The sequence below is a fragment of the Paenarthrobacter sp. A20 genome, assembly GCF_024168825.1.
GTDB lineage: Bacteria > Actinomycetota > Actinomycetes > Actinomycetales > Micrococcaceae > Arthrobacter.
Genome location: NZ_JALJWH010000001.1, coordinates 2,168,483 through 2,397,572 on the forward strand (window position 1 = coordinate 2,168,483; position 229,090 = coordinate 2,397,572).

Annotated in this window: 213 protein-coding genes, 1 pseudogene and 1 CRISPR repeat array (2 of these 215 cut by a window edge); of the genes and pseudogenes, 109 read left to right on the forward strand and 105 right to left on the reverse strand. The window is 62.7% G+C overall.

Features of this window, described 5'->3' with window-relative positions; all coding sequences use genetic code 11:
- From J3D46_RS10275 to J3D46_RS10285, 3 genes are all read left to right on the forward strand, one after another.
- A protein-coding gene (locus tag J3D46_RS10275; RefSeq protein ID WP_253466805.1) for an McrB family protein crosses the window boundary here: on the forward strand, positions 1-1,564 show its 3' portion. The gene continues 671 nt to the left of window position 1, outside the view; only the last 1,564 of its 2,235 coding nucleotides appear in the window; its start codon lies beyond the left edge, outside the window; the stop codon is at positions 1,562-1,564.
- 70 nt (positions 1,565-1,634) lie between these two features.
- Positions 1,635-2,843, forward strand: a complete 1,209-nt coding sequence (locus J3D46_RS10280) for an McrC family protein (protein WP_231343003.1) — start codon at positions 1,635-1,637, stop codon at positions 2,841-2,843.
- A gap of 35 nt (positions 2,844-2,878) precedes the next feature.
- The gene (locus J3D46_RS10285) at positions 2,879-3,118 is read left to right on the forward strand and encodes a PLDc N-terminal domain-containing protein (protein WP_231343000.1); all 240 of its coding nucleotides are present in this window, start codon (positions 2,879-2,881) and stop codon (positions 3,116-3,118) included.
- Between the two features lie 2 nt (positions 3,119-3,120).
- On the opposite strand, the gene J3D46_RS10290 is transcribed toward J3D46_RS10285, so the two are convergent.
- A complete protein-coding gene (locus tag J3D46_RS10290) occupies positions 3,121-4,791 on the reverse strand; it encodes a cell wall metabolism sensor histidine kinase WalK (protein WP_253466811.1) in 1,671 nt (556 codons plus the stop codon).
- 99 nt (positions 4,792-4,890) lie between these two features.
- Between J3D46_RS10290 and J3D46_RS10295 the strand changes: the two genes are divergently transcribed.
- Entirely contained in the window at positions 4,891-5,631 is a 741-nt protein-coding gene (locus J3D46_RS10295) for a response regulator transcription factor (protein WP_231342993.1), read from the forward strand.
- On the opposite strand, the gene fdxA is transcribed toward J3D46_RS10295, so the two are convergent.
- The 10 genes from fdxA to J3D46_RS10345 all read right to left on the reverse strand — a co-directional run bounded on the left by fdxA (position 5,628) and on the right by J3D46_RS10345 (position 15,284).
- Entirely contained in the window at positions 5,628-5,948 is a 321-nt protein-coding gene (fdxA, locus tag J3D46_RS10300; RefSeq protein ID WP_253466814.1) for a ferredoxin, read from the reverse strand. The two genes, J3D46_RS10295 and fdxA, sit on opposite strands and share 4 nt — an antisense overlap.
- A 6-nt stretch (positions 5,949-5,954) precedes the next feature.
- Positions 5,955-7,448: an aldehyde dehydrogenase family protein gene (locus tag J3D46_RS10305; RefSeq protein ID WP_253466817.1), complete on the reverse strand. Its 1,494-nt coding sequence runs from the start codon at positions 7,446-7,448 to the stop codon at positions 5,955-5,957.
- Positions 7,449-7,473: 25 nt separating this feature from the next.
- The gene (locus J3D46_RS10310) at positions 7,474-8,286 is read right to left on the reverse strand and encodes an SDR family oxidoreductase (protein ID WP_231341221.1); all 813 of its coding nucleotides are present in this window, start codon (positions 8,284-8,286) and stop codon (positions 7,474-7,476) included.
- Positions 8,286-9,230, reverse strand: coding sequence for a dihydrodipicolinate synthase family protein (locus J3D46_RS10315; protein ID WP_253466820.1), 945 nt, complete (start codon positions 9,228-9,230; stop codon positions 8,286-8,288). Before J3D46_RS10315 ends, J3D46_RS10310 begins: the two co-directional genes overlap by 1 nt.
- A gap of 47 nt (positions 9,231-9,277) precedes the next feature.
- On the reverse strand, positions 9,278-10,084 hold the full coding sequence (locus tag J3D46_RS10320) for an enoyl-CoA hydratase-related protein (RefSeq protein WP_253466823.1): 807 nt from the start codon (positions 10,082-10,084) through the stop codon (positions 9,278-9,280).
- The gene (locus J3D46_RS10325) at positions 10,081-11,337 is read right to left on the reverse strand and encodes a CaiB/BaiF CoA-transferase family protein (RefSeq protein ID WP_253466826.1); all 1,257 of its coding nucleotides are present in this window, start codon (positions 11,335-11,337) and stop codon (positions 10,081-10,083) included. Before J3D46_RS10325 ends, J3D46_RS10320 begins: the two co-directional genes overlap by 4 nt.
- The gene (locus tag J3D46_RS10330) at positions 11,334-12,707 is read right to left on the reverse strand and encodes an FAD-dependent oxidoreductase (RefSeq protein ID WP_253466829.1); all 1,374 of its coding nucleotides are present in this window, start codon (positions 12,705-12,707) and stop codon (positions 11,334-11,336) included. The genes J3D46_RS10325 and J3D46_RS10330 overlap by 4 nt, the downstream gene beginning before the upstream one ends.
- Positions 12,708-12,717: 10 nt before the next feature.
- The gene (locus tag J3D46_RS10335) at positions 12,718-14,049 is read right to left on the reverse strand and encodes an MFS transporter (RefSeq protein ID WP_253466831.1); all 1,332 of its coding nucleotides are present in this window, start codon (positions 14,047-14,049) and stop codon (positions 12,718-12,720) included.
- Positions 14,050-14,213: 164 nt separating this feature from the next.
- The gene (locus tag J3D46_RS10340; protein WP_189015422.1) at positions 14,214-14,813 is read right to left on the reverse strand and encodes a helix-turn-helix domain-containing protein; all 600 of its coding nucleotides are present in this window, start codon (positions 14,811-14,813) and stop codon (positions 14,214-14,216) included.
- A gap of 90 nt (positions 14,814-14,903) precedes the next feature.
- Positions 14,904-15,284 (reverse strand): Hpt domain-containing protein, encoded by a 381-nt coding sequence (locus J3D46_RS10345; RefSeq protein ID WP_231341215.1) that lies wholly within the window; start codon positions 15,282-15,284, stop codon positions 14,904-14,906.
- A gap of 205 nt (positions 15,285-15,489) precedes the next feature.
- On the opposite strand from J3D46_RS10345, the gene J3D46_RS10350 reads away from it, so the two are divergent.
- Positions 15,490-15,663, forward strand: coding sequence for a hypothetical protein (locus tag J3D46_RS10350; RefSeq protein ID WP_253466835.1), 174 nt, complete (start codon positions 15,490-15,492; stop codon positions 15,661-15,663).
- Here J3D46_RS10350 and J3D46_RS10355 read toward each other — a convergent pair.
- The 6 genes and pseudogenes from J3D46_RS10355 to bioB all read right to left on the reverse strand — a co-directional run.
- Positions 15,621-16,037, reverse strand: a pseudogene (locus tag J3D46_RS10355) (very short patch repair endonuclease); the annotation flags it as partial. The gene J3D46_RS10350 and the pseudogene J3D46_RS10355 sit on opposite strands and share 43 nt — an antisense overlap.
- 39 nt (positions 16,038-16,076) lie before the next feature.
- Positions 16,077-17,246: a cytochrome P450 gene (locus J3D46_RS10360; RefSeq protein ID WP_253466838.1), complete on the reverse strand. Its 1,170-nt coding sequence runs from the start codon at positions 17,244-17,246 to the stop codon at positions 16,077-16,079.
- Positions 17,243-17,926: a dethiobiotin synthase gene (gene bioD / locus J3D46_RS10365; protein WP_231341212.1), complete on the reverse strand. Its 684-nt coding sequence runs from the start codon at positions 17,924-17,926 to the stop codon at positions 17,243-17,245. The genes J3D46_RS10360 and bioD overlap by 4 nt, the downstream gene beginning before the upstream one ends.
- Positions 17,923-19,080, reverse strand: a complete 1,158-nt coding sequence (locus J3D46_RS10370) for an 8-amino-7-oxononanoate synthase (RefSeq protein WP_256492244.1) — start codon at positions 19,078-19,080, stop codon at positions 17,923-17,925. Before J3D46_RS10370 ends, bioD begins: the two co-directional genes overlap by 4 nt.
- A gap of 8 nt (positions 19,081-19,088) precedes the next feature.
- Positions 19,089-20,414, reverse strand: coding sequence for an adenosylmethionine--8-amino-7-oxononanoate transaminase (locus tag J3D46_RS10375; RefSeq protein ID WP_253466843.1), 1,326 nt, complete (start codon positions 20,412-20,414; stop codon positions 19,089-19,091).
- Between the two features lie 211 nt (positions 20,415-20,625).
- Positions 20,626-21,660 carry a biotin synthase BioB gene (gene bioB / locus J3D46_RS10380; RefSeq protein WP_253466846.1) on the reverse strand — a complete coding sequence of 345 codons (1,035 nt, stop codon included), beginning with the start codon at positions 21,658-21,660 and terminating at the stop codon, positions 20,626-20,628.
- Positions 21,661-21,854: 194 nt separating this feature from the next.
- Between bioB and J3D46_RS10385 the strand changes: the two genes are divergently transcribed.
- Positions 21,855-23,582 (forward strand): cytosine permease, encoded by a 1,728-nt coding sequence (locus tag J3D46_RS10385; RefSeq protein ID WP_253466849.1) that lies wholly within the window; start codon positions 21,855-21,857, stop codon positions 23,580-23,582.
- Between the two features lie 161 nt (positions 23,583-23,743).
- Here J3D46_RS10385 and J3D46_RS10390 read toward each other — a convergent pair whose 3' ends face one another.
- Positions 23,744-23,929: a CsbD family protein gene (locus tag J3D46_RS10390; protein WP_018777112.1), complete on the reverse strand. Its 186-nt coding sequence runs from the start codon at positions 23,927-23,929 to the stop codon at positions 23,744-23,746.
- 108 nt (positions 23,930-24,037) lie between these two features.
- Here J3D46_RS10390 and J3D46_RS10395 point away from each other — a divergent pair, with 108 nt between their 5' ends.
- The 13 genes from J3D46_RS10395 (at position 24,038) to J3D46_RS10455 (ending at position 36,396) form a co-directional block, all read left to right on the forward strand.
- Positions 24,038-25,024, forward strand: a complete 987-nt coding sequence (locus tag J3D46_RS10395) for an SDR family oxidoreductase (RefSeq protein ID WP_305884638.1) — start codon at positions 24,038-24,040, stop codon at positions 25,022-25,024.
- Between the two features lie 255 nt (positions 25,025-25,279).
- Entirely contained in the window at positions 25,280-25,618 is a 339-nt protein-coding gene (locus J3D46_RS10400) for a hypothetical protein (RefSeq protein WP_253466852.1), read from the forward strand.
- 106 nt (positions 25,619-25,724) lie between these two features.
- Entirely contained in the window at positions 25,725-26,216 is a 492-nt protein-coding gene (locus J3D46_RS10405; RefSeq protein ID WP_253466856.1) for a hypothetical protein, read from the forward strand.
- Between the two features lie 5 nt (positions 26,217-26,221).
- Positions 26,222-26,863 carry an SIS domain-containing protein gene (locus tag J3D46_RS10410; protein WP_253466859.1) on the forward strand — a complete coding sequence of 214 codons (642 nt, stop codon included), beginning with the start codon at positions 26,222-26,224 and terminating at the stop codon, positions 26,861-26,863.
- Positions 26,864-26,970: 107 nt separating this feature from the next.
- Entirely contained in the window at positions 26,971-28,041 is a 1,071-nt protein-coding gene (locus J3D46_RS10415; protein WP_253466862.1) for an alkene reductase, read from the forward strand.
- Between the two features lie 145 nt (positions 28,042-28,186).
- Positions 28,187-28,885, forward strand: a complete 699-nt coding sequence (locus tag J3D46_RS10420) for a GntR family transcriptional regulator (protein ID WP_253466864.1) — start codon at positions 28,187-28,189, stop codon at positions 28,883-28,885.
- 180 nt (positions 28,886-29,065) lie between these two features.
- Entirely contained in the window at positions 29,066-30,067 is a 1,002-nt protein-coding gene (locus J3D46_RS10425) for a sugar phosphate isomerase/epimerase (protein ID WP_253466866.1), read from the forward strand.
- 4 nt (positions 30,068-30,071) lie between these two features.
- Positions 30,072-31,838: a dihydroxyacetone kinase subunit DhaL gene (dhaL, locus tag J3D46_RS10430; protein ID WP_253466869.1), complete on the forward strand. Its 1,767-nt coding sequence runs from the start codon at positions 30,072-30,074 to the stop codon at positions 31,836-31,838.
- Positions 31,835-32,317 carry a ribose-5-phosphate isomerase gene (locus tag J3D46_RS10435; protein ID WP_231341200.1) on the forward strand — a complete coding sequence of 161 codons (483 nt, stop codon included), beginning with the start codon at positions 31,835-31,837 and terminating at the stop codon, positions 32,315-32,317. The genes dhaL and J3D46_RS10435 overlap by 4 nt, the downstream gene beginning before the upstream one ends.
- Positions 32,318-32,319: 2 nt before the next feature.
- A complete protein-coding gene (locus tag J3D46_RS10440; protein ID WP_253466872.1) occupies positions 32,320-33,309 on the forward strand; it encodes a 3-hydroxyacyl-CoA dehydrogenase family protein in 990 nt (329 codons plus the stop codon).
- A 22-nt stretch (positions 33,310-33,331) separates the two neighbouring features.
- Positions 33,332-34,096, forward strand: a complete 765-nt coding sequence (locus J3D46_RS10445) for an SDR family NAD(P)-dependent oxidoreductase (protein ID WP_253466875.1) — start codon at positions 33,332-33,334, stop codon at positions 34,094-34,096.
- 146 nt (positions 34,097-34,242) lie between these two features.
- The gene (locus tag J3D46_RS10450; protein ID WP_231341198.1) at positions 34,243-35,592 is read left to right on the forward strand and encodes an MFS transporter; all 1,350 of its coding nucleotides are present in this window, start codon (positions 34,243-34,245) and stop codon (positions 35,590-35,592) included.
- Positions 35,593-35,598: 6 nt separating this feature from the next.
- Positions 35,599-36,396 (forward strand): triose-phosphate isomerase family protein, encoded by a 798-nt coding sequence (locus J3D46_RS10455; RefSeq protein ID WP_253466878.1) that lies wholly within the window; start codon positions 35,599-35,601, stop codon positions 36,394-36,396.
- Here the strand turns inward: J3D46_RS10455 and J3D46_RS10460 are convergent.
- Entirely contained in the window at positions 36,383-39,958 is a 3,576-nt protein-coding gene (locus J3D46_RS10460; protein ID WP_253469198.1) for a TM0106 family RecB-like putative nuclease, read from the reverse strand. The genes J3D46_RS10455 and J3D46_RS10460 overlap by 14 nt on opposite strands.
- A 111-nt stretch (positions 39,959-40,069) precedes the next feature.
- Between J3D46_RS10460 and J3D46_RS10465 the strand changes: the two genes are divergently transcribed.
- A complete protein-coding gene (locus J3D46_RS10465) occupies positions 40,070-40,522 on the forward strand; it encodes a nucleoside deaminase (protein WP_231341195.1) in 453 nt (150 codons plus the stop codon).
- 91 nt (positions 40,523-40,613) lie between these two features.
- Here J3D46_RS10465 and J3D46_RS10470 read toward each other — a convergent pair whose 3' ends face one another.
- Positions 40,614-42,830 carry a hypothetical protein gene (locus tag J3D46_RS10470; protein WP_253466881.1) on the reverse strand — a complete coding sequence of 739 codons (2,217 nt, stop codon included), beginning with the start codon at positions 42,828-42,830 and terminating at the stop codon, positions 40,614-40,616.
- 338 nt (positions 42,831-43,168) lie between these two features.
- Here J3D46_RS10470 and J3D46_RS10475 point away from each other — a divergent pair, with 338 nt between their 5' ends.
- A complete protein-coding gene (locus J3D46_RS10475) occupies positions 43,169-43,603 on the forward strand; it encodes a CBS domain-containing protein (RefSeq protein ID WP_231341193.1) in 435 nt (144 codons plus the stop codon).
- Positions 43,604-43,657: 54 nt separating this feature from the next.
- On the opposite strand, the gene J3D46_RS10480 is transcribed toward J3D46_RS10475, so the two are convergent.
- The gene (locus J3D46_RS10480) at positions 43,658-43,954 is read right to left on the reverse strand and encodes a hypothetical protein (protein ID WP_231341192.1); all 297 of its coding nucleotides are present in this window, start codon (positions 43,952-43,954) and stop codon (positions 43,658-43,660) included.
- Positions 43,955-44,042: 88 nt separating this feature from the next.
- Between J3D46_RS10480 and J3D46_RS10485 the strand changes: the two genes are divergently transcribed.
- Positions 44,043-46,469 (forward strand): Tex family protein, encoded by a 2,427-nt coding sequence (locus J3D46_RS10485; protein ID WP_253466884.1) that lies wholly within the window; start codon positions 44,043-44,045, stop codon positions 46,467-46,469.
- A 3-nt stretch (positions 46,470-46,472) separates the two neighbouring features.
- Here the strand turns inward: J3D46_RS10485 and J3D46_RS10490 are convergent, their stop codons facing one another.
- The 3 genes from J3D46_RS10490 to J3D46_RS10500 all read right to left on the reverse strand — a co-directional run bounded on the left by J3D46_RS10490 (position 46,473) and on the right by J3D46_RS10500 (position 48,884).
- The gene (locus J3D46_RS10490; RefSeq protein WP_253466887.1) at positions 46,473-47,492 is read right to left on the reverse strand and encodes an alpha/beta hydrolase; all 1,020 of its coding nucleotides are present in this window, start codon (positions 47,490-47,492) and stop codon (positions 46,473-46,475) included.
- A complete protein-coding gene (locus J3D46_RS10495) occupies positions 47,489-47,851 on the reverse strand; it encodes a DUF1622 domain-containing protein (protein WP_231341189.1) in 363 nt (120 codons plus the stop codon). Before J3D46_RS10495 ends, J3D46_RS10490 begins: the two co-directional genes overlap by 4 nt.
- 118 nt (positions 47,852-47,969) lie before the next feature.
- Positions 47,970-48,884 (reverse strand): MSMEG_6728 family protein, encoded by a 915-nt coding sequence (locus J3D46_RS10500; RefSeq protein ID WP_231342546.1) that lies wholly within the window; start codon positions 48,882-48,884, stop codon positions 47,970-47,972.
- An 83-nt stretch (positions 48,885-48,967) separates the two neighbouring features.
- On the opposite strand from J3D46_RS10500, the gene J3D46_RS10505 reads away from it, so the two are divergent.
- From J3D46_RS10505 to J3D46_RS10515, 3 genes are all read left to right on the forward strand, one after another.
- Positions 48,968-49,999, forward strand: coding sequence for an adenosine deaminase (locus J3D46_RS10505; RefSeq protein WP_253466890.1), 1,032 nt, complete (start codon positions 48,968-48,970; stop codon positions 49,997-49,999).
- Between the two features lie 145 nt (positions 50,000-50,144).
- Positions 50,145-50,978 (forward strand): glycosidase, encoded by an 834-nt coding sequence (locus tag J3D46_RS10510; protein WP_253466893.1) that lies wholly within the window; start codon positions 50,145-50,147, stop codon positions 50,976-50,978.
- Positions 50,979-51,073: 95 nt separating this feature from the next.
- Complete coding sequence (locus tag J3D46_RS10515; protein ID WP_231342537.1) at positions 51,074-51,358, forward strand: acylphosphatase; 285 nt, start codon at positions 51,074-51,076, stop codon at positions 51,356-51,358.
- Here J3D46_RS10515 and J3D46_RS10520 read toward each other — a convergent pair.
- A complete protein-coding gene (locus tag J3D46_RS10520; RefSeq protein ID WP_308292023.1) occupies positions 51,355-51,756 on the reverse strand; it encodes a type II toxin-antitoxin system VapC family toxin in 402 nt (133 codons plus the stop codon). The two genes, J3D46_RS10515 and J3D46_RS10520, sit on opposite strands and share 4 nt — an antisense overlap.
- Entirely contained in the window at positions 51,753-52,022 is a 270-nt protein-coding gene (locus tag J3D46_RS10525) for a type II toxin-antitoxin system Phd/YefM family antitoxin (protein WP_231342524.1), read from the reverse strand. The genes J3D46_RS10520 and J3D46_RS10525 overlap by 4 nt, the downstream gene beginning before the upstream one ends.
- Positions 52,023-52,103: 81 nt before the next feature.
- Between J3D46_RS10525 and J3D46_RS10530 the strand changes: the two genes are divergently transcribed.
- Both J3D46_RS10530 and J3D46_RS10535 read left to right on the forward strand, forming a co-directional pair.
- Positions 52,104-52,706, forward strand: a complete 603-nt coding sequence (locus J3D46_RS10530; RefSeq protein ID WP_253466899.1) for a TetR/AcrR family transcriptional regulator — start codon at positions 52,104-52,106, stop codon at positions 52,704-52,706.
- Positions 52,703-53,764 (forward strand): SDR family oxidoreductase, encoded by a 1,062-nt coding sequence (locus tag J3D46_RS10535; RefSeq protein WP_253466902.1) that lies wholly within the window; start codon positions 52,703-52,705, stop codon positions 53,762-53,764. Before J3D46_RS10530 ends, J3D46_RS10535 begins: the two co-directional genes overlap by 4 nt.
- Here J3D46_RS10535 and J3D46_RS10540 read toward each other — a convergent pair.
- Both J3D46_RS10540 and J3D46_RS10545 read right to left on the reverse strand, forming a co-directional pair.
- A complete protein-coding gene (locus J3D46_RS10540) occupies positions 53,710-54,609 on the reverse strand; it encodes a ribokinase (protein ID WP_253466905.1) in 900 nt (299 codons plus the stop codon). The two genes, J3D46_RS10535 and J3D46_RS10540, sit on opposite strands and share 55 nt — an antisense overlap.
- A gap of 35 nt (positions 54,610-54,644) precedes the next feature.
- Positions 54,645-55,418 (reverse strand): GntR family transcriptional regulator, encoded by a 774-nt coding sequence (locus tag J3D46_RS10545; RefSeq protein ID WP_253466908.1) that lies wholly within the window; start codon positions 55,416-55,418, stop codon positions 54,645-54,647.
- Between the two features lie 134 nt (positions 55,419-55,552).
- Here J3D46_RS10545 and J3D46_RS10550 point away from each other — a divergent pair, with 134 nt between their 5' ends.
- Together J3D46_RS10550 and J3D46_RS10555 are read left to right on the forward strand one after the other, a co-directional pair.
- Complete coding sequence (locus tag J3D46_RS10550) at positions 55,553-57,004, forward strand: MFS transporter (RefSeq protein ID WP_253466911.1); 1,452 nt, start codon at positions 55,553-55,555, stop codon at positions 57,002-57,004.
- Between the two features lie 95 nt (positions 57,005-57,099).
- Positions 57,100-58,119, forward strand: coding sequence for a nucleoside hydrolase (locus J3D46_RS10555; RefSeq protein WP_253466914.1), 1,020 nt, complete (start codon positions 57,100-57,102; stop codon positions 58,117-58,119).
- Positions 58,120-58,204: 85 nt separating this feature from the next.
- Here the strand turns inward: J3D46_RS10555 and J3D46_RS10560 are convergent, their stop codons facing one another.
- On the reverse strand, positions 58,205-58,957 hold the full coding sequence (locus tag J3D46_RS10560) for a metalloregulator ArsR/SmtB family transcription factor (RefSeq protein ID WP_231342506.1): 753 nt from the start codon (positions 58,955-58,957) through the stop codon (positions 58,205-58,207).
- Between the two features lie 318 nt (positions 58,958-59,275).
- Between J3D46_RS10560 and J3D46_RS10565 the strand changes: the two genes are divergently transcribed.
- From J3D46_RS10565 to J3D46_RS10585, 5 genes are read left to right on the forward strand one after another with little or no spacing between them, the layout of a single operon-like run.
- Positions 59,276-61,351 carry a beta-galactosidase gene (locus J3D46_RS10565; RefSeq protein WP_253466917.1) on the forward strand — a complete coding sequence of 692 codons (2,076 nt, stop codon included), beginning with the start codon at positions 59,276-59,278 and terminating at the stop codon, positions 61,349-61,351.
- Entirely contained in the window at positions 61,351-62,331 is a 981-nt protein-coding gene (locus tag J3D46_RS10570) for a sugar ABC transporter permease (RefSeq protein ID WP_231342501.1), read from the forward strand. The genes J3D46_RS10565 and J3D46_RS10570 overlap by 1 nt, the downstream gene beginning before the upstream one ends.
- 56 nt (positions 62,332-62,387) lie before the next feature.
- Positions 62,388-63,257: a carbohydrate ABC transporter permease gene (locus J3D46_RS10575; protein WP_159703507.1), complete on the forward strand. Its 870-nt coding sequence runs from the start codon at positions 62,388-62,390 to the stop codon at positions 63,255-63,257.
- 5 nt (positions 63,258-63,262) lie between these two features.
- Positions 63,263-64,927, forward strand: a complete 1,665-nt coding sequence (locus tag J3D46_RS10580) for an extracellular solute-binding protein (protein WP_308292024.1) — start codon at positions 63,263-63,265, stop codon at positions 64,925-64,927.
- Between the two features lie 8 nt (positions 64,928-64,935).
- Positions 64,936-65,646: a YesL family protein gene (locus J3D46_RS10585; RefSeq protein WP_231342490.1), complete on the forward strand. Its 711-nt coding sequence runs from the start codon at positions 64,936-64,938 to the stop codon at positions 65,644-65,646.
- Here J3D46_RS10585 and J3D46_RS10590 read toward each other — a convergent pair.
- The 4 genes from J3D46_RS10590 to J3D46_RS10605 all read right to left on the reverse strand — a co-directional run bounded on the left by J3D46_RS10590 (position 65,643) and on the right by J3D46_RS10605 (position 70,466).
- Complete coding sequence (locus tag J3D46_RS10590) at positions 65,643-66,980, reverse strand: amidohydrolase family protein (RefSeq protein WP_231342485.1); 1,338 nt, start codon at positions 66,978-66,980, stop codon at positions 65,643-65,645. The two genes, J3D46_RS10585 and J3D46_RS10590, sit on opposite strands and share 4 nt — an antisense overlap.
- A 607-nt stretch (positions 66,981-67,587) precedes the next feature.
- A complete protein-coding gene (locus J3D46_RS10595) occupies positions 67,588-69,501 on the reverse strand; it encodes a DUF222 domain-containing protein (RefSeq protein ID WP_374110788.1) in 1,914 nt (637 codons plus the stop codon).
- Between the two features lie 42 nt (positions 69,502-69,543).
- The gene (locus J3D46_RS10600) at positions 69,544-70,038 is read right to left on the reverse strand and encodes a DinB family protein (protein ID WP_253466925.1); all 495 of its coding nucleotides are present in this window, start codon (positions 70,036-70,038) and stop codon (positions 69,544-69,546) included.
- Positions 70,035-70,466: a VOC family protein gene (locus tag J3D46_RS10605; RefSeq protein ID WP_231341645.1), complete on the reverse strand. Its 432-nt coding sequence runs from the start codon at positions 70,464-70,466 to the stop codon at positions 70,035-70,037. Before J3D46_RS10605 ends, J3D46_RS10600 begins: the two co-directional genes overlap by 4 nt.
- Before the next feature lie 147 nt (positions 70,467-70,613).
- Here J3D46_RS10605 and J3D46_RS10610 point away from each other — a divergent pair, with 147 nt between their 5' ends.
- Positions 70,614-71,303 (forward strand): hypothetical protein, encoded by a 690-nt coding sequence (locus J3D46_RS10610; RefSeq protein ID WP_253466928.1) that lies wholly within the window; start codon positions 70,614-70,616, stop codon positions 71,301-71,303.
- 114 nt (positions 71,304-71,417) lie between these two features.
- On the opposite strand, the gene J3D46_RS10615 is transcribed toward J3D46_RS10610, so the two are convergent.
- Both J3D46_RS10615 and J3D46_RS10620 read right to left on the reverse strand, forming a co-directional pair.
- Positions 71,418-71,618: a GNAT family N-acetyltransferase gene (locus J3D46_RS10615; protein WP_374110789.1), complete on the reverse strand. Its 201-nt coding sequence runs from the start codon at positions 71,616-71,618 to the stop codon at positions 71,418-71,420.
- 65 nt (positions 71,619-71,683) lie between these two features.
- A complete protein-coding gene (locus J3D46_RS10620; protein ID WP_253466931.1) occupies positions 71,684-74,041 on the reverse strand; it encodes a glycoside hydrolase family 3 N-terminal domain-containing protein in 2,358 nt (785 codons plus the stop codon).
- 194 nt (positions 74,042-74,235) lie between these two features.
- On the opposite strand from J3D46_RS10620, the gene J3D46_RS10625 reads away from it, so the two are divergent.
- Genes J3D46_RS10625 through J3D46_RS10640 form a run of 4 tightly spaced genes read left to right on the forward strand, consistent with a single transcriptional unit; the run spans position 74,236 to position 78,127 of the window.
- Complete coding sequence (locus tag J3D46_RS10625) at positions 74,236-75,342, forward strand: Gfo/Idh/MocA family protein (RefSeq protein WP_253466934.1); 1,107 nt, start codon at positions 74,236-74,238, stop codon at positions 75,340-75,342.
- 25 nt (positions 75,343-75,367) lie between these two features.
- Entirely contained in the window at positions 75,368-76,330 is a 963-nt protein-coding gene (locus J3D46_RS10630) for a PmoA family protein (protein WP_253466937.1), read from the forward strand.
- A 2-nt stretch (positions 76,331-76,332) separates the two neighbouring features.
- Positions 76,333-77,079, forward strand: coding sequence for a cupin domain-containing protein (locus J3D46_RS10635; protein ID WP_253466940.1), 747 nt, complete (start codon positions 76,333-76,335; stop codon positions 77,077-77,079).
- 25 nt (positions 77,080-77,104) lie between these two features.
- Positions 77,105-78,127: a LacI family DNA-binding transcriptional regulator gene (locus J3D46_RS10640; protein ID WP_231341651.1), complete on the forward strand. Its 1,023-nt coding sequence runs from the start codon at positions 77,105-77,107 to the stop codon at positions 78,125-78,127.
- On the opposite strand, the gene J3D46_RS10645 is transcribed toward J3D46_RS10640, so the two are convergent.
- A complete protein-coding gene (locus tag J3D46_RS10645; RefSeq protein WP_253466943.1) occupies positions 78,124-79,020 on the reverse strand; it encodes a LysR family transcriptional regulator in 897 nt (298 codons plus the stop codon). The two genes, J3D46_RS10640 and J3D46_RS10645, sit on opposite strands and share 4 nt — an antisense overlap.
- 111 nt (positions 79,021-79,131) lie before the next feature.
- On the opposite strand from J3D46_RS10645, the gene J3D46_RS10650 reads away from it, so the two are divergent.
- Both J3D46_RS10650 and J3D46_RS10655 read left to right on the forward strand, forming a co-directional pair.
- Positions 79,132-80,109 (forward strand): nitrilase family protein, encoded by a 978-nt coding sequence (locus J3D46_RS10650; protein ID WP_253466947.1) that lies wholly within the window; start codon positions 79,132-79,134, stop codon positions 80,107-80,109.
- Between the two features lie 219 nt (positions 80,110-80,328).
- The gene (locus J3D46_RS10655) at positions 80,329-81,066 is read left to right on the forward strand and encodes a GAF and ANTAR domain-containing protein (protein ID WP_231341654.1); all 738 of its coding nucleotides are present in this window, start codon (positions 80,329-80,331) and stop codon (positions 81,064-81,066) included.
- Between the two features lie 5 nt (positions 81,067-81,071).
- Here the strand turns inward: J3D46_RS10655 and J3D46_RS10660 are convergent, their stop codons facing one another.
- Genes J3D46_RS10660 through phnD form a run of 5 tightly spaced genes read right to left on the reverse strand, consistent with a single transcriptional unit; the run spans position 81,072 to position 85,006 of the window.
- Positions 81,072-81,698 (reverse strand): TetR/AcrR family transcriptional regulator, encoded by a 627-nt coding sequence (locus tag J3D46_RS10660; RefSeq protein ID WP_231341655.1) that lies wholly within the window; start codon positions 81,696-81,698, stop codon positions 81,072-81,074.
- Positions 81,691-82,458, reverse strand: a complete 768-nt coding sequence (locus tag J3D46_RS10665; protein WP_231341656.1) for a tyrosine-protein phosphatase — start codon at positions 82,456-82,458, stop codon at positions 81,691-81,693. Before J3D46_RS10665 ends, J3D46_RS10660 begins: the two co-directional genes overlap by 8 nt.
- A gap of 10 nt (positions 82,459-82,468) precedes the next feature.
- The gene (gene phnE, locus J3D46_RS10670; RefSeq protein WP_253466950.1) at positions 82,469-83,332 is read right to left on the reverse strand and encodes a phosphonate ABC transporter, permease protein PhnE; all 864 of its coding nucleotides are present in this window, start codon (positions 83,330-83,332) and stop codon (positions 82,469-82,471) included.
- Positions 83,301-84,110 (reverse strand): phosphonate ABC transporter ATP-binding protein, encoded by an 810-nt coding sequence (gene phnC / locus J3D46_RS10675; protein WP_253466953.1) that lies wholly within the window; start codon positions 84,108-84,110, stop codon positions 83,301-83,303. Before phnC ends, phnE (J3D46_RS10670) begins: the two co-directional genes overlap by 32 nt.
- On the reverse strand, positions 84,107-85,006 hold the full coding sequence (gene phnD, locus J3D46_RS10680; protein WP_253466956.1) for a phosphate/phosphite/phosphonate ABC transporter substrate-binding protein: 900 nt from the start codon (positions 85,004-85,006) through the stop codon (positions 84,107-84,109). The genes phnC and phnD overlap by 4 nt, the downstream gene beginning before the upstream one ends.
- 182 nt (positions 85,007-85,188) lie before the next feature.
- On the opposite strand from phnD, the gene J3D46_RS10685 reads away from it, so the two are divergent.
- Positions 85,189-86,553: an MFS transporter gene (locus tag J3D46_RS10685; protein ID WP_253466960.1), complete on the forward strand. Its 1,365-nt coding sequence runs from the start codon at positions 85,189-85,191 to the stop codon at positions 86,551-86,553.
- Here J3D46_RS10685 and J3D46_RS10690 read toward each other — a convergent pair.
- Positions 86,550-87,005, reverse strand: a complete 456-nt coding sequence (locus tag J3D46_RS10690) for a DUF1772 domain-containing protein (protein ID WP_253466963.1) — start codon at positions 87,003-87,005, stop codon at positions 86,550-86,552. The genes J3D46_RS10685 and J3D46_RS10690 overlap by 4 nt on opposite strands.
- Before the next feature lie 80 nt (positions 87,006-87,085).
- Between J3D46_RS10690 and J3D46_RS10695 the strand changes: the two genes are divergently transcribed.
- Complete coding sequence (locus J3D46_RS10695; protein ID WP_253466966.1) at positions 87,086-88,078, forward strand: AraC family transcriptional regulator; 993 nt, start codon at positions 87,086-87,088, stop codon at positions 88,076-88,078.
- A 67-nt stretch (positions 88,079-88,145) separates the two neighbouring features.
- On the forward strand, positions 88,146-88,601 hold the full coding sequence (locus tag J3D46_RS10700; RefSeq protein WP_253466969.1) for an SRPBCC domain-containing protein: 456 nt from the start codon (positions 88,146-88,148) through the stop codon (positions 88,599-88,601).
- A 3-nt stretch (positions 88,602-88,604) separates the two neighbouring features.
- On the opposite strand, the gene J3D46_RS10705 is transcribed toward J3D46_RS10700, so the two are convergent.
- From J3D46_RS10705 to J3D46_RS10720, 4 genes are all read right to left on the reverse strand, one after another.
- The gene (locus J3D46_RS10705) at positions 88,605-89,801 is read right to left on the reverse strand and encodes a TerC family protein (protein ID WP_253466972.1); all 1,197 of its coding nucleotides are present in this window, start codon (positions 89,799-89,801) and stop codon (positions 88,605-88,607) included.
- A gap of 122 nt (positions 89,802-89,923) precedes the next feature.
- On the reverse strand, positions 89,924-90,982 hold the full coding sequence (locus J3D46_RS10710) for a hypothetical protein (RefSeq protein ID WP_253466975.1): 1,059 nt from the start codon (positions 90,980-90,982) through the stop codon (positions 89,924-89,926).
- A 4-nt stretch (positions 90,983-90,986) separates the two neighbouring features.
- Positions 90,987-91,226, reverse strand: coding sequence for a PLDc N-terminal domain-containing protein (locus J3D46_RS10715; RefSeq protein ID WP_253466978.1), 240 nt, complete (start codon positions 91,224-91,226; stop codon positions 90,987-90,989).
- Positions 91,227-91,388: 162 nt separating this feature from the next.
- Entirely contained in the window at positions 91,389-91,607 is a 219-nt protein-coding gene (locus J3D46_RS10720) for a hypothetical protein (RefSeq protein WP_253466981.1), read from the reverse strand.
- 335 nt (positions 91,608-91,942) lie between these two features.
- Between J3D46_RS10720 and J3D46_RS10725 the strand changes: the two genes are divergently transcribed.
- Positions 91,943-94,864, forward strand: a complete 2,922-nt coding sequence (locus tag J3D46_RS10725; RefSeq protein WP_253466984.1) for an NPCBM/NEW2 domain-containing protein — start codon at positions 91,943-91,945, stop codon at positions 94,862-94,864.
- Positions 94,865-95,892: 1,028 nt separating this feature from the next.
- Here the strand turns inward: J3D46_RS10725 and J3D46_RS10730 are convergent.
- On the reverse strand, positions 95,893-96,339 hold the full coding sequence (locus tag J3D46_RS10730) for a hypothetical protein (protein WP_253466987.1): 447 nt from the start codon (positions 96,337-96,339) through the stop codon (positions 95,893-95,895).
- Between the two features lie 256 nt (positions 96,340-96,595).
- Between J3D46_RS10730 and J3D46_RS10735 the strand changes: the two genes are divergently transcribed.
- From J3D46_RS10735 to J3D46_RS10760, 6 genes are all read left to right on the forward strand, one after another.
- A complete protein-coding gene (locus tag J3D46_RS10735; protein ID WP_253466990.1) occupies positions 96,596-96,853 on the forward strand; it encodes a hypothetical protein in 258 nt (85 codons plus the stop codon).
- Positions 96,854-97,083: 230 nt separating this feature from the next.
- Positions 97,084-98,199 carry a peptidoglycan-binding protein gene (locus J3D46_RS10740; RefSeq protein WP_253466993.1) on the forward strand — a complete coding sequence of 372 codons (1,116 nt, stop codon included), beginning with the start codon at positions 97,084-97,086 and terminating at the stop codon, positions 98,197-98,199.
- The gene (locus J3D46_RS10745) at positions 98,196-98,840 is read left to right on the forward strand and encodes an ABC transporter ATP-binding protein (protein WP_253466996.1); all 645 of its coding nucleotides are present in this window, start codon (positions 98,196-98,198) and stop codon (positions 98,838-98,840) included. Before J3D46_RS10740 ends, J3D46_RS10745 begins: the two co-directional genes overlap by 4 nt.
- A 65-nt stretch (positions 98,841-98,905) precedes the next feature.
- Positions 98,906-99,946, forward strand: coding sequence for an ABC transporter permease (locus J3D46_RS10750; RefSeq protein WP_253467000.1), 1,041 nt, complete (start codon positions 98,906-98,908; stop codon positions 99,944-99,946).
- Between the two features lie 82 nt (positions 99,947-100,028).
- Positions 100,029-100,550, forward strand: coding sequence for a hypothetical protein (locus J3D46_RS10755; protein WP_253467003.1), 522 nt, complete (start codon positions 100,029-100,031; stop codon positions 100,548-100,550).
- A 168-nt stretch (positions 100,551-100,718) separates the two neighbouring features.
- The gene (locus J3D46_RS10760; protein ID WP_253467006.1) at positions 100,719-101,066 is read left to right on the forward strand and encodes a hypothetical protein; all 348 of its coding nucleotides are present in this window, start codon (positions 100,719-100,721) and stop codon (positions 101,064-101,066) included.
- Positions 101,067-101,250: 184 nt separating this feature from the next.
- Here J3D46_RS10760 and J3D46_RS10765 read toward each other — a convergent pair whose 3' ends face one another.
- Positions 101,251-101,754: a MarR family winged helix-turn-helix transcriptional regulator gene (locus J3D46_RS10765; RefSeq protein ID WP_253467009.1), complete on the reverse strand. Its 504-nt coding sequence runs from the start codon at positions 101,752-101,754 to the stop codon at positions 101,251-101,253.
- Positions 101,755-101,841: 87 nt separating this feature from the next.
- Here J3D46_RS10765 and J3D46_RS10770 point away from each other — a divergent pair, with 87 nt between their 5' ends.
- The 3 genes from J3D46_RS10770 (at position 101,842) to J3D46_RS10780 (ending at position 106,941) form a co-directional block, all read left to right on the forward strand.
- Positions 101,842-102,804, forward strand: coding sequence for an EamA family transporter (locus tag J3D46_RS10770; protein WP_253467013.1), 963 nt, complete (start codon positions 101,842-101,844; stop codon positions 102,802-102,804).
- Between the two features lie 242 nt (positions 102,805-103,046).
- A complete protein-coding gene (locus J3D46_RS10775) occupies positions 103,047-103,694 on the forward strand; it encodes a hypothetical protein (protein ID WP_253467015.1) in 648 nt (215 codons plus the stop codon).
- A 127-nt stretch (positions 103,695-103,821) separates the two neighbouring features.
- A complete protein-coding gene (locus J3D46_RS10780; protein ID WP_305884646.1) occupies positions 103,822-106,941 on the forward strand; it encodes a DUF3427 domain-containing protein in 3,120 nt (1,039 codons plus the stop codon).
- Positions 106,942-107,474: 533 nt separating this feature from the next.
- Here J3D46_RS10780 and J3D46_RS10785 read toward each other — a convergent pair.
- The 9 genes from J3D46_RS10785 to J3D46_RS10825 form a co-directional block, all read right to left on the reverse strand.
- Positions 107,475-110,624 carry a DEAD/DEAH box helicase gene (locus J3D46_RS10785; RefSeq protein WP_253467021.1) on the reverse strand — a complete coding sequence of 1,050 codons (3,150 nt, stop codon included), beginning with the start codon at positions 110,622-110,624 and terminating at the stop codon, positions 107,475-107,477.
- A complete protein-coding gene (locus tag J3D46_RS10790) occupies positions 110,614-112,491 on the reverse strand; it encodes a phospholipase D family protein (protein WP_253467024.1) in 1,878 nt (625 codons plus the stop codon). The genes J3D46_RS10785 and J3D46_RS10790 overlap by 11 nt, the downstream gene beginning before the upstream one ends.
- Positions 112,484-113,692: a DUF6361 family protein gene (locus J3D46_RS10795; RefSeq protein ID WP_253467027.1), complete on the reverse strand. Its 1,209-nt coding sequence runs from the start codon at positions 113,690-113,692 to the stop codon at positions 112,484-112,486. Before J3D46_RS10795 ends, J3D46_RS10790 begins: the two co-directional genes overlap by 8 nt.
- A gap of 16 nt (positions 113,693-113,708) precedes the next feature.
- Positions 113,709-114,185: a hypothetical protein gene (locus J3D46_RS10800; protein WP_253467030.1), complete on the reverse strand. Its 477-nt coding sequence runs from the start codon at positions 114,183-114,185 to the stop codon at positions 113,709-113,711.
- On the reverse strand, positions 114,182-117,259 hold the full coding sequence (locus J3D46_RS10805; RefSeq protein ID WP_253467033.1) for a type I restriction endonuclease subunit R: 3,078 nt from the start codon (positions 117,257-117,259) through the stop codon (positions 114,182-114,184). The genes J3D46_RS10800 and J3D46_RS10805 overlap by 4 nt, the downstream gene beginning before the upstream one ends.
- 10 nt (positions 117,260-117,269) lie before the next feature.
- Positions 117,270-118,205: a restriction endonuclease gene (locus J3D46_RS10810; RefSeq protein ID WP_253467036.1), complete on the reverse strand. Its 936-nt coding sequence runs from the start codon at positions 118,203-118,205 to the stop codon at positions 117,270-117,272.
- A 2-nt stretch (positions 118,206-118,207) separates the two neighbouring features.
- Positions 118,208-119,536: a restriction endonuclease subunit S gene (locus J3D46_RS10815; protein ID WP_253467039.1), complete on the reverse strand. Its 1,329-nt coding sequence runs from the start codon at positions 119,534-119,536 to the stop codon at positions 118,208-118,210.
- Positions 119,533-121,503 carry a class I SAM-dependent DNA methyltransferase gene (locus J3D46_RS10820; protein WP_253467043.1) on the reverse strand — a complete coding sequence of 657 codons (1,971 nt, stop codon included), beginning with the start codon at positions 121,501-121,503 and terminating at the stop codon, positions 119,533-119,535. The genes J3D46_RS10815 and J3D46_RS10820 overlap by 4 nt, the downstream gene beginning before the upstream one ends.
- A gap of 206 nt (positions 121,504-121,709) precedes the next feature.
- The gene (locus tag J3D46_RS10825) at positions 121,710-122,966 is read right to left on the reverse strand and encodes an NAD(P)/FAD-dependent oxidoreductase (protein WP_253467046.1); all 1,257 of its coding nucleotides are present in this window, start codon (positions 122,964-122,966) and stop codon (positions 121,710-121,712) included.
- Positions 122,967-123,140: 174 nt separating this feature from the next.
- On the opposite strand from J3D46_RS10825, the gene J3D46_RS10830 reads away from it, so the two are divergent.
- A complete protein-coding gene (locus tag J3D46_RS10830; protein WP_253467049.1) occupies positions 123,141-123,347 on the forward strand; it encodes a hypothetical protein in 207 nt (68 codons plus the stop codon).
- Positions 123,348-123,424: 77 nt separating this feature from the next.
- Here J3D46_RS10830 and J3D46_RS10835 read toward each other — a convergent pair whose 3' ends face one another.
- Positions 123,425-123,955, reverse strand: a complete 531-nt coding sequence (locus J3D46_RS10835) for a hypothetical protein (protein WP_253467052.1) — start codon at positions 123,953-123,955, stop codon at positions 123,425-123,427.
- Complete coding sequence (locus J3D46_RS10840) at positions 123,952-124,221, reverse strand: DUF1778 domain-containing protein (protein ID WP_231341492.1); 270 nt, start codon at positions 124,219-124,221, stop codon at positions 123,952-123,954. The genes J3D46_RS10835 and J3D46_RS10840 overlap by 4 nt, the downstream gene beginning before the upstream one ends.
- Before the next feature lie 352 nt (positions 124,222-124,573).
- On the opposite strand from J3D46_RS10840, the gene J3D46_RS10845 reads away from it, so the two are divergent.
- Entirely contained in the window at positions 124,574-124,777 is a 204-nt protein-coding gene (locus tag J3D46_RS10845) for a cold-shock protein (protein WP_011773907.1), read from the forward strand.
- A gap of 73 nt (positions 124,778-124,850) precedes the next feature.
- Here J3D46_RS10845 and J3D46_RS10850 read toward each other — a convergent pair whose 3' ends face one another.
- Entirely contained in the window at positions 124,851-125,699 is an 849-nt protein-coding gene (locus J3D46_RS10850; RefSeq protein WP_253467055.1) for a hypothetical protein, read from the reverse strand.
- A 90-nt stretch (positions 125,700-125,789) separates the two neighbouring features.
- A complete protein-coding gene (locus tag J3D46_RS10855; RefSeq protein WP_231341494.1) occupies positions 125,790-126,413 on the reverse strand; it encodes an ATP-binding cassette domain-containing protein in 624 nt (207 codons plus the stop codon).
- A 484-nt stretch (positions 126,414-126,897) separates the two neighbouring features.
- Here J3D46_RS10855 and J3D46_RS10860 point away from each other — a divergent pair, with 484 nt between their 5' ends.
- Both J3D46_RS10860 and J3D46_RS10865 read left to right on the forward strand, forming a co-directional pair.
- Entirely contained in the window at positions 126,898-129,450 is a 2,553-nt protein-coding gene (locus J3D46_RS10860; protein WP_253467058.1) for a LuxR C-terminal-related transcriptional regulator, read from the forward strand.
- 78 nt (positions 129,451-129,528) lie between these two features.
- Positions 129,529-130,788: an APC family permease gene (locus J3D46_RS10865; RefSeq protein ID WP_253467061.1), complete on the forward strand. Its 1,260-nt coding sequence runs from the start codon at positions 129,529-129,531 to the stop codon at positions 130,786-130,788.
- Positions 130,789-131,022: 234 nt separating this feature from the next.
- On the opposite strand, the gene J3D46_RS10870 is transcribed toward J3D46_RS10865, so the two are convergent.
- Complete coding sequence (locus J3D46_RS10870; RefSeq protein ID WP_253467065.1) at positions 131,023-131,436, reverse strand: hypothetical protein; 414 nt, start codon at positions 131,434-131,436, stop codon at positions 131,023-131,025.
- Positions 131,437-131,539: 103 nt separating this feature from the next.
- Here J3D46_RS10870 and J3D46_RS10875 point away from each other — a divergent pair, with 103 nt between their 5' ends.
- Positions 131,540-132,790, forward strand: coding sequence for a plasmid pRiA4b ORF-3 family protein (locus J3D46_RS10875; protein WP_253467068.1), 1,251 nt, complete (start codon positions 131,540-131,542; stop codon positions 132,788-132,790).
- Here the strand turns inward: J3D46_RS10875 and J3D46_RS10880 are convergent.
- The 4 genes from J3D46_RS10880 to J3D46_RS10895 all read right to left on the reverse strand — a co-directional run bounded on the left by J3D46_RS10880 (position 132,753) and on the right by J3D46_RS10895 (position 137,067).
- Positions 132,753-133,535: a tyrosine-protein phosphatase gene (locus J3D46_RS10880; protein ID WP_253467070.1), complete on the reverse strand. Its 783-nt coding sequence runs from the start codon at positions 133,533-133,535 to the stop codon at positions 132,753-132,755. The two genes, J3D46_RS10875 and J3D46_RS10880, sit on opposite strands and share 38 nt — an antisense overlap.
- 121 nt (positions 133,536-133,656) lie before the next feature.
- Positions 133,657-134,379, reverse strand: coding sequence for a hypothetical protein (locus tag J3D46_RS10885; RefSeq protein ID WP_253467073.1), 723 nt, complete (start codon positions 134,377-134,379; stop codon positions 133,657-133,659).
- Between the two features lie 139 nt (positions 134,380-134,518).
- Complete coding sequence (locus J3D46_RS10890) at positions 134,519-135,904, reverse strand: UDP-glucose/GDP-mannose dehydrogenase family protein (protein WP_253467076.1); 1,386 nt, start codon at positions 135,902-135,904, stop codon at positions 134,519-134,521.
- On the reverse strand, positions 135,901-137,067 hold the full coding sequence (locus J3D46_RS10895) for a glycosyltransferase family 1 protein (protein WP_231341502.1): 1,167 nt from the start codon (positions 137,065-137,067) through the stop codon (positions 135,901-135,903). Before J3D46_RS10895 ends, J3D46_RS10890 begins: the two co-directional genes overlap by 4 nt.
- A gap of 137 nt (positions 137,068-137,204) precedes the next feature.
- On the opposite strand from J3D46_RS10895, the gene J3D46_RS10900 reads away from it, so the two are divergent.
- From J3D46_RS10900 to J3D46_RS10910, 3 genes are all read left to right on the forward strand, one after another.
- Positions 137,205-139,106, forward strand: coding sequence for an FG-GAP-like repeat-containing protein (locus tag J3D46_RS10900; RefSeq protein WP_253467080.1), 1,902 nt, complete (start codon positions 137,205-137,207; stop codon positions 139,104-139,106).
- Between the two features lie 136 nt (positions 139,107-139,242).
- The gene (locus J3D46_RS10905) at positions 139,243-139,875 is read left to right on the forward strand and encodes an excalibur calcium-binding domain-containing protein (RefSeq protein WP_253467083.1); all 633 of its coding nucleotides are present in this window, start codon (positions 139,243-139,245) and stop codon (positions 139,873-139,875) included.
- 67 nt (positions 139,876-139,942) lie between these two features.
- Positions 139,943-140,635 carry a DUF6308 family protein gene (locus J3D46_RS10910; RefSeq protein WP_253467087.1) on the forward strand — a complete coding sequence of 231 codons (693 nt, stop codon included), beginning with the start codon at positions 139,943-139,945 and terminating at the stop codon, positions 140,633-140,635.
- A gap of 11 nt (positions 140,636-140,646) precedes the next feature.
- Here the strand turns inward: J3D46_RS10910 and J3D46_RS25155 are convergent, their stop codons facing one another.
- Both J3D46_RS25155 and J3D46_RS10915 read right to left on the reverse strand, forming a co-directional pair.
- Positions 140,647-141,198, reverse strand: coding sequence for an HNH endonuclease (locus J3D46_RS25155; RefSeq protein WP_374110791.1), 552 nt, complete (start codon positions 141,196-141,198; stop codon positions 140,647-140,649).
- Between the two features lie 108 nt (positions 141,199-141,306).
- Positions 141,307-141,780 carry a MerR family transcriptional regulator gene (locus J3D46_RS10915; RefSeq protein ID WP_253467091.1) on the reverse strand — a complete coding sequence of 158 codons (474 nt, stop codon included), beginning with the start codon at positions 141,778-141,780 and terminating at the stop codon, positions 141,307-141,309.
- Between the two features lie 130 nt (positions 141,781-141,910).
- Here J3D46_RS10915 and J3D46_RS10920 point away from each other — a divergent pair, with 130 nt between their 5' ends.
- The 4 genes from J3D46_RS10920 to J3D46_RS10935 all read left to right on the forward strand — a co-directional run bounded on the left by J3D46_RS10920 (position 141,911) and on the right by J3D46_RS10935 (position 144,555).
- Positions 141,911-142,333: an Hsp20/alpha crystallin family protein gene (locus J3D46_RS10920; protein WP_253467094.1), complete on the forward strand. Its 423-nt coding sequence runs from the start codon at positions 141,911-141,913 to the stop codon at positions 142,331-142,333.
- Positions 142,334-142,574: 241 nt separating this feature from the next.
- A complete protein-coding gene (locus tag J3D46_RS10925) occupies positions 142,575-142,988 on the forward strand; it encodes a J domain-containing protein (protein WP_253467097.1) in 414 nt (137 codons plus the stop codon).
- The gene (locus tag J3D46_RS10930; protein WP_253467101.1) at positions 142,985-143,362 is read left to right on the forward strand and encodes a hypothetical protein; all 378 of its coding nucleotides are present in this window, start codon (positions 142,985-142,987) and stop codon (positions 143,360-143,362) included. Before J3D46_RS10925 ends, J3D46_RS10930 begins: the two co-directional genes overlap by 4 nt.
- A 155-nt stretch (positions 143,363-143,517) precedes the next feature.
- Complete coding sequence (locus J3D46_RS10935) at positions 143,518-144,555, forward strand: VOC family protein (RefSeq protein WP_253467104.1); 1,038 nt, start codon at positions 143,518-143,520, stop codon at positions 144,553-144,555.
- A 47-nt stretch (positions 144,556-144,602) separates the two neighbouring features.
- On the opposite strand, the gene J3D46_RS10940 is transcribed toward J3D46_RS10935, so the two are convergent.
- The gene (locus tag J3D46_RS10940) at positions 144,603-145,109 is read right to left on the reverse strand and encodes a nucleoside deaminase (protein ID WP_253467107.1); all 507 of its coding nucleotides are present in this window, start codon (positions 145,107-145,109) and stop codon (positions 144,603-144,605) included.
- Positions 145,110-145,552: 443 nt separating this feature from the next.
- Between J3D46_RS10940 and J3D46_RS10945 the strand changes: the two genes are divergently transcribed.
- A complete protein-coding gene (locus J3D46_RS10945) occupies positions 145,553-146,884 on the forward strand; it encodes a DUF6350 family protein (protein WP_253467110.1) in 1,332 nt (443 codons plus the stop codon).
- A 40-nt stretch (positions 146,885-146,924) separates the two neighbouring features.
- Here the strand turns inward: J3D46_RS10945 and J3D46_RS10950 are convergent, their stop codons facing one another.
- Positions 146,925-147,374 carry a hypothetical protein gene (locus tag J3D46_RS10950; protein WP_231341513.1) on the reverse strand — a complete coding sequence of 150 codons (450 nt, stop codon included), beginning with the start codon at positions 147,372-147,374 and terminating at the stop codon, positions 146,925-146,927.
- Between the two features lie 11 nt (positions 147,375-147,385).
- Here J3D46_RS10950 and purN point away from each other — a divergent pair, with 11 nt between their 5' ends.
- Both purN and J3D46_RS10960 read left to right on the forward strand, forming a co-directional pair.
- Positions 147,386-147,955: a phosphoribosylglycinamide formyltransferase gene (gene purN, locus J3D46_RS10955; protein ID WP_253467113.1), complete on the forward strand. Its 570-nt coding sequence runs from the start codon at positions 147,386-147,388 to the stop codon at positions 147,953-147,955.
- A gap of 120 nt (positions 147,956-148,075) precedes the next feature.
- Complete coding sequence (locus tag J3D46_RS10960) at positions 148,076-149,011, forward strand: hypothetical protein (protein WP_253467115.1); 936 nt, start codon at positions 148,076-148,078, stop codon at positions 149,009-149,011.
- 72 nt (positions 149,012-149,083) lie between these two features.
- Here J3D46_RS10960 and J3D46_RS10965 read toward each other — a convergent pair whose 3' ends face one another.
- From J3D46_RS10965 to J3D46_RS10975, 3 genes are read right to left on the reverse strand one after another with little or no spacing between them, the layout of a single operon-like run.
- Entirely contained in the window at positions 149,084-150,436 is a 1,353-nt protein-coding gene (locus J3D46_RS10965) for an MFS transporter (protein ID WP_253467118.1), read from the reverse strand.
- Between the two features lie 51 nt (positions 150,437-150,487).
- Positions 150,488-151,447, reverse strand: a complete 960-nt coding sequence (murQ, locus tag J3D46_RS10970) for an N-acetylmuramic acid 6-phosphate etherase (protein ID WP_253467120.1) — start codon at positions 151,445-151,447, stop codon at positions 150,488-150,490.
- Positions 151,422-152,372 carry an N-acetylglucosamine kinase gene (locus J3D46_RS10975; RefSeq protein ID WP_253467122.1) on the reverse strand — a complete coding sequence of 317 codons (951 nt, stop codon included), beginning with the start codon at positions 152,370-152,372 and terminating at the stop codon, positions 151,422-151,424. The genes murQ and J3D46_RS10975 overlap by 26 nt, the downstream gene beginning before the upstream one ends.
- Before the next feature lie 236 nt (positions 152,373-152,608).
- Between J3D46_RS10975 and J3D46_RS10980 the strand changes: the two genes are divergently transcribed.
- Both J3D46_RS10980 and purH read left to right on the forward strand, forming a co-directional pair.
- On the forward strand, positions 152,609-153,538 hold the full coding sequence (locus J3D46_RS10980) for an endonuclease domain-containing protein (protein WP_253467124.1): 930 nt from the start codon (positions 152,609-152,611) through the stop codon (positions 153,536-153,538).
- 93 nt (positions 153,539-153,631) lie between these two features.
- A CRISPR array of direct repeats spans positions 153,632-153,965; the repeat unit is 42 nt; unit sequence TTGTGGGGCCTGGTGTGCGTGGGTGGTGGGTGGTTTGGGGCG.
- 135 nt (positions 153,966-154,100) lie between these two features.
- On the forward strand, positions 154,101-155,771 hold the full coding sequence (gene purH, locus J3D46_RS10985) for a bifunctional phosphoribosylaminoimidazolecarboxamide formyltransferase/IMP cyclohydrolase (protein ID WP_231343451.1): 1,671 nt from the start codon (positions 154,101-154,103) through the stop codon (positions 155,769-155,771).
- A 101-nt stretch (positions 155,772-155,872) separates the two neighbouring features.
- On the opposite strand, the gene J3D46_RS10990 is transcribed toward purH, so the two are convergent.
- Together J3D46_RS10990 and J3D46_RS10995 are read right to left on the reverse strand one after the other, a co-directional pair.
- Positions 155,873-156,979, reverse strand: a complete 1,107-nt coding sequence (locus J3D46_RS10990) for a hypothetical protein (RefSeq protein WP_256491182.1) — start codon at positions 156,977-156,979, stop codon at positions 155,873-155,875.
- Between the two features lie 76 nt (positions 156,980-157,055).
- Positions 157,056-157,643 (reverse strand): hypothetical protein, encoded by a 588-nt coding sequence (locus tag J3D46_RS10995; RefSeq protein WP_253467125.1) that lies wholly within the window; start codon positions 157,641-157,643, stop codon positions 157,056-157,058.
- A gap of 244 nt (positions 157,644-157,887) precedes the next feature.
- On the opposite strand from J3D46_RS10995, the gene J3D46_RS11000 reads away from it, so the two are divergent.
- A complete protein-coding gene (locus tag J3D46_RS11000; protein ID WP_231341104.1) occupies positions 157,888-160,110 on the forward strand; it encodes an NADP-dependent isocitrate dehydrogenase in 2,223 nt (740 codons plus the stop codon).
- A 103-nt stretch (positions 160,111-160,213) separates the two neighbouring features.
- Here J3D46_RS11000 and J3D46_RS11005 read toward each other — a convergent pair whose 3' ends face one another.
- From J3D46_RS11005 to J3D46_RS11025, 5 genes are all read right to left on the reverse strand, one after another.
- The gene (locus J3D46_RS11005) at positions 160,214-161,323 is read right to left on the reverse strand and encodes an FAD-dependent oxidoreductase (protein ID WP_253467127.1); all 1,110 of its coding nucleotides are present in this window, start codon (positions 161,321-161,323) and stop codon (positions 160,214-160,216) included.
- Between the two features lie 140 nt (positions 161,324-161,463).
- Complete coding sequence (phnE, locus tag J3D46_RS11010; RefSeq protein WP_231341106.1) at positions 161,464-162,318, reverse strand: phosphonate ABC transporter, permease protein PhnE; 855 nt, start codon at positions 162,316-162,318, stop codon at positions 161,464-161,466.
- Entirely contained in the window at positions 162,315-163,070 is a 756-nt protein-coding gene (locus J3D46_RS11015) for a phosphonate ABC transporter ATP-binding protein (protein WP_231341107.1), read from the reverse strand. Before J3D46_RS11015 ends, phnE (J3D46_RS11010) begins: the two co-directional genes overlap by 4 nt.
- Complete coding sequence (locus J3D46_RS11020; protein WP_231341108.1) at positions 163,070-163,984, reverse strand: phosphate/phosphite/phosphonate ABC transporter substrate-binding protein; 915 nt, start codon at positions 163,982-163,984, stop codon at positions 163,070-163,072. The genes J3D46_RS11015 and J3D46_RS11020 overlap by 1 nt, the downstream gene beginning before the upstream one ends.
- Before the next feature lie 53 nt (positions 163,985-164,037).
- On the reverse strand, positions 164,038-165,249 hold the full coding sequence (locus J3D46_RS11025) for a TIGR03364 family FAD-dependent oxidoreductase (protein WP_253467129.1): 1,212 nt from the start codon (positions 165,247-165,249) through the stop codon (positions 164,038-164,040).
- A gap of 163 nt (positions 165,250-165,412) precedes the next feature.
- Here J3D46_RS11025 and J3D46_RS11030 point away from each other — a divergent pair, with 163 nt between their 5' ends.
- From J3D46_RS11030 to J3D46_RS11040, 3 genes are all read left to right on the forward strand, one after another.
- Complete coding sequence (locus tag J3D46_RS11030) at positions 165,413-166,180, forward strand: GntR family transcriptional regulator (protein ID WP_159698217.1); 768 nt, start codon at positions 165,413-165,415, stop codon at positions 166,178-166,180.
- The gene (locus tag J3D46_RS11035) at positions 166,177-166,848 is read left to right on the forward strand and encodes a phosphonatase-like hydrolase (RefSeq protein ID WP_231341110.1); all 672 of its coding nucleotides are present in this window, start codon (positions 166,177-166,179) and stop codon (positions 166,846-166,848) included. The genes J3D46_RS11030 and J3D46_RS11035 overlap by 4 nt, the downstream gene beginning before the upstream one ends.
- 130 nt (positions 166,849-166,978) lie before the next feature.
- Positions 166,979-167,419 (forward strand): DoxX family protein, encoded by a 441-nt coding sequence (locus J3D46_RS11040; RefSeq protein ID WP_231341111.1) that lies wholly within the window; start codon positions 166,979-166,981, stop codon positions 167,417-167,419.
- 15 nt (positions 167,420-167,434) lie between these two features.
- Here J3D46_RS11040 and J3D46_RS11045 read toward each other — a convergent pair whose 3' ends face one another.
- Positions 167,435-168,505, reverse strand: coding sequence for a Gfo/Idh/MocA family protein (locus J3D46_RS11045; RefSeq protein ID WP_231341112.1), 1,071 nt, complete (start codon positions 168,503-168,505; stop codon positions 167,435-167,437).
- Between the two features lie 28 nt (positions 168,506-168,533).
- Positions 168,534-169,472: a hypothetical protein gene (locus tag J3D46_RS11050; protein WP_253467131.1), complete on the reverse strand. Its 939-nt coding sequence runs from the start codon at positions 169,470-169,472 to the stop codon at positions 168,534-168,536.
- Between the two features lie 202 nt (positions 169,473-169,674).
- Between J3D46_RS11050 and J3D46_RS11055 the strand changes: the two genes are divergently transcribed.
- From J3D46_RS11055 to J3D46_RS11065, 3 genes are read left to right on the forward strand one after another with little or no spacing between them, the layout of a single operon-like run.
- Positions 169,675-170,772 (forward strand): efflux RND transporter periplasmic adaptor subunit, encoded by a 1,098-nt coding sequence (locus J3D46_RS11055; protein WP_253467133.1) that lies wholly within the window; start codon positions 169,675-169,677, stop codon positions 170,770-170,772.
- 4 nt (positions 170,773-170,776) lie between these two features.
- Complete coding sequence (locus J3D46_RS11060; RefSeq protein WP_253467136.1) at positions 170,777-171,502, forward strand: ABC transporter ATP-binding protein; 726 nt, start codon at positions 170,777-170,779, stop codon at positions 171,500-171,502.
- Complete coding sequence (locus tag J3D46_RS11065; protein ID WP_253467138.1) at positions 171,499-172,680, forward strand: ABC transporter permease; 1,182 nt, start codon at positions 171,499-171,501, stop codon at positions 172,678-172,680. The genes J3D46_RS11060 and J3D46_RS11065 overlap by 4 nt, the downstream gene beginning before the upstream one ends.
- Here the strand turns inward: J3D46_RS11065 and J3D46_RS11070 are convergent.
- The 6 genes from J3D46_RS11070 to J3D46_RS11095 all read right to left on the reverse strand — a co-directional run bounded on the left by J3D46_RS11070 (position 172,658) and on the right by J3D46_RS11095 (position 180,349).
- Positions 172,658-173,350, reverse strand: a complete 693-nt coding sequence (locus J3D46_RS11070; protein ID WP_231341117.1) for an ABC transporter ATP-binding protein — start codon at positions 173,348-173,350, stop codon at positions 172,658-172,660. The genes J3D46_RS11065 and J3D46_RS11070 overlap by 23 nt on opposite strands.
- Before the next feature lie 2 nt (positions 173,351-173,352).
- The gene (locus J3D46_RS11075; protein ID WP_253467140.1) at positions 173,353-174,807 is read right to left on the reverse strand and encodes an ABC transporter permease; all 1,455 of its coding nucleotides are present in this window, start codon (positions 174,805-174,807) and stop codon (positions 173,353-173,355) included.
- Positions 174,808-175,007: 200 nt separating this feature from the next.
- The gene (locus tag J3D46_RS11080) at positions 175,008-176,105 is read right to left on the reverse strand and encodes a sugar-binding protein (protein ID WP_231341119.1); all 1,098 of its coding nucleotides are present in this window, start codon (positions 176,103-176,105) and stop codon (positions 175,008-175,010) included.
- A gap of 54 nt (positions 176,106-176,159) precedes the next feature.
- Complete coding sequence (gene mmsB / locus J3D46_RS11085) at positions 176,160-177,428, reverse strand: multiple monosaccharide ABC transporter permease (RefSeq protein WP_231341120.1); 1,269 nt, start codon at positions 177,426-177,428, stop codon at positions 176,160-176,162.
- Positions 177,429-177,472: 44 nt separating this feature from the next.
- Complete coding sequence (gene mmsA / locus J3D46_RS11090) at positions 177,473-179,029, reverse strand: multiple monosaccharide ABC transporter ATP-binding protein (protein ID WP_253467143.1); 1,557 nt, start codon at positions 179,027-179,029, stop codon at positions 177,473-177,475.
- Between the two features lie 129 nt (positions 179,030-179,158).
- Positions 179,159-180,349, reverse strand: a complete 1,191-nt coding sequence (locus J3D46_RS11095; RefSeq protein WP_231341122.1) for an ROK family transcriptional regulator — start codon at positions 180,347-180,349, stop codon at positions 179,159-179,161.
- Positions 180,350-180,668: 319 nt separating this feature from the next.
- Here J3D46_RS11095 and J3D46_RS11100 point away from each other — a divergent pair, with 319 nt between their 5' ends.
- Positions 180,669-181,535: a carbon-nitrogen hydrolase family protein gene (locus tag J3D46_RS11100; protein ID WP_253467146.1), complete on the forward strand. Its 867-nt coding sequence runs from the start codon at positions 180,669-180,671 to the stop codon at positions 181,533-181,535.
- On the opposite strand, the gene J3D46_RS11105 is transcribed toward J3D46_RS11100, so the two are convergent.
- From J3D46_RS11105 to alr, 7 genes are all read right to left on the reverse strand, one after another.
- Positions 181,532-182,059 carry a hypothetical protein gene (locus J3D46_RS11105; protein ID WP_231341124.1) on the reverse strand — a complete coding sequence of 176 codons (528 nt, stop codon included), beginning with the start codon at positions 182,057-182,059 and terminating at the stop codon, positions 181,532-181,534. The two genes, J3D46_RS11100 and J3D46_RS11105, sit on opposite strands and share 4 nt — an antisense overlap.
- Positions 182,056-182,373, reverse strand: a complete 318-nt coding sequence (locus J3D46_RS11110) for a hypothetical protein (RefSeq protein WP_231341125.1) — start codon at positions 182,371-182,373, stop codon at positions 182,056-182,058. The genes J3D46_RS11105 and J3D46_RS11110 overlap by 4 nt, the downstream gene beginning before the upstream one ends.
- Positions 182,357-183,784, reverse strand: a complete 1,428-nt coding sequence (locus J3D46_RS11115; protein WP_253467149.1) for a hypothetical protein — start codon at positions 183,782-183,784, stop codon at positions 182,357-182,359. The genes J3D46_RS11110 and J3D46_RS11115 overlap by 17 nt, the downstream gene beginning before the upstream one ends.
- The gene (locus J3D46_RS11120) at positions 183,785-184,501 is read right to left on the reverse strand and encodes an ATP-binding cassette domain-containing protein (RefSeq protein WP_231341127.1); all 717 of its coding nucleotides are present in this window, start codon (positions 184,499-184,501) and stop codon (positions 183,785-183,787) included.
- Between the two features lie 70 nt (positions 184,502-184,571).
- Entirely contained in the window at positions 184,572-184,862 is a 291-nt protein-coding gene (locus J3D46_RS11125) for a hypothetical protein (protein WP_253467152.1), read from the reverse strand.
- A gap of 116 nt (positions 184,863-184,978) precedes the next feature.
- Positions 184,979-186,619: a PucR family transcriptional regulator ligand-binding domain-containing protein gene (locus J3D46_RS11130; RefSeq protein ID WP_253467155.1), complete on the reverse strand. Its 1,641-nt coding sequence runs from the start codon at positions 186,617-186,619 to the stop codon at positions 184,979-184,981.
- On the reverse strand, positions 186,609-187,841 hold the full coding sequence (alr, locus tag J3D46_RS11135; protein WP_253467158.1) for an alanine racemase: 1,233 nt from the start codon (positions 187,839-187,841) through the stop codon (positions 186,609-186,611). The genes J3D46_RS11130 and alr overlap by 11 nt, the downstream gene beginning before the upstream one ends.
- 194 nt (positions 187,842-188,035) lie before the next feature.
- Between alr and J3D46_RS11140 the strand changes: the two genes are divergently transcribed.
- The gene (locus J3D46_RS11140; protein ID WP_253469202.1) at positions 188,036-189,466 is read left to right on the forward strand and encodes an amino acid permease; all 1,431 of its coding nucleotides are present in this window, start codon (positions 188,036-188,038) and stop codon (positions 189,464-189,466) included.
- Positions 189,463-191,163, forward strand: a complete 1,701-nt coding sequence (locus J3D46_RS11145) for an NAD(P)/FAD-dependent oxidoreductase (protein WP_253467162.1) — start codon at positions 189,463-189,465, stop codon at positions 191,161-191,163. Before J3D46_RS11140 ends, J3D46_RS11145 begins: the two co-directional genes overlap by 4 nt.
- A gap of 28 nt (positions 191,164-191,191) precedes the next feature.
- Here the strand turns inward: J3D46_RS11145 and J3D46_RS11150 are convergent, their stop codons facing one another.
- Genes J3D46_RS11150 through purU form a run of 3 tightly spaced genes read right to left on the reverse strand, consistent with a single transcriptional unit; the run spans position 191,192 to position 193,276 of the window.
- Positions 191,192-191,710, reverse strand: a complete 519-nt coding sequence (locus tag J3D46_RS11150; protein WP_253467165.1) for a gamma carbonic anhydrase family protein — start codon at positions 191,708-191,710, stop codon at positions 191,192-191,194.
- A 9-nt stretch (positions 191,711-191,719) separates the two neighbouring features.
- On the reverse strand, positions 191,720-192,403 hold the full coding sequence (locus J3D46_RS11155) for a class I SAM-dependent methyltransferase (protein WP_253467168.1): 684 nt from the start codon (positions 192,401-192,403) through the stop codon (positions 191,720-191,722).
- Between the two features lie 21 nt (positions 192,404-192,424).
- Positions 192,425-193,276 carry a formyltetrahydrofolate deformylase gene (gene purU / locus J3D46_RS11160; protein WP_231341134.1) on the reverse strand — a complete coding sequence of 284 codons (852 nt, stop codon included), beginning with the start codon at positions 193,274-193,276 and terminating at the stop codon, positions 192,425-192,427.
- Between the two features lie 236 nt (positions 193,277-193,512).
- Between purU and glyA the strand changes: the two genes are divergently transcribed.
- The 11 genes from glyA to J3D46_RS11215 all read left to right on the forward strand — a co-directional run bounded on the left by glyA (position 193,513) and on the right by J3D46_RS11215 (position 203,165).
- Positions 193,513-194,808, forward strand: coding sequence for a serine hydroxymethyltransferase (gene glyA, locus J3D46_RS11165; RefSeq protein WP_231341135.1), 1,296 nt, complete (start codon positions 193,513-193,515; stop codon positions 194,806-194,808).
- A 142-nt stretch (positions 194,809-194,950) separates the two neighbouring features.
- A complete protein-coding gene (locus tag J3D46_RS11170) occupies positions 194,951-195,844 on the forward strand; it encodes a bifunctional methylenetetrahydrofolate dehydrogenase/methenyltetrahydrofolate cyclohydrolase (RefSeq protein ID WP_091466032.1) in 894 nt (297 codons plus the stop codon).
- A 147-nt stretch (positions 195,845-195,991) separates the two neighbouring features.
- Positions 195,992-196,921 carry an ABC transporter ATP-binding protein gene (locus J3D46_RS11175; RefSeq protein ID WP_231341136.1) on the forward strand — a complete coding sequence of 310 codons (930 nt, stop codon included), beginning with the start codon at positions 195,992-195,994 and terminating at the stop codon, positions 196,919-196,921.
- Positions 196,914-197,777 (forward strand): ABC transporter permease, encoded by an 864-nt coding sequence (locus J3D46_RS11180; RefSeq protein ID WP_231341137.1) that lies wholly within the window; start codon positions 196,914-196,916, stop codon positions 197,775-197,777. The genes J3D46_RS11175 and J3D46_RS11180 overlap by 8 nt, the downstream gene beginning before the upstream one ends.
- Positions 197,774-198,607: an ABC transporter permease gene (locus tag J3D46_RS11185; protein WP_231341138.1), complete on the forward strand. Its 834-nt coding sequence runs from the start codon at positions 197,774-197,776 to the stop codon at positions 198,605-198,607. Before J3D46_RS11180 ends, J3D46_RS11185 begins: the two co-directional genes overlap by 4 nt.
- A 139-nt stretch (positions 198,608-198,746) precedes the next feature.
- A complete protein-coding gene (locus J3D46_RS11190; RefSeq protein WP_231341139.1) occupies positions 198,747-199,313 on the forward strand; it encodes a hypothetical protein in 567 nt (188 codons plus the stop codon).
- A 10-nt stretch (positions 199,314-199,323) separates the two neighbouring features.
- Entirely contained in the window at positions 199,324-200,157 is an 834-nt protein-coding gene (locus J3D46_RS11195; RefSeq protein ID WP_231341140.1) for an exodeoxyribonuclease III, read from the forward strand.
- 20 nt (positions 200,158-200,177) lie between these two features.
- A complete protein-coding gene (trpS, locus tag J3D46_RS11200; protein WP_231341141.1) occupies positions 200,178-201,296 on the forward strand; it encodes a tryptophan--tRNA ligase in 1,119 nt (372 codons plus the stop codon).
- Between the two features lie 4 nt (positions 201,297-201,300).
- Positions 201,301-201,978, forward strand: a complete 678-nt coding sequence (locus tag J3D46_RS11205) for a 2'-5' RNA ligase family protein (RefSeq protein WP_231341142.1) — start codon at positions 201,301-201,303, stop codon at positions 201,976-201,978.
- On the forward strand, positions 201,905-202,990 hold the full coding sequence (locus J3D46_RS11210) for a YihY/virulence factor BrkB family protein (RefSeq protein WP_231341143.1): 1,086 nt from the start codon (positions 201,905-201,907) through the stop codon (positions 202,988-202,990). The genes J3D46_RS11205 and J3D46_RS11210 overlap by 74 nt, the downstream gene beginning before the upstream one ends.
- Positions 202,991-203,012: 22 nt before the next feature.
- The gene (locus tag J3D46_RS11215) at positions 203,013-203,165 is read left to right on the forward strand and encodes a glycine zipper domain-containing protein (protein ID WP_253467171.1); all 153 of its coding nucleotides are present in this window, start codon (positions 203,013-203,015) and stop codon (positions 203,163-203,165) included.
- Positions 203,166-203,188: 23 nt separating this feature from the next.
- Here J3D46_RS11215 and J3D46_RS11220 read toward each other — a convergent pair whose 3' ends face one another.
- On the reverse strand, positions 203,189-205,429 hold the full coding sequence (locus J3D46_RS11220; protein WP_253469203.1) for a hypothetical protein: 2,241 nt from the start codon (positions 205,427-205,429) through the stop codon (positions 203,189-203,191).
- Positions 205,430-205,534: 105 nt separating this feature from the next.
- Positions 205,535-206,455 (reverse strand): glycoside hydrolase family 43 protein, encoded by a 921-nt coding sequence (locus J3D46_RS11225; protein ID WP_231343454.1) that lies wholly within the window; start codon positions 206,453-206,455, stop codon positions 205,535-205,537.
- Between the two features lie 117 nt (positions 206,456-206,572).
- Between J3D46_RS11225 and J3D46_RS11230 the strand changes: the two genes are divergently transcribed.
- Positions 206,573-207,874 (forward strand): ABC transporter substrate-binding protein, encoded by a 1,302-nt coding sequence (locus tag J3D46_RS11230; RefSeq protein WP_231343453.1) that lies wholly within the window; start codon positions 206,573-206,575, stop codon positions 207,872-207,874.
- Positions 207,875-207,877: 3 nt separating this feature from the next.
- Here J3D46_RS11230 and J3D46_RS11235 read toward each other — a convergent pair whose 3' ends face one another.
- From J3D46_RS11235 to sdhC, 5 genes are all read right to left on the reverse strand, one after another.
- The gene (locus tag J3D46_RS11235; RefSeq protein WP_253467175.1) at positions 207,878-208,654 is read right to left on the reverse strand and encodes an alpha/beta fold hydrolase; all 777 of its coding nucleotides are present in this window, start codon (positions 208,652-208,654) and stop codon (positions 207,878-207,880) included.
- Between the two features lie 115 nt (positions 208,655-208,769).
- The gene (locus J3D46_RS11240; protein WP_253467178.1) at positions 208,770-209,552 is read right to left on the reverse strand and encodes a succinate dehydrogenase iron-sulfur subunit; all 783 of its coding nucleotides are present in this window, start codon (positions 209,550-209,552) and stop codon (positions 208,770-208,772) included.
- Entirely contained in the window at positions 209,552-211,351 is a 1,800-nt protein-coding gene (gene sdhA, locus J3D46_RS11245) for a succinate dehydrogenase flavoprotein subunit (protein ID WP_231343328.1), read from the reverse strand. The genes J3D46_RS11240 and sdhA overlap by 1 nt, the downstream gene beginning before the upstream one ends.
- A 100-nt stretch (positions 211,352-211,451) precedes the next feature.
- On the reverse strand, positions 211,452-211,913 hold the full coding sequence (locus J3D46_RS11250) for a succinate dehydrogenase hydrophobic membrane anchor subunit (RefSeq protein ID WP_017197835.1): 462 nt from the start codon (positions 211,911-211,913) through the stop codon (positions 211,452-211,454).
- Positions 211,914-211,916: 3 nt separating this feature from the next.
- Positions 211,917-212,297, reverse strand: coding sequence for a succinate dehydrogenase, cytochrome b556 subunit (gene sdhC / locus J3D46_RS11255; RefSeq protein WP_089594138.1), 381 nt, complete (start codon positions 212,295-212,297; stop codon positions 211,917-211,919).
- A gap of 289 nt (positions 212,298-212,586) precedes the next feature.
- Here sdhC and J3D46_RS11260 point away from each other — a divergent pair, with 289 nt between their 5' ends.
- The 16 genes from J3D46_RS11260 to eno form a co-directional block, all read left to right on the forward strand.
- Positions 212,587-213,684, forward strand: coding sequence for a sugar phosphate nucleotidyltransferase (locus J3D46_RS11260; protein WP_256492275.1), 1,098 nt, complete (start codon positions 212,587-212,589; stop codon positions 213,682-213,684).
- Between the two features lie 111 nt (positions 213,685-213,795).
- A complete protein-coding gene (locus tag J3D46_RS11265) occupies positions 213,796-215,001 on the forward strand; it encodes an amidohydrolase (RefSeq protein ID WP_231343326.1) in 1,206 nt (401 codons plus the stop codon).
- 81 nt (positions 215,002-215,082) lie between these two features.
- Positions 215,083-215,517, forward strand: coding sequence for a MarR family winged helix-turn-helix transcriptional regulator (locus J3D46_RS11270; protein ID WP_253467181.1), 435 nt, complete (start codon positions 215,083-215,085; stop codon positions 215,515-215,517).
- 53 nt (positions 215,518-215,570) lie between these two features.
- The gene (locus J3D46_RS11275; RefSeq protein ID WP_231343323.1) at positions 215,571-216,002 is read left to right on the forward strand and encodes an organic hydroperoxide resistance protein; all 432 of its coding nucleotides are present in this window, start codon (positions 215,571-215,573) and stop codon (positions 216,000-216,002) included.
- Positions 215,999-217,012 carry an NADP-dependent oxidoreductase gene (locus J3D46_RS11280; protein WP_253467184.1) on the forward strand — a complete coding sequence of 338 codons (1,014 nt, stop codon included), beginning with the start codon at positions 215,999-216,001 and terminating at the stop codon, positions 217,010-217,012. Before J3D46_RS11275 ends, J3D46_RS11280 begins: the two co-directional genes overlap by 4 nt.
- Positions 217,013-217,125: 113 nt before the next feature.
- Positions 217,126-218,364, forward strand: a complete 1,239-nt coding sequence (locus J3D46_RS11285; RefSeq protein ID WP_253467187.1) for a BMP family protein — start codon at positions 217,126-217,128, stop codon at positions 218,362-218,364.
- A 127-nt stretch (positions 218,365-218,491) separates the two neighbouring features.
- Positions 218,492-220,009 (forward strand): ABC transporter ATP-binding protein, encoded by a 1,518-nt coding sequence (locus tag J3D46_RS11290; RefSeq protein WP_253467190.1) that lies wholly within the window; start codon positions 218,492-218,494, stop codon positions 220,007-220,009.
- A complete protein-coding gene (locus J3D46_RS11295; protein WP_253467193.1) occupies positions 220,002-221,357 on the forward strand; it encodes an ABC transporter permease in 1,356 nt (451 codons plus the stop codon). The genes J3D46_RS11290 and J3D46_RS11295 overlap by 8 nt, the downstream gene beginning before the upstream one ends.
- Positions 221,354-222,643, forward strand: coding sequence for an ABC transporter permease (locus J3D46_RS11300; RefSeq protein ID WP_231342468.1), 1,290 nt, complete (start codon positions 221,354-221,356; stop codon positions 222,641-222,643). The genes J3D46_RS11295 and J3D46_RS11300 overlap by 4 nt, the downstream gene beginning before the upstream one ends.
- Positions 222,644-222,645: 2 nt before the next feature.
- Positions 222,646-223,050, forward strand: coding sequence for a cytidine deaminase (locus tag J3D46_RS11305; protein ID WP_231342465.1), 405 nt, complete (start codon positions 222,646-222,648; stop codon positions 223,048-223,050).
- A complete protein-coding gene (locus tag J3D46_RS11310; RefSeq protein WP_253467196.1) occupies positions 223,047-224,357 on the forward strand; it encodes a thymidine phosphorylase in 1,311 nt (436 codons plus the stop codon). Before J3D46_RS11305 ends, J3D46_RS11310 begins: the two co-directional genes overlap by 4 nt.
- A gap of 88 nt (positions 224,358-224,445) precedes the next feature.
- The gene (locus J3D46_RS11315) at positions 224,446-225,096 is read left to right on the forward strand and encodes a DedA family protein (RefSeq protein WP_231342457.1); all 651 of its coding nucleotides are present in this window, start codon (positions 224,446-224,448) and stop codon (positions 225,094-225,096) included.
- Between the two features lie 192 nt (positions 225,097-225,288).
- The gene (locus tag J3D46_RS11320; protein ID WP_256492282.1) at positions 225,289-226,026 is read left to right on the forward strand and encodes a DedA family protein; all 738 of its coding nucleotides are present in this window, start codon (positions 225,289-225,291) and stop codon (positions 226,024-226,026) included.
- Between the two features lie 28 nt (positions 226,027-226,054).
- On the forward strand, positions 226,055-227,197 hold the full coding sequence (locus J3D46_RS11325; protein WP_253467202.1) for an adenosine deaminase: 1,143 nt from the start codon (positions 226,055-226,057) through the stop codon (positions 227,195-227,197).
- 121 nt (positions 227,198-227,318) lie between these two features.
- Positions 227,319-227,927 carry a MazG nucleotide pyrophosphohydrolase domain-containing protein gene (locus tag J3D46_RS11330; protein WP_253469205.1) on the forward strand — a complete coding sequence of 203 codons (609 nt, stop codon included), beginning with the start codon at positions 227,319-227,321 and terminating at the stop codon, positions 227,925-227,927.
- 116 nt (positions 227,928-228,043) lie between these two features.
- A protein-coding gene (gene eno / locus J3D46_RS11335) for a phosphopyruvate hydratase (protein ID WP_231342452.1) crosses the window boundary here: on the forward strand, positions 228,044-229,090 show its 5' portion. The gene runs 234 nt beyond the window's last position; the window shows 1,047 of its 1,281 coding nt (coding positions 1-1,047); its start codon is at positions 228,044-228,046; its stop codon lies off the right edge, out of view.

Genomic DNA, 229,090 nt, shown 5'->3' on the forward strand with positions numbered 1-229,090 from the left:
CGCGTTTGCTTCGCTTGTGGGCGGTGCCAAAGGTGACTCGGACGAGGACATCACCGCGGACATCCACCGCATCCGCCTGCACCTGGACGAGCAAGCCGGGCAACGCATCGACTGGTACGCCCGCCAACTGGTGAGCCAGTGGCGCAAGGTGGGAGACCCGGGTCGTCGTTCCTGGCTCCTGCGCACCCATCACGACAATGCGGACCTCCTGGCGGCCTGGGTAGCCGAAGAAAAGGCCACCTTGGACGTGGAGCACCTGCGTACGCTCACCGCGGGGGTTACGGCAGGCGTGGTCCAGCATGCAGTGGACGAGGATTACAAGCACCTTGGCTATGTGGAACGGGAGGACACCAAGACTGCCGTCTTCGCCTTCCTTACTGTCATGAAGCCCGGCGACCTCACGCTCTACCAGCACACCGGACGGGTACGGGTTGGAGTGGTCCTCGGCGAGCCCGAACACCACGAAGACAACCGCCGGATCCGCCGCAAGGTCCGCTGGTTCGATGACAGTTATGCCATCCCCGAGCTTCCCCGCCACGCCCAGCGGCAGCTGTCCACCCCCGGCATCCTGGTGGATGTCACCCGGGTCATCCAGGCACTGCAGGAACTGCTCCCGGTAGAAGCTGAAACCGACGGCGAGGACGAAGCCCCGCCCACCGCCGTCGTCGAGGTTGTCCAGCAAGGCTTCCGGCCCCTGACCGACCAGTTCGCAGCGTCCCTTCACATGGACCTCGAGCCGCTCAAGGAGATCGCGGAACTACTGGAGGAGAACCGGCAGCTGGTTCTTTATGGTCCTCCGGGCACCGGCAAGACCTACCTTGCCAAGCACCTCGCCGCCGAACTGGCGGGAGATCACACCGACGAACGCGTGAAGCTGGTGCAGTTCCACCCGTCCTATGCCTACGAGGACTTCTTTGAGGGCTACCGGCCGGACAAGACCGACGACGGCCAGGTGTCCTTCAAGCTCGTCGCCGGGCCGTTGCGCCGGCTAGCCGAGGAAGCCGCCAAACCGGAAAACGCGCACAAACCGTACTTCCTCATCATCGATGAAATGAACCGCGCCAACCTGGCCAAGGTGTTCGGCGAGCTCTACTTCCTACTCGAATACCGGGACGACCGGATCTACCTGCAGTACAGCCCCAACGAGCCCTTCAGCCTGCCTGACAACCTTTACATCATCGGCACCATGAACACGGCGGACCGCTCCATCGCCATGATGGACGCCGCCATCCGGCGCCGTTTCGCGTTCATCGAACTGCACCCCAACGTCGAACCGGTCAAGGGATCGCTGCGGCGGTTCCTGGAGGCACGGGGACTGGACACTCTCAACGCGGACCTCCTGGACGCGCTCAACGCCGCGATCGATGACTGGGACCGGGACCTGATGATCGGGCCGTCGTACTTCATGAAGAACGCCGCCCAGAATCCGACGGGCCTGCGCCGGATCTGGAAGTACGAGCTCATGCCGTTGCTGGAGGAGCACTACCACGGGCAGCTGAACCGGGCACAGCTGGAGGAGCGCTTCGGCCTGGACCAGTTACTGGGACGTCTTGCAGCCCGCTAAAGCCATCCCACCCAGGCCGGGCCGGGCACCAGCCAGTGCTGGCCGGGCCGCGGCGCCCCGGCACATCGTCATGGACGAGCTCTCCGGCGGCGTGGTGGACAAACTCGATCCCGAATCCGCAGCGTTCATCAATGCCAGCGGCCTGGCCAAAGCTTCTCCCATGGGCATGGGCCTCTACAGGATCGAGCCAGTGGGCAAAGTGGGCTCCGTCCGCACCCCCACAGTTCAACTGGAAGTCCGGCCCAAGGACCGCCTTGGCCTAAGCCGCCTGCTGTTCCTTCTGGGCTACGCCGGGGAACAGGGTTTCCGCGACCATGCGGTGGAGGCCGTGGAGCATCCGGACCTGTGGAGCGCCTTGGCTGAGTCGCTGGCGCAGTTGGCGGACCGGGCCCTCAGCCGCGGCGTCCTGCAGGGCTACCTGACGGTGGAGGAATCGCTGCGGACCGTCAAAGGCCGGATCCGGATTTCGGACCAGATCTCCCGCCGCCCCGGCATGATGGTGCCGCTGGAGGTGTCCTACGACGAATTCACCGAGGATATCGCCGAGAACCGTATTCTCCGTGCCGCGTTGGAGCGGATGGGAAAGGTGCCGGGGGTACGGCCCGACGTCCTGAGCCGTATCAGGCAGCTCAAGGGAAAGCTCGACGCCGTCACGCGGCTTCAGTCCGGAGCACCGCTGCCGCCGTGGCGGGCCAGCCGGATGAACCTCCGGTACCACCCTGTGCTGAGGCTGTCCGAAGTGATCCTGCGCAATGCCTCCGCCGAGGCGGGCGAGGGCAAGCAACAAACGGCGTCCTTCGTGGTGGATATGGCCCAGGTGTTCGAGGAGTTCGTGGGGACCGCGCTGCGCGGAGCCATGAGCGCCCATCCCGGGGAGATGCGACTCCAATACGGGGCGCTCCTGAACGAGGCAGTCAATGACTCAGATCGCCTGACGGTCCGCCCCGACGCCGTGCACTTCCTTGGCGGCCGCCCCGTGGTGGTCTACGACTCCAAATACAAAGCAGCCTCCGACGCCGGGGCCTCGCTCAGTGCCGACCATTATCAGTTGCTGGCGTACTGCACCGCGCTCCGGGTCCCCACAGCGTGGCTTGTGTACGCCGGTGCCGGGGAAGTGAAGCTGCGGCGAATCCTCAACACGGACATCGATATCGTGGAGTACCCGCTGGACCTGTCGCTGCCGCCGTCGGAGATTCTTGCGGCGGTGGCGGACCTCGCTGAGCAATCGTGGGGTGAAGTAGTACGCCAGGCTGTGGCGGGCCGGTCGGCGTCGGACTAGCCTGAGACTTAAACCGTTGGCGACAAGGAGGCATCATGGCCGGCAAGAAATCGTGGCGCGACATGAGTAAAGGTCAACGCATTTCAGTCGTGGTCAGCGGAGTGCTGAACCTGGCTCTGCTGGTGGCCGCGCAGCGCAGCATCGCCAAGACCCCGGACTCGAACATCAGGGGCAAGAAGGCCGTCTGGCGCGCAGTGTCCTTCATCAACTTCTTCGGCCCGGTCAGCTATTTCCTGTTCGGCCGCCGTCGGGATGCAGCAGGGTTGAACAGCTAAGTTCAGGCGGGCATTTTCACCGTAAAGGTGGTGCCCCGTCCCGGTTCGCTGGTCAGGGTGATGGTGCCGCCGTGGGCTTCAACGATTGCCTTGCTGATGGGCAGCCCAAGGCCGACGCCGGGGATGGTGCTGTTACGGACGCCGCCGGCCCGGAAGAACTTGGTGAACGCCTCGGCCTGCTCCTCCTCATTCATGCCCATCCCAGTGTCGGTGACCCGGCAGAACACGTAGTCTTCGTCCTCCCAGGCCGCTACTTCCACGTCGCCGCCGTCGGGGGAGTACTTGATCGCATTGGATACCAGGTTGTCCAGAACCTGGGCGATGCGGGAGGAATCAACGTGTGCTTCCAAGGCGTCGGGGAGGTCCATGGAAAGCCGAATGCCGGCTTTGGCAGCCCGGGGTTCGGCGGAGGTTACGCTGCCTCGCACCAGCTCTGCCACGTCCACTGCGTGGGGCTGGATGACAATCTGGCCGGATCTGACGGCCAGGAGGTCGGAGACGAGGGTGAGGAGTCGTTCGGCGTTGCGCCGGACAATGTCGAGCTGTTTGCGGGACCGTGCATCCAGTACGTCGGGATCATCCAGGATCAGTTCCACGTAGCCCAGGATGGAGGTCAGCGGAGTCCGGAACTCGTGGGACACGTTGGCCACAAAGTCATCCTTGGCAGCAAGCGCGTTGACCAGGTCCGTCACGTCGCTGAAGACCACTACGGAACCGGCGAACTTCCCGTCGTCGTCCACCATGGGACGCGCGCTGGTGGTAAAGGCGCGCTGCTCCTGTCCTGCTCCGAGCCACACCAACTGGTCAGTAAAGCGTTCACCGAGCACCGCACGCCGCACGGGGCGGCGGTCCGTGGGCAGCGGCGTGGTCCGGTCAGTATCAAACACCAGCAGCTGGGATTCGTTGGGGTCCTCGTTGTCCGAGGGGGTTGCCAGGGTGTGGGTTTGGCGTTGGCGGCGGTTCATGAGGATGTCATGCCCGTTGCCGTCCACGGCCACGACTCCCAGGGGCAAGGCCTCCATGACGGTGTTCAGGAGCCGTTCCTGCTTGGTGCTGACATCCAATGCTTCCTTGAGTGCCTCGTCCTTTTGCTCCATGGCGCGTTGCTGGCGCACCATGCTCAACGTCAGAACGCTGACGGAAACTCCGATCCCGAGAATCAGGATGGGGAAGAGCAGCGGTTTGGTCAGGGCCTGTTCGGTGACGTCACCACGGATAAACAAGGGGATCCACACGATACCCAACGGGCCGAGGAACGACAGGGCGATGGCCAACTTTGGATAAAGCCCCGACGCGCACAACCAGATGACCGGCAAGACCACCAAAACGCTGACGCCGGTGAGTGCCTCCTGGCCGCCCTCGCGACCGAACGAGATCGACACCATGTCCAGGATGGGAATGCTGAGGAAGCTGGCAAAGGGCAGCCGGTGCCACGGGACAATGACGCACAGCGCCAAAAGGAATGCCTGGCTGAGCAGGAATATCAGGAAGAGGGGGTTTTCCAGCGTGGCCGGGAAAAACAGCCACACCAGGATGGCCGAAATACAAACACAAACCGATAGGGGCAGCTGGCTGAGGACTACACGCATCCGCAGGGTATGTTCGTGGAAGGAGCGTTGAAAAACCAAGAGTTTCTTCTTTTCACCAATATCCCAAGTCGAAGGGTGGGTCATGGCACATCCACCACGGATGCAGAAGAAAGTCGGTTCATGAGATCAGCCTAACCATAATGGATATACTTCTGAGGTTATCGAAGGGGCTGAGGGGCTGCGATGAGTGAAGTACGTGTGGGGTTGGTCATTGAAGATGACCAGGATATTCGGGAACTAGTACGTGTGGTCCTGTCCCAGGCGGGATTTGATGTGCACACTGCGTCCACGGGATCTGCAGGTGTGACGTCAGCCCGTGAACTGAACCCGGACGTCATTACCCTGGACCTGGGCCTGCCCGACATCGACGGCTTCGAAGTAGCACGCCAGATCCGCAAGTCCTCCGACGCCTACATCATTATGCTGACGGCACGCGCTGAGGAACTCGATACCCTCATGGGACTCGAAGCCGGTGGTGACGACTACCTGACCAAGCCGTTCCGACCCCGCGAACTGCGCGCCCGTGTCGAGGCCATGATGCGAAGGCCCCGCGCGTCGTCGGACACCAAAAACGTTCCGGAACAAGTGGACCCCGAGGTGAGCCACAACGGCTTGGCCGTCTCGGCCGGCTCCCGGACGGCGGTCCTCAATGGCGCCGAGCTGAAGCTCACCCGCACCGAATTCGACCTCCTGCTTGCCTTGCTGGAGACGGGACGGATTGTGCGGACCAAGGCAGACCTCGCCCGTCGCCTGCGCAACGAACCGTACGACGTCGGCAGTTACGTCAGCGACGCGGACGAACGTGCCGTTGAGGTGCACATGGGGAACCTGCGCAAGAAACTTGGCGACAGCATCCAGGCGCCCCGCTGGCTTGAGACGGTCCGCGGCGTCGGCTACCGGCTGGCTCCCGCGAACAACAACTAAGCAACCCGCAGGGGCTCCGCCGCGATCACCGGGTGATCGCGGCCCAGGTTGCCCAAACCGTTCGCGCCCTGCGGCGAGCCCAGTTCCTCGAAGAACTCCACGTTGGCCCTAACGTAGTCGGCCCATTCATCCGGGACATCGTCCGCGTAGTAGATCGCCTCAACGGGGCACACAGGATCGCATGCCCCGCAGTCCACACATTCAGACGGGTGGATATAGAGCGAGCGTTCGCCCTCGTAGATGCAGTCCACGGGGCATTCCTCGATGCACGCTTTGTCCTTGACATCAACGCAGGGCTGGGCGATCACGTAGCTCATGGCTCGCTACACACCCGTGTAGACGGTCTTGCCCCACGTGTAGAAGTCCAGGGCGGACCTGCCTTGCTCACGGAAGGTATTTGTTGAGGAGTCCTTCACGCCGCCGAAAGGCACGTTGAGGTCCAGCCCCGCGGTGGGGCGGTTGACCTTGACCACGCCGGCCTGCGCCCGTGCGGCAAAGTCCGTCGCGAGGGCCAGTGAGTCCGTGCAGATGCCGGCGGTGAGGCCATAGCGGGAATCGTTGATGGCAGCGAGGCCGGCCTCGTAATCGGGCACCTCAAGTACTGCAACCACGGGACCGAAAATTTCTTCGGTGACCGCGGCGTCGTCGAATGCCAGGTCAGCCAGAACCGCGGCCGGGAAGAACAGCGGACCGTTCGGGTCGCCGTCGTGGCTTCCGTGCAGGAGCGTTGCGCCGCGTTCGACGGCGGTACGCACCGCGGCCTGGTCCTGTTCGAATTGCTGCCTGCTCACCACGGCGCCCATCCGGGCATCCGGGTCAAGACCGTCTCCGGTGCTGTATGCAGCGGCCTCCTGGACCAGTGCGTCCAGGAACGCAGCGCGGATTCCCGGCGTCACGTACACGCGCGAGGTTGCCGTGCAGGCTTGTCCCGTCAGGCCGAAAGCACCTGCCGCCACCACCTGGGCAGCCTTGCGGGCATCGGCGTCGTCGAGGACCAGGACACCGTTCTTGCCGCCCATTTCCAGCTGGACCCGGGCACGGCGGCCGTTCAGGATCTCCTGCAGTCCGAGGCCCACATTGGTGGAGCCCGTGAAGGACATTCCGGCGATGCGCGGATCCCGGGCCAGGGCATCACCCACCACGCGGCCCTTTCCGTGCACCACGTTGAACACGCCCGCGGGCAGTCCGGCGTCCTGGAGTGCACGGGCCAGGTGGGTTGCCGACAACGGCGTGAGTTCAGCCGGCTTGATGACCACGGTGTTCCCGCTGATCAGGGCCGGGGCTGTCTTCCATGCCGGGATGGCGATGGGGAAGTTCCACGGGGTAATGAGGCCGATGACGCCCAGCGGCTCGCGGCGTGTGGTGATGGTGGTGTCCGGCAATCCGCTGGGCAGCACCTCACCGGTGGCGGCCCAGCCGAGGGAGCCGAAGAAACGGAGGACGTCAGAGGCCCGCTTGACCTCGCCTTTGGCCTCGGCCAGGGTTTTGCCTTCTTCACGGACCAGGTCCTCGGCGATGGCAGCCTGGCGTTCGATCAACAGGTTGCCGGCAGCGATGAGGATGGCGCCCCGCGACGGTGCGGGCATGGCAGCCCAGCCCGGCTGGGCTGCTGCGGCTGCCGTGACGGCGGCGTCAAGGTCCCCGGCAGTACCGCTGGGAGAGAGTGCGGCGAGCTCTTCCGGACGGGCCGGGTTCATCCGCTGGGTGTCGCCTTCGCCCAGCCATTGGCCGTTGATGAGGTGTTGTGCGGTGATGCTGGAGTGTTGTCCGGGGTTGGTATTCACGGCAAGGGTGGTTTCCAGGGCTGTGGACGTCATGGCGTTTCCTTTGAAAGTAGTGGGGTTAGAGGCTGCGGATCAGTCCGCCGTCGCACCTGAGCGCGACTCCGGTGATGTACGACGCCGGCGCGCTGCACAGGAACGCGGCGGCCGCACCGAACTCGGCGGGTTCTCCATAGCGGCGTGCAGGGATGGTCTTGCGGGATTCGAGCTGGATGTCTTCCATGGTGGTGCCGCGTCGTTTGGCGGCGGCTTGGTCCAGCTGGGTGACACGATCCGTGGCGATCCGGCCGGGCAGCAGCAGGTTCACGGTGACTTCATCCAACGCCACTTCAGCGGCGAGCGTCTTGAGGTACCCGGCCAGGGCAGCGCGTCCGGTGTTGGAGACGGCGAGGTTGGGCAGCGGAGCGACGACGCCGCTGGATCCGATGGCCAGGATGCGGCCCCAACGCCGTTCCCGCATCCCCGGAAGGACGTGCGATACCAAGGCGTGATGGGGTTTGACCAGGAGATCGAAGGCCGCGGCGATGTCGTCCGAACTCAAGGTCGCGGCGGCGCCGGGCTTGGGGCCGGGACCGTTGAGGACCAGGATGTCGATGGGTCCCAAGTCCGCCACGGTCTGTTCAATGGCGGACTCGATGCCTTCGGCAGTGGTGAGGTCGGCCTCGATGGCGACGGCGTCAAAACCGCTGGTACCCAGTGAGCCAGTCCCGTACGCAGCCTGCAGTTCCCCGACGATCTCCTTGGCGCGGTCCCTGCGGCGGCCAACGATCGCCACCCGTACTCCCTCGGCAGCCAAGGCACGCGCCACGGCCAGGCCCAGCCCACCCGTGGACGCAGCAATCAACGCGGTCTTGCCGGCAATTCCCAGGTCCATCAGAAGCTCCCCACTGTTGTTTTCGCGGTCTCCAGCGCCGACGCTGCTTCGCCCAGGTGCGTCCCCATGCTGGTCCGCAGGTTCTCGGGGAAGCCCGCCGCTGGCGCCCGGACGCCCGGGTCCTTGATGAGGCCGCGTTCGCGCAGGCATTCCTTGCGGATGGCCAACGCCACCTTGGCCTGCTGCTCAAAGTTGATCAGCGGCAGGTAGGGCAGCAACTCGCGTTGGGCGGCCTCGTAGCCGTCCTCTTGCCACGCCCGTACACAGGCGATCAAGGCTTCGGGGTAGGAGAACCCCGTCATGGCGCCGGCCGCACCGGCCATGAGTTCGTCCAGCAGGCCCTGCCCGCCAAGACCACCAAAGATGGAAACGCCGACGGCGGCACTCAGCTCCGCGATCGCGACGCTGGTGGGCGGCGCTTCGGCCTTAACGGCGATCACGTACTCGCAGGCGTTGACCACGGAGATCAGCGCGGACGTCGCGATGCTGACACCGCTGGCCAGTGGGTAATCCTGCAGGACCACCTTGGCGCCGGTAGCACGGTGAATGGCCTCCAGATGGTCAATCACCGTCCCAGCTTTGGCAGAGTTGGCCTGAACCATCACGGCCCCGAGCCGGCTGCCGGCCACTTCCTGGGCTGCAAGTACTTCCTCGATGGCAGTGCGGGTGGCCAGGGCGGTCACGCCAACGACCAAAGGGAGCGAGGTGCATTCGACCACGGTTTCCAGGACATCCCGGCGCTCCTCGGCCGTGAGCGCGGCTGCTTCGCCGAAGACGCCCAGGACGGTGAGCCCGGTGGCGCCGATGGCTTCGTAGTGCTCCACAAGCCCGGCCAGACTGTCCAGGTCAACGTCCAGTGTGCTGCCTTGGAACGGTGTGGCTACGACGCCCCACACGCCTGCAGGCAGGGATTCTCTGTTTTTGGGCGCAAAGGATTGCGTCATGGTTGGTTCCTTTCAGTGCAAACCGCAAAATACGGGAAGGCGGATTACTAGCGGCCCGGCCAGACAGGCGGGCGTTTTTCCTGGAAAGCGCGGACGCCTTCGGCTGAGTCTTCGCTGTCCAAGGCAGCCATGAGGGCTGGCAGGCGAAGGCCACGGGCCTCCTTGGCCGTGAGGTGGGTGGTCTGCGTGACCATCTGCTTCACTGCCCGGACCGACGTGGGGGCGCAGGCAACGATCTGGTCCACCCAGCGCTGCACCGCGGCGTCCAGCTCTTCAGCCGGAACCACCTCGTTGACCAGGCCCATGGAGTGCATTTCCGCGGCGTCGGCTTTGCGACCGGTCAGCAGCATGCCCATGGCCTGCGTGTGCGGGATCCGCCGCACCAACTGGTGGATGCCGCCGTCGAGCGCCAACCGCCCCACGCGAGGCTCGGTCAGGCCGAACTTTGCGGTATCGGCCGCCACCACGATGTCTGCGCCGAGCACCATCTCCATGCCGCCGCCCAGGGCGTAGCCGTTGACTCGGGCGATCACCGGGATATCGAGGGTGGTGCGCAGGCTCAGGCCGCCGAAGCCGTTGGGATCCAGGCCGGCCCAGTATTCAAGGCCCGTCTTGTCCACGGCGGAGGCAGACATGTCCGCGCCCACCGAGAAGGCACGGGATCCGGCGCCCGTGATCACGACGACACGCACTGATGGATCGTTCTCCAGCTGGTCCCAGATCCCGTTGAGCCGGGCTTGGGCGGTGGCATCGACGGCGTTGAGGACATGCTGGCGATCGATGACCACCGTTGCCACGTGGTTCTCAATGGTCAGGGTCACGGTGTCAACGCGGGACTCCACAACAGCCGTCACCGGAGGACTCCCAGCTGCTGCAGGCGTTCGATGGTTTCCTGGTCAAAGCCGTTCTCCAACAGGACCTCCACGTTGTGCTCGCCCAGGCGGGGCGCTGCACGACGGATGCTGGGAGGCGTTGCCGAGAGCCGGATGGGCGCGTTCAGCATGCGGACCGTGCCTACTGAGGGGTGTTCGACTTCCACGATCATGCCGTTGGCTTCTGTCTGTGCATCCGCCAACGCCTGCTCCAAGGTGTGCACCGGAGCGTTGAGCAGTCCTTGCTCCTCGAGTTGGTGGGTCCAGTACTCGGTGGAGTTGGTGGCGATGTGCTCCCGGAAGATCGCCTGCAACGCCGGCTTGTTCTTGAACTGCTGTTCCAGGCTGGAGAATTCCGGACGCTGCGTCAGGTCCTCATCCAGCCCCAGGGCGTCGGAGATCCGGGCCAGCGGGTCCGGCGTGAAGCCACCCACCATGCACACGGCACCGTCAGTGGTTTCGAAGACGCCGCTCAGGGGCATGGCACCCCAGTTGACCTCGTAACCGCGGTTGAGCTGCATGCACGCCTCCTGCATCTGCAGGTGCAGCATGGAGTCATACATGGTCACCTCCACACGCTGGCCAACTCCGGAGCTTTCCCGGGTGCGCAACGCCAGCAGGATGCCCTGCATGAGGTGCATGCCGGTGATGTAGTCGCACAAGGTGGTGGGGTAGATGGCCGGCTTGGTGTCTTCGGACTCGCGCCGCCACATCACACCGGAGTATGCCTGCGCGATCGCGTCCTGGCCACCCTTGTGGGAGTACGGGCCGGCAGGTCCGAAACCGGTGCCCGATGCCCAGATGATCCCCGGGTTCGTGGCCTTGAGCTCTTCGTAGCCGAAGCCCATGCGCTCCATGACACCGGAGCGGAAGTTGCTGACCACTACGTCTGCATCGGCGAGCAGCCGGTGCAGCACCTCGCGGCCTTCTTCGGTGCGGGTGTCGATGGAGACGCTGCGCTTGTTGCGGTTGATGGACAGGAAGATCGGGTTGTCCTGGCCGTCCTGGTCCGGGAAGGAGTTGCGCGAGATGTCACCGGCGCCCGGGCGTTCCACCTTGATGATGTCCGCGCCGTAGTCACCCAGCAGTTGCGTGCAGGATGGGCCCATGAACACCTGCGTGAAATCCACGATCTTGATGCCATCCAGCGGGAGCGGCACGGTTGCGGGAGACCCGGTGGCGAGTGCCGCCGTCGTGCTTTCCTGCTGTTCTGGTTCTACGGTCACGGTGCTCATGCCGGCACCGCCGCGGTTGCGTCGACAGTAGCGTTCGACGACGGGACGTCGCCCGGGTCTGCACCGTGGTGGCGCATGCCCTGCTGGATGTCCAGCGCGGAGACGTCGCGGACCAGGAGGTTGTTCTCCACGGCGAGGGCTGCCGCGACGCCGACGGCCTGGCCCATGGCCATGCAGGGCGGGATCTCGCGGGACATCTTCTGCGCCTCCGGCGTTGCGGAGTAGTGGCGGCCGGCCACCAGGAGTTGGTCCACTTCCTTGGGCAGGAGCGAGCGGTAGGGGTAGTAGTAGTCGCGGCCGCGGGCCACGGTGTCAGCGAAGTGCCGGCGCTGGGTGACGTCGTCCTTGGTCATGACGTACTCGCCCTGCAGGAGGCGGGTCTGGCGGACGCCCATCTGGGAGGCGACGTCCAGCATGTAGCAGTTTTCGAAGCCGGGGAGGTTGGCGCGGACGTAGTCCACCGCTTCGGAGATGCGGTCCCGGGCGGCGAATTCGGCGGCAGTCATGTCGGCGGGATCGACGCCGTCGAAACCGGTCATGTGGGGGGCGTTGCACCACACCACGCCGTCGATGGGGGTCTTGAGCCACCACAGTTCCCAGGCGCCGCCAAGGAGGCGCTTGATCTTGCGGTTGATGGCGCGGGCTTCCTTGGGGTTGGCCTGCTCGAAGGCCTCTGCGGCGTTGGTGTCCACATTGCCCAGGCGGAAGACCAGCGTGGTGAGGTAGTTGTCCTTGGCGTAGCTGGCGCCGGCACGGGAGGCGACGTCGATGTCACCGGTGGTGTCGATGACGACGTCGGCCATAAAGGCCTGTGGGCCAAGCTTGGTTTCGCAGATGACGCCCTTGATCACGCCGTTGTCCACGATGGGGCGGGAGAACCAGGAGTGCAGGCGGAGGTCCACGCCTGCCTCGCGGACGAGGTCGTTGGAGACGCGCTTCCAGCCATCGGGATCGAAGGCGGCGGCGTAGCAGATGGGCTTGGGGTTGGTGTGGGAGTGGAAGTCGAAGGTGCCGTAGCGGCCCCACTTGTTCCACAGTTCCTCGGAGGTCTTACGGTCATCTGCCGGCGGGACGATTGCCAAGCCGAGCTTCTGGAGGCGTTCGACGTACTCGGAGACGATGCCCGTGACAGTGATTTCCTGGCCGTTGATCATGTCATCGAGAACCAGGACCATACCGCCGGAGGCGAGGCCGCCCAAGGATGAGTAGCGTTCCAGCAGCGTGACTTTGGCGCCCGAACGGGCTGCGGTGACGGCAGCGGCCACGCCGGCGGGGCCACCACCAACTACCAGGACATTGGAGCGTGAGATGACCGGGGCGGTGAGGTCCGCCGTCGTGGTGCTGAGTTCCAGTGAGTTCAGAGCGTTCATGGGAGGTTCCTTACTTTCCGACGAAGATGCCGTTGCTGCGGCGTGCGGCGAGGTAGAAGACGATGCTGAGGATGGAGAGGACGGCCACGTAGACCGGGAAAACCCAGGTGAGGTTCAGCGATTGGAACCAGACCAGAAGATAGGAAGCAGTGCCGCCAAAGAGGGCCACGCCGATTCCGTAGCCCAGGGCCACGCCCGTGCCGCGGATGTTCTTGGGCATCAGGGACGAGCTGACCACGTTGTAGAGGGTCATGTTCAGGACCAGGACAATGGAGCCGCCAAGAAGTACGGCCGCGAAGCCGCCGATGCCTGGCTGGACGTACATCAGCATGAGGAATACGGACGGGATGGCAAGGATTCGGGTGACGAGGAACCACTTGGACATTGCCTTGCCGTCGGCCAGCTTGCCGATGACCCAGCTGCCGACCACCAGGATGACGCCCAGGATGGTGGTGAGGGCGAAGACGGCGGTGGGATCTTCCTTGAATCCGCTGCGTGCTGCGCTGGGGAGCCCGACGTTCCAGGCGTAATTGTAGGCCTGTGCTGCGCCCACCACGAAGATGATGGCCAGGACGGACAGCCAGTGCTTACGGACTCCGGACCACACTGCGCGGGGGGTGTTGGTGGCCATTTCCTCGGCCTTGAGCGTTTCCGGCAGGGAACGGCGGAGGTAGAGAACCACGAATCCGAAGAGGGCGCCGATGATGAACGGTACGCGCCAGCCCCAGTCGGCCATAGCGGCTCCGCCCAGGACCAGGCTGCAGAGGAAGCTGATGAGCGAGGCGAGCAGGATGCCGATGTTGACGTAGAAGGACATGATGCCGGCCACGTAGCCTTCCCGACCCTCTGGGGCGAGTTCAACGGCGTGCGAGGTGGACAGCGGAGCCTCAATGCCGGTGGAAATGCCTTGCAGGACGCGGCAAACCAGCAGGATGATTCCCGCAGCGGGGCCGATGGTCGCATAGCTCGGAGTGACGGCGATGATCAGCGTTGTTCCGGCCATCAACATGATGGAGAGCAGCATGACGCGGCGGCGGCCGATACGGTCGGCCAGGGTTCCCAGCAGGATGCCGCCCAGGGGACGGAACGCGAATCCGACGGCGAACACGGCCAAGGCGTTCAGCGTTGCGGAGAGTGGATCGGTGTTGGGGAAGAAGTTGGGGCCGATGAAGGCGGACAGGAGTCCGAAGACCATCCAGTCGTACCATTCCAGGGCGTTTCCGAGTCCCAGGCCCAGCAGGCCTTTGCGGACTTCCGGGGTGAATTTTGCGTTCTTCCGGGGAGATGAATGGGTGGTGCTTGGTGATGGGACTACGTTGTCCGTCGTTGTGGTGTCGAGCATGGAAGTGTCCTTACGCTGACGCCCAGGAGGGCGTGGGAGGGTATGACGCAGGAACGCCTGTTGGAGGAGGCGCTTGATGCGAAAGTGGCAAGGATTGTCAGCGGCCACGGTGTCGTGTCCGGACAGTTAAGGGAAAACGCTGGCGCCGTGTCGGGGCGGCAGGGTTACCACGCGTGTGGTGCGTTGACCCAGATGGCTACGCATACCTCTTCGTAGCTGTTCTTGTACCAGTGGGGAATCTCTGAGGAGTAGGTGATGGAGTCGCCCTCTTCAAGGCTGTAGCAGACGCCGTTGAGATAGACGTCCTTACGGCCGGAGATGATGTAGCAGAACTCTTCACCGCTGTGGGTAAAGGGGGTGTCGCTGGTGTCGTGCCCTGGGGGCGTGCTGATCCACTGCGCTTCGATGCTGCCGTCGCGGTTCGGGGTGAGCAGCTCGTGCACTGCTTCACCCACGGATTCGCGGGTGACGTTCTTAAGGTTGCGTCGATCGGACCTGCGGACCACGGGAGACTTGGATTCTTCCTGGCCGATGAAGAATCTTCCCACCGGGATGTCCAGGCCGTGGGCCAATTGAGCGAGTGTGGTGAAGGAAGGGTTGGCCATGCCGCGTTCGATTTGGCTGACGATCGCCTGGCTAAGGCCGGTGATGTCCGAGAGTTGGGCCAAGGTCATTCCCTTTGCCTTGCGCATGGTGCGCACCTTGTTTCCGACGGTCGCCAGCAGTTCGCTGGTGGCCGGTGGAGCAGGAGTCTCGGTAGTCATTGCCGCATCCTTCGTTGGTGAGCTAACTCACACAACTATAGTGAAGATCTTTAGCGAGTCAATGGTTTCTCTTCAATAAGTTGAAGAAATTTACAGGAGTGGTGTTTCAAGCTCACTGATGGTCCCGCGCACGTAAAGGTCGATTTCGCTGACCTGCGGAGCGAGTTCGTAGAGGTGGTCCGCGTTGGGCAGGAGCCGGATGCTGATCTCGAGCTCTGTCGCCAGCCGGTTCATGCAGATGGCACCCACCATGTGGCTGGAGGTCTTCAAGCTCAGGACAGCGTCCATGGCGTCTTCCATGTCCAGGTTTTCCAAGGCACGATGAAGCCGCGAAACCCGCCACGGCAGGAGGGCTACGTAGTTACGGACGAAGGCGCCGATGATGGCTTGGTCTCCGCCAAGCTCAGCCTGGAGTTCGGTCAGGACGGTGCGATCCACCAGGGCGTCTGTGCACTCGTCATACTCAGACACCAGACTCCTCCCGCCTCCAAACAATAGATTCACGATTCAACAGTAGGACCCGTTCAACTGCCGACGCGCCATAAAAGCAAAGCTTGATCCAATCTTGAGCGGACTCAGAGGGAGTCTTGATCACCGGCCCACAGAGTTGGGACGAGCAGCTGAAAGATCGCGGATCCGGGGGATTCCAGGCTTGAATCAAGGAACGGGAAACAGCATGAACAGTAGTGCTCGTCCAGCACCAGGCCTCATGGTCATCATCGTCTTTTGCATGACCGTTCTCCTTGGCATCGGTGGCACCGCAGCGTTCGCACTCTGGGAACAGAGCACCCGTCCCGCAGCTACTGATCAGTCGGTCACGTCCGCCCCATCTGCTCCGCCTGCGCGATAGCCGGAGGGGTTCCCAGGCTGCCCATCCAGAAACTCCGTGAGCCGGTCTTCCAGTACTGACCGGTCCTTCAGCTGGCACTCCCATACCGTCAGTACGTCCCAGCCTCCCGCAGCCAGCTGCTCCCGTTGCTCGGCATCGCGTTGACGGGTCCGGGTTCGCTTGGCTTCCCAGAACCCGGCATTGGCCGCTGGCGCATGCTGCCCGACCCGGCAGTCATGGAAATGCCAGAAACAGCCGTTGACGAAAATGACCTTGCGCCGTCCCGCGAACACCAAGTCCGGACGCCCCGGCAGCTTCGCCGCCCCGGCCTGGCCGTGCAGCCGGTACCGGTACCCTTTCGCGTGCAGGAGCTTGCGGACCAGCAGGCGGAGTTTTTGTACACCTCTTGCCCCTAAGACCGGGTTTTAGAGGCATTAGCTGTACAAAAACTCCAGGGTTACTGTCCTGGGCGCTTGGAAGGACAACAACCGGAGCCAATCCGGGTTTGAGTCCCGAAGCCGGACACCCTTGAGGGCAGCTGCCGTTTCATGAACGACGACGGCGGCCTCCAGCTCGGCGAGCTTGGCACCCAGGCACCGGTGGATCCCGGAGCCGAAGGCGAGGCCGTAGGGCGTGGGGCCCGGACGATCGGCGCCGGCAGTATCGGCGCCGGCAGTATCTGCCCAAGGGAATCCATGATTGCCCGTCAGCTCCAAGAGAATCTCCTCACCCGCCGGGATACGCTGACCGTCCAGCTCCGTGTCCTGGCTGGCCACCCGTCGCCACGTGGGCACGGAAGACTCCGTTGCAAGGACGTGGCGGACCAGGTCGCGGGCCTTGGGGGCGGAAGCGGCTTCGCACCAGGAGATGCCACGGGACCCTTCGGCCAGGCGGAACAACGTGGTGCTGATCAGTTGCGTGGTGGTCTCCTGTCCAGCGATCAGCAGGAAGTAGCCCAGGGAGCAGATCCCGGGAGTGCTGAGACCGTGGCGGGCCAGCGCATTGAAGAGGCTGGGTTCCGGCGATGCCACCGATTCCAACACCAGTTCCCTGAGCCAGGAGTAGAAGTCTGCGGCGCTGTGGGCCAGCTCGAGTTGCCGGTCCTCATCCGGCCAGCCCCAGAACAGTTCCAACGAGTCCAGGCTCCACGCTTTCAACGCCGGCACGTCGCGGACCGGCAACCCCAGCATCTCCAGCATCACGATGGCCGGGGGATCGGCGGCCACGGCCTGCACCAGGTCCACGCTCCCTCCGGAGGCCATCAGTTGCGCGGCACGGGCAGCTGCTTCGCGCGCCAAGGCACGAATGCGGGGTTCCATCGCTGCCACTTTGGCTGGCGTGAAGAAACCCGCCACTACCTTGCGGATGCCTGCGTGTGTCCCGGTGTCGTTGCTGGCCAGGACCGGCGGAAGCGCAAACCGGGCCTTCTGCAGCACCCGCAGCGCCCGTCCGCTCAACGGCGTCACGGCCAGCAGCGCGTTGGCCGGGCTGAAGTCCTGCGGCCTGTGCAGCACTTCGCGGACAGTATCCGGATTCCGGAGCACCCGGTAAGGGCAGGCGCCGGACTCGGGAAGACCCACTTCGGTGGTTGCTGCCGCGCTCATGCCGGCAGCCCCTCAAGCCATGCGCATGAATGGGCGCGGAAATCGGCAGGATCCAGTCCGGAGGCATCAACCGGGATGGCACCAAGGAATGGAACCGGCCACGAGGTGATGGCAGCCCTGTTACTCCGCTCCACCGCGCCCGGCGTCACCGGCCAGCTTCCGAGAACCACTCCCACTACCGGCAAGGTCCTTCGGTCCAATGCCTCCAGCGTCAGCGCCGTGTGGTTCAAGGTGCCCAGGGCGGACCGCGCCACCACAACAAAAGCAGCCGAATCGCCCAGCCGGGTTCCCAGATCGGCCAGCGTCCCGCCGTCGTGATCCAACTCCACCAGCAGTCCGCCGGCGCCCTCCACCAGCACGTGATCGTGCGCTGCTGACAGCTCACGGATCCGCCCGGCGTGAACGTCCAGCAGTGGCAGGGTGACCTCATCGAGGACGGCTGCAGGGACGGGCGCCATGGGCTCTTGGAGAACGACGCCGGCCTCCGTAGTGAGCGGATCCGCCAAGCGGGTCACCTCGGCGCAATCGGAATCGCCCACCACATTTCCGCTCTGGCAGGGCTTGTAAACGGCAACCGTCCGGCCCCTCTGATGAAGGGCAGCGGTGACGGCCGCCGTCGTGATGGTCTTACCGACGCCGGTATCGGTGCCGGTGACCAGGACGATGGGAGGCAGTTTCATGATGTTCTCTCCAGAATGCCGCGCAACGTCGCGCAGGCGTGGTCGATGTCAGCCGGGGTGAGGGTGGCCCTGGCCGTGAGGCGAAGGCGGGACACCCCATCCGGGACGGACGGTGGGCGGAAGCACCCCACAAGGACGCCCTCCGCATGGGCGGCCCCGCTGGCAGCGAGAGCCTCTGCAGCGGAGGGCATCGGGATGGACTGGACTGCTCCGGCGGAGCGTTCGACGGCGCTGCCGAGCCTCTCCAGCGCAGGCTGAAGGTGGGCAGCCATGGCAGCTGCGTTGTGGTGGACAGCCGCTGCACGCCACGGTTCGGCACGCACGACGCCGATGGCAGCGAGCGCCGCGGCCGCCGCCGGGGGAGCGAGTGCTGTGTCGAAGATGAAGCTTCTGGCCCTGTTCACCAGGTGCTCCCTGAGCAGGGCTGGGCCCAGCACGGCTCCGCCTTGGCTGCCAAGCGCCTTGGACAGGGTGGCTGTGACGATGACGTTGGGATGGCCGGCCAATCCGGTTCCTGCGATCGCGCCACGTCCGGCGTCCTTCCCGGAGCCCGCGACGCCCAGGCTGTGGGCTTCGTCAACCAGCAGCACGGCGTCATGGGCTTCGGCCAGGTCCAGGAGTTCCAGTAGCGGTGCGGCATCCCCGCCCACGCTATAAATGGACTCCACGACGATGATCCCCCGTGGCTGGGTACGTTTGGCCAGTTTTTCCGCCGCGTCCGCCACGCTGTTGTGCGTGAATTCCTTCACCTCGGAGCGGCTCAGCCGGAAGCCATCGATCAGCGAGGCATGGCACTGCGTGTCGGCAACAATCAATGCCCCCGGGCCGCCGAGGGCGGTAGTGACTCCAAGGTTCGCTAGATAGCCGGAGGAGAAAACCAGCCCGGCGTCCATCCCTGTCAGCTCAGCGAGTCCGTGCTCCAACTCCAGGTGCAGCGCGGTGGTGCCCGCTACCAGTCGGGACGACGTGGCGCCCGTGCCCCACTTGGCGATGGCTTCCCGCGCGGCTTCGGCGAGCCTGGGATCCGTGGCCAAGCCGAGGTAGTCGTTACTGGCGAGGTCGATCATCCGGTGGTCCGCCCGGCGAACTTGAGGCGTCCTCACCAAACCCCGGCGCTCGCGGACCCGGGCCTGTTCCTGCAGCCATGTGGCCATGGCGGTGCTCACGCGGCCACCCCCTGGTGGGAGGTTTCCGCCACGGCGGCCACCATGCCAGCGGCCATCGCGCGCACTTCAGCGGCGGAACTAATGTACGGCGGCATCGCATAGACCAGGTTCCGGAACGGGCGAACCCACACGCCATGCTCGACGGCGGCCTTCGTCACCGCGGTCACATCCACCGCGTCCCTCAATTCGATGACGCCCACGGCGCCGAAGGTACGGACGCCGGCAACGGCGTCGAGCGTCATCGCCGGGGCCAAACCCTCGGCAAGTGCGGTGCCAACGCGTTCCACGTCCTCTCGCCAAGCTCCCGTGGCAAGGATGCCGAGGCTTGCGTTGGCGGCGGCGCACGCCAGGGGATTGGCCATGAAGGTGGGCCCGTGCAGGAGTGCCCCGGCGCCTCCGGAAGATACCGCCCGGGCAACGTCGCCGGTACACAGCGTCGCAGCCAAGGTGAGGTAACCGCCGGTGAGCGCTTTGCCGACGCACATGATGTCCGGGACGACGCGTGCGTGGTCCGCGGCGAAGAGTTCACCGGTTCGCCCGAAACCCGTGGCGATCTCGTCCAGGATCAGCAGCAGTCCGTGGCGGTCCGCGATCCCACGCAGGATCCGAACGCACTCGGCCGGGTACATGAACATGCCGCCTGCGCCTTGAAGCAATGGCTCCACGATAATCGCGGCGAGTTCGTTGGAACGCTCCATGGCAAGGCGCTCCACGGCGTCCCGCCATTCCTCGATTCCGGCGGGGGTGGCTGTTGCGGCCGCAGGTGGGCGGGGCGCGAAGACGTTGCGGGCCAGCAACCCTGGGAAGGACGAATGCATGCCGTCCACAGGATCGCAGACGCCCATGGCCGCGAACGTGTCCCCGTGGTAACCGCCACGGATGGTCAGGAAACTCTGCCGCGTGGGCCGGCCGGTTGCCGTCTGGAACTGCACCGCCAGTTTGAGCGCGACCTCGACCGAGATGGATCCCGAATCTGCCAGGAACACCCGTTCCAGGCGCCTCCCCGGTTCGCCCGGCGCCATGGACAGCAGGCTTTCCGCGAGTTCCACGGCGGGCTGGTGCGTGAGCCCGCCGAACATCACGTGGCTGAAACTGCTGAGCTGGCGCTGGAGGGCGGCATCCATGACGGGGTTCCGGTAGCCGTGGATCACCGACCACCACGACGACATCGCGTCCAGCACCTCATGCGTTCGTCCCCGTTCGTCGCGAAGCCGCAGCGCCACGCCGTCGGCCGCTTCCACCTCCCACAGGGGAAGCGTCGGGGAGGCAGGCGCGTAAGGGTGCCATAGGCTCGCGCGGTCACGCTCGATCAGCGTGCTCATGATGCCAGCCGTCCGTGCCTGGAACAGTCCGCGGTCCACCCCAGCGGCGTGACCTGGACCTTCATGCGGCGGCGGCACTGCGGGCAGAAGCGCGGCGGCTCCATCGCCAGCCGCTGGTGGCAGTTTTGCTGGGAGTCCGACGTCGGGCTGTCACCGCTGCCATGGACGTTACCGCCGCAATGCCCGCAAAACTGTTGGAAGTCTGCGGTGGTCACAGCGACTTCTGGAATTCCTTGATGGGCATGTTGAGCTCCACCAGCAGGTTCAGGTCGGCGTCGGCGGGGCGCCCCAGGGTGGTGAGGTAGTTGCCCACGATGACAGCGTTGATTCCGCCGAGCAGGCCCTCGCGGGTGCCGAGGTCGCCGAGGGTGAGTTCACGGCCACCGGCATAGCGGAGCACGGTCCGGGGCATGGCGAGCCGGAACGCCGCGATGGCACGGAGGGCGTCCTTGCCGTCCATGATGCCTTGGTTCTCCAGGGGTGTTCCGGGGCGGGGGTTGAGGAAGTTGAGCGGGACTTCGTGGGGTTCAAGGGCCGCGAGCTGGGCTGCGAGTTCGGCACGCTGGGCCACTGATTCGCCCATGCCGATCAGGGCGCCGCAGCACAGTTCCATGCCGGCGGCCTTGACCATGGCGCACGTTTCCAGGCGTTCTTCGTAGCTATGGGTGGTCACAACCTCGGGGAAGTAGCTCCGGGCCGTTTCAAGGTTGTGGTTGTACCGGTGGACGCCCCACTCGGCCAGCTGGTCCACTTGCCGCTGCGTGAGCATGCCAAGCGAGCAGGCGATGTTGATCTCCACTGCTTCGTTGATACGGTCGATCGCGAACTTGATCTGGTTCATGAGCTTGATGTCGGGCCCGCGCACGGCTGCGACGATGCAGAACTCCGTGGCCCCCGTTGCGGCGGTCTCCTTGGCGGCCTTGACCAGTTCCGGAATGTCCAGCCAGACACCGCGTACAGGGGAGTCGAACAGGCCGGATTGGCTGCAGAAATGACAGTCCTCGGGGCAGCCGCCGGTCTTGATGGAGATGATGCCCTCCACTTCCACGTCCTCGCCGCAGTGCTTGAGGCGAACCTCGTGGGCCAGTTGCAGGGCTGCGGGGATGGCGTCGTCGGGGAGCTCAAGGATCTCGATGAGTTGGGCTTCGGTCAGGCCCTCGCCGCGTTCGAGGACCTGCTCGCGGGCGGTGTCCAGGATGGCGTAGGTGGTGGTTTCCCGGGATTCCTGGGTTGCTTGGGTGCTCATGTCCTTGACGGTATCCGCGCTGGTGAAGGGCGATTTTGTGGGGTGCGTACAAACGCGGGTGGTTGATTTTGGACTTGACTGCCCAGGGCGCCTGGTGCAGAAGTTACAGCTGTGAAACATGGACGTGACTGAATTGACGCGCTGCGTGACTAGCGTCGGGGGCGAGGCACAGACCCCGACGAAAGCGACCACGAATGATCGACGACAAGACGAGTACCGCCACACTGGAGCCAACGACGGCGGCAAGCACCGCCGTCGGAACCGGCACCTCGGGTGCTCCAGCAGCCGGCAACTCCGACGCAATGAGTGCAGCGAAGGAGAGCCTGGAGGATTACACGCTCCGCTTCGCCCCGCGCTCCTACCGGAAGTGGAGCGCCGGTGTGGTGGCCACGAGCGCGCTGGGTGGCATCGCCTACCTGGCCGACTTTTCGATCGGCGCGAACATCGGCATCGCGTACGGAACGGTGAATGCGATCTTTGGCATCATTGTGGCGGCCGTGATCATCTTCGCCACCGGGTTCCCGTTGGCCTACTACGCCGCCCGGTACAACATCGACCTTGACCTCATCACCCGAGGCTCGGGCTTTGGCTACTACGGCTCGGTGGTCACCAACATCATCTTCGCCACCTTCACGTTCATCTTCTTCGCCCTCGAGGGCTCCATCATGGCCCAGGGGTTGCAGTTGGGCCTGGGTATCCCTCAATGGATCGGCTACGCAGTGTCCACCATCATCATCATTCCCTTGGTGATCTATGGGATGAAGACACTCGCTACGTTGCAGGTGTGGACCACCCCGCTCTGGCTGTTGCTGATGGTGGTTCCCGTTGGCTACCTGCTGCTGTCGCACCCCGAGAGCATCGATGCCTTCTTCGCTTTCACCGGTGCGTCCGGCGGGGGCGGCCCCAACCTGGCCTCGGTGATGCTGGCCGCAGGTGTTTGTTTGTCCCTGATGGCGCAGATCGCTGAGCAGATCGACTACCTTCGCTTCATGCCGCCCAAGACCGCCGAGAACAAGGGTGCCTGGTGGCGCGCCGTGATCCTCGCCGGACCGGGCTGGGTCATCTTCGGTGCCATCAAGCAGATCATTGGCCTCTTCATCGCGATCTACCTCATTGCCAAGCTGGACCCCGCAGCTGCTTCTTCCGCGAATGAGCCGGTCCACCAGTTCCTGGGCGTCTACGAGGAGATGATGCCGGCATGGCTGGCGATGACACTGGCTGTGGTGCTGGTGGTTATTTCCCAGATCAAGATCAACGTCACCAACGCCTACTCGGGTTCGCTGGCCTGGACCAACTCCTTCACCCGCATCACCAAGACCTACCCGGGCCGCATGGTGTTCGTGGTGGTCAACCTGGTCATCGCGCTGATCCTGATGGAGTCGAACATGTTCGAGTTCCTCAACACCATCCTCGGTTTCTACGCCAACTGCGCCATGGCCTGGGTGGTCACGGTTGCCTCCGATATCGCGATCAACAAGTACCTGCTGAAGATCTCGCCCAAGGTTCCGGAGTTCCGCCGCGGCATGCTCTACGCCGTGAACCCGGTGGGCTTCCTGTCCATGCTGGTCTCAGCGGGAGTCTCCATCGCGGTGTTCTTCGGGGCGTTCGGTTCCGGTGTCCAGCCGTTCTCGCCCATCTTCGCGGTGGGTCTGGCCCTGGTGCTGCCGCCCGTTCTCGCCCTTGCCACGAAGGGCCGCTACTACCTGCGCCGGACTGACGACGGCATCGACCTCCCCATGTTCGATGCCGACGGCAACCCGAGCGACGCGAAGCTTCTCTGCCACGTCACGGGCCTTGAGTTCGAACGCCCGGACATGCTCCGGTCCGGTCAGGACGGGCCCGACGGCGAACCCCAGTACATCTCGTCCCTTGCCTTGTCCACGGATAAGTCGGGCGAGCTGGTGCTCCCGGCCCAGAAGTAGCCCATCCCCGAACCCAACCAGGTGTCAGACCAGGTCGTTTTGAGAGCTCAGTAGGACCTGATCTGCGACCTACTTGGGTGCACGCAGAACGCCCCGGCTTCCAGGAAAGGAGCCGGGGCGTTCTGCTGTGTGTTTAGTGCTGTGTTTGCGGGGCCAGGGGCTTACTTGTCGAAGGCGTCCTTTGCGGCGTCCTTGACGTTCTCGCCGGCCTGCTTGGTCTTGGCCGCCGCTTGGTCAGCGACACCCTCGGCCTGCAGTTTCTCGTTGTTGGTGGCGTCGCCCAAGGCTTCCTTTGCCTTGCCGGTGACTTCCTGTGCCTTGTTGCTGATCTTGTCTCCGAGTCCCATGGGCCCTCCTTCGATGTAATCAAACGCTGACAATTGCTAGGCTATCGAGCAATTCTGGGTACTTCCTGAATGGAGTCCAAAAATAGTCAGGATGCTTACACTGAGACCATGGCTGCGGAGATCCGGAACGAACAAACGGAGAAGACCGACCTTGACGAGGACATCGCCATGGCCTTGGCCAACAATGTGGCGTCCGGGTCCTACGATCCTGACGGGGAGAGCGCGGATCCCCGCACCAAATACCCGTCGGGAGAATTCGAGCCACAAACCCAGGATTACCCCGGCTGGACCGAGGCCATGAACCCACGGCCCGACCACGGCGAGCAAAGCTATGTGGGCCACCACCGCCTGCTGGGCCGCCGGACCTTGATCACCGGCGGCGACAGCGGAATCGGCAAGGCCGTGGCCATCGCCTTTGCCCGGGAAGGTGCCGATGTTGCGTTCACCTACCTGCCCGAAGAAGAGCAGGACGCCGAGCACACGGTCCAGCTGATTGAAGACGCCGGAAGCAGGGCTTTGGCATTACCAGGCGACCTGCGGGACGAGGAGTTCTGCCAGGAGGTCATTGCCCAAACCGTGATGGATTTCGGTGGGCTCAACGTCCTGGTGAACAACGCCGGGTTCCAGATGACAACAAGCCAAGGACTCGAAGACCTCAGCACCGATCAGTTTGACCGGACGTTCAAGACCAATGTCTACGCCCTGTTCTGGCTCACCAAGGCTGCCCTCCCTCACCTGCAGCCGGGCTCCGCAATCATCAACACCTCGTCCATCCAGGGCTACCACCCAAGCCCGTCCCTGATCGACTACGCCGCTACCAAAGCAGCGATCAACAGCATGACCTTTTCCTTGGCGGAATCACTGGGGCCGAAGGGCATACGCGTCAACGCTGTGGCCCCAGGCCCGGTGTGGACCCCGCTGCAGCCGCCCACCCAGCCCGTGGAAAAGATCCAAGCGTTCGGGCAGGACACCCCGCTGGGCCGTGCGGGGCAGCCGGCCGAACTTGCTTCGACCTATGTGTTGTTGGCCAGTGAGGATTCCAGCTATATCTCGGGATCGGTCATTGGCGTCACGGGTGGGAAGCACTTGGCCTGATCGTCCGGGTTCAAAGCGTGGGATCAGGGACGTCTTCGACGCTGAGTGAGCGCCGGCCATCCCGAAACTACCGGCAAATAAAACCATAAGTAATCTGACCATCGGTGTTAACATGGTGGGCAAGGGAGAGTTTCGGGCAGAGATGACCGAGGAGTGTCCGCATTGCCGTCAATGAAAAACCCTCTGGTTCCAGGGGACGCAACCCGTCCTCACGCCGAACCCCTCCGGTGCAGCCAATGCCGGTCCGCTGATCACTTGGATCTGGAAACCATCGAATCCATTGACCCGCATGCCGGCGATTTGATGGTCCGGGTGTCCTATAGCTGCCTGGCCTGCGAGGCGTCGTACGCCCACAACGCTGCGTTCCATGACGTTGCCGCGGTCCTCAACCGCAGCGGAAGCGTTTCCGGGTTGCTCCAATTCGGCGGGACGTACTTTCACTGCGGAGAAGCCATGACCTTCGCGAAATCGTCCACCCGGAGCGTATACGCCCCCATGACCACTGAGGACGTGGACGACGGCTTGCTGGACGTTTACCTGAAGACGCGCGTGATCCAATGCCGCTGCGGATTCCGGATGGAGCTGCCGGCCTGAGAGCCCGTAGTTTCGAGGTGGCCTCATCGGGGCACACCTCGAGTATCAAGCACAGCGTGGGCCACGAGCGGCACCCATAAAAGCCGCCCATCAGGAGGTAGTGCACATGGACACGGGACAACTGGTTCTCATCATCGTGTTGGCCGTCGTAGTTATTGCTGTGGTGATTGCCGCAGTGGTGATTGGACGCCGTAAGAAAACGGAGATGAACCGGCACCGGGCCGAGGAGTTGCGTGAGAAAGCAGCCGAGGAAGCCATCGGAGCACACCAAGCCAAAGCCGAGTCGGCGCAAGCTGAAGCGGCCGCGCTCCAGGCGGAAGTCGAGGCGAACCGGCTTCGCAAGGACGCGGAGCGCCACGCGGAGAAGGCCGGCGAGGCGCATGAGCGGGTCGAGGAGCACCTTCGGCACGCTGACAAGCTGGACCCCAACGTCAGGGATGGCCGCGGGGCAGACGAGGAACGCGATGAGCATACGGAGCGCGCGACTGGTCGGGACCAGGCAACGGTCGACGACGGTGCGCGCCTGAGGCGCGACCGCAACGGACGTGACGATTCAGTGCGTGACGATTCAACGCGCGAGGGTGACAGGAATTCATAGTTTCCATGGAACGGAGGCAGGAAGTGAGCATCGTGGTGAGACGAACAGGTCAGGCGGTGCGCTCGGCTGAGTCGAAGGCGAGCCGGCACGCGGTTGACGTCGTTTTGGGGCATTTGGGGGAGATTGGCCCGGCAGTAGCGGCACTGCGGCGCGAATCTTCCAGGCTCGCCGAATGGGGCGAACAGCTGGCACTTGTCAGGCTGCGCGGTGGAACTGTCTTTGCCGCGGGCAGTGACGGGTCCTCGCACGAGGCCCAGAGATTCACTTCCGAGCTTGCCGCCCACGATCCCGGGGACGGTTCCGGTTTCAAAGCGATCTACATCCCCAAAGGCGCCGACGGATCAGATGGGGCCGCAGGAAGTATTAGTGCCCGGATCTCGGATCAGGTCCGACGCGGAGACATTGTGGTGCTGCTCGCCGCGAAGGGCATCACCGAGGACCTCAGGGATGCTGCTGCCGCCGCGAAGTCTGGTGGAGCGCGGGTGTGGGCTCTGACCGGAAAGGAATCCAAGGACCTGGCGCAGTCGGTCGATGAGGCCATCTGCGTCAACACGGACCCCGCCCACGCGGAGGAAGCGCACCTCGTCGCGGTGCTGGCCCTCTGTGAGTGCTTCGATGACGCACTGAAGAACCGCAACGCGGAGTAAGTCCTCCCGCGCTGACACGTGCGTGTGATCTGCGCCTCTATCGGAATAGTTGCAGACGCCTTGCAGTTGGGCAGAGTGAACCTGTTTCATTCTGAAAGGAACTGCGCATGCTGTTTTCCCCCCTGGCCCTCGGCGAGCTTGAACTTTCCAACCGACTGGTGATGGCGCCCCTGACGCGTCTTCGTGCGGGTCAGAATGGCGTGCCGGGTCCGTTGATCGCCGAGCATTACAGGCAGCGGGCTTCCCTGGGGCTGATCGTGAGCGAGGGTACCTACCCGGTTCCGGCCGGCCAGTCATACCCGGGACAGCCCGGACTCGTCACCGACGAACAAATCGCGGGTTGGAAGACAGTCACCGAGGCCGTTCACTCCGAGGGTGGGCGCATCTTCGCGCAGGTCATGCACGGTGGCCGCGTTTCGCACTCGGACATCACGGGCGGCAATGAGATCGTTGGTCCCAGCGCTGTCGCCATCGAAGGCGACGTCCGCACCCCCAGCGGCAAGCAGCCGTACCCGGTCCCGCGCGAACTCCGCACCGACGAACTGCCGGGTGTCATTCAGGAAATCGTCACCGCATCCAAGAACGCCATCGAGGCAGGGTTCGACGGCGTGGAACTCCACTCCGCCAATGGTTACCTGCTGCACGAATTCCTTGCGCCCAATTCCAACATCCGCACGGACAGCTACGGTGGCTCCCCGGAGAACCGGGCCCGCTTCGTGATCGAGACCGTCAACGCCGTGGTGGAAGCCCTCGGTGCCAACCGTGTGGGCATCCGGATTTCCCCGGAGCACAACGTCCAGGGCATCGCGGAAACCGATGCCGCTGACGTCCGGGCAACATATGAAGTCCTGGTGGACACCATCGCACCGCTGAACCTCGCTTACCTGAGCATCCTGCACCACGACCCCAAGAGCAGCCTGGTCCAGGACCTCCGGGAGCGTTTCAATGGGACGTTCCTTGTCAACACCGGGTTCAGCGAAATTACGACCCGCGACGAAGCCTTCGCCATCATCGAAGGCGGCCTCGCGGACGCCGTGGTGGTCGGCCGCCCCGCCATTGCCAACCCGGACCTCGCCCGCCGCTGGCGCGAAAGCCTGCCGCTCAACGAGCCGGACGCCTCCACCTTCTACGCCGACGGCGCCGAGGGCTACACCGACTACCCGTTCTACGCGAACTAGGTCCGCCATCCGCTGTTAGCCCAAAGCACCTCAGCAGAAGCACGACGTCGGCGCCCGCCCGGGTGCCGACGTCGTGGTTTAACCTTGCGGCCGCCCGCGCGGAATATGACCGGCCCCGCGCCTGCTTTCCTATAGGATTTGTGGCATGTCTGATCCTTCCCCGGCTGGTGCCCGCGCTGGTTTTCCCGTCAGCCGCCAAGTGTTGGCCGACCACGTTTATGAAGCGCTCCTCGAGTGGCTCATGGACGGCCGCCTGGAGCCCGGGGCGGCCGTGAGCATCGACGGGATGGCGCGCGAACTCGACGTTTCTCCCACTCCGGTGCGCGAAGCCCTGGCTCGCCTGGAGCACACTGGCATGGTCCGGCGCGTTGCGCTGAAAGGGTACCGGGTGGCGCCCGTATTCACCCGGGAGGACTTTGCGGAGCTCATGGAAGCCCGCCTGTCCATCGAGCCCGTTAACGCCAAGTTGGCTTGTTCCCGCATGACGCCGGACGGATTGGACGCCCTGAAGCGGGCCGTCGAGGATCTCAAGACCGCCCCTCGTGGGGGCACGTTTGCCGAGTACCGCAGCTACCTTGAGGCAGACGAGCGGTTCCATCAGCTCATCGCCGCGCAGGCAAACAACCAGTTCCTGCTCGCGGCCTACAACACCCTCGGTGGCCAGATCCAGCGCTTCCGGCTGTTCGGGGGAGTGGGCATCACTGATGCGGAGCAAGCCATTGCAGAGCACCAGGCTGTGCTTGACGCCATGCTCGGCGGCGACCCGGAGAAGGCCGCGGAGATGATGGTTGACCACGTCGAAAAGGTCCGTGGCCGGGCCATGGCTGACGCGCCGGAGGACTAAACACCGGACTAAACAAGGGGCTCGCCGGCTGCGCCGGCGGGCCTTATTTGTGCGCACAGTGACCCCCTTCACATGCATATGTAAGACATATAGGATCTAGGAAGTTCCGGAAAAGGGTTGACAGTCTTGCTTGATTCGTAAATCCTATAGGAAACAGGATTCCACGAAGGAGTGATCGTCATGGCGTACACCGCCGAGAATTGGCCCATTACCGCGGCCCTCCTGCAGTTCCCGGGCACCGACGCCGCGGGGCAGCAGGTCAACGACGCCGATGCTTCCGTTTGGGCTTCGGTCCTCCAGGAAGTGAAGGACGCAGGTTTCGCCAACGCGGACCTCACTGACAGCTGGGTTCGTCCCGGCGACCTCAGCAAGGATCGCCTCGCCGAGTTCAAGCAGACCGCTGATGAAGTGGGCATCGGTGTTCCGGTCATCTCTGCCATCCGCCGCAGCGTCATCCACGCGACGGACTGGGCCGAGAACCTGGCGTACAGCCACCGGACCATTGACGCCGCCGCGGAGCTCGGTTGCGAAGTCGTATCGTTTGGACTCCACCAGGCCATCACCCCGGAGCAGCAGAAGCAGCTGTGGTTCTGGACCGTCGAGGGATACAAGGACCCGGTGGGGGACAAGGAAGCGTGGGGCAACGCCGTCTCCCGCCTCCGTGAGCTCGGCCAGCACGCAGCAGACGCCGGCATCCTCCTTTCCTTGGAAATGTACGAGGACACGTACCTCGGAACCGCTGACTCTTCAGTTCAACTGGTCCAGGACATCGGCCTGGCCAACGTGGGCCTCAACCCGGACCTCGGCAACCTCATCCGACTGCACCGGCCCATCGAGGACTGGGGCGAGATGGTGGCAAAGACCCTGCCGTACTCGAACTACTGGCACATGAAGAACTACATCCGCGACGAAGACGTTGCCCGCGACAGCTACATCACCATGCCAGCCCCGATGGAAAGCGGACTCATCAACTACCGCGAAGCCTTCAAACTGGCTCTCTCCGTGGGCTTCCAGGGCATCCTCTGCACCGAGCACTACGGCGGCGACGGCCTGAGCGTCACGGCCAGCAACCAGGACTACCTCCGCCGCCACGTCCTGCCCAAGAGCGAAGGCTACGAACTCGGCAAGAGCCAGGTAGCGCAGGGGCGCCAGGAACCAGCCACGCAGCTCGCAGGAGTTTAGGAACATGACACAGATTTTCGACAACCCGGCAGACTTCGCCGATGAGGCGTTGGACGGCTTCGTTGCGGCCAACCGTGGCTATGTTGCCCGCGTTGATGGCGGCGTCGTCCGCTCCACTGAAGTCCCTGCCGGCCAGGTGGCGTTGGTGGTCGGCGGCGGTTCGGGACACTACCCGGCGTTCGCCGGACTCGTCGGACCCGGACTCGCGACGGGCTCGGCCTGCGGGAACATGTTCGCTTCCCCGGCCGCAGGCCAGGTGTACCGGGTGGCCAAGGCTGCCAACGCCGGAGGCGGAGTCCTCCTGAGCTACGGCAATTACGCCGGCGACGTCCTGCACTTCGGCCAGGCCCAGCTCCGGCTCAACGCCGAGGGCATCGAAACACGCACGGTCACCGTCACGGACGACATCGCCAGTGCTCCGATCGGCGAACTCGGGAAACGCCGTGGCATTGCCGGTGACCTGACGGTCTTCAAGATCGCCGGTGCCGCGGCCGAAGCGGGACTGGACCTTGACGACGTCGAGCGTTTGGCCATCAAGACCAACTACCGGACCCGTTCGCTGGGTGTGGCCTTTGACGGGTGCACACTGCCGGGCGCCAAGGATCCGCTGTTCCACGTGCCGGCCGGGCAGATGTCGCTCGGCCTCGGGATTCACGGCGAGCCCGGCATCTCCGAGCACCCGATGCCAACAGCATCCGAGCTGGCCGAACTTCTCGTCTCTAAACTCCTCAACGACAAGCCCGAGGACGCAGGTGACCGGGTGGTTGCCATCGTCAACGGACTTGGCACGGTGAAGTACGACGAACTCTTCCTGCTGTTCGGCAAGGTCGAGAAGCTGCTGACCGCGGCCGGGCTCACCGTCGTTGAACCGGAATGCGGCGAGTTGGTGACCAGCCTGGATATGTCCGGACTGTCCCTGACCCTGCTGTGGTTGGACGAGGAATTGGAACAGTACTGGGCTGCGCCTGCCGACACCCCGGCGTTCCGCAAGGGCAGCATGTCGCCCCGCGCACCTCGCGCTGACGCGGTAATCGACGACGCCGAAACGGCCGACGCAGAACAGACCACCTCGGCTGCAGCCGACCTCGGGCGGTTGGCTCTTGCCATCCTCGCCCAGGTGCGGGACGTTGTGGTGGACCATGAGGAAGAGCTCGGCAAGCTGGACGCCATTGCTGGAGACGGCGACCACGGAATCGGCATGCGCCGTGGCGTGGATGCCGCAGCGGCGGCCGGGGAAAGCGTGGCCGGTTCGTCTGCAGCACGCATCCTGACCACGGCCGGGGAGGCCTGGAGCGAACGCGCCGGCGGCACGTCCGGAGCCCTGTGGGGCTCGGCAGTTATCGCCGCCGGACAAGCACTGGGCAACCGGGATGCATACGCGGCGAAGGACGCAGCGGCCGCGGTCAATGCCTTCGTCCGCGCCATCACCGAACTCGGCAAGGCCGAGCCGGGGGACAAGACCATGGTGGACGCGCTCCTGCCGTTCAGGGACGCCTTCCAGACGGAGCTCGACGGCGGCGCTCCCGTTGACCGGGCCCTGGCGGTCGCCGCCGCGGCGGCCCAGTCAGCTGCCGCGAAGACCGCGGACCTGCGTCCCCTCAAGGGCCGGGCCCGTCCCCTCGCGGAAAAGAGCCTGGGCCATCCCGACCCCGGGGCAGTCTCCTTCGGGCTGATTGCCGCCAGGATTTCACAGTTCATCGATTCACAACTGGCCACGGTTGCCTCAGCCGGAGAGCTGTCGGCAACGGCCGGAAACGGAGCCCAAGCATGAGCAACACCCAAGGCTGGCGCATCGTCGTTGGCAATGACGAAGCCGGAGTCGAGTACAAGCAGGCACTTCTCGCCTTGCTGGAGGCGGACCCGCGCGTGGCATCGGTGACCGACGTCGGCGTTGGTTTCAACGACTCCACCGCGTACCCGCACGTCGCCGTTGACGCCGCCCGCAAAGTGGCCGAGGGCGAGGCAGACAGGGCACTCCTGATCTGTGGCACAGGGCTCGGGGTTGCTATTGCAGCCAACAAGGTCCCAGGAATCCGCGCGGTCACCGCCCACGACAGCTACTCCGTGGAGCGTTCGGTGCTGAGCAACAACGCCCAGGTCCTCACCCTCGGCCAGCGGGTGATTGGCTTGGAACTGGCCAAAAAGCTCGTAGGGGAGTGGCTCGACCACCGCTTCGACCACACCTCATCTTCCGCCGCCAAGGTGGATGCCATCTGCTCGTACGAGCCCGACTACACGAAGGCAGTCTGATCATGACCACTCCTGAAGCAACCGAAGGTTCCTCGACGAACGCAGCCCGGAAGATCGCCGTCGTCGGCTCCGGTTACATGGGTGGCGGCATCGCCCAGGTCTTGGCTCTTGGCGGGGCGCGTGTTGCCCTGGCCGATGTCTCTGCCGAGATCGCGCAGAAGAACTTCGACCGCCTCCTGGTGGAGTCGGACCAGTTCATTGCCGACGGACTCTTCCCAGCGGGTTCCACGGAAATCCTCAAGCAGAACCTGTGGGCCGCCAAGGACATTGAGGAAGCAGTCGCGGACGCCGACTTCATCGAAGAAGCCGTTCCCGAAGTCCTGGAGATCAAGCACCAGACCCTCGCCCGGATCAGTGCCGCGGCCCGCCCGGACGCCGTGATCGGTTCGAACACCTCCACCATCTCCATTGGTGCGCTCGCGGAGGCCGTCACCAACCCGGAGCGCTTCCTGGGCGTCCACTTCTCCAACCCGTCACCGTTCATTCCTGGCGTCGAGGTCATCCCGCACGCCGGCACCGCTGCCGCTACCGTCGCCGCCTCCCGCGAGCTGGTCCACGCGGCCGGCAAGCAGACCGCCGTCGTCAAGGACGTTACCGGTTTCGTGCTCAACCGCCTGCAGTACGCGCTCTTCCACGAAGCGGCGCAGCTGGTGGAGCAGGGCATCGCAACAGCGGACGACGTCGACACCCTGGTCCGTACGACGTTCGGCTTCCGCTTGCCGTTCTTTGGTCCGTTCGCCATCGCGGATATGGCCGGTTTGGATGTCTACAACTTCTGCTACAAGTCGCTGCAAACAGGATTCCCGGAACGCTTCGCGACGCCGAAGATCCTGTCGGACCTGGTTGAGGCAGGCAAGCTCGGCACCAAGACCGGCGCCGGGTTCCTCAACGTCCCCGCCGAGCGCACGCCCGAACTCATCGCTTACCGCAACAAGGCCTACGTCGCTATGCAGAAGCTCATTGAAGAGCTCGGCCCGGCCCCCATCAACTAACCCTTCCTTCAGGAGTAAACACATGACTTTCCCCGCAGAACGCACCGCAATCGTCACCGGCGCCGTTTCCGAACGCGGCATCGGCCGCGCAACAGTCAACTACCTGGCCGCCCAAGGCTGGAACATCGGCATCATCGACCTGGATGACGCCGCCTGCAAGATCGCAGCCAAGGAAATCGCCGCGGAATACGGCGTCCAGGCCCACGGCGTTGGCGCCAACGTGGCCAGCGAGGCCGAGGTCCGCGCCGCCATTGACGAACTGGAGGCAGAACTGCCGCAGATCGTCGCCCTGGCCAATGTTGCCGGAGTCAGCTCGCCTGTTGGTTACCTCGAACTCGAACCGGCCGAATGGGACCGGGTCCTGAACATCAACCTCAATGGCGTCCACTACGCCACCCGCCGCGCGGCCGAGTCCATGGTCAAGAACCGCATCGGCCGCATCGTGAACATCTCCTCCGTTTCAGCCCAGCGTGGCGGCGGAACCTTCTCCAAGACCCCGTACTCGGTGGCCAAGGCCGGCGTCATCGGCCTGACCCGCGCAACCGCCCGTGAGCTGGGTGAGTACGACATCACCGTCAACGCCATTTCCCCCGGCCCCATCGACACCGACATCATGGGCGGCACCCTGAGCCAGGAACGCAAGGACGAACTCACCAAGGACCTTGTGGTGAACCGGGTGGGCTCCACCCGCGACATTGCTGCCGCCATCGCCTTCCTCATCAGCGAGGACTCCGGATACATCTCCGGCCAGACGCTGAATGTGGATGGCGGACTGTACATGCACTAGGCGCCCCCATGCGGACCTGGACAAGAGAACGCAAGATCTACCTTGCCGTGGGCATCCTTGCCTGCGCAGTGGGCATGGTGCTCATTTTCTTCCCGCGCTGACCGCGGCTGCATTAGTTGTTTCCTGTCACTCAAAGAGGAGTTTCAATGTCTGTTGCCACCAATTCCACCAAGGAGTTGCTGGATACGCCGGTCCTCAAATCGGCGATCTCCAAAGCGTCACGGCGGCTCATGCCGATGCTCGTCATCCTGTACGTGGTGGCCTTCCTGGACCGCACCAACGTTGGCTTCGCAGAAGCAGCGCTGGAAGTGGACAAGGGCATCACAGCGGGCGCCTACGCCCTGGGCGCGGGGATCTTCTTCATCGGTTACGCGCTGTTCGAGATCCCCAGCAACCTGCTGCTCACCAAGTTCGGGGCCAAGGTGTGGCTCGCCCGCATCGCCATCACGTGGGGCATCGTCTCGGCGTGTTTTGCTTTCGTGCAGGGCGAGACGTCGTTCATCATTCTCCGGTTCTTGCTGGGCGTCACTGAGGCCGGCTTGTTCCCGGGCGTCATCATGTTCCTGGCGGCGTGGTTCCCCAACAAGGTCCGAGTGAAGATGTTCGCCATCTTCTACCTGGCCCAGCCCTTCTCCCAGATGATGGGTGCACCGCTGTCCGGTTGGCTCATCAACATCGGTGACCAGGTCCCGGGCGTTGCAGGCTGGCAGGTGATGTTCTTCGTCGAAGGCATGCTGGCCGTCCTGGCCGGTATCGCCGCCTACTTCTTCCTGATCAACAGCCCACAAGACGCTAAGTTCCTGACCAAGGAAGAGAAAAAGGCGCTGTCCGACGTCATGGCACTCGAAGACACTGTCAAGGAGGAAACGGGTCCCCGGGGCGTCCTGGCCTCCATGCGGAACGGCCGCGTCTGGTACTTCACCGTCATCTACTTCTGCCTGCAGGTAGCGGTCTACGGTGTGACGTTCTACCTGCCCCAGCAGGTGGCGCAGCTGACCGGACAAAAGGTGGGCATCGCCGTCGGACTTCTTGCGGCTATCCCGTGGTTCTTCGGAATCTTCGCCTGCTACTTCATCGGCAAGGCCGCCAACACGGTGGCGCGTCGTCGCCGTTGGGGCACGGCACTGTTCATCTCCACGGGGCTCTGCATCTTCGGATCCGCGTGGGCGGGCGCCAACCAGCTGCCCGCGCTCGGCATCATCTTCATCACCTTGGCGGTGTGCAGCTTCTTGTCCACCGGTCCCATTTGCTGGTCGTATCCGACGGCGTTCCTCACCGGAACTGCCGCGGCTGCCGGCATCGGGCTGATCAACTCCCTCGGAAACCTGGGCGGGTTCGTCGCCCCGATCCTGCGCACCACGGTCAACCAGGTCACGGCTTCGGACACGGGAACCATGGGCGTCTACGCCTTGGGCGTCCTGCCTTTCGTTGCGGCATTGCTGATGTTCGGTACCAAGCGCTTCAGCAACAAGGCCGACGAACTGCTGGGCAAGTAGATCGTGATGCTCTCTGCTCCTGACACCCTGTTCATCGGGGTCAGCACCAAGATGTACATGGGCTACGCGCAGAGCCTGGCGTGGTTGGAGCAGCTGGTGGCAGAAGTGGACGCCCGTCCGGCCCTTGCGGCCGGGCGGGTGGTCCCGTTTGTGATCCCGTCCTTTCCGGTTTTGCCCGCAGCGGCACGGATGCTGGAGGGCACATCCTTGGTGCTCGGCGCCCAGAACTGCGGCTGGTCTGATGGGCCGTGGACGGGTGAGGTTTCTCCGTCGATGCTTGCTGAACTCGGGGCTGGCCTGGTGGAAATCGGTCATGCCGAGCGGCGACGTTTCTTTGCAGAAGACGAGGCGATGATCGCGCTCAAGGTCAGCGCCGCCGTCGACTCCGGGCTGACGCCGCTGCTGTGTGTGGGGGAACGCGACGTCGGCGATCCGGGGGCGGCGGCTGATACGGTGTTCCGGCAGATCAAGGCAGCAGTGGCAGGTGACTGGTCCGTTGCCTCACAACTGGTTATCGCTTACGAACCTGTGTGGGCGATCGGTGCCCCGGAGCCCGCCTCAGCCGGGTATGTTTCGCGGGTAGCGGCCGCGCTACGGGAATCGCTGGGCCACCACGGACTGGCAGGAATTCCCGTCATCTACGGCGGATCGGCACAACCAGGCTTGTTGCCACAGCTGGACGGGGTGTCAGGGCTTTTCCTTGGCCGGTTCGCGCACGACGCCACCAACTTTGGCCGGGTCCTGGACGAAGCCCTGAGTTTTTGTACAGCAGATGCCCCTAAGACGCCTTCTAAAGGGCATTAGGTGTACAAAAACTCCGCTGGCAGAGGGCCACGAATCCGCCAAGGTTCTCCAGGCCTTCCGGATGCGTCGGCAGGTAGTTGGTAAGCTCCGGCGAACGCACGACGACGGCACGCCACTGACCGCGCGACACCGCCACGTTGATCCGGTTGCGGGACAGCAGGAATTCCGTGCCGCGGGGAACTTCGCCAGCTGCCGACGCTGCCATGGAAACGATGACCACAGGTGCTTCCTGGCCCTGGAACTTGTCCACGGTACCCACACGCACCTTGCCCAGCCCTGCTGCCCTGAGCTCATGCTTGATGAGCTGGACCTGGGCGTTGTAAGCGGCGACCACCAGGATGTCTGTTTCCTCGAGGGGGCGGTTTTCGGGGGAGCCGGAAGGGTCCAGCCACTTCAGGCCGAGGTGTGCTTGGACTTGCCGCACGACCTCAACAGCTTCTTCTTGCGAGGCAGTGGAGTTGGCGGTGTGCGTGACGTAAACGCAGGAAATACCCGGAGCCGCGCCCTCCACGGATCGTTCCTTCGCCGCAGGGGCAGCCTCGAGCCGATTGTCGTAGGACAGCTCGGAAACGGCGCTGCACAGCTCCGGATGCATGCGCCACGACAACGCCAGGAAATAGCCCAGATGTGCGGGCAACGTGTTGTAGCCCTCCGACAACCAGCCCAAAGCTGATTCATCAACCGGTTCCGGGTGCTTGCCCTGGGTGACCTGCGGAAGCTGCTGTGGATCGCCCAGCAGCAGGAGCCGTTTGGCTGCCCGGCTGACGGCCATGGTGTTGGCAAGCGAGAACTGTCCCGCTTCGTCGATGACCAGGAGATCAAGCGAACCGGCCGGGACTTCCTTGCCCACCATGGTCCAGGCGGTGCCTCCGATCAGGGCCCCACCTGGCCGGGCCAGCAGCTCTTCGACGTCGCCCTTGGCACAGTTCGTCCAGGGCACCGGATCGTTGTGCTTGACATCCTTGGCCACGAGGCGGGGATCGACACCGGCCTTCTCCACGGCAGCGCAGAGCATGTTTTCCACGACCGCATGGGATTGCGCCACGACCCCGACTTTCCACCCGTCGGCCACCAGCCTGGCAAGCACGTGGGCACCCACGTGGGTCTTCCCGCTGCCCGGTGGACCTTGGACTGCCACGTAGGAATGGTCCAGGTCCTTCACTGCCGCCGTAATGGCATTAATGTAGCCATCGGGCCCGGAGGGTATGGCTGGAAGGTGGGCCAAGGTGCGCAGCCGCGGCTGCTGCCGGCGGACCAGGTCCAAGGCCGGATCCTTGGGCCAGGAAGGCAACGATGCGCGGAGCTTGGTGGCCAACGTGGCCAAGGCGGCCCGCTGCCCATTCGTCTGAATCGGGCTGTCCGGGGTCAGCGCCATGGGGGTTTGTGTGAACTCCGTCGAATCGTTGCGTAGTTTCTCGGCGATGGTGACCGATTCGAAGTCTCCCTCTTCGCCGACGTCGATGACCTCCGTTCCAGCCCAACCCGCACGGCCGAGCACCGGGGATTCCTTGGCCGCCAACGCGTCCGGCAACGGGGATTGGTACATGCGGAAGTACTTCCTGCCGCGGTCCAGTCCGGCTCCGTCACCTGACCGGCCGAGCAGTTTCACGATCCGTGCAGGGTTGCTGCGAGGGGTTGGCTTGGCCCAGTCCTGCAGCAACTCGACGTGGTCCACGATGAAGAGATCGCGGGACTCGTCCCATTGCGAAGTCGGCTTTTCCAAGCGGTCGAAGTGCCCCCACCAGTGCTGCTTGTCCTCGCGGCGGTGATACCCGACTCCGGCGGCGACGATGCCGATGGCCCGGAAGTCCGATGGAGTCTGATCATCTTCGGGCAACCGGGCAAGGTAGTCGAAAAGGGCCTTCTCTTCCGGTGGTGCCTCGTACTTCTCCGGCTCGGCCTCTGATCGGGGCTCGTCCTCCACGGGGCCGCCCGGAACGATCGAGCGCTCCGCAGCACGGGCGAGCAGCCAGTTACGCAACTCCAGTGTTGAGAGGCAGTCGTATTCGTTGTAGTCCCGGATACCTTCGAGAATGGTGGCAGCTTGCTGGGCTTGGCCCGTGTCCCTGGCAGTGCAGAAGTCGGCGTAGGCAACCACGGAGGCACCGGCGTCGGTGACATCACCCGAGCGCAGATGCTGCCCCATGTAGAGGGGTTCCAGCTTCTTGATGCTGTAGGAGTTCTCGGAGACCCGGATGCTGTGCCGGACGGTGTCGTAGAGGTCCACCAGGACGCCTTGGCGCAGGAGGTCATCGACGGCGGTTTCGCCCACCACATGCGTCAGCGAAAGATTGCGAAGGGCCGTCTTTTCGTAGGCCGCGTAGTGGTAGATGTGCATTCCGGGGTAAATGGCGCGGCGCTTGGCAACGTATTCCAGGAAATCCACAAACGCTTGGCCTTCCTCCACCCGTGAGTGCGCCCAGAATGGCCGGAAAACAGGCTCGGCACCCGGTCCCACTGGGTTCTCGATAACCCCGAACAGATACTCGAGGCCCCACTTTCCGCTGGCGGGATCCTGCCAGAGGGGGTCTCCCTCGAAGTCGAAGAAGATGTCGCCCGGATCGGGAGCGGGGAGCCTTCCCAATGTGTTATCCGGGAGCACCTTGTAACTAACGGATTTGGCTTTACCGGTTTTGTCCGTGTAGTTGACGGTGCCGTCCGGGGTGCCTGTGCCGGTCTGGAGTTGGGCTTGCTCGCGGAGCCTGAGCAGCGTCGAGTCGCCAGTGGCCGGCATGGCTGCGAGCTGATCGATGGTGGTCACCCCGGTCTCGATCAGTTTCTTGCGACGGCTGATTCTCATGCCAGCCACCATGAGCAGATCCCTGTTCAGCTGGACCTGCTCGGCGCAGTAGTCACAGCGGCCGCAAGCGGAGAAACGGGTGTCGCCCCACTCCGCGGGGCCGGCCTCGGAAACATGGGCAGCTGTCATGCCGAGGAAGCGTTCCCGGCGTTCCTTGAAGACGGGGAGGATCTGCGCAAGGGGGTGGTCGCTGTGGACGCGGTTGCCCAGCACCAGGGTGACGGTTGGATCCGGGGTTATTCCGGCCTTGAGGAGCTGGTCTCCGTAGGCGGCAAGCTGCAAAAGTGCTGTGACCTTGGCATGGCGGGCCAGCTTGGTATCGAACACCGCATACAGTCCGCCGGGTTGCTTGACCAGAAAATCCGAGCGTCCGTGGAACTGGCCGTCGAAGAACGCGGCTTGGAATACTACATCCGCTCCGAGGCGCAGGGCGTGGACGGATTCCGCATGCTTGGCCGTCAGGGTGGCACGGTCCATCGAAGTGGCGGGGACGACGTCGTAAACGCCTTTTCCTGTTGCCGCGTCCCAGTGCCCGAATTCAGCCACGAACTCGTCCAGTACGCGATGTTCGTGTACGTCGCCCAGCTTGGCCGTGCGATCCAACATGGCGTCCGCCGCGAAGTCCGGTTTGGGTGACCGGCCGAGTTTTTCATCGAGTTTCCGGAGCAATTGGTATTCGCAGGTGGCCGCGATGACGAGGTCGCTGGCCGAGAAGACCAGGTCCTGCGGGGCGCCCGCTGTCTCCGGATCGAGAAAGAACACAGCGACCCACCTCTCTTCCACACCAGTTGAAATCCTTGTAGCCAAGCTATCAGCGGGCACCGACAAAATACCTTCCGGCAAAGTAGCGTCGGGCCAACCTAGACTGCACCCATGACTGAAACAGCCCCCACCATTGACCCTGCTTTCGAAGCCGCGTACCAGGCCGCACAGAAGAGCCTCAGCGAGGGCGGCATTCCCATCGGGGCGGCCTTGGCCCGGGGCGGAGAAGTCATCGCCAGTGGCCACAACGAAAGGGTGCAGCACGGCGATCCGATTGCGCACGGCGAGATGTCCGCACTTCGTGCCGCCGGACGCCAAAAGACATACCGTGACACCACGCTCTACACCACGTTGGCGCCCTGCGCGATGTGCACGGGAACCATCATCCAGTTCAAGATCCCGCGCGTAGTGGTGGGCGAAGCCGAGACGTTCCCTGGCGAATTCGACCTCCTGCGTTCACGCGGCGTCGAGGTAGTGGTCCTGGACGATGCGCGCTGCGTGGACATGATGCGTGCATTCCAGGCAGAACACGCCGAACTGTGGGCCGAGGACATCGCTGAGTAGCCGCCGCGACTAAGCGGCGGCAAGGAGAGAGCGACGGCGGCACCAAGGGCGGGGTGCCGCCGTCGCCGGCTACAGAGGATCCATATACCAGCTAGCCATCCGACGGCTTTTTGGCAGGCTTCCTCGGAGCCGACCGGCGGGAACGGGCCGCCGGAGTTGATGGAATCAGTTCCTTGACTTGGGCCAGCACTGCGGCGTTGGCGCCACGGGTGCCCAGATCCTTGGCGAGGGTCTCGACCTCGGACTTCGCGGCCGCGGTACTGTCCGCTTTGGCGTGGAGTTCGGTACGCAGCTCCACCAGGCCGCGGTAGGCGAGGTTGCTTGCCGCGCCGGCGCCTTGCTGGTAGCTGGCCAGGCCGGCATCAGTCAGCGCCAGTGCACGCTCAGGGTCGGCGCTGTGGTGCTTGACCATCTTTTCGTCCTTGCGGCGGTAGAAGTCATCTCCCACGGACTGCGCGACGGCGGTGGCAGCCTTGACGCCCAAGGGCTCGCCACCGAAACGCCCGGCCGCCTCGGTCAATGCGTCCAGGCCCTTGCTGAGATACGGCGACATGGAGCCCTCGAAAGCGAGGGTCAGGCCCACCTCGCGCGTGAAGAACTCCGGCGCGAACCGGTCCTCTTCACGGGTGCCGGGAAAACCGACACGAAGAGGCAAGGTATTGGACGCTTGGACGATGCCGTCCGTGGCATAGACGGCGCGGACCAGGTACTGCCCGGGCTCGTCGAAAGCGAAGCCTCCCACTCCGTAGGCGAGCTGGACGAGTTGGCTGTAGCGGTCGCTGCCGTCGTCGTCGCCCACCGGCGCAGGAGCCAGCGTTACGATCTCCGGAAGTCCGTAGAAGCAAACCACCGATTCATGCAGCACCACAGTTCCGTTGGGCTTCTGCACGTAGACCGTCGTGTTGCCGTACCGGGGATCGAGCCTGCCATCCACCATGACGGGCACGTCGGTGGTATTCCGCAGCCGGAACTCGATGGACACGGGCTCCATGTAGTCGAAGTGGTCCTTGGCCGAGAGCGTCAGTTCAACGTCGCTGCCCGGCCCGGAGACCGTCATGGCGCCGGCAGGGGATTCCAGATGCCCGCCGGAGGCCCAGGGATCTCCACCCATGATCACGGAGGCCCGGTCACCGTGGCGCATGTGGAGGAGCTCGTCGTCGTCAAAGCGGAAACGGAAGTTGGCCCAGAAAGTGTCCGTGCCGTTGCGCTGATCGTATTTCCAGTCGTAGTTCATCCAGGACAGTGCATCCGGGCGGGCTTTGTCCCAGGCATGCAGGAAGTTGAAGGCGTGCCCGGCTTCGTGGACCCAGGTGTAGAGGAAGTGCCGCATGGCCCAGGCCTGATCCTGGGTGGTGGGGTTGGAGACAAGGTTGGTGAACCAGGAATGGTTCCGGAATACCGCAAAACCCTGGCGGTCGGGTCCGCGACCAGCGCCGCCAAAGCCCGCAGCGGCGTCGAACATAATGCCACCCACCCCCGCGCTGTCAAAGATGCCGGCCTGGATGCCCCACATGTTCCACGCAGGCCAGCCCGAGTTGTACTTGCCGAACGAGGTTTCCATGGCGTCGTGGAGTTCGCCGACATTCCAGGAAGCAAAGCCCGCGGCGCTGTCGTCGATGACTGTATGGACCGGATCGACGGTGACCGCGATTCCGGCGTCCTTATACGACGACTCGATGGTGATGGTCCGGTTGGGCAGGTCCGCGGGTCGGTTGTTGTGGGCGTGGCTGTTGTAGATGGGAACCTTGGGTTCTATGTCTACGGACGAGCAATAATCCAACTCCAGGTTCATGTCGCGGAAGGCGTCCGAACGGTAGGTGCACGCGTAGGGCTGGCCGAGGACTCCGCCGGAAGTAAAGGTGGCAACAGCTCCCGTGACTGCGCCGTGGGACCACGACACCACAATGTCCACCGTGGTGGCAGGATGGGTTCCTTTCCAATAGCGGACGGTTCCGAGGATGTGTACGTCGGTATCGGTGAACGTCACAAGGGGTGTGTCCACGATCCAGGACTCAACATAGGTCTTCACAAGTTGGTTGACCCCTGCCACCTTGACGAAGCGGGTGCTGTAGAAGTCACCGCTGACCTTGTTCATGACAGGAGACTGGACGCCGTCGCGGGAGTCGATATCCAAACGGAGGTCCACTGCGCTTCCGATGGGGCCGGGGTTGCCTTGAAAACCTTCATATCGCCCGCTGACCGCTGCGGGTCGCCGGCACCTCCAGAATTCCGTGGAGGGAAGGGACTGGACAGGTTCAAGGGAGACGTCAGGGTTGTAGTAGGTGCTGGGGACGTTGGGGGTGTCCATGGGGAGATCTTTCTCGCTCTTCAAGCAGTCAATATGCGTTCGTTCATGGATCTGCACATGAACGGCATGACGGTTCAGGGCGAGGCGGGTGCGCGTGATGAGTGCTCAATATGAGTCCGAATGGCCAATGCCCAGAAGCCGTGTGTAACCCAAAATGAGGATACTCCAGCGAATGGATTATATCCAGAGGAATGGTGTTGTTTTCTGCCGTCCGGAAGGGGCTGGATCGTCTGGTCAGGTGTTCCCGCCGAGCGTAGGCTGGCATCATCGGCGCCCGGAGCCGAAGGACCCGTGCCGAAGGCCCCGCGTCGATGACCCCAATCGATGAAGGAGGACCCATGAGTGCCGTACGTGAATTCATGACGACGAATGCACAGTGCATCGCCGAGGATAAGACTCTTCAGGAAGCCGCCATGCTGATGAGGGACCTGGACTGCGGTTCACTTCCCATCTGCGGCACCGACGGCAAGCTCACCGGCTTCATCACCGACCGCGACATCGTGGTCAAGTGCTTGGCCGAAGGCAAGGATGCCCGCGAAGTCCTTGCCCGCGAGCTCGCAACCGGCAAACCGTACTGGGTGGACGCCGACGCCAACGTGGACGAGGCCGTCACCATGATGGAGGACCGCCAGGTTCGCCGCCTGCCCGTCATCAGCGACCACAAGTTGGTAGGAATCATCAGCCAGGGCGATATTGCCCGCAACCACTACGCAGAACAGCGCCTCGGCGAAATGGTGGAGCACATCTCCGCCAAGGAACACATGGCCCATTGAGGAACAGCAACCACGCTGAGCCCAGCAACCAATCCAGCCGCCGCGAGGCCTTCCTTAGAGGAAGGCCTCGCGGCCCGTTCCTTCACGCAGTACGAGTTCGCCTTCTTCGATGGAGACGATCAGGCTCTTTGGTTTTCCCACGAGCTTCTTCGTTGCGCTGAGTTTCCTGCTGCTGACTTCCACTCCCACCGTGGCGCCCTTGGCCGGCAGTTCCACAGTGACTTCGTCGGCCATCCCCAGCAACATTTTGGTGGAGATGCCGCGCTCGGAGACGGCTTCCTTGCCGTTGACGGTCACGGTGACGTCATCGGAGACGAAGCCGTCCTGAAGGATGATGAGCAGTTCCTGCATGGTCCAACTACAGCACTAACGGCGCCGCCGGGATAGGGCTTCCCGATACCTCCCTTCGGAAACTGTCGGCCACGTGAGGCAAACTGTCATGGTGACTTCAAATCTCCAACACCAGTCAGCTGACTCCGCCATCCACGCCCAGATCGCCGCCGAGCTCGGCGTCAAGGCCTGGCAAGTCAAGGCCGCGGTGGAACTGCTCGACGCCGGATCCACCGTCCCGTTCATCGCCCGCTACCGCAAGGAAGTTACCGGGACGCTCGATGACACCCAGCTCCGCGACCTCGAAGAACGGCTCAGATACCTGCGTGAGCTGGAGGAACGTCGTAAGTCCGTGCTCGAGGCGATTGCCGCCCAAGGCAAGCTGACTCCGGAACTGGAAGCCGCCGTCGTCGGCGCTGATACCAAGGCACGTCTGGAGGACATCTACCTCCCCTTCAAATCCAAGCGCCGCACCAAAGCCCAGATCGCCCGTGAAGCCGGGCTGGAACCGCTGGCCGACGTCCTGCTCGCCAACCCGCAACTGGACCCGGCTGCTGAAGCCGCCAAGTACCTGAACGCCGAGCACTCCATCGATGACGCCGCCATGGCGCTCGCAGGCGCCCGCGCCATCCTGGTGGAGCGTGTCGGGCAGGACGCCGACCTCGCCGAGGACCTCCGCGAACGCCTTTGGAAGCAGGGACGCATGGTGTCCCGTGTCAAGAAGGGCATGGAGGCCGAGGGCCAGAAGTTCAAGGACTACTTCGAGTTCACGCAGGTGCCCTCCGGCATGCCGTCGCACCGCGTGCTCGCGCTGTTGCGTGGTGAAAAGGACGGTGTCCTGGAGTTGGATCTCGCCGAGGCGGACCCGGCCGACGACGACGCCCTGGCCGCCGCCCGCGGGAAGTACGAGAACGCTGTGGCCAAGTGCCTCGGGGTCGCCAACCAGGGGCGGCCCGCCGATACCTGGCTGACGCAGACGGCCCAGCTTGCCTGGCGGGGACGCATCCTGGACCGCCTCACCACCGACCTTCGCGGACGTATGTTCGCCGACGCCGAAGATGAAGCTGTGCGCGTTTTCGCCGCCAATCTGCGCGATGTCCTGCTGGCCGCTCCTGCGGGCAACCGCTCCACGCTCGGCCTGGACCCGGGGCTCAGGACAGGTGTGAAGGTGGCCGTCGTGGATGGCACTGGCAAGGTGGTCACCACGGACACCATCTACCCGCACGCCCCTGCGAAAAAGTGGGACGAGGCGTTGGCCACCCTCGGCCGGCTCGCCAAGCAGTACAACGTGGAACTCGTCGCCATCGGCAACGGAACGGCTTCCCGCGAGACGGACAAGCTGGCCACGGAACTCATCAAGTCCCTCGAAGCTGCCGGATCCAAGGGGATCCAGAAGCTGGTTGTTTCGGAGGCCGGGGCCTCCGTGTACTCCGCTTCGGCACTGGCAGCTTCTGAACTTCCGGGCATGGATGTCTCGCTGCGAGGTGCCGTGTCCATCGCCCGCCGCCTGCAGGATCCGCTGGCGGAACTGGTCAAGATCGAACCGAAGTCCATCGGTGTGGGTCAGTACCAGCACGACGTCACGGCCGCGAAGCTGGACCGTTCACTGGATGCCGTGGTGGAAGACTGCGTGAACGCCGTGGGTGTGGACGTCAACACGGCCTCGCCCGCACTGCTAAGCCGGGTGGCCGGCGTAGGGCCATTGCTCAGCGAGAACATCGTGGCCTACCGGAATGAGAATGGGCCTTTCGCCAAGCGCAGCGACCTCAAGAAGGTCCCGCGCTTGGGTGCGAAGGCCTTTGAACAGTGCGCCGGCTTCCTTCGGATCACCGGGGGAGCCGAACCCTTGGATGCCTCCAGCGTGCACCCGGAAGCGTACTCCGTGGCCCGCAAGATCCTGGTCGCAGCCGGAGGTGGACCCGCTACGTCCCTGGATCCGCAGGCGTTCGTCGATGGCACTTTCGGCCTGCCCACGGTCAAGGACATCATGTCCGAACTGGAGAAACCTGGCCGCGATCCGCGTCCGGCTTTCAAGGCGGCGTCGTTCTCGGAGGGCATCGAGAAGATTTCCGACCTCAAGCCCGGCATGATCCTCGAGGGAACCGTCACCAACGTGGCCGCATTCGGGGCCTTCGTGGACGTCGGAGTCCACCAGGACGGCCTTGTCCATGTGTCGGCGCTGTCCAACAAGTTCGTTTCCGATCCGCGTGAAATCGTGAAGTCCGGTCAGGTGGTCCGGGTCAAGGTCCTTGAGGCAGACCCTGAGCGTAAGCGCATCTCCTTGACGTTGAGGCTCGACGACGAACCCGGCACCGCGGGCGGCCGCGGCTCCGGTGGACGTGCTTCGGGTGGACGGGATTCCGGAGACAGGAATTCGGGTGGTCAGCGTGCCGGCCAGCCTGGCCAAGGGGCGCCGCGGCAGGGCCAGGGCGATCGTCGTCAGGGCGGCGCGCGGCCAGGCAAGCCCCAGCAGGCTCCGGAGCCCGCGAACACCGCCATGGCTGAAGCTCTGCGCCGGGCCGGTCTCGGCAAGTAACTCCTACAGGCCCGCCGTCCTGGCTTCCCACGCCACTGCCTCCGAGGGCTGCAGCGCCGTGGGAAGCCAGCGGCCGATGCGCTGGAAAGCCTCGCGCCGGATGGGTTCGGGGGACAGGAAGATGTCGTGGAACGCGTTCGGCAGCCGGCTCACGGTGACAGTGTCCGCCAAGGACAGCGAACGGTGGGCGACGGCGTCGACATTCAGCGCGACGTCGGCTGTGAGGGCGTCGGCTGACCATTTCGGTTGCAGGTAGCTCTTGTCCGAGAGCATGACGAGCACCGGTACGTCGATGCCAAGGCCGGCCGCAACGGTGGCCTGCCCGCGGAACACGGCGTCAAGGAATGCAGGCGTAACAGGGAAGCCCCGGTCCGGCCGCCAGTCAAGGTTGTACTCCCATTCGCCGTCGAGCGTAGCTGATACGGCACGGGTGTAGATGCCCGGATCCACCGGCGGCAGGGGTGCCAGCGGGTGGAGCTTTGCGTGGAGCCCCACCAGGGGTGCAATCGCGCGCCTGCCGAGTTCAGTGGCCTGAAATTCCAGCCAGGGGCTATTGAGGATCAGGGCCGACGCCACGCCAGGGTGGCGGGATGCCCACAGGCTGAGCGTGAGCCCACCGGTGGAGTGGCCCAGCAGAATGAGTGGGCGGTCCTCGCCAGGAACACCGGAGCGGCCCATGGCTGACAGGGCGGCCGCGATGTCGGCGTCGTAGTCGGCCAGGTTGGTGACAAAACCCGGAACGAGTCCCGGCGCCAGGCTGCGGCCGTAGTTGTGCAGATCCAGGGCGTGGAAGCGTGCACCGGCCCGGTGCCAGAATTCGGCGACGTGGCGCTGGAAGAAGTAGTCGGACCAGCCGTGCACGTACAGGACATCTGCGTCGAGGCCAACGCCTTCCGGGGCATCCAACCATTGCGGGCCGGAGCCGAGATACCGGACCAGGGTGGCGACAGCACCGCCGTCGAGGTTCAGCGTCTGCTGCTCAAAGCCTGCGCCAAGAATGTCCGGGCTCCACGGCTGCGTCATGCGTCCTTTTCCTTCTGCCACGGCCAGCGGCCCGTGATTTCCAATTCAAGGGAGAAGCTAAGGAACGTCCGGATCAGCACGATAATTGCCAGGACACCGACGCTTTCGAACGTTGGAGTCACCGCGACCGTGCGGATGATGTCGGCGGCCACCAGGAGCTCAAGGCCCAGGAGGATGGACCTGCCCAGCAGTTGCCGGTACGAGCGGTACGGGGAGAACGGCGTGAGCCCGCGAGCCCGTTTCGGTTGGTAGCCACGCAGGGCCAGGGGGACGGATACCAGGGCGCCGATCACCATGACTGCCACCCCGACGGCGTCCATGTACCGGCCGACTTCTTCGATGACGTGCTGGAAATCCATGGCCCTCCTCCATAGCTGCGTGCCTCCACCGTCTCACACAACAAATAGCGACGGCGGCAGCCAGGTTCCGTTGAAACGGAACCTGGCTGCCGCCGTCGCGCGTTGTTCGAACGTTCCGCTACTCCGCGGGCGCCGGGACCGGGAAGAACACCCGGGGGTCCTGCAGCAGTGCGGGGTAGTCGAAATCGGAGCGCTTGATCACGTTGGTGACCTCGAAGTTGCGGGCGAACCGGCCATCGACCGTGATGGGTCGGCCTTGGATGAGCCCGACAGCGAAGGTTTGCCCGCCGTCGAACGGGACAGCGAGCTCAGTCTTGCCGGGCAGGGTGTTGAAGGCCTGCTCCTGTGCCTGGCGTTTCCGGGTCGGCTTCTTCTCGCGCTGCGCGACGGGGCGCTTCTTGGGGGCGCCGACGTGCCGGCGGGATTTCTCCTCTGCGTACACAAACTGGTACTCATCAGGGTCTGCGGCCGGGATGGCCTTGGACTTGCCGTGCGGGGGCATGCTGACCGTGGTGAGCTGCTCCGGGCGGAGGTCCTCCACGTTGGCGCGGAGGATCAACAGGGCGTCTTCCTCCGGATCTTCGGGGTGGAACTCGTGCTTGGGTTCCGGCCAGATGTACTCGAGCTTTTCCTCGGCGCCGGGGAAAACATCGGCGTAGAACTTGGGGTCCTTGCCGAGCAGCTTGGAGCGGTGGCTGAGGTGCAGGTCCTCGTGTCCGAGCCATGGCGGCATGATGATCCGGGATGCGTAGTCAGGGTGTGCCGCCTGAGGCGCGAACTCCGCGATGTTGTCCCGCGTGTTGTCCGGGTGGCCGCGTTCCATCCACTCGTCGGCCATCGCGAGGCCATAGAGGGTCAGCGCCGGGACGTGGCCCATCCACATGCGGACGGCGGGGTGCTGCTGCCAACCGTACTCCGGGATCACCAACGCGCGGAGGACCTGGAGTGCTTCGACGCGCTGTTTGCCGAGCCTTGAAGTGTCGAGCGCCGCGGCACTCTCACGGAAATCGGCGAAAGGGAGGAAAGTCTGCATCCTTTCAGTTTGAGGGTGCCGGGCGTGAGAACCAAGTTGAGTGCTCCGGGACACGTGCCATTGATGGGGCCTAGAGTTGCAGGGTGGAAACTTTTGACGAGAAAACTGTCACCACGGCGCCCCCGGTTGCCGAACTGCACCTGCACATCGAAGGGACTCTCCAGCCAGAGCTGATCTTTGCCCTGGCCGAACGAAACGGCATTGAACTGCCGTACGAAGACATCGAAGAACTCCGGGAAAAGTACGAGTTCACGGACCTGCAATCCTTCCTGGACCTCTATTACGCCAACATGGCCGTCCTGCAGACCGAGCAGGATTTCACGGACATGACCCGCGCCTACCTGAAGCGGGCCGCCGCCGGGGGAGTGCGCCACGCGGAAATCATGATGGACCCCCAAGCCCACGTATCCCGGGGTGTAGCGCTGGAGACCTGCGTCAATGGTGTAGCCAACGCGCTGGCGACCTCTGAAGAGGACTTTGGTGTTTCGACCCTCCTCATCGCCGCTTTCCTGCGTGACATGTCCGAGGAATCCGCCCTCGAAGTGTTGGACCAGCTCCTGGCCATGCACGCACCGATCGCGGGCATCGGGCTGGACTCCGCAGAGGTGGGCAATCCGCCGTCGAAATTTGAGCGACTGTACCAGCGTGCCGGCGAGGCGGGCTTGCGGAGGATCGCCCACGCGGGCGAAGAGGGTCCGGCGTCGTACATCACCGAGGCGTTGGACGTGCTTCACGTCGAGCGGATCGACCACGGCATCCGCTGCATGGAAGACACGGATGTCGTGCAGCGGCTCGTCGCCGAACAGGTGCCCCTCACAGTCTGTCCTCTCTCCAACGTGCGGCTGCGCGCGGTGGACAAGCTGGCTGACCACCCGTTGCCGGAGATGCTGGCCATCGGTTTGAACGTCAGCGTGAACTCGGATGATCCCGCCTACTTCGGTGGCTACGTGGATGACAACTTTGAGCAGTTGGCCAAGGTTTTGGAGTTCTCGGTTCCGGAGCAGGCCACGTTGGCGGCCAACTCCATCCGGTCCTCCTTTGCCAGTGACGCCCGGAAGTCGGTGCTGTTGGACGAGGTGACGGAGTGGGTCAAAGCCTCGGTGCCGCACCCCTAGAGGCCGACAGCCGAGACCGGTAAATCACTTGCGGCACCCGGGATGTCACACTCGGTCACGACACACGGTGTTTACCATTTGCAGTCGTGGGAATTAACAATTCATTGGCAAACTGCAATGGAGTATCCACCGTTGAAGGAGAAGCATGGGCGCGAACACCGCCGAGAACACCAACCTTCGTCTGAAGGCCGTACTGGACATCCTCGCTGAAGGCGTGTGGTCCGAGACAACCCTCAACGCCGGCGAAGTCCTGGCCGAAGCGATCGTCCGCGTACCTTTCAATGACCACGAGGCTGAACTCCTCAGTGGCGGCATTCCCCGCGGCCACAAGACCCTCACTTCGGCGTCGGCCAAGCTGGTCAAGGCCGGCTGGCTGGTCAAGGGCCGCTCGGGCTGGACCATTCCGGACGACGGCCTGCGTGCGACGGTCGCCTTCCCGGACGTCTCCGCTTTCGGATCAGCGCTCGACGCCGGAACTCCGGTACCTGCCGACGTTCCCGTTCCGACGGCCCCGCCTGCGAAGCCCCAGGCTAAAAAGGCGGCGGCACCGAAGCGTGCGGTTTCGAAGAAGGCAGCTGAACCCAAGGCCGCGGCGGTGAAGGTCGCGCCGGCAGCAAAGAAGGCCACCACCCGCAAGGCGCCGGCCAAGACGAAGGCGGCTGCCGCCGTCGAGACCGTGCCGCAGCCCGGGGCTGTCGCGATTGCCGGTGACTTCAACAAGATCCTTGGAGCACCCGAGGACTGGGCCCCGCAGTACGACGAAGCCCAGATGGAATTCAATCCCTTGGTCCAGGTGTGGACGCTGACGGCTGAACTGCCCGCCGGCTTCTACACCTACAAGATCGCGCTGAACCGGTCGTGGGACGAGAACTACGGTGCGTTCGGTGCCCGCGATGGTGCCAACCACGAGTTGAACCACGACGGCGGTCCGGTCACCATCACGTACAGCCACGTGACGCGGGACATTGTGATCGGCTAAGTCTTTTCGCCGGTTCGAAACCTGCCCTAGTTCGCTTTGCTCACCGTTGAACGGCGAGTGGGACGAACAAGGGCTGGTTTCGTTAAGGTGGGTCCATGACTGACGAAACCGTTCGCCTCACGGCCCGCGTCACCGGCGTTGTCCAAGGTGTGGGTTTCCGCTATTGGACTGCCCGGAAAGCGGACGAGCTCGGCGTGAAAGGGACGGTCCGAAACAACCACGACGGCTCGGTGGAGCTGGTCGCCGAGGGAACTGTCTCCGATGTTGAGCACCTCGTGACATGGCTCCAGTCGTCGCTGGCCCCGGGCCGCGTGGCGGACGTTGACTTCAGGGTTTCCGAGGCCACAGGGGAGTTCGATACCTTCCGGATCGTGGATTAGGAGCCGCCGGGGCCCGGTGACGCAGTCATGAGTCCGGATTCCTTGGCAGCCAGGAGCAGTTCCTGGTCATACGCCACCATGGAGTCCACTTGCAATCTGATGGCTGTTGCCAGATGAATTGCGTCTGCGCTACGAAGTTGCCCGGGCAGCGCCGAGGCAAACATCAAATCCGTGCGGGTGACATCTACAAGGTTGAGGCCGGCAAGAACATCGTTGACTGAATCAAAGGGCAGGCTGCGGCGGCGTGCTGCGCAGTGAAGCTCGGTATAGAGGAGCATCGACGTCACCAAGTGGCCTCCCGCGACCCGGACTCCTTGGAGATGGGCGGCCAGGGCTTCGGATTCGTTTTCTTCCACAACAAGCTTCAGAATCGCGGATGTGTCCGCGTAGACGATCACCGATCCCCGCGCAGATCAGACAGGATCCCGGTTGTAGTCATGTCGCTGCTGACGCGGGGCAGGGTGCGGAAGTCCACAGGTGAAGGACTGGCTGGTCGGACACTACCGGCTTGGAGCAGCCGCTCAAAGGGTGAAGCCGACGGGGGAATGAGGGTGGCTGCCACCTCGCCATTGTTGGTGACGTCGATAACTTCGCCATTCCTGACGCGTTCCAGAATCTTACTGCTCTGGTTGCGCAGTTCCCGGTGCGGAATAGTTGTCATCATCACCCTCCGTAGCAATCGTAGCACTGTGCTCAATAGCCGGAGGGCTGGCTTAAAATATATAGACTGGTCTATTATTCAGGCATGGCTTCCTCATACCCCAAAGGACTCGCAACCCGGCAGCGCTTGGTCGACTCCATGCTCGCCCTCATCCAGCTTCACGGCTATCACGGAACGGGGCTCAACACAGTGCTGGCGCGATCCGGGGCCCCAAAAGGCTCCTTGTACTTTCATTTCCCGGAAGGAAAAACCGAACTCGGGATCGCCGCTGTGGCTCTGGCGGGCGATCAATTCGCTGAGCTGATCGGCAGGGCGACCACCACGGCTTCCTCGCCCAACGCCGTGGTCGACACCCTGGTCGCCGAACTCAAGGGCATTCTGGAAGCAAGCGACTATCAAGCCGGTTGTCCGGTCTCGTCCGTTGCCTTGGACACAGGGTCTGGGAACGAGCCGCTCAGGGAGGCATGCGGCCAGGTCTATGACGCCTGGGTCAGCGCAGTGGCCAGCTATCTGGCGACGTTCGGGCTCGGGAAAGAGCAGGCGCAGCCTGTGGCGACATCGATGATCTGCCTGGTGGAGGGCGCCCTCATTCTGTCCCGCGCCCACAAGTCCACCCAGCCCCTGGACGCTGCTGCCGGGACGCTCAAAATGCTGATGACAGCAGTTCACAGCGAGGCCAGCGTATGAGCTCCCGGCACGCTCTGGTATTCGGCGCCACGGGCCACATCGGAAGATGGCTGGTCCGCGAACTATTGCAGCAAGGCGTGACTGTCACGGCCGCCGTGCGCACGGAAGATTCCTTCCACCGGCTGGCTGGGTGGCTGGCAGGGCACGACGCCAACGGAACCGCAGCGCAGGTACTCGTGGACTTCAGTGCGGGCGACTTGGGCCTCGATCCGACGTCGGACACTTGCAGGTCGGTAACTGAAGTCCACAACGTCGCCGGCGCCTTCGCCTTTGGCATGACTGCCGAGGCGGCCTATGCCGCGAACGTGACCAGCGCCGAGCGTGTGGTTCGCTTTGCCGCCAAGCTGCCGGCGCTGATCAGGTTGGTGCATCTGTCCGGTTACCGGGTGGGCGGCCAGGACCCGGCCGAGGTGCCATGGGATGACTCCCGCCGCGCCAAGGACTACAAGCGCCTGGGCGCTTACGAGGGGTCCAAAGTGGAATCGGACGCCGTAGTGCAGGCAACCGCGCGTTCCTTGGGCGTTCGGTTCACCATGGTCAACCCGGCCACCGTGATCGGGGATTCCGTCAATGGCGAGTCCGGGCAGGTGGTGGGCCTCGCCGCCAGCGTGCTGGAGCTCTTCCGTGGAAAGCTGCCCGTGCTGCCGGGCAATGAGCGCACGTTCGTCCCGGTGGTCACGGCCGACTATCTGGCTTCGTTCATGGCGCTGGTCCCCACCACGCCCGAAGCGGAAAATGCCTCCTACTGGGTGCTCGACGACGCCACACCCCCGTTGCCGGAGCTGCTGGGGATGCTGGGGGAGCACCTCAACGTTCGGGTCCCACGGCTGAAGATCCCCAGCGCCTTGCTGAAGAAGCTGCCCGCCAAGCTGACTGGGGCAGACCCGGAGACGTTGTCGTTCCTGTCCGACGATGGATATCCGACGGCGGACGCGGTCGCCTTGGCGGAGGCGGGCGGGTTGCGCCACCCGCCTGTCGAGACTGCCTTGAAGCGCTGGGCCGACTATTTGGTGGCGGCCGTACCTGCAGCAAGAGAGGGCCGCGTAGCCTCGATGTAGTGCTCCAGCGGCTTCAAAGCCGGCTGCGATGAGGCATCCCGAACAGCGTCCGCGCCTACGGCGTTGGCCACGGCCAAAGCATGCGCATAGTCCAGGCCGAACTGGACGGCCAGGACCAAGGCAGCGCAGAAAGCATCCCCGGCTCCGATGGTGTTGGCAATGTCCGTGACACGTACGGCCGGGGCCTCGGCGACCCGTTCGCCGTCGACGAAGATCGCCGAGCCGTCGCCACCGTACGTGACGGCAACCAAAGGCGCGTTGCGAAGGGCCGGGATCAGCTCATACTCAGTCTCGTTCACGATCACCAGGTCGCACCGCTCCAGGAGCTCAGGGAGGATCGGCGCTGCAGGGGCGGCGTTCAGGGCGAAGAATCCTTTGGCCAGCCGAGCGGCTTCCAGGACAACGTCCTGGTCGACTTCGAGTTGGCAGAGGACAGCCTCTTCGGCGCCGAAAGTGACACCGTCCAAGGCCACGGAGCCGTTGGCGCCGGGGCAGACGACAATCTGGTTTTCGCCGTCGCTGTCCACCAGCACCAGTGCTGTTCCCGTGGCCGCATCCACCCGGGCAATGTCCTGAACGTCGACGTCGGCACCTGCCATTGCCGTGATGAGGCTGAGTCCGGCGTCGTCTTGGCCCACTGCCCCCACCATGCGGGACGTGCCCGCGAGCCGGGCCGCCGCGACCGCCTGGTTGGCGCCTTTTCCGCCGGGCTGCTGGCGGAGGACGCCGCCGCCAACCGTTTCACCCGGCGATGGGAGCCGGCCCGCGGTGGCCGTGATGTCGAGGTTGATGCTGCCCACCACGGTAAGGGAAGAGGGCGCAGCAGGCTGGGGGGACGTGCTCATGGAAGGTCCTTTTCGGGAGTAAGACAGGGAAGGAATCAGGAGGACTGGATGACGGAGAGGTGCCCGGCCTTGGCTGCCACGAGGCATTTGGCGAGGTAGAACTCGTTGCCGTTCCGGCGTACGTATTGGGTGAGGACCAGTACGGGGTCCGAGGGGCGGAGGCCCAGCAGCTTGGCGCGGCTGGGACCGGCGGTACTAAGGCTGATCTGGCATTCGCCGGGGCCAAGGGAGGCACCGGGAAGTCCGGCGAGGACCTCCAGCAGCGTGGAGGCCGAAAGTGTAGGAGCCTCTGCCGCTTCCGCGAGGGCCTCAGCTTCGGGGATTCCCTGCGAGACATTTTCCTGCAGGTGCGCCACGGGCTCGCCGTTCCGGATGAGCACGCTTTCCCAGAACCACACGTCTTCGTCCGGCTGGACGCCGATACCAGGCGCCACGAATTCAGACGCCGGTTGCTTGATGGCGGCTACGCGTTTGACCTGGATGTCCTGGTCGGGGCCACCAAGAAGCTGATCGAACGGGCGGATGTGTTCAATGCCGATGCGGGGGAGTGAATCGGCCACGAAGCGCCCAACGCCGCGTCGTGCCCGGGTCAGGCCGTCCTCTTCCAGCAACATCAGCGCTTCCCGGATCACGGTGCGGCTGACGTCCATCATGGTGCCCAGCTCGGTCTCCGTGGGGAGCAGCGAACCGGGCGGCAGGATCTTGGTCCGGATGGCTTCGGCGATGCGGGAGTAGGCCGCGACGCGCAGGGGCTGCCCTGGTTGCGTGGAGATGGGTCGGGACAGGAACTGGACGGCATTGTCGGTCAAGGGTGCCTCACTTGAGATGGGTTACCGATACTGTACCGGATGACTGTGACAGGTTGCACAAGCTCGTAATACATGCTTGTATAACAACTCACATCTCATGGCGCCGCCCCGCGCCTCGGACAAAGGAGTTTGATGTGAACATCCCCACCGCCACAGGCCAGCAGACTGTGGACCCGCAAGCCCCAGCTGCAACCGAACCTGCCAAAGCCGCGGAGCACGGCCGCTTCCAAGGCAAGGCCGCCGCGCTTCTCATCACCACGCTGGTGCTTGCCGTGCTGGCCTTCCAGCTCAACGCCAGCATGATCACCCCGGCACTCCCGCACATCGGCTCCTTCTTCGGCGAGACACCCGAGGCCGTGGCGCAAGTGCAGTCGATGTTCTTCCTCGCCGGCGCCATCTCCGGTCCTGTGATCGGGCGCTGGAGCGACTTCATCGGCAGGCGCAATGCACTGCTGTTGGTCCTGGCCATCATGGGTGCCGGCACTGTGCTCTGCATCTTCGCGCCCACACTCCCGCTGCTGGTCACCGGCCGGTTCATGCAGGGTGTCTCCAGTGCCATCTTTGCGCTCTCCTACATCGTGCTCAACGAGTACTTGCCCGCCCGACTCTTCGGCACCTCGATCGGCATCATCGCTGCCATCAACGGCGGCGTCGGTGGCGTTGACGGCTACTTCGGTGGGCTCATGGCCGAGACCCTTGGCTTCCAGTCGATCTTTGTTGCCGTGCTGGTACTGGCCGCGATCGCCGTCGTCTGCGTCATCAAAGTGGTGCCCGGCGGCAAGTCCGCCGTCGCTCCGGGCCGGATGGACTGGTGGGGCGCAGGTTCGCTGTCCGTGTTCCTGGTCTTCATCACGTACTTCGTCTCCACGGGTTCGTCCGCCGGGTGGACCTCACCTGCCGCACTCGGCTTGCTCGCTGGCAGCATTGCGTCCTTCACGGCCTTCTGGCTCATTGAAAAGAAGCGCGAAACCCCGCTGGTGGCAGTCCACCACCTCCGTTCACGCCAGGTCTGGCCCGTTATCGCCACCACCGTGCTGACGCTCGCGGGCATCTTCGCCATCATCAACTTCACCGTGGTGCTGCTGAGCCAGGACAAGGAAAGCGGCTTCGGACTGACCGCCTCGGTGGCCGCACTGCTGTTCCTGACTCCTGCCGCGCTCATCGGTGTGTTCGCTGCTCCGCTGGCCGGTTGGATCGCCGACCGACGCGGCTGGATCAAGACGGTCCGCGTCGGCACCGCCACCAGCCTGGCCTGCGCCATCGTCGCTGCCCTGTTCGCCCACAACCAGATCGCTGTCCTCATCGCCATCGCAGCCCTGGGCATCTTCTACAACGGCTTCTTCCTGACTGCCATCAACGGCCTGTCCGTCCTGCTGTCGCCCAAGGAAGCGCCCGCCGCTTTGCCTGGCATCAACGGTGCCTCCTTCGGTATCGGGGCGAGCCTCGGCGTCGTAGTCGTCGCCCCGTTCGCGGGTCTGGGCACCGCAGCCGGGTACTCCACGGCCCTCTGGATTTCGGTGTCCATCACGGCCCTCGCCTTCGTTGTGAGCCTGTTCATCGCCGCTCCCAAGGGCGAAAAGATCTAGCGCACGACGCCGGCACGCGGCTCCCGCGTGCCACTCACCGCAGCTTCGCACCACTCCACAGAACAAGCCGTCCGCTCCACCTGAAACGAGAGACCATGACACAGCGCCCCATGACAACGGGCACCGCCGCCCCCTTCTTCCTTGACTGCGATACCGGCATCGATGACGCCCTCGCCCTGGCCTACCTCCTGGCCTCGCCGTTGGCGGACCTCGTGGGCATCGGCACCGTGAGCGGCAACGTCAGTGCGGCCGGCGGAGCCCGGAACACCTTGGACCTGCTGAACCTGGCCGGCCACCCGGACATCCCCGTGGCGATCGGTGCGCACGATCCGCAGGTAGGTACTTTCCACGGCGGTGCACCGCATGTCCACGGGGACAACGGCATCGGCGGCGTGGACCTGGTTCCTTCGGACCGCGAACCGGTCCAAGCTTCGGCTGCGGAACTCCTTGTCCAGTTGGCCCACCAGTACGCGGGGGAACTGCGCCTGGTGGCCATCGGTCCGCTGACCAACATCGCCGAAGCCCTGCGCCTGGAACCCAAGCTGCCTGAGCTCATTGCCGAGGTCACCATCATGGGCGGAGCGGCGCTGGCGCCGGGGAATATCACCCCGGTGGCCGAAGCCAACATCGCCAATGATCCCGAAGCCGCTGCCGAGGTCCTGGCGGCGGACTGGAACGTGACCCTGGTACCCCTGGATGTCACCATGACCAACGTCCTGGAGGAGAACCACCGCCAGGAACTGCTCGCCTCGGAGCACCCGGTCTCGCAGGCGCTTGGTGAGATGCTGGGTTACTACTTCGGCTTCTACGTGGATATTTTCGGCCGGGCATGCTCGGCGATGCACGATCCCCTCGCTGCCGCCATTGCTGTCCGGGGAGTGGAGCTCGCCGTGGCACCCACGGTCCGGGTCCAGGTGGACACCACCGACGGACCGGGCCGCGGCCAGACGGTCTGCGATCTTCGCGGACTCTACGTCGGACTGCCGGATCAGCGCGGTGCCCGCTGCCGCGTGGTCCTGGAAATCGGTGAGGACTTCGCGCCTCACCTGCTGGGTACCCTGCAGGCAGCCTGGCTGACGGAACGGGCAGCAACAGAGGCGGCGCCCGTCGCCTGACTGGCGGGAAACTGAAGGATTGACGACGACGGCGGCAGCGGCCCGCCGTCGTCGTTCGCCTTTAAGCGGTGCTGTCCTTGGCCGGCTACGCGTACATGAGCGAGCCGGGTGTGGTGAGCTTCTGCCCGGTTTCGAGCCAGGTCTTGAGGCCGGAGAGGATCATCGGCCAACCGCCGTAGAGCTGGTCGTTTGCGCCTTCGCGGAGCTGATCGTGCGTGACTGTGAGGTGGCATGAATCGCCGACGGGCTCGATTTCCCAGGTGATCCGCGAGGTTCCCTCGGCTTTCACATCCTCGCCCCAGAGTGCGCGCATGGTTTGGACGAGGCGGCGCGGGGGATCGACTTCGATGTTCTCGCCCTCGCCGAGCGGTGCGTCTGCTTTCACGTTGTGCATCTCGAAGCGGCTGCCCGGCGTCCAATCCGACGTCAAGGTGTTCCCGAACTGGTACTTGCTGCGGATTTCGCTGTCCGTGATGGCTTCCCAGAGCAGTTCCGGAGTGGTCTTGATGTAAATCTCGAAGATCTTTTCCATGGGACTTTCCAATCTGGATTTGAGGTCGCTGAGGGCAGCGGCCCATGGTTCTGCGTATTTACTCACCCAACGATCGTGGATGAGGCGGATGGGTACCGGGTTCAGGAAGTGCAGCTTTTCGCGTCCCCGACGGCGGGTGACCACTAATCCCGCATCCTCCAGCAGCTTGAGGTGCTTGGCGATGCCGAAACGGGTCATCTCGAACCGGGCTCCGAGGGCTGTGGCGGGTTGGCCATCCTCGCGGAACAGCTCATCAAGCAGTTCTCTGCGGGTTGGGTCTGCCAAGGCCTTGAACACGGCGTCCATGGCATCAGAATAGGTGACTGTTTGGTCACGTGTCAACGGTTTTCTGCTGCAAGGTTTCGCAGGGTCTTTAGACTCCGATAGTTTCCACGGCACATCGGAAACTTGATAGCACCATGACTCCCTTTCGCCCGTAACTACGGCAGAATCTCACTCCGAAAGTCCCCGTATCAGGCTGAAATCCTTGAATTTGAGCCTTTCATGTCACTTCCGGGTTTCCGATACCCATCTGTTGTTATTGCGTAAACTTTACGATAGTTTCTCACTGTGATGTGCGTCGCACTTTGGTTCAGGGCGACGAAGGCCGAGTGAAGGACAATGATGACCATCCACCCTGACGACTTGCGGACTGCCGAGGCGCGGCTGCAACGATTGCATCAACGACTAGGCGGCATTGCCTACGGCGGGGATTACAACCCGGAGCAGTGGCCACGCGAAGTGTGGCTCGAGGACGCCAAGCTCATGCAGCAAGCCGGAGTGAACCTGGTGACCCTGGCGGTCTTCTCATGGAGCCGGCTGGAAACCAGCGACGGAGTTTTCGACTTTGCCTGGCTGGACGAGGTCATGGACCTGATGCATGAACACGGCATCGGCGTCGACCTGGCAACACCGGACGCCGTACCACCGGCCTGGCTCGTGGAGCAGCACCCCGACATCATGCCGGAGCGCGCCGATGGCAGCATCTTCGGCTTCGGATCGAGGCAGCACTTCGACGTCTCCCATCCCGTATACCGGGCCAAGTCGCTGGCACTCGCGGAAAAGATGGGGGAGCGCTACGCCAGCCATCCCGCACTGCGCATGTGGCATATCGGCAACGAATACGGTCCAGCCTCCTACGGTCCATGGGCGGAGAAAGCCTTCCGGGCATGGCTGCAGCGGAAGTACGCATCGCTGGAGGAACTGAACGAGGCCTGGAGCACCGCCGTGTGGGGCCAGCTCTACTCTGACTGGAAGCAGGTACGTGTCCCCGCCCAGCCCCGCACCTGGTCCAACCCGTCACGCCGCCTGGACTTCCACCGCTTCACCTCGGACAGCATGCTGGAGCACTTCAAGGCCGAGCGGGATGTCATCCGCCGGCACAGCCCGGACTTGCCGATCCTCACCAACTTCATGCGGTTCTACAAGACCAACGACTATTGGGCCTGGGCGGCCGAGGAAGATGCTGCAGCCCTGGATATCTACCCGGATCCGCGCGAGGAAGATGCCCACATTGCCGCCGCGTTGAACTTCGATCTCATGCGCTCATTGCGTCACGGCCAACCGTGGATGGTCATGGAGCAGGCCACGGGAGCGGTCAGCCAATGGTCCGTCAACGTCTCCAAGCTGCCAGGCAAGATGCGCCTGGGCTCCTATCAGGCCATTGCGCAGGGCGCGGATTCCATCCTCTTCTTCCAGTGGCGCCAAGCCAAGGGCGGAACGGAGCGGTATCACTCGGCCATGGTGAACCACGCTGGCCCGAACACGCGGATCTTCCGTGAAGTGTGCCAGCTGGGACAGGAACTCACGTCATTGGGTGATCTGACCGGGACCAGGTCAACGGCCAAGGCCGCGATCGTCTTCGATTGGGACTGCTGGTGGGCTCTGGAACTGGGCAACTCGCCGCGTTCCGACCTGAACTACGCCCAGGAAGTCCTGCGTTTCTATCGACCGCTTTTTGACGCCAACATCACCGTAGATTTCGTCAACGCCAACAGCGACCTGTCCGGGTACAACCTGGTGATTATGCCGGCGTCGTATCTGCTGACGGACGCCGCCGCCTCCCGGTTTGAGAACTATGTGGCCGGCGGCGGACGGCTGGTGGTCTCATACCTGTCCGGTGTCGTGGACGAGGACAACACCATCCGACTCGGCGGCTACCCAGGGGCCCTGCGGAACGTTCTGGGCGCGTGGAGCGAGGAAATGCATCCGCTCGCCGGGGATGGTGAGCAAGTAAAGCTCTCAACGCCCGACGGCGGTACCTCCTCCGCGAGCTACTGGACTGAGCACCTGCACGCCGGGACGGCCGAAGTCCTGGCCAGCTACTCGTCGGGCCGTTTGGCGGGGTCGCCCGCGGTCACCCGCAACACCTTTGGCCGCGGAACTGCACTGTACCTGTCGGCACGGGTCGATGCCGGGCTCCTCAACCAGTTCCTCGACGACGAACTCCGCGCTGCGGGCGTGGAGCCGGAACTGAAGGCACCTACGGGAGTCCAGGTCCGCCGTCGTGCTGGCAGCAGGGCTGACGGCACCGCCAAGAGTTTCCTCATGGTGCTCAACCACAACGACGCGCCGTCCAGCGTGGACGTGCTCGACGGCGGCACGGACCGGATCAGCGGACGCCCGGTTAAGGGGTCGGTTGAGATCCCGGCGAACGGCGTCCTGATTCTCGACGAAACTATAGAACGGGCGGCGGACTGATGGCATTACGACTGGACGTTCCGCCCAAAGCGGTCGCGGGCCCCGAACCAGGCTCGGCAAAGAAGCGTCGCGACAAGCCCGGAAGCTGGAAGCTGGCCATCAAACGCGATTGGCGTTTGTATACGCTGCTGGCGCTGCCGCTGCTGTACCTCTTGATCTTCAGGTACTTGCCGATGGCGGGCAACGTGATTGCCTTCCGTCAGTTCCAGCCCGGAGGCAGCATCTTTGGTGAGAAGTGGGTTGGGCTCAAGTACGTCACCCTGTTCATCAACGATCCCAGCTTCTGGCAGGCGTTCCAGAACACCATCATCCTGGGTGTTCTGACCTTGGTGTTCTGCTTCCCGATGCCCATCATCTTCGCGCTTCTGCTCAACGAGTTGAGGTCGCAGAAGTTCAAGAAATTCGTGCAGACGGTGGCCTACCTGCCTCACTTCATGTCCGTGGTGATCATCGCCGGCATGATCCTGCAGAACTTCTCCATGAACGGCACCGTGAATCAGATTGCGGAATCCCTGTTCGGCACCACGGTGAATTTCACCCAGGACCCCGGCTGGTTCAGGCCCATGTACATCAGTTCCGAGGTGTGGCAGACCATGGGCTGGGGAGCGATCCTCTACCTTGCCGCGCTGACGAGGGTGGACGAGTCCCTCTATGAGGCGGCGCGCATTGATGGCGCCAACCGCTGGCAGCAGACCTGGCACGTAACGCTTCCTGCCATCAGGCCCACCATCATCACGCTGCTCATCCTGAACATCGGCACGTTCATGGCGGTTGGATTCGAGAAGATCCTCCTCATCTACAACCCGCTCAACTACGCAACCTCAGACGTCATCTCCACCTACCTGTACCGGGTAGGCCTGGAATCCAGCAACTTCAGCTATGCGGCTGCCATCGGAATGTTCGAATCCGTCATTGGCCTCACGCTGATCCTCTCAGCGAACGCGATCTCCAAGCGCGTCGCAGGAACGAGCCTGTGGTGAACAAGACAGCTACTGCAATTCGGGGCGTTGCAGCCCAAGGTGTCCTGGTGAAGGACATGAAAGTCTCCCGCGGCATGCGGATCTTCCGGGCTTTCAACCTGGTGTTCCTGTTGCTGGTGGTGTTCCTGACGGTGTACCCGTTCCTGAACATCATTGCGCAGTCGTTCTCCAGCGAAGGGTTCATCAACGCCGGGCAGGTCAACCTGTTCCCGATGGGGTTCAACACCGAGACCTACAAGTTGATCCTGGCCGACTCCACGTTCTGGAACAACTACGGCAACACCGTCCTCTACACGGTGGTGGCCACGGCGATTTCCATGGTGCTCACCACGGCCTTCGCGTACGCCATTGCCAAGAAGGACCTGAAAGGCCGGAGCGTCTTCATCGGCCTCGCGGTGTTCACCATGTTCTTCAACGGTGGGCTCATCCCCAACTACGTGCTCATCAGTTCCATGGGAATGCGGGATTCCATCTGGGCCGTGGTGCTGCCGAACGCCATCAGCGTGTTCAACCTGCTCATCATGAAGTCGTTCTTCGAGAACATGCCCCGCGAACTGGAGGAAGCGGCATCGATTGATGGGCTCACACAGTACGGCATCCTCTTCCGGGTGGTGCTGCCGCTGAGCAAAGCCATCATGGCCACCATGGTGCTGTTCTATGCCGTGGCCAACTGGAACTCCTGGTTCCAGGCCTTCCTCTACCTCGACAATCCGGATCTCTTTCCGGTCACCATCTACTTGCGCAACATGATCGCCGGAGTCACCACAGCGGGCTCGGCCGGCGGCACAGCGGAAAACGTCGGCCAGATCGCCGCCAACATCCAGTCGGTCACCATCGTCCTGACCGTCATCCCCATCCTTTGTGTCTACCCCTTCGTCCAGAAGTACTTCTTCTCGGGCGTGATGCTCGGCTCCGTCAAGGAATAAGCCTTATGAAAGGACATCCAATGATCCAAACACCTGAGTTCCGCACTCGAGAGTTCCGCCGGCGGGATTTCCTTGGACTCGCATCCGTTGTCACCATCGGATTGATGATGACCAGTTGCGACGCGGAAACCACCGAAAAGGTGGACACGTCCAAGTCGCGCAACGGTGCGATGGACAGCTTCGGCGTCGGTGACACGTTCAAGGCGACGGTGCCGTTGACTTTCACCTTCCTCTTCTCCGATCAGCCAACCTACCCGTACAAGAAGGACTGGCTGCTGCTCACCAAGATGGCCAGCGACAACAACGTCACGTTGGAACCCACCATCGTGCCCAACAGTGACTACGAACAGAAGCGCAGCCTGCTGATCAGCTCCGGCAGCGCACCGGAAATCATTGCGAAGACCTATCCGGGCCAGGAGTCCGCGTTTGTCTCCGCCGGTGCAATCCTGCCGGTCAGCGACTACGTGGACCTGATGCCGCACTTCCAGGAAAAAGTGAAGAAGTGGAAGCTCGAACCTGAGATTGAAGCCCTGACCCAGGAAGACGGTAAGTACTACGTCCTGCCCGGCCTGCACGAGGAACTGTGGCCGGACTACTCACTGTGCTTCCGCAAGGATGTGCTGAAGAAAGAGGGCCTTTCGGAGCCGACCACCTGGGACGAATTCCGCGAAGTGCTGCGGTCGCTCAAGAAGGCCTATCCCGACGTCGTGCCTTTCTCTGACCGCTTCAAGGGTGACAGTGTCCTCAATATCGGCGCACCTTCCTTCGGAACCGTGGCAGGTTGGGGGCTGGTGGACGGACTGCTGTTCGATGAAGACAAGACGGAATTCGGCTTCGCGGCAGGCTCGGACAAATTCAAGGAACTGGTCACCTACTTCAACTCCCTGGTCTCAGAAGGGCTGATGGACCCCGAGAGCTTCACCCAGACCGACGACTCCGCGATCCAGAAGTTCGTGTCGGGCAAGTCCTTTGTGATCAGCGCGAACTCGCAGAACGTCATCACGTACCGCACCTCGATGGAGCAGTCGTTGGGCAAGGGCAACTTTGAGATCGGCAAGATCACCGTTCCGGGAGGCCCGGCCGGCGACATCATCGGTGGTACCCGTCTTGAAAACGGGCTCATGCTGAACTCGTCCGTGAAGGACAAGGACAGCTTCGTGGCGCTCATCCAATACATCGACTGGTTGTTCTATAGCGACGCCGGGCAGGAATTCAGCAAGTGGGGTGTGGAAGGCACCACCTTCACCAAGTCCGGCGCTAAGCGTCAGCTCGCAGCTGACATCAACTTCCAAGGACTCAACCCGGCAGGCAGCAAGGACCTGAGGGTGGACTACGGCTTCTCCGGTGGCAACTTCGCCTACGGAGGCGCCACGGAGCTGCTGCACTCCACCTTCAACGACGAGGAACTGGCTTTCCAGAAGGCCATGAAGTCCAAGAAACCGCGTGCAGTTGCACCGCCGGTGCCGTTCAGCGACGTCGACCGTGAGCAGGCCACCCTGGCCCTGACCCCGCTTAAGGACCATGTGAAGCAGAACGCCCTGAAGTTCATTACCGGACAGCGGAGCATCAGCGAGTTCGATGCCTACGTCAAGGAGCTCGACAGCAAGGGTCGGACTAAATACGTTGAGCTGGCGAACAAGGCCTACAAGGCATACGCGGACAAGAAGTAGTTCTTCTGATGGCCGCGAAAGAGGCACAGTACGGATCCGGGCCGTTGTTCAAGGCGGCCAGCACCGTGTACGGCGTCATGGTGGGTGGCGCGTTGCTGGTGCTAGCCAACCTCTTGGTGGTGCTCATGCCGCTGCTGCTGGGGGTGGTTGGTCCTGCTGCGTTGCTGGGTTTCGTGTTGGTTGGACCCTCCGTTGTGGCTTCCTGCTACGCCTTCAATCGGCTTTTGGCAGGCGAGGACAGCGGTGTATTCAACGACTTCATGAAGTCGTACCGGAGCAACTTCGTCCAGGCAGTGGTGGTGTGGCTGCCCTATGCCGCCCTCCTTGCAGTCATCGGCGCGAATCTCACCAGCCTGCCGGGCAGCAATCCTGAAACGGTTGCTGCCCGGATCGGGCTGGTGGGGCTCGGGGTCCTGGTGGGCACGGCTGCCGTTCACGCGATGCTGCTGCTGGCCCGGTTCAGTTTCCGCACGCTGGACATCTACCGGCTGTCCATTTACAGCATTGGTGCGCGGAAGCGGGTAGCACTCGGGAATGCGGGGATCCTCTTTGTCGCGGGATTCGTGCTGATGTCCACCACTGTGTGGTTGATCCTGTTCTTCTGCGGCCTGATCGTCTATCTGCTGTGCCTGAACTCCCGGCCACTGCTGGCGTTTGTGGAGAAGAGGTTCACCGTGGCCGCAGAAGTTTCCGCACACGGATCCTCCCCGGTGGGCTAGAGGTTCGTCCGCACCACAGCACCTTGGGCGATCACCGTGCTGACCTTTTCCAAGGCCGAGCCATCGGTCAGGGGATCCGAATCCACCACCACGACGTCCGCCATGGAGCCGCGGACCAAGCGACCAACGTTTTCGCCGCGTCCCAGCAAACGCGCCGCATTGGTGGTGGCTGCCTGCAGCGCCTCCAACGGCGTCAGCCCGGCTTCGGTGAGCAAGCGCGCTTCCGTGCCGATCGGCGTCACATCCGTTCCGAAGGAGTCGGTGCCGGCCACAATCGTGACTCCAGCGTCCTTGGCTGCGCGCACTGCGGCCTGAAGAATCGGGGTGTACTCCGTTCCGCGTGCGGCCAGGATCGGGTTGGAGGAGCGGGCCATGCTGGTGATGGCGTCCATGGTGGGTGTGAAGAACGTGCCGCGCCGAGCCATCTCCTGGATGGTCTTTTCCGTCATGAAGACGCCGTGCTCGATGCTGCGCACTCCCGCGCGGACTGCTCCATCGATTCCTTCGGCGCTATAGGCATGGCAGAGGACACCGGCGCCCTTAGCTGCCTTGACGATCGCACCGATCTGGTCCACGTTGTAGACCAACTCGCGGGGATCCTGTTCGGGAAGGCCAGCCCGCGGGTTGGCACGGGTCTTGATGACTTCGGCTCCGCGCTTGAGGTTGATGCGGGTCAGGTACGCGAGGTCCTGCGGCTCCTTGACGCCACCACTGAGCGTCGCCAAGGGTGCCAAATCCGGATCAGCCAGGAGGGAATCTCCCTGATCCGGTGAGATAAACAGCCCCGCCGGAGTCATCCGGGGGGAGAGGCCAGGAGCCCACGACGGCAGGGCGGCGAGGGCAATGTCCTGGTAGAAAGTGCTCGAACCGCTGCGTACGCTGGTGGCTCCGCCTTGCAGGAGGGCGCGGGCATCGGCCAGTGCGTTGGCGTGGACGTGGGCATCGACGAGCCCTGGAAGGACCCATTTGCCCGAGGCATTGAGTCGACGGGCACGGTTGGCGACGGCGGCAACAGCTCTACGTGTTTCGTCCCGGGTGCCGACGGCGGTGACCTTGCCGCCGTCGAGCACTACCACCCCGTCTGTCACAGCACCGCCGGTCTTCGGGTCCACGACTGTTCCACCCTCGATGATGAGCGCCTTCGTGGTCAGTGGACGGCCGGGATAGTTCGGGCCCGAGGGGGCGTTGTCCGCAAGGGCAGCAGGCGCCGATGCCAGCTGCGCAGCGATGCCGGCCACGGAGATGCCAGCCAGAGCTGCAGCTCCCGCGAGGATGCCTCGGCGGGGCAACTCACCTTGGGGTTTGGGTGCTGAGGTGTGATCGTGAAGGCACATTGTTGGACTCCTGGGGAACGAGCTGCTGGGCCGCTACTTGGCCGCGGTTTAGCATTTGGTATTCCAGAATGCCTCACCTTCGTAGCATGACGCAAGCAATAGCAATGAACTTTGCGCTGCTATTGAATGCTTGGTATGCCAAAACGTGGGTCGGATTGTCGGGGACGTTGGGATCCTCTTCATCGCGGTTTCGTCCTGATCCCCACAAGCCTGTGGGCTGACGCTGTTCGTGGGCGGCTCCATTGTCAAGCTGCTGTGCCTGAACTCCCGGCCGCTGCGGGTACGTGGAGAGGAAAAGTTCCCCTTGGCCGCATCAGTGGTTGGCGAGTCACGCCGCAGGACTCGGCGCTGTTTGCAGGTCGCAGGTCGCAGGTCGCAGGTCGCAGGTACGTGTTCGGGGCGGGCACGCGCCGCTGTTTGCAAGTCGCAAGCATGGCGCAGGTCGCAGGAACATGTGCGTGCCCCGTGCGGGCATGCGCCGGCACGGGGAAGGCAGCCCGGAAGCGAACAAAGTGTCGCCTGGCCCTCCCAATAATCCGACCCCAAAGTTAATCCGCCCCCAAGGTTCACTCGCACCCACGCCCGCGGCGTATCCCCCGCAACACCCTTATGTTCTGTGGGGTGTGTGGTGGTGGTTGCGTCGGGGTGTTTGGTGGGGGTCGATGTGGGGTGGGGGGATGAACCAGGGGACCCCGGTTGTCATGTCGATCCTCCATAGTTCTTTGTGGATGAGGTGGTGGTGGTGGCTGCAGAGCAGGGTGCCGTTTTCTGTTGATGTGGTGCCGCCGTGGGTCCAGTAGGTGGTGTGGTGGGCTTCGCACCAGGGTGCGGGCATGGTGCAGTCGGGGAAGGCGCAGCCGCCGTCGCGGGCGGTGATGGCTTTGCGGATGTGGGGTGGGAAGATCCGGGTGGTCCGGCCGATGTCCAGGACGCGGGAGTCGCTGCCGAGCAGGACGGGGATGATGTCGGCGTCGCAGGCGATTTTGCGGATGGTGTTCGGGTGGATCGGGCCGGTGAATGTTGCGGTGCCGGTGTTCAAGCGATCGGTGCCTGTTCCTATGCCGGTGGCTGTGCCTGTCCCTATGAACGTGCCGGTGCCGGTGCTTGTGCCGGTTTGTGTCCTGGTGCCGGGCTGGTGGTGGCCGGTGCCGGTGAGTTGTTCGAGGAGGTCGCGGTGGTCGATGGTGACGGTGAGTTGGGGGCGGAGTCCGCCGTTGGAGGGTAGTTTCCCGGTGGTCATGGCGAGGGCGCAGGCGCCGGTGAGGCCGTCGAGGAGTTTCTGTGCCCGGGAGCGGCGGTCCAGGTCCGGGCCGGTGCCTGTGACTGGTCTGTTGCTGTTGGTGAGTCGGGGGTTGGTGGCGGCGTTCATGGTGGTGGTGAGGGTTTCGATTTGTTCGTCGGTGGCGAAGATTTCGAGGTGGTGGAGTCCGTGGCGGCGTCGGCGGCGGAGGAACGCGCCTTGGAGTTGGTGGAGGATTTCTTCGGAGGGTTCGGGGCCGTCGTGGTCGATCCTGTCGGCCCAGCGTTTGGTCATTGTGGTGACGAAGTCCGGGTCGGTCTCCACCGCGGTGGTGGTCAGGGCGTGTTCCATCCGGGTGATGGTGTCCTGGTCGGTGAGGTTCCGGACTTTGTCCAGGGCGGTGCTGATGATGGTCGCGGACCGGGACGGCACCAAAGCCGATCCGAGGGCCTCGGCGAGCATTCCGCGGCGGGCCGGGATTTCCTGCCCGGTCATGCTCTTTTGGGGGAGGACCTCGGCGGCGAGGGCAAGCCTGCGACGGGCCTCGCCGATGCCGATCCGCAACCGGGCCCGCAGGAACTCGGCTGCGTTCCGGTACCCGTCATCCAAGACACTAGCCGCCCCCGGAACTGTTGCCCCCGGAACCGTTGTGCCCGTGGCTTGGTCACTCCAGCCCGTCCGCCATTCCGGCGCTGCTGCCGAGGACCCCGGCCGGGAGTTTTGTGCCTCAAGCCGGGTCCGTTCCACCGCGTGGGCTGCGATGATCTGTAAGTACTCCACCGATCGGGAAATCTCTTCGACCTTGCCGGCAAAATCAGCAGCCTCAACAAACCCCAACAGAGAAGCCTCGTCGGCAGCGGACAAGCGTGCGGAGTCCAGAAGTGCAGCGCTGTCTATAAGAAGCGCCATCAGGTCCCGCCCGGCAGATGCCTTGGGATCAGGACGCTGAGTGTCGAAACGTTGGATCGGCTGAGCAGACTTTGCGCCCTGGCCGGTCTGGGGATTCCGCTGAGGTTTAGGGATCGATCCTGTGTTTTGGGCCGAAACGTCGGCCGGGGCGGGGCTCGTTAGCGATGAAGCCTGGGCGGACTTGGCCTTACTGTTTGGCAGCCCAGCGCCGTGGAAGCGGCCGGTCCAGGTGACGGTCGCCGTCGAATCCTTGAACCCGGCCTTATGCAATTCCGGCCTGCTCAAGAAGCGTCGTGACCGGACAGCGGTCAAGGCAGCCACAGCAGGGGACGATTCCGCCCTGAGCGCCGAAAACTGCCCCGTTTCTTCCATAAGAACATCGTGTCAGGGGGGTCCGACATTATTAGGCCTCGACTACCCGGTGATCTGCTCCCGCAAAATATCTGCGTGCCCGCAGTGCTGCGCGAGCTCCCGCAGCATGTGGAGGTAGACCCAGCGGAGGGGGAGTGGGCCGCGGCGGTTTCCCAGCAGCAGATCGTCGAGGGCAAGCGCAGCGGCCGCGCGCCGGGACGCCTCGCACGCTTCCAAGTGAGCCGCTTGAATGCTGGCTATGGTGTCGTGGTCGTCCAGGATGAACGACTCATCAGGCGACGCCGGGATGCCAATATCCGCTCTGGACCTTCGCGTGATGGCTTCGTCGAACCACACCTTCTCCACGAAGGTCGCATGCTTCACCAAGCCCAGAAGCGTTGTACGCGAGGCGACCAACCGCCGTCGTGCTTGTTCTTCAGTGAGTCCATCGAGGGATGCGTTGAGGGCCCTGCGATGCTCGTCCAGAAACGTATCGAACTGGGTCCGGGCGTCCTGGTTGATGACGTCATCGGCGAACGTCTGCGGCAGTGCACTCATCCGAAAACCACCGTGCCGTCGTCGTTGATTCCCCAGCCGGGGTTGTGGGCGATCTCCCAGACGATGCCGTTCGGATCCTTGACGTGGCCGTGGAAGATGCCGCCAAACGCGCCCGCCTGCGCAGGCTTCACCACCGTTGCGCCAGCCGCCACCAAGGCATCGATGGTGCTGGCGACTTCCGCAGGGCTGCCGACGTTGTGCGACAGCGTCACGCCGCTGACTCCCGCCGTCGGTGCAGCGGCGCCGAGGTCCTGGTCGAACTTTTCGGCGTCGAACAGGCCGAGCATCAGTCCCGGCGCGATCTGGAAGAAGAGGATTTCGCCAGGGACGTCCATGGCCGGATCCCAACCGAGCCCGTCCTTATAGAAGGCGCGCGCGGCGTCGAGATCCTTGGTGGCGAACGTGAGGAAATGCAGTCGCTGGTCCATAGGGGAAGCCTATCGGGAGGGGACGACGGCGGCACTCGCCCGGTCGGGTCGGGGCAGCAGCCGCGGGCGGAGCCACTCAACATCACGAAGTAGCCAACTTGGCCGGTCCTGTTGAGCCCCGGTCCAAGCCGGTGGGAGGATGGAGCAGTGGAACCCCTCTTCGACTTCCTTGGCAGTTACTGGTGGCTCATTTTCCCTATCGGCGGGATGGCTGGTGGCTGGGCAAGGTCATGGTCCAAGGCCAGCGAGGAACGGCACCGCCGCAAGGTGGAGTTGCTGAAGTTGAAGAACCAGTTGGCGGTGCACGAGGAGGCCAACCAGGCCGAGGTAGTCTCGCTGATTGCCGCGCACGATTCTGTGAACCACAGGTGGCTCGATTACGAGCTCGACGTCGGTAACCTCATCGATTTCCCCCTCATGACCGACGTCCGTGAACCACTGACGGTTGCGTTCCTGCGCGCCAAGAAAGAAGCCGACGGCTTGCGGCCCGCTGACCCTGAAGAGATTTCGACGCCGGCCCGGCTGGCTGAGTATCGGGCGGCCGTCCATAGTTACGAACTCGCTTTCGATGTGGCCGAACGCGAAGCCAGACGCATCAAGGACGGCAACTTCAGCGGCCCCGAACGCCAACGACTGGCCACAGCGAGGAAGCTCTTGCGCATCGCGGAGGACACTGCCGCCACCCCCGCCGAACGGCAGACGGCGTACAAGCGGGCCCGCAAAGAACTCGATGGCCTGATCGTGCTGCCGGAGGCAACGGTTGCCGCACTTGAGAGCAAGATTGTCAGCATGTTGGATGCCCGCAAGGACCCGGACACGGACGTGCGGTTCGCTTGACGCCAGGTGCTGTACCTTCCTGACCTTCTTTGGAACCACGCGGAGCAATTTGCAACCTAAATCGGGTGCATTCTGAGCTTTCCGGACCCAAAGTGGGTGGTGAAGGTACAGCATCTAGGTCAACTCCACACCCATCACCGTCCGCACCAAGGGTGTTTCGACAATCCACAACCCGTACCCGTGGCGGGCGTAGTTGTCCCGGTTCCACTCGATCCAGGCTGCTGCTTCGTCACGGGTTTTTGGTGCAGGGTAGTACGTCATCACCAGGGGATCACCAAGCATCGAGCTCATCACGTCAAGATCAGCAAGGGTCATCTCTCGGAAACGCAACCGATCCGTGGGTGGGGAAGCATTTCCGAAGCCTACCCGCAGCAGGAACGCTAGCCCCGCCGCACCTCCACCGGCGTCAGCATCTCCCGCTCGAACCCCACCACACGCCGCGGCCCGTGCAGGATGACCTCGTGGGAAGCAACATCGGCAGTGCTGGACGTCGAAACATACAGCTTCACCAGCCCGGGAGTCACCACACGGTGGAGGTCCAGTCCGGTGAAAGACGTACGGTCCGCATGCACCACAAAATCGACGACGGCGGACGCACCGGCTTCCAACTCGACGCGGGCGTAGCCGATCAGCTCGCGAACGGGACGAACCACTTCGCCCACCGGATCCTCCAGGTACAGCTGCACAACCTCGGCACCACCACGGGAACCCGTGTTGGTGACCGTGCAGCTGACGGTGACCGAATCCGACGTCGACATCGTGGGAGCGCTGCATTGGTGATCGGAAAGTTCAAACGTCGTATAGGACAGGCCATGCCCGAAGCCGAACAGCGGCGAAGGATCCAGCGCGCTGACCCCGCTGGGTCCGGCGAGCTTCGAATGCAGGTAGGTGCCGGGCTGGCCGCCGGGGGAACGGGGCACTGAGACCGGGAGCTTTCCGGAGGGATTGGCGACGCCGGTCAGAACGTCCCACAGGGCGGAACCGCCCTCTTCGCCGGGGAAGAAGCCCTGGACGATCGCGTCGGCGCGGTCAACAAAGGCGCCCAAGGCATACGGGCGTCCACTCAGGACCACCACCACGGCACGAGTCCCGGAGGCCTCACACGAAGCCAGGACTTGGTCCAGCATCTGATGTTGGTCGCCGGGAAGCCGGAGATCGGCGGCGTCGTTTCCTTCACCGGAGGTACCCCGGCCGAACAGCCCAGCGTTGTCGCCAACCACCACCACGCACGTGTCCACTGAGGATGCCACCTGGCACGCTTCGGCGATCTGCTTTTCCGTGGCCGCTTCACAGTTGCCGGTGACGGACGTGGTCACGGTGCCAAACCGTCCAGCGGCAACAGCTGCCACGGAGGGGACGGAAATACCCATGGGAACCTCTGGATGGGAAGCCCCCACGTGAGCGTCGAAGGAGTAGCAGCCCAGCATCGCGAAAGGGTCCTCGGCCAGCGGTCCAACAACACCCAGCGAAGCAGCCGGATCAAGTGGCAGCGCCGGAGACCCCTTGAACTCCCGGTTGCTCAGCAACACCAACGATTGCGTCGCCAATTCGCGGGCCAACACCCGGTTTGCCGGGGGATCCAGCTCAAGTGGATCGGACTCGTTGACGCTGGAGAGTACCGGAGGAGCCGCCGGGAAATCGGGCGACAACAGCCCCAGGTCGGCCTTCTGCGTCAGGACCCGGCGCAGGGCTCCATCCACAACAGATTCGTCCAGCGCGCCTTCCCGGATGCGACGCAGCAGCGGCTCGCCGAAGCAGTTCACCGTAGGGAGTTCAACGTCGACGCCGGCACTCAGGGCCAGCACCGCGGCGTCGCCGGAATCTGCGGCCACGCCGTGCGTGAGGTCCAGGAATGCGACGCCGAAGTAGTCTGCCACCACTGTCCCGGCGAAGCCCCATTCCTCACGAAGCAGCCCGGTCAACAGGGCGCGGTTCGCGGCGGCCGGTACGCCGTCGACGTCGGTATAGGCGTGCATCACGGAACGCGCACCGCCGTGGCGGATCGCCATTTCAAACGGCGGCACCATGACGTCGGCCATTTCGCGGGGGCCCATGGAGACGGGCGCGTGGTTGCGGCCAGCCTGGGAGGCTGAGTAGCCCACGAAGTGTTTGAGTGTGGCGACGATGCCGGTGGATTCCAGCCCTTGGACGTAGGCGGTGGCCACGGTTCCTACCAGATACGGGTCCTCGCCGATGGTTTCCTCCACGCGGCCCCACCGGAGATCCCGCACCACATCCAGCACCGGAGCCAAGCCTTGATGCACGCCCAGGGCCCGCATGCTCGTACCAATCCGGGCCGCCATTACCTGCACCAAACCAGGGTTGAACGTGGCGCCCCACGCCAGGGGCACCGGGAAGGCGGTCGCTTTCCAAGCGGCCAGACCCGCCAGGCATTCCTCGTGAACCTGCGCCGGAATCCCGAAACGGGACGCGGCCATGATCTGCTCCTGTGCGGCGGCCAGCCGGCGCGCGCCTTCGGCGGGTTCCACCGGAACGGTGCCGTACATGCGTGTGATCTGGCCCAGTCCATCGGCGATGATCTCCTCCCAGGAGCGCGTATCGCCGGCCATCTGGTTCTGCAGTGGGGCAACGGAATCGCCGTCGGTGGAAGCGTTGACCCACACTCCCACAAGCTGGGCGAGCTTTTCCTCGAGGGTCATTTCACGGATGAGGTGCTCAACGACGTCCGACGCGGGAACGCGGGCAAGTGCTTGCTGATCGGCGGCGCCGGTGCTCACGGGGTCTCCTAGGGTTGCAGGGGCAATTTCTAGAAACTATCAGAAATTTCTATTTAGTTTCTAGAGTCAGAAAGTGTTGATTTACGAGCAGAATCTCCATAGCGTTGATGCCACACAGTGGTGAAGCAGCATCCAGAGACCAGCAAAGTTCCGAAACTTTCCGAATATTTCCATCCTGAATCCTACGGAGAAACATGCAGACGTACCGAGTGGCCATCGTGGGCACGGGCGGCATCGCAGCAGTTCACGCATCCAACCTGGCCCGCACCGACAACCGGGCCGAGCTCGTGGCCGCGTGCGACGTCGACGACGCACGCCTCCAGGCCTTTGGCGATGAACACGGCATAGTCGGCCGCTACCAGAGCCTCACCGAGTTGCTGGCTGAGGCAAAACCAGACATCGTGCATCTCTGCACCCCGCCGATGATGCACATTGACCAGGCGATTGAGTGCCTCGAGGCCGGCGCGCATGTCCTTTCCGAGAAGCCTCCGGCCCTGAGCCTGGCCGACTTTGACCGGCTCAACGACGCACAAGCCAAGGGTGGCGCCCAGTTCTCGTGCGTCTTCCAGCACCGCTTCGGCGACGCCTCAACCGCGGCCCGAACCCTGATCGGCGGCAGCGATTTCGGCCGCCCGCTCGTGGCCCGCTGCGACACCCTCTGGTACCGGCCCGATGAATACTTCGACCTGCCGTGGCGGGGCACTTGGAAAGCCGAGGGCGGCGGGCCCACCATGGGCCACGGCATCCACCAGTTCGATCTCCTCCTCCACCTGCTCGGTCCGTGGGAAGAGGTCAGCGCGATCGCTTCCAGGCAAGCCCGCGCCACGTCCACCGAGGACTTCTCTGCCGCGCTGGTCCGCTTCGGGAATGGCGCCGCCGCCACCGTCATCAACTCCCTGCTCTCCCCGCGGGAAACCTCGGACATCCGCGTCGACTGCGAGTTCGCCACCATTGAACTCAGCCACCTCTACGGCTACGGCACCAAGGACTGGACCATCACGGCAGCGCCCGGACACGAGGACGCCGTGTCGGAGGCCTGGACCGGGCAACCATTGGAGCGCGGAAGCGGCCACTCAGCGCAATTCCTCGCCATGTATGACGCGCTCGACGCCGGACTGCCCCTCCCAGCCGGCGCGGACTCAGCGCGCCAAACCCTGGAGTTCGCTGCCGCGATTTACGCATCGGCCTTTACCGGCCGCCCCGTGCGCCGCGGAGAAATCGTCCCCGGCCATGCCTTCTACGAGGGGATGGACGGCGAAGGGCGCGGCACCCGCGTCCTCGCCTCCACAGTCCGCCTGTAAACCCGAACCCAACCGGAGAACCCTTATGGCCACCTCAACGCAGACCTCACTGACCGATACCCTCAGCTACATCGACGACGGCCGCTCCCTGACCTTTAAGGTCGGGGCCCAGGCCATCGCCACGTACACGTACCACGCCACGGACGAGCAGTACGAAAGCCCGCGTCCCTTCTTCCACCCACTGACCACCTTGGAAGGGGACGAGGTCACCATTTCAAGGCCATGGGACCATGTGTGGCACAAGGGCCTTTCGTGGGCGTTGCCGAATGTGGGCGACCACAATTTCTGGGGCGGAGCCACGTACACCCGGGAGACCGGCTACGCGAACCTGGACAACAACGGGGCCATGAACCACCAGGCCTTCACGAGCATTGAGGAGTCCGGGTCAGGAATCACTGCCACGGAATCCCTGCTCTGGACTGGACAGCCGGCCCAGGGCGGGCAGGAGGGCGCACCCCTGATCAAGGAAAGGCGTCGCTTTAGCGTCCAGATCCTCCCAGCCGACAACGCGTGGGCGCTCCTGTTCGAAACCACCATGGACAACGTCTCCGGCGCTGAGATCGGCATCGGCAGCCCCACCACGGAAGGCCGCGACAACGCAGGATATGGCGGACTGTTCTGGCGCGGGCCGCGCTCCTTCACTGGCGGCGAATTCCGCTCCGAATCCGGGGCCGGGGCTGATGAGTTCATGGGCACCCGCTCGCCGTGGATCGCCTTTACCGGGCAGCACGACGCAACGTGCCGGAAGTCCAGCATCATGTTCGTCGAAGACCAAGCCAACCCGGGCGCTTCCAACCAATGGTTCGCCCGCTCTTCCATGTTTGCCTGCCTCGGCTCAGCGCCGTTCTTCAGTGAAGTAGTCCCGCTGAAGGAGGGCAAACCGCTCACGTACCGGTACGCCGTCGTGATTGCCGACGGTTCCCTCGCCGACCACCAAGCTGCCGCCCTTGCCGACGCTGCCGCAGCCGCGCTGGACGGTTGGGTCTAACCGTGTGCAACTCGTTCCCGGGCGCCACAGCGGTTTCTGAGGTCAGCATTTACGACTGGCCCGGGATGGACGGTGCGGCCGGCGGCTCTCCGCATCTGCACACGGCGTCCACCGAGGCGTACGTGGTGCAGCAGGGGACCGGCCGCCTGGAGACCCTCGACTCGCGCGGTTTCACGTCCACTCCGCTTGCACCCGGGACGGTGGTCTGGTTTACGCCGGGCACAGTGCACCGCGCCATCAATGACAGCGGTGACCTCAGGGTCCTGGTGGTCATGCAGAATGCAGGGCTGCCAGAGAATGGCGACGCCGTGATGACCTTCCCGCCCGAGCACCTGGTGGACGTCAAGGCCTACTCACGTGCCGCTTCCCTTCCTTCCCGGGACGCCGACGGCGGTGACGCGGCTGCGGAGGCGGCCGCGCGCCGTCGTCGGGACCTGGCTTTGGAGGGGTACCTGGAGCTGAAAGCGGCTGTACTTGAGTCAGGAGTCGCGGCGCTCGCCGATTTTCATGCGTCCGCCGCCCAGTTGGTGAGCGGCAAGACCGGCGCCTGGCGGGGGTATTTGGCCGGGGGCGCGCAACGCCAGGCGGGTTTGACGGGGCAGCAGTTGGAGTCTCTCGAATCAATGGAAAGTTTCTACTTGCAAGATGCGAGGACTACGATGGGCGAACGGAAAACCCGCAGGATCTATGGCATGTGTGGCCGGATCCAGGCGTGGGAACTTTCCGAAACTGCAAACGCCGGGACGTGATTCCCGGCTTGAGAGGTGGGGACCTATGGTGACCAAGCAGGACTCGGGGCGGGCTACGATCAGCGAGATCGCGCGCGAGGCCGGAGTGTCCGTGCCTACGGTTTCCAAGGTCCTTAACGGCCATGCCCACGTCGCCGCAGCCACGCGGGCGAAGGTGGAAGAGATCATCGCCAAGCGTGACTACGCCCGCCGGCCGGCCAAGCGCAGCAAGAAAGCCGGGCTCATTGACCTGGTGTTCCCTGGCATGGGCTCGGAGTGGGCGTGCGAAATCATCGAAGGCGTGGAGCGCGTGGCCCAGGAAGCCGGTTACGGAACGGTGGTCAGCAGCCTGTCGCTGGATGGCTCGCGCATTCGACCATGGCTGGCCAACCTTGCGGAGCGAAAGTCCGACGGCGTCTTGCTCGCCGTCTATGAACTGGACTCCAAGCAGATCCAGCGCATCAAGTCCCTAGGCATTCCCGTGATCCTCATCGACCCTGTCGGGCAGCCGGGGCCGGACCTCATGACCGTGGGGGCCGCCAACTGGGACGGGGCGTTCTCGGCCACCGAGCACTTGTTGAAGCTTGGTCACACCCGGATCGGCATGATCGGTGGGCGTGAGGATCTTCAGTGCAGCGGTGCCCGTGAGGATGGGTATGTGGCGGCGCTGCGCCGTGCCGGGCTTGATGTCGATCCTTCGTTGATGGTGCCAGGCGATTTCTCCACCGAATCCGGGGCCCGGGGGACCGAGGCCCTGCTGGCACTCCCCGAACGGCCCACAGCGATCTTCACCGGCAACGATGCGCAGGCCCTTGGGGCGTACCGCGCCGCGCGTTCGGCCGGGCTAAGGATTCCCGAGGACCTCTCCATCATTGGCTTCGACGACATTCCCGCCGCGGAATGGATCGAGCCAGGCCTGACCACCATCCGCCAGCCAGTGGTCCAGATGGCAGAAACCGCCATGCGCGCGCTGCTCCGGCACCTCGAAGGTGATGAGGAATTGCCGCAGCGCATCGAGCTGGGAACTGAGCTGGTGGTGAGGGGCTCGACGGCGGCGCCGGCGTCTTAGGGGCCGTGAGCCTCCACGGATTGCAGGAACTCGACGGATTGCAGGAACAGGGGCACTAGAGGGTCCTTGGTTCCGACCAGCCAAGCGGTTCCGATGCTCCACATCGAGGACTCGAGGTGGAGAGGCACCAGCTGTACGCCTTCAGGAATGATGGCGGAGGTGCTCTCCGGAACTATGGCGGGGCCGGCTCCGGCGGCGACGAGCGCCAGCACTGTGAGCAGGTCCGACGTTTGGTACAGGACATGTGGATGTGCGCCAAGGTCCGTGAACAGCATGCCGGTTTGAGCCGCCAGGCCGGGGCCGCGTTCCGGATCCAGACGGATGACGGAGCAGCCGTCGAGGTACTCCCGGAGTGATTCACGCGTGGATGGGGGGACCGGGTCTGCGCTGGGAATCGCAAGGGCCAGGCGATCGCGGCGAATCATCCGGGTGGCAATATCTTGTGGGGCCGGCAGGCGAACGAATCCGATACCGAGGGCCCCGCTGCGGAGTGCATCGAACTGCGCCGACGATGACATGTCTTCCAGCCCGATATCGATCGTGGGGTGTTTGGTCCGGAAATCGGCCACGGCGCGCGGGGCAACGTCGATCGCCGACATGCCGAATCCGACGTTCAGCACACCTTCTGCTCCACCTGCCACACGTTCCATTCGCTGGGCGAGCGCATCCGCCCTGCGCACCAGGTCAATCGCATCGGCAAGCAGTACTTCACCGGCATTGGTCAGCGTTGCCCCGTGTCGTCCCCGGGTGAACAACAGGCTCCCGGCTTGCCGCTCCAGGAACTGGATCTGCTTGGTCAGATTGGATTGGGTGGTGGAGAGCGACTTCGCTGCCAGCCCGAAATTCCCGGTCTCCGCGACGGCAACAAAGGATCGCAATAGCCGTATTTCCATTTATGGACCGTAGTTCCATTCCGAATAGGAATCAAATGGGCGCAAGATTTCATTGGACGGAATGTTTGGAGGCGACCAGCATGGGAGGTGTCCAAACCCAAGGAGAAACCAATGCCCGCCACCCCCACCCTTCGCGCTTCAGTTGTTCAGTTCGAAGCGGTCCCCGATCGCCCGGACCTCAACCTGAAGACCATCCGCCGCCTGGCAACCAAGGCCGCAGAGGACGGTGCCCGGATTGTCGTGTTCCCGGAAATGTGCCTCATCGGCTATTGGCACCTCCGCAAGCAGACCCCTCACCGTTTGCGCCAACTGGCGCAGTCCGAGGATGGGGTACAGGTCCGCGCTGTCAGGGAACTGGCCGAAGAGCTGGACCTGGGAATCGGTATCGGATATTTGGAGGTCGATGGCGAAGGGCAGCTCTACAACTCCTACTCCCTTTGCCTTCCGGACGGCACCGTTCGCACCCATCGGAAACTGCATGCGTTCGAGCATGATTCCATCAGGAGCGGATCGGAGTTCACAGTGTTCGATACGCCCTGGGGAATCAAGGTGGGAATCCTGATCTGCTGGGATAACAACCTGGTGGAGAACGTTCGCGCCACGGCGCTGCTCGGGGCAACGGTACTCATTGCTCCGCACCAGACGGGCGGCACAAACTCCGTCAGCCCTCGTGGCATGAAGCCGGTCCCTGCCGAACTGTGGGACAACCGTGAAACGGATCCCGCGGCGATCGAGGCTGCCTTCCGTGGCCCCAGCGGACGCGGGTGGCTTATGCGGTGGCTGCCCGCCCGGGCCCACGACAACGGGATTTTCGTTCTCTTCAGCAACGGGGTGGGCCGCGACGACGATGAAATCCGGACAGGGAATTCCATGATCGTGGATCCCTACGGATCGATTGTGGCCGAGACCTGGGTAGCCGATGAGGCTGTGGTGACCGCCGATTTGGACCTTGGCCTCACACCTCTGTCAACCGGGCGCAGATGGATTCGTGGGCGCCGGCCCGAACTCTACGACATCCTGATCCGTCGGCAAGGAAACGAGGTGGATGCACGGGCGGCGCGCTTTTCCACGGAGCCCGTCCAGGGCTAGTGGCCCCCCGGCGCGCCCGGGGCGCCAAGGAGCAGGCGGTGCCCGGTCCGACGAATCACCGCGCGCCGGTCAATGTAGCTGCAGGTCAAGGCCTTGCGCGCCGCACTTTGTACCGTTGATCGTTGGGCGATAAGGTATTGCCAGACCGTTTTGCAGAGGGCGGCCCTTTTCGCTCCTTTGCTGTCTGCTGGGGACGCATTTCAGTCAGTAGGAACGTGCATGGTCAACCCCCGCCCTGAGCAGGAAGCTCTCCAGAATGGCTACTTTTTGGATCTGGTCCTGGGCAGCGAAGACGTTGAGGCATTTCTCAGCGATCTAGCGGCTTTCTCAGCCGAGAGCCTCTCGCATCCTGACGCCACCGTCTTCTGCGGTATCACCGTTCTTCGCCGTAAGAAGTCCGCTACTGCGGCCAGCAGTGATGACCGTGCCCGCGTGATGGACGAACTTCAAAACGACTTTGAGGGTCCGTGCCTGACGGCCATGGACAAGCTGACCGCCGTCCTGGTGCCGGATCTGCTGCGAGAGCATCGCTGGCCGGACTATGTCGAAGCTGCGTCGCACCAAGGGCTGCGGTCCATCCTCAGCGTCCCGCTCCTTGTGGAGGGCGACACCCGTGCAGCCCTGAACCTCTACTCGGAGCTGACCAACGCGTTCAGTGAGTCCGATGTGGAACACGCCGAGGTCTTCGCGTCGCATGCCTCCAAATCCCTGCGTCTTGCCCTGAAGATCGCCCAGCTCAGCGATGCCCGGAACGACCTCGCAGCAGCCATGCAGTCCCGCACCGTGATCGACCTCGCGGTCGGAGCGATCATGGCGCAGAACAAATGCACCCAGGAAGAGGCCTTCACCATCCTTCGCACGGCCTCCAGCAACCGCAACATCAAGCTGCGGCACCTGGCGAAGTCGATCATCGCGGCTGTTTCTTCGGGGAAAGTCACGACGCACTTCGAGGAGTAGGGCGTCTACCGCCGCAGGGCACCGTCCCACACCAGTTTCACTGCGTTCCGCACGCGTTCCTTCGTTTCAGCGATGGACACGGGATCGGACCCCGGCGGGCGCACCACGAACTGGTAGTAGTACAACCCGTTGATGAGATCGATCATCGCCTCAACATCCACGTCCGGTGCCAGCTCGCCGGCGGAAATTCCGCGGCGAATCTCCGCGGCGATGGGTTCGCGGCGCCGTGAGACATGCCGGTTCCAGGACAGTGCTCGGAGTTCATCGTTCTCCAGGCCCATGGCCACGCGCTTCTTCACCAGTGCACCCACTCGGCCGTCCACGTCGATCGCCGCTTCCTCGTAAGAGGCGAGGATCGTCTCCAGTGTGGTGTCCCTGCGCTTGAATCCGATGGTGGACCGAACACTGTCCAATGCTGCCGCAAGGAGTTCCTCGCGGCTGCTCCATCGCCGGTACAGTGCAGCACGGCTCACGCCTGAGCGCTCGGTAATCGCCGAGACCGTCACGTCACGAGTATCCCGCTCCAGCAACAGTTCCACTGTGGAGGAGAGGACGGTGGATTCCAGTGCGGTGTCGCGCGGCCTGCCCGGTCGACGGTCGGCAACTGCCGTGGCGGCCCCGGTGTCAGGCATCCTCAACCACCAAGCGCTCACGGAGCTGCGCGATGGTGGCATCGGAAAGCCCTGCACGCCGGACAGGTTCCAGCACACTTCCGTGCCGCTCAATCAGCAGAGCCTGCATGGCCTCCATCGACTCCGCGTGGGCACCCATCATGGCGCCCATGCCCTTGATGGCTTCCTCATCCAGGACACGGTCCGGCATGAGCCCGCCCATGATCGCCCGGAGCCGCGGGAACAGTTGCGGCAGGCGGGTGGCCGTCACTGCGTAATCGGCGGAGATGGTTTCCGGGGTAGCGCCCAAGGCTGACAGCACGACGGCGGCGAACACTCCCGTACGATCCTTGCCGGCCGCGCAATGGAAGACGGTTGCGCCGTCGGCCATTGCTACCAGCGTGACGCCAAGGGCGAGTTGCCGGGCCTGGGTTTCGAGAAGGTTGGCGTACCACGCGCCGACATGTGCAGGAGTAGTGGCAGCGGTCATCATCTCGTGGCTGATGTCTTCCGGCGATGAAACCGAAGCCGTCAATGCGAGGTGGTGGTAGCTCACGCCGGGAACCGTCAACGGTCCCCGCCCGGTGAAGAGTGCCTCCTCAGGTGAGCGGAGGTCGATGACTGACGTGACGCCGTCGTCGATCATTTGCTGGGCAAAAGCCGCCGGCATCACCGAGACATCATCGCTGCGGAGCAGCACGCCGGGACGCGTAGTGCCGCCGGAAACGGGCAGGCCGCCGAGGTCGCGCAGGTTGACGGGGGAGAGATCCAGAGTTTCCAAAAGAGAGTTCCTAGCTGAGCTTGGCGCGGATGAAGGCGCTGACCCGGTCGATGATGGTGACCAGCACGACGATGCTGATGATGATGGCGCAAAGGTGTCCGTAATCGTACATGCGCATTGCGGTAGTAAGCTCCAAGCCGATGCCACCCGCGCCCACCAGGCCCAGGATGGTGGCGCCGCGGACGTTGCCTTCGAAGAGCAACAGTGTGTAGCTGACCAGCAGCGGCGCCGCTTGGGGGAGGACTGCATAGCTGATGATTTGGCGCTTGTTGGCGCCCACAGCGGTGAGGGCTTCCACCGGTCCGGGCTGCACGGATTCCATGGCTTCGGCGTAGACCTTGCCAATGGATCCCACTGAGCCCAGCACGATCGCGAGGATACCGGCGAACGGACCCAACCCCACGGCGGAAACGAACATCAGCGCGAAGATGAGTTCCGGGACGGAGCGCAGCACGTTCAGCACAGCCCGGCAGGAGGTGTAGACCCAGCGCGGGGCAATGTTGCTGGCCGCGCCGAAGCTCAGCAGCAGCGAAGCCAGCGCGCCGAGGACCGTGCCCACCAACGCCATCTGCAGGGTCTCGACGAGCAGTTTGATGATAATGCCGAACTTGTCGAACGTCGGCGGGAAGAGGCGGCCCAGGAAGTTGCCCATGTTGGGGATGCCGTCCAGCAGCTTCTCCGGGTTGAACCCGGCGCCCATTCCGGCCCAGACCAGCACGACGGCGACTATCACCCAGAGCGCAGCGCCACGTGGTGTGGGGAGGCCGAAGGGACGCGAAAGCCGGAGCCGGTCGGCTTCGGGGAGGCTGGTGTTGATGGTCTTTGCCGCCTCTGCGGGGGCTTCAGTTTTCGAGGAGCTCAGTGTCTGTTCCATAAATCTGGTGCACCTCCTTTTCCGTGATGGTGGTGGCGGGGCCGGCGAACACGAGCTCACCGGAGTGCAGGCCAAGGACGCGATCGGCATAGCGGCTCGCGAGACCCACCACGTGCAGGCTCACGATGACGGGGATCTGTTCCTCGCGGGCGATGTCGCGGAGCAGGCCAAGGATGTTGCCGGCGAGCCGCGGGTCCAGGGACGCGACGGGTTCGTCGGCCAGGATGAGGCGCGGCTGCTGCATGAGCGCACGGGCGATCGCGACGCGCTGCTGCTCACCGCCGCTCAGGCTCCGGCACGGCTGCTTGGCCTTGTGCGCCAGGCCTACCCGGTCCAGCAGTTCCAGCGCCATGGTCCGCTGCGCCCGGCTGAACGTGCCCAGCATGTTCACAGGCCCGGCCGAGTGGAGTCCGCCGGTCAGCACGTTGGTGAGGGCGGTCAGTCGCGGCACCAGGTTGAAGTGCTGGAAGACATAGCCGACGTCGGATCGCAGCTCGCGCAGGCCGGTCGGGTTCTGCTGGGCTACTGAGCGGCCGGCTACTTCCAGGCTGTCAGCGGTGAAGGGGGCGATCCCGGTGAGGGTCTTCATCAGCGTGGACTTGCCGGATCCTGAGTGGCCCAGCAGCGCCACGACTTCGCCCGGGTACACGTCCAGGTCGATCCCGGCCAGGGCAACCTGATTCCCGTATTGGACCCGCAGCCTGCGTGCGCGGACGGTGGGCGTCGCCGACGAGGCGAGTGCCGCCGTCGTGCCTTTCGTTGGTGACAAAAGGCTCATCGGAGGTCCTGGAGATCAACGCCGATGGACTCGGCCACGTCAACCAGCGGAGCGTACGTGCTGAATTCCGGGTCAGCCGTGGGTTCGCCGCTGATCCCGAACGTCTTGGAGACCTTCTCGTTGGCGGTGATGAGGGCGGGGAGTTTGGCCTTGAGTGCTTCGCGGGCGTCGTTGTCCAGGTCTTTCCGGACCACGATGGAGATGCCGACGGGGATGGGGTCCGACTTGGCGATGACGGTGATCTCGTCTTCCTTGATAACGCCCTTCTGGACGAACGTCGGGTACAACTGGCGGGCGGTGCAGGCGACGTCAACGTTGCCGTTGGCGAGGGCCAGGACGGCGGAGTCGTGGGAGCCGGCGAAGGTGCTCTTGTAGTCGGTGCCGTCCGTGAGTCCGGCCTTGGCCAGGAGTGCCTTGGGCATGAAGTAGCCGGTGGTGGAGCCGGGATCGATGAAGGCTACCTGCTTGCCCTTCACGTCGGCGGGGGACTGGATGCCGCTGTCCTTCTTGGCCAGGCAGAAGCTTGCGGGCTCGGTGCTCGCGGGCCACACGAGGAGCGGATCCACGCTGTCGGTCTTGTAGGCGAGGGCCGCGGAGAACTGGCTGAGGACGGCGACGTCCACCGAGCCGTTGCGGACTGCCTCAACCACGCCGAGGTAGTCGGCCGGCTGGAGGTTGGTGATGGTCCGGCCGGAGGCGTCCCCCACCATGGTGGCGAGGTCGGCCATGATGGCTTGCTCGTCGGGATCGTCGGTACCCGGGGGCGTGGCGAAGACGAGCTCGGTTGTGCTCCTGTTTGCTCCGGCGGCGTTGGCGTCGCCGGAGCAGCCAGCGAGGGCTCCGATGGCCAGAATACCGATAAACGAAGTTGCGATGATGCCTGCACGAGCGTGCATGGTGGTGCCTTCCGTCATGTGTTGGGGGTGACGGGAATTACGAAACCAGCAGTATCTGAATCGGAATTACGAGACTGCCGTACTTCAAATGGCGGGGAGGTTAACTGTTTGCGCTCGCATGAAAAGTCCGCCCTGTGACCCCGTTTCGTGACCCGAGGCAACAATGGAGCAGACTGGGTTGGGTGACCGCCAACAAACCCCGCCCCGGCCTCGCGATCGCCGCACTGAGCCTCGGGACGGCGCTGAATCCGCTGAACTCGTCCATGATCGCCGTCGCGTTGGTGGTGCTGAGGGAGCATTTCGAGCTCGACGTCGCCACCGTCACCTGGGTCATCACCTCGTTCTACCTCGCGTCGGCCGCCGGCCAACCGCTGATGGGCCGGCTCGCCGACCGTTTCGGCCCGCGCCGCCTGTTCATGTTCGGCATGGCTTTGGTCGCTGTCACCTGCGCCATCGCTCCGTTCCTGCCCAACTTCGCGCTGGTCTGCGTGGCCCGCGCGCTCATGGCTGTGGGGACCGCGACGGCGTACCCGTCCGCCGTCGTGATGGTCACCGAGCTGAGCCGGTTGGCTGACTTGCCGTCCACGCGGCCGTTGGGCCGGATCCAGATGGCGAACACCTCGGCCGCTGCCGTCGGACCTGTAGTGGGTGGGCTGTTGGTGAGCCTGGTCGGTTGGCAGGCCCTCTTCGCGATCAACGTACCCATCGCCTTGCTGGCTCTGTTTGTTGTCCGCCAGACGGCGCCCGCGGATTCCGGGCGCGAGACCGGCAGGCTCGGCCAGTTGATCCGCGATTCCGACATCCCCGGCATCCTCGCCTTCGTCACCTCGCTGATGCTGGCCATGATGGCGCTGCTCAACGTCATGCCCGGCTACCGCTGGTATTTGCTTGGCGCCGCCACGGTGATCGGCGCGCTCTTCGCCTGGCGCGAGCTGCGCTTCCAGCCGCCGTTCCTGGACCTTCGCTTGCTGGGTCGGAACCGGCCGCTGCTGCTGGTCTACCTGCTGTTCGTCGTGTTCAGCGGGGTCTACTACTTCGCGTTCTTTGGCCTTCCGCAGTTGCTGCAGGAGGCAGGCCATTACGACGCCGGTGTAGTCGGCTTGCTGATGCTGCCCCTTGCGGCGTTGTCGGTGGTGGTGACGCCACTGACGGTGCGGTTCATTGAGCGGTTCGGCGTGCGTCCTGTGCTGATCACCGGCGTTCTGATCCTGACCCTTGCCGCGGGAACGCTCGGTTTCCTGACCATGACTTTGTGGGCGCCGCTGGTGTTCGTGCTCACCGCGTTGATGGGCGTGCCGTATGGGGTGGTGAGCACCGCGTCCAACCAAGGGCTATACGTTTCTGCAAGGCCCGAGGAAAGGGGAGTGGCGGCCGGCATCTTCCAAACCTGCCGCTACCTCGGTGCGATCACTGCGACCGTGTTGATCGGCGTGCTCTACGGCCCGGGCGTGAACCAGGCGAACTGGGGCATCATGGTCCTGGTGATGCTGGGGCTCAGTGCCGTGGTGCTGGTGCTGGCTGTCATGTGGCGGAAGCCCGCGGTTTAGGGATTCAGCGGGATCAGCAGCGCCGCCGCGCCTGCGATCGACAGGGCTGCGCGCAGGTGGTTGGCCGGAACCCAGCCCCGCAGGTACGGGTTCCAATCCTGGCTGGAGCCTTGGGCCAAGCGGTTGTTGAGTGGCACGTTGATCGCCATGGTGGAGAGAAAACCGGCCAGGCAGGCCGCAGCGCCTGCCACCCGAAGCGGCGGCTGGCTGCCGGGATCGACGACGGCGGCAATCACCACGCCAGCGGAGGCGGCGGCCGAGCCGAAGAACAGGATCATGAACGGTGGGGTTACCGCCTTCTGGTTGATGGCGTTCATAGCCGCAACCGCGTCGCTTGCCGGCCGCATCCGGAGTGCGGGCATCACAAGTGCGGAGAAGGCGAAGTAGAAACCGCCCACCAGGGCCGAACCCGTTCCGGCTGCTACGGGAAGCCAAGTGCTCAAAGTTGTCATGCCTCAAGCCTGCCCTCGCCGGAGTGGACGATGAATAGTCAAGGATCCACTTTTCATACGCAGACGTCTAAGCTGACCGCATGGATCCTCTATCGCAGTTCCTGACTGGCCCACGGGCACAGGTGGCATTTGCCCTCCGCGTGGTGATGGATCCACCCTTCGCCATTGACGTCCAGGACCAGGCCGCCCTGACGGTGATCGTCGTGGTGCGCGGGGAAGCGTGGATCACTGCGGACGGTGCTGAACCTCAACTCCTCCGGCAGGGTCGGGCTGCGACAGTCCGTGGGCCGGAGCCCTATATCGTTGCTGATGCGCCCGGCACGGAACCCACGGTGGTTATCGATGCCGACCAGTCATGCCGCACCCCCAGTGGCGAAAAGTTGGAGCTCACATTCTCACGAGGTGTGTTGACGTGGGGCAACAGTGCCGTCGGCGAAACCGTCCTGCTGATCGGCACGTACCAGTCACCGGCGGCCGTGGGCCAGTTGGTCACGTCAGTGCTGCCCAGACTGGCGGTCTTCGCGGAGGAAGACCTCGACGGCGGCCTGTTGGGAATGTTGGAACGCGAACTCACGCAACAACGGCCTGGACAGGAAAGCGCGCTGGACAGGCTGTTGGATCTTCTCCTGTTGAACCTTGTGCGTGCCAGCGTGGAACGGGGGGACGCACCTCAGGGACCGTGGGCGCATGCGTCCCGCGAACCCGTGGTTGCCCGGGCCCTCGAACTCCTGCACCAGGAGCCGGCGGCGCCGTGGACCGTGGCCGGGTTGGCGCTCAGGTGCCACGTCTCCAGGGCCACCATGGCCGCCCGCTTCCGTGCCGCCGTCGGGCAGTCACCCATGGCGTACCTCAGCGCGTGGCGACTGGCGCTGGCTGCTGACAGGTTAGCCTCCAGCAGCGCGACCACCGCAGTCATCGCGGAGGAGGTTGGCTACAGCAATGCCTTCACGTTCAGTGCTGCGTTTTCGCGGGAATACGGCGTCAGTCCGAGCGGATACCGGCGGTCTTCACGGGCGGCAAGCAGCCGAACCGAAGACGCCAGTAAATCATCTGCCGGGGACCGGCGCCGGTGAGCGTCGCGAAATGTAGCATCTGAGGGAGACGGCCAACAACCGTGCACTTCGGAGAAAGCGGAACACCATGTCACCCAGTCCCGATGGAATCGCCACTACCGTCAGTAAGACGTTCAGCCGCACCACCCAGGTGTCCACCACCGTCAACGCCAGCCCAGCCACCGTGTGGAAGTTGCTGACCACGGCGTTTGATTATCCGCGGTGGAACTCCACGATTGTTTCGGTGGAGGGCGAGATCAAGCCCGGATCCACCATTCAGTTGGTCTCCACACTGGATCCCAACCGTACGTTCAAGCTCAAGGTCAAAGAGTTCGAACCGTCCAGTCGGCTGGCCTGGGGTGACGCGATGGGAACCCGCGTCTACACGCTCACGGAAACCAATGGCGGGGGGACCCTGTTCGAGATGAACGAACGCATCGGCGGGCCGATTTTCCCGCTGTTCGCCAATAAGATCCCGTCGTTCGACGCCAGCTTTGAACAGTTTGCCGCCGACCTGAAAGTTGCCGCCGAGAACACCGCCTGACTTTTAGCTGCTTTGCCGGTTGAGGAACTCCTCGTGCTGGCGGTGGGCTTCGGTCACTTGCTCGCGGATCTTGTCCACGTCTTTGGCCTTGTTCCGGTACTTCAACGGCATCTGGACGATCTGCGCTTCTTCGGCCGTTAGCGCGCGGTAAATGCGTTCGCGCTCGTTGGCGTCGGCGGTGTAGTCGAGGTCGAGGTAGTCGACGGCGTGACGGCGGGCGTTGTTGATGGCGGTCTGGGCCTTGCCGGCCGGGCTGATCAGTGAGAGCACCACGGTGACGACCAGGACGCCGATGATCACACTCAGCGAGAGGCCGGTGGTGATCTCGATGACGTTCACGTGCTCGCCGTCGTTGATGAACGGCAGGTTGTTCTCGTGCAGGGCGTGCAGGATCAGCTTGACGCCGATGAACGCGAGGATCGCTGCCAGGCCGTAGGAGAGGTAGATGAGGCGGTCCAGCAGGCCGTCGATCAGGAAGTAGAGCTGGCGCAAGCCCATCAGCGAGAACGCCGTGGCGGTGAAGACGATGAAGACGTTCTGGGTGAGGCCGAAGATCGCCGGGATCGAGTCGAGCGCGAAGAGGATGTCCGTGCCGCCGATAGCCACCATGACCAGCAGCATGGGAGTCAGGGCACGCTTGCCGTTGACCATGGTGAAGAGCTTGTCGCCGTCGTACTTATCCGTGGTGTGGAAGAGCTTCTTGGCGAGCCGGATGATGAAGTTGTTCGCCTGGCCGTCCCCGTGGTCGCCGGGCTTGAGCAGGTTGCCTGCTGTTAGCAGCAGGATGAGGCCGAAGATGTAGAACACCCACGCGAACGAGTTGATCAGCGCGGCGCCCAGGAAAATGAAGCCGGTGCGGGCGATCAGTGAGAACACGATGCCGAAGAGCAGGACCTTCTGCTGATCCTCACGCGGCACCCGGAAGCTCGCCATGATGATCAGGAACACGAACAGGTTGTCGACCGAGAGGGCCTTCTCCGTGATGTAACCGGCGAAGTACTCGGACCCCATCTGCCCGCCGCCGAATATCAGGACCAATACTCCGAACAGCACAGCCAGGCCCACGTAGATGGAGGACCAGATGGCCGCTTCCTTGAGTGAGGGGACGTGGGCCTTCCGGATGTGGAAGAAGTAGTCGAAGGCCAAGAGCGCCAGAATGACGACGATGGTGATGCCCCAGATGAGGGGAGAGACAGTCATATGATCCTGCTTTCGTGAGGCGCGCGAGTGGTGTTGCTCACCGAGGGTCAAACTCTTTGTCTAAATTTACCGGGAGTGGTGGGGCGGGTGGTAACCGAATGGCAGGATCTTTATTCAAGGGGCTAACCCCGGAGCGTCCACTCGTCCTGGTTGTGCTCCCGATGCCAGTGTTGACGAGGCTCCCCGGATTCACGGACGACGTCGTTGAGCCAGAACGTGGTGTCGGGGTTCCAGCCGGCGATGACACTCGCCGTTCCTTCGGCCGGGTCCACTTCAAGTGCGCGGCCGGCCAAGTGAAGGTAACCAGCGACGGTGAGGTGGACAGCATCCCATCGTGAGCTTGCCCTTTCCCAGTCAGGGATGACCCAATGTCCGTCCCGGCCCGTCGTGCGGAACCAGTCGTGTCTGCGGGATGCGGTGACTTTCAATGGGAATTCCCGGCATAGCTGGATCCAATCCGCAGCTGTCCCGATCTCCAGGATCTGTCCGGTTCCGGCGACTGGGATGGCGGTGGCGTTCTCCCATCCCAGCGAGTCCTCCACCAGATCCAGGCCCTGCGGAATCTGCCCAGTGGACTGCATGAGGTTGTGGGGTATTGACCACCACTCGCCTCCCACGTTGGCCCTGATGTCTGCACGGCGTTCCCGCGCAGCACGGACCTCCCCGGCCCGTTGGTTGCGCGCCCACTCTGCCAGCTTCTGTCGGGGATTTCCGGCGAGTGGCGCAGGGTCTCCCGCCGAACGCCAATCGATGCTCCACTGCCTCACCTCAGCCTCACGGGTCCACGATTCTGCGGCAGGTGCCCGAAGAACACCGTTTGCGACGTAGGCCAGCGCCCTCGCTATCACGGACGCGGCGGCAAGAACGTCCTCGCCGTCCGGTTCCTGCCAATACCGGGCGGTATCAACGGCCCGCTCCAAAGCGTTCTGAACCAGCTGGTTGGTGATGCCCTTGAGATCCAAGGACGTGATCAATGCTGCGAGCTCATTCACAGTCGGCTCTGGCGGGGGAGGCGGCACCTCGCCCGAGGGAGACATGGTCAACATCCTCCGCGACCTGCCCGCCCCAGGATCGAGTTTGTATCCGAGGTGGAAGACGGCGATCCGGATCTCTTGGTCCATTTCCATCGCCAGTTCGAGGCACAGGCGGCGGCCTCGGGGGCCCTGCAGCAGTGAATCCATGGCGCTAAAGGGTTCTGCGAAGGCGTATGCCTCCGCTCACGTTAGTCAGGCGCGGCTTTGCAAAAAGCCAGACCACAACACCGAACAGCGGCGCCACGAAAAACAGCAACACCCACAGGATCCGGGCAATTTGATCGAGGCCGTCTTGCCGTAGGACATCGAAGATGGCCCAAATGTTCGCTCCCATGACGAACACCGCGGACAGTCCCGCCAGCGACGCCAAGACCCATTCCCAAGCTTCCATGTCGTCCCCCTCGAACCAGCCGGTTCGGTCCAAACTAGCACTCGCGCTGCAAACGTACGACGCCGGAGCCCGCCTTCGTGCCGACGGCTTGGCTCGCGCTCTGGTCGCCTCAGACCAACGCGGTCATGACGTTCCAGATCGGAGAAGGCTCAGTGGTGGGCTCTAGCTTTTACGCCTCCTGACGAGCCAACCAGCACCGATGGCCGCCACAACAGGCCCACCCAAAAAACTAAACCACAACGGCAATAGGGAATCGCCGGGGTCGATTTTCTGCTCATCAATCACGTAGCCGGCGATATTCATGCCAGTTATTGCGCCGACAAAGAGGACGCACCCCGCCACGATCAACACGACAGGAGCGTGGAAAAACAGTGATTTCATTTGTTCCTCTCTGACCCCAGTCGACCGCGTCGACGAACCAGCACAACAGGGCCATGAGGTCCTGATGCATGACCGACAATGATCACGCAGCCGGGATTATTCTGAGCAGATAGAAACGACTCACAGAGGTAAAACCGATGGCCTAGGTGGTGGCACGGCCGCAAAACCAGGGTTCTCGGGTGACCACCTAAGTGTAGCCAGCGAAAAATGAGTGGTTAAAGCGATCGTCTAGGTGGTGACAGCACCCGCCATGTTCATACCTGTGCATTTGGTTGCCACAACCGCACAGCCGGCAAGAAACTCCTTGAGGAAACCCACTCAATGAGGAGCCCCACTTGCACCCACAACCCATGGCCAGGCGTCTGGCAGCAATTGCCGCATCTGCGGCACTAACGGCGGCAGCGCTGGCAACCGGAATCGCAGCCAGCCCAAGCGCAACCGCAGCTGAACTACCACCCCCGCCCACCGGCGTCGTGTATGCCAGCGACGTTCCGTGGGCCAGCATGAGCAACGGTTGGGGACCGGCGGAACTGGACATGAGCAACGGAGGCCAGGCGCTGGGCGACGCCAACCGGAGGCCGCTGACCATCGGCGGCACTGTCTATCCCAAGGGCATTGGCACGCACGCGGCTTCGTACATTTCCTACAACCTGGGCGGCCAATGCCGGCAGTTCCTGGCGCAGGTTGGCGTGGACGATACCCAGGGAGACCGCGGTCGCGTTGACTTCAAGGTCCTGGTGGACGGGGTGGAACGGTTCGCGGGGGAGCGGACGGGGACGGACGGGGCCTTGCCCGTCAATGTGGATCTGCTGGGCGGCACCACCCTGCAGCTCAAGGTGGAGACCGGCACGGAAGGGAACGGCAACGATCACGCCGACTGGGCCGACGCCAAAATCAACTGCTCGGACGCCTTCCTCGCAGCACCGCTGCGCGTTGAGGGCTCAGCCGGGACCAACCTCAACGGGCTGGTCCCCGGGACGCCAGCGACCGTCGTCGTGCGTGACCTTAAACCGCTCAGCCCCGTTAGCCTGGGCCTCCGCGGCGAAAACGTGGCCGACGCCGTTGCTGACGCCACCGGGGCGGCCACCATCACCTTTGTGGTGCCAACGGGAGCTGCGGGCGGGACCACCGAACTGGTCGCCACCGGCACCGGGCCGTTCGATGTGGCCACCACAGGCAAAATCGGCGTGCTCATTGTGCAGATCAGCGATGCGAAGTTCTATGTGGATTGCTCGGCCCCTGCTCCAGGTGACGGCAGCCAGGCAAGCCCGTTCAACTCGATCGCCCAGGTGAACGGCCACAGCGCGTTCAATGCTGGCGAGTCGATCCTTTTCCGGGCTGGCACCAACTGCACCGGCTCGCTCACGCCGGCTGGTACCGGCGTCGCCAACCATCCCATCACGCTCTCCTCCTACGGTGAGGGCGATAAGCCGACCATCAACGGCAACGGTGCAGTGGCAGCCATCCAGATCACCAACGCGAGCCATTGGACCGTCAGCGGATTGCGTGTGGTGAACCCGTCGGACACTCCGGTGCGCAGGGTCGGGATCCTCTTCGAGAACAGCGGAACGGCGCAGACTGCCGGGATTGTGGTCACTGGCAACCATGTGGAGGACGTGGCAGGGTGGCGCAATAAGGCCACGGACGGCGCGGGCTTCGCGCAGTCTGCCGGCATCATGGTGCGCACCTGGGGCAAGGGATCCGTGGATGGCATCACCATCACCGACAACGAGGTCAACGACGCTGCCGGTGGCGGCGTGAAGATCTCCGCTCCCGATACCACCGAGCGCTACAACACCAAGGTGTACGTTGCCCGGAACGAGATCCATGACGTGGGCGGCGACGCCATCGTGATCCATAACTCTGACGCGCCGCTCATCGAGCACAACAGGGGGCTCAACCTCGGCCAGGGCGCCCACCCCTATGAGGGCGGCAACTTCGCGGGCATGTGGCCGTACAACTCCAAGAACCCGGTGTTCCAGTTCAACGTGGTGGGCAACAGCACCACCTCCACGTATGACTCCACCGCCTGGGACTGCGACATGAAGATCGTGGGAACCTGCCTCTTCCAGTACAACTACTCGTACGGGAACGCCGGCGGCTTCTACCTCAACTGCATCTCCAACTGCGGTGGCGGTGCTACGGCGGCGAACGTGGTTCTGCGCTACAACATCGCCCAAGACGACTGCCGACTGGGCGGCAGCAGCAGCGGCACCGGCAAGCACTACATCTACAACAACACCTTCTACTGCCCGTCGCGTGTGTTTTTGGATGACATGACCGGCCCACGCGAGGTGCGGAACAACCTGTTTGTGGCACCGGGCGGCGTTCTCAAATCCGCTGCTGCTGTGTATGCGAACAACGCGTACTTCGGTGGCATCCTCCCGCCTGCTGGCGAGACGGGTTCGGTGCTGGGTGATCCCCATTTGGTGGCTGGCGGTTCGGGGCAGACCACGTTGGACGTTCCCGGGTACAGGCTTGCTTCCGGGTCGCCGCTGCTGGGCGCTGGCACTGTAGTGGCCGACGACGGCGGCAGGGACTTCTTCGGTAACCCCACCTCGGGTGCCGGTTCTGTTGGGGCTCCTGTTGGGGCCTCTGTTGGGGCGCCAAACATCGGGGCCTACCAGGGGCCGGGTGTTGCTGTTGCTCCTTTGCCTTTTGCTTCGTTGCTGAATCAGACCTCCGTGGCGAATGCGGCTAACCCTCGGAACGGAGCTGTTTCTTCTGACCGCCGGACGTTCTCTGAGGAGGCGTTGGCTGCTGCCGGGCTTGGCTCGGGCGAGCCGTACTCGGCGTTTGGCGTCTCCTCCGTATGGCATCCGACGGCTGTGGGAACGCCGGACACTGTGAAGGCTGCGGGTCAGGAAGTAGCTCTTTCCGGCCGCGGGCGGACTCTGCTGGTGACGGGTTTCTCCACCGGCAACGTGTCCTCCGGGGTTGCGACAGTGCACTTCACTAACGGTCAGAGCCGGACCGTGACCATTGCGCTGCCGAACTGGCGCACCGGGGTGGCTACGGATACTTCGGTGGTGGTGGCGTCCTCGGCCTATCACCAGCGGCACACGCAGGCTTACATCGGTGGGCCGTCGACGGTGGTGCGGGTGGATGAGCCGGCACGTATCTTTGCCACGAAGATCGACATTCCGCCGGCGTTTGAGGTGTCCAGTGTGACGTTGCCGCAGGGGAGTGCCTTGGTGAACGAGGGGCTGAACATCATGGGTATCGCTGTGGGGAATCTGCCGCCGGGGTTGCGGTAGTTTCCTTGGTTGGTTGAGGTCAGAGTGTGGGATCCGCTGGAGGGGGCGGGTCCCATACTTGTTTCATCGTGGGGTGCTAGTGAAGGTGGTGCCCGCAAGAGGCCATCCCCGCTCCCTCGCGAACCCCTAGACGCGGCTAGCGGCCACTCATTTTTGGGCTTTTCGGCACTTGTTTTCACTCTGGCAGCACCTAGTTCGGAGCACGTCGCCACCTAGACGGGAAATGGCGGGTGCACGATGTGCGGGTCAACGAAGACCGTTCTTCACTAGGAGGAAGCATGATGTCGGAGCAGGCAAGCAGACATTTCGTGGCCTTCCGGCGCAAGCAGCTGGTGAAAATGGCCAATGAGTAAGGCCAAACAGTTCTCGCTATGCCTGTCCTTGATTTCCGGCGCGGGCATATCATCCGTGGGTCTGGTCCCTCCGCCGCTCGTATACCTCGTTGGCCTACTTCTCATGTCTCTCCTCGTCGTTGCCACCACGTATTACGGGCGTTGGCGATGGGTTCCACTCGGGGTGGGGTCGGCACGCGCGGCCGCTTTGGGCTTGGGAAGCGTGGCGGCGATGAGCACCGCATTAATTTTCAGGGGAGGCGAATGGATTTTTGTTCTCATTCCCTTACTCAGCCTCGCAGGGACCGTTGGCATGTTCCGCTGGCTAACCAGACACGGGCGCTTCGTGAGCTCAAAGGGAACGGACCTCGCCTGAGTGTGAGGTCCGGTTCAGACTGCCTTCGTCATTAATATGCCCGCCGATCACGCGGCGCCCAATCGAAAGAGGGAATGATGAGCAAGGTACCGCATCCATTGCAAGTTGCTGGGTTCTTCGCAATGGCCATCATCTTTGCGACCTGGCAGCCGTTTGTTTGGTGGCGAGGCATTGGGGTCGCCGTCATGCTTGGTTCCGGGCTGTATGGCTCGTACCTGTTGTGGCGGAGCAAGCTCAAAGAGTCCAGCCAGGAGCCTAGCGAGCGTGAGTGACCGGCAAGATGACGATGGCCTGTGGACTAACGTCTGCAGGCCATTTCTTTATTGGTCGGTTTTTTCGTCGGGGCGAAGGCGATTCTGCAGATCAGGGTCACCCAAGCCGGCCACGAAGCCGAAGTCGTGTTTTCCATTATCGGGTGGGAGCTCGCGCTCCAATTTCAGTGCCGACGTGGGTGTCAACAGGGTTTTCGCGATGCCGCTTTCTGTTTCAAAGGTGAAGGACCCAAAGATTGTCGGGTCAATGCGGTGCCTCAGCAGGAGTGTCGTGTCCGGGCCATTCACTTCACAAGCGACCGGGTGATAGTCGTCCAGGTGCCGGCCCCAAATGGGCAGGGAGAGTGGGAACGAAAGCTGGACAGCTTCAGGAAACGAAAACGGGATGCGATCGATGGAAAGGCGGAAATCATCGACTCCATCCGTCTGAAGTGTGAGGGAGCGGGGGTCGAATGTTCTCGTAGGCCCGTCAGGCAACTCCGTCGCAGACCACATGAAGGCCCTTGGGTGCACCGAAACTGAATGCCTCACCAAGTGGTTACCGCTTTGGCAATACGAAATGCCGCTGTAGGCGCTTGCCTGTCCGCCGCCCAGCGCTTTTCCGATTGCGATCGCCAGCTGCTCAGAGGAAGTGTCCACGCCTCATCCTCGCACGGGGGAAGCTACCCGCTTAGGAGGGTTCGCCGTCGTCGTTTGTTAGCAGGAACTCGAAGCAGCTGCCTGGGGTGCAAGTACCGCCAGCATCTGGACAATGTTCCAGAGGTCCACCAAAGCCGCATACCCCAAGCGGTTCCTGACATCCCGGAACGCGTACTTCGCCCTGTATGCCGCGGCGCTTTGTGATTGGACTGAGGGCACGACGGCGGAGGGTGCCCTCAGTGCCAACCGCTTGACTGACGCTTACCCCGAGCTGGTCAACGCGCGCGAGGAGGCCGGGCGTCGTCAGGGGGAGTGCATGGCACCTAGACGAGGCAGGCGACCACTCATTTTTGAGGTTTTCGGCACCTAATTGTGTCCTCGCAGCACCTAGTTTGGCGGTTTTGCCACCTAGACGTGGATTTGCAGGCGCAGGCTGTGCGGGTCAAGAAAGATGGTTCTTCACTAAGGAGCAATCATGATCCTGAAGCGCATGTGCGAGATACCAGGTGGCTTGGTAGTTGCCGCGGGGTTGGCCTTCTCGGGTTGGTCATTATGGCCTGCTGTTCACAGCGAACTAGAGCTCAATTCTTGGAATGACTCATGAGCATTAGGAACATAAAAAAGGTGTTTTCAATCTCTGCTCGGAAATTCAAGAGTCATATTGTCGTCCTCATCTTGTGCTGCTGTGCCGCCGCAGCAGGCGGGTGGGCGGCAAAGGCGGTACTGCAACCGGCTCCTGACGTCAATGAACCAACGCAGTTTACGTACGTTGAGGCCGTATCTGGCACGGTTGGGTCGACCATCGATGTCACGACCTTGGCGTCCTGGGTTGCGACACCGGTAGCCGCGAACCGCGCGTCCGGTGTTGTTACCGAGGTATTCGTCCAATCGCAAGCTGGCGACGTGCTCGGCCAAGGTTCCAATTTGTATAGCGTCAACCTCCGTCCAGTAGCGATCGCAGTCGGCGCCGTTCCTTCCTTCCGAGATCTTCAGGTGGGCGACACGGGCGGGGATGTTGGCCAACTAGAGCAGATGCTGAAGGACAGGGACCTCTTCAATGGGGCGGCTGACGGTCGGTTCGACGACGGCCTCACTGAGGCTGTCAAACGGTGGCAAAGCTCCCAAGGTATTGATGCGACAGGCGTGGTCCGTGGCGAGGATGTCGTATTCGTGCCAGCTCTTCCGGCCCGTATCGCCCTTGACACCGGAGTCATTGCTCCAGGACTAAATGTTGTTGGTGGAGAGAAAGCCATTAGCGCTTTTGCGGCTCAGCCCAGCTTTACCGTCAGAGCATCGCCAGCGCAGGCCTCTTTGATGAAACCCGGGGCCGTCATCGAGATTAGGGCACCCAAAGACGGACTTGTCTGGACGGGAGTAGTCCCGGCTTCGGGCGCCTCAAGTGATGGGCAGGGTGTCAATTTTGAGCTCAGCGGCGGGGCGGAGAAGACCATCTGCGGCTTGGATTGCTCCATCGTTCCGCCTGAAGGCCGTGAGCTTCCGTCCAAATTGGTTGTAGTTGAACCGACGACGGGTCTGACGCTACCAACCGCTGCGATCCTGTCTCAACCCAATGGTGAGCTCGAAGTTATTGATCGGGAAGGCGTTCACCATAAAGTTCGGATCACTATGAGTGCTCTTGGAATGAGCATCATCGACGGGATCGATCCAGGTACGTCGGTGCGAGTCCCTGCGAGGTCACGTCAGGGGGCACCGTGACTGCCCATCCGCTGGTGGCTGCCAACCTCAGCTTCGGATACACAAAATCGGATCTGATTATCGAAGATTGGTCGGAACAGTTCAATGCAGGAGAGATGGTTGCCTTGGCGGGGGCTAGCGGACGCGGGAAATCAACGCTGTTGTATTTACTGGGTTTGATGCTGGGGCCTTTGAGCGGCGAAATCATGGTGTTCGGAAGAAATGTAACCAGATTAAGCGACGCGAGTCGTGCCGGCCTGCGTGCCCGCAATTACGGATTTGTTTTTCAAGATGCCGTCCTGGATTCTTCGAGAACAGTTCTCGACAATGTCGTGGAGACTGCCCTGTATAGCGGGCTCAAACGTGATCTCGCTGTTGCCCGTGCTCATGATCTCTTGAGGCAGTTTGGTGTTGAAACCCGTTCCGACCATAAGCCCGGACAGATTTCAGGCGGCCAAGCTCAACGGATTGCGCTCTGCAGGGGACTGATGGGCAATCCCCCTCTTCTGCTTGCCGATGAGCCCACCGGAAATCTGGATGCTGAAAGCTCCCGAGCTGTGATTGATGCTCTGCGCCAACGGGCCTTGGAAGGAGGCACTGTGGTGGTGGCAACCCATGATCCGCGGGTAATGGACAGCTGCGACAGGGTGATTGGACTATGACGCTCCCTCTCCCATTCCTCCGCGAAGTTATCTTGACCGTGACCAGCCAGAAGGTCACGTCAGCAATGTCGATCATTGTGATAGCGGGCATGTGCGTTGCCGTCCTGCTCACCACAGGCCGAACCGCCGGCGTTGGGCAATCTGTTCTCGAGTCCATCGACTCCGCAGGAACGAGATCAATCGCCATCCGGAGCGACCCAGACTCTGGTCTGAACACGGCCATCTTGGAAAGAATCAAAAATGTCGAAGGTGTGGAGTGGGCAGGAGCCTTCAGCTCGGCTTTCGACTCAAGAAACGCCCGTGTGATTGGCGGCAACCCCGTTCCAATTCGAGAGCTTTACACGTTCGACCCCGAGTATCTGGGTTTGGAACAAACCTGGGCGCCTGCAGAAGGAGCGTTTGCCTCATCTGCTGCAATCGCCGAGCTTGGGATGTCCTACCCGAGTGGCGGTCTATATTCAGCTGGAGCATCTCGGTCGTACGAGCTGGTTGGTGACATCCAGGTGCCGGATTTTCTCCAATTCTTAGAGCCCTTGGTCCTTGTACCACGTTCAATAGAAGGCGAACACGAAGGGCCGAACGCGATCAGTCTTCTAGTAGTAATCGCCGAGCGCGCAGAGCTGGTAAGTCCGATAGCTGCAACACTGACTTCGCTGCTGGGAATCACCGACATCAGCAAGGTCACTCTCGAAACTAGTGAGCAACTGGCATCACTTCAATCGAAAATACATTCTCAACTCAAAAGTTATAGTCATGAACTTGTGATGGGGATCTTCTTTGTCACGGTCGTTCTTGTCATGGCGGTTTTTTCAACCCACGTAATGATTAAGCGAAGAGAGTTCGGTAGGCGACGCGCATTAGGAGCTACGCGCCGTTTCATCACGATGTTACTGATCTGCCAAGCGGGCATCATGAGCTTGGTGGGCGCTGGGACCGGGGCGATAGTTTCGGCAGGTGTTCTTCATTGGGAGAGAGCACCGCAGCCGCCGCCTGACTTCTATTTAGGAATTGTAGTTCTGGCAGTTCTGGTAGGAGTTATAGCTGTGGTGTTGCCTGCATATTTAGCTTCGCATCGGGATCCCGTGCGTGAGTTGCGAGTTCCATAGAGTTACTTTCATCCAGGAATTAATGCAATAAATAATAGAAAGCATGGTAGCTATGAGTCAACGATCACGAAAGATGGCTGACATGACAGCACATAGTTTCAGTCGGATGCCAATATTCATGGTTGGCGTTCTCGTTCTCCTGTCCGGCGGCGTTGCTGGATGCGATTCGTCGACTCAGGCCAACGAGCTGAAACCGGCTATGGAACGATTTCCCACGCCTCTGGATTTAGCCACCGCACGAGCAAGCTGCCTGCAGGGAAAAGGATGGGACTCCAAGGTCCTTGAGGAGGATGCAACCATCGCGACCACGGTAACTGAGGTGCAGCAACGGAAGTTTGAAGAAGATGATGCTGCTTGCTTCGCGGAACTAGGCGTGGATCCCAATCGCGAACCGACGACGGCCGAATACGACGTACTTTACAGCCAGTACGTGGAAGGCAAGAGATGTCTCGAAGAAGCAAAGCACTTCATCTCTTCCCCACCTTCCAGGCAGGTGTTTCAGGAGACCTATTTGACCGATCCGTGGATTCCCTGGACAGAAGTTCCAGCTCTTGATCGTGATCTGGCTATGAAAGAGTGCCCAATGCCACCGCCGATTTACTAATATATTGCTTTGTATTTATATATTCCGAACGTGTCTCGTTATGGCGAGCCATCAAGGCTCTCAATTATAACTTTCTGACATTACTTATTTTGGTGACTTGAAGAGCTCTTTAAAATTAGTACCATCTAGTTACGGCATTAGGGCCGTATTATTGATTGGGGATAAAGAATGGCTAAGAAATCATTTCTGTTGGTCGGCACTTCCGTCATTGCTGCTGGGTTTATAGCAATGACCGCCCTGCCGGCGAATGCTGCGTATAGTGTCGGCTTAGGAGCTGTTGAGTGCTCACAATGGCAGCCGCACGAAGTTCATGTGGAATCAGTAGCGCGTGGTGCGGTTCATCACTTCACGCATAGTGCCTTCCATGGCAGTATGACGATGAGCGCCGGCACATCGGCTTCCTATATGGCCATTGATACTCACCATTGGCCTAGGAAAGAGGCCGTGTATGGCTGGGTTTCCACTTCAAGTAACAGTTCTTCCGATATACAATCTGCGACGATCAACTGCCAGTAGCAACGAATCTATACAAACGCGTGGACGGGGCATGCTAAGGCGTGCCCCGTTTTAGCGGCGACGAGCCCGAAGTCATACATTCCGTTGTCCGGCCTGGCCTCGCGCTCCAGTTTTAGTGCCGACGTGGGTGTGAATAGGGTTTTCGCGCTTCCGCTTTTCCGATTGCGATCGCCAGCTGCTCCGCTTAGGAGGGTTCGCCGTCGTCGTTTGTTAGCAGGAACTTGCGCAGCAGGTTCGCCAGCTGTGTCCGCTCCGTCTTGGACAGGCCGTCGAGCATCTTCTGCTGGTTCTCTACGTGGTGCTCCACCACGTCATCCACCAAGGCGAGTCCCTCTGGCGTGAGGCTGATCAGTAGTTGCCGGCGGTTCTCGGGGTTGGTCTCGCGATGAACCAGGCCGCGGTTTACGAGCCGGTCCACCCGGTTGGTCATGGCCGCTGAACCGATCATGGTGAGGCTGGCGAGTCGCCCGGGCGTCAACGGCGCCTCGGCAGCCGACCGGCGCAGTGTTGCCAGGACGTCGAACTCCCACGGCTCCAGTCCGAACTGGTTCATGAATTTCTGCACGTCCAGTGAGGCGAGGCGACTCGCCCTGTTGAGCCGGCCCAGAACGCCCATGGAGCTGACGTCCACGTCGGGTCGCTCTTTGTTCCACTGCTCAAGAATCATGTCCACTGCGTCGCGGTCCATCGTCCTCCAATGCTTGACCTCAAACATTACAGCACCTACATTGTCTTACATCAAATAGTTCGACATCAAAATGTATGGAAGTGAAAGATGAGTGCATCTACAGCGGTTGCCAGCAGGGCGGGAGTTGGGGCGCCCAAGGCATCCCCTCGCGACCTCTTCATCACCGTACTCGCGCCGATGGTCTGGGGCTCCACCTACCTGGTGACCACGGAGTTCCTCCCCGCCGATCGGCCGCTGCTGGCCGCAACCGTGCGGGCCCTGCCGGCGGGCATTGTGCTGATGCTCGTCACTCGAACGTGGCCGCGGGGGAGTTGGTGGTTCAAAGCCGCAGCGCTGGGCGCGCTCAACATTGGGCTGTTCTTCTTCCTGCTGTTTTTCACCGCCTACCAACTGCCGGGTGGGCTCGCAGCCCTGGTCATGTCCATCCAGCCCTTGTTTGTGCTGTTCCTCGGCGTGCTGTTGCTGGGGGAGAGGATCCGCATGGCGCACATCATTGCCTGCGCGGTTGGAGCCGCGGGTGTCGGCTTGCTCGTCCTGCGATCCGACGCGACGCTGACTTTTGTGGGTGTGCTCGCCGGGATGGCGGCGGCGCTGAGCATGGCGGCCGGCATAGTCCTCACCAAACGTTGGGGAAGGCCCGACGGCGTGGGGCTGCTTGGGTTTACTGGCCTGCAGTTAGCGATGGGTGGCGTGATGCTGCTGCCCGTGACCTTGGTTGTTGAAGGGCTGCCGGGGTCGGTTTCGGTGCCTAACCTGGCGGGTTTTGCGTACCTCAGTGTCATTGGTGCGTTGGTGGCTTACGCCGTGTGGTTCCGGGGGATCCAGCGGCTGCCCACGATGGTGGTGTCGTTCTTGGGATTCCTGAGCCCGCTTGTAGCGACGGTGCTGGGGTTCGTGTTCCTGGAGGAGTCGTTGTCGGGGTGGCAGCTGGTGGGTGCGGTGCTGGTGCTGGGGTCGGTGTTTTTGGTGCAGCGGCCGGTTCGGTCTTCTCAGCGTGCTGCATCCCGACACCTCGCGCGAACGAACTCGACCCGAAACATCAAGCCATAGAAAACCCGCAGATTCCTTTCAACAGTTAAGCTGTTGTGCGCAGTCCCTAAGCCGCGTGCCTGCTGAGAAAACTAGTTGGAAAATTTCCGCTTTGAGAGTTGGTGTTCGTCGAGCTCGTCGAACCGCAGCGGGGCATGGGAAGCCATTGCAGAGTCCCCTTCAAACCCCTCGTAGCAGCCGGCGCGTATTTCAACGTCGTATCGCGATTTCGCATAACTCAACGGCCATTAGAAGATTACGTCATGGTAGTAGCGAAAGAGATGACCCCAAGAGTAGCGCAGTCAAGAACGCCATCAGGGAACTGGCAGGAGAAAATGGCACATCCCATAGCCACCGTAATACTAAGTGCCGTCGTAGGGGCGGGCAGTGCACTTCTTGTTGCGGCCATAGACGCAGGTGTAACCGTCCAGACCGTCCAGCAGCAGCTTCAGGCCGAACGGGAGAAGGAGCACAGGGAGAAAACGCCTGCGATCTACACCGCCTACCTCGATGCGGCGTCGCGTTATAGGACCGCTCAAGTGAATTTGGTGGCCTACACAGGTCAAAATGGGCTTCGAAATGGAGATGATAATCTCAACTTGGCCACCGCACTTGCCGATCCGACGGCGAGGGAATTGCTTAATCTGAAGAATAGCGCCGCCTCGACGTATGAGACGGCTGTTGATGGTCTTGCTGTTTACGGCTCGGATGAGGCTTGGAAGATTCATCAGCGAATCGCTTCCATGTCGGGAAGAGTTGTAGATGCGGATGGGGATGGTGTGGATGAAACAAGCTTTGAAAATTATGTCGATGACATGAGAATTGAATTTTGCAAAACTGTTTCACTCCATGGCGAGGCATGTGGGGATCGACGTCTAGCGCCCGATTACATCCAAAAAATGCGCGGTTAGATGACAACACTCTCCAATGAGGTGGTGCCCGCAATCCTCTGTCGCGTTGTCGCCTTTGTGCTTTGTCACTCCCACGCAATACGCTGGCGCGGTGGACACGTTTAATGGGGGAACCGCAGGAGCTAGCCTGCCGGAAGGGTTGTACGAACTTCTTCACACAACCGAAGTCGCAGCCAACCTCGAACAGGTGCCGGAGCTTCAAGCGTCGGTGACCAAGGTCGACGAGAACGACACACCGGACATACTCTCCCGGTACGTCGCCGATGCGGTTCGAAACGCGCTCGCGAACGCGAGGCCCGAAGAACGAGTCGCCCTGGCCAATCGGCTGCTCGCCGAGATCCAAACGGTCATTAGGATCACACCAGGCCCCCAGCAACTGCTCTCGCTGCATCGCCCGGATGCCCTGAAAAGGCGACAGCTCCGGCGCCCCAGCACCAAGCTCAGCGATTCGGCACTTCTGACAAACAATAGGGACGAGCCGAACCTCGCGGCTGAACTCCGAACGGAAATTGAATCAGCCGACACCGTCGATCTCCTCTGCGCGTTCGTGCGATGGACCGGTCTGCGGCTTCTTGAACCAGCGCTGGAACAACTTCGTGAGCGGGGTGTGAAGTTCAGAGTCATCACCACGACGTATATGGGCGCCACTGAACGTCGGGCCATTGATGAACTAGTACGCCGCTATGACGCCGAAGTAAAAATCAGCTACGAAACCCAAGCCACCCGGCTCCACGCAAAAGCGTGGCTGTTCCGGCGGAACACCGGCTTTGACACTGCGTACGTGGGCAGCTCCAATCTCAGCCAGGCAGCGCTTCTGGATGGCCTTGAATGGAATGTGCGACTTAGTTCTGTGGCGACGCCGGACCTGCTCAAGAAGTTCGAGGTTACTTTCGATAGTTACTGGGAACAACAGGCATTTCAGAGTTACGATCCCGATCGTGACGGCGACAAGCTGGACGCCGCCCTCGAACGCAACGGCGGCAAGCGAACCTCTGCGCCGGATGCTGTCACGGGTCTTGAAATTGTGCCTTTCCTTCATCAAGAAGAAATGCTTGAGGGCCTCGAAGCGGAGCGATCCAAAGGATTCAACAGGAATCTCCTTGTCGCCGCCACCGGCACCGGAAAGACGGTCATTGCAGCCCTCGACTACAAACGGCTCTGTGAAGCGGCAGGTAGGCCTCTTACGCTGCTTTTCGTGGCACATCGGCAGGAGATTCTGAAACAGTCGCTCCGTGCGTACAGGAGTGTTCTGCAGAATGGCGCGTTCGGAGAACTCTTCGTCGGTGACCACAAGCCAAAGTACTGGAACCATGTCTTCGCCTCAGTGCAGTCACTTGCATCGCTTGGCGTGCAGACGCTTGAGCCCGATCAATTCGACATAGTAGTCATTGACGAGTTCCACCACGCCATGGCGCCCACCTATCGCCAACTCCTGGATCATTTGAAACCTCAGCAGTTCGTCGGGCTGACTGCTACTCCAGAACGCGGCGACGGCGGCAACGTCGCCAATGAGTATTTCGGTGGTCGCACTGCCAGCGAGCTTCGTCTTTGGGATGCCTTGGACGCTGACCTGCTTGTACCATTCCACTACTTCGGCGTCTCTGACGACGTAGATCTAAGCCAACTGGAATGGAAACGCGGCAACTACGACACCGCCCAATTGGACCGCTTGTACACGGGCAATGATGCCCGGGCTGCAAAGGTCATCCGCGAGCTCCGAGACAAAGTCACTGGGACCGAACACATGCGCGCCCTGGGCTTCTGCGTTTCGGTCCAGCACGCCCACTACATGGCAAAGGTGTTTAATGCGGCCGGCATTGCATCAGTTGCCGTGGACGGTGGCACTGACGAGGCCGAAAGAGCACGTGCCCTTGACCAGCTTAGAAACCGGGAGATCAACTGCGTTTTCGCCGTGGATCTGTTCAACGAAGGCTTGGATATCCCGCAGGTGGACACGGTCCTGATGCTGCGGCCCACCCAGAGTGCCACGATTTTCTTACAGCAACTCGGACGCGGCCTACGCCGAGCGGACGACAAAGCTGTACTCACTGTCCTGGATTTCATTGGCCAACAACGCCGTGAATTCCGGTTCGATCTTCGTTACCGGGCTCTGACGGGGTACGGGAGGACGGAATTGAAGAAGGCAGTAGAGGACGAGTTTCCTTTCCTCCCGTCGGGCTCACAGATCGTGCTCGATCGGGTAGCGCAGAAGGTGGTGCTGGACAACATAAAGACGCAACTTCGTTTCAACCGTGCGCAGTTGGTTCGCGACGTTGCTTCCTATGGGGAAATCGAGTTGGCCGCGTACCTCCTAGAATCGGGCAGCGACCTGAAATCCATCTACCGGTCAACCCGCGATTCGTGGACGAGCTACCTCCGGCAAGCGCAATTGATTGAGGGCTTCTCAGGTCTTGAATCCGCGCTTAAGGGAGCACATCACGATCGTTCCGATACGGAGGAGAAGAAACTTCTGGGACGCATGGCGGCTCTCATCCACGTCGACGATCCGGAGCGAGCGGAGGCGTACACGATGCTTGTGGGCGCGGATGCGCCCCGCTACGCGGACCTGGGCCCACGGGAACAGACGTTCGCCCGGATGCTGTTCTACACACTTTGGGACGACGGAGGCGGTTTCAAGACATACGACGGCGGCCTCGACCACCTGCGAGGCTATCCGTTTGTGTGCCGCGAAATCCGACAGATTGTCAGTCTGGGCGTTGCGGCATCAAAGCACGCCGCGAAAGGGCTCGGCGTTGGGCTCCAACACATTCCACTGCTCTCGCATGCGACATACAGGCGAGAGGAGATTCTCGCCGCGCTTGAATATGGTTCGCTCGACCGCGGCAGGAATGTGAAGCACCGCGAGGGTGTCGCGTGGTGTCCCGCTACGGCCACCGACGCCTTCTTTGTCACCCTGAACAAGGACGACGAGAAGCACTCTGCGACCACCATGTACAAGGACTACGCCATCAGTCCTGAATTGTTCCACTGGGAATCGCAGAACAGCACATCGCCCGCCAGCCCTGTTGGACAGCGTTATTTGGACAGAAAAGCGAAAGGCTCGCAAATTCTGTTGTTCACCCGAGACGTTGCAGAGGACGAGACTGGTTTGACGGTCCCGTACACGTGCTTGGGTCAGGTGGACTATGTCCAGCATTCCGGTGAGAAGCCGATTGCAATTACATGGAAGCTGCACCGGCCGATGCCGGCCGACGTGTTCGCGACTGCTGCGGCCGTGGCGCAGTAACGACTGCTCGGCGAGGTTCCGAATAGGCGTCATGCAAAAATGTGCTCTGTGAATTCTTGGAGGAGAACTGTGGGATCAGGCGGCTCGAAGGAACTCGGATGGCGTTGCAGAATTTGTCGCAAAATGATTACGGCAAAGCCCTTGGGAGGAAAAGTCGTTAGTCACAAGGATCGTGACGGCCGCTTGTGCGCCGGGTCCGGGATGCCCGCGGTCAACCTTGCGTCGCCACAGAAGTCGAAGCGGCGACGGGCAGCAGTAGGGAGGGCGGCGTCGCCGGTCAAACAACCGAAGACTTCCCTGGGGTAACCAACCAAGCAGCCGGTGAAGGAACCGCGCGAGCGTCCGGACGTGCTGCCTGCGAAGAAGCCCACCGGTGTTCTCCCAGTTCCGACTCGTCGCGGCAATGGAGAGGGACGATTGGCCCTACTCAGCGAAAATCCAAGGCAGGATATCGAGATGGATGCTGGATGGCACCGAGTCAGGTTGGGAACCTCACAGGGGACGGGCAAACGACGCTGATTCCGCCGCTGACACTATGGTCGCAGGTCTAAAGGTCTGATACCTGTTCCATTCTTGATCAGTCCCAGCAAGTCGTCCTGGCGAGCTTGGCCTAGGGTCAGTCTGTACTTCGCGAGTCCATCGAGCATGTGCTGCGTCCTCGTGACGTCTCGGCTTAGGGGATGGTCGAGGAGTCGCCGCTCGATCTTGTGGGGACCGGGATGAATCCAATGGGGCGCAAACTCTGTACGCGGTTCCACAGGTCCGGCGGAGATCTCGGAACTTGCAACGTTGAACAACGTTTGCCACGGGTCCGTAACACCGGTCTTCAGCGCCGATTCTCCGTACGCATGGGCAACGTTTTTTCGGACGGCGTGTCCCATATAGCGATGCACACGACCCTCCCGCTGCTCGAAGTCCACGGGGTTGCTTGGCACATTCCAGTGGATGACGGAGTGCGCCCACCAGTGGAAGTCGATTCCTTCTTGGCCAACAGACGTCGAGGCCAAGACGAAGGGCCAAAATGGACTATTGAAGGCGCGGCGAACATCAGGCATACGTGTGCTATCGCCGTCGTCGGTGCGGGCGTTGCTGTAACGGACTGCAAAGCGGACGCCCATGCGGAGGTCGTCATGAGACTTGTCTGGATACTTGGCGAGCAACTGCGCAGGCTTGATGGACAGGGATAAGCGGATGTCTTCGGCGATTGCCCAGAGATTATCGACGGAGACTGAGCCCGGCGCCTGCTGGCTACGCAGCTGGAACACGTACTCATCCAATACGGCTTGGAGATTTCCGCTCTCGCAGTAGCGAAGGACTTTCTGCCAGTAGTCACCTTCGGGGTAAAGGGTGTCCAACAGTTCGGTGACATCGAGCCGGTTGAATAATGTCCTCAGGCCTGAAGCAGCGCTCAATGCTGCTTTCCAGAGCTCACTTTCATCAAAACTGACGGGAACGATGCGAGCTATCGCACGGTAAAGACAGTTTGCAGGTGAGTTCACTGCCAAATCTTCTATGCCTTCTTCCCAACCTATGGACGGTTGGTTGGCCACTGCCACCATTCGGTCAGCGTGGGCCAGGTAAAGTACGGAGTCGGAGCTTCCCTCTTCGTCGCTGTCCTCATCAGACGCTCTTCCGGCTTTCCGGATATCCTCGTCGATCCTTCGCAACTCTTGTCGTGCCAACTTTGGGCTGTCACGCCAAGCTGTTGGGAGTGCTCCTGGGATCGAGAAGTATGAAGCCCACGTGCCGAGTCGGACTGCGGGCTCGGCAACTGTGCCGCTGATCAATTTCTTGCCGCATACTGCCGCTCGTGCCTTGATCTTGGCCTTATCGGCGGCTGAGCCTTCGTGGGCGGCACTGATCAGGGGATCGCTGGCACGAGCCAGGGCAGCATGCGGAACAAACAAGGCGAGTGTGGACATGGCAAGCGGCTCACCGTTGCGGACGTTGTAGCGGAGACGGCCGCGGAAGCGCTTGCGGGCTTCGGCCGTGTTCTCGCCATGGAGATTGGAGCCCCACATGATATTTCGCTCAGCCTCGTAGGAGAGCAGCGTAGTGATGGCTGTTGGGGCAGCATTCCAAGCTGAAAAGATGACCTGCTTAGTGACGGTTCCTTCCACCTGGGCGAATGGACCAGAGGGCTTCACATAGGGGAGTGATGGGGGCATCCATAACAATTTCCACCAGTCCTGTCCAACGGTATGTTCACGCACGGCTCTGAACTTGGCGTTGTCCGTTTCAATATGGCCGTATTGCCGGTGAACCTCGGGGTTGACGGTCATCAGGCCTGGCAGTGTCGGGTCGACGGCAGCGTGATCGCAATGGATTTTGTCATCCAGCATCCGGCCAACCTTGTAGTCGGTGAGGAAATGCGCGAACATCGGCACGGATTTCCAAAATTCCATAGGGCTACCCGACCCGGCCGCTTGGAATAATTTGGCCAACGACCGGTAGCTGACGAGATCGGCAGCGCGGACATCTGTGGGTGACATATCGATGCAGGCGAGCATGTCATCGTCACCCAGCTGCGGCCTTTCGGTCCGGCTCATGAAGAGTTTAAGACGATGTTCAATTCTCTGGGTGAGCCCTTCGTCGTTCACGTGCCGAATAAGATTCGAACGGCGTGAGTCCAGCTCGGCATCGAGCGTTTCGATGTATTCCGTCCGCCCGTTGCTCAGAAAACGCAGGAGTTGGCGGAAGTCGGCCGCATGATCATCGCCGTCGGATTCAGCGGCACCTGTATGGGCTTTGTAAGGCGTGGCTGAGAGTAATACGAGCTTGGCTCCCTCATACTTCAAGAATTGTCTTGCAAGCTCGGCTGCAGCATCTTCGTCGTTGTAGGCTGCTTTGGGTTCATAGAGGAGATCGCGGAACCTTTGGAACTCGTCTAAGACGATCAGATCTGGTTCCAAACATTCCAGCGCAGCCTTTGCCAGGTCTCCGCGAAGGGCACCGACAACCGCACGCGTCTTAGGCCGGACTGCGGCAGCTCCAGCAACCAACGCCTCCTCCATCAGTCGATCGAACGCAGATAGGTTGCCAGAGCGCGTGGCCAAAGCATGAAACCTGCCAACGACCGACTTCACTATGCCTTCGGGGTGGAGACCGTCCAGCCTTCTGACCTCCCAACTGAAGTTCTTGGCCTTGGACTGTGACCGCAGGAGTTCGATTGCAACGTCGTGCCGGTCACTGCCGAAAGCTCCAAGCTGCCGGAGGATAAGGAAGAGCACGGCTCGCTCGCGTGCTTGACCCGGCGCATTGCTCACGTTGAATGAGGTGCCTGGAGTTAGCGAAATGAAGTTCACTCTCTTCCGAGTTCCGGGGTGGGGCGCCGCATTTAGCTTTCCGAGTTCCGTCGGAAGAAGGGTCAGCCGTCCCGACTCAATGATGTCCTTTTGGCCCGTTACATTCAGGCGTGCCAGATTCTGCTTTGCCAAATCAGAGTTTGAGCACACATAGACGATGTCAATCCGATCGACGTCCGAATCAGGCCGGTCCAAGCGTTCTATGGCCTTCGCGATAATTCCGCGAGCAACCATGCTTTTCCCCAGCCCGGTTTCGTCCGCCACCAGAAACCGATCAGCCGGATCATCATCGAGGTAAAACCGGCGGACCACATGGTCCACTGTCCGGCGCTGGAAGTGACGTAGTCCCCTCAGAGCGGCTTCTGAGTCAAACGTCATAAGGGGTCTCCATCTTCAACGCCTCTACCGCCGCCGTCCAAAGGGAATGCAGCTCGAGTATTTCCCTGTCATCGCTCCTAAGTGCCAGCAAGCGGTCCATGACAACCTTGAGGTCAGCGAAAACCGGCCCGGAGTCTGGGCTGGCCAGGGCTCCCACCATGGCTTCAAACAAACCGGAGGCCGAAACATAACTAGATGCAGACGCCGCGGATTGCCAGTTTGCGCCTGCGGCCCCTCCTATCCTGACGTCTTCGGGAGTTAGGAAAAGGAGCAGAAATTGGCAGAGCTTTTGAGGATCGTTCAACTGCCGCGCAACGATTTCGTCAAGCCTTCCCGGAAGGTCCGCTAGCAGGATTCCTTGGATGACTGTGCTCTTGGACAGCTGTGCCTCTGGGTCCTTTAAGGTCAGCAACAAGTACGGCGTGACGTCAGCGAGCGGAACTGCACGGAACCGTTGGATTGGTGCACCGCCGGAGGGAACGACGGCGGCCGTCACCTGGGGGAGCGACAGAAGTCGGAGGGTTGCGGTGAACTGGGGTTTAGATCTCCAGCTGTGGCTGATTTCGATAGCGAATGTCCCTAGGCTGTCCGGCTGGGCCTCGACTAGGAACTGATGAGCTGCTGCGGCCCGAAGCTCCTTCTCAAGGCTGAGAGCCGCTTGGTCTTCGTCAGAAGGTTCTTGGCCGCCTTTACCGCCGTACTCCTCGAAGGGGACTTCCTTGAGGCTGTCTATGACGCGCTGGACGCCCATCTGTTTCTTGGCACCCCGTAACTCTACGAGGAACTCGACATTGGTGCCGAAGGCCGCAGCGGTGGCATTGGCCGATCCCAACAGAGCGTAGGTGGAATGGTCGTAGTCGCAGAAGTAGGCCTTGGCGTGCAACCCCGATAGGTCCTCGGCGAGATTTCCAAAACCTTCCGGATCGGATGAAGCTTGGCCCGTACTTGTTGACTCAACGATTCCGCGTTCATCGAAGGACTTGAAGGAGCTGCGACGTTCGGACACAGTCTTTTCTTGAAGTAAGTCGAGCTGGTCACCGCGCGAGTACACATGGAGATTCCGCATCCACGGGTCTCTTAACCGGGCCAGGAGAGCGTCATCCAGGAATGGAGAGATGACTAATTTCTCGAAGCCCAGAAAGGCGGCGTCGCCGGTCTTTCCATTGAGGGCTCGGAACTTACTTGGCTCCCGCAAATGGCCTGCGATTGAACCCTGTTCGAATTCCTCACCCAAACCCATGGGTCTAAACGCGAGTTTTTGGATACCTTCCGGCAGCTCCCATCTCACCTTCGACACTCGAGAGGCCAGTCCACGTACGCGAGCCAGCCGGTCGACGTCGAGCTTTACGGTACATAGCTCGGGCAGTTTTTCGATGAATCGAGCCAGAGGTCCGCTGTCAGGGCTGGCGTTTTCGGACTCGGCCTCGAGTTCTCCGTCGAGCCGCACTAGGAGATCCCAGCTGGCGTCGGGGGTCAGGTTGCGGCTGGAACATAGGAAGCGGTAGCGCCGTTCCGTGCCTCTCTCGAATTCAAGTACCCAAACCTTTGGGTGAAACAGACCCCGTTTGACGCTGACCTGGTGGACCATGGGCTCAAGCATTGCCAGTAGATCTGATGCGTCCTTGGGAGCTTGAATGTGCCCTGCTTGGCAGAATATGTCCACGCGATCAGAGACTTTGCGCAAGACGCTGAGAACGGCGACCGAATTCGTGTAGTCCTCGCCATTGCCCGCGACAAAGCTTAACGGAACAGAAAGGGCACTCGTCATGTCCAACGTGAATGTCGTGCCTACGGCGTGTAGCAGCCGGAAGCCAGATGGTGGACGGAGCTGTTGAGTGAGAGCCTGCCGATTCGTGGCGTCAAGCATCCGAGGAAGCCTCCGTTGCCAAGCCCGCATGGATATCCAAAACGGTCCGTCGCACCTGAAACCAACGGAAGCTAAGTGCCGTCACTGAAGTCGGCGGCTGCCAAGCACGGAGACGGCGCTCATTATGGAAACGGGAGTTCGACTTCTTCATCAACCTCTCGCGCGTCATGACCCGATCGCAGAATTCCTCATTGTCGATCATCTTGGCATGGCTCCTAGCAGCCTCAATCGCTGATCGCGCGAAGGCGGCTGTACTCGAGTTGATGCCTCGGTTCAACGATGTCGCACGAGTCAAATAGTCGTCTACGTCCCAGCCATCAAGGAGCCCGCGCTTGGCTTCGCGCTCATCTTCCCAAGAGTCGAGTAGGCGTTGCGTTTGTCCGACTATGTCCTCTTCGGGCGCGAATGCTGCACGTGAGTGTCCGCTAATTAGCCGCTGGTAGAGGATGGTCGCACCATTGTGGATTAGTGAGAAAACTTCCGCATCCCTTAGCCACTGGCCGGGTTCGCCTCCGACCGTTTGGCAAACGGGATCCAGCCACGGTGCCCAATGCCGCGGATCCGGGCTGGCGTCGGAGCCCACGAGATGAGCCAGCATGCTTCTTGGGCAGGCGATCATAATTCGCTCTCGAAGCCAGCTGGCCTCTTCGTGAGATAGCGTCAAACCTCGTTCGTCGGACTGGGGAAAGCCTGCTGACGGTGCGGGAATGCTGGGGTTCCATACGTACGGCGCATCGTCCTCGTCCTCGGAGGTCGGCGCTTTCATGCACATCAATTGTGCGACCGAGTTTCGTTCAGCCTCGGGGCTCACAATCCCGAATCGGCGCAGGGCGGACCAGTAAGCGGCTGAAGGGAGTTGTTTCACGTTCCGGCCGGCATCGCTCCCAATATAGCTCTCGACGCCCAATTCCTTGAGCCTGCCGATCAAACGGCGCTCGGACTCCTCAGATCGTTTGCGGAGATCTTCTGCATTCTTGGTCCCGCGATGTTCGGTCAAGTATGACCATGGCACCAGCAGCATGTAGCGAGCTCCGGCGTGCAGAACCGACGTTCCCGGAAACAGGCTGTTGCTGATGACATCGCGCAACTGACCGAGCCCGAGGTCGTCGGTGGTTTCCGGGCTGCCAAACAGTTTGACGAGCTCGCGCATCTTTGCGTTTTCCTCGGTGGAGGCGTCAAGCCAGGAGATGAGGGACGGCATTGCTATAGGCCCAGTCTCAACGCTTCGGACCTTTGAACCCGATCCCAGTCCACCATTTGCGAATCACGCTCATCTTGAGTGGGTCTTTTCGTGTTTGGAGAAAATATCTGAGCGCTGGAAGTTCGTCACTTGGTAGGAACCGGATGGAATCTGCATAGGCTGGCCGTGCGCACTGGCTAATCATTCCCGTTGCCCAGAGGTCCCACGTTTTGGTAGAGATAAACCCGTTTCGGCGAAGGTCGAGTTCGTCTTCACACAGCTGTAAATAGAATATGATTTTTGCTCGGTCTTCTTTTGGGAGCTTTAGCCGAGAAGGGGCCGCCCAAGGATCACCGCGGAAGCTGTCCATGAGATTCCAATATCTCTCAACGTACAAATTTTCGAAATCGCGATGTTTTGCCGCCCTCGCCCCGATAAGCTGCATCAGAGCCAAGATCAACGCGACCACCGTGAAGAGCTGCGCAACCAAGCCGACAATTTCCGTGCCGCTCATGCTTGCAGTTCTTCGTAGATCAGCTCACTCAACATCTTCAGCAGTGACTGCATTTTCGTTTTGTCGCCCAATGCCTGAAGACTCAGGTTGTAGTGGCTGTCCATAGAATTTGATACCGCGTCGGTGACAGCCTTCTCGAGATGAGGGCTGCTGCCGAAGTGGCTCCGCGAGTTGTTCTGGGCTTGCTTTTGGAGAGTTTCGTTCTTGACGAGCTCGCGGCGGACGCCCTCCACGAAGTGCGCTACTGCATCGAGTTCCTCGCCTTCGAAGGGTAGGTTGGCCTGCTGGATGATCTCTTCCCATGTCACCAGGACCGGATCCTTGGCCTGCCCGGTGCCGACCTCAGTGGGGGGTTTGAGCAGGGCATCCTCGTCCGACAGCTGCAGCTGGGCCTGCCCCTTGTCTTTGAGCGCGTACTTGGCAAGCACCACACCGGAGAGGTCCAGGGCGACCTTGGCATCGTTGACGCGGAGGACCGGAAGGAGGTGTTTGTAGTAAATGGATCGCTTCTCCAAATCAGTGTCGGCGAAGTCGACGATTTGAGAAAGGAAATCGTAAGCGCGGACAAATGAGCCGAGGTCCTTGCGAAACCGGTCTAGCTCGTCTTCGGCGACTTTGTCGCCCGCAGCCACAGCTGCGTTATACCGGCTATTGAAGCGCGACTTAGCTGGCGCGACCCACCCCGAGAGAGCGTTGTTCCCTGCTTCAAGCACATAGGACTTCACCAGGCCGTCCACCTCGGAATCGAGGTAGATCTGGGCAGCGTCTAGCTTGCTTTGGAGATCGTGCACCACGTTGGGTTCGGAGACGCTCTCCAGCGCCGCCTCGCGGAAGTAGGGCCTAAAGGACGCGAGGATCTCGTCGGGGTCATTGACGAAGTCCAAGACGAAGGTCTGGTCCTTGCCCACCGCAGTGCGGTTCAAGCGTGACAGGGTCTGCACGGCTGACACCCCGGAGAGCTTCTTGTCCACGTACATCGCGACGAGCAGTGGCTGGTCGAAGCCAGTCTGGAATTTGTTGGCAACCAGCATGATTTTGTAGTCGTCAGTTGAGAATGCCTCGGGCAGAGTGCGCCCCTTGAGACCGGGGTTCATGTTGATCTCAGTGAACGGCTCGACGCCGGATTCGTCGGCGGTCACCTCGCCGGAGAAGGCGACCATGGCCCCCAAGCCTGAGTAGCCGGCGTCGATGATGTACTTGTCGATTGCAAGCTTGTACCGCACGGCTTCTTTGCGGGACCCGGTAACGACCATGGCCTTAGCCTTGCCCTCAAGGCGCCAAGCGACGTTAGCGCGGAAATGCTCCACGATCACTTGGACCTTCTGGCTGATGTTGTATGGATGCAGTTTCACCCAGTTCATCAGCGACTTCAGCCCCTCCGACTTCTCTACCTGTGCGTCGTCCGAGTCGTAGTCGCGTCCTTCGTGCGTGAGCCGGTAGGCCACTTTGTAGCTGGTGTAGTTCTGCAACACGTCGAGAATGAAGCGCTCTTCGATGGCCTGCTGCATGGAGTACAGGTGAAATGGCTGCGGCAACCCGTCCGGACCCTTGCGGCCGAACAGCTCGAGCGTCTTAGCCTTCGGCGTTGCTGTGAAAGCGAAGTAGCTGATGTTCTTGGCATCGGCGCGTTCGGCCATCTCGGCAGCAAGGTAGCTCTCGACGTCGAACTCGCCGCCGTCGTTGACATCAGCCAGTTCTTCGGCGGACAGGACCTTCTTTAGCTTGTTGGCTGTTGACCCAGTCTGCGAGGAGTGTGCCTCGTCCGCGATGATGGCGAAGTTCCGGCCCTTCAAAGCGTGGGACTCGGCGATAGCCTTCAATGCAAAAGGGAAGGTCTGGATGGTGACGATGATGATCGGTGTTCGGGCCGCCAACGCGGCGCTGAGTTCGGCCGACTTCGAGCCTGCATTGCCGCGGATGGGAACTACGACGCCGGACTTGTGCTCGATCTGATATATCGCGTCCTGCAATTGGGCATCGAGCACGGTGCGGTCTGTCACGACAATGACGGAGTCGAAGATCTTCTCGTTGTCGACACCGTGCAGGGAGCTGAGCTGGTGTGCGGTCCATGCGATGGAGTTGGTCTTGCCGGACCCGGCGGAGTGCTGGATGAGGTATCGGTGACCTGGTCCCTCGGTGCGGGCGGTCGCGATGAGCTGGTTGACGACGTCCCACTGGTGGTAGCGGGGGAATAGCAGAGATTTGCGGACTTCCCGGTCGCCTGTGACGGGGTTGGTCTTGTCGCTGATCTGCAGGTGCAGGAACTTTCCGATGATGTTCAGCCAAGAATCGCGCTGCAGCACCTGTTCCCAAAGGTAACTGGTGGCCGAGCCCTTCGGGTTGACCGGGTTTCCGGCACTGCCGTTGTCACCGAGGTTGAAGGGCAGGAAGAAAGTGTCCTTGCCCTTGAGCTCGGTGGTCATCTGGATCTCGTCGTTGCTGACCGCGAAGTGAACCAGCGCACGGCGACCGAAGGACAGAAGGGGTTCGTCCTTGTTCTCGCTATTCCGTGGCCGACGGTCTTTGCGGTACTGCTCGACGGCGTCATTGATGTTCTGAGTGAAGTCTGTCTTGAGCTCGATTGTGGCAACCGGTAGGCCGTTGACGAATAGGACAAGATCGATGCTCTTCAGGGTGTCGACCGTGGAGTAGTGGACCTGACGGATCACCCGGAGGCGGACCTTGGCGTAGCGCTCCAGCGTCTCCGGGTTCAGGCCCATGGCCGGTTTGAACTGGCACATCTCGAACTTGGCGGCGACGTCTTTGAAACCGGTGCGCAGCACGGAGAGCATACCGGCTTCCTTGGCCGCCGGCTTGTCCAGGACCTTGCAGAGCCGGTCTAGGAGGAGGTTTTTGGCGACGTCGCGTTCGGCGGGGGAATCCGTCGGCTTGAGGACTTTCCCGAGATGCTCCGGCTGCGTGTCCGCCAGCCAAGTGAAGACGTCCTCCGGGACGAGAGCCCGTGCGGCGTCGTAAAGCTCGCTCGCCTTGCGGTCAGGTTCGTAGATCCAACCCTCAGCAGCCAAGGCCTGGCAGATCTCGTCCTCGAATGTCACTTCATTGTGCTGAGCCATACTGTTCCCCCTAGAAACTGTCGAAGAAGTCCTGGTCGAGCTTCTTCACGATCACAGTGCGATCGATCTGGACCCCGACGCCGTACGCGAACATGAGCGACGCCAGCCGGTGGCCGTCGATAAGTATCAGCGTGTAGTGCGCTGTTTCACGGGCAACGGCACGCGCCCCGGTGGTGAATGTCGAGGTGGTGATGAAGATGCCCTTGGTTGCCCGAAACTGGCCCAGAGCGCCGCTGAACGCCTGGACTTCGGGTGCTCCAACGTTGTTACCCTCGGAATAACGCTTGGCCTGCAGGTATACGCGGTCGAAGCCCAGGGCATCCTGCCAGACAATCCCGTCTATACCCTTGTCGCCGGAACGCTGCGTGGGCTTGAGATTGTCCTCGCGGTCTGTTCCGTAGCCCAGCGCTCTCACAACGAAAGGGATGAGGCGCTCGAATGCGTCCGGAGAGAGCTCGAGCAGGTTGCGGTAAATCTCGTCGATGACCACTTGGTTGAGTTGGTCCGCGGACTGCTCGAGGGCCTCGGAAGGGTCCGGGTCGATGACAGCTTCGGACGCTGCGGTTGCCGGTTCTACCCCGGGAAGGGCCGCCTTCTTGGGTGTCTTCGACGTGTTTTGGTACGCGCGGTACGACGCGTATTCCATCAGGGTCTGATAAGTGATTTCTGCCGCTGAGGAAACCCGGTGCAGGCCCTCGTCGCTGATCTTGTATTGACCGCGCGCCTCGCGCACAAGCAAACCGGCCTTCATGGAGTCGAAGACTGCCCAGTTAATCCTGTTCGACCAACGAGCCTCTCCGGAAGACATCACCTCCGCCATGTCTTCTTCGGTCAGACGAGTGCGTTCTGCTACGGCTGTCCTGATCTCAGCATTCCGGCGGATCTGGCCATCCGACATGACCCGCAGAACAGGATCAACGAATCCATGCCACTGAGGCAACGTCATAACTATTCTGCTCCTTCTCGAACGTCAATTTTGCCTGTGACGGCAGCAGAGATAAGAGCGGATCTGCGCTCGCGAAGAAGCTCTATGGCAGTGGAAGCGCCCACGGTAATGTCGTCAATACGATCGCATTGTGACCGGACGAACTCCGCGATTTCCTTCTGCTCGCTGAGCGATGGAAGCGGTATCCGCCAGGCTCTGATTTGATCGTGCGAGATTTTGGGCATTGTTCCTGATGAACCCCGAGCCGAACTTTCGACCTGCGCCCGAGCTGGCGAGGACGACAAAAAGCACGCCAGGTAATGCTTATCAATTGAGGAGCTCAGGGCGAGTCTGTAGACAAGGTCAGGAAAAATGGTTCGAGGCCGGGGCCTTTCGACGACCGCGGCAAACCCGACACGTTCCCGAACATTGGAGCGTGTGAGAAGAAGGTCACCGTGGCGAATTTCCAAGGACTTAGGAACGTCCGCGGACGGATCGACTGCCTTGACGTTTTCCGGGAAGAACTCGTCCCGGCCAACTGCCCCTAAGGCGAGGACTCCCCAGTCTTCCTCCTCAGGAAAGATGCTAGACGCTATAGGGCTGTAGCCGCCCTCAATCTTATGTACAAGCCATGTGCCCAACTGGCTGGGCGTCCAATGTGCCGGGATGTCCCCTAGCCAAGGGATGCCGGAGGGTTTGGTGGGGGCGGTGGGGTCGAGGCCCTTGGTGACGGCGTGGGTGATGATGGCTTGGCGCTTCTCGGCGAGCATCTGGATGAGCCGCTCCTGCTTACCGACCAGCTCATCGATCTGGGCGGTCTCGCGGTCGAGATATGCGATGACTTCCCGTTGAGTAGTCTCCGGCGGCAGGATGACCGGGAGCCACTTCATGTCAGAGAACTTCATCGACTGCCGCAGGCCGCCGCCCATCGAATAGAAGACTTTCTGAAGGTCGTAAGCCCGCAGCAAGTAGCTGAGGAACCCGGGACTAATGGTCGTGGGAGTAAGAGCAAGGTACGCCGAGGTGATAATGCCTCGTTCCGGCGAAATCGCGGAGCGCAGACTTCGCTTATCGTTCTGAAGGTCAGTAAGTCGAAGAACGATGTCATTGCGGCCAATAACCTGGTATGTGTCGAAGGATGCCGGCAATAGTCCGTCGTTGCCTGCAATGTCTTTGCGAACAATTCGACCATAACTGAGGGATAAGAGGTTCGACTCGGCGCCAGCTTCGTTTGTCGCGGTGTTCGCGCGAGCTACTGCGAAAAGAGGACGGATTTCCCATCCCGCCGGAATAGGTCCCACCCACTCGATGCCGGACTCCTTGTAGTCGTCGTACCGTTTCAGCTTGCTCACTTTTCGACCTCTGCCAGTAAAGACGTGATCTCGCTGATGAGCTTGTTTAGATCGGAGTCGATCTCGCCCAATGAGCGTGGCGCGACGTACTTGTAGAAGTGTCGAGTGAAGGGGATCTCGTAGCCGACTTTGGTCTTGGACGCGTCGATCCAGGCGTTGGGAACGTGGGGGAGGACCTCCCGTTCGAAGTAGGCCTGGATATCTTCACCCAGCGGTACGTTTTCGGTGTCGCGGAGGTCGGTGTCCGCTTCGAGCGTGCCCTTGGGGCCCTTGCAGACGTCGGCGGTTTCGTCGCGTTCGGAGAGCCCTGCTAGGACTGCTTTCTGGGCAGGAGCGCCGAGCTTGAGGCCGGCGCTGGCGAGGGCCGGCTTGAGGAACTTGATGAAAGCCTCACGGTTCTTCCAGAGCTTCGTTTCATCTTCGCCGAGCCGGGTGAGTGTTTTCTCGAGAAGCTGCCGGTCGTCATCGGACAGTTTCTCGACGGGTTTCTGTGCCATTACATCGCCGACCCGCTGGGGCGCGCAAGCGAAGTTAAGCTTCAACGGACGCTCCACAGTGATGGTTGAGTATCCGAAGTCCTGGTTATTGAAGATCTTGGAGGTCTCGCCGTCGTCCTCAAAGGCGCCGTAGAGCTGGACCAGCTTGGCGATGTCCTTGGTGCCCAGTTCCTTGCGCTTGGAGCCGAGGCTCTTACGCATCTTCTGGAAGAAGTCGACACCGTTGATGAGCTGGATTCTGCCGACGCGCTCCGGGTGCTTTTGCTTCTTGCTGTTCGAGAGGACCCAGATATAGGTGGCGATGCCGGTGTTGTAGAACATGTCCGTGGGCAGCGCGATGATGGCCTCCACGAGGTCGTTCTCGATCAGGTACTTGCGGATCTCGGATTCACCAGAGCCTGCACCGCCGGTGAACAGTGGGGAGCCGTTTAGGACGATGCCAATCCGGGAGCCGCCATCCTGCGCGGGGCGCATCTTGCGGACTAAATGCAGGAGAAACAGCAGGGAGCCGTCACTTACGCGGGGGAGCCCCGGGCCGAAGCGGCCCTCGAAACCATGGAGCTCGTGCTCTTTCTGGATCTGCGGCTGGATCTTCTTCCACTCCACGCCGAAGGGCGGGTTGGAGAGCATGAAGTCAAACTGTTGGCCAATGTTTTGGTCGTTGGCGAGGGTGTCACCGACGGAAATCTTGGAGATGTCCTGACCCTTGATAAGGAGGTCGGACTTACAGATGGCGTAGGACTCATCGTTGATTTCCTGGCCGTACGCGACCAATGAGGCGCTGGGGTTAAGCCCATGGAGGTGTTCCTGGGCGACGGTGAGCATTCCACCTGTTCCGGCGGTGGGGTCGTAAATGGAACGAACGATGCCTTCTTTGGTGAGGACGTCGTCGTCGTAGTTCAGCAGAAGCTGGACCATGAGCTGGATGACCTCACGCGGCGTGAAGTGCTCGCCAGCAGTCTCGTTGGAGGTTTCTGCGAAGCGGCGGATGAGTTCCTCGAACATGAGACCCATCTCGATGTTACTGATTGTCGCAGGGTGAAGGTCGATTGAGGCGAAGTCCTTGGTGACGTGATAGAGAAGGTCGGCGCTGTCCAGCTTTTCGAGTGTCTTGTAGAACTCGAAGCGTTCGAAGATGTCCCGGGTGTTCTCCGAGAAGTCCTGGACGTAGTTGAGGACGTTCGCCTTGATGTTGGTGGGGTCATCCAGGAGCTTGGCGAAGTTGAACTTGGAGGTGTTGAAGAAGCTGTGGCCGGACGCCTTCTGGAGGAAGGTATCCAGTGGGATGTTCAGGTCCTTCTTGGCTTCCTGCTCCGCAAGCACGGCGGCTTTGGTTGTTTCGAGGACGCAGTCGAGGCGACGGAGAATAGTGAACGGGAGAATCACCGAGCCGTACTGAGCCGGCTTGTAGGTACCCCGTAGGATGTTCGCGATGCTCCACACCAAGTTGGCGTTGTTATTGCTAGCCACTGCTCACTCTTTCTTTGCCGCACGGGCGCAGGGAGTGCCGCGTCACTTCAGCCAAAGCAGCATCCCTTTGCCGTGCAGGGTTCATTAATCACGCACGTACTAGGTATGAATTGTATGGGGGAGGGGGTGTAGTTCTCGGCAACGGTGAACGCAGCCAAGTCATCAGCCGCGAAGCGAGTCGCGGGGGACGAACAACTTCGCTGGCATCACGTATCGTCGGCGGTCGCCAGCAGCATGCCGGCCACATACTTGGCATCTAGACCGACTCCGCCAACGATCGCTGAGTAGTGCCGGGTAAGCCACGGGAGTCCAATGACATAGAGGCCGGGGATCTCCGTGACGCCTCGCGAGTGCCGAGGGTAGCCCCATTCATCGACCAGAGGCATGTCGGCGAAGCTGAAGTCGAGTTTGTAGCCTGTGGCCCACAGGACGGACGTGATGTTGGCATCGGTCATGTTCAGCTGTGCCTGCTGTGACGGGAGCCAGTCGTCGGCTGGCAAGGGTGACTGCTCAGGCGCGCCGATCCCGGCCGCCGCGATATACGCATCGATCGCCTTTCCCGAGCGTTGCGCGAAGGCCGACTCGACTGTTGCCAGGCGTTCGGCGAGGTCGTCGCTGAAGGTGATGTCGCCGTCGTCGACTGTTTCAAGATGGCCATGCAGGTGCATGCCTCGACGGCCCAGTTCGCGGAGGTGGATGCTGTGGCCGCCGTCGGTGCCTGAGAGCAGCGGGTTAGGCGCGAAGCGTAGGGCAGGGGAGGGCAGCGCCTCGGTGGTCAGGGCATTGACTCCGTAGTCGGGACCGTGTTTGCCGGTCTCGAGCATCCAGTAGATGAGGTCCTGGCCGCGGTATCGGCGGGGCGCTTCGGGGACGATTGAGACGGAGAGGTGGACTTCGCGGCCCGCGGCGTGAAGCTCCTCAGCGATCTGCCCACCCGACTGGCCCGTTCCAACAATCAGTACAGCGCCGTCGGGCAGCTGCTCTGGATTGCGGTAGTCGTGGGTATGGAGTTGCGTCACGCCGGCTGGAAACATGGCGGCCGAGGCAGGGATCTTGGGGACTTGGTACGCACCGGTCGCGAGGACCACGTTCTTGGCCCGCAGGTTCCCGAGAGATGTCTCAAGCTGGAACCCGCCGCCTGGTGTCGCGGATAGACGAGTGACGTCGACGCCCGTGTGGATCGGAGCGGAGATCAGCTCCGCGTACCGCCTGAAGAGGTTCACCACAGCGTCGCGCGAGATGAACGCGTTCCGGTCGTCGCCGTCGTACGGCATTCCGGGGAGGTCCAGCGCAAGGTTCGGTGTGTTCATGTAGAAGCTGTCCCAGCGGTCCTGGAACGCGCCGCCGAGTGAATCGCGTCGTTCCAGGATCTGGTGCCCGACGCCGAGTTGCGTGAGCCAGTAACTCGTCGTGAGGCCGGCTTGGCCTGCGCCGATGATGACCGTGTCCGGGGTCGGTCCCATGGGGTGAACTGTACGCTTCGGAGGCCTGTAAGGGGATGGACGAAGACGGATTTCTACTGGCTGAGCACCTGGAACGGCTGCCGCTGGAACGTCCTCCGGATGCGAGGTCGCAGGATGCCGCGCGCGTTCAAAAGACATAGGCTTTCGGAACGTATCTAGGGGGATGATTCGCACATGTCTACTACCAGCGTGATTCGACTTCTCGACATCACAACGTGGGTGGTGATCGCGGTTAGCCTTTCTCTGCTCGTCAGCGGCCTATTGGACAACTTCTGGGCGACGGCGTGCCTTATAGCGACGGCTGCTCCGTCAATTGCAAGCTGGGTGATCAAGGACAGGCTCAATGGCGCGACCAACGGTGACGAGCCGAGGCAGCGGTAAAAACCTACTTGAAGGCGTCAGCGGCGGATGCACTGCTCGCTGCGTGGAGCATGGAATCGGCCGACTGTCAGTGTGCCTTAGCTATCCAGAAGATACTTTCGCGCCGTCGCAACCTTCATATACAGACGGAGATCGTCTCCGCCTGTGGATTTGAAGCCGTGGCGTGAGCACCAGCCAATCAGTCCGGGATTGTCAGCGTCGACCACAATGACCTGTCCGCCTCCCACTGAAGCGGCCTCAACGATCGTTTCCAATGCAACTCTGAGGAGTTGCCAGCCCCATCGATTTTCAGAATCCCCGCGAAGAGAGCGGTCAAGGGCAAGCTTTGCCAGTAGCCAGGCGGGCGTGCTCCGCAGCAGATTCCGCTGAAGGGGCTTGGGCATATCGTCCCGGACCACCAGTGTCGGGCAAATGGCAAAGTATCCAACTACCTTTTGCTCGGTGGATATCTGGCTCTCAATGAAGAGGTAGACCATGCTGGCACCAGATTCCACTGATTTCGCGGCGTGCTCAGTGAGCCACAAGTTGTAGCTCTCCTCGCCACAGTCGAAGGCCCCCAGATCCATCCCGGGGGCCAACTTCACTATTGAATAACGGGGTTGCGTCATCGACGAATAAGCCGTGGAAGCTTGGACAGCGTCTCCAGTTCGGACGACTCGTCGGCCACGTCGAGAGAAGCCATCATGGCGTCGAAAATCTCCGGGGCCATGAGGGTGGTGTCCGCGCGTGCAACCACTCGTTCGGCGGCCTGCCTGGCAGCGTCAGTGACAAACGCCGTCTTGGAAACGTGCAGTAACTCCGCCGCCTCCGAGATCAACTGGTCTGTGGTCTCGTCGGTGCGTAGTTCCAGTCGTCGGGTCTTGGTCATTGACATGGTCTCTACCTCCTCACTCGAGTGTACGGTATTTGTACGGCATCGGGTATGGCCTCATGCTCCCCATTGTTCCAACGCCCACCTCCACCGAATCAGTTCCTGCTCCAGCCGCATCCGATCCCCGACGCTTTTTGAGTCCCTCGATCAACACCGGATGGATAAATATTTCCCAGCACTAGCTATCTGCTCAGAACTCTGTAGACTTGACGGTGTTGTTGTGTTTGGCATTTGGTAGTTCAGGCAGTCCCCACGGTCCCTCTGGATCGTGACCTTCTGAAGTAACGGTGGAGAACACCCCACACCGGAGACCCGAAAGTCGGGAGCATCTCCACCTTCAGTAAGGACTGAAAAAATGGCTACAGGTACCGTGAAATGGTTCAACTCCGAAAAGGGCTTCGGCTTCATCTCTCCTGAAGATGGCAGCCAGGACGTTTTCGCTCACTACTCTGCGATCAACTCCTCGGGCTACCGCTCCCTCGAAGAGAACCAGAAGGTTTCCTTCGACGTCGAGCAGGGCCCCAAGGGTCCCCAGGCAGTAAACATCCAGGCTATCTAGTCTTCGGATAACAAAGAAGCAGGGCCGGTCATTGACCGGCCCTGCTTTTGTTTGCCCTCCCATTGGCGCTGGGCTAGACGAACTTCGACATCCGAGACCACACCGCCGTCGCGGCGAGAGCCACCAAGGCCAGGCCGGCAACCAACATCAGTACCCCGAGTTCGGTCCACACTGGAAAAGGCGTACGTGGGTTAAATCCGCCCCAGTAGCTGAAGATGCCTTCCGCCGCGGCTGTAAGGATGTTACGGGGATCGTAGGGGCCGGCGAATGGCAGCAGCAGGAGCAACGCTCCCGCAGCCAAGCAAGGTATCAGCATGGTCCTGGCAACGAGCCCAACAAAGAGCCCCACTAGGCCAAACAGGACGGCCACAGCGGAAGCGAATGCAATTTGGGCAACGGGGTTGCCTGCCCCGATCTCGTCCACGGCATAGACAAAGTTGTGGCTGTCGTTCTCCAGGAACAGGGACCTCAGGACCGGCGCCGCTCCCAAGCTCAGCCCGGCGGCGAGCACAACTGCCGCCACCGCAACCAACACGATTGTTGTCACCTTCGCGGCAACGTACTGTGCAGCGCCTTGAGCGACAATTCGATCCTTCAGGATCCGACGGCGGACATCGCCTACTGCTGTTGCGCATCCGTAGATGAAGAAGAGCAGGGGGATGACCAGGAAGGTGACCATCTCCAGCCCAGTGCCGATGGCATTAGTGCCCTCCAGGGCGCGGCTCGCGAAAAAGGCGGCCTCGTAGTCAAAGCGGAGGGGGTTGTCGATGATCCGCTGACCGCCTTGGATGACGACGTTGTTGGGCTGTTCCATGGCCGCGGCCAAAGAGATGCCGTTGGCCAGTGCGTGCGACTCTGTGGTTTGAAGCCGCGTCAGGGCTGAGCTGACATTGCTGATGCTCCCAGTAAAGGGGATTACCAACGACGCCAGCAGACCGCCGATGGGGGAGGAGCAGTGCTTTGCTCCAGAACTGATATCGCAGTTCTGTTCTCAGGGAACGCAGATACTTGCTCATCGAAGTGACACCATGGCTTCCCTGTCTGGACGGACTTTTCCCCTCCGGATGGTGAATGTCGTAGAGGCAATGTCCTGATAGGACGCGGCGTCATGATCAGAAACGATGACGCACTTGCTGGCCTCAATCGACTCCAACGCGAGGCGCAGCGCACGCCTCCCGTGATCATCCAGGCCTGAGCCTGGCTCGTCGAGCAGGATGCATGGCCGGCCACTTGCGAACGCCGCCGCCAGCGTGAGCTTCTTTCGCTGCCCCAGGGAGTATGAGGATGACCTCCGACTCAGCAGTTCCCGGGTGAGAAATGTCCGGATGATGGGATGGGCGGTGACCAAGCGGGGTGGGATATCCAGGAGGGCGCTGAGATTCTGCAGTCCAGTCAGGCGCTCATGGACGGCCGAGTCGTCGAAGGCTGCAGATACGTAGTCTCGAAGGTCGCTCTTGTACCAGCTGGCCTCACCCTTGAACCTGACCAGTCCTGCGAGGCACTTGAGCAGGGTGGTCTTGCCGCTTCCGTTCTCACCACGGATGAGGTGTAACCCTGTTGAAGGAATGGTGAGGTTGCCGTTATTGATGACCCTTTTGAGGCCGTAGCTCTTGGATAGGTTCGTGATGCGCAGCATTGATCCTCATTTGTCCCCCCACAATGAAAATGCCCGAGAATCACCGTTCGCGCTGATGGCTCCGGTGATTGAGCAACACTCTCGACCTGGGAGCAGCCCCTTGTCAAATGCGTTGGTGGCAACGGCCCCTTTCGAACACAAGCGCTCAGAGCGCCGGAGTCGAAGATGTGTACTAGAGGCTAAAATATGACTCGAATACATATCCACATAGTGAATTACACCTGTGTAACTCTCGCCCAGACCTCCGTAGCGTGGAAGGTAATCCACCTGCAGAGCTGAGGGAGCTTCCCATGGATCACCTGATTTCCGACCAGCCCCACCACCTAGACGGTCCCCGCCAGCACCTAGTTTTGCTCAAATCACCACCTAGATGGCCCCAAATCGGCCTGTGCAAGGCCGTTTTGCCACCTAGTCCCGATTTCTCGATCTAGCCTGCGAAGTGAGCCGCATGTCGGGCGTCCACGGAAACAGAAGGTCAGGTCGAGTGTTCGATTCAGAGGTTCAACGAATCCTCGATTTCGTTGCACGCGGCATAGGGGTGCGTGTTGTCGGCGCCACCGGAAGCGGCAAGACCGCCGTCGTCAAAAGCGTGATTGCCAACCTGGAGAAGACAGGTGTCTCCGTCCACTTCATCAGCGGTCTGCGCACGCACCGCAGTATCCCGTATTCGGCCATCAAGGGGCTGGGTTTGGACATGCGCCCGGGCCGAAGTGGTGTCTTCGACGTCGCGGACGTGTTCGCCAGCCAGCTGGCCACGCCGGGAAAGCACTTGATAGTAGCTGACGACATCCATCTGGTCGACAATGAATCCCTGGCAGTCCTGGAAGCCGTCCGCCGGCGATCCGACTGCCCAATGGTTGCCACCGCCCCGGAAACGTGGGCGTTCTCCAAAGGCCAACTCGCGGTCCTCAACCAAGGCCGCGAGGCTCACCTGCAGCTGGACCCCCTCCACTACGAGCAGGTCCACATGTTGATCGCCCAAGTGCTTGGTGCGCCTGCGGATGCAGAGGCAACGGCCCGCATCCTCACCAAGTCCGCGGGAAATCCCCGGCTCATCGTACGGATAGCCGAAACGGCGTCGCTGAGTGAGCTCCTTGTCCTGAGGGATAAACAATGGCGCATGACCGGCAGCTCCCTCTGGAATGAACACCTCCGGGGAACCCTTGAAGCGCTGCTGGCTGAGGTCACTACCGAGGAGTTCACCGCACTCCACATCATGGCAATACTGGGCACGGCGCGCATCGACATCCTGCAGAAGGTCATCACCCCCGAGATCCTGGAGAATCTTGAGCGCCGCGGATTTCTCTCCGTCATGACCGACCACCACAGCGGCTCCATCGCCGCAATCAGTCCGCCGGTCATCGCCGACCATTTCCGTGGGCAGGAGATGCTCCGCGACCGGCACCTGTTGCGCAGCAAAATCGCGGGGATGCTTGAGACCGCTCCGCAAACGGCAACCGAAAACTCTTCAACACCTGATTGCCTCGCCCAACTTCTCGCCGAGCTCCGGCTGGAAAAGGGCGACGACGACGCAGTGACCGCCCGTCACTTCCATGACCACAACGCAGCCCGCGAACGCACGCGGTTCGAGCGATGGGAAGGAAACAAGACAGCCGCCAACGCGGTGGCGCTCCTCCGTACGTATTGGGGTGCCCCCGTGAACATTGAACGCGCCGCTCGCGTCTGCGCAGAAACAACAACCGCCGACGCCGAAACAACAGACCTGCTGTTTCTCACGATTACCAAGGCGATGCTCGCTATTCAGACCGGCCAGGGGCCAAGCGCCGCCGTCGAAATTCTCCAGTCCTTATCTGCGGCCCAGCCCAAGTACGAAGCGGAAGTCGCAGATGCCGTTCTCTTTCTCAGCGCATCCCATGGTCGCGTTCAACCTACAGAGCCCCCACTGGAAGGTGCCGATGCGCGCGGGGGTATGCGAAACCTGGTGTGCGGGTTGCTGGAGCTATACGGCCTGCAGCCGGAAGCTGCCCTCGAGGCAGTCGAGGGTGAGGGGGACGAGGACGCCTTCCCGCACCTCCGCCCCTTCATCCGGGGTTTCGCGATGTTCGCTGCTGGCCGGGTGGATGAATCACTCGTTTTCGCCCTGGATTGGCGTGCCGAGGCCCGCAAGAACCTGGATCAGTTCGGCGTTGTCACCAGCAGCTACATCGCTGCCCACGGACTGTTGTACAGAGGAAATTTTGAAGAGGCCGAATACCTCATGAGCAGCGTCTTTGCCATGGGCCGGCCGGGGTTTGTCGTCGATTCCTTGTACGATGCCATGCTGCGGCTTGCGGGGCTAAGGCACGCAACCAACGTGGTCTCGCCGGCTTTCTCCATAGCTGCCCAAGCACGGGATGACGTGCACGACGTTGGACCCCTTCCCGGTATAGGTAAGGGCGCCTACGAACTCATCGCCCACAGCAGCGCCCAGCCGGCAACGTTCGACCGCAAGGCAGCCAAGCTCGTCAAACGACAATTGAAGAGCGGCTACGTTCTCGAAGCCATGATGACGGCTTTGCTGTGCACCTGTTTGTGCCCAGGCAGGCCGGTACTGGACCTGCTGCAGAAGATCCTTAGGGAGAGCGGCATATCCGTCCACAACAACTTCCTGGCCATTGCCGCCGCAGTAGTTGAGGGAGACCACCAGCTGCTGGGACTCCTCCTCAAGCACTACGAACCAGATACCGACACCTACCAAATCGGTATGCTGCTCCGCGGCGCCCTCAAACGCCACGTCGTAGAAGGCGACGGTGTTGCGGCGGACGCTCTTGCGCAGGCCTCTTGGATGTTCGCTGTCCGGTTCCCGTCGGCCAATGAACAACTGTCCTTCAACGCTTTCAGGACTACGCCCCTGACTGAAAGGGAGATCGAGGTGGCTGTGCTGGCGGGACACCGCTCGAATGTAGAGATTGGCGAACACCTGGGCATCAGCGCCAGGACCGTCGAAAACCACATTTCCAACGCACTAAGGAAAACCGGTGCAACGTCGCGCAACAGTCTCTTCATGCTCGTGGGGAATTCACTTCCACCACGCTGACCCGGGATACGCTCGAAGCATCTCCTGATCACCGCCCTTTCGGGCCGTCATCAGCTTCCCAACGCGTAAAGGGTTCCTGTGAGCAATTCTCCGGCCTTGGCCCGCAGGCTCGGCACCTTCGATGCCTCGCTCATTGGCCTCGGCTCCATGATTGGCGCCGGCGTTTTCGCTGCCTTCACTCCAGCCGCGGCAGCTGCAGGTTCGGGGCTGCTGGTGGGCATGGTGGTGGCGGCGTTCGTGGCCTTCTGCAACGCCACGTCGTCGGCTCAACTCGCCGCCGCCTACCCGACATCCGGTGGCACCTACGTCTACGGCCGTGAACGGCTTGGACCCTGGTACGGATTCCTGGCCGGGTGGGGATTCGTTATCGGCAAGACAGCCAGCGCAGCCGCGATGGCTATGACGTTCGCTGCCTATGCCGCACCTCAAGGCTGGGAACGCCCGGTGGCGATTGCCGCCGTCGTACTTTTGACTGCTGTGAACTATCACGGCGTAACCCGGACGGCGGGTCTGACCCGAATTCTGGTGGTTGCTGTGCTGACTGCGCTTGTCATAGCAGTAACTGCCGTGTGGGGTGGATCCGGTCCGGACTTCGGAAACATGATGGGGGAGGGGCTGCTGGCTCACGGCTGGTACGGGATTCTTCAGTCAGCCGGGCTGCTGTTCTTCGCGTTCGCCGGATACGCGCGGATTGCAACGATGGGCGAGGAAGTCCGGGAACCTCGCCGAACCATACCGAGGGCCATCGGCATCGCTCTCGGCATTACGATCCTGATTTACGCAGTCATCGCTGTCACCCTTCTCGCGGCACTCGGCCCCGACGGTATCGCGGAGAGTACGACGCCGCTCGCCGCCGCCGTCGACAAGGGAACCTTTGCGTGGGCTGCTCCCGTGGTTCGCGTCGGAGCCGCGATCGCTTCGCTGGGAGCCCTGCTGGCTCTGATAGCCGGGCTCGGCAGGACGAGCCTGGCGATGGCGCGAGAGCACGACCTGCCGCACGCACTCGCCGCTGTGCACCCGAAGTACAAAGTGCCGCACCGTGCTGAGATGACGCTTGCGGTGGTCATTTGCGTGATCGTTGCGGTGGCGGACCTGCGCGGTGCCATCGGCTTCTCCTCGTTCGGTGTGCTGCTCTACTACTTGGTGGCCAACGTCGCTGCGTTCACGCAGCCGGCAGAGGACCGCCGGTACCCCAAGGCCCTGCAAGTGGTTGGTGCGCTCGCATGCGTGCTGCTTGTGGCAACGCTGCCGCCCCTGTCCGTCGGGCTGGGTGTGCTGATGTTTGGCGTTGGCATCGTATTCCGCCTTGTGCGCTTGCGGCGGCATTCGGACGGCTAACGTGTGCGGCTGGGCGCGACCCCACCAGGGGGTAGGCAGGTGGGGCCGCGCCGTAGTGCCTCCTACGCCAAGGGCGGGTGGGGCTCCCGCCGGACACCGGGATTCCCGCCCCGGAGGCACAAGAAGAGACTATGGCCGGGTTTCGGCACTAGGTGTTCGGATCCGGCCACTAGGTGCTGCACACCCATGAAATAGGGGGCGCGAAAGGCGAAGATGAGTGGTGGGCGGCAGCGTCTAGGTGGTGGCCCGCCGTCGAGCGTTCTTGCGTTCCACCGACTCCATGTACGTGATTATGCTTCCAATCGTCAGAGTCAGAGAGCAGATCACGGCGATCATTGTGGAGGTTTCCTGAAACGGCACCACCAGCAGCGGGCTGAGCATCATGGCGTTTCCGAACCCCGACGCGGCAAAGACGCCCGCTTTGAGCAGGAGGCATCTGAGCGGGTCAGCAATCAGTAGGGTTACCGGCGCCACGACACCCAGTGCCATAGTCAGGACGACGGCGGTGGTCCTCAGATCTACGGGATCAAGTACTTTCAAGCTTTCAGGAGGCGGGGCCGTCCCAAGCAGGGTGGCTGACACCGCAGAACACACGGCCACAACGCATGTGATGATGCGAACGGCCGCTGGGTAGAAGTGCGTGATCACTGGCAGGTCCTGTTCTGGTTGGTTCACCCCGTATACAGAGGTAGTGCGCGGAACTGGGCAGCTGTGACGCGGGCATTCGGCCTGCACTGGCAGAATTGCCGATATGGAGTCACCCACCACCGTTCCCGCCGTCGAAGTGCGCATTTCCATCAGTGAGACAGAGCCGCTGATCTGGCGGCAGCTCGTCATTCCGGAGAGTGCCACTGTTGCCGAGCTGCACGGCGCCATCCAGTGCGCCTTCGGGTGGAAGAACTCGCATTTGTACGCTGTCGCCGGCAAAGACAGGTCAGGCAAGAAGCGCATCTTCATGGACGTCGACGACGGCGATGGTCCCGAGGGTGCCGAAAGCCCAGCTGCCGTTCAGCTGCTGGAGTTGTTCGACGCCCAGACGCCAGGTCTTTCAGACCTGCTCTACGAGTACGACTTCGGTGACAGCTGGACGCACGAGATCGAGGTTGTGGGTCCCGCTGAGCTGCATGAGAACACCATCGCCTGCCTCGACGGAGCGATGAGGGGACCCATTGAGGACTCCGGGGGAGTGGGTGGGTACGCCAACGTGGTGGCTGTGGTGAGTAACCGCAGGCACCCTGAGCACAGGGAAGCTGTTGAATGGCTTGAGTTCGTGACGCAGGAGCCTATCTCGAAGTTCGATCCCACGGCTTTTGATCTGGTCGCAATCAACGGGCAGCTGCGCAGTTTGGCGCAGCGGTTCTGGCCAGGCGAGGTGACGGCTGCGGACTACGAAGCCGTCCTGGGTCCGATCCTGTGGTTCCTTAAGGAGGCCCAGCAGGACGGACTACCTTTGACCTCTGCCGGCTACTTGAAGCCCGCCTTCGTGAAGCGTGCCATGACCGAGCTTGGCTGGGACGATGAATGGATTTCGGCGGGACGGGTGGAGGTGAGCACGCAGCCAATCCTGAATCTTCGGGAACAGTTGCAGGAGTGGAAACTTTTGCGGAAGCTCAAGGACAGGCTGCTCTTGACGCCCAGAGGACGGAAACTGGCCGGGGTCCCCGAAGCCCTGTGGGATTTCCTGGCAAATGAGTTGGCGAATCCAGACAGCGACGCGGAGCGCATCGCAACGCCGCTGTTCATCCATTGGGAACTAACAGGGGACCAGCCACCCTACGGGCTAAGGGATCAGGTGATCCAGGCCGCGCTTCACCAAGATGGGTTGAGAACCAGAACGGGCGGTGAGATTCCCCTGTCTTGGGCGAGCGACCTCTATTACGAGGTCACTGGGAGCCTGCACAGGCTGGAGTTGTGGGAAGGCCCCAGCTGGGGTCGACTCGACGAGAAGTTGTCCAACGCAGGGGTTAAGTTCCTCTTGGACGTTCAGAGCCGCATGGACTGACCACGGTCTCCAGGATGCTGCCACGCCAGGTGTCGAGAGCAGCGCGGTCACTCTCGGGGAGGTCAGCTGCCTCGATGAAGCTACATAGGTCGAACCCGGCCAGAGCCGTCCGGAAGGCTCCTTCGGTAGTGGTGCCATGGCGCTCGCAGAGTTCGTTGAGCAAGGGTTCGGCGTTGTTTCTGTTGCTGCTGGCCGCTCGGAGGTCGCCCAGCCTGACGGTTTCAAGGTAGTCACCAACGATTTGCTCGGAACTGGTGTTCACGGCCGAAAGCAGAATCATGGCGATCATGCCGGTCCTGTCCCGGCCACCCATGCAATGAAAAAGGACGCCACCTGGTGGAGCGTTGACGATGGAGGAGATGGCAGCTCCGGCTCGTTCGGGCATCTCAGTGAGGTGGGGCAGGAAGTATAGCGCGGTCCCGACCAAACCGTTGTCCCAGTAGCCGGCCCAGAACTCCGTGTTCTCAAGTCCGTCAAGGTCCACGTTGATCGTGGTTAGCCAGGCTGGACGTTCTTGGGTGTCCCCTTCACGTTCCTGCGGTTGGCGAAGATCGACGACAGTACGGATCCCCGCCTCGTACACTTGCTCCCACCCGGAGGGGCTGATCCGGTCCACGTTGTCGCTCCGGAAAAACACGCCACGCGGCGTCCGGGTTCCGTCGGCACGCTCCAAACCGCCGAGGTCGCGGCCGTTGGTCAGACCATCAACCCGGAGGGCACGGTCCTTCCTCCCAGACTCTTCCATGCCCCAAGTAAAGCAAAGAGGGCTAACGCCCGCGCATGCTTTCACCCATTCAACTCCCTGATGTCGGAAGCGGCGTCAGGGGCGACCGTTGTTCCCCGGCCACGGTCGCCCCGAACGGCTACTACTTCTCGCAGCCGACTCCGTCACCGTTGCCGTCGAGTTGATAGATGTCGGTCCCAACGACCGTCACAGGACCCCTCACATATGCTGGGCCGTTACCTTTCCCACTCGCGCAATCAACATCGGACGCAATTGGCACGCAGTCACCCGTGTAGTTCGGATCGCAATTGCTCTGTGCCTGAGGCGCAGCCGGAACAGCTTTGGGAATTAACGCAGCAGCCGCGGCGTCCGCAGCTGCTTTGTCAGCGGCGGCCTTGTCGGCCGCGGCTTGAGCCGCCGCTGCCTGATCGGCTGCAGCTTTGTCAGCAGCTGCCTTATCCGCGGCTGCTTTGTCCGCAGCCGCCTTTTCAGCTGCAGCCTTCGCAGCCGCTTCCGCAGCTCGATCATCGGACAGTTTCTTTGCGGTCGCTGAGTCCGACCACGTTAATTTGCCAGCACGGTCAACCACGCATACGTACGTTTCTCCGGAAGAAGTTTGAGTCGCCTTCTCACTTTTACAGGCCGTCCCAGCGACCTTGCTGGGTGTAGGCGACGGTATCGCAGAAGGTGTTGCCGTTGTGCTGTTCACCGAGTTGGCGTTTGTCGTCGCCCCCTGACCGCAGGCTGTGGTCATAGCCAGCAGCGACGTGATCGCAACCAGTCCCAAAGTCTTCCTGCGTTGAGCCCAGGAAGACTTGCCTGGCAAATGCCGGTTTTTGGCCGTGCGATTAGAACCCTTTTTCACTTATTGCCCCCTTGTAGATGCGCCGATGCGATGGCGCGTCCCGTGACCATAACATTCGGCGGAATGGCAAGGGGAGGGAAAGTTACCTATGACTTAGCGTGCCGCTCACATTACAGGCGGCACGCCAAGACCTACGGGCTTACGCCCGCGCATGCTTCCGTCGAGCGCTAAGGTTCGCGTCCCCGCGCTCCTCAGCCACAACCGAAGCCCCCGTCCCCAACCCGCGGACCGTCCACCCCGCGCTCCGCCAGGCCTCAGCGTCCAGGACGTTTCGAGCGTCCAGCACCATCCGGCGTCGTACGAGTGACCCGACAACCGACGGCGACAGGGAAACGTATTCATCCCACTCAGTCAGCAGCAGCACCAGTTCGGCGCCTTCGAGGGCGCGCTTGGTGGAGGCTTCGAAGCGGATTTGCGGGTAGCGGATCCAGGCGTTGTTGATGGCTTTGGGGTCGGTGACGGTCACGTGTGCGCCGGCGGCTGCGAGTTGCTGGGCGACGTCCAGGGCGGGGGAGTCGCGGATGTCGTCGGTGTCGGGCTTGAACGCGGCGCCGAGGATGGTCACCGTGCGGCCGGACAGGAAGCCGCGGCACATCTCGCGGGCCACCTCCACGGCCCGGGAACGCTGGTCAAGGTTCACCGAATCAACCAGGGCCATCCACTCGTCCACGGACGGCACCGACAGTTCGCGTGCCTGCGCACGGAACGACCGGATGTCCTTGGGTAGGCAGCCGCCACCAAACCCGAGCCCGGCGTGCAGGTACCGGTTGCCGATGCGCGGATCCAGGCCCATCGCCTCGCTGAGCTCGCTCACGTCAGCACCCGAAGCGTCGCACAGCTCAGCCATCGCGTTGATGAAGCTGACCTTGGTGGCAAGGAACGCGTTCGACGCCGACTTGATGAGTTCCGCCGTCGCGAAATTGCAGACCAGCCGAGGGATGCCTGCGCAGATCAGCGGCTCGTACACGGCATCCAGCACAGCGGTGACCGGAGCGCCGGCAGCGGCACCCTTGCCGCCGGGGACGCCGTAAACCAGCCGGTCGGGGACCAGAGAATCTTTGACGGCCGTGCCCTGGCGCAGGAACTCGGGGTTCCAGCCGAGCAGCACGTCAGAACGACGGGCCAGGGTCGCGCGGAGCGCTTCAACCGTGCCAACCGGCACCGTCGATTTACCCACGACGGCGGCGCCCTTGGCCAGGTGCGGCAGGAGGCTCTTCGTGGCGCCCATCAGGTAGGAGAGGTCCGCGGTGTCAGAGGTCTTGGACTGCGGGGTGCCCACGCAGAGGAAGTGCACCTGCGCATCGGCGGCGGCGGAGAAATCGGTGGTGAACTCGAGGCGGCCAGTGGTGCGACCGTCCTTCAGGAGCTCATCCAGGCCGGGTTCGTGGAACGGTGCCATCGCCTTGTTGAGCTGCTCAACCTTGGAGGAATCGACGTCGATACCCACCACGGTGTGGCCCATCGAAGCGAGCGTTGCGGCATGGACTGCGCCGAGGTAGCCGCAGCCGATCACGGAGATCTTCATGAGGAGGGTCCTTTGCTTGAGGTAAGTTCGGTGGGGCCGGTTCCTTCGGGAACACCTGAGATGACTTCGTCGTAGTGGCGCACCAGGTCGGCGCTGAGCACAGGCCATGTCCGGCCTTGGACCGAGGCGCTTGCTGCTGTTGCGAAAGCGCGGCGCTTGGCGTCGTCGCCGATCAGGTCCTGCGCGTAACTGCGCAGTTGGGCGAGGTTTCCCGGCTCGTACAGCCAGCCAGTCCGCGAGTTTTCGACGAGGTCCAAGGGCCCGCCGCGGCCGGTCGCCACCACGGGAACGCCCGAGGCCATGGCTTCCTGGATGGTCTGGCAGAAGGTCTCGAACTCGCCGGGATGGACAAAAAGGTCAAAGGACGCCACGGCCTCCGCCAGCGCATCTCCGCCGAGGAAGCCTGTAAATACAGCGTCAGGCAGCTGCGCTTCAAGGGCCGCGCGTTGCGGGCCATCACCCACAATCACCAGCTTGGTGTTCGGCAGATCAGCCAGCACGGCGAGGTCCTCAACCTGCTTTTCGACGGCGAGCCGGCCGACGTAGCCGATGATGCGGTGACCGTCGGGCGCTACTGAGCTGCGCCACGCCGTCGAACGTTTGGCGGGGTTGAAACGCGCGGTATCCACACCGCGACGCCACATGTCCACGCGCAGGATGCCGCGTCCGCGCAACTGGTTCAGGGCGAACGTGGATGGCACAAGGGTTCGGGTGGCCAGGAGGTGGATGTTGTCCACGCGGTTCCAGGCCCAGTTCTCCAGGAACGGCACGCCATAGCGGGCGGCGTAGCTGGGAACCTCGGTTTGGTAGATCGCCACAGTCGGGATGCCGAGCTGATGGGCGGCCTGCACGGCGCGCCAGCCGAGGACGAAGGGGGAGGCGAGGTGAACGACGTCGGGGGAGAAATCGGCAAGGATTCGCTTGACCCGATTCACACCACCCAACGCAACCCGCACATTCGTGTAACCGGCCAGCGGCACCGAAGGAAGCCGGTGCACATACGCACCCTTCTCGACGCTCGAAACATCAGTGTCCGACGTCGACGGCGCGATCACCATCACCTCATCCCCGCGCTCCTGCAGATGCTCCAGCACTCGCAGTATCGAGTGGGTTACCCCATTCATCAATGGCAGGAATGATTCGGCGACGATTGCGATCCTCACGCCTTCAACGGTGGCTGGGGCGGTTGGCTGCGCGGGTTCACTATGGTGGCCTGTGGAGGAAGAGTTGGTTAACAGGTGGTTCTCTGTTTTGTCTGAGGGCGCGCGTAGACTTCCGGTATCCGACGCGCTGGGGCGTCATGACTTCTGGGGGTCTTGCCATGTTTGCTGCTGGGGATGGTTCGCGCGCGCTTGGGGGAGTAAACGTACGACGACGGCGCCGGGCAGCGGCGGGTACAGTCGCCGTCGGGTTGGGGCTGGCGTTGTTGCTGGGAACCTTTGCTTCGCCCGCCATGGCTGACGTCGTGACGAATACTGTTTCAGTGGGAGATAACCCCACCGGCATTGCGGTCAATCCCGTCACCAACAAGGCGTACGTGGCCTCGTTCGAGGGTGTTTCGGTCATCAACGGAACGTCCGACGGGGGCCTCCTGTACTCCGGAGACATGCCCGTTGACGTTGCCGTGAACCCGGCGACCAACAAGATTTACGTCAGCGAGATTGGCGGCTCCGTTGCTGTTGTTAATGGGGTCTCTGGTGCTGTGACGTGGATTCCCGTGGGGTCATCGCCCGGCGTCATCGCAGTGAACTCCGCTACCAACAAGATTTACGTCGGCGTGAGCACTGGGATGACCATCATCAATGGGGCAACGAACACCACCACGTCCATGGCGCTCGCCGGGGGCGCCCAGGACATTGTGGTGAACCAGGCCACCGGCAAGGTGTACGTAAAGTCCTCCGGGACCATCCGGGTAGTGGACGCAGGCGGCATCGTTACCTCCAGCATCATCATCGGAGCCGGTGGCATTCTTGACGTCGCAGTGAATGAGACAACCAACAAGATCTACTTCACAACGCTCGGCAGGTACGGTGCGGGCGTGAGCGTGATTGACGGAATCACCGATACCGTCACCGGGAGCATTCCATCGGCGAACAACGTGGGCAAACTTGCCGTGAACCCTGCCACCAACACGATCTACGTGGCCGGGGACAGCCCCTCCATCGATGGTTTCATTCAGGTTATTGACGGTGCTTCCCAGACTCAGGTCGCCGAGCTAGGGACGGCCACAAGGATCATGGACGTCGTGGTAAACCCGGCGTCGAACAAAATCTACGCACCGCTGTCCGGCAGGGGAGTCGCCATAGTTGATGGCGCCGACAACACCTTCTCAGCCGTCTTTACGGGGCAAGATCCGGTTGACGCTGCGGTCAACCCCTCCACTGGAACCGTCTACGTGGCCAACACCGGCAGTGACTCCGTATCAGTGATTGACGGCACCGTTCCCGCGCCGGTCAAGAACGACTTCAACGGCGACGGATCGGCCGATGTTCTGGCTCGCGACGGCTCCGGAGTCCTGTGGATGTACCCCGGCAACGGCTCCGGTGGTTGGTTGTCCCGGGCCCAGGTTGGCCCGGGTTGGAACGTCATGACGGCCCTGGTATCGCCGGGCGACTTCAACGGTGACGGCACATCCGACGTGCTGGCCCGCGATGGCGCGGGGCTGCTGTGGCTTTACCCGGGGAATGGCGCGGGCGGGTTCCTTTCGCGCGTGCTCGTCGGCACGGGGTGGGAGGGCATGAGCGCTATCGAAGCAATCGACTTCCACGGCGATGGACGCGCGGACGTTGTGGCCCGCGACCGCGGCGGTGCTCTCTGGGTTTACCGAGGCGACGGTACGGGTGGATGGTTGCCGCGGATGTGGGCCGGGTCCGGGTGGACCGGAATGTCCGAGATCACCGGAGCGGGTGACTTCAACGGCGACGGCCTCACCGACCTGGTGGCCCGCGACGGGACCGGCGCGCTGTGGCTGTACCCGCCCAACGGATACGGCAGTTGGCTGGCGCGGCAGACCGTTGGCCAAGGGTGGAATGTGATGGACTCCCTGGTTGGGCCCGGTGACTTCGACGGCGACGGACGGGCTGACATCCTGGCCCGCAACGCTGCCGGCGAGCTGTGGCTGTACTCCGGTGCCGGGGGAACTGCTTGGCCCTCGGCTCAGCGCGTGGGTACTGGGTGGGGCGGGATGACGGCGATTCTCTGAGATTGTTACGCGTGTACTTGGTGCGCCGCCTATAAAAAGGCGGCGCACTGTTACCTTTTGACCGAGCGAGGCCTTCGGATGTTTGGCACTCAGGCCCTTTCGAGACTTTTTGGCCTCGCTTCAAAAAGGGGACATTTTGAAGAAACTATTTGCACTATTAGTGCTCACTGGCATTGCTTTAACGGGCTGCAGCAAAGCAACCTCTGCGCAGTCTGGGGCGAGCACCACAGCTGTTGCTGAGCAGACGATCACGGTGCCCGACGTTGGCGGACTCACCCTCGACAAAGCCACTGATCAGCTCAAAGACCTCGGACTCAAGGTAGATGCTGAGGACATAAATGACGGCAAGACAATCCTGTCCAAGAAGAACTGGCAGGTTGTCAGTCAGGATCCGCTGCCGGCCGTTCAGGTTGCGAAAGACTCCAAGGTAAAGCTTGGGGTGCGCCACCTTACGGACGAAACAGCGACACCTACTCCCACACCGACGCCAACTCCGATTCAGGAACCGATCAAGCTGGTCGCTCCGCCCGTTGTTGCAACGCCGGCTGTCGTCGTGCCGCCTCCGGCAGTAGTCGAGGCTCCGCCGGTGGTTCCAGTTGTGCCCGCTCAGCCTCCCGTTGTCCAAGCACCGCCGGCAGCGCCAGCGACCACCTATTACAAGAACTGCACGGCAGTTCGTGCGGCCGGTGCTGCTCCTATTCGTGTCGGCCAACCCGGCTACGGGTCACACCTCGACAAAGACGGCGACGGCGTGGGCTGCGAAAAGTAGGAAGTACCTCGACTTAATCATGAAAGTGGCCTCCCTTTGGGGCGGCCACTTTCGTTAGGCTCAGCACATGACTGAGGAACTCTATGTGGGCGGCGCTCAGATTGACTTTGAGGAAGCACGGAATTTCGCCAGGCGTTATTTCGGTTCCGAAGGGAGAACGTGGTCCTATCCGGCCTATGATTCCTACCCCGGTCACCCGGGCCCGGCGGTTGGGCATGCTGACCTGTTAGCCGTCGCCCTTCTGAACGCTCATCAGAAGCCAGTGGAAACCTACTATGGGCTGGAGTCGATGCTGCCCATTATCAACGGGCGTCTGGCCGATCCACATCTAACTGGGTCCCTTGCCGAAGCTGGCGAGCAGACTATTGAGGCACTGGCGCGACTGTTCGGGACATTGGACGAGCACAAACCCTCCCAAGTAGGACTTACCAAGCTGTCTAAAGTGCTCCACCGCAAGCGGCCGGAACTCATACCCCTCTATGACAAGAACATCTACTCCTGCTACGTCGGTGAGGGCAGGCCGCTACCTGAGGACGACAATCGGAGTTGGTTCAACTTGGCCAAGCTTTTGATGCGTGCGATGAAGTTCGATCTTGAATCACAGATCGACTCGTGGAGAGCTATCGCCGCTTTAGCTACTGGGCCCGCCGTCACGCCGCTCCGAGCGATGGACATCATTGGGTGGCGATTAGGCGCGCAAATCCGGGACAGTAGCTACCTCGGTGAGTTCCGTCATAGGCGTGCTTCCACGGCCGCGTAGTGATTGTGCCTCTAGCGACGGGTCGTCAGGCCAGCGGATTTTCGCCTATTGCATGGGCCACACAGGACTTGCAGATTCTCAACATTGCTGCTGCCTCCCATGGACACTGGGATGATGTGATCGAATTGAAGCTCGCCGGTCGATCCGCAACTCCGGCACCTGCCTTCATCACGGGCCCAGACGTACTGTTTCGCATCGTCCGGGATGGCGCGACGAACGGCTGCGGCTTGAGGCGTCGAACCCATAGCGACCGTTGCTTGGGCTCTGTCGATTTGCTGCTGCCTGCGTTGGTTCTTCATTACTAACAGTGCCCGAATTTCTGCTGAACGGAGCCCTTCGTTCTCCCAGTAGAATCCGTTTTCGAATTGCCAGTAGCGTCGCTCACCGATTGTGGTGAGAGCAATGGGGTACTCACTTTGGCGTTTAAGGGTTTCCGCAAATTCAGGCTTCGTAAACTTGCCCAATCGGTAAGAATTCCGGCCGATCGTTAGAACGACGGGGCCTTTACCTGTCCAAAAGCTCGGTTGATGAAAAAGGCTGACGTTATCGGCCTTTCGAAGCATGTCCTACCCCCACTTAGTTCTGGCAGCCACTTCGATTCGAGGCGCTGGTGTGATTCCATACTCTAATTGACGGCAAGGACAATGAACTCGGGTTGATTGAGCGGCACGCTATGTGACGAATCTGGAGTGCGGGTTGGAAACAATAGGCACCCCACCCCGCGCCCGCTTCAGATCCTTCCGCAGTCCTCGGTTATCAGCCCGGAGCTCCCTATTGTCGTCAGCCAGCCCCTGGTTGTCCTCGGCCAACCCGCGATTCTCCGCCTCCAGTTCAAGCACCAGCTTCACGCCGGCCAGGTTCAGCCCTTCATCCAGGAGCACCCCGATCCGTCGCAGCGTCGCCAGGTTCCGTTCGCTGTAACGGCGAGTTCCGCCGTCGGTCCTCTCCGGAGTGAGCAGGCCTTTGCGCTCGTACAACCGAAGGTTCTGCTGGCCAGTGCCCACGAGTTCAGCTGCTACGGAGATCGCGTAGACACCCAGCGCGTCGCGCCCGCCCCCGTCCCGTTTGCCAGTCGAAGCAGGGCCGCCGCCCGGCGCGGACGCGCCCAATCCGCCGTCGTGCTCCTCCGCAGCAGAACCCGCCATCAAGACCTCCCAAAATCCACTTGCACCACACTCTCGCCGGTGTTATAAAAAATCTATACCAGCCACCACAGATCAGGAAGGGCTGGCACAACAACAGAATCAGCATCAAGACCAGAGGAGTGAGAACACAATGCTGATGCGCACTGACCCGTTCCGCGATTTCGACAGGCTCGCCCAACAGGTTTTTGGCACAACAGCACGCCCTGCCGGCATGCCCATGGATGCCTGGCAGGAGGGCGAGGAGTTTGTCGTTGCCTTTGATTTGCCCGGTGTGAGCCCTGACTCCGTCGACCTCGACGTCGAGCGCAACGTCCTCACCGTCAAGGCAGAACGGAAGTCGCCAGCTGGCGAGAACTCAGAAATGATCGCCGCCGAACGCCCGCAAGGCGTCTTCAGTCGGCAACTGATCCTGGGCGACACCTTGGACACCGAAGGCGTCAAGGCCAGCTACGACGCGGGCGTGCTGACACTCCGTATCCCCGTCGCAGAGAAGGCCAAACCACGGCGCATCGAGATCACGTCCAACGGACAACGGCAAGAGATCAACGCCTGACCCGTCCGCCCTGTCGGGAGGTTCACCCCGGGGGTGGCCCACCGGGGGTGGCCAACCGGCAGGGCGCCGACCGGGAACAACGGAGGCGGCCGCATCGGAATAGTTGGGCGCAGGCTTCGCGCCACGTCACCGCGTTTTTTAGCGCACATGAAAGCGGCCCCCGCCCGTCATCTCCCGATTGATGGCCCCCGGTGCACGCCGGGGGCCATCCCAAGTCCGCTGCAGGAAACCGGAACCAACCGTGAACGACCAACCTGACCACTACGCCACTTTGCACGTGCCGCCCGACGCGACGGCCCGCGACATCACCCGCGCCTTCCGCGCGCTGCTCCGGACCCATCACCCGGACACACGCCACAAGGTCGACGACGGCGACACCACCTCCGCGGCCGACCTCAAGGAACTGCACGCCATAATGCAGGCGTACGTCGTTTTGTCGGACCCAGGAAAGCGGGCGGCTTACGATCAGGCGCGGCGGAGCGGTGTGCCCGCACGAAGGCCCGGAACGCCTGGAACGCCTGGAACGCCGGTGGAGGTACGGGTCCATCGACATGAACCGGCAGGCAGCAAGGAAACCAAGCCGCCCCTGTCTTTCGGACCAACCCACTGGGAGCCTTCAACCCGAACCCTGAGAACACCAAGGAGCCATTCATGAGTGCTTGGCGTCCGTACGACGGCCACATCATTCCCGCGTTCTACGAACGATTCGAGAAACGCTGGGGGAGAGGGACAGCACCGTTCCTCGACCCCGAAGTCCACGAGCAACCCATGCCACGGGCCCAGTGGATCAACCCGGACACGGGCGCGGCGGTAGCTGTTGTCCCCATCTGGACCGACGATCCCGAGCACAGGTCCTTCGGCGTCTTCTACCTCCCACCCGCCGGCGATATCTGGATGCTCCGCCCCGGCCCCACCACGTTCCTGGAACCCAACGCCGGATCCAGTAAAGAGCAGGTGACGCTCCGCAACGATGCCTTCAAGAAGGCCGTCAACCACGCCAAGGAGTTCATCTACGGCCCGCAGCTTTGAGGGGGTGCGCCGAGGGGTGGGATCTCGGGGGAAAGTAGGCCTCAAACTGCTGGGGTGTCGCCCCTCGGCGAGGGAATAGCCACAATTGCGGACCGATCCTGACCTCGATCAGTCGTAGTCTGAAACCACGGAACCCCGACGAAGAGGACGCAGTCATGACCGCGGCAGACCCGACCATCAGCACAGTCCCGACTGGCTACTCCAGCGTCAGCCCCTGGCTCATCACTCGAGACACGAACGCCCTCTTCGAGTTCATCACGGCTGCGTTTGGCGCTGAGGAGATCGACCGGGTCGTTGGCGAGGACGGGACCATCGGGCACGCGGAAGCGCGGATCGGCGACTCAGTAGTCCTCGCATTCGACAGCCGACCGCATTGGCCCGCAACGCCGTCGTACCTCCGTCTTTATACGCACGACGCCGATGCCGCCTTCCACGCCGCCCTCGCCGCGGGTGCCACCACGGTTTCGGTCCCCGACAACAGCGCCTGGGGTGACCGTGGCGCCCGGATTCTGGACCCGCTGGGGAACGTCTGGTGGATCATGTCGCACATGGAAGACGTCTCCGACGACGACGCCGCCAGCCGCTCGCAGGCCCCCGAATACGCGGCGGGGATGGACTATGCGGTCGATTCCCTCCATCGGCACATGATCGGCCAGCCGGACGCACCCGTCCCCGATGAAGTGACGTCCATGTCCCCGCTGGTTCGAGCCGACGGCATCAGCCACATTCCCGCTGGCTACCGTTCCGTGGAACCCTGGATCATCACGAGCAGCACACCCGGGCTCCTGGACTTCCTCACTGCCGCGTTCGGCGCCCAGGAAGCGTTCCGGGTCCCCATGGAAGACGGGTCCATCGGGCACGCTGAGGCGAAGATCGGCGACTCGAACATCCTCGCCTTCGATTCCCGCCCGGGCTGGCCGCCGACTCCGGCCTTCCTCCGCGTCTACGTCGACGACGGCGATGCCACCTTCGCTGCCTCGCTCGCCGCGGGTGCCACGGCGGTCACGGACATGACGGAGATGTTCTGGGGAGAAAGAGTGGGCCGCGTTCGGGATCCTTTGGGCAATCTCTGGTGGATCCACTGCCGGGTCGCAGAGCTCAACGAGGAGGAGGCCTACGCGAGGGCGGGCGATCCCGAGTTCGTGAAGGCCATGGAGTACGTATCGGGCGTGGACTTCTTCGCGAGGGGTTAGCTCTCGGCAGTAAGCGGGCTTCAACGTGCGCAGAGCCAATCGCGGGCTTATTGCCAGAAATCCTTGTGAGGGGCAGCAGCCTCGTCCTCCAGGAGAGGGCCCACCACAGAGATTTTGCGCTGACCGCAGCTGAAGACTTCGCGGCAGGGAAGGGACAGGGTGGGGTTTTCGGGGTTATCTCCCGTAATGCTCAGCAGTGATTCTTCGCTGAGCCCGTAAACCACTCGCCCGATGCCCGTCCAGTAGACAGCGCCGGCGCACATCGCACACGGTTCTGCGCTGGTGTACAGCGTTGACCGCGCCAATTGCTCGGTACTGAGCTGCCGAAATGCTTCCGCCGCAGCCCTGAGTTCGGCGTGCTGGGTCGGGTCGCCTTCCGGCGGCATCGAATTGTTTCCCTTCGAGCTCACCACCGTGCCATGCTCGTCCACCACCACGGCGCCGAATGGATGCCGTCCCTCAGCCTTGACTTGGTGGGACAGCGTGATGGCCAGGCGCAGGAAGTCCACGTCCTGTTGGGAGACGGCAGAGCCGGGGTTCTCAGTGTTTGTCACTTCTGAATCTCTCTCTTGGTATGGATTAGACGAAGAGGCCGTGGGGCTCACCGACGCGGTCGAGGTACTCACGACGCCGCGCAAACAGCCCCTCAAAGCCCCGAGAAGTCGCCCCTCGGCGGGAGGCGCGGCACAAAAGCAAAAAGAAGGCTGGTGCAGCCTAGGGAAAGAATCCCAAGGCGGCTGCACCAGCTGCTAGTACGACTTTCTGCTATGAGTTGTGACACCTATTCATTGGCCGCTCCTAGTTCCCGGCTTCGCTTGTTTCCGGGCCTTTCAAAGTCTGTGCAGGTGAGGCGGAGCTGAGGTGGCAACTGAGGGCTCCGTGCCCCGGGAGAACACCTCCCATCTTACGGCGGCTGCGTGAAAAAAGCGCTGGAATTCGCGGTATTTCAGGGGCGCCTGCGGGCCGTGCGCTGCCTGCCGTGGCACGATAGATCACGATGAAACTGCGCGCTGATCAGACCGGAAACCGTGGCCTCCCGATGCCCCTTTGGCTGCAGGGTGGTTTGGAATCGGCGCAGGCAGCCTTCATTTCGGCCATCGTGGTGGTGCTCCCGCTGGTGGGAGTGTGGGCCACCGACGGATTCCAAGACCGGAACGTGGACTCCTTGGCTCGCTTGGCCGGCCAGGCCTGGCTGCTGATTCACGGCGTTCCGCTGGAGTTGGCCCAAGTCAGCCTCGGCACTGCGGGCCAGCCGGGCTCGGGCCTGTTGTCACTCATTCCTTTGGGCCTGACGCTCATCCCCTTCCTACTCGCCTGGCGGGCCGGGCGCCGCCTCGCCCGTGCCTCGTACACAGACCAGCTGTGGCAGGCATTCTTTGGCGCATTCGTTGTCTACGCGGCTTTCGGTGCAGCTACCGGGTTCGTGTGCCGCACCTCCGAAGTGGTCATCAACCTCTGGCTTGCCATGACCATTCCGCTGATCTCCTTCGGCCTGGGCATGATCGTCGGCGCCCGACGCGAGGCAGGCTCGTGGAGCCGCCTGATCGGCGTTGACGCCGTAGCCTGGCTTGCTAAGACGAGCCAGCACTCGCGCTGGGCGGGCTCGTATGTGGGCTCGGCGTTGAAGGCCGGCTTTGTCGCGGCGATGGCTGCCGTGTGTTTGGCCGCACTGCTCCTGGCGGTGACCATTGTGTGGCACTGGACGGACATCATCGCCGTCTACGAAGGCATCCAAGCCGGCGCCCTCGGCGGAGCCGTGCTCACTATCGCGCAGCTTGGATTCCTGCCGAACCTCGTGATTTTCGCCCTGTCCTGGTCCTCCGGCGCCGGCTTCTCGCTCGGCGTTGGCTCAACGGCGGGTCCGTTGGGTACAGCCGTCGGACCGCTCCCGGCCGTCCCGGTCCTTGGGGCCCTTCCCGCGGGCCAGCTCGACGCCGGGGCCATGGCCCTCGCGCTTCCCGTCGTAGCGGGCATCCTGGCGGGCTGGTGGTTCCTGCGTGAAGGCGAAAACCACTTCGACGAGTGGCTCTCCATCAAGATCAAAGCCCGCTGGTTCACGGCAACCGTCTCAACCCTGTTCCTGGGCGCATTCATCGGCGCAGTTGCCGGCCTGTTGGGCGGTGCCTTGGCGTGGATCGCGCGCGGATCGGCCGGCATTGGCCGGCTCACGGAAATCGGACCCCACCCGTTGTGGACGGCAGTCTGGCTGGCCGCGGAAGTGGGCATCGGCGTCGTTATCGGTTACGCAGTGGGGCCGTGGCTGGAACGCCGTCAGAAGCTGCGCGAGGCGGACCTCGACGAAGCAGCGTACGACGACGAACACGCCTAAGCGGGTCCTCTTCCGCTGTCGCTGGGGAGCCTCAGCCGGCTTAGCGAAGCGACCCCGGCATCGAGTCCTCGAGCTGCGTCATGCACTGCGTTTTGGCGGATTCCGTCAACGCCCCGCGCGAGCAATCCTGGTACGTGCTGACCTGGTTGAAAAAGAGCATCGACGTCAGGATGAGCAGGCACATGACGGCCGAAACGATGAGGCCGGAGATGGTCCCGAAGAGAATCAGCCGCGGGTGCTTGTACTTCAGCGTCCTCACCAGAACCACAATCCCCAACACCAAACCCGCGAGCGTCAGGATGGCACTCAACCACACGTAATTCACGTTCAGGGAGAACACGAAGAACGCACCCAGAGCCGTCAAAAGGAATGCACGGAACAGGATTTGGGTCACGCCGAGGGCGGACTTTTCGGCCTCTGAGCGGGGTTGCTGGCTCGGCTTGGGACCGACGTCGGGATTCATGTTTTCCAGCCTACGCGAGCCGCCCATAAGCTAGTGCAATGCGCATTGTTGTCCTCGTCTCCGGTACCGGTTCCAATCTTCAGGCAGTCATCGACGCCGTGAAGTCGGGTGAACTGGATGTCGAGATCGCCGCTGTGGGTGCCGACCGCCCCGACACGTATGGCGTGGAACGCTCCGACGAGGCCGGCATTGAGACCTTCGTGGTCAACTTCAACTCGTTCGAAACCCGTGCTGAATGGGACACCGCACTGCGCGACAAGGTCCTGTCCTACAAGCCGGACGTCGTGGTGTCTTCCGGGTTCATGAGGATCGTCAGCTCCGACTTCATTGATGCATTCGGTGGCAAGTACGTCAACACGCACCCCGCGTTGCTCCCATCCTTCCCCGGCGCCCACGGAGTGCGCGACGCCATCGCGTACGGCGTGAAGGTCACGGGCTGCACCGTTCACTGGGCCGACGCCGGCGTGGACACGGGCCCCATCATTGCGCAGGAAGCCGTTGCTATCCTTCCTGAGGACTCCGAAGAATCCCTGCACGAGCGCATCAAGGTAGTGGAGCGCCGCCTGCTGGTCCAGACCCTCGCAGACCTCGCCGCCGCACCCAACTGAGTCGCAGCACCTGTTCCACTGAGCCCTGAGTGGAGCGTTTGCTGTTACCTAGTTGGGTGGCAGGAACGAAAGGCTGTGGATAACGCCCCAGGCTCCCGTCGCATTTGCCAGCATGGGCTGATGAAGATCCCACGGCCGCTCCCGGCAGACCTCACTTCGAAATCCTTTACAACGCAGGAAGCACTCGATGCCGGAGTGTCGGTTGGGCGCCTGCGTTACCGGGATCTGGACTCGCCGAGCCGAGCCATTCGAGTCCCTCGTCTGGACACCGAACATGCCTTCGCGGACATGGTTCGGCCGATCACTCAGGTCACACCATTTTCGGCGGCGTCCCACGCGACGGCGTTCCTACTATGGGGGTTTCCTGGCTTCCTGCCCGGCAGCCACGAGCCTGGGATTCATATTTCGCGGCCCCACGCCATGGCCATCCCTCGACGACGCGGTGTGGTGGGACATCGAGGTCAGTTCTTCGAGGATGAAATCACCACGTTCAATGGCCTGCTCATCACCAGCCGGGCTCGGACGTGGCTGGACTGCGCGCGGAAGATGGACATCGACGAGATCACCGTTGTGGCCGATCATTTGCTGCGTATCCCCAGACCGGAATTCGAAGGACGGAGTTCGCCCCACTGCGCCATGGATGAGCTCGAAGAGATGCTTGACCGTCACTGGGGGACACCTGGCATCCGCAAGGCCCGCCTCGCTTTGGAACAAGCATGCGTGGGGTCCGACTCGGCTCCCGAAACGCGACTGAGGCTGGCGCTCAAGTGGGCTGGCCTACCCACAGCGGAAGTCAATGTTCCTACGGAGCTAGGTCCCGGCGTCGTGCGTCAACCGGATTTGGCCTATCGCGAGCAGCGCGTTGCCGTGGAGTACGAAGGTGAGGGTCACTCGGATCCGGAGCAGATCGTGAGGGACATCGCCCGGGAGGAGGATTACAGTCGAGCCGGCTGGACCCTCGTGAGGATCTCAAAGCGGCACATGAGCAACAACGCGAGGTCCGCCGTGGCCAAGGTGCGGCGGGCGCTCGAACAACGCGGCTGGTCACCCAAGTAAGTCGCAGTTCAGGTCGTTCCCAGGGCTGGGAACGACCTGAACTGCGACTCAGTTGGGTACGAGGCGGGGCGGTTACGAGAGTTCGCGCTGCTTCGTTTCGGGGGCGAGGAACGCCATCCACAGCACGGACAGCAGCACCAGGCCACCAGCCATCGCGAAGGACTGCGCCAATCCGAACTCCGGCCAGAAGAACGATGCGAACACCAGGGGCCCAAAGCCTGCCCCGATCCGGGAGAACGTCGACGCCCAGCCGAAGCCCGAGCCGCGAAGCTCAGTCGGGTACAGCTCGGACACGTAGGCGTAGAGGACCGGGATGGCCACTTGGACCACGAACCCGAACACCAGCAGCCAGAACACGGCAGCGGAGGGAACGTCCACCACGAAGGCCACGATCACTAAGGTCAACGCGGACAACGGACCGGTGATGGCCAGGATCCACTTGCGACCCACCCGCTCCACCAGCAGCGCTGCCACCACCACACCCAGGAGTCCGACGGCGGCCATGCTCGCCGTCGTGACGAACGCCTTGTACTCCTCAAACCCAGCACCGATGAGAATGCGCGGCATCCACGTCAGCGACAGGTAATAGACCAGCAGGATGCTGAAGAAGAGTGCCCATGCAGCGGTGGTGATCTTCCAGTTGAACTGCCAAATCCGCCGCAACTGGGCCCAGGCGCTGCCGGGGGAGAGGCGCGGCGCAGCCTGCGGTTCGGGCAGGCTATACGCCCGCGGCGAAGCACCTGTCGCCTCGACCAAGCCATCAATCACCGCCGCAGCCTCGGCACGGCGACCCGCACGGATCAGGAACAGCGGTGACTCGGGAACCGAACGGCGCACCCAGAAAACGAGCAACGCCGGCAGCACCATGATCAGCATGGTGAGCCGCCAGTCGCCGAAGGCAGCAACGAGCCCGGCCGAGATGAAGCCACAGAGCGCAGCACCGATGGGCCACCACCCGTCCATGGCCGTGAGCACCTTGCCGCGTTGCTTCCGGGGCGTGAACTCTCCCACCAGTGCGTAGTCCACGGGGATGCAGCCGCCCAGGCCGAAGCCGGCCATGAAACGGAAGATGCAGAACCACACGATGTCCGGCGCGAACGCACCCAGAACCGTGAAGATGCTGAAAATCAGGAGGGTGGCCGTGAAGGCCTTCTTGCGTCCGATGGTGTCCGCAATGGTGCCCCATGCGAACGCACCCACGGCCATTCCGATCAGGTTGGCCGTGCCGATCCACGCAGCGTCAGCCGGCTGCAGGGACCAGTGCTTGGACAACAGCGGAATCAGGATGCCGTTCAGCGTGACATCCCAGGCGTCGAACATGAACCCGAGCCCGCCGATCAGGAAAATCCGTCCTTGGACCTTCCACCGCCATGGCAGGTCCTGCACAACTTGTTCGCCGCTGGGCACGGCTGTGTATGTATTCATTTGCCCTCCTGCATGCAACTTTATGCGCTGGGCACCGGGCTGCCGTCCGGGCTACTTCTGGTTCTCGATCGCCCGCCGCAGGAAACCACCGGCTTCCTCCAGGGCACCCTTGGCCTGACCAGCCTCGATGCCTGTCAGGAGCACCAGAATCGCCGCCTTGACCGACCCGCCAACCGAATCCAACGCGGTAGCGGCTTCATGGGCATCAACGCCGGTTGCGTGCTGAACGGTGCGCTGCGATCGGGCCAGCAGCTTTTCATTCGTGGCGCGCAAGTCCACCATGAGGTTGCCGTACGTCTTGCCAAGCTTCACCATCACCAGCGTGCTGATCATGTTGAGGACAAGTTTCTGGGCCGTGCCCGAGTTCAGCCTGGTGGAACCCGCGATGAACTCCGGACCCACCACAACCTCGATCGCAGCATCCGCCACATGACTTACTGCCGAGCCCTTGTTGCACGCCAGCGACGCCGTGAACGCGCCCCGCTTCCGGGCCTCCTCCAACGCACCGATCACGTAAGGCGTCCGGCCCGAGGCCGTGATACCCACGACGGCGTCGGCTTCGGTCACGTTGATATCGTGCAGGTCGCGTGCGCCGGCAGTTGCGTTGTCCTCGGCGTACTCAACGGGTTTCTGGATCGCCTGCACACCGCCTGCGATGAGTCCGACGACGAGTCCGGGCGGGGTGCCGAACGTTGGCGGGCATTCGCTCGCGTCGAGCACACCCAAGCGACCGGCCGTGCCGGCTCCCACATACAAAAGGCGGCCGCCGCGCTGGAGCCGCTCCGCAACGGCGTCGACGGTTTGAACAATGGCGGCACTGGCCGCTTCAACCGCAGCGTGTACTCCTGAACTGTGGGAAAGCATCGCGGCCACGAGTTCTTCGGTGCCCAGGATGTCCAGGTTTTCCAGGCCCTCGGCCGTGGCCTCCGTCGCCAACCCTGCGAGTTCCGTGCGCAGGCCCGCGAGTTTGTCCGCGTCGTTGGGGTTAGTCGGGCCAGTTTGTGCCGTCACGGTGGATGTACCTTTCCTGGATGAGCCCGCGGCGCGTCGCAGCGAGGGCAGCACCGTCCAAGCCATCGCCGAGCGGGGCCACCACCTCAATCCCAGCCGAAGCGAGTGACTTCCGCAAGAGCGCCGCGAAGAAGTCCGAGCCCACCACTCCGCCCAGCATCGCCACGCGGGGTGTGCCGCCCTCGTCGCCGCTGGACGCGAGCTTCACGGTGCGGGTCAGGATGCGGCACGCCTCGCCGATGATGTCATGCGCGACGGCGTCACCCACCTCCGCCGCGTGCAGAACCAGCGGCGCGAAACGGGCCATCGCGCGGTAGGGGTTCTCGTTGGCCGCGAGCCAGCCCGGCAGCATCCCGGGCGACTCGACCAGTGCGCCGGCCGCAGCCGACAGCGATGTGGCAGGGCCGCCGTCGTACGCTTCAAGAACTGCCTGCAGGCCTTGCTGGCCGATCCATCGTCCGCTGCCGCGATCCCCAAGATAGGGTCCCCAGCCGTCGGCCCGGTGCAGGACTCCGGAGTCATCGAACCGGAAGGCGACGGCGCCTGTCCCAACGATGAGCGTGGTGCCGGGGGCGCCCTGGAGCGCGCCGAGCTGGGCGGCTGTGGCGTCGGAGAGCACGGCTGCCGGGACACTGAACCGCTGGGACAGCATGGTGGCGAGTTCCTGCGACTTCTCGGCGGATGCTTCAACCCCGGCCACGGCGGCCCCAATACCGGTCAAGGTGCTGACGGGGAGGCCGGGCGGCAATTGGCTGACCGTCTCTAGGAGGAGGTCGAAAGCCAGGGTTGGCCCGTTGTCCACGTGCACTCCGGGGAAGCCGTGCTGGTCGGCGGCGCCCAGCAACTCTGTACCGCTGCGCAACTCGACGCGGCAGCGGCTCTTCCCTACATCGGCAACAAGTACGACATCGTTGGGGGCTTCCATGGATCAACCCTATGTTGTGGGGCCCGCTCTGCGTGTTTGGTGAGCGGTTCGGGGTGCAGAACAGGCCTCGCAACGGGTGGTCCGTGAGTTGTGGGGCCCGCTCTGCGTGGTTGGTCGGGGTTTCGGGGCGCAAAGCCGGCCTCGCATTTTCTGTGGAGGAAAAGTCAAAAGCCCATCAAAGGGCGATTTCTGTGGATAACCGAATGTGAGCCATCATTTCCGGCAAGCATGGGCCCATGCGGAATCTCACTCCCTTGCCTCTGAACGTCGACCCTCAAGGCTTCCTCGTCGCCGACGCTTACGCTTCCGGCGTACCACGGTGGCGACTCCAGACGAAAGAACTTGTGACGCCGAGCCGTGGCATCCGTATCGCTAGGGCAAACGAACGCGACCTCGAACTGCTCGGGCGGCTGCACACCGCTGTGACTCCACGCTGTGCAGTCAGCCACGTCACTGCAGCGTTGTTGTGGTGCATGCCGCTCCCCATCTACCTCGAGGAAGAGGGCAGGAGCGGGCTAATCCATGTGACCCGCCGGCAAGAGATCGGGAGGGTCAAGCGTCGGGGGGTGGTCGGGCACCGGGCTCCGCTCTTGGCGCGGGATGTTCGGGTGTTGAACGGTGTCCAAATGACTTCGCCGGAATGGACGTGGGTGGATCTGGCTAGACACATGGGCAGGTCATCGCTTGTGGCCGCCGGCGATTTTCTGTTGGCGCGCGAGAATCCGTTGTCCTCGCTTGAGGCGATCCAGGAAGTCATCAATAGACGCCCCAAGGTCAAAGGCATCCGGATGGCCCGGGAAATTCTGCCATTGTTGCGCACGGGCGTAGATTCGCCGCAGGAGTCAAGGCTGCGTCTGAAAATCGTCGACGCCGGGCTGCCGGAGCCAACTGTCACCCAGCCAGTTTATGACGATCACGGTCGCTACATCTCAACGCCGGACCTCCAGTACAAGGGGTACAAAATTGCTATGGAATACGAGGGCGATCATCACCGCGCCGACCCAGTGCAGTGGGGCAAGGACATCGAACGCGACGATCGACTTCGCGCGTTGGGGTGGATTGTCCTGAAATTCTCCGAAGTCCAGATGAAGGGCGGGTGGGTCAATGCCGAGCGGAAAGTGCGGGACGCTTTGACGTCGCGCGGGTGGCGAGGGCCGTCGTCGTGAAAGTTCGCTGGGCGTGGGATTTGTGGGGCCTGGTGTGCGCCTTTCGTGCTCCGAGGGGGATGCGTAGCGGGCCTCGCAACGTAGGGGGTTAGTTTGTGGGGCCTGGTGTGCGTGGGTGGTGGGTGGTTTGGGGCGCAGAGCGGGCCGCGCAACGTAGGGGTGCGACTTGTGGGGCCTGGTGTGCGTGGGTGGTGGGTGGTTTGGGGCGTAGAGCGGGCCTCGCAACGTAGGGGTGCGACTTGTGGGGCCTGGTGTGCGTGGGTGGCGGGTGGTTTGGGGCGCAGAGCGGGCCTCGCAACGTAGGGGGTTAGTTTGTGGGGCCTGGTGTGCGTGGGTGGTGGGTGGTTTGGGGCGTAGAGCGGGCCTCGCAACGTAGGGGTGCGACTTGTGGGGCCTGGTGTGCGTGGGTGGTGGGTGGTTTGGGGCGCAGAGCGGGCCGCGCAACGTAGCAAGGGCATCAAAGACGCAAAACCGGACCAACCACGAAACACGATAAACTCTCCGTATCCCCACACCCGCGATACCACCCGCGACATCTACGCGAACTAAGACGGAGACTTTTGTGAGCTTGACGCAGCTTGACCGTGTTCCCATCCGCCGTGCACTGATCTCGGTTTACGACAAGACGGGACTGGAGGAGCTCGCGAAGGGCCTGCACGCAGCCGGCGTCGCCATTGTTTCCACCGGCTCCACCGCCAAGAAGATCGCCGCCGCAGGCATCCCGGTCAAGGAAGTCGAAGAAGTCACCGGCTCCCCGGAAATGCTGGACGGCCGCGTCAAGACCCTGCACCCGCGCGTGCACGGCGGCATCCTGGCCGACCGTCGCGTCCCGGCACACATGGACACTTTGGCCGGCATGGAGATCGAAACCTTCGACCTCGTGGTGGTGAACCTCTACCCGTTCGTCGAGACCGTGAAGTCCGGCGCAGCGCAGGATGACGTGGTGGAGCAGATCGACATCGGAGGCCCCGCCATGGTGCGTTCGGCCGCGAAGAACCACGCCGCCGTCGCCATCGTCACGGACCCGCACTTCTACGGCGCAGTAGTCGACGCCGCAGCCCACGGCGGTTTCGACCTGAACACCCGCCGCCGCCTGGCTGCCAAGGCCTTTGCGCACACGGCCAGCTACGACAATGCTGTTGCCACCTGGACCGCCAGCCAGTTCCTCGACGAAGACGGCGACGGCATCATTGACTGGCCCGCCTACGCCGGCCTCGCCTTGGAACGTTCCGAGGTCCTGCGCTACGGCGAGAACCCGCACCAGCAGGCCGCGCTGTACGTGGACAAGGCTGCCCCGGCTGGCATCGCCCAGGCCGACCAGCTGCACGGCAAGGCCATGAGCTACAACAACTTCGTTGACGCCGATGCCGCCCTCCGCGCTGCCTTCGACTTCGCCGAGCCAGCAGTAGCGATCATCAAGCACGCCAACCCCTGCGGTGTCGCCGTCGGTTCGGCTGATGCTGCGGACCCGATCGCCGACGCCCATGCCAAGGCCCACGCCTGCGACCCCGTCTCCGCGTTCGGCGGCGTCATCGCGGCGAACCGCACAGTGACCGCCGGAATGGCTCAGACCGTTGCCGGCATCTTCACCGAGGTTGTCATCGCACCGGACTTTGAGCCGGAAGCCGTGGAGATCCTCTCCAAGAAGAAAAACATCCGCCTCCTCGCCCTTCCCGAGGGCTACGGCCGCTACCCGGCCGAAATGCGCCAGGTTTCCGGCGGCGTCCTGGTCCAGATGAGCGACAAGGTGGACGCCGACGGCGACAACCCCGCCAACTGGACCCTCGCAGCCGGCGAAGCAGCTGACGGGGCAACCCTGGCGGACCTGGCCTTCGCCTGGACCGCGTGCCGCGCCGCGAAGTCCAACGCGATTCTGATCGCCGACCACGGTGCCGCCGTGGGTATCGGCATGGGCCAGGTCAACCGCCTGGACTCCTGCCGCCTGGCCGTCGAACGCGCCAACACGCTGGGCGTGCAGGTGGAGTCCGACGTCGAAGGTGCCGGCGGTGCCTCCAACGCCAGCGGTTCAGACGCACCTGAGCGTGCCCGCGGTGCCGTTGCAGCCTCGGATGCGTTCTTCCCGTTCGCTGACGGCCTGCAGATCCTGATCGACGCCGGTGTCCGTGCCGTCGTCCAGCCGGGCGGTTCGGTCCGCGACGAGGAAGTCATCGCCGCAGCCAACGCTGCCGGCATCACGATGTACTTCACCGGCGCACGCCACTTCTTCCACTAGAAGAGGTACAGCCCGCGAGGGCCATAGCAGCACAACGAAACGGCGGCCGCCCCCAGTAGGGGACGGCCGCCGTCGTTGTTAACAGGGACTTGCTAAATCGGTTACGAAGCCGACGCGGTGTTGTAGGTGGACTGGATCACGGTGCCCCAGTACGGGCCGTACATGGTGCTGGAGTTGCTGCCGTAGCCGTAGCTGTTCACGGAGTTCTGGTAGCCGGAGGAGCTGTTGCCGATGAACCACGGACCGCCCGAGGAACCACCGGTCATGTTGCAGGGGATACCCTGCGTGGCGAACTGCGGGTTGTAGGGATCGTTGGTGGCGGTGCCGGAGCAGCTCTTGAGCGATTCACCGTTGAAGGGCGAGCCTGCAGGGTAACCGAAGGACTTGTAGCTCAGGCCGCGGGCGGCGTTGAACTGGACGCCGGAGGAGCCTACGACGTCGGCGAGCTTCTGGCCGTTGAGGGTGTTCATGACAGCAAACGCGGTGTCGTACTGCATGTTGCCGTTGGAGGCCCACTGGGTGGGGGCGTACAGCGCCTTTGCCGTCCACTTCCCGTAGGGTGCTGCGCCGTTGAGGTACGCCGGAACGAAGACGAAGTTGGTGGCGTAGGCGCCCGGGCCCTCATTGAGGCAGTGTCCGGCGGTGGACACGGTGCTCTTGTTGGCCGCGGTGACCGAGTTGCCGGAGCAGACGTAGTTGGAGCCGCCCAGGGTGAAGAAGATCTTGCCGATGTGCTTGACCGGCGTTTCGCTCTGGTTGACCTTGCGATCGATGGTTTTGGATTCGGTGGTGGCCTGCTGGCCGGCGATGCTGCTGACGGCGCCCGGGGCTTCGGTGACCGGGGCCTTGCCGAGGTTGAGGAGCTTGCCGCGATCCAGTGCCTTGGCGGCCAGGATTTCGCCGGACTGGGCGGTCTTCATGCGCTCCGGCGTCCAGTAGTCTGCAGCGCCGGCGTCCGACACTGTGTGGCTGCTGACCGCAGCGCTGCTGGAGTCTGTGGTGTTTACCGGAGCCGCGTTGGCGCTGGTGGTGCCGACCAGCGCCAGGATTGCGGCAGCGGACAGACTCAGCAGGCTTGTGGCCAGGGTCTTGGTTTTTGTCACGTTGTTCCTACCTATCGAGGGAGTGAGGCGGCCAGTGATGGCGACCGCCGACTGACGGAATTGAAGGTATCGAACGTATGACAAGTTTGTAAAGAGATGTTTCATAGTTTGTGATAATTTGCTGTCACTTCCTCGTCAAGTGGCGGGGTCCCTTTGGCGTGCGGTTGAACCGGTGCAAACGTTAGTCGTTTTTGGCGGTGACATTGCCCGGGAGGGGCTCCGGCACAACACCCGGCCATTGACCGTCCTGTGTGAGCAGTGAGAGATTCCGCGCGCCCTCGGAGCCATCGGCGCTGAGCGGGATGACGACGGTGCTGTGCTGCGAGGGGTCACGGCTGAGGGGCGGGATCCAGCCCGACCCCGTGGCGGCGGACGCCAGGTCGAAGAGCGGCTCCCCGTCAGCGGTGCTTGCGCTGATCTGGATCTGCGTATTCGGCATGTAGCCCTCGCCCACGGACCAGGTGCTCCGGACGATGTAATCCACCAGCACGTCGCCGTGGAGGACGGCGTATCCGGGGTCAATCTCGAACGCCACGGAGTACCCGGTGTTGCCCTTCACATTCGGAGGACCCCCTCCGGCGAAGTCGGTAACCAAGATCCCGGGGACGGCGTCGATGGCCTCGCGGGCTTCCGCGAGCGTCTGGCCCGTGCCGGCGTCGTGCGGGATGGTCTGCCGTGGTGACGGCGCGGGAACGGTGCAAGCGGTCAGGGTGAGAAGAATCCCGGCAACGACGGCAGCCCGGGCGAAGGATCGGTTCGTGCGGGTCATGGTTTCACTATGTTCGGTTTTGCTTGGAATGCGATACTGACGCGCCCGGGAGCCCGCAGAAACCACGGCAGTCGACGCCCGACGCCGGTCGGCAGCGACGGCGGTCAGGTCGCCGTCGGGCGTAAATCGCTTTCCCGGGGTGGTAACGAACACGTGATCCCGGACACGAAGGGCCGTCAAAACGGCGTGCTCGGGTAAGTTAGGAGATGTTGAAATCTGCAGACTTTCAGGGAGAACCCCGCCAATGGCCAAGATTATCTATACCCACACAGACGAAGCGCCGATGCTGGCAACCTACTCATTCCTGCCGATTGTGGAAGCGTACGCCTCAACCGCAGGTGTAGAGGTGGAGACCCGCGACATTTCGCTGGCCGGCCGCATCATCGCCGTCTTCGGCGATTTCCTGACCGAAGAGCAGCGCACAGGCAACGCCCTGGCTGAACTTGGTGAACTGGCAAAGCAGCCGGAAGCCAACATCATCAAGCTGCCCAACATCAGCGCCTCCGTGCCGCAGCTCAAGGCTGCCATCGCCGAACTCCAGGCCCAGGGCTACGCCCTCCCGGACTACCCGGACAACCCCTCCTCGGACACCGAGACGGACATCCGCTCGCGCTACGACAAGATCAAGGGCTCCGCTGTGAACCCGGTGCTGCGCGAAGGCAACTCGGACCGCCGCGCACCCCTGTCGGTGAAGAACTACGCCCGCCAGAACCCGCACTCCATGGGTGCTTGGTCCGCTGATTCCAAGACCAACGTTGCCACCATGGGCACGAACGACTTCCGCTCCAACGAGAAGTCCGTGGTCCTCAAGGCCGACGATTCCCTGAGCATCCAGCTGGTCCGCGAAGACGGCACCACCAAGGTCCTCAAAAAGGACTTCCCCGTCCTGGCCGGCGAAGTCGTGGACGCCACCGTCCTGCGCGCCGACGCCCTGGACGAGTTCCTCAAGGCACAGGTTGCCCGCGCCAAGGAAGAGGGCGTCCTCTTCTCCGCACACCTGAAGGCCACCATGATGAAGGTCTCGGACCCCATCATCTTCGGCCACGTCGTCAAGGCGTACTTCTCCGAGCTGTTCGACACCTACGGCAAGCAGCTCGCCGCCGCAGGCATCAGCCCGAACAACGGCCTGGCAGCAATCCTCAGCGGTCTGGACGACCTGCCCGAAGACGTCCGCGAAGGCGTCAAGGCAGCCATCACCAAGGGCCTCGAAGACGGTCCCGCACTGGCCATGGTCGACTCCGACAAGGGCATCACCAGCCTGCACGTTCCCTCGGACATCATCGTTGACGCCTCCATGCCGGCCATGATCCGTTCCTCCGGCCACATGTGGGGCCCGGACGGCAAGGAAGCCGACACCCTGGCAGTCATCCCGGACAGCTCCTACGCCGGCATCTACCAGGTAGTCCTGGACGATTGCCGCGCCAACGGCGCGTTCGACCCCACCACCATGGGCACCGTTCCCAACGTGGGCCTCATGGCGCAGGCAGCCGAGGAATACGGCAGCCACGACAAGACCTTCGAGATCCAGGCAGCCGGCACCGTCCAGCTCGTGGACAGCAAGGGCACCGTCCTGACCGAGCACCAGGTCTTCCCTGGCGACATCTGGCGCGCATGCCAGACCAAGGACATCCCGGTCCGCGACTGGGTCAAGCTGGCCGTTACCCGCGCCCGCGCTTCCCAGACTCCCGCCGTGTTCTGGCTGGACGAGACCCGCGCGCACGACGCCAACCTCATCGCCAAGGTCAACGAGTATCTCCAGGAACACGACACCGAGGGCCTGGAAATCAAGATCCTCTCCCCGGTTGACGCCACGGCCTTCACGCTGGAGCGCATCCGCAAGGGCGAGGACACCATCTCCGTCACCGGTAACGTCCTCCGCGACTACCTCACGGACCTGTTCCCGATCCTCGAGCTGGGCACCAGCGCCAAGATGCTCTCCATCGTTCCGCTGATCAACGGTGGCGGCCTGTTCGAGACCGGCGCCGGTGGCTCCGCTCCCAAGCACGTCCAGCAGCTGGTGAAGGAAAACCACCTCCGCTGGGACAGCCTGGGCGAATTCCTTGCCCTGGCCGTCAGCTTCGAGCACCTTGCCACCACCACGGGCAACGCCCGCGCGCAGGTCCTGGCTGACACGCTGGACCGCGCCACGGGTACGTTCCTGCTGGAAAACAAGTCCCCGCGCCGCAGCGTTGGCGAGCTGGACAACCGTGGAAGCCACTTCTACCTGGCCACCTACTGGGCCCAGGAACTGGCCAAGCAGACCGAGGACGCCGAGTTGGCCCAGGACTTCGCAGCAATTGCCGAAGCCCTGACCTCCAACGAAGAGGCAATCGTCGGCGAGCTGGCCGCAGTCCAGGGTCCCGCCGTCGAACTGGGCGGCTACTACCGTCCGGACGCCGCCAAGGCCGCTGAGATCATGCGCCCGTCGGCTACGTTCAACAAGGTCCTCGCGGACCTGAAGAAGTAGTCCCTCGAGCCCGGGTGCCTTTCACGGGCGCCCGGGCTCCGAGTTTTTGTACAGATAATGCCCCCAAGACGCGGTCTTGGGGGCATTATCTGTACAAAAACTCCTAGCGGTCCGCGTGGAACCGCTCCGGTGCCAAGCCGCCGTCGACGATGTCTTTCAGCACCCGGCCAATCGCCGGGGTGAACTTGAATCCGTGACCCGAGAACCCGGCGCCCACCACCAGGGGACCGAAACGGTCCAGGACGAAGTCCTCGTTGGGCGTGGTGGTGTAGGTGCAGCTGATGGGAACCGCGGTGGAAGGGTCGACGCCGGGAAGCCACTCTTCTGCGTACCGCACCAGCGCTTCCATCTGGTGGGGGATGGGCTCGAACGTGCGCTCGTCGGGGTCCATGACGGGGCCGACGCCATGCCAGCCGGCCTTCACGCCTTCGCCCGGGGTGAGCATGCCGTAAACCGGGCTGTACCAGTACTCGTAGGCTTCGTTGTTGGGATCGGGGTCCGGGCTGTGGTTGAAGCTCGGCCACACGAAGGTGTTGTCCGTCGGCGTGAAGTGGGCCGGCTGCTCCTGGGTGACCACCAACGCGGGCAGGTCCGTGAGCTTGCCGATGAGCTTGGGGGTCCAGGCTCCGGCGGTGACCACCACCCGATTGGCCGTGTATTCGGTCTCCTCGGTCACCACCACCACCGATTCGGCGCCGTCGACGCGGATGTCGCGGACCGGCGTCGAGTACTTGAAGACCGCACCGTGGGCCTCGGCGGATTTGCGGAGCGCCGCCAGTGCGTCGGCGGAACGGATCCGGCCTGAACCCGGCACGAAGAGGACATCGGTGGCGAAGTTCATGCCCAGCCAGCGGTTGGCGGCCTCTTCGGCGGAGATGAAGTAGCTCTCGATGCCGCGTGCCTCGTGGGCCTCGCGGACTTCTTTCAAACGGGGGCGGTTGCCATGGTTCGCCAACCCCACCAGGTCCAGCAGCGGCGCGCCGTTCTCGGCAGCCAGTTCGTCCCAGAGGGTCTTGGATTCGGCCAGGAGGTCCAGGTAGTCGGCCTCGGCGTAGGCGGTGTTGAAATTGCGGGTGGCGCCGTGCGAAGCGCCGATATGGTGCCCGGCCTCAAACTGCTCCAACAGGACCACCGAGCGGCCCGAGCGGGCGAGTTGCCACGCGGCCGCCGATCCCATGGCTCCTCCGCCAACAACTACAACATCGACCTGCATGCCTGCTCCATTCGCCCTCTTCAACAACCCCAAACAGGGCCACCTCCCATTCTGCCCCCTCACCCACGTAGGTCGCAGCAGACGCCCTTTTGAGCGGTCAAAAGGGCGTCTGCTGCGACTCAGTTGGGGCGGGACGCACGTTACGCGGCCAGGCGCCTCCGGATCCACGCGGAGAACTGGTCCACCACGATGATCAGCACCAGCACGATCAGGATGTGCGTCAGCATGGAGTCGAACTGGAACGACTTGATGGACTGGTTGATCAGGAGCCCGATGCCGCCCGCGCCCACCAGGCCGAGGACCAGCGAGGACCGGACGTTGACGTCGAAGCGGTACAGCAGCAGGCCCACGAACTGGGGGACCACCATGGGCAGTGTGGCGTTGGCTACCTGTTGGATCCGGTTGGCACCGGCGGTACGGAGTGCCTCCTGCGGTCCGGCGTCGATCTCCTCCATGGACTCGGCCCATAGCTTGCCCATCACGCCCGTGTTGTGGCAGATCAGGGCGAGCACGCCGGCGAAGGGACCGAGCCCCACGGCCGTCACGAAGATCAGCGCAAACACGATGTCCGGCACGGCGCGGAAGAACGACAACACGGCCCGTGCGCCTTGGTATACCAGACGGTGCGGGCTGGTGTTCTCGGCGGCCAGCGCAGCCAGGAGCAGGGCGAACGGCACAGACAACGTCGTCCCCAAGAGCCCGATCCACAGGGTCACCAGCGTGGCTTCCAGGCCAGGCTTCAGTGTCTTCTCCCAGCTCAGGTCAGGCGGGAACGCATCGCCGATGAACGCGGCCATGCCCTTCCAACCGTCCACCAACAGCTCAGGTTTGAAATCAGTCCCCTCGATGGCCACAGCGTGAAGTCCGACGACGGCGGCAGCCACTGCCGCCGTCGTGATCCACCGCAGGGGCTTCTTCGGGCGGACAAGTGCCACTCGGTTTTTTGCGGTTGAGTCCCGGCGGGCGACGGCCGGGGTCAGGGTCTGGGGTGTCATGCTGCGATATTCCTGTCCGGGGCATACAACGTGTCGAGATGTTCGGCCGTGACCGCTGTGGAGGGGAGGTCGAAGGTCATGGATCCTTGGAGCAGCCCGATGGACCTGTCCGCGTAGCGCAGGGCCAGGTCCGGCTGGTGCAGGACGGCGGCAACGGCCAGCCCTTCGGAGTGCGCGAGCTCGCGCAGCAGCGCCATGACCTGCTCAGCGGCATGCGGGTCCAGGGCGGACACCGGCTCATCGGCGAGTACGACGTCGGCCCGCTGGCAGAGTGCCCGGGCTACGGCGACGCGCTGCTGCTGTCCGCCGGAGAGCCGGCCAACGCGGTCGAAGGCCCGGTCGGCCAAACCGACGCGGTCCAGGCAGTCGAGGGCCTCCTGCTGGACATCGGCCGGGAACAAGAGCGGCGACAGCGAACGCACAGTGGGAATCCGGGCGAGGGCCCCGGCGCAAACATTGTCCAGGGCCGTGCGGCGGGGGACCAAATGGATCTTCTGAAAGATCATGGCCATTCGCTGGCGCGCCTGCTGCAGCTCACGGCCTTGCAGGGAATCCAGTGCAGCACCGTCGATGCTGATGCTGCCGGCGTCGGGTTCCGTGATGCCCATGACGCAGCGGAGGGTGGTGGACTTACCGGAGCCGTTGGCGCCCAGGAAAGCGACCAGCTCGCCAGCGGCAACGGAGAAGTCCACTCCTTGAAGCACCGTCCGCCCGCTGAAGGACTTGCGTAAGCCTTGGACGGAGAGAGGCATTACAGGTCCTTCTCGGTGAGGCCCATGGTCTCGGCAAGGTCGAACAGCGGCGTGTAGTTGTCCTTGGTGACCTCCAGCAGCGGCCCCGGAGGGGTGACATCCAGGAACTCCCCAACTTTTGCCACGTCCGCGGGATCAAGGCTCAGGAACGCGTCCTTGACGGCAGCCTTGAAGGCGGGATCGGCGTCGCCCCGCACGGTGATGGGATCGTTGGGGATGGGGTCGGACGTCCAAACCTGGCGGAAATCGTCCTTCTTGAATGTCCCTGCAGCGATCGCGGTGGCCAGCGTCTGGGAGTTGATCTCGGCAGCATCCACCTTGCCGTTGGTCAGGGCCAGCAAAGCTTCGGGGTGGCCGCCCGTGTAGTCCATCTTGATGTCGGCGTCGGCGATTCCGGCTTCGCGGAGGCCGAAGCGCGGCAGCACGTCACCCGAGGTGGACCCCACGCTGCCCAACGCGAGCGACTTGCCCTTGAGGTCGCCGATGGCCTGGATGGTGCTGTCCTTGGGAACCCAGATCCCGGCGGTGTACGTGCTCAGTTCCTTCTCCGCGGTGCCGAACGAAACCAGGGGTTCGGCACCGGCTTTGGCATCTGCGAAGACATATCCCAGCGGACCGAACTGGCCCAGGTCCAGCTTTCCGTTGCGCATGGCCAGGACCTCGGCGGCGTAATCCTCAACCACCTGGACGCTGACGGGGCATTCGAGCTTCTTGGACAACGCCGCGGCCAGGACATCGTAGGCGGGCTTGAGCTTGGCCGGGTCCTCGTAGGGCTCGATGCCGAACTTGATCTCACCATTGGGGCAGGTGGCCGACGTCGCCTCAGGCGAGGACTGGGCTGAGCCGCCACAGGCCGTCAGTGCGAGGGCCGCGGTTAGGGCAAGGGCGGAGCCGGTGAAGAGCGAGGTTTTCATGGGATTCCTTATGCGAAGGGAGGGGAGAACGGGGATATTCAGTACAAGGTGAGTCAGTACAGGCGCGACACGTTGCTGTGTGCCAGGCCGAAGGACAGGGTCATGCCTACGCCCGAGGTCACGGACACCACCGTGACGCCGGGTTGGACCTCGCGGACCAGGATCGGTGCGACGTCGGAAGACGCGTAAACGCCCTGCCATCGCTGGATGATCTCCAACCGTTCACCAATCCGGCCCGTGATTTCGGTGTTGAGCGTGGTGGTCACGGCTTCGTCCAGGAACGGATCGGTCGTGCGGTGGTAATGGTGCGAGTCACCCAGGATGATGGTGCCGTCCGGGCGCTGGGTGAACATGACATTGGCTCCGACATCCAGTAGCTCGGGCTGGTTCTCCAACACCTCGGAACGGAGGGCTGCAGCAGCGGGCATGTCCGTGAACGCCGGGTACCGGAGCATGGACGTTGCGGTCAGGACTGCAGGGGCGAACTCGACGCCCGATGGTTTCGCGGCCAAAGACATCTGCAAGGCACATCGCTGGATCCGGTGTTCTTCGGCCAGGTCCGGGTACAGGTAGTCGACGTCATGGCCGACGCACACGAACACCCGCCCGGCGCGAAGCTCACCGCGCGAGGTCTGGACGGTCACGCCGTCAGTGGACTGGCTGAAGCCCAGCGCGGCGGTGTTCCAGTGAAGTTCGACGCCGGGTTGCCGGCTGAGCCAGTCGGCCAACTTTGCAACGGTGGTCCGGGGGTCGACGCGGAGGTCGTCCCGGAGGAAGGCGCCGCCTACGAGGCCGGGCCATGCCGCGCTCGAAGCACCACCGTCGTCGTGCGCTTCCTCAGCAGACGCAGCACCCAGCCGCTCCCGCGTCCCGGCGGGGGAGAGCAGCTCCACCTGGCCTGGCTCGCGGACCGCGGAGAGTTCGCGCAGGACGTTCATTTCGGCTTCGGTGCGGGCAAGTACGACGGCGCCGGCCTCGGAAGCCCAGAAACCGGCCTGCTCGGCGAACGCGAGCCAGTACTTCCGCGAGGTCTGCGCGAGTTCGTACAGTTCCCCGGACTGGGCAGTGATGCAACAGTGTCCGAAGTTGCGGACGGAGGCGCCCGCGGCGTGGTGGTCGCGATCAATGATGGTGACGGTCAGGCCGTTGGCAACAGCGTGCGCGGCATGCGCCAAACCAACGATTCCAGCGCCAACAATCAGGACGTCGGCGGGCTGGCTCGCGCTGTTGTTGAAGGGAGTGGGGGAGGTGCTTGGGTTGTTCACACCACTGACATTGACGGCTACGGGGAGGGGAATCAAGCCAAAATGGCACTTGTATATACAAGTTAATCTGAATTTAACGTCTGTTCATTTCAGTTCACCCCAAATTCATCTAGAGCCGCTCAAAACCAGCGTTTCGAACCAGTGGGACTTGTATCATCAACTGGTGAGCACACAGCAGAACGCACCCCTCCACGTCAGGCTGAGCGAGGAATTCATGCGCCGCATTACCGACGGTGAGTGGCCCCCGGGTTACCAGTTGCCCAGCGAAGCGGAGCTATGCCGGGAGTTCGGGACCTCGCGCGGACCGATCCGCCAGGCGCTCGCCTTCCTCCGTTCCGAAGGCGCAGTGACCGGAGGACGGGGTCGTCCTCCCATGGTTCGTTCGTCCGTGCCGTCGCAGTCGTTTTCCACGTTCAACTCGTTCACCGAGTGGGCCAGCGGCATCGGCAAGAAGCCCGGCCAGCGGACCCTGGAGGTCGCGCGACGCGAAGCCAGCCCGGAAGCTGCCGAGGCACTCGGCCTCGTGCCGGGAACCACGGTGGTGGAAGTCCTGCGGGTCCGCTACCTGGACGAGTCCCCGGCCATGATTGAGCGGACCACGTTCATCCTGGATGTAGGCCGGAAACTATTCGACTTCGACACCGACTCAGGGTCCATCTTCGCGTTCCTCAAGGAGCAAGGCGTGGATCTGCACAGCGCACGGCACACCATCGACGCCGTTGCAGCCAGCGATGAAGACGCCGAACTGCTGGAGCAACCCGAAGGCATTCCGCTGCTGCGCGAACGCCGCATCACCCGTTCCGGCGACGGCCAGCCACTCGAATACTCCGAGGACCGCTACCTGCCGGCACTGACCAACTTCACCATCGACAACACCGTGGAACGCCGGGCCGCCCTGGTCCGCATCCATACCGAAGGAGCCACCCCATGATCACCCTTGTTGCCTGCGATATGGCCGGAACCACCATCGACGAACACGGCGACGTCTACGTTGCCCTTGCCCGCTGCGTTGAAGAGACCGGCGTGGCCACCACGCCAGAGGCTGTCCAGGAATGGATGGGCGCGGACAAGGTGGAGGCCATCACGGCGCTGATCGAAGCCGGCGGAGGCACGGCGGACGCTGAAACGGTGGCGGCGGCGTTCATCCGCTTCAAGGAACTGCTCGTCGAGTTCTACGACGCCAACCCGCCCGTAGCGCTGGAAGGCGTGGAGGACGCGTTCCGTGAACTACGCCGCCAGGGCATCAAGGTGGCGCTCACCACCGGCTTCTCCCGTGACGTCGCCGAGCCCCTGCTCGAGCGGCTGGGATGGGGCGTCGGCGACGACAACCTGCTGGACGCCGTCGTCTGCTCCGACGAAGTAGCTGCGGGCCGCCCGGCGCCGCACATGATCCACCGTGCCATGGAACTAACAGGCGTGCAGGACGTCCGGGCCGTCATCGCCGCCGGCGACACCGTGAATGACCTCGCCGCCGCCAACAACGCAGGCGTCACCGCCGTCGGTGTCCTGACCGGCAAGCTGGGCCGCGACGACCTCGCAGCGCACCCGCACCACCACATCCTGGACGGCGTGAAGGACATCCCGGCGCTGCTGTCCTAGTGCCGGGCGCTGGCGCCGCCCGTTTGGCTGGCGCCGTCCGGTTGGCTGGCGCCGTCCGGTTGGCTGGCGCCGTCCGGTTGGCTGGCGCCGCCGTTTGGCTGGGGACGCCCGGCATGGAAGATTGGGACGGGTGAAATTCCTTCACCCCTCTCCCAAGTCCTCCGCCCGTGGCGTCACCATCCTGCGCGTGGTGTTCGGCGCGCTCATCATGGTTCACGGCATCCAGAAGCTCATGGCCGGTCACCCCGCGTTCGCGGCGTCCGTCGCGGCAATGGGCGTGCAGAAGCCCGAGATCGTGGCGTGGTTGGTGATCGCCGGTGAGTTGGGGCTTGGCTTGCTGCTGGTTCTCGGTGCCTTGACCCGGGTGGCCGGGTTCCTCGCGGCGATCATGTTCGCGGGCATCTGGTTCGTGACGGAAGCGGGCAAGCCCCTGCTGACGGACAAGGCGGGCGTTACGGCAGAACTCCTGATTGTCTACGCAGCCATCTCCGTGGCGTTCGTGTTCCTCGGACCGGGGGCGCTGTCCCTTGACCGCAAGCTCGCACGGCAACCGGCCCGCCAAGGGCGTTAACGCGGCTGAGTTAACTCACCGTGCGTCGTTCGGATACCGGATGCCCAGTTGTGACCGCACGCCGTCGAACAAGCGCATGACATTCACGGAGTCCTCCAGCGGCATGACCGGGCTTTCGGTGAGCCCTTGCTGCACGCAGCGCGTCACCTCACGGAGCTCGTAGGTGTAGCCGATGCCCACCACGTCGAAGCGCTCGTGGCGCGGCTCGTCCCAACCAACCCGGATCATCAGTTCGCGCGGATTGTTCACGGAACCTACTGTCTGCAGGAAGCCGAGTCCGCCAGCAACGGTGGCGGTCCGTGGCCCGTGCGCCATGAGGGAAGAGGTCAGCTGCGCCTGGGCACCGTTGGCGTACCCCAGCGTCAGTGCGTTCTGCGTGTCCACGCCGTCCTCGTTCAGCGTGCCGATCGCCGTCACCGACTGGGGGAATCCCAGTGTGCCCAAAGGCCACAGCAACGGGTAGACGGTGAGGTCCAGGAGTGCGCCGCCGCCGTCGTTCAAGGCCCAGATACGGGCAGAGGGATCGTAGGGCGCGGGGAAGCCAAGATCCGCGCTGACCCACTGAATCTCGCCTAGCTCCCCGGACGCGGCGATCGCGAAGGCCCGCTGCATGCTCGGAAGGAAACGGCTCCATACGGCCTCCATGAAGAAGACGTTGTTTTCCCTGGCCAGTTTCACCAGCTCGGTAGCTTCGCGGGCATTGATGGTGAGCGCCTTCTCGCACAGTACGTGCTTGCCGGCACGCAGGGCCGCCGATGCAATCTGGAAGTGCTGGGCATGGGGAGTGGCCACATAGACCACGTCCACTACGGGATCGTCGAACAGCCGCTGGTAGCCGGGCACATCGCCGTCGTCCCCGTATCCCTTGGCGAAACCAAGCGCGGCGGCGAACGCGTCCGCGGCAGCCTGGGTCCGGGAACTCACAGCGTAGGGCTCAGCGTCTTCCAGCAAGGCCAGGTCCTGCGAAACGCTGTTGGCGATGTTGCCGGTGGATACGACGCCCCACCTTAAACGCCGGCCCGTAGCCGCTCGGGGATCCTGGTTGGTTTGCGAGAAAAGCCACGGCTTGGCGATAGGGAGGGTCATGACTGACATCCTCTCATTTTGGCTATCGCTAATGGGGAAGTTGCAGCTGCTCCAGGTCCGCAGTGGTTCCCGTCGATTCGAAGGTCAGCCTGACATTGACGTTGTAAGCGCCGGGCTTTCCGAGGTCCGGTATCCAAATCTCCGCGACTCCAGCGTCATGGTCCGTGGTGGCCAGGATCCTGTAGGCCAGGTTCTCAGCCTTCCAGCTTTCGGAGACTTCAATGCCATCCAAGGACCACGTCAGGAGCATCGGGACGTGGGCCAGGCCCGCAAGATCCAGCTTCACGGCGACAGTCCACCCGAGCGGATCCTTGCCCTGGGTGCCATCGATGACCAGCACTTCCTCCAAGGCCTTGACCAGTTCAGCTGCCACCTGGGCCGGCGGGAGCAGTTCGCCCGCCTCGTTGACCGTCACCGGCGGGAGGAGAGCGGGAATGGCTATGAGGGCTCCGGGAACGTAGCCTTCCAGCACTTTCTGTTCCTTAACTGCGGATCGATACTCCTCGGGCGGACGGGAGGTGATCTTGTTTGCCAAGGTGGGTGAGCCTGTGGAGGTGCCTTGGGTGGCGGATGTCGTCGCAGGAGCAGTCGGAATTGTGGGGGTGGTGGTGGCCGTGGACGTCGTTGGGGGAGGCGTGGTGGTTGGCGGAAATGTGGTGGGAGTTGGCTTCTTGCTCCCAGTAGACGCGGCCAGATTCGCTGAATAGGGCTCAAAGGCAGCTGCTGCGGCCGGGTTGAGTGTCAGGTCCTTGCCCAAGTCCGCCGGGGCGAACGCCGCAAGCGAGGTTTGTTTGAGGATGGTGAGCGATTCGATGTCGGCAACGTCTTCGGTATTGGGCGGAATGATCCGGTCCCACAGGGCGATGATGCTGATGAGGGCTGCGGCGATGGCTCCCGCGGTGATGATCCATGTCTTGCCGCGTCGATGCCACGGAGTCTTTTTTCCTTTTTTCTTGTGTGCGGACACGCCCGCCACCTCCTGCCCCTGCTCACAGATTGCTCCCGCGCCGGAACAGCGTCAACCCTGCGCAGCAGAGAATCATGGCCGACTCTTCTGTGTCGTGAGCTGTCAAGTCATACGAATGTCCGGACCGAAGATTTTCCTCGCCTAGGCTTAGGCCATCATCCCTCGCAGAGGTTCTGTGGGGAGTTACCGAAATGGAGCAGGGATGGGTACTTTTCGGCGCGTCATTTTGCCGGTTGCCTGGTTGTTGGTTTTCGCGATAATCGCGGTGGCATTGGTCAAGATCGCCTTTGTGGATGGCCTTGAATCGTCCGGCGCGGAGCCGGCCCCGCTGGCCCAAGTGGATATTCCGGTGGTCCCGGCGACACGGACCACGGTTACCAACACAGTCCAGATCAAGGGCACCGTTCAGAGTGACGCAGCCGAACCGGTCCGGAGCACTTCCGCTGGCAAGGTCATCAAGATCTTCGTGGACCAAGGTGCCAGTGTCGCCAAGGGAGACGCTCTCTTCCAGGTCAAGGCCGAGCGACCCGTCACCAGCACGGCTACCTCCAAGGACGGCACACCCACCACACCCAAGCCGGTGTACGACTACTTCGATGTCCTCGCTCCGAGCGCCGGAACCCTGCAATCCCTGTCAACGCTCATTGACCAGCAGGTGACCGTTGGCGAGTCCGTGGGCAAGATCGACCCCGGAACGTACACGGTGGCGGGCCCGGTCACCGCAGCCCAGCAGTACCGCCTGCTCGGCAAGCCCGGTCCGGCGGAAATCGCTTTGGTAGGTGGACCGGCGCCCTTCCAGTGCACCGAAGTGACGCTCAAGAACAATGCGTCCGACGACGGCGGCACCACCTCGGGCGGGTTGGCCGCCACTGGTGGTGGTGCGGGGATGGGTGTGGGCGCAGCGATGGTGGGTCCCGGAGGAGGCGGAAGCCAGCCGGAAGAAGGCGGCACCCCCACGGGAACACTGAGCTGCGCAATCCCTTCCGACCAGCAGGTTTTCGCCGGTCTGGGAGCCACCATGACAGTCAGCGCCGGAGTCGCCCCTGACGTCGTGACTGTTCCGCTGACCTCGGTGAAGGGCAGCGTCAAGGACGGCATCGTGTGGATTGCAGGCCCCGGAGGGACTGGTGCCGCTCCCGAGCAGCGCACAGTGCAGCTGGGGCTCAATGATGGCTCCGTAGTGGAAGTGACCTCCGGTCTGGCCGAAGGCGAGCAGGTCCTTGAATTCGTGCCCGGTGCTCCGGCTGCCCCGAACCCCATGATGGGGCCGGGCCAGGTCGCCTACGCTCCGGCGGGCTAAAGGCATGACGGAACCCAAGGAAACACTTGTCAGCCTGCGGTCAGTCACCCGATCCGTCATCCTGCCGGACGATCAGCACCTGCACATTCTCCGGGGCATCGACCTCGAGGTGCACAGTGGCGATCACACGGCAATCGTGGGACGCTCCGGCTGCGGCAAATCAACGCTCCTCAACTTGCTGGGCCTGCTGGACATCCCGACATCGGGAGAGCTTGAGTTCCTGGGCCAGTCCGCTGACCGGCTGGGCAACAACGCCCGGGCCCGGCTCCGCGGTTCCACCGTGGGCTTCGTTTTCCAGCAGTTCAATCTCCTGCCAGGTCGCAGCGCCTTGGACAACGTGATCACTCCGCTGTTTTACGCCAAGGGCAAGGAGTTCTGGAGTCGCCGCAATATCGCCATGGACATGCTGGACCGGGTGGGCCTCGCCGCCCGGGCCAACACCATGCCCAACATGCTCTCCGGTGGCGAACAGCAGCGCGTGGCCATAGCCCGCGCCTTGGTCCGGAAGCCCCGGCTTATCCTGGCCGACGAACCGACCGGAGCACTCGACGTCGAGACCGGCCAGTCCGTCATGGCACTGCTGGACACCGTCGCCACGGAGACTGCGGCCGCCCTGGTGACCATCACCCACGACACCAACGTGGCCGCACTGGCCCGCGCCTGCTATCGGCTGGACTCCGGCGTACTCAGTCCACTGCTGGTGCCCGCAGCAGCAGGAGTCAGCGCATGACCGGCTTCGTTTCCACGCTGGTCGAGGCGTGGCAGGAACTTCGCATCAACAAAGTCCGGATCCTCCTGGCACTCATGGGCGTGGCGTTGTCCGTGGCGGCACTGACATCCGTGGTGGGCGTCGGGAATCTGGCCCGCGAGGGCTACAAGGTGCAGTCCGAACGAAACGGCGGCCGGGTGGCAACGTTGTCGTTGAGCGTCAACGGACCAACCATGCCGGACCCGGGGAAACTCGAGAAGGCGTACCAAGGGATCCAGCAGCGCTACGGCATCACCACCTCCACCCACGTCGGTCAGACGCAAGCTGGTTTTCAGTTTCCCCGCGGCGTGACCGCCGTGAGCATGACCATCGTGGACATCGGCTACGGCATTATCCACCGAGTTCCGCTCCAACAGGGAAGCTGGTTCGCCGCTGACGACGGTCAAAGGCTTGCACCCGCCGTCGTGGTGTCCGAGTCCTTCTACAACCAAGCCGGCAGGCCAAACCTCACCACCCATCCCACAATGAGCATCCCCGGTGACCGGCCAGCTACGGCGGTGATTATCGGCGTCGTCCCTGATACGTACCCCGATACGCCGCCGTCCGCGTTCATCCTCAGCGAGGGTGCGGCCATGACGGGGATGGAACCGCAGATGTCCCAGTTCAAGATGTGGGTGGGCGAGGAGCAGGCCGACGCGCTCAAAGCAGCGATCACCGCGGACCTCCAAGGCCAGTTCCCCGGCTACTACGCCCAAGCCGACCGCATGGACTACGCAGCCTGGGGCGATCCTTTGGCTCCCGTGCAGTTGGTGGTGGGCGGAGTAGCCGGATTGGTCCTGCTGCTCGGCGCCGTGGGGATGCTGAACATTTCCATGGTCACCGTGCGCTACAGGGTCCGGGAGATCGGCATCCGCCGCAGCTTCGGGGCAACGTCGGGCCGGATCTTTGTTGGCGTCATGATGGAATCCGTGGTGGCCACCGCAGTGGCCGGCGTGGCTGGCGTCATGCTGGCGGTTGCGGTGGTGAAACACCCGTGGATCGAGTCGAAGGTAGCGCCGGGGCTCACTGAGTACCCCGCGTTCCCCATCGACGCCGCTCTCCTTGGATTCGGCGCGGCTGTCCTTGTCGGCGCACTCGCCGGAGCCATCCCTGCGCTCGTGGCGGTGCGCGTCAAGGTCATCGACGCAATTCGGTTCTGACCTCCTCGGTGAGCCGGCCCTGCTGCAGGCGGAAGCACCGTTCAGTCTTTTTCGCCAGGCTCCGGTCATGGGTGACCACCAGGATGGTGGTGTTGTGGTCGCGGCTCAGCGAGCTCAGCAGTTCGATGATGTGCTCACCGGTCTGTTCGTCCAGGTTGCCGGTGGGCTCATCGGCCAGGATCAGCTTGGGCTCGTTGGCCAGCGCCCGGGCAATCGCCACACGCTGCTGCTCGCCGCCGGAAAGCCGGTTGGTCCGGCGTGAGTGCTTCTCAGGATCCAATTGCACTTGCTCCAGCAACTCCTTGGCACGCTGCAGCCTGGCCGCCTTGCGGACGCCCGCGAATTCCATGGGCAGCATGACGTTGTCTACGGCACTGAGGTTGGGGATCAGGTTGAACTGCTGGAACACGAAGCCGATGTCCCGGCGCCGGTACTCGGTCAACTTGCCGTCCGGGAGCCCGGCCAAGCTGACGCCATCCACGACGACGTCACCTGAGGTGGGCTTGTCCAGCGCACCCAGGAGGGACAACAGCGTGCTCTTGCCGCTGCCGCTCTTGCCGACAATGGATGCCAGCGAACCCTTTTCGAGTTCGAAGCTCACACCGTTGACGGGCTTGATGGTCCGGTCACCGGACTTGAACTGACGGACCAGGTCCTTGACTACGATCACGGCTATTCTCCTCGGAGTACTTCGATGGGACGGATGCGGGCGGTCAGCAATGCCGGGACCAGCGCGCCGATGATGGCAACCGCGAACACCGCTGCGATGCCTGCAGCGAGGACGCCGGGGGAGACGCTGGCAGTCACGGAGGTGAGCAGCTGGGAGGCGCCACCGAACGGACCACCTTGGCCGCCGCCGGGCAAGCCGCCACCGCCAGGTACCGCGCCGTTTGGCATGGCCCCTGCGAGACCCCCGCCGCGCTGGGTGGTGGTGGCCGCCGTCGTGGTTGTGTTCGAACTGATGAGCGCGGACGCAATGCCGCCGCTGGCCAGTGAAGCGATCACCGCACCCACCACGCTTCCAAGAGCTACAAGAACCAGTGACTCGAGGACGAACTGCAGGCCGATGGTGCGGTTGCGGGCACCGATCGCCTTGAGGACACCGATTTCGCGGCGGCGCTCGCGGACCAGCATGACCATGATGAGCAGGATGATGATGCCGGCGGTGGCGAGGGCCGCGATGAAGGCGATCAGCGAGATGTTCTTGACGCTGTCCAGTGAGCTGACGGCGGTTTCGAGGTTGCGCTGGCCCTGGGTCACGTCCGCCTTGTCCGTGCCGAGTGCGTCCTGGACAGCGGTCTTGGTGCTGTCCACGTTTTCCATGCTGTTGACCGTGACGATCATGCTGGAGAGCTCATCCGGGGTTTCGGCCAGTGCCTGCGCTTCCGGCAGGGCGACGTAGACGGCGTTGTTGCCGAACGTGGTGCCGGCGTCGAAGATGCCTGACACGGTGAACGTCTTGTCCTGGATGGTGAAGGTGGAGCCCACCGTCAGGCTGTTCTTCTCCGCAAGCGAGGTGCCCACAAGTGCCTTCGCTTCGGCTGCGGTGTAGTCGCCCAGCCCGGTGCCGCTGGTGATGTCCAAGGCCTTGCCCGTGCTGTCCACTTCGGCGCCGATACCCGTCGCGGTGATCGGAAGCGTGCGTACCGGCTGGGTGGTGCTGCCTGTTGTTCCGGCGGAGCCGTTGCGGTTGCCCAGCGTACCGGCGTCGACGGCGGCCGTCAGGTTCGTGGTGACCGTCGCCTGTTGTCCGCCGGGACCGAAACCGCCGCCCGGGCCCTGCTGGGTGGTGCCGGTTGTTGAATCCGTGGTTCCGGTGGTCACCGTCTGGAGGCGCACTGCCTTGGTACCAACGACCGCCGTCACGTTGGCGACCGAAGCCGCAGTCTCAGCTTCCGCCGTCGTGAGTGGTTCGCCGCCGCCTTCGAAGCCCTGGCCACCGGCCGGATTCACCGTCAAGGTGGTGCCCACGGAAGCGTTGAGCTCCTGGACCTTGGCACCCACGGCCTGATTGGCGACCAGCATGGCCAAGGCCAAACCGATGGCTACGGCCAGCACGACAACGACCGCCGCCGTTCTGATTTTGTTGCGGAAGGCGTTGCCTACGCTCCGGGCAAGGACGCTCACGTTTCTCCTCTTGACCTGCATGTTCGTTCGTCCCGCTGAATGCGGGCCGCAGATCCAAGACTGCTGAGTGCTGCTGTGCTGCACACCAGCCGAAGCTATGCGTGGGCTGTGAAAGCACCCGCGCCTGCCGTTTGAGGCAAGCGAAAGCCCCGGCCCGCCTGCTGGCGGACCGGGGCTTGCTGTCTTGCTGTGAAGAGGTGCTACTTGGTGATCGGGCCGAGTACCGGATCGTCAACGTAAGCGGTCTTGACGTTCTCCAGCGTCACGATCTGTGGCGGGAGGAGGTACGCGGGGACGGTCTTGACGCCGTTGTTGTAGGAGTCCTTGTCGTTGATTTCCAGTTCCTTGCCGGCCTGGAGGTCCTTCACCATGGTGATGGCGTGCTCAACGAGCTTGCGGGTGTCCTTGTTGATGGTGGAGTACTGCTCGCCTGCCATGATCGACTTCACGGACTCAACTTCGGAGTCCTGGCCGGTGACAACCGGGAGCGGCTTGCCGGCGGCCCTGACGGACGTCAGCACTGCACGGGCCAAGGTGTCGTTCGGGGACAGGACGCCGTCCAGGGAAGCGGTGCCATAGCTGCCGGTGAGCAGCGTGTCAGCGCGACGCTGGGCGTTTTCTGCCTTCCATCCCTGGGTAACAGCCTGCTCGAACGAGGTCTGGCCCGAAACAACCTTGAGGGTGCCGTCGTCGATCTTCGGCTTCAGGACGCTCATGGCGCCGTCGAAGAAGACCTTCGCATTGGCATCATCCGGGGAGCCGGCGAAGAGTTCGATGTTGTACGGACCCGTCGCCTTCTTGGCCTTCATGCCGTCCAACAGGGCCTGGCCCTGCAGTTCGCCAACCTTGAAGTTGTCGTAGGCCACGTAGTAGTCCACGTTCTCGGTGTTGAGGAGCAGGCGGTCGTAGGCGATGATCGTGGCGCCGGATTCCTTGGCCTGCTGGAGCTGGGTACCCAGCTGGGCGCCGTCGATGGCTCCCACGATGATGACCTTGGCGCCCTTGGTGACCATGGCGCTGATCTGGTTCTGCTGCTCGGATACGCCGCCGTTGGCGAACTGTACGTCCGCCTTGAAGCCGGCGCTGGTGAGGCCGTCGTTGAACAGCTTCTCCGCGAGGACCCAGTTTTCACTGGTCTTCTGCGGAAGTGCGACGCCGATCAGCGAGTCCTTGGGGAACGCTTCCCCGCCTGCTGTGCTGCTGCTTGAGCCGCTGTCAGTGCGGCCGCAGGCTGTCAGCGCCAGTGCCGCGATGGCAGCGACTGCTGCTGCCTTTCCTGCTTTACCAAACATTCGCATATCTTGGTTCACTTTCTGTGTGGGTGGGGTGGAGCGAGTCTGTCAGGAAGCGGATCACGCTTCCTTGGAGATGACCTCTTTGGTGGATGTGGTTTCGTCCGGCTTGATCTCGTTATTGCGCTGGAAGCTCTTCAGCAGCAGGCCGGTAATGGACCGCTTGCCCTGGGACTTGTTGTAGACATCGAAAGCGACTGCAGCCAGGAGCACCAGGCCCTTGATGATCTGGGTGAGGTCGGCGCCGACACCCAGGAGCTGGAGGCCGTTGTTGAGGACGGCCATGACCAGGCCACCGACGATCGAGCCGATCACGGTACCGACACCACCGGTAACGGCAGCGCCACCGATGAAGACGGCCGCAATGGCATCCAATTCCCAACCGACGCCGTCGAACGGGCCGGAAGCAGTGGAGCGGGCAACGAAGATCATGCCGGCAAGGCCGGCCAGGATGGACATGTTCATCATGACCATGAAGTTGACCTTCTTTGACTGCACGCCGGACAGCTCAGCTGCGTGGCGGTTGCCACCCACCGCGTAGACGTGGCGGCCGAGGACCGTCTTGTCAGCGATGAAACCGTAGATGAGCACCAGCACGGCAAGGATCAGGCCGGGGATGGGGAAGGACGTTCCGGGGCGGCCAGTAGCGAACAGGTACGTCGCGTAGAGGATGGCACCGCAGATCAGCACCAGCTTGGTGACCTCAACCCAGAGCTCGGGAACATCGGCGCCTAGTGCCTTGTTGGCTGCACGGGCACGCAGGGACATGATGACCACCAACGCTGCCGCCGCAATGCCAATGAGCAAGGTGAGGTTGTTGAAGCCGGTGTTCGGGCCGATTTCGGGCAAGTACCCGGAACCAATGAACTGGAATTCCTTGGAAACGGGGATGGTGTTGGACTTGCCCACGAACTGGTTGAAGCCGCGGAACAACAGCATGCCGGCCAGCGTCACGATGAAGGCAGGTATGCCCACATACGCTGTCCATAGCCCTTGCCAGGCGCCGATCACTGCTCCAAGGAGCAGGCCGAAGAGCACACCCGCCCACCAAGGCAGGCCCCAGTCCCGCATGGCGAGGGCCACCGAAACCCCCACGAACGCGGCTACGGAACCGACGGAGAGATCGATGTGGCCGGCGATGATCACCAGGACCATGCCGATGGCCAGGATCAGGATGTAGGAGTTGCCGTTGAACAGGTTGATCACGTTACCGGGGGTCAACGTGCGGCCCCCGGTGAAGATCTGGAAGAAGACGATAAGTGCCACCAGGGCGAAGATCATGCCAAACTGGCGGGTATTGCCACCAAATAGCTTCTTGAGCGCGTTCATTGTTTTGGTCCTTGTGTCAGGATGGGGCGAGTCTGGGCCAACGGTCAGGCGGTTTTGCGGGCGGAAGTCATGAGTTTCATGAGGCTTTCCTGGCTTGCTTCGTTTTTGTCCAGGACGCCGGTGATGGCGCCTTCGAAGATGGTGTAGATACGGTCGGACAGGCCCAGGAGCTCAGGGAGTTCCGAGGAAATGACAATCACTCCCTTGCCCTGGTTCGCGAGCCTCTGGATGATTCCGTAGATCTCGTACTTGGCACCTACGTCGATTCCGCGGGTGGGTTCGTCCAGGATCAGGAGGTCGGGGTCGGTGAACATCCACTTGGCCAGCACAACTTTCTGCTGGTTGCCGCCGGAGAGTTTGGCCACGCCTTCCTCAACCGACGGGGTCTTGGTCCGCAGTGACTTCCGGTACTCCTCCGCCACCGTGAACTCCTTGCGCGTATCCACCACCGAGTAGTTGCTGATTTTGTTCAGTGCCGCGGAAACCGTGGTGGTCTTGATGTCGTCCAGCAGGTTCAGCCCCAAGGACTTGCGGTCCTCAGTGACGTAGCCCAGGCCGGCGTCGATGGCCTGCTTGACGCTGCGGAGGTGGACCGGCTTGCCGTCCTTGTACACCTGGCCCTTGATGAAGCGGCCGTAGGAGTGGCCAAAGAGGGAGCGGGCCAACTCCGTGCGGCCGGCGCCCATGAGCCCTGCGAAGCCGACGATTTCGCCGCGGCGCACAAAGAAGTTGGAACCTTTGCAGATCAGGCGGTCCGAGATCTGGGGGTGTCCCACGGTCCAGTCCTTGACCTCGAAGAACACCTCGCCGATCGTGGGTTCGTGGTCCGGGAAGCGGGACTCGAGCGTCCGGCCAACCATGCCCTTGATGATGCGGTCCTCGTCCACGCCATCACGCTTGACGTTCAAGGTCTCGATGGACTTGCCGTCACGGATGATGGTGATCTCGTCCGCGATCTGTTCGATCTCGTTGAGCTTGTGGGAAATGATGATCGAGGTGATGCCCTTGCCTTTGAGGCCCAGGATCAGGTCCAACAGGTGCTGGGAATCGGATTCGTTCAGCGCTGCGGTGGGCTCGTCCAGGATCAGCAGGCGAACGGACTTGTTCAGGGCCTTGGCGATTTCCACCAGCTGCTGCTTGCCGACGCCGATTTCCTTGATGGGGGTATCGGGATCCTCGCGCAGGCCAACGCGGGCCAGCAGTTCGAGGGAACGCTTGCGGGCCTCGGTCCAGTCGATCACGCCCCACTTGGTGGGTTCGTTTCCGAGGAAGATGTTTTCCATGATGGACAGTTCCGGGATCAGGGCCAGTTCCTGGTGAATGATCACGATGCCGGCCGCTTCACTGGCGCGGATGTCCTTGAACTGCTGGGTTTCGGCTTGGTACACGATGTCGCCGGTGTAGCTTCCGTACCCGTAAACGCCGGAAAGAACCTTCATGAGCGTGGACTTGCCGGCGCCGTTTTCCCCGCAGATTGCGTGGATTTCGCCGGCCATCACACGCAGGCTCACGTTCGACAAGGCCTTCACGCCGGGGAATTCCTTCGTGATCGAGCGCATCTCCAAAAGGATGGGATCACCTTGCGTGTCGAGGGATGTCATCAGCCCTTACGCCTCCAATGCATGACTTCGTTGTCGGCCCCGCAGTGGCGAGGCTGTCTGATGAAAAAGTAAACTGGATCACGGCCCTTGTCGTCAAGACTTGAACGCAAGAGCCAGCTAACGATTTCGTTACCTACCGGTAATACCCGCGTGTTGGAAGACCAAAGCGGCGGCCCCGAGTGCCTCTGCGCGCGCCCCGAGGGACGACATTGCGAGGTGGGTTGTCTCGCCCACGACAGGTACGGCGTGCCTGACCAGGCCGCGCCGGATGGGGTCCAGCAGGAGGTCCCCGAGGCCCGCCAAAGGTCCGCCCACGACGATCACTTCAGGGTTGATGAGGTTGGAGACGTTGCCCAAAGCGCGTCCCACTGCCAGTCCGGCGTCGTCCACCACCCGCTGTGTCGCGGAGTCGCCGGCGAGGCAGTTCCGGACGATATCCTGCGGTGTCAGCAGGGTCTCCTGGCCGCGTCCCAGCAGTTCGATCATGGTGGTGGTGGACGCTATCGTTTCGAGGCAACCCCTGTTCCCACAGCGGCACACCAGGCCATGTTCGTGAATGGTTGCATGGCCGATTTCGCCGGTGATTCCCACATTGCCGTAATAGGGAAATCCGTTGAGGATCAGGCCCGCGCCAATGCCCGAGCCGATCTTGAGGAACATCAGGTTGGAGACCCCGCTGTGGGGTCCCCACGTTACTTCGGACAGCGCGCCCAGGTTGGCGTCGTTGTCAACGAAGACGGGGCAATTGAGCGCTTCCTCAAGCCGATGGAGGATGTCGATGCCCACCCATTCCGGAAGGATGGCTCCCTGGGCAACCGTGCCGGAGCGGCGGTCGATGGGGCCGGGAATGCCCGCGCCCGCCCCCACCACGGCAGTGCGGTCGATGCCGTTTTCCTGCAGCAGCCTTTCCAGCAGGCGGACTGCGGCAGCGATGCCTTCCTCAGCCTGGTGGCCCAGCGGCAATTCGATGTAATCCTCGGCAATAACGTGATAGCCCAGCGAGGCCAGGACCACGCGCAGGTGCCGGCGCCCGAAGTCGATTCCGACGGCGACCGCACCGTTGCTGTTCAGCCTCACGTTGGTTGCCCGGCGCCCGGAGCTGGTGGTGGGTTCCGTGGAAACCAGGCCGGCGTCCTGCATGATCTTCACGATGTTCGAGATCGTCGCCGTGGAAAGCCCGGTCTGGCGCGACAGCTCTGCTTGCGTGGAGGGACCGCTCAGCAGGCACTCGATGATGCGTTGCTGGTTCAGGTGGCGCAGCGCGGACTGCGAGCCGGGTTTTCTTGGGTGGCTCTTCGTTGAGCGCTGCGTAGCGGGCATGACAAGAAGATTGCCCCACAAGCGACGTTGTAGTCAAGAAGTGAACACAAGGAGTCAACACTCCCCGACATACTCCAACGCAAGAACACCCGTTATGTACCCCTTGTGGGGCCCGTTATGCGCGCCAACTTCGAGATTGAGGGCGCAGAGCGGGCCCCACAACGGTCTCTTGGCAACAGCATGCGGGCATTGCGTCCCGCCTGGGCGCCGTGCGGGTCCAATTGCCCCGCTCCTTGCGTCCCGGCCAGGCCTACGCTTGAAGAAGAAACCTCCCGGGCCCATTCTGTGGGCATCGGGAACAGGCGAAACCAAGGTGGTAATGATGCTGCTCTCAGTCCTGCAGGCGAACGCTTCCGTGATGGACGTTGAGGCGAACCTGCGCACAATCGACGACGCCGCGCAGCGCGCCGCCCACGCAGGGGCCGGGTTGCTCCTCACGCCGGAGTTGTTCCCCGTGGGATATGCCCCTCTGCGGCTGCACGCCGAACTGGACCCTGCCACTCTCCCGGACATTCGCGAACGCCTGGCTGACATTGCCCGCCGGCACAAGATCGGCCTGGTCTACAGCCTTCCGGCAGTGAGCCGGCAGGCAGCCGTCAACCAGCAAGAGACAGCGCACGACGACGTCGCGCAGCCAGCCGCCGCTGGCAACGGCTGGCACATCACGGCTACTTTGGTGGACGCCTCAGGCGCAGAGGTTCTCAACTACGCGAAGGTGCATCTCTTTGGGCCGGAAGAGCACAAGGCGTTCGTGGCCGCCCAAGAACCTCCCGCCGTCGTGGATTTCAACGGACTCCGTACGTCGATGCTGATCTGCTACGACGTTGAGTTCCCAGAAGCTGTGCGTGCCGCCGCCACGCGCGGCGCCGAACTCCTACTCGTCCCAACGGCCCTGTCCGCCGGGTTCGACAACGTGCCGCAAGTACTCATCCGAGCCCGTGCCCTGGAGAGCCAACTCAACGTGGCCTACGCCAACCACTCCGGACACGAGGATGTGTACACCTTCCTGGGTGGCAGCGTTGTGGCCGGTCCTGACGGCTCTCTACTGGCTGCCGCCGGGGAAGGTTCAGCTTTGCTGTTCGCCGAGGTAGGCGCGGAAGCGGTCAAAGCCGCGCGTGAGGAAGTCCCGTACCTTCGTGAGCGCAGGCCGGAACTGTACGGGCAATGGCAGGACAGGCAGGGCTAGGGGTCAACCTGAAGCAGGTGTACTTGCCGCCGCCATGCTAGTAGGCCTTTGACCAGGCTTCTGCCGTCGCCGAAAAGTGGCAACAAGAATATGGCGTGAAGGAAGAACCACCAGTGAAGTGCATAGTCAGGCAGCGCCAAGGCAACCGGGACCCCTGCGACACACGCCGCCAAGGGGCCGGCCAGGGCAATAAGTGCTGCCTGCCAACCCACGAGTCTTCCCATGGGAATGACTGAGAATCTCAGCAGTGTGCTCGCAAAGGTGACGTGGGTAATTCCCGGGGTCAGCTTGAGGCCGAGGACGTGGGAGCCCTCGTGAATCACAAAGCCGATCAGCAGGCAGGATGCATGGATCAGCAGCCAAAAGGCCGGTTGCAGAATCCCGGGAATCCCCGCCACCGCGGTGACTGCGCAGGCAGTGAAGCCGGCAGCCACTGCGGCGGCCGGAACGCGGACGGCCCAAACCAGGCTTTTGACGGCCACCATGACTTTGACCTCGTCAATGGGAACCGTGCTGAGATTCACCGCTGCTGTGCCTGCAGCAGTTGCTTTTTGCGGAGCTTGAGCTTTTCAAGGACTACAGTGACCGCCACGCAAAAAACGAAGAAGATGCCGAAGATGATCGCAATGGGTGTGCCGTCGGCGACCCCAATTTCCAAGGCCGTTGCGCCGCTGGCTTGCTCGTGGGCCTCGAAGAAGATGGCACCGAAAAGCCCAAATTTTCTGACGCCCACGTCCATAGTGGAAAACATGGCCATGATGAATCCTGCCACCACCATTGCCATGGTGATCACAAATGACACTGAAAATGCCGTGATAACTCTAAGAAGCCACTTCATGGCGTCGAATCCTTTCCATCCTCTGCATGCCGAGGATGCTGTACGTCACAACCAAGATATTTAGAACTGAGTAAACTACTGCGCTTATCGCCGGTTCGAGATTGAATACGTTGAGGCCGAGCGTGATCGTCAAGATGACGATAATGGCCAGCACCGCACCGACCAGAACAGTGAATGGGTTCCCCTTTTCCGGTGGAAACGCAATACCTATGAGGGTGGAGATAAGAATATTGCTGAGGCAGAATCCTGCTACGGGCAAACACGCAGAGAGCTCAATGCCTTGAGCAAGGCTGGCCGCGGTAACCGGAATCGCGACCGTAACCCAGAGGATTATCTGCGAGCCGAGGATGCTCGCGTAGTTCCTCCACGCGCTGACGTGCAGCACTGACATGCGCCGCAATGGTTCAGAATTTACATAGGCGTACACACCCTGAAATGTAATGAGAGCCAAAACATAGGGTGGAATGACAATGTGTTGCAGCCATGCAAACAGCGAAAACGCTAAGACGAAGATGACGGAAACTAGTGTTTCGAAGCTGCGGAACAGCACCAGCGTGCAGGCCCCCAGCCTCCACGTTGCAATCTCGGAAGGAAGCAAGATGATGAAGCGACGGAGGGGGACGTACGCTCCGGGAGCAGCGGCCACGATGCCGGCAATAACGGCCATGGAGGCTGCGGCAAAGCTCACCACCGCGAGCCACAATCCGAAGTTCTTTTCAAGTGTGGAGTACACCAGCAGCGGCGAACTGTAGTCACGCCCCTCGACGAAGCTCTCGGCAATCACCGCCGTCTGCTCATTCGTATAGGGGAACAGAACTGAGAGGCCTATCGCCAGGACAATCGGTACCAGTAGTCCTCGGAGCCGTGCCAGCCGCATGATGAGGAGGCTGCGTTCCAAGAGATAGTAGGCCAGGCTGAGGAGAAGATAAACAGTCGCTACCGGAAGCCAAATGGACACCGCAATCTTCGTAATGAAATCCGGGCCCTCAAGAAGCACCGTTGATATCGAGAATGCGCCGAAAACGAAAACCGTCATCACTGCCACCACCGATGCCTCGAACAAAGCGAAGGCAAGCGTTCGTTCCTTGTTGGTGGCAGGAAGGTGAAAGGACAACTTTAGAAGTTCATCCGCCTTCAAGAAGAGGACCCGTATCAGCGTGTACGCAATGAGGACCCAAAAACCCACCGAAACGTTGGCGATTGCGAGGACGGGTTCGAATAAATCAGTTCCACCGAGATACTGCCGCATCACCGTGTAGCTGAGAACATTGAATCCCGCAAATCCGAGCAGCACAATAAAGGCGCCAGCGATTCGCATTGCTCTCGAGGCCAGGAGTCCACGTCCCAGAACCTGCCGGAGAATGAATGTCCAAAATAGTCGAAACAACAGGACAATGCTTTCGAGCCGCATCTACTCGACTTCCATTGACTGGATGTACTCAGAAGCAAGGACCGAGAGGTTGCCATAGTCCTTGTTGACTGAACCCAGGTCCCCTTGGAAGACCAGGGCGCCTTGGATGAGGACGGTAACGTCATCGGCCACATTCTCAAGAACGTTGAAGTCATGGCTGCACAAGAGTACCGAGCGCCCATCGCTTGCGAGATTCCGGACGTCTTTTTCGAAGATCTTTACTGATTCGATGTCCACTCCATTGAGTGTCTCATCGATAACAGTGAGACGACGTTCCAGCATGAATGCGGCAATGAGCTGGAGTTTCTTGCGCATTCCATGGGAGTAGTCCTCAATGAGGTCACGGTGGCGACCACTCATTGAATAGCGGTCAAAGTGATGACCAAGGACATTCAGATCGAGCGGTTCAGTGTAGAGACCATGCATGAATCGAAGGTATTCTTCACCGGTTAGGAACTCGGGCAGGTAATCATTGCTCGAGAGGTACATTGCAGACATTTTCGCACTGCGACTGGAATTCCTGTGCCCGTTGATGTGGACGCTGCCACCCTGCATTTGCAGTAGGCCCAAAATCACCTTTATGAGGGTTGACTTGCCTGATCCGTTGGGACCGATAAGACCCATGATTCTGTTTCCGGAAATGCTGAGTGAGACGTCATGCAGGACTTGCTTCTGAAAGTTGTACGCATAATCGATGTGGTCGACAGTAAGGGGCATTGGGCTTTGGCTCCATGATCTGGCTGTGGTGGCATCGCACGACGATGCCACCACCGCGGTTATCTGACGACTAGACGCACTCCACCCAGACGGAAACGCCCCACTGGCTCCAACTCCAGTTGCCGACGAACCGTCCACGGCCGGACGTCAGGCACCAGATGGCCATGGCGCCCAGAATCGCGAATGCGAGGACCATAAGAACAGCGAGCAGGACGAGGAACCAACCGTCGTAACGAATGACCATATGGTCGATTTTGCTCCTGATTGCGGCCACGGTGCTGGTGGCCTGTACTGCTGTTGTAGCGAGCATATTTCCCCCCTCGGAAATGATGATCTGTACGGCGCCGATGAGATTCGGCACCCACGAGGAGGCTAGACACCTTGAGCAGCCCCCTAGCCGCCCGACAGCCAAAATAGGTGCCAATAGCGCCGAAAATGAGTGGTGAAAACCGCTTGCACAGAAGAATTCGGTGTCATCTAGGTGGTGCCCGCCAGATCCGTGGAGTCCACCAGCTCGTCCACGTACTGCAACGCGAACCACAACTCAGCACGCACCTGCGCCTGGTTGAGGTCCATGTCCAGCAGTTCGCCGAGCACGCCGATCTGCCGCCGCACACTGTTTCTGTGCAATCCCAGCAGCTTGGCGGAACCGTCCCAACTGCCGTTTTCGCTGAGCCATCCCCGCAGCACGCTCAACAGCGGGTCCCGCCGATCAGCTTCCAACGCGAGCACGGGCGCCAGGAGCCGCTCGGCCAGCAGGGTTCCCGCCTCGCGCCCCAAAAGTCCGGCAACGGACCACGTCACCTCATCCACGCGGGCGCTCTTGCCGGTGGTAACAACTCGACTCCGAAGCGAACTAGCTCGCTGGTAGGCGGCCGTAAGACCGGTGAGTTCCGCGGGTTCGCCGATCACCAGGCGCCACCCGAGTTTCTCAACATCGGCCAGCAGGGAGTCATCCACCTTCAGCCGTGTGATCGCAGCGAAGCCGTACTCGGTGATCTCTACGAGCTTGGTGTCGAACAGCCTCCGCCACTGCAGCAGCTCGCGGACGGGCCCGTCGTCGGCAGCACCGTCCACCCTGACGCCTTGAACCACTCGCATCTGTGCCGAGCGGGTGGAGGAGAGACTCTGCGCCACCAGGTCCTTCAGCCCGTTGACATGCTTGGTCCCGCCGGAGGTTATCGAATCCGGATGCAGCAGAACCGCCGTAGCCAACTGGCTCGGAGCAAGCGAACCGCTGGTCCGCTGCCGCACCAGCAGCTCCAGCAACCCCACAGCCGACTGCACCACGTTGTTCTGGGCCGGCGTCAGTGGCGTATCCGAGCCGAGGATCAGTGCACCCAAGTTCGCGTCCTTGGTGCTGCGCAGAGGATGACCGAACACCAATGCCGATCCCGGCTGGTCAAAACCGTCCATCTCCACCCGCGGACCGCTGCCGGACAACAGCCGCTCCAGCATCGGCGCCAACAAAGAATGCTCGACGCCGGTGCTGCCGCCGGCATGGTGCCCGGAGGCTCCCTGCCCGCCGGTGTTGTGCCCGCGCGCCCGGACCCGCCCGTCCGCGCCAACAAGGACAGCCCACACAGGCACCCGTTGAACCAGGGCCGCGAGCAGTTCGTGCTCGGGCCTGGGGGAGAGGACCGCCCGCATGAGCTGTCGGTTGGTGTCGGCCAGTTGCCGGAAGACCCTCGCGTTGTCCGATTCCAGGAGTTGGGAGAATTCCAGCCCGATCGCCGCGAACGGCAGTGATTCCGGAACTTCGAACAAGGTGAGGTTGTGCCGGCGGCAGGCATCCACCAAAGCGTCGGGAACGGCGTCGAAATAGGGCCTGATCCCGAAGCCCAGCGCCGCCACCTTCGCATCCACCAGCCGCTGGACGTAGGCATCCACCTTCGCCGCCGAGCCACCTTTCCCAAGGAAAGGCAGCCCGGCGGTCAGGAGGAACTCACCCTCCGGCAGGTATGGCGTGGGGTCCTCAAGCTCACTGGGCTCCACCCACCGGAGCAGCGAGGCGCCGCTGCCGCCGTCGTGAAGTAGTTTCAACTCCGGCGGCAGCTGCTCCAGGAACTGTTCGAGCGTGACGAAGCTCAGGCGGGCGGTGGCGGGCTCAGGCGACATTGCCCTGCCCGGCGGCGGCCGGCTCCTGGTAGTCGGGGCACCGGTAAGCAGTAGTTGCGTACGCCCGGGGGAGTCGGGGCGCGATCCTGTTGATGATCTCGTCCCCGTGACTGCCTATTGCGGCACCCCAGTCATCCGCGCTCGCCGCCCCTGTAGACGGGTCGCCGAACAACACGGCGGTATCGCCGACGTCGATTCCTGCAGCATCCGGTCCCAGATCCACCATGAACTGATCCATGCACACCTTGCCGATCACGGGCACGCTGCGTCCTCCAACGTTCACCACGGAGCGGCCGCTGATGCCCTTGGGGATGCCGTCCGCATAGCCGAGCGGGATGAGGCCGAGGAACCGAGGTTCGTAGGTGATGGCCTGGTGTTCGTAGCTCACGCCGGTGCCGGCCGGAACTTTCTTGACCATGACCAGCGGCGCCGTCACGCTGAGCGCGGGGCGCAGTCCGAAGTCCGCAGGGTCCAGGTGATCAGCGGGAGCGAGGCCATAAATGGCGAGCCCTGCGCGGACCATGTCGAAGTGGAATTCCGGCCGGTCCAGGATGTTCGCCGAGCTGGAAACGTGCCGGAGTTCGGGGCTAAGCCCCGCTTCGTGTGCCTCACGGACGGCGTCCTCGAACTCGGCCACGGCGGTGGCGTTTCCTGGATGTGCGGGGACGTCGGCCCAGGCCAGGTGGGTCCAGAGGCCTCGAACGCGAAGGGTTCCGTCCAGTTCGGCTTGGCGCGCCCGGGCTACGAGTTCGGCCCAATCTTCTTTGCGCGCGCCGCCGCGGCTCAGGCCGCTGTCCAGTTCCAGATGCACGACGGCGGGACGGCCTAGGCGTCCTGCGATACCTTCCAGCACCTCCAGTTGACCTACGCTCCCGAGGGACACGTCGACGTCGTTTTCGAGTGCTTCCAGAATGGTGGCGCTTGTCTGGGATGCCAGATACAGCCACGAAAGGATGGGCACTGTGATCCCGGCCTGCCGCAGCGTGATGGCTTCGGTGAGCTGGGCGGTTCCCAGCCAGTCAGCCCCTGCATCCACAGCGGTTTGCGCCACTTCCACCAGTCCGTGGCCGTACGCGTTTCCCTTCACCACGGCCATGAAATACGGGGCTTCGGTGCGCTTCTTAAGGGCTATGACATTGTCTGAAATCGCGGACAGGTCCACGGTGACCTGTCCGGAAAGGGCTGCCGGGGCAGCCGCTTGATAGTGTGCATTACGTCTCATGGTTGAACACTATAGGTCATTTTGCACCGCGGTGAGAGGTGGCTCACATGCCAGTCTTGTGGAGGGGAAATCGAAACTACTTTGAAGGGACGTCAAGGGTGACTGTGCCTGTGAACACCAAAAACCCAGCGGCGGTGAGCGTCACGAGGCCGAGCCTCGGAGCCCAGCTTCTGCGCCGCAAACCCATTGGCCAGATGGTCAGCGAGGCTGGAAGCAGCGAAGGCGGTACGCCGCTGGTCCGCAGCTTCGGCGTCCTCCAGCTGACCATGATCAGCGTTGGCGCCACCCTCGGTACCGGCATCCTGGTCATCCTTGGCGAGTCCGTGCCGCTGGCAGGGCCAGCTATTTGGATCTCCTTCGTCATCGCCGGCCTCGCTGCGCTGCTCTCCGCCGTGTCGTACGCCGAGATGGCCGGCCTGGTCCCGGTGGCAGGATCCAGTTACTCCTACTCCTACGCCACCATGGGCGAGGGCATGGCCTGGATCTGTGGTTGGTGCCTGGTGCTGGAGTACGCAGTCTCCGTGGCGGCTGTTGCCGTGGGCGCGGGGCAGTACGTCAACGAAACCTTGGCCGCCTTCGGACAGTTCCTGCCCGACGCAGTGAGCCAACCGCCCGGCGACGGCGGCATAGTCAACCTCCCCGCGATGGTCATCGTGGTGCTGGCCATGATCCTGCTGGTGCGCGGTGCACGGGAGAGCGCATGGATCAACACGGCCATTGTCATCATCAAGGTGGGCATTCTGATCTTCTTCTGCGCCGTGGCCTTCACCGCCTTCACCGCAGGTAACTTCGAGCCACTCCTGCCCATGGGCGCCGCCGGTGTTTCAGCTGCCGCGTCCAGCGTCTTCTTCTCCTACATCGGCTTCGATGCCGCCTCCACGGCCGGCGAAGAAGCCAAGAACCCCAAGCGCGACCTGCCCCGGGCCATCATGCTCTCCATGGTGATCGTCACCAGCATCTACGTCCTGGTTGCCGTCGCAGCCATCGGTGCTCGCCCCTGGGACTGGTTCGACGGTACGGAAGCTGCCCTGGTGCAGATCCTGCACGAGATTACCGGCCAGCCGTGGATCGCGTTGGTCTTCTCCATCGGCGCTGTGCTTGCGATCGCCAGCATTGTGCTGACGGTTCTCTACGGCCAGACCCGCATCATGCTCTCCATGTCCCGCGACGGCATGGTGCCCAAAGTCTTCGGCCGCGTTTCCCGCCGTACCGGCACTCCGGTGGCTGGAACGCTGATCATCGGGACCGCCGTCGCCCTCACCGCAGGCTTGGTCCCGCTTGGTGCGCTGGCGGATGCCACCAGCATCGGCACGCTCTTCGCCTTCGCCCTGGTCAACGTGGCAGTCATCTACCTGAGGCGCAACCGGCCCGACCTTGAACGCAGCTTCCGGGTCCCGTTGTACCCGATCACGCCGATACTTGGCACACTCATGTGCGCCTACCTGATGCTCAACCTCGGCGCCGATACCTGGATCACCTTCGGCGTGTGGATGCTGGTGGGCATCGCCATCTACTTCGGCTACGGACGCCGGAACTCAAAGGTAGCCGCGCTCAGCGAGCAGGACTACCGTGAACTAACCACCAGGGCCGTGAGCCCGGAACCTGTGAAAGCAGAAAACTCATGACCATCGCCACTGAACTTCCGCTCGTCGAAGCCCCCGCGGACGCGGCAGCCCAAGCACCCATCACCATGCTGAACCCGGACTTTCCCTTCAGCTATGACCACTATCTGGCGCACCCGGACGGCTTGGGCTCAGTCCCCGAGGAGCTCTACGGCACGGAGGTGGCCATCATCGGCGCCGGCCTGTCCGGGCTGGTCACGGCGTATGAACTCATGAAGCTCGGCCTCAAGCCGGTCATCTACGAGGCCGACCAAATCGGTGGCCGACTCCGGACGGCCAGCTTCCCCTCGGCTCCCGGCGTCGTGGCGGACCTTGGCGGCATGCGGTTCCCGGTGTCCGGCAAGGCCTTCTACCACTACGTGGACCTGCTCGGCTTGAACACGAACGAGTTCCCCAACCCCATGGCGCCGGCAACGTCCAGCACCGTGATCGAGCTGGCGGGCAAGAAGCACTACGCCACGACGGCCGAGGAACTTCCTGAGTTCTTCCGCGAAGTGGCAGAGGCCTGGAAGGCGGCAGTCAACGACGGCGCAGCCTTCGCCGAAATGCAGGAAGCCATCAAGGCCCGTGACACCAAGCGGATCAAGGAACTCTGGAACGCGCTGCTCCCGGAGCTCGATGAACAGACCTTCTACGGCTTCATCGCGGCCAGCAAGTCCTTCAAGGAAGCGGGCTTCGCGCACCGAGAGGCCTTCGGGCAAGTGGGTTTCGGCACCGGCGGCTGGGACACCGACTTCCCCAACTCCATCCTCGAAATCCTCCGCGTGGTCTACACCGACGCGGACGACCAGCACCGCTCCATCGCGGGAGGAGCGCAAAGGCTCCCCGAGGCACTCTGGAACCACGCGCCGTCGAACCTTACTTACTGGCCGGAAGGCACCTCGCTGGCGTCACTGCACTCCGGATCGCCCCGCGGTGCCGTGGACAACATCCGCCGCGCAGAGAACGGCGACCTCCTGGTCCGCGAAAACTGGGGTCGCGAAGCCACTTACCAGGCCGTGGTGACCACGTGCCAGTCCTGGCTGCTGTCCACGCGCATCCACACGGAGGAAGCGCTGTTCCCGGCAGAGCTGTGGACCGCTATCGAGCGCTCGCACTACATGCAGTCATCCAAGACGTTCGTGATGGTGGACCGGCCGTTCTGGAAGGACATCGACCCGGAGACCGGGCGGGAAGTCCTGTCCATGACGCTCACCGACCGCCTCAACCGGGCAACGTACTTGCTCGACGACGGCCCGGACAAGCCCGCTGTCATGCTCCTGTCCTACACGTGGAACGATGACGCGCTGAAGTGGCTGGCCCTGAGCGCTGAGGAGCGGGTCAAGCTGATGCTGCATTCGCTGCAGCAGATCTACCCGGGTGTGGACATCGCCAGCCACATCGTTGGGCAGCCGATCACTGTGTCATGGGAGGCCGACCCCAACTTCATGGGCGCCTTCAAGGCCAACCTGCCGGGCCATTACCGGTACCAGCAGCGTCTGTTCACACACTTCAAGCAGGATCAGCTGCCGGAGAGCCAGCGTGGCATCTTCCTCGCCGGGGATGATGTTTCCTTCACCGCCGGTTGGGCAGAGGGTGCCGTGACCACCGGCCTCAACGCAGTGTGGGGCGTGGTGAACCACCTGGGTGGCTCCTCCGTTGCCGGGAACCCGGGACCGGGTGACCTGCTGGACGAACTGGGCCCGATTTCCCTGGACTGATCCCGGCCAGGCCTCGCGCATCCAGCGTTTAGGCGTGCATTTCCCGGTGCGCCGCCGCGAGTTCCTTGTAGTGGGCTGCGTTGTGCTTCACGCCCTCGAATTCCTCGTCCGTGAGTTCACGGCGGACCTTGGCGGGAACTCCGGCCACGAGGGAGCGGGGCGGAATGACCGTGCCTTCCAGGACCAAGGCGCCGGCGGCAATGAGCGAGCCCGTGCCAATCACTGCGCCGTTGAGTATGGTGGCGCTCATGCCGATCAGGCAGTCGTCCTCCACAGTGCAGCCGTGGACCACGGCGCTGTGCCCCACGGAGACGCGCTCGCCGACGCTGCACGGGAAGCCAGGGTCAGCGTGCAGGACCACATTGTCCTGGAGGTTGGAACCGGCGCCGACGTTGATGGCGGCTGTGTCTGCGCGGACGGAGACGCCGTAGAAGGCGCTGGAGTCCTGGGCCAATGTTGCCTTGCCGATGATGGACGCAGTGGGCGCAACGAAGGCGGATTCATGGATGGCCGGGGTGTCTCCGGCGAAAGTGTATGAGGGGGCCATGGAGCCAGCCTACTTCCCAAGTAGGTCGCAGTTGGGTGCGGGGGTGCGGAGGACCAGGAATTGGTAGTGCTGGACCCAGTTGCCCGCGCCGGGACCGGACTCCACTCCCACACCCTCAGGCCACGTCCGGAAATGCTCGATCGAGCCGTGCTCACCAAAGGTCCGGCGCACGGTGTCGTCACTGCGGCGGCTGAAGAACCGCCGCGGTTCGTCGAGGTCCTCCGGGTTGAGGACCTCGCAGTCCTCACCTGACCAGAGCCCGACGGCGATTGGCGCACCAGGTGCGGCGACCCGCGCCAGTTCGCGGACGACGTCGTGAATTCCGCTGTTGGGGACATGAAGCAGAGTGCTCATGGTCCACACGGCCGAGAACACGGAATCCGCAAACGGCAGGCTGCGCCCGCTCGCAACCGACGCCTCCAGCCCGGCCGAGCACGCCACGTGAACGCTCTCCGAGGACAAGTCCACGCCGGTGTAGTGCAGCCCTGCCAGGACAAACTCCACGCCCTCAACACCCGTGCCGCATCCGAGCTCGAACAATGAATGCCGGTGTTCGGTCTTCAGCAGCCGGATGAACCACTCCCGGCACTGAACCCGATGCGGCGTCAGCGCACGGGTGTTCCGGACCGGAGCCTGGCGGTCGTAGAAGGCGGCCAGGTCTGCTTCGTGGTCGGCCTCGGGAATGCCGTGCATACCCTCAGCTTAGGAGTGGCGCTAGTTGAACACCACGGTCCGGGTGCCGTCCAGGAGCACGCGGTGTTCGGCGTGCCACTGAACTGCTTGGGTCAGCGTACGGCCTTCGACGTCGCGGCCCATCTGGACAAACTGTGCAGCTGTGCGGGCGTGGTCAACGCGGATGACTTCCTGCTCGATGATCGGCCCCTCGTCCAGGTCCGCCGTCACATAGTGGGCGGTGGCGCCGATGATCTTCACACCGCGGGCGTGGGCCTGGTGGTACGGCTTGGCGCCCTTGAAGGAGGGAAGGAACGAGTGGTGGATGTTGATGGCCTTGCCGTTCAACTCCGTGCAGAGATCGTTGGAGAGGACCTGCATGTACCGGGCCAGGACGGTCAGTTCCACGTCGTGTTCGGCGATGAGCTTCAGGAGCTCCGCCTCGGCCTGCGGCTTGGTTTCCGGCGTCACTGGGATGTGGTGGAACGGAATGCCGTAGAACTCCGCCAACGACTCAAGGTCCCGGTGGTTGGACACGATGGCCGGCACGTCGATGGGCAGGGTGCCGGTGCGCTGCTGGAACAGGAGGTCGTTCAGGCAGTGCGCGTCCTTGGAGCACAGGATGATGGTGCGGACCTTTTCGCCAACAGGATTGATCTGCCAGGTCATACCGAACGATTCGGCTACAGGACGCAGCGCGGTGGCCAGTTCGTCCTGGGAGGACGACGTCGATGCCTCCACGCGCATGAAAAAGTTGCCTGTGCTGGGGCTTCCGTACTGCTGGGAATCGGCGATATTGCAGCCGGCCTCCAGCAGGGCTCCGGCTACCGCGTGGACGATGCCGGGGCGGTCGGGGCAGGAAAGTGTTACTACGAAAGCGGTGGATTCAGTCACACGATCAAGCCTACCTGTGCTGCGTTGTTGTACTGTTAACGGGTCGCAACTGGCGTTGGGTGGACTACCACCAGGGAGCGGCAATCATGAAGACCACGGATCGTACGCCTGGGCCGAGGGTCATGTCTTACCGCTGCACGCACGTGACCGATCCCTCCGTCAAAAAAGGGGCGCGGGAATGCTGCTGCCGGTAGCCTGACCTGTAGCACCACCCGTTGCCTAGCCAGGAGATTTCCGTGACTACCACAACCACTTCCGCGTCTGTCAGCAACCAGTCGCTCGCCGATCTCGATCCCGAGATCGCAGCAGTCCTCAACCAGGAACTTGGCCGCCAGCGCGGCACCCTGGAAATGATTGCGTCCGAAAACTTTGCGCCCCGCGCGGTGATGGAAGCCCAGGGCTCCGTCCTGACCAACAAGTACGCCGAGGGCTACCCGGGCCGCCGCTACTACGGCGGTTGTGAATACGTCGACGTCGCTGAGCAGCTCGCCATCGACCGCGTCAAGGAACTGTTCGGCGCGGAGTACGCCAACGTCCAGCCGCACTCCGGCGCCCAGGCAAACGCTGCAGCACTGTCCGCCATGATCACCCCGGGCGATAAGATTCTTGGTCTTTCCCTGGCACACGGCGGTCACTTGACCCACGGCATGAAGCTCAACTTCTCCGGCAAGCTCTACAACGTAGCTGCCTACCAGGTTGAAGAAGACAACTTCCGCATTGACATGGACAAGCTCCGCGAGCAGGCCATCGCTGAGAAGCCCCAGGTCATCATCGCCGGCTGGTCCGCGTACCCCCGCCACCTCGACTTTGCTGCCTTCCGCTCCATCGCGGACGAAGTTGGCGCACTCCTGTGGACGGACATGGCGCACTTCGCCGGTCTGGTTGCAGCCGGTCTGCACCCGAGCCCGGTCCCGTACTCCGACGTCGTCACCTCCACGGTGCACAAGACCCTCGCAGGTCCGCGTTCCGGTGTGATCCTTGGCAAGCAGGAGTGGGCCAAGAAGCTCAACTCCAGCGTCTTCCCGGGCCAGCAGGGCGGGCCGCTCATGCACGTGATCGCGGCCAAGGCTGTCGCGTTCAAGATCGCCGCTGGCGAGGAGTTCAAGGAACGCCAGGAGCGCGTCCTCGAAGGTGCCAAGATTATCGCAGACCGCCTGAACCAGTCCGATGTTGCCGAGGCCGGAGTTTCGGTCCTGACCGGCGGCACCGACGTTCACTTGGTCCTGGTTGACCTCCGCAACTCGCAGCTGGATGGTCAGCAGGCCGAAGACCTCCTGCACTCGGCGGGCATCACTGTGAACCGCAACTCTGTTCCGTTCGATCCCCGCCCGCCGATGGTCACCTCCGGCCTCCGCATCGGTACGCCTGCCCTGGCTACCCGCGGGTTCGGTGCCACCGAGTTCACCGAGGTTGCCGAGATCATCGCCACCGCGCTCAAGGCAGGCTCCGCCGCCGACGTCGAAAGCCTCCAGGCCCGCGTCGACAAACTGGCCGCTGACTTCCCGCTGTACCCGCAGCACGAGCAGTGGTAAACGGCCTCGCTGCTAAAGCATCACCCGGGCACTGAACCGGAGCCTACGGGATCCGCCGCCACACCTACGGCGGCGGGTCCCGTTGGCATGAGCCTGTCAAAGGCTTTCGAACATAGGTCACCCACCAGAAAGAGCAGATGGAATGACACAGTCCACCGCACAGATCCTTGACGGCAAGGCCACCGCCGCAGCCATCAAGGCAGAACTGACCACTCGCGTTTCCGTCCTGGCCGCCAAGGGAATCGTCCCCGGCCTGGGCACCATCCTGGTGGGCTCGGACCCCGGCAGTACCTGGTACGTCGGCGGCAAGCACAAGGACTGCGCCGAGGTTGGCATCCAGTCCATCCGCCGCGACCTCCCCGAGGACATCAGCCAGGAAGACCTCCTGGAGGTTGTCCGCGAGCTCAACGACAACCCCGAATGCACTGGCTACATCGTCCAGCTTCCGCTTCCCAAACACATTGACCAGGACGTCATCCTGGAAGCCATGGACCCGGACAAGGACGCCGACGGCCTGCACCCCATGAACCTTGGCCGCCTGGTGGCCAACGTGAACGGCGAGATGAAGTCCCCGCTGCCCTGCACGCCCAAGGGCTGTGTGGAGTTGCTCCGCCGCCACAACATCGAACTCAAGGGCAAGCGTGTCCTGGTGGTTGGCCGCGGCGTCACCATCGGCCGCCCCATCGGCCTCCTGTTGACCCGTAAGGAAGTCAACGCCACGGTCATCCTGGCCCACACCGGAACGGTGGACCTGCCCGCAGAACTCAAGCAGGCCGACGTCGTGATTGCCGCTGCCGGCGTGCCGCACATGATCAAGGCTGAAGACCTCAAGCCGGGCGCAATCGTGCTCGACGTCGGCGTCAGCCGCGTGGACGATGGCAACGGTAAAGCTGTTGTCACCGGAGACGTGGATCCGGCCGCTGCCGACGTCGCCGCCTGGCTGTCCCCGAACCCGGGCGGCGTGGGTCCGATGACCCGTGCCATGCTGCTCGCTAACGTCGTGGAGAGCGCAGAGCGCCAGGCAGGCATCGCCTAGGTTCACACGCGCTAAACGAGAGGGCTCTTGCAACAATATGTGCAAGAGCCCTTTCACATGTCGGTGGGCGCTACTAGTCTGCTGAGGGTGCACAATGAAGCAACCCGCTCTGAAACACAAGCCGAATCGTCGAGAACCAGCGTCGACATGAACCGACCAACCGTCATCAGCGCGCGGAACCTCACCAAGACCTATGGTGATCTCACCGCCGTGGACAACATCTCCTTTGACGTACCTGCGGGGGAGTCCTTCGGGCTGCTGGGCCCCAACGGCGCCGGTAAATCCACCACCATGAAAATGATTGGCGGCGTCTCCCAGCGGACCTCCGGCTCACTCAGCATCATGGGCCTGGATCCCGAATCCCACGGCCCCGAAGTGAGGGCGCACCTGGGCGTGGTCCCGCAGCAGGACAACCTGGATGAAGAGCTCAAGGTCCGCGAGAACCTGATTGTCTACGGGCGGTACTTCGGTTTGCCCCTGAGCTATCTGCGCCCGAAAGCGGACGAGCTCCTGGAGTTCGCGCAGCTGACGGACAAAGCCAACTCCAAGGTGGACGCGCTCTCCGGCGGCATGAAGCGGCGGCTCACCATCGCCCGGTCGCTCATCAACGAGCCCCGGATCCTGCTCCTGGACGAGCCCACCACGGGCCTTGATCCGCAGGCTCGGCACATCCTCTGGGACCGGCTGTTCCGGCTGAAGGAAAGCGGAGTCACGCTCATCCTCACCACGCACTACATGGACGAGGCCGAGCAACTCTGCGACCGCCTGATCGTGGTGGACAAGGGCAGGATCATGGCAGAGGGATCTCCGGCCAACCTCATCCGCGAGCACTCCTCGCGCGAAGTACTTGAGCTCAGGTTCGGGTCCGAGCGGAACGCCACCATCGGCGTCGAACTTCAAGGCATCGGCGAGAGGTTGGAGACGCTGCCTGACCGCGTGCTGATCTACGCGCACGACGGCGAGGCCGCACTGGAGCAGGTCAGTGCCCGCGGGCTGCGTCCGGTGACGTCGCTGGTGCGCCGCTCATCGCTGGAGGACGTGTTCCTGCGGCTGACCGGCAGGAGCCTCGTTGACTGACCCGGCGAACAAGCCGATCACGACGGCGGAGCGCCCGTTGCGGGCCCACTCACCGGAGGTTTCGGCTGCCCGGGCGCGACGCTGGGGCGCCTTCTTTTATGCGGAGCAGGTCCTCCGCGTCATGCGGAACTACGGCTGGTCCGTGGTCCTGTACAGCGTGGGTCAGCCGGTGGCGTACCTGTTCGCCATGGGAGTTGGGCTCGCCAGCTTGGTGGATGCGAACAGTGAAGCCACGTTTGGCGGTGTCAGCTACCTGGAGTTCGTGGCGCCGGCTTTGCTGGTCTCCGCAGCCGTGATGACGGCGTCGGGGGAGTTTTCCTACCCCATCATGGACGGCTTCAAATGGCGACGGGTGTTCTACGGTCCGCATGCCTCGCCGCTGATTCCGGAGCAAATTGCCAGTGGCCACATCATGGCCAGCACCCTCAGGTTCCTCCTGCAATCGGTGGTGTACTTCGTGGTGGTGGCACTTTTTGGTGCTTCGCCAAGCCCTTGGGGCTGGGTATCGGCCATTGTGGCGACGGTGGCGGCACTGTCCTTCGGGCTGCCGCTCATGGCCTATGCCGCCAGCATCAAACAGGACAAGGGACAGTTCGCGTTGGTGCAGCGCTTCATTGTCATGCCGCTGTTCCTGTTCTCGGGGACGTTCTTCCCCCTCGATTCGTTGCCCATAGCGGTCCGCTGGATCGGCTGGATTTCGCCAGTGTGGCACGGAACCGAACTGGGGCGGGTCTTCACCTATGGAATGGACCAAAACCCTGTGCTGACCATCATCCACGTGGTCTTCCTGCTGGTGACCGCTACCGTAGGGTGGCTGCTTGTCCGGCGCCAGTTCGTGAAAAGGATGGGCTCATGAGTGTCCTGACAGGTGGCCACAGCGTTACGGACCTTGCCCGTGAGCGCAAGTTTGGCTCGCTGTACTCACGCAATGCCAAGGCAGTGGTGGGCCGTGGGCTGATGGCGGCCAAAAGCAGCACCTGGCTGGTGATGGTTTCCGGGTTCTTTGAGCCCGTGCTGTTCCTGCTGGCCATGGGCGTGGGCATGGGTTCCATCGTGGGCACGGTCCAAGGTCCGGGCGGCGAGGAGATCAGCTACGCGGCCTACATTGCCCCGGCGCTGTTGGCGGTCTCGGCCATGAACGGGGCCATTTACGACTCCACGTGGAACGTCTTCTTCAAGATGAACTTCGCCAAGCTCTACCAGGGCATGCTCTATACGTCCCTGGGGCCGCTGGACGTTGCCATCGGCGAGATCTTCCTGGCCCTCCTGCGCGGGCTGCTCTATGCCACCGGATTCACGGCCGTCATGGGGGTGATGGGGTTGCTGACCAGTTGGTGGGCCATCCTGGTCATTCCCGCCTCGGTGCTGATCGCCTTCGGGTTCGCGAGCTTCGGGATGGGCATCACCAGCTTCATGAAGACGTTCCAGCAGATGGACTGGATCAACTTCTTCCTGCTGCCCATGTTCCTTTTCAGTGCCACGTTCTACCCTCTCAGCGTCTACCCGCAGGTCATCCAGTGGTTCATCCAGGCCATGCCCCTGTGGCACGGCGTGGAGCTGCTGCGGCAGATCAGCGTGGGCTCGTTCAGCCCGGCCACCGCCATCCACGTGGGCTACTACCTGGTGATGATCGCGCTCGGCATCATGCTGACCACCGGAAGGCTGCGCCAACTGTTCCTGAAGTGATGGAGTTTTTGTACAGCTAATGCCCCGAAAGCGGCATCTTGGGGGCGTTAGCTGTACAAAAACCCGGGGCTTGGGGGCCGGTGTTCGCCGTCCGTGGAAGCGGGCACGGGCACCTTTGTGCGTTTGAGAGAATAGGTTCATGCAATCTCTCGGTGACCCGCACCCGTCCACGTCCCCCGCCGGTAAAGGCATGTTCAAGGGCTTCCGCATCGGCGGCCTGGGGATGACCGTCGTTATCATCGCCTTCCTGGTAGCTGTCATTTTCGCTGCCAACCAGAACGATGTTGTGGGCTGGGTCGTGGCAGTAGTGGCATTCGGTTGGTTGGCTCTTGCCACGTTCGTCGTGCTGAGCATTCGCAAGGCCGCGCAGCGTGCCGGTGCAAAGTTGACCGAAGCGCAGAACGCCTTTAACGCCGCAGCAGGCCGCGCGCCGTCGTCGTCCGCGGCCGACAGCGGCGGCACGCGCGTCGTTGCCGAGCGCAGCAAGGCAGACGAGGTCCGGGACCTCAAACTGGACCATTCGTTCAAGATCGTCCAGGTTCAGGTCCGCGTGGTGGATGAGGAACGCGCCAAGGGCGGCGCCGCGGACCAGGACACCATCAACCGCGCACTGGAAACCATTGCCATTACGGCCACCAATGCGCGCGACATGATCAAGTCATCCGGCGGCTCGGACGAGCCCGTAGCCGGCACCATCATCGACTAGAGTGGACCGGGTGAGTACGGCATTGAAGAAGGACTTCCTTCGCATCGCATCAGTTAACGTCAACGGCCTCAGGGCTGCCTACAAGAACGGCATGGCGGAATGGCTGGAGCCACGCGAGGTAGACATTCTTTGCCTGCAGGAAGTCCGGGCACCTGATGACATCGTCAGGAAGCTGATCGGCGACGGCTGGCACATCCTGCACTCCGAAGCTGAAGCCAAGGGCCGCGCCGGGGTCGCCATTGCTTCCCGTGAGGAACCCACTGCCACCCGCGTTGGCATCGGCGACGATTACTTCGATACATCCGGTCGCTGGGTTGAAGCCGACTACACCGTGAACAACGGTGCCGGTGAACCCGCCACCCTCACCGTCGTCAGTGCTTACGTGCACTCCGGAGAGGTGGGGACACCCAAGCAGGACGACAAGTTCCGCTTCCTCGACGCCATGACCGTGCGCCTGCCTGAGCTTGCCAAGCACAGCGACCACGCCTTGGTCGTGGGAGACCTCAACGTCGGACACACTGAACTCGACATCAAGAACTGGAAGGGCAACGTTAAGCGTGCCGGCTTCCTCCCGGAGGAGCGCGCGTACTTTGACCGCTTCCTCGGCGAAGAAATCGGATGGAGGGATGTCCACAGGGGCCTGGCAGGAAATGTCGCCGGCCCCTACACCTGGTGGTCCCAGCGCGGTAAGGCCTTTGACACTGACACAGGCTGGCGCATCGACTACCACCTGGCCACACCGGATCTCGCCGCCGCTGCTTTCTCGGCTGTAGTGGACCGGGCGCCATCGTGGGACACCCGCTTCTCCGACCACGCACCGCTGGTAGTCGACTACCGGCTCTAAGCTCCCTAAGGTTTTCCTCCATGACTAGTTCCACCACGACTGAAACCGGCACCGCTGCTGCTGTGACCGAACCCCAGCCCGCAACGTCCACCAAGCTGCCCGTTGGCGCCAAGCACCGTGTCCTGTCCGGCATGCAGCCTTCCGCCGACTCCTTGCACTTGGGCAACTACCTGGGCGCCCTGGTCAATTGGGTCCGTATGCAGGACGAGTACGACGCCGTGTACTTCATCCCGGATTTGCACGCCATCACCGTGCCGCAGGACCCTGCCGAACTTGCGCGACGCACCCGGGTTACAGCTGCCCAGTACATCGCCGGCGGTGTGGACGTGGACAAGTGCACCCTGTTTGTCCAGTCCCAAGTACCAGAGCACGCCCAGCTGGCGTGGGTCCTGAACTGCATCACCGGCATGGGTGAAGCCGGCAGGATGACCCAGTTCAAGGACAAAGCACAGAAGCAGGGCTCTGACCACGCCAGCGTTGGCCTGTTCACGTACCCGATCCTGCAGGCTGCCGACATCCTCCTCTACCAGCCGCATGGCGTGCCGGTAGGCGAAGACCAGCGCCAGCACGTGGAGCTCAGCCGGGACCTGGCCAACCGCTTCAACAGCCGGTTCGGGGAGACCTTCCAAGTTCCCGAGGCCTTCATCCAGAAGGAATCCGCGAAGATCTACGATCTCCAGAACCCCACTGCCAAGATGTCCAAGTCCGCGGAATCACCGGCCGGCCTGATCAACCTCCTGGATGATCCCAAGACTGTGGCCAAGCGGATCAAGTCCGCCGTGACCGACACTGAAACCGAGATCCGCTACGACCGCGAGAACAAGCCGGGCGTTTCCAACCTGCTGACCATCTACTCGGCCATCAGCGGAACACCGGTGGAGAAGATCGTGGCCGACTACCAGGGCAAGATGTACGGCCACCTCAAGGTTGATCTCGCCGAACTCGTCTCGGAACACCTGGCACCCATCCGGGAGCGAGCCAACGAACTCCTGGCCGATCCCGCAGAACTGGACCGGCTCTTGGCCCTCGGAGCGGACAAGGCACGCGACATTGCCTCAGCCACCCTGGCCGATGTGTATGCCAAGGTCGGTTTCCTGCCCTACCGCGGCGATGCACACCGCGACTTGGGAGTCCGCTAACTCCATGTGCTCCGCTGGCCAGCTCAACGTCAAGACCGATGCCCGCAAGGGTGTCGGTCCAGACCACTCTCGCCAGCCCGCTGTCACCGGCACCGATTGCGGTGCCGGTGACACTATGTGCGTGGGTGTCATCCTTGGTTTCCCCCCGGAGATCGCCCGTGAACTGCAGGAATGGCGGGCCTCTTTCGGTGATCCGATGGCCGAGGTCATTCCTGCCCACATCACGCTGATCACCACCACACCCACCCAGGACTGGGCCGCTACCCGGGAACATGTGCGGGAGGTGGCGCGGACACAGGAGCCGTTCGACATCACCATTTCGGGCACCGGTTCGTTCCGGCCCGTCTCACCGGTGGTGTTCGTCAACGTGGAAGAAGGCTTTGAAGAGTGTGTGCAGTTGCACGAGAAACTTCAAACCGGTCCGCTCGAGCGCTTGCTGCCTTTCCCGTACCACCCGCACGTCACGGTGGCGCACGATGTAGCCCAGGAAAACCTCGACGAGGCCGAAACGGTCCTCAGAGATTACCGGGCGACCTTCCCTGTGGTTAGCATGGGACTTTACGAGCACGACACCAACGGAATTTGGCAGCTACGGGAAGAGCTCGACTTTGGCGGCGATACTGACGAAGAACAGCAAGCGGATTCACGCCATGGAGGCGGACGCTCCTCCGCTGCCAACTGAGCTGGCCAAGCTCAAATTACAACTTCTGCGCAAGAGGCAGGACTGGGGCCAGGCCAAGCGCTCCGGCGAGGGGCTGCCGAAGAAGGCAGGAGCATTCTTCGCCCTGTTCATGGCCAGGCTGAACACCAACCGCGCCATGCGCTCCTTCCAGCACTATTCACGGCAGCACGGGCCGCTGCTGAGTGCAGGTATCGGCTTCAACATGTTCTTCTCCGTCACGGGTCTGCTGACCACCGGCTTCGCCATTGCGGGCATCGTCCTGGGCGGCAATCCTGTGCTGGAAGATGCCGTGATCGGAAGCGTGGCCTCCGCTGCGCCCGGACTTCTCCAAGTAAACGGCGGCGAGGGGCTGGTAGATCCGCAGTCACTGCTTAATCCGTCCGGGCTCGGTTGGACCGCATTGATCGCAGCGGCCATTACCATCTTCACGTCGCTTGGCTGGATAGCCAGTGTCAGGGAAGGCCTACGGGGAGTGATGAACGCTGATCCACTCCAGCGCAACGGCCTCCTCCAGAAACTCATCGACGCCGGCACCCTGCTGCTCCTGGGTGTCATCCTGGTCATTAGCGCCGGAGCCTCCCTGATCTTTGGCACCGCCGCCGACTGGCTCATCGGCCTGCTGAAGCTGGACGAAGCGGTGGCCGCCCCCATCGCGGCCACCGTCAAGATCGTGGTGCCACTCCTGCTGAACTGCGCGACGGCGGCAGTCCTGTTCCGCATTGCCGGTGGCCTTAAGCTGGGGAAACGTGCCCTGCTTGAAGGCGTCGTGCTTGCCGGCGTCGGGACCACCGTGCTTCAGTTCTTCAGCACCGAACTCCTGGCCAGGTCCGGAAACAACCCCGTCCTGGCATCCTTCGCCATCATCATCGGCCTGCTGATCTGGTTCAACCTGGTGAGCCAGGTGTATCTCGTCTCGGCGTCGTGGTCAGCCATCCGCGAGGCTGACACGGAGTCGGGGGAGCTCCCCCGCAAGAGGGTCCTTGGTTCCCGCCGCGCGGCGCCCCGTACCTGACGGTTCCAGTCCTGGAGGCCCCATGAACAACCAACTGTGGATCGGCTGCCTCCTGGGGGCTGCCGTGGGCCTCACCGTTGGCCAACTGGTTTTCAATTCCCCGTTCCTGGGCATCCTTATCGGGGTGGGGCTCGGGGCGCTTGTGGGGGCAGCGGTGGGACCCCGCCGCGGATAGCCGGCAGGGTCCCCGGAACCACCCTAGGGCGCCTGCACCAGCCCTTCCCACGCAACGGTCCAGTCCGACGGGAATCCGGGGGCATGCCGCTCCGGCCCGTTGTCCCAGCCTGCCGCCATCAGTGCGACGGCGGCCAGAAGCCCTCCGTTTCCGGGGAGGTAGAGCGGCAGGGAATCGGTTTGCCGGTTGTGTCCGTTGGTGAGGACCGTGTTCTTGCCGGCGCTTAGAAGGAGCGCGTCCACGGCTGCCTCGGGGTCCTCCAGCCGGGCAGCGGTCATGGCCATCACGGGATAGTCCCAGCCCCAGGTGCTGCCCCAGTCCCAGTCGGCCAGGACGTCGGACAGAGTGGCGCGCATGATGTCCGGATCAATGAGGTCGGTCTGCGGGAGGACTCCGAGGGCGCACAACATGGAGGGGTGGTCGGTGCGGATGGTGAAAGGCTCCACGTCGATCGCAGCGTAGACGCCGTCGATCACGCGAGGTGGCACCATGCCATCTGCTACGTCAGACCATGCCCGCACGGGTTCCAGGCCCAGCCGCTCGCGCCACGCAGAAGCCGTGCGCAGGCCCCACTGCCAGTAGGCCAACTCAAACGTCGGGTTGGTGACCTTGGCCCGGATGGAGCCGTAGCTTTCCTGTGCTGGAATCAGGGGTGGTCCCAGCTCGAATCCCCGCGATGTTGGGTGGGCAAAGCTGGCCATGAAGGCAGCTGACTCAAACACGATCTCGGCGAACTCTTCCAGGACTTCGCGGTTGGGGTTGGCCCGGTACACCAATTCGGCCAGGTGGATGGGGTGTGGCTGTTGCCAAATGAGGAACGTCCCGATCGGGCTGGGGCTCTCCCTTCCCTCGGGCCCTACCTGCTTGGGCCAGCGGACGCCCTCGAAGCCTTGGGCCTTGGCGGTCTGGCGGGAGGTCTCCAGCACCGTGGAGTACCAGCGCAAGGATGGCAGGAGCAGTTCCACGCGGTTCCAGTGCGCGAAGTGCGCGGCGTGCCACCAGTGCATTTCAAGATGAAAGCGGCCACGCCACGAATTGCAGACAAGCCCGGTCTCCTGTGGAGGCAACGAGCCTGAGCAATTGATCGCCGTCAGGTACTGGGACAGCACGATCCTGCGCTCCAACTCCTTCGCCCGCGGATCGGCGGTCGCGTCGAGCTCGATTGCCCCACCCGAGGACCAGAACTCCGGCCAGTAGGCGGCGGATGCTTCGATGACTGAACGTGCAGGTGAAAGTTCGACGCCGGTACCTCCTTCGGGGGTGGCCTTCGCCTCTGCTGCCTGGGCAGCCGGCCGGTTGTCGCCGCGGGGAATGCAGTCGCCATCTCCGGAGGAGACGAAGTCGACGGAGAGGTCCAGCACCTTGGCGGTGTCCGGGCCACCAGCGTGGGCAGGAGATATTCGGAGGCGGTGCTGTCCGGTTTGTTGCACCGTCAGGTCCGAACCGCTGATCACCACCTGGTAGCGGGAGTTATCCAGCTCGCGACGGACTGTCCATGCTGTGCGGCCATCATGGACTTGAGACGGATCCGGTCCGTCGAGCTGTGTGGTGTGGGCGTCAACGCTGGCCCAGTCCGCGGCGTCGTGCCACGCCTCAGAGCCGTACGGGAAGCTGAAGCCGACAACCAGACCAGCACCAAGCGCCGACGACTCCACCCGGAAGCCGAGCTGATCGCGGTCGGGGTGGCACGCCGTCGTAACCGTCACTGAGTGGCCCGCCAGCGTGAAGCGACTGGTGACGACCCCCGTCCACAGGTCCAGTGTTTGTTCGGTGCCGGCGATGTCTGCTGCTGTGAGGGGGCGTTCAGTGCCGTCTTCCATCCAGCGGAAGCCGATGCGCCCAAGGTCCAGCCGATGGGCGTTGGCCCTTAGCCAGGTTTCAGCCAACGACGTATCCGTCTCGCGATCGTTGACGATGTCTCCCACCATGTCCACGTAGGGCACGGGACCACGGGGTGAATCGTAGAGGACAGTGGAAGCGGCCAGGTCATAAGGCTGCTCCGATGGGACCGAGTGCCAACCCCACTGGGTTTGCGTACCCAGCAGCGTTCCCGGTGGCAGCTCGTCGCGGGCGCCAACAGGGTAGGCGCCGGGCAACGACTGCAGCCCCGTGAGATCCATGGTGAAGGCGAATTCTCCGTTGCCCACGGACACTGGGCTCCTGGGGTCAAGGTGTTCCTGCCGGACGTTGTGGCGCCGCACGAGGACCTTGCGGTCGATGGCTGCGGGGGATTGCGGACTGGGTATGGTGCTTTGGCTGTGCACTGTGCACGCCCTCCTGATGCTGTCTGCGTTGACTGCTGCTGTCACTGAGAAACCGTTTTCCGAAACGATTCAATCCTTGTCTCGGAGCGCGGAGGTGTCAACCCCTCAGGCGCCGGGGGTGGCGGGATCGTATTCCTCCGGGGCCAGAATTACGGTGTCCTCGCGTTCTACGAGCGGGAAGAATGCAGCCCGCTCATGGGGGCTCTTGTTGGGCTGGTGAAGTGTCAGGAAAAGGCTGCCATCCAGTGCACGGCCGATCATGCCGTGGCCACCATCAGTGCTCCAGAGGGGCTCTGGCTCCTGGGTCCATGGGCCCAAAACTGTTCCGGATTCGCTTCGGGCGATCCCCATTGCGTAGCCGCGGTCGCCAAAGCTCGACCACAACATGATGAGCTTGCCGCTGGACAGCCGGAAGAGGAATGGTCCGTCGGTGACATAGACGGAAAACTCCCTGTCCCGGACGGACGGAACATCCAGGGCGCGGGACCACGGTGCTTCCGAGGCGCTGAAGAGGAAGGCCGGCACACCCTCGGCTGTCCGCAAGTCCGGGCTGAGCCGCTGGGCCATCATGGCTCCGTCGTGTACTTGCTTCCATTCGTGGCAGAACGCCATCCAGGGCGTCCCGGCATCGTCCACGTGGAGCGTCCCGTCCAGGCACTCCCAGTCACCGGGGGTGACGGGGCCATCGCTCCACGGCTCGTAGGGGCCCTCGGGCGCAGTTGCTGAAAGGACCTGCGTTCCACGGAAACGCCCCGGCGCAGTAAACGTCGCGAACATGAAGTAGCGCCCTAGGTAGTGGTGCACCTCAGGAGCCCAGTACTGTTCCTGGCTCCAGAATTCGGGGGAGGGGCGGAAGGCGGGCAGCGGACCTTCCCACGTGGCAAGGTCGCTGCTTCGGTAGCAGTCGAACCCTGTGGCAGGCCCCGACCAGATGTTCTTGTCCGTGCTGCCGAAGAGCAGATAGCAGCCGGATGACGGCTGGGTAAGCACGAAGGGGTCCCGGATCTGGATCTGGTCCAAGCGCATGGTCAAGGCGGACTCCTCAGTGGATTTATATAGTTCATATTCCAAACTATTGACGAATATACACCGCTTTGATACGTTTCAGGAACCGTTTTCTTGAGCCTGAAAGAAGCTTACCCAATGACGCGTAAACCCCTCCGACATCTCCGCAAATCCATCGCTTTCGTAGCCGCCGTCAGCATGCTTGGGCTTACTGCAGCCTGTTCCAGCCCTTCCGCCAACCAGCCTGAAGATGGGCCGGTCGAAATCCGGTTCTCGTGGTGGGGCAACGCCAACCGTGCCGAGCTGACCAACAATGCCATTAAAGAGTTCGAAGCAGCCAACCCCAACATCAAGGTCAAGCCGGAGTACGGCGACATCACGGGATACTTCGACAAACTGGCCACCCAGGTGGCAGCAAACGACGCCCCCGATGTCATCACGATGGGCGGCGCCTACCCGGCCGAATACGCCAACCGCGGCGCCCTGCTGGATCTGTCCACAGTGAGCGGTTCCCTGGACCTTTCCAAAATTGACCAGGGAGCCCTGGAAAACGGGCAGGTCCAGGGCAAGCAGTACGGAGTGTCCACAGGCGCCAACGCCCTGGCTATCGTAGTGAACCCTGCCGTCTTCCAAGCCGCCGGTGTTGCGCTGCCGGATGACAGCAAGTGGTCCTGGGACGAGTTCGCCAAGATCGCTGAAGACATCACCACCAAGAGCCCCAAGGGCACTTATGGCACGGCGACCGTCCTCACTCATGACTCACTGGATGCCTTCGCCCGCCAACGTGGCAAGTCGCTCTACACACAAGACGGCCAGCTGGGACTGGACAAGGAAACTGTCCAGGACTACTTCGACTTCTCGCTGAAGCTCAGCGAGTCCGGCGCAGCGCCCAGTGCTTCGGAGACCGTGGAGAAGCTCAACGTCAGCACGGAGCAGACACTCATGGGCATGGGACAGGCCGGCATGATGCTCACGTGGAGTAACTCGCTCTCTGCGCTCAGCAAGGCTTCAGGGGCCGAATTGAAGCTCCTGAAGCTGCCCGGTGAGACACCTACGCCCGGCATCTGGCTCCAGTCCTCGCAGTTCTACACCATCTCCGCACGCAGCAAGCACACAGATGCCGCCGCCAAGCTGGTGAACTTCCTGGTGAACAACGAGGCCGCGGCCAAGATCATCCAGAGCGATCGCGGTGTGCCCAGCAACTCCGGCATGCGCACGGCCATCCAGGACCTATTGACTCCCCAGGGCAAGGTTGAGGCCGCCTACATTGACCAGATCGGCAAGATGGACTTTGCCCCCACGTTCATCGGTCCCACCGGTTCAACGGCTGTCTCAGAGATCACGGCCCGTATCAACACCGAGGTCCTGTTCAAGCGGCTGACCCCGGAGAAGGCGGCCGAGCAGTGGCTCAGTGAAAGCAAAGCGGCCATCGGCAAGTAGCAGCTAAGCGGCGTCGCGGATCTCCAGGTAGGGGTCCGCCCACGCGCTGATGATGCGGGCGACCCGTGCTGCCTGGCCCTTCCCGGTCAGCAGATGCTCGCTGCCCTCCAGCGAGATAAAACTCCGGGGGTGCCGGGCGGTACGGAAGATCTCGCTGGCGTTGTCGATCCCCACGGTGTTGTCGGTGGGGGAGTGCATCACCATCAGCGGCTTGTGGAGGGTGCGGATGCAGTCGCGCAGATCGGCGCGTTCCACGTCTTCCACAAAGTGGCGGCGGACCTCCATGGGACGTCCACCGAGGTCCACCACAGCGCTGCCATCGCGGAGGATGTCCTCAATTTCGGTGTCGAACATGTGCTCAACGTGCTTGGGCTCGTACGGTGCGCCAACAGTCACCACGGCGTTGAGCCCCGGGACATCGCGGGCTGCGGCAAGCACAGCCGCACCCCCAAACGAGTGGCCCACCAGCAGGGAGATTCCCCGGCGCTGTTCCCGCATGAATTCCGCGGCCAGAATGGTGTCGGACACCTTCACGCTAAACGATCCCGCCGACCATTCACCTGCTGAGCCGCCAAGACCCAAATTGTCGAAACGCAGCATTCCAATACCCTGCTCAGCCAGCCCCTTGCAGATGCGGGAAGCGGCAGGGCTGTCCTTGCCGAGCGTCAGGCCATGGGAGTACAGGCCCCAGCCCCGGACAGGGCCCTCAGGAACGTCCACGATGCCCGCCAACGTATCGCCGGTGCTTCCCGTGAAGCTGATCTTTTCGGAGCGTGACACGTTGGTCTCCTTGCGTTGCATTGACCGGTTGACGGCAGTGATTAACGACGACGGCGCCCCTCACCATCAGTGGTGAGTGGCGCCGTCGTCGTGTTTGTTCTTTGAAGAACGGTAACTAGATCTTGCGGGCCAGAATGGCCTGCTTGACCTCGGCAATTACCTGGGTCACCTGGATGCCACGAGGGCATGCTTCCGAGCAGTTGAAGGTGGTGCGGCAACGCCACACGCCTTCTTTGTCGTTGAGGATCTCAAGGCGCATGTCGCCGGCGTCATCGCGGGAATCGAAGATGAAGCGGTGTGCGTTGACGATTGCTGCCGGACCAAAGTACTGGCCGTCGGTCCAGAAGACCGGGCAGGACGAGGTGCAGGCTGCGCAAAGGATGCACTTGGTGGTGTCGTCAAAGCGCTCACGGTCCTCAACGGACTGCAGGCGTTCCTTGGTGGGCTCGTGGCCCTTGTTGATCAGGAACGGCATGACTTCGCGGAAGGACTGGAAGAAGGGTTCCATGTCCACGATCAGGTCCTTCTCCACGGGGAGGCCCTTGATCGGCTCGACGGTGATGGGCTTGGTGGTGTCCAGGTCCTTCAGCAGCGTCTTGCAAGCGAGGCGGTTGCGGCCGTTGATGCGCATTGCATCGGAGCCACATACGCCGTGGGCGCAGGAGCGACGGAAGGAAACGGTGCCGTCGATTTCCCACTTGACCTTGTGCAGGGCATCCAACACGCGGTCCGTGCCGTACATCGTCAGCTTGTAGTCGTCCCAGCGGGCTTCGTCCGAGATTTCCGGATCGTAGCGGCGCACGCGGAGCGTGATGTGGAACGTGGGAATTTCACCGTCGCCGGCAACACTTGCCGGGAGCTCGATCTTGGAAGCGGGCTCTGCCATTTCGGTCGTCATTAGTACTTACGCTCCATCGGCTCGTAACGGGTGAAGATGACGGGCTTCGTCTCAAGACGGATGCCCGCGACGGATTCCGCCGAGGAGTCGACGGTGACGGAATTGTCCAGGTAAGCCATGGAGTGCTTCATGAACTTTTCGTCGTTGCGGTCCGGGAAGTCCTCGCGGTAGTGGCCACCGCGGGACTCTTCACGGTGCAGGGCGCCGACGGTCATGACCTTGGCCATGTCCAGCAGGAAGCCCAGTTCCACCGCTTCCAGGAGGTCCAGGTTGAAGCGCTTGCCCTTGTCCTGGACAGTGACGTTCTTGTAGCGCTCTTCGAAGGACTCGATGTCGCTGAGGACCTGCTCCAGCGATTCCTTGGTACGGAACACCTGCATGTTGGCATCCATGGTGTCCTGCAGTTCCTTGCGGATCTGTGCAACACGCTCGGTGCCATTGCCGTTGAGCAGGCCGCTGAGGATGCCACGGGTCATTGCCTCGGGATCCTCGGGCAACTCGACGTAGTCGGCCGTCTTGGAGTACTCAGCGGCGGCAATGCCGGCGCGCTTGCCGAAGACGTTGATGTCCAGGAGCGAGTTGGTGCCGAGGCGGTTGGAGCCATGTACGGACACACAGGCAACTTCACCGGCTGCGTAGAGGCCCGGCACGATCGTGTCGTTGTCCTGCAGCACCTCGGTGGTGATGTTCGTGGGGATGCCGCCCATGGCGTAGTGCGCCGTCGGGAAAACGGGAACAGGATCGGTGAACGGTTCCACACCCAGGTAGGTGCGGGCGAACTCCGTGATGTCCGGAAGCTTGGCCTCGATATGCGCCGGCTCAAGGTGGGTCAGGTCCAGGAGGACGTAGTCCTTGTTTGGGCCACAGCCGCGGCCTTCACGCACTTCGTTCGCCATGGCGCGGGCCACGATGTCACGGGGTGCAAGGTCCTTGATGGTGGGGGCGTAGCGCTCCATGAAGCGCTCACCCTCGGAGTTACGCAGGATGGCACCTTCACCACGTGCACCCTCGGTGAGGAGGATGCCAAGGCCGGCCAGGCCGGTCGGGTGGAACTGGAAGAACTCCATGTCTTCCAGCGGGATGCCGCGGCGGAACGCGATGCCCATGCCGTCGCCCGTGAGGGTGTGTGCGTTTGAGGTGGTCTTGAAGACCTTGCCCGCGCCGCCGGAGGCGAACACTACGGACTTGGCCTGGAAGACGTGAAGTTCACCGGATGCGAGGTCGTAGGAGACCACGCCGGCTACACGCTTCTGCTTGTACGGAGTACCGTCTTCGCGCACTGCGTCTTCTTCGACGATCAGCAGGTCCAGGACGTAGTACTCGTTGTAGAACTCAACGTTGTGCTTGACGCAGTTTTGGTACAGCGTCTGCAGGATCATGTGGCCGGTACGGTCTGCCGCATAGCAAGCACGGCGGACGGGGGCCTTGCCGTGGTCGCGGGTGTGGCCACCGAAGCGACGCTGGTCAATCCGGCCCTCGGGCGTGCGGTTGAACGGCAGGCCCATCTTTTCCAGGTCCAGCACGGCGTCGATGGCTTCCTTCGCCATGACCTCGGCTGCGTCCTGGTCAACCAGGTAGTCGCCACCCTTGATGGTGTCAAAGGTGTGCCATTCCCAGTTGTCTTCTTCGACGTTGGCCAGTGCTGCACACATTCCACCCTGGGCTGCACCGGTGTGCGAGCGGGTGGGGTAGAGCTTGGTCAGTACCGCTGTGCGTGCGCGCTGACCGGACTCGATCGCGGCGCGCATGCCGGCGCCACCTGCACCGACAATGACGACGTCGTACTTATGGACCTGCATACCAGATGCTCTCTCTTTCAAAAATCAGATGGTCGGCGGAGGCTGCTCCGCTACGTCAGGCGTGCCGTATCAAACCGGCAGCGCCGCTGTGGCACGGCCTCTACGGGGCCGGGCAGAATCCGCCGGGAAGCTGAACGCCGTCCACCACGGGGCACGGGTTGAAGGTGAAGATCACCAGGGTGCCCAGGATGATGATGACCAGGGTGGCCGCGTAAAGGACCATCTTGAGCCAGAAGCGCGTGGAGTCCTTCTCGGCGTAGTCGTTGATGATGGTGCGGACGCCGTTGGTGCCGTGCAGCATGGCAAGCCAGAGCATGGCGAGGTCCCAGAACTGCCAGAAGGGATCTGCCCACTTGCCGGCTACGAAGCCGAAGTCGATGGCGTGGATGCCTTCGCCCACCAACAGGTTCACGAAGAGGTGGCCGAAGATCAGCACCACCAGGACGATGCCGGAGAGGCGCATGAAGAGCCAGGCGATCATCTCGAAGTTGCCGCGGCTGGAGCCCGTGCGGTTGTACTTCGGGGCGATCTTCCCGGAACGCGGGGATTCGATGGTTGTCATGGCTTAGTGGCCTCCCAGCGCGAGGGAAAGGTGGCGGATGGCGAAGCCGGCGAACGTGACCAGCCACAGCGCAAGCACGATCCACAGCATCTGGCGCTGGTACTTTGCGCCCTTCTTCCAGAAGTCGATGGCGATCACGCGCAGGCCGTTGAAGGCGTGGAAGATGATCGCAGCGACCAGGCCCGTTTCCCCCAGGGCCATGAGGGGGTTCTTGTAAGCACCAATGACGGCCGTGTAGGCCTCAGGGGACACGCGCACCAATGAGGTGTCCAGCACATGGACCAACAAGAAGAAAAAGATCACTACACCGGTAATACGGTGTCCAACCCAGGACCACATGCCTTCACGGCCGCGGTACAAGGTGCCAGCTGGTTTTGTCGGCACTGATTAAACCTTCCTGCAACACAGCGGCGCTGGCATGGGATCCATGCGGGGGGAACGCCTGCTGCGAGAGCACTCGTAGCTCACGCCTAAATCTAGGCTTCGCTAACAGCATATTCAATTTAGGACTGGCTTCTCTGCTTGTTAATTCCATGTTTCCTGCCCGTATTCAGGCAATTTTGGCCAGTGCTTGAGACGAACACCACATGCGTGGCGTTCTGCGGGGCTTCCCGGCTGCGTCGGATAAAGTGTTGCGGTGAGTACAGAAGACGCGAAATACCCGGAATCGCCCATGAACCGCTTCCATGCGGTCATTCCGGCGGGCGGTGTGGGCACCAGGCTGTGGCCGCTCTCGCGTGCCGCCGCGCCCAAGTTCCTCCACGATCTGACCGGTTCCGGCAGCACGTTGTTGAGGGCCACCTACGACCGCCTTGAGCCGCTGGCCGGCGAGCGGGTGCTCGTAGTAACCGGCGAGGCACACCGCGCCGCAGTGTGCCGCCAGCTCCCCGAAGTAGGGGACGACGAACTGGTGCTCGAAAGCGAGCCCAAGGACTCCGGCGCCGCCATTGGACTGGCCGCTGCCATCCTGTATCGCCGGGACCCGGACACCATCATGGGCTCCTTCGCCGCAGACCAGGTCATCAGTCCGGACAATCTCTTCCAGGAAACCGTGCGCGAAGCGATCTATACCGCAGCCATGGGAAAGATCGTCACCATCGGCATCAAGCCAACGCACCCGTCTACTGGTTTCGGTTACATCCGTTCCGGTGCAGCCCTCCATGTCGAAGGCGCTCCCAACGCGCTTGCAGTTGCGGAGTTCGTGGAGAAGCCCAGCCAGGAAGTTGCCAATAAGTACGTCGAGGCAGGGGACTATGTCTGGAACGCCGGCATGTTCGTCGCTCCTGTGGCCCTCATGCTCAAGCACTTGGAAGCCAACCAGCCCGAGCTCTTCGCGGGCCTGCAGGAAATCGCCGAGGCCTGGGATACGCCGCAGCGCGCCGAGGTGACCGCCCGTGTCTGGCCCACCCTGCCCAAGATTGCCATTGACTACGCGGTGGCCGAGCCCGCAGCGGCGGCCGGCGATGTCGCCGTCGTGCCTGGCACGTTCCGTTGGGACGACGTTGGCGACTTTGCCGCGATCGGCCGCCTCAACAACGCCGGCGACGTCGACGAAGTGACAGTGCTTGGTGAGGGCGCGCGCGTCTTTGCTGAAAATGCCAGCGGGGTGGTGGTCTCCGATACCAAGCGCGTTATCGCCCTGATCGGCATCAAGGACGTAGTCATCGTGGACACCCCGGACGCGCTCCTGGTCACCACCAAGGAACATGCCCAACTGGTCAAAGGTACGGTTGACGCCCTCAAAGCCAGCGGCGATACGGACGTGCTGTAAAGCAACCCGCTTATACCGTGAGCCACCTCTTTGGTTGTCCTGCCGCTGAACGCAGCGTAACCAAGAGGTGGCTTTCGTTCTTCGAGGGCCACGCATGGCTAGAGTTGTGACGTGCGCAATTACACGACTGAAACCGAGCCCGCTCCCGTGGTGAGTCCTTGGGTTGATGAACTGCTTCCCGGACTGATCGAATTCCGGCGTGACCTCCATGCGCACCCGGAGCTGTCCTTCAAGGAATTCCGTACCACGGACAAGCTCGTGGAGCGGCTTGAAGCAGCCGGGCTGAAGCCGCGGCGGCTGGAAGAGACCGGGCTGACGGTTGATGTGGGCGAAGGCCCCATTGCCACCGCCCTCCGCGGGGACATCGACGCCCTGCCGATCATTGAGGAAACCGGACTGCCGTTCGCGTCGAAGAACCATGGCGTTACCCATGCTTGCGGGCACGACGTCCACACCACTGCCATGCTCGGCATTGCCTTGACGCTGCAGCGGATGCACAAGAACAATCCGCTGGGTGGCACGGTCCGGATCATCTTCCAGCCTGCCGAGGAAACCATGCCCGGTGGCGCGTTGTCCTGCATCGAGCAGGGAGTGCTTGAAGGTGTGCCGCGTATCCTGGCGCTGCACTGTGATCCCCGGATCAACGTGGGCCAGATCGGCACCCGCATCGGGGCCATCACCTCGGCGTCGGACACCATCAAAATTGAACTCTCCGGCAGGGGCGGCCACACGTCCAGGCCGCACTTGACCGAGGACCTCGTCTTCGCTTTGTCGCAGATCGCCATCAACGTCCCTGCTGTTCTTTCCCGCCGCGTGGATGTCCGCAGTGGCGTGTCCGTTGTCTGGGGCCAGATCTCCGCCGGCTCTGCGCCCAACGCCATCCCCGGCTCCGGCTACATGGCCGGAACCATGCGCTGCCTTGACCGCGACGCCTGGCACAGCGCGGGGGAGTTGCTGGACGAAGTGGTGAAGCAGGTTGCTGCCCCTTACGGCGTGGACGTCCACATGGAGCACACCCGCGGCGTGCCCCCGGTGGTCAATTCCGAGCATGAGACAGCCCTCATCGAAGCCTCCGCGCGCGCGGAGTTGGGTGAGAACGCAGTGGTCCTGACCCCGCAGTCCATGGGTGGGGAGGACTTCGCCTGGTTCCTGGCCGACCTTCCCGGCGCCATGATGCGCCTCGGCACGCACACGCCCGGCGGCGAAGAATACGATCTTCACCGCGGCGACTTCATCGTGGACGAACGCGCCCTCGGCTACGCCATCCGCGTCCTGACCGCAGCTGCCCTCCGTACCATCCGCGACCTGGAGCAATAACCCCTCGAGCAGTAAACCCACTGAGTCGCATCAGGCGAAGATGAGTTGTGCGCAATTGAATTGTGCGCTATCGTTTTATCCATGAGTGATGCACCCCGCCTCCGCCACCAGGTTTGCTTTGCGCTGTATTCGGCTTCCAAAGCTGCGACGGCGGTCTACCGCCCCGTGCTGGAGGACCTCGGCCTGACGTACCCGCAGTACCTGGTGATGCTGGTCCTGTGGGAGCAGGAGCCGCGGAGTGTTCGCGACCTCGGTGCCGAATTGGGCCTCGATTCCGGAACGCTCTCGCCCCTGCTCAAGCGGCTCGAAGCCTTGGGCCTGGTGGAACGCCGCCGCTCCGCGGAGGACGAGCGCCGCGTGGACGTCGTCCTGACCGACGCCGGGACCGCCTTGAGCGGCCGCGCCCAGGCCGTGCCCCAGCGCCTCGCCGACGCCGCAGGCCTCTCCGCCGACGAGATTGAACAACTGCACGCAACCCTCGGCAAGCTCACGGCAGCGCTGAACAGCTCACTCTGACAGACTCCCGGAAAATCCCGAGACATCCATTCCCGAAGAGAAACGGAAACACCATGAAGACTCTCTACACTGCCGAGGCATTGGCCTCCGGCGAAGGCCGCGACGGCAACGCCCGCACGAATGACGGCAAACTGGATGTAGCACTCGCCAGCCCCGTGGAACTCGGTGGCAACGGTGAAGGCACCAACCCGGAACAGCTTTTCGCAGCCGGCTACGCTGCCTGCTTCCACTCCGCACTCCGCCTGGTGGGCCGCAAGGAGCGCGCCGACCTCAGCGATTCCGCCGTCGCTGCCAAGATCCACTTCGGCGCCCTGACGGACAGCGAAGGCTACGGCCTGGCCGCGGAGTTGGAGGTCGCCCTGCCCGCGCTGGACCGCACCACGGCTGAAGAGCTGATGGCCAAGGCGCACCAGATCTGCCCTTACTCCAACGCGACCCGCGGCAACATGGCCGTAGACCTCAAGCTCGTGGAGTTCGCAGCATGAGCGCCCCCGCAACGGAAACCCGCGAAATCCAGCTCGCCTCGCGCCCGATCGGCAGGCCGGTCCCGGAGAACTTCCGGTTTGCAGTGGCCCAGGTTCCCGAGCTCGCCGAGGGGCAGGTCCTGGTGAAGAACCAGTTCATGTCCGTGGACCCCTATATGCGCGGCCGCATGAACGACGTCAAGTCCTACTCTGCGCCCTTCCGCCTGGATGCAGCGCTCGACGGCGGTGCGGTGGGTGAGGTGATCGCGTCCCGTTCGGATGCGCACAAGGTGGGTGACGTCGTCGTGCATCAACTGGGGTGGCGCGAGCACGCTGTGGTGGACGCCGCCGCGACGACGCCGGTCCCAAACGGACTCGCTCCAACGTCGGCGTTCCTCGGCGCGCTGGGCATGACAGGGCTGACTGCCTACGCCGGACTGCTCAAGGTGGCTGAGTTCAAGGAGGGCGAGGTTGTCTTCGTGTCCGGTGCGGCAGGTGCCGTCGGCTCGATGGTAGGCCAGATTGCCAAGGCCATGGGCGCGTCAAAGGTCATCGGCAGCGCCGGATCGCCGGAGAAGGTTGCCCGCCTGCTGGAGCTTGGCTTTGACGCCGCGTTCAACTACAACGACGCCCCGGTGCTCGAGCAGCTCCGTGAGGCGGCGGGGGAGCGCGGCATCGACGTGTACTTCGACAACGTCGGCGGCGAGCACCTCGAAGCGGCCTTGGCGACCCTCACCGTTGGTGGACGGGTAGCAATGTGCGGCGCCATCGCACAGTACAACTCCACCGAGCCCCCGGTTGCGCCGCGGAACCTGGCAGTGGCCATCGGGAAGCAGCTGACGATGCGTGGATTCCTGGTGGGCGGACAACGCCAGCACGCCGCGGAGTTCGCGCAGAACATGGCCGGTTGGCTGGCCGACGGCAGCGTCAGCTACGACGAGACAATCGTCGATGGACTGGAGAATGCACCGCAAGCCTTCATTGATCTGCTCGATGGCGCGAACACCGGAAAGATGCTCGTCCGCCTCTAATCCACAGGTGAAGCGCGTGTGACTTGCACACCCGGCTACTGCTTGGTAACAAAAGGTCAACAATCTGACCTGGAGTGATCATTTGTGGTAGCTGGGTGTGTTCCAGGCCACTAGTGTTGGTGACATCAATGCGCTTAGGCGCAGCTGCGAGCATCAGTGAAAACAGAATTTCTGCCTCAGGTATAGGAAACGGACACTCATTGACCATCCGTCGTAGCGCCAATCACTTTCTTCCTGGAGGAAAATTGAAGAAACCACTGCGTGCCACCCTGAAGCGCGGTTCAATGGCCGGTGTTGCCACCGTCGGCGCAGCAGCGCTCCTGCTGACCGGTTGTGGACAGGCCCCCGACGCCGGATCCGGCGCTGCCACCAAGAGCGACTTTGTTGGATGCATCGTGTCCGACTCCGGCGGATTCGATGACCAGTCCTTCAACCAGTCCTCGTTCGAAGGCCTCAAGAAGGCCGAGACTGATCTAGGCATCACGGTGAAGTCGGCCGAATCGAAGGCCAACAGCGACTTCGAAACCAACCTCAACGGCATGATTTCCGCTGGCTGCAACCTTACGGTTACCGTCGGCTTCCTCCTGGGCGATGCCACCAAGGCCGCCGCCGAGAAGAACACGGACAAGCACTTCGCGATCGTCGACTACACGTATGAGACGCCGATCGCCAACGTCAAGCCGATCGTGTATGACACGGCACAGGCGGCTTACCTGGCCGGTTACGCGGCTGCGGCCACCACCAAGACCGGCAAGGTGGGCACCTTCGGCGGCATCAAGATCCCCACAGTCACCATCTTCATGGACGGCTTCTACGACGGCGTCCAGGCCTACAACAAAGCCAAGAACAAGACCGTCCAGGTTGTCGGCTGGGACAAGACCACCCAGGACGGTTCGTTCACGGGTGACTTCGAAAAGCAGGACACCGGCAAGCAGGTCACCATCAACCTGCTGGACCAGGGCGCAGACATCATCATGCCTGTAGCCGGCCCCGTTGGTAAGGGTGCAGGTGCTGCGCTGAAGGAAGCCAAGGCTGCCGGCAAGGACGTCAAGCTCATCTGGGTTGACTCCGATGGCTACCTCACCGCTCCCGAGTACAAGGACCTCATGCTGACCTCCGTGGTCAAGCAGATGGGTGAAGCCGTTGAAGCCGTGGTGAAGGACGACACGGAAGGCAAGTTCAACAACGCAGCCTATGTCGGGACGTTGGAGAACGATGGCGTTGCCATCGCACCGTTCCACGATCTTGACTCCGCTGTCACTGCTGAAACCAAGTCGGAGCTCGATGCCCTGAAGGCCGACATCGTCTCCGGCAAGCTGGTTGTCGAATCGGCAGCGAGCCCCAAGAAGTAAACAATTCCTGGACGCGCCGCCAGTACCGAGCCCCGGTACTGGCGGCGCGTTTTTGCCCTGACTAGGCTGAGGCCAAGCCAATGGCTTGTCTGCAGTAAGTCCCTGGACTCACAGAACGGTGGGAGTTGTGAAACTCGAATTGAAGGGGATCTCGAAAGCCTTCGGGACCTTCTACGCCAACCAAGACATCGACCTCGTGGTCGAATCCGGCCAGATCCATTGCCTCCTCGGCGAAAATGGTGCCGGCAAATCAACCCTCATGAATGTGCTGTATGGGCTCTATGAGCCCACGGCTGGCCAGATCCTGGTGGACGACCAGCCCGTCAACTTCCGCGGCCCCGGTGATGCAATGGCGGCAGGTATCGGCATGGTGCACCAGCACTTCATGCTGGTCCCCGTCTTCACAGTGGCGGAAAACGTGGCCCTCGGCGCGGAACCGACCGCTTTTGGCGGCATCCTCAGCATGGATGAAACCCGTAAGAAGATCCGGGAGATTTCCGATAAATACGGCTTCGACGTGGACCCCGACGCCTTGGTGGAGGATCTTCCCGTGGGCGTTCAACAGCGCGTGGAGATCATCAAGGCACTGGTGCGCGAAGCCAAAGTCCTCATCCTTGACGAACCCACGGCTGTCCTGACGCCTCAGGAAACCGATGAACTCCTGGACATCATGCGCCAACTCAAAGCCGGCGGCACGTCCATCGTCTTCATTTCGCACAAGCTGCGTGAAGTGAAGGCTGTCTCGGACGTGATCACCGTCATCCGCCGCGGAAAAGTGGTGGGCGACGCTCCTCCGTCTGCCTCGGCCACCGAACTGGCCTCCATGATGGTGGGCCGCCCGGTCAGCCTGAGCTTGAACAAGGCTCCCGCACAGCCGAAGGAAACCACGTTTGTCGTGGAGAACCTGACTGTTCGCGCGGCCAATGGCACCAACGTGGTGGATGGGATCAGCTTCACTATCGCCCAAGGCGAGATCCTCGCCGTCGCGGGTGTCCAGGGAAACGGCCAAACCGAACTGACCGAAGCCATCCTGGGCGTGCAGGAGCACGTCACAGGTTCGGTGACCCTGGACGGCAAGCAACTGCTGGGCCTTCCGGTCAAGGACGTATTGCGTTCGGGCGTCGGTTTCGTCCCGGAGGACCGTACCGTCGATGGACTGGTTGGGCCGTTCTCCGTGGCAGAGAATCTGGTACTGGACCTGTATGACCAGGCGCCGTTCGCCAATGGCATCAGCATGAAGCCGGCCAAGGTTGCCGAGCATGCCAAAGCCAAGATCGACGAATTCGATATCCGTACCCCTTCCGCAGGGTCGGCCGCCGGAACACTGTCTGGTGGCAATCAACAAAAAGTGGTCATGGCCCGCGAGTTGTCCAGGCCGTTGCGCTTGTTCATCGCCAGCCAGCCAACCCGTGGCGTGGATGTTGGCTCCATCGAGTTCCTGCATAAGCGCATCGTTGCCGAGCGGGACGTCGGAACGCCGGTCATGATCGTGTCCACCGAACTTGATGAGGTCATTGAACTCGCAGACCGGATTGCCGTGCTGTACAAGGGCAAGCTCGTGGGCATCGTCCCTGCTGGAACGCCCCGCGACACCCTCGGCTTGATGATGGCCGGCGTCGGCCCGGAAGGAGGCTCCGATGTCTGAGAACGATCAGTCCAAGAGCGAACCAACACCCGCCCTGCCCGCAGAGGATCAGTCCACAGCGGACCTCCGCGCGGCTGATGTCTCACTCGATACTGCAGGCGGCATGCTGGAGCCCTCCATCGTGCCGGTGTCTTCCCAGAGCGGCGACACCGGGTCGCAGCAGGGCAGCCTCATGCGCCGGATCGTGATGGGCAACGGCTTTGTGTCCGTGCTCGCCGTCATCGTGGCGCTGTTCCTGGGCGGCCTGTTGATCGCCAGCACGGACGCGCAGGTTGCCAAAACCGCAGCCTACCTGTTCGCGCGGCCCACGGACTTCCTGAGCGCCTTGTGGTCTGCCATGACAGAGAGCTACGTTGCCCTGTTCCAGGGTTCAATCTTTAACCCGCGGCAAGGCCTCCAGCCACTTCTGGAAACCATGACCGTGGCAACCCCGCTCATCTGCGCCGGCCTTGGCGTTGCATTGGCCTTCCGGGCGGGCCTGTTCAACATTGGTGCGCAGGGCCAGATCATTATCAGTGCGACCCTCGCAGCCTATGTCGGGTTCGCCTGGCACCTGCCGTTCGGCCTGCACTTGCTGGTGGTCATCATCATGGGTGTCCTGGGCGGTGCTTTTTGGGGCGCGATTGTTGGCATCCTCAAAGCACGGACCGGTGCGCATGAGGTCATCGTCACCATCATGCTGAACTATGTGGCGTTGTTCCTGCTGGACTTCCTGCTGAACACCGCTGCGTTCCGGCGTCCGGGGGATAACAGCCCTATCTCGCCCCGCCTCGACGAATCAGCAACCTACCCGGTCCTGATCCCGGGATCCAGGCTCCACGTGGGCTTCCTCGTAGCAATAGCGCTGACCTATGGCGTGTGGTGGCTGCTGAACCGGTCCACCATCGGCTTCGAGTTCCGCGCCGTTGGTGCCAACCCCATCGCAGCACGGACTGCCGGGGTCAAGGTATCCCGTGCCACCATCCTGGTGATGGCAATGGCTGGTGCCCTCGCGGCCTTCGGTGGTATTGCTCAGGTTGCCGGTACCGAAAAGGTGCTCACCGGCGGCGTCGCAGCCCAGATCGGCTTTGATGCCATCACCGTTGCCCTGCTGGGCCGTAGTACCCCGTGGGGTACGTTTTTTGCCGGCCTGTTGTTCGGAGCTTTCCGCGCAGGGGCAGTGCAGATGCAGATCCAGACGGGAACCCCCATCGACATCGTGCTGGTGGTGCAGTCCCTCATCGTCCTGTTCATCGCAGCACCGCCGCTCATCAGGTCGATCTTCCGGCTTGAGCCCAAGAAGAAGAACAAGACACCGAAAGCGGCTCCCAAGGCTGCCCTCGTCAACGCCTCCGGAGGTGCCAAATGAGCGCGACGACTACAGCTCCAAAGCCGGGTTCAACAGCCCTTCCGGCGTTCCGGCCGTCCATGAAGGTCCCGTTGTCGCTGGGCATCCTTGCACTCATTGCCCTGGTCTTCTTCGGCTTCCTGGGCCCGGACCAGACGGCCGAGATGAAGATCAGCGACGCCGGCGACGCCGTTGCCGTCCCCGCTCTTATGATTCCCGGGCAGGTGGGCGGCGTTGTCTTCGGCATTCTGCTCCTTGCCATGGCCGCCTATTCGATTTACCTCTGGACACAGGGGGAGCGTTCGCCCAAGTGGCTGCCGATCGCCTTCGCCGTCGTCTTCGTCTTCGCCTTGCTCGTGTGGATTGTGGCGGGTGCGCGGCAGCCGTCCATTTCGCTGGCAGGCTTGGTCGCGGGTTCGGTGACACTGGCGGTGCCGCTCGTCTTCGGTTCGTTGTCAGGCGTGCTGTGTGAGCGCGTGGGCGTGGTCAACATTGCCATTGAAGGCCAGCTGCTGGGCGGTGCCTTCACTGCTGCCTTGGTAGCCACCATGACGGGCAGCCCCTACATCGGCCTGATTGCAGCCGCTGCCGCTGGTGCCGCGGTGTCCATGGTCCTCGCCGTGTTCAGCATCAAGTATTTGGTCAACCAGATCATTGTGGGCGTTGTCCTGAACGTGCTGGTCTCGGGCCTCACCGGCTTCCTGTACGGCACCCTCATGGTTCCCAACAAGGAGCAGTTCAACACCCCGGGTCGCCTGGACATCCTGCCGATCCCGCTGCTTTCGGATATCCCCATCATCGGACCCATCCTGTTTGAGCAGTCCATCGCCGGTTACCTCATGTACATAGCCGTTGCCGTGGTGTGGTTCGGCCTCTTCAAGACCCGCTGGGGCCTGCGTGTCCGCGCAGTCGGTGAGCACCCGCAGGCTGCTGACACTCTCGGTATCAACGTCAACGCCACCCGCTTCTGGAACGTCACCCTGGGTGGCGCCATCGCGGGCATCGGTGGAGCAGTGTTCACGCTGGTGACCATCGACTCCTTCACGAAGGACATCTCCGGTGGCCGCGGCTTCATCGCACTGGCTGCCCTGATCTTCGGACGATGGAACCCGATCGGTGCCTTCCTCGCGTCCCTGCTGTTCGGCTTCGCCTACAACCTGCAGTCGATCCTGGGCATCATCGGTACCCCGGTGCCCAGCCAGTTCATGGCCATGCTGCCATACCTGGTGACCATCTTCGCCGTCGCCGGTTTGGTGGGTAAGTCGCGGCCACCGGCCGCAAGCGGCATACCGTACGTGAAGGGTTGACGATGCCGGCGAATGACATCGACTGGCCCGCTCTGGAAGATGCGGCAAAGCAGGCCATGGCGCGTGCCTATGCGCCGTACTCCAAGTTCCCGGTGGGGGCCGCGGCCCTCACCGAGGACGGCCGGATTGTCAGCGGCTGCAACGTGGAGAATGCCAGCTACGGCCTGACGCTTTGCGCCGAATGTGCCTTGGTGGGGGAGCTCCACATGACCGGCGGTGGCAGGCTGGCCGCCTTCTATTGCGTGGACGGCGGTGGCAACATCCTCATGCCGTGTGGGCGTTGCCGCCAGCTGCTCTACGAATTCAGGGCGCCAGGCATGCAGCTCATGACCACGCAGGGCATCAAAACCATGGACCAGGTCCTGCCTGACGCCTTTGGTCCCGAAAACCTGGAGGAAACCACGTGACCAGCACTGAAGCGTTCGACGCCGTCCAGATCATTTCCATCAAGCGTGACAAGGGCACTCTCTCGCCCGAGCAGATCGACTGGACCATCGACGCCTACACCCGTGGGGTCATTGCCGAGGAGCAGATGGCCGCACTGAACATGGCCATCCTGCTCAACGGCATGGACCGCGCCGAGATTTCGCGGTGGACTGCCGCCATGATCGCCTCGGGCGAGCGGATGGACTTTTCGTCCCTGACAAGGCCCGACGGCGGCATGAAGGCTACCAGCGATAAACACTCCACCGGTGGGGTCGGGGACAAGATCACGCTGCCGTTGGCTCCTTTGGTTGCCGTCTTCGGCGTCGCGGTTCCGCAACTGTCAGGCCGCGGCCTGGGCCACACCGGCGGAACGTTGGACAAGTTGGAAGCCATCCCCGGCTGGCGCGCCAACTTGAGCAACGACGAGATCATGGCCCAACTCCAGGACGTAGGTGCAGTCATCTGCGCCGCAGGCTCCGGGCTGGCTCCTGCGGATAAGAAGCTGTACGCGCTGCGCGACGTCACGGGGACGGTGGAAGCCATCCCGCTGATTGCGTCCTCGATCATGAGCAAGAAGATCGCGGAAGGCACGGGTTCATTGGTGCTGGACGTCAAAGTTGGTTCCGGCGCCTTCATGAAGGACGAGGCGCGGGCCCGCGAGCTTGCCGAGACCATGGTGGCCCTGGGCAAGGACGCCGGCGTGCACACCGTCGCCCTGATCACGGATATGTCCACGCCGCTCGGCTTGACCGCTGGAAACGCGATTGAAGTTGAGGAATCAGTGGAGGTCCTTGCCGGCGGCGGTCCGGAAGACGTCGTCGAGCTGACCGTCCGCCTGGCCGAGGAGATGCTGGCAGGCGCCGGCATCCACGACGCCGATCCCGCTGCGGCGCTCAAGGACGGGCGTGCCATGGATGTCTGGAACCGGATGATCGAGGCGCAGGGCGGGGACCCGCGTGCTGCCTTGCCGGTGGCCAGGGAATCCGAGGTTGTGTATGCTCCCGCGGACGGTGTCCTGGTGGAACTGGATGCGCTCTCCGTGGGTGTGGCCGCTTGGCGCCTCGGCGCCGGCCGTGCCCGCAAGGAAGACCAGGTCCAAGCCGGCGCCGGTGTGAGGATGCATGCCAAGCCCGGTGCGCTGGTCCGTGCCGGTGAACCGTTGATGACACTCCTGACGGATACTCCGGAGAAGTTTGAACGGGCCAAGGAGGCACTCCAGGATGCTGTAGTGATTGCGCCCGAAGGATCACGCCCGGCGCACCAGCTCATCATCGATCGCATCGCCTAGGCTTAAGTGTTCCGGGCTGTTCGCCAAGGAGGGCCCGGAACACCAGTCATCCGGCGCCTGTGGGGGAGCCGGCTACCGTAAGGAAACCGTGCAGGGCATCAACGATTTCATCCTCGCCGCGGCCGAGCAGCCGTGGGTGTTGTTCCTGGTGCTGGCCTGCTGCGTGATTGATGGATTCTTTCCGCCCATCCCCAGCGAATCCGTGGTGGTGGGCCTGAGCGCAGTGTCCGGAAGCAGCGGCTCGCCCAACGTATGGCTGCTCGGCCTGATGGCAGCCATCGGGGCCTTCTCCGGGGATAACATCGCCTACATTATTGGCCGTCGGATCGGTATCGCGCGGTGGCGTTGGATGCGCACCCAGCGGATGCAGGGCGCCTTCCGTTGGGCAGGCAAGGAACTCCGACGGCGTTCGGCCTCGCTGATCATGGTGGCCCGGTTCATCCCCATCGGGAGGGTGGCGGTCAACCTGACGGCGGGCGCCACTCATTTCCACCATCGCCGCTTCGTTGCCCTCACTGCCCTGTCGGCCATCCTGTGGGCCACGTATTCGGTGATTCTCGGCTACTTCTTCGGAGTCTGGTTCGAGGACAACCATCTCCTGGGTGCCGTCATAGCCATCGTGGTTGCCGTGATCCTGGGGGTCATCATCGATCGCATCATCAGTAAAGTCCGCGGATCCGTGCCTCTGGACGGGAAGAACATCCCTGAGGAAGAGGCCCCGCCTCCACCCACGGTATGACAGGCAAGGCTCCGGAAGATCAGCCCGGCGGTGGACGAATAAACGGCCCGTCACCTATAGCGTTAAACGCGTGATCCCTCGGCTGGGGCGTAGCGAACGACGTCCCGGCCATGGGACACTAAGAGCGACTTCCGTCACACTGTCAAGTCATATTCGCCGAGGAGCTACCGCCGCGTGGAGTTTTTGAACCAAATGCTCGAGCATGCAGCCGGGCAGCCCTGGATATACCCGGTCCTCCTGGTCTTCTTCTTCATTGACGGATTTGCCACCATCCTTCCCAGCGAAACAGCCATCGTGGGTCTCTCGGCGCTGTCCCTTCACAGCGGAGAACCGAACCTGTGGATCCTGGGCGCCACCGCGCTGGTCGGCGCGATGGCGGGCGACAATATGGCGTACATGCTCGGCCGGAAGATCGGCCTCACCCGCTGGAAGTGGATGCGCCGGCCCAAGGTCCAGAAAATGTTTGCCTGGGCGCAGTACGAGCTGGACAAGCGCGGGGCAGTGTTGATTTTCACGGCCCGCTACATTCCGTGGGGCCGCGTGGCTGTGAACTACGTTGCCGGACAAACAGGTTTTCGCCACCGCACCTTCTTCTGGCTGGACGCGTTCGCCTGCATTACCTGGGTGGCCTACTCCATTGGCATTGGCCTGCTGGCGGGTCAGTGGGTGCACCACAACCCGCTCCTCGGCGTAGGAATTGCGGTTGCCTTCGCTGTGGTCCTGGGCATTGTGGTGGATCATGCCCTGCGTTGGTGGCACAAGTACCTGGAAAAGAAGGATATCGCCCGAGGCGCCGCCCCCCGCGAAGATGTGCCCCGCGAAAATGTCCTCAGCGAAAACGTGCCCCGCGAGGATGCTCCCGTATCAGACGCGTCGGATGCGGTCCGGAAGGCCGTTGCAGGCGTCGACGCCTCCAAGCCTGCTGGCTAAGCTCCTGCCGTCCCCCTACAGTTAGTACGTGACTGAGCCCATACTTGACGCCGCCCCTGCCCTCGACTTCGATTTGAAGAGCCTCCCCAAGGTTTCCCTGCACGACCACCTCGATGGAGGCCTACGCCCCGCCACCATCATCGAGCTTGCTGAGGAGGTCGGCCACGCGCTGCCGTCCACCGATCCCGTGGCGCTGGGCGAATGGTTCCGCGAGTCCGCCGACTCCGGCTCGCTGGTGCGCTACCTCGAGACATTCGACCACACCATTGCCGTCATGCAGACCAAGGAAGGCCTGTTCAGGGTCGCCAAGGAATTCGTGGAAGACCTCGCCGAGGACGGCGTGGTTTACGGCGAAGTCCGCTGGGCGCCGGAGCAGCACCTGCAGAAGGGCCTCACCCTCGATGACGTTGTAGAAGCCGTTCAGACCGGCCTCGAAGCCGGAGTGGACGCTGCCGAGGAGCGCGGCCAGCAGATCCAGGTGGGCCAGCTCATCACCGCCATGCGCCACGCCGACCGTGGCCAGGAGATTGCCGAACTCGCAGTCCGCCACCGCGCCAACGGCGCGGTCGGCTTTGACATCGCGGGCGCCGAAGATGGCTTCCTGCCGTCCCGTTTCAAGGAAGCCTTCACCTACCTCGCTGAAAACAACTTCCCCGCCACGGTCCACGCCGGTGAAGCCGCGGGCTTGGAGAGCATCCAGTCCGCCTTGGTTGATGGCCGCGCCCTCCGCCTGGGCCACGGCGTACGGATTGCCGAGGACATCAGCGTGGAGTTTGAGGACAACTCCGACGACGACGGCGAAGACACCATCGGCATGGTGACCATCGGCAGCATTGCGGCTTGGGTCCGCGACCGCGGAATCGCCCTGGAAATCTGCCCGTCGTCCAACCTCCAGACCGGTGCCATTTCCGGTTTTGGCGACGGCATCGAAAGCCACCCGGTGGACATGCTCTTCCAGTTGGGCTTCAACGTCACCATCAACACGGATAACCGCCTGATGAGTGGCGTCACCCTGACGGACGAATTCGAACTGCTCGTGGAGACCTTCGACTACGACCTCGATGACCTGCTCGAGCTGACGCTCAACGCTGCCGAAGCAGCCTTCCTGCCGCTGGACGAGCGTGAAGCCTTGGTTGAGTACATCAACGATGCCTACGCCAACCTCGGCTAACAACGCCGACGGACCCGCGGACCTGATGGGTGGGCCCACGGCAGCGGGGGTCCCCGGCCGGGCTTGCGGGGTCGGGGAGCTGCTGGGGACAGTTGCCGCGCTGCGTGAGCATTGCCCCTGGATGGGTGCGCTGACGCACGAGTCGCTGGTGGAGTACCTGATCGAGGAAGCCTACGAAGTGGTGGATTCGATAGAAGCCGGTGACTCCCCGGCGAGGGACAGCGAGCTCCGCGGCGAGCTGGGCGATGTGCTGCTACAGGTAGTGCTTCATGCCCGGCTCGCCGAGGAGCGCGGCAGCTTCGACTTTGACGCCGTGGCGCGCGGAATCAACGCCAAGATGGTCCGCCGGAACGGGCACGTCTTCAAGGCGGACGGTTCCCTGCAGGAGAGTTTCCCGGCCAGTGTCGAGGAAATCATCGTCACGTGGGACGCCGCTAAACGTGCGGAGAAGCCGGAGCGGAAAGATCCCTTTGAGGGCATTCCGCCGCACCTTCCGGCGTTGGCAGCGGCTCAGAAGTCCTTGGATCGTGCGGTACGCGCAGGCTTGGACGTCGACGCACAAGGCGCGATGTCCGCCGTCGTAGTTCCTGTCATTCCTGCCTCGGAAGAGGCGCTCGGGGAGCTGCTGCTCGCCATCGTTGCCGGTGCCCGGGAACAAGGATTCGACGCCGAACGGGCCCTCCGTTCCGCAGTTCGATCGTTTCAGAACAGCCAAGCACAGCCTTCATGACGTGAGCCGTTGGAATCCGTGCCGTAACCTAAGCCACTCTCGACTACGCTAGTAGCGACGAGGACGTTGAGAATTTCCCTCCTCATTCCTGTAATTTGCCCATAAGGAGCACATCCATGGCGCTTATCGATGCCATCCACGCACGCGAGATCCTTGATTCCCGCGGAAACCCGACCGTAGAAGTTGAGGTCCTGCTCTCCGACGGCCAGATCGGCCGTGCAGCAGTTCCCTCCGGTGCCTCCACCGGCGAGCACGAGGCCGTTGAGCTTCGCGACGGCGACAAGGGCCGTTACCTCGGCAAGGGTGTCCAGAAGGCTGTTGACGCCGTCATCGACGAGATCTCCCCGGCCCTGATTGGTTTCGACGCCACTGACCAGCGCAGCATCGACCAGGCCATGATTGACCTCGACGGCACGCCCAACAAGGGCAAGCTCGGCGCCAACGCCATCCTCGGCGTCTCCCTGGCCGTTGCCAACGCTGCCGCAGCTTCGGCTGACCTGCCGCTGTACAAGTACCTGGGCGGCCCGAACGCGCACGTCCTGCCCGTTCCGCTGATGAACATCCTCAACGGCGGCTCGCACGCCGACTCCGATGTGGACATCCAGGAATTCATGATCGCCCCGATCGGTGCCGAGACCTTCTCCGAGGGCCTGCGCTGGGGCGTTGAGGTCTACCACAACCTCAAGGCCGTCCTCCAGGAAAAGGGCCTCTCCACCGGCCTCGGCGACGAGGGTGGCTTTGCCCCCAACCTCCCGTCCAACCGCGCTGCACTGGACCTGATCCAGGAAGCCATCAAGAACGCCGGCTACACCCCGGGTACTGACATCGCCCTGGCACTGGACGTTGCATCGTCCGAGTTCTACAAGGACGGCGCCTACCAGTTCGAAGGCAAGGCACTTTCCGCCACCGAGATGAGCGCCTACTACGCTGAGCTCGTTGCCGACTACCCGCTGGTTTCCATTGAAGACCCGCTGGACGAGAACGACTGGGAAGGCTGGAAGACCCTCACCGACACCATCGGTGACAAGGTCCAGCTGGTGGGCGATGATCTCTTCGTCACCAACCCGGTCCGCCTGCAGCAGGGCATCGACGCTGCCACGGCAAACTCCCTGCTGGTCAAGGTCAACCAGATCGGTTCCCTGACCGAGACGCTCGACGCCGTT

Excerpts from the sequence above, each read along its gene's own strand:
- J3D46_RS10280 (WP_231343003.1), top strand. The coding sequence starts at position 1,635 with ATGGACGAGCTCTCCGGCGGCGTGGTGGACAAACTCGATCCCGAATCC.
- J3D46_RS10285 (WP_231343000.1), top strand. The coding sequence starts at position 2,879 with ATGGCCGGCAAGAAATCGTGGCGCGACATGAGTAAAGGTCAACGCATT.
- J3D46_RS10290 (WP_253466811.1), bottom strand. The coding sequence starts at position 4,791 with ATGACCCACCCTTCGACTTGGGATATTGGTGAAAAGAAGAAACTCTTG.
- J3D46_RS10295 (WP_231342993.1), top strand. The coding sequence starts at position 4,891 with ATGAGTGAAGTACGTGTGGGGTTGGTCATTGAAGATGACCAGGATATT.
- fdxA (WP_253466814.1), bottom strand. The coding sequence starts at position 5,948 with ATGAGCTACGTGATCGCCCAGCCCTGCGTTGATGTCAAGGACAAAGCG.
- J3D46_RS10305 (WP_253466817.1), bottom strand. The coding sequence starts at position 7,448 with ATGACGTCCACAGCCCTGGAAACCACCCTTGCCGTGAATACCAACCCC.
- J3D46_RS10310 (WP_231341221.1), bottom strand. The coding sequence starts at position 8,286 with ATGGACCTGGGAATTGCCGGCAAGACCGCGTTGATTGCTGCGTCCACG.
- J3D46_RS10315 (WP_253466820.1), bottom strand. The coding sequence starts at position 9,230 with ATGACGCAATCCTTTGCGCCCAAAAACAGAGAATCCCTGCCTGCAGGC.
- J3D46_RS10325 (WP_253466826.1), bottom strand. The coding sequence starts at position 11,337 with ATGAGCACCGTGACCGTAGAACCAGAACAGCAGGAAAGCACGACGGCG.
- J3D46_RS10330 (WP_253466829.1), bottom strand. The coding sequence starts at position 12,707 with ATGAACGCTCTGAACTCACTGGAACTCAGCACCACGACGGCGGACCTC.
- J3D46_RS10335 (WP_253466831.1), bottom strand. The coding sequence starts at position 14,049 with ATGCTCGACACCACAACGACGGACAACGTAGTCCCATCACCAAGCACC.
- J3D46_RS10340 (WP_189015422.1), bottom strand. The coding sequence starts at position 14,813 with ATGACTACCGAGACTCCTGCTCCACCGGCCACCAGCGAACTGCTGGCG.
- J3D46_RS10350 (WP_253466835.1), top strand. The coding sequence starts at position 15,490 with ATGAACAGTAGTGCTCGTCCAGCACCAGGCCTCATGGTCATCATCGTC.
- J3D46_RS10360 (WP_253466838.1), bottom strand. The coding sequence starts at position 17,246 with ATGAGCGCGGCAGCAACCACCGAAGTGGGTCTTCCCGAGTCCGGCGCC.
- bioD (WP_231341212.1), bottom strand. The coding sequence starts at position 17,926 with ATGAAACTGCCTCCCATCGTCCTGGTCACCGGCACCGATACCGGCGTC.
- J3D46_RS10370 (WP_256492244.1), bottom strand. The coding sequence starts at position 19,080 with ATGGCCACATGGCTGCAGGAACAGGCCCGGGTCCGCGAGCGCCGGGGT.
- J3D46_RS10375 (WP_253466843.1), bottom strand. The coding sequence starts at position 20,414 with ATGAGCACGCTGATCGAGCGTGACCGCGCGAGCCTATGGCACCCTTAC.
- bioB (WP_253466846.1), bottom strand. The coding sequence starts at position 21,660 with ATGAGCACCCAAGCAACCCAGGAATCCCGGGAAACCACCACCTACGCC.
- J3D46_RS10385 (WP_253466849.1), top strand. The coding sequence starts at position 21,855 with ATGATCGACGACAAGACGAGTACCGCCACACTGGAGCCAACGACGGCG.
- J3D46_RS10390 (WP_018777112.1), bottom strand. The coding sequence starts at position 23,929 with ATGGGACTCGGAGACAAGATCAGCAACAAGGCACAGGAAGTCACCGGC.
- J3D46_RS10395 (WP_305884638.1), top strand. The coding sequence starts at position 24,038 with ATGGCTGCGGAGATCCGGAACGAACAAACGGAGAAGACCGACCTTGAC.
- J3D46_RS10405 (WP_253466856.1), top strand. The coding sequence starts at position 25,725 with ATGGACACGGGACAACTGGTTCTCATCATCGTGTTGGCCGTCGTAGTT.
- J3D46_RS10410 (WP_253466859.1), top strand. The coding sequence starts at position 26,222 with ATGGAACGGAGGCAGGAAGTGAGCATCGTGGTGAGACGAACAGGTCAG.
- J3D46_RS10415 (WP_253466862.1), top strand. The coding sequence starts at position 26,971 with ATGCTGTTTTCCCCCCTGGCCCTCGGCGAGCTTGAACTTTCCAACCGA.
- J3D46_RS10420 (WP_253466864.1), top strand. The coding sequence starts at position 28,187 with ATGTCTGATCCTTCCCCGGCTGGTGCCCGCGCTGGTTTTCCCGTCAGC.
- J3D46_RS10425 (WP_253466866.1), top strand. The coding sequence starts at position 29,066 with ATGGCGTACACCGCCGAGAATTGGCCCATTACCGCGGCCCTCCTGCAG.
- dhaL (WP_253466869.1), top strand. The coding sequence starts at position 30,072 with ATGACACAGATTTTCGACAACCCGGCAGACTTCGCCGATGAGGCGTTG.
- J3D46_RS10435 (WP_231341200.1), top strand. The coding sequence starts at position 31,835 with ATGAGCAACACCCAAGGCTGGCGCATCGTCGTTGGCAATGACGAAGCC.
- J3D46_RS10440 (WP_253466872.1), top strand. The coding sequence starts at position 32,320 with ATGACCACTCCTGAAGCAACCGAAGGTTCCTCGACGAACGCAGCCCGG.
- J3D46_RS10445 (WP_253466875.1), top strand. The coding sequence starts at position 33,332 with ATGACTTTCCCCGCAGAACGCACCGCAATCGTCACCGGCGCCGTTTCC.
- J3D46_RS10450 (WP_231341198.1), top strand. The coding sequence starts at position 34,243 with ATGTCTGTTGCCACCAATTCCACCAAGGAGTTGCTGGATACGCCGGTC.
- J3D46_RS10455 (WP_253466878.1), top strand. The coding sequence starts at position 35,599 with ATGCTCTCTGCTCCTGACACCCTGTTCATCGGGGTCAGCACCAAGATG.
- J3D46_RS10465 (WP_231341195.1), top strand. The coding sequence starts at position 40,070 with ATGACTGAAACAGCCCCCACCATTGACCCTGCTTTCGAAGCCGCGTAC.
- J3D46_RS10470 (WP_253466881.1), bottom strand. The coding sequence starts at position 42,830 with ATGGACACCCCCAACGTCCCCAGCACCTACTACAACCCTGACGTCTCC.
- J3D46_RS10475 (WP_231341193.1), top strand. The coding sequence starts at position 43,169 with ATGAGTGCCGTACGTGAATTCATGACGACGAATGCACAGTGCATCGCC.
- J3D46_RS10480 (WP_231341192.1), bottom strand. The coding sequence starts at position 43,954 with ATGCAGGAACTGCTCATCATCCTTCAGGACGGCTTCGTCTCCGATGAC.
- J3D46_RS10485 (WP_253466884.1), top strand. The coding sequence starts at position 44,043 with ATGGTGACTTCAAATCTCCAACACCAGTCAGCTGACTCCGCCATCCAC.
- J3D46_RS10490 (WP_253466887.1), bottom strand. The coding sequence starts at position 47,492 with ATGACGCAGCCGTGGAGCCCGGACATTCTTGGCGCAGGCTTTGAGCAG.
- J3D46_RS10495 (WP_231341189.1), bottom strand. The coding sequence starts at position 47,851 with ATGGATTTCCAGCACGTCATCGAAGAAGTCGGCCGGTACATGGACGCC.
- J3D46_RS10500 (WP_231342546.1), bottom strand. The coding sequence starts at position 48,884 with ATGCAGACTTTCCTCCCTTTCGCCGATTTCCGTGAGAGTGCCGCGGCG.
- J3D46_RS10510 (WP_253466893.1), top strand. The coding sequence starts at position 50,145 with ATGGGCGCGAACACCGCCGAGAACACCAACCTTCGTCTGAAGGCCGTA.
- J3D46_RS10515 (WP_231342537.1), top strand. The coding sequence starts at position 51,074 with ATGACTGACGAAACCGTTCGCCTCACGGCCCGCGTCACCGGCGTTGTC.
- J3D46_RS10525 (WP_231342524.1), bottom strand. The coding sequence starts at position 52,022 with ATGATGACAACTATTCCGCACCGGGAACTGCGCAACCAGAGCAGTAAG.
- J3D46_RS10530 (WP_253466899.1), top strand. The coding sequence starts at position 52,104 with ATGGCTTCCTCATACCCCAAAGGACTCGCAACCCGGCAGCGCTTGGTC.
- J3D46_RS10535 (WP_253466902.1), top strand. The coding sequence starts at position 52,703 with ATGAGCTCCCGGCACGCTCTGGTATTCGGCGCCACGGGCCACATCGGA.
- J3D46_RS10540 (WP_253466905.1), bottom strand. The coding sequence starts at position 54,609 with ATGAGCACGTCCCCCCAGCCTGCTGCGCCCTCTTCCCTTACCGTGGTG.
- J3D46_RS10555 (WP_253466914.1), top strand. The coding sequence starts at position 57,100 with ATGACACAGCGCCCCATGACAACGGGCACCGCCGCCCCCTTCTTCCTT.
- J3D46_RS10560 (WP_231342506.1), bottom strand. The coding sequence starts at position 58,957 with ATGGACGCCGTGTTCAAGGCCTTGGCAGACCCAACCCGCAGAGAACTG.
- J3D46_RS10565 (WP_253466917.1), top strand. The coding sequence starts at position 59,276 with ATGACCATCCACCCTGACGACTTGCGGACTGCCGAGGCGCGGCTGCAA.
- J3D46_RS10570 (WP_231342501.1), top strand. The coding sequence starts at position 61,351 with ATGGCATTACGACTGGACGTTCCGCCCAAAGCGGTCGCGGGCCCCGAA.
- J3D46_RS10575 (WP_159703507.1), top strand. The coding sequence starts at position 62,388 with ATGAAAGTCTCCCGCGGCATGCGGATCTTCCGGGCTTTCAACCTGGTG.
- J3D46_RS10580 (WP_308292024.1), top strand. The coding sequence starts at position 63,263 with ATGAAAGGACATCCAATGATCCAAACACCTGAGTTCCGCACTCGAGAG.
- J3D46_RS10585 (WP_231342490.1), top strand. The coding sequence starts at position 64,936 with ATGGCCGCGAAAGAGGCACAGTACGGATCCGGGCCGTTGTTCAAGGCG.
- J3D46_RS10590 (WP_231342485.1), bottom strand. The coding sequence starts at position 66,980 with ATGTGCCTTCACGATCACACCTCAGCACCCAAACCCCAAGGTGAGTTG.
- J3D46_RS10595 (WP_374110788.1), bottom strand. The coding sequence starts at position 69,501 with ATGGAAGAAACGGGGCAGTTTTCGGCGCTCAGGGCGGAATCGTCCCCT.
- J3D46_RS10600 (WP_253466925.1), bottom strand. The coding sequence starts at position 70,038 with ATGAGTGCACTGCCGCAGACGTTCGCCGATGACGTCATCAACCAGGAC.
- J3D46_RS10605 (WP_231341645.1), bottom strand. The coding sequence starts at position 70,466 with ATGGACCAGCGACTGCATTTCCTCACGTTCGCCACCAAGGATCTCGAC.
- J3D46_RS10615 (WP_374110789.1), bottom strand. The coding sequence starts at position 71,618 with ATGACCCTTGCTGATCTTGACGTGATGAGCTCGATGCTTGGTGATCCC.
- J3D46_RS10625 (WP_253466934.1), top strand. The coding sequence starts at position 74,236 with ATGCAGACGTACCGAGTGGCCATCGTGGGCACGGGCGGCATCGCAGCA.
- J3D46_RS10630 (WP_253466937.1), top strand. The coding sequence starts at position 75,368 with ATGGCCACCTCAACGCAGACCTCACTGACCGATACCCTCAGCTACATC.
- J3D46_RS10640 (WP_231341651.1), top strand. The coding sequence starts at position 77,105 with ATGGTGACCAAGCAGGACTCGGGGCGGGCTACGATCAGCGAGATCGCG.
- J3D46_RS10645 (WP_253466943.1), bottom strand. The coding sequence starts at position 79,020 with ATGGAAATACGGCTATTGCGATCCTTTGTTGCCGTCGCGGAGACCGGG.
- J3D46_RS10650 (WP_253466947.1), top strand. The coding sequence starts at position 79,132 with ATGCCCGCCACCCCCACCCTTCGCGCTTCAGTTGTTCAGTTCGAAGCG.
- J3D46_RS10655 (WP_231341654.1), top strand. The coding sequence starts at position 80,329 with ATGGTCAACCCCCGCCCTGAGCAGGAAGCTCTCCAGAATGGCTACTTT.
- J3D46_RS10660 (WP_231341655.1), bottom strand. The coding sequence starts at position 81,698 with ATGCCTGACACCGGGGCCGCCACGGCAGTTGCCGACCGTCGACCGGGC.
- phnE (WP_253466950.1), bottom strand. The coding sequence starts at position 83,332 with ATGGAACAGACACTGAGCTCCTCGAAAACTGAAGCCCCCGCAGAGGCG.
- phnC (WP_253466953.1), bottom strand. The coding sequence starts at position 84,110 with ATGAGCCTTTTGTCACCAACGAAAGGCACGACGGCGGCACTCGCCTCG.
- phnD (WP_253466956.1), bottom strand. The coding sequence starts at position 85,006 with ATGCACGCTCGTGCAGGCATCATCGCAACTTCGTTTATCGGTATTCTG.
- J3D46_RS10690 (WP_253466963.1), bottom strand. The coding sequence starts at position 87,005 with ATGACAACTTTGAGCACTTGGCTTCCCGTAGCAGCCGGAACGGGTTCG.
- J3D46_RS10695 (WP_253466966.1), top strand. The coding sequence starts at position 87,086 with ATGGATCCTCTATCGCAGTTCCTGACTGGCCCACGGGCACAGGTGGCA.
- J3D46_RS10700 (WP_253466969.1), top strand. The coding sequence starts at position 88,146 with ATGTCACCCAGTCCCGATGGAATCGCCACTACCGTCAGTAAGACGTTC.
- J3D46_RS10705 (WP_253466972.1), bottom strand. The coding sequence starts at position 89,801 with ATGACTGTCTCTCCCCTCATCTGGGGCATCACCATCGTCGTCATTCTG.
- J3D46_RS10710 (WP_253466975.1), bottom strand. The coding sequence starts at position 90,982 with ATGGATTCACTGCTGCAGGGCCCCCGAGGCCGCCGCCTGTGCCTCGAA.
- J3D46_RS10715 (WP_253466978.1), bottom strand. The coding sequence starts at position 91,226 with ATGGAAGCTTGGGAATGGGTCTTGGCGTCGCTGGCGGGACTGTCCGCG.
- J3D46_RS10720 (WP_253466981.1), bottom strand. The coding sequence starts at position 91,607 with ATGAAATCACTGTTTTTCCACGCTCCTGTCGTGTTGATCGTGGCGGGG.
- J3D46_RS10730 (WP_253466987.1), bottom strand. The coding sequence starts at position 96,339 with ATGTGGTCTGCGACGGAGTTGCCTGACGGGCCTACGAGAACATTCGAC.
- J3D46_RS10735 (WP_253466990.1), top strand. The coding sequence starts at position 96,596 with ATGTTCCAGAGGTCCACCAAAGCCGCATACCCCAAGCGGTTCCTGACA.
- J3D46_RS10740 (WP_253466993.1), top strand. The coding sequence starts at position 97,084 with ATGAGCATTAGGAACATAAAAAAGGTGTTTTCAATCTCTGCTCGGAAA.
- J3D46_RS10750 (WP_253467000.1), top strand. The coding sequence starts at position 98,906 with ATGTCGATCATTGTGATAGCGGGCATGTGCGTTGCCGTCCTGCTCACC.
- J3D46_RS10755 (WP_253467003.1), top strand. The coding sequence starts at position 100,029 with ATGACAGCACATAGTTTCAGTCGGATGCCAATATTCATGGTTGGCGTT.
- J3D46_RS10760 (WP_253467006.1), top strand. The coding sequence starts at position 100,719 with ATGGCTAAGAAATCATTTCTGTTGGTCGGCACTTCCGTCATTGCTGCT.
- J3D46_RS10765 (WP_253467009.1), bottom strand. The coding sequence starts at position 101,754 with ATGGACCGCGACGCAGTGGACATGATTCTTGAGCAGTGGAACAAAGAG.
- J3D46_RS10770 (WP_253467013.1), top strand. The coding sequence starts at position 101,842 with ATGAGTGCATCTACAGCGGTTGCCAGCAGGGCGGGAGTTGGGGCGCCC.
- J3D46_RS10775 (WP_253467015.1), top strand. The coding sequence starts at position 103,047 with ATGGTAGTAGCGAAAGAGATGACCCCAAGAGTAGCGCAGTCAAGAACG.
- J3D46_RS10785 (WP_253467021.1), bottom strand. The coding sequence starts at position 110,624 with ATGACGTTTGACTCAGAAGCCGCTCTGAGGGGACTACGTCACTTCCAG.
- J3D46_RS10790 (WP_253467024.1), bottom strand. The coding sequence starts at position 112,491 with ATGCTTGACGCCACGAATCGGCAGGCTCTCACTCAACAGCTCCGTCCA.
- J3D46_RS10795 (WP_253467027.1), bottom strand. The coding sequence starts at position 113,692 with ATGCCGTCCCTCATCTCCTGGCTTGACGCCTCCACCGAGGAAAACGCA.
- J3D46_RS10800 (WP_253467030.1), bottom strand. The coding sequence starts at position 114,185 with ATGAGCGGCACGGAAATTGTCGGCTTGGTTGCGCAGCTCTTCACGGTG.
- J3D46_RS10805 (WP_253467033.1), bottom strand. The coding sequence starts at position 117,259 with ATGGCTCAGCACAATGAAGTGACATTCGAGGACGAGATCTGCCAGGCC.
- J3D46_RS10810 (WP_253467036.1), bottom strand. The coding sequence starts at position 118,205 with ATGACGTTGCCTCAGTGGCATGGATTCGTTGATCCTGTTCTGCGGGTC.
- J3D46_RS10825 (WP_253467046.1), bottom strand. The coding sequence starts at position 122,966 with ATGGGACCGACCCCGGACACGGTCATCATCGGCGCAGGCCAAGCCGGC.
- J3D46_RS10830 (WP_253467049.1), top strand. The coding sequence starts at position 123,141 with ATGTCTACTACCAGCGTGATTCGACTTCTCGACATCACAACGTGGGTG.
- J3D46_RS10835 (WP_253467052.1), bottom strand. The coding sequence starts at position 123,955 with ATGACGCAACCCCGTTATTCAATAGTGAAGTTGGCCCCCGGGATGGAT.
- J3D46_RS10840 (WP_231341492.1), bottom strand. The coding sequence starts at position 124,221 with ATGTCAATGACCAAGACCCGACGACTGGAACTACGCACCGACGAGACC.
- J3D46_RS10845 (WP_011773907.1), top strand. The coding sequence starts at position 124,574 with ATGGCTACAGGTACCGTGAAATGGTTCAACTCCGAAAAGGGCTTCGGC.
- J3D46_RS10855 (WP_231341494.1), bottom strand. The coding sequence starts at position 126,413 with ATGCTGCGCATCACGAACCTATCCAAGAGCTACGGCCTCAAAAGGGTC.
- J3D46_RS10875 (WP_253467068.1), top strand. The coding sequence starts at position 131,540 with ATGGAGTCACCCACCACCGTTCCCGCCGTCGAAGTGCGCATTTCCATC.
- J3D46_RS10880 (WP_253467070.1), bottom strand. The coding sequence starts at position 133,535 with ATGGAAGAGTCTGGGAGGAAGGACCGTGCCCTCCGGGTTGATGGTCTG.
- J3D46_RS10890 (WP_253467076.1), bottom strand. The coding sequence starts at position 135,904 with ATGAAGATCTCCGTGATCGGCTGCGGCTACCTCGGCGCAGTCCATGCC.
- J3D46_RS10900 (WP_253467080.1), top strand. The coding sequence starts at position 137,205 with ATGACTTCTGGGGGTCTTGCCATGTTTGCTGCTGGGGATGGTTCGCGC.
- J3D46_RS10910 (WP_253467087.1), top strand. The coding sequence starts at position 139,943 with ATGACTGAGGAACTCTATGTGGGCGGCGCTCAGATTGACTTTGAGGAA.
- J3D46_RS25155 (WP_374110791.1), bottom strand. The coding sequence starts at position 141,198 with ATGCTTCGAAAGGCCGATAACGTCAGCCTTTTTCATCAACCGAGCTTT.
- J3D46_RS10915 (WP_253467091.1), bottom strand. The coding sequence starts at position 141,780 with ATGGCGGGTTCTGCTGCGGAGGAGCACGACGGCGGATTGGGCGCGTCC.
- J3D46_RS10920 (WP_253467094.1), top strand. The coding sequence starts at position 141,911 with ATGCTGATGCGCACTGACCCGTTCCGCGATTTCGACAGGCTCGCCCAA.
- J3D46_RS10930 (WP_253467101.1), top strand. The coding sequence starts at position 142,985 with ATGAGTGCTTGGCGTCCGTACGACGGCCACATCATTCCCGCGTTCTAC.
- J3D46_RS10935 (WP_253467104.1), top strand. The coding sequence starts at position 143,518 with ATGACCGCGGCAGACCCGACCATCAGCACAGTCCCGACTGGCTACTCC.
- J3D46_RS10945 (WP_253467110.1), top strand. The coding sequence starts at position 145,553 with ATGAAACTGCGCGCTGATCAGACCGGAAACCGTGGCCTCCCGATGCCC.
- J3D46_RS10950 (WP_231341513.1), bottom strand. The coding sequence starts at position 147,374 with ATGGGCGGCTCGCGTAGGCTGGAAAACATGAATCCCGACGTCGGTCCC.
- purN (WP_253467113.1), top strand. The coding sequence starts at position 147,386 with ATGCGCATTGTTGTCCTCGTCTCCGGTACCGGTTCCAATCTTCAGGCA.
- J3D46_RS10960 (WP_253467115.1), top strand. The coding sequence starts at position 148,076 with ATGAAGATCCCACGGCCGCTCCCGGCAGACCTCACTTCGAAATCCTTT.
- J3D46_RS10965 (WP_253467118.1), bottom strand. The coding sequence starts at position 150,436 with ATGAATACATACACAGCCGTGCCCAGCGGCGAACAAGTTGTGCAGGAC.
- J3D46_RS10975 (WP_253467122.1), bottom strand. The coding sequence starts at position 152,372 with ATGGAAGCCCCCAACGATGTCGTACTTGTTGCCGATGTAGGGAAGAGC.
- J3D46_RS10980 (WP_253467124.1), top strand. The coding sequence starts at position 152,609 with ATGCGGAATCTCACTCCCTTGCCTCTGAACGTCGACCCTCAAGGCTTC.
- J3D46_RS10990 (WP_256491182.1), bottom strand. The coding sequence starts at position 156,979 with ATGAAACATCTCTTTACAAACTTGTCATACGTTCGATACCTTCAATTC.
- J3D46_RS10995 (WP_253467125.1), bottom strand. The coding sequence starts at position 157,643 with ATGACCCGCACGAACCGATCCTTCGCCCGGGCTGCCGTCGTTGCCGGG.
- J3D46_RS11000 (WP_231341104.1), top strand. The coding sequence starts at position 157,888 with ATGGCCAAGATTATCTATACCCACACAGACGAAGCGCCGATGCTGGCA.
- J3D46_RS11005 (WP_253467127.1), bottom strand. The coding sequence starts at position 161,323 with ATGCAGGTCGATGTTGTAGTTGTTGGCGGAGGAGCCATGGGATCGGCG.
- phnE (WP_231341106.1), bottom strand. The coding sequence starts at position 162,318 with ATGACACCCCAGACCCTGACCCCGGCCGTCGCCCGCCGGGACTCAACC.
- J3D46_RS11015 (WP_231341107.1), bottom strand. The coding sequence starts at position 163,070 with ATGCCTCTCTCCGTCCAAGGCTTACGCAAGTCCTTCAGCGGGCGGACG.
- J3D46_RS11020 (WP_231341108.1), bottom strand. The coding sequence starts at position 163,984 with ATGAAAACCTCGCTCTTCACCGGCTCCGCCCTTGCCCTAACCGCGGCC.
- J3D46_RS11035 (WP_231341110.1), top strand. The coding sequence starts at position 166,177 with ATGATCACCCTTGTTGCCTGCGATATGGCCGGAACCACCATCGACGAA.
- J3D46_RS11045 (WP_231341112.1), bottom strand. The coding sequence starts at position 168,505 with ATGACCCTCCCTATCGCCAAGCCGTGGCTTTTCTCGCAAACCAACCAG.
- J3D46_RS11055 (WP_253467133.1), top strand. The coding sequence starts at position 169,675 with ATGGGTACTTTTCGGCGCGTCATTTTGCCGGTTGCCTGGTTGTTGGTT.
- J3D46_RS11060 (WP_253467136.1), top strand. The coding sequence starts at position 170,777 with ATGACGGAACCCAAGGAAACACTTGTCAGCCTGCGGTCAGTCACCCGA.
- J3D46_RS11065 (WP_253467138.1), top strand. The coding sequence starts at position 171,499 with ATGACCGGCTTCGTTTCCACGCTGGTCGAGGCGTGGCAGGAACTTCGC.
- J3D46_RS11080 (WP_231341119.1), bottom strand. The coding sequence starts at position 176,105 with ATGCGAATGTTTGGTAAAGCAGGAAAGGCAGCAGCAGTCGCTGCCATC.
- mmsB (WP_231341120.1), bottom strand. The coding sequence starts at position 177,428 with ATGAACGCGCTCAAGAAGCTATTTGGTGGCAATACCCGCCAGTTTGGC.
- mmsA (WP_253467143.1), bottom strand. The coding sequence starts at position 179,029 with ATGACATCCCTCGACACGCAAGGTGATCCCATCCTTTTGGAGATGCGC.
- J3D46_RS11095 (WP_231341122.1), bottom strand. The coding sequence starts at position 180,349 with ATGCCCGCTACGCAGCGCTCAACGAAGAGCCACCCAAGAAAACCCGGC.
- J3D46_RS11100 (WP_253467146.1), top strand. The coding sequence starts at position 180,669 with ATGATGCTGCTCTCAGTCCTGCAGGCGAACGCTTCCGTGATGGACGTT.
- J3D46_RS11110 (WP_231341125.1), bottom strand. The coding sequence starts at position 182,373 with ATGAAGTGGCTTCTTAGAGTTATCACGGCATTTTCAGTGTCATTTGTG.
- J3D46_RS11115 (WP_253467149.1), bottom strand. The coding sequence starts at position 183,784 with ATGCGGCTCGAAAGCATTGTCCTGTTGTTTCGACTATTTTGGACATTC.
- J3D46_RS11120 (WP_231341127.1), bottom strand. The coding sequence starts at position 184,501 with ATGCCCCTTACTGTCGACCACATCGATTATGCGTACAACTTTCAGAAG.
- J3D46_RS11130 (WP_253467155.1), bottom strand. The coding sequence starts at position 186,619 with ATGTCGCCTGAGCCCGCCACCGCCCGCCTGAGCTTCGTCACGCTCGAA.
- alr (WP_253467158.1), bottom strand. The coding sequence starts at position 187,841 with ATGAGACGTAATGCACACTATCAAGCGGCTGCCCCGGCAGCCCTTTCC.
- J3D46_RS11140 (WP_253469202.1), top strand. The coding sequence starts at position 188,036 with ATGGTCAGCGAGGCTGGAAGCAGCGAAGGCGGTACGCCGCTGGTCCGC.
- J3D46_RS11145 (WP_253467162.1), top strand. The coding sequence starts at position 189,463 with ATGACCATCGCCACTGAACTTCCGCTCGTCGAAGCCCCCGCGGACGCG.
- J3D46_RS11150 (WP_253467165.1), bottom strand. The coding sequence starts at position 191,710 with ATGGCCCCCTCATACACTTTCGCCGGAGACACCCCGGCCATCCATGAA.
- J3D46_RS11155 (WP_253467168.1), bottom strand. The coding sequence starts at position 192,403 with ATGCACGGCATTCCCGAGGCCGACCACGAAGCAGACCTGGCCGCCTTC.
- J3D46_RS11170 (WP_091466032.1), top strand. The coding sequence starts at position 194,951 with ATGACACAGTCCACCGCACAGATCCTTGACGGCAAGGCCACCGCCGCA.
- J3D46_RS11175 (WP_231341136.1), top strand. The coding sequence starts at position 195,992 with ATGAACCGACCAACCGTCATCAGCGCGCGGAACCTCACCAAGACCTAT.
- J3D46_RS11185 (WP_231341138.1), top strand. The coding sequence starts at position 197,774 with ATGAGTGTCCTGACAGGTGGCCACAGCGTTACGGACCTTGCCCGTGAG.
- J3D46_RS11190 (WP_231341139.1), top strand. The coding sequence starts at position 198,747 with ATGCAATCTCTCGGTGACCCGCACCCGTCCACGTCCCCCGCCGGTAAA.
- trpS (WP_231341141.1), top strand. The coding sequence starts at position 200,178 with ATGACTAGTTCCACCACGACTGAAACCGGCACCGCTGCTGCTGTGACC.
- J3D46_RS11205 (WP_231341142.1), top strand. The coding sequence starts at position 201,301 with ATGTGCTCCGCTGGCCAGCTCAACGTCAAGACCGATGCCCGCAAGGGT.
- J3D46_RS11215 (WP_253467171.1), top strand. The coding sequence starts at position 203,013 with ATGAACAACCAACTGTGGATCGGCTGCCTCCTGGGGGCTGCCGTGGGC.
- J3D46_RS11225 (WP_231343454.1), bottom strand. The coding sequence starts at position 206,455 with ATGCGCTTGGACCAGATCCAGATCCGGGACCCCTTCGTGCTTACCCAG.
- J3D46_RS11230 (WP_231343453.1), top strand. The coding sequence starts at position 206,573 with ATGACGCGTAAACCCCTCCGACATCTCCGCAAATCCATCGCTTTCGTA.
- J3D46_RS11240 (WP_253467178.1), bottom strand. The coding sequence starts at position 209,552 with ATGACGACCGAAATGGCAGAGCCCGCTTCCAAGATCGAGCTCCCGGCA.
- sdhA (WP_231343328.1), bottom strand. The coding sequence starts at position 211,351 with ATGCAGGTCCATAAGTACGACGTCGTCATTGTCGGTGCAGGTGGCGCC.
- J3D46_RS11250 (WP_017197835.1), bottom strand. The coding sequence starts at position 211,913 with ATGACAACCATCGAATCCCCGCGTTCCGGGAAGATCGCCCCGAAGTAC.
- J3D46_RS11260 (WP_256492275.1), top strand. The coding sequence starts at position 212,587 with ATGAACCGCTTCCATGCGGTCATTCCGGCGGGCGGTGTGGGCACCAGG.
- J3D46_RS11270 (WP_253467181.1), top strand. The coding sequence starts at position 215,083 with ATGAGTGATGCACCCCGCCTCCGCCACCAGGTTTGCTTTGCGCTGTAT.
- J3D46_RS11275 (WP_231343323.1), top strand. The coding sequence starts at position 215,571 with ATGAAGACTCTCTACACTGCCGAGGCATTGGCCTCCGGCGAAGGCCGC.
- J3D46_RS11280 (WP_253467184.1), top strand. The coding sequence starts at position 215,999 with ATGAGCGCCCCCGCAACGGAAACCCGCGAAATCCAGCTCGCCTCGCGC.
- J3D46_RS11295 (WP_253467193.1), top strand. The coding sequence starts at position 220,002 with ATGTCTGAGAACGATCAGTCCAAGAGCGAACCAACACCCGCCCTGCCC.
- J3D46_RS11300 (WP_231342468.1), top strand. The coding sequence starts at position 221,354 with ATGAGCGCGACGACTACAGCTCCAAAGCCGGGTTCAACAGCCCTTCCG.
- J3D46_RS11305 (WP_231342465.1), top strand. The coding sequence starts at position 222,646 with ATGCCGGCGAATGACATCGACTGGCCCGCTCTGGAAGATGCGGCAAAG.
- J3D46_RS11320 (WP_256492282.1), top strand. The coding sequence starts at position 225,289 with ATGCTCGAGCATGCAGCCGGGCAGCCCTGGATATACCCGGTCCTCCTG.
- J3D46_RS11330 (WP_253469205.1), top strand. The coding sequence starts at position 227,319 with ATGGGTGCGCTGACGCACGAGTCGCTGGTGGAGTACCTGATCGAGGAA.